Origin of the sequence: Pseudactinotalea sp. HY158, assembly GCF_009660225.1 — a bacterium.
Classification (GTDB): domain Bacteria; phylum Actinomycetota; class Actinomycetes; order Actinomycetales; family Beutenbergiaceae; genus HY158.
The window spans coordinates 1,834,976-2,065,661 of record NZ_CP045920.1 but is presented as its reverse complement, the minus strand read 5'-3'; the positions used below and the strand labels follow the sequence as shown (position 1 = coordinate 2,065,661).

The 230,686-nt window shown below is 71.4% G+C and carries 169 protein-coding genes, 3 tRNA genes, 1 other RNA gene and 3 pseudogenes (2 of these 176 cut by a window edge); 112 read left to right on the top strand and 64 right to left on the bottom strand.

Translation table 11 applies throughout. From position 1 onward, the window contains the following. The 5 genes from GCE65_RS09060 to GCE65_RS09040 form a co-directional block, all read right to left on the bottom strand. Nucleotides 1-705 carry the 5' portion of an ABC transporter substrate-binding protein gene (locus GCE65_RS09060; protein ID WP_152818485.1) on the bottom strand. It extends 297 nt beyond the left edge of the window, so only the first 705 of its 1,002 coding nucleotides appear in the window; the start codon lies at nt 703-705; the stop codon falls past the left edge of the window. 1 nt (nt 706) lies between these two features. After that, the gene (locus GCE65_RS09055) at nt 707-1,795 is read right to left on the bottom strand and encodes an ABC transporter permease (RefSeq protein WP_153878153.1); all 1,089 of its coding nucleotides are present in this window, start codon (nt 1,793-1,795) and stop codon (nt 707-709) included. Next, nucleotides 1,792-2,559 (bottom strand): ATP-binding cassette domain-containing protein, encoded by a 768-nt coding sequence (locus tag GCE65_RS09050; protein ID WP_152818487.1) that lies wholly within the window; start codon nt 2,557-2,559, stop codon nt 1,792-1,794. The genes GCE65_RS09055 and GCE65_RS09050 overlap by 4 nt, the downstream gene beginning before the upstream one ends. Before the next feature lie 14 nt (nt 2,560-2,573). Then, nucleotides 2,574-3,590 (bottom strand): LacI family DNA-binding transcriptional regulator, encoded by a 1,017-nt coding sequence (locus GCE65_RS09045; protein WP_194928659.1) that lies wholly within the window; start codon nt 3,588-3,590, stop codon nt 2,574-2,576. A 162-nt stretch (nt 3,591-3,752) separates the two neighbouring features. Then, the gene (locus GCE65_RS09040; RefSeq protein WP_194928658.1) at nt 3,753-4,340 is read right to left on the bottom strand and encodes an AAA family ATPase; all 588 of its coding nucleotides are present in this window, start codon (nt 4,338-4,340) and stop codon (nt 3,753-3,755) included. Nucleotides 4,341-4,434: 94 nt separating this feature from the next. Here GCE65_RS09040 and GCE65_RS09035 point away from each other — a divergent pair, with 94 nt between their 5' ends. Further along, nucleotides 4,435-5,370, top strand: coding sequence for an oxygenase MpaB family protein (locus tag GCE65_RS09035; RefSeq protein ID WP_228759864.1), 936 nt, complete (start codon nt 4,435-4,437; stop codon nt 5,368-5,370). After that, nucleotides 5,367-5,957, top strand: coding sequence for a hypothetical protein (locus GCE65_RS09030; protein WP_153878150.1), 591 nt, complete (start codon nt 5,367-5,369; stop codon nt 5,955-5,957). Before GCE65_RS09035 ends, GCE65_RS09030 begins: the two co-directional genes overlap by 4 nt. A gap of 409 nt (nt 5,958-6,366) precedes the next feature. Here GCE65_RS09030 and GCE65_RS09025 read toward each other — a convergent pair whose 3' ends face one another. Continuing rightward, nucleotides 6,367-7,374: an alpha/beta hydrolase gene (locus tag GCE65_RS09025; RefSeq protein WP_153878149.1), complete on the bottom strand. Its 1,008-nt coding sequence runs from the start codon at nt 7,372-7,374 to the stop codon at nt 6,367-6,369. Between the two features lie 227 nt (nt 7,375-7,601). Next, complete coding sequence (locus GCE65_RS17070) at nt 7,602-8,357, bottom strand: TetR/AcrR family transcriptional regulator (protein ID WP_370460092.1); 756 nt, start codon at nt 8,355-8,357, stop codon at nt 7,602-7,604. Nucleotides 8,358-8,438: 81 nt separating this feature from the next. Here GCE65_RS17070 and GCE65_RS09015 point away from each other — a divergent pair, with 81 nt between their 5' ends. The 6 genes and pseudogenes from GCE65_RS09015 (at nt 8,439) to GCE65_RS08995 (ending at nt 14,495) form a co-directional block, all read left to right on the top strand. Continuing rightward, a complete protein-coding gene (locus tag GCE65_RS09015) occupies nt 8,439-10,175 on the top strand; it encodes an ABC transporter substrate-binding protein (RefSeq protein ID WP_153878148.1) in 1,737 nt (578 codons plus the stop codon). A 15-nt stretch (nt 10,176-10,190) separates the two neighbouring features. Then, nucleotides 10,191-11,180: an ABC transporter permease gene (locus tag GCE65_RS09010; protein WP_153878147.1), complete on the top strand. Its 990-nt coding sequence runs from the start codon at nt 10,191-10,193 to the stop codon at nt 11,178-11,180. A 195-nt stretch (nt 11,181-11,375) separates the two neighbouring features. Further along, on the top strand, nt 11,376-11,999 hold the full coding sequence (locus GCE65_RS09005) for an ABC transporter permease (RefSeq protein WP_228759863.1): 624 nt from the start codon (nt 11,376-11,378) through the stop codon (nt 11,997-11,999). Then, nucleotides 11,996-12,289, top strand: a pseudogene (locus tag GCE65_RS16835) (ATP-binding cassette domain-containing protein); the annotation flags it as partial. The gene GCE65_RS09005 and the pseudogene GCE65_RS16835, both read left to right, overlap by 4 nt. 115 nt (nt 12,290-12,404) lie before the next feature. Beyond that, on the top strand, nt 12,405-13,718 hold the full coding sequence (locus GCE65_RS09000) for an ATP-binding cassette domain-containing protein (RefSeq protein WP_255475266.1): 1,314 nt from the start codon (nt 12,405-12,407) through the stop codon (nt 13,716-13,718). A gap of 249 nt (nt 13,719-13,967) precedes the next feature. After that, a complete protein-coding gene (locus GCE65_RS08995) occupies nt 13,968-14,495 on the top strand; it encodes a CarD family transcriptional regulator (RefSeq protein ID WP_152818496.1) in 528 nt (175 codons plus the stop codon). A gap of 1 nt (nt 14,496) precedes the next feature. On the opposite strand, the gene GCE65_RS08990 is transcribed toward GCE65_RS08995, so the two are convergent. Continuing rightward, nucleotides 14,497-14,799, bottom strand: a complete 303-nt coding sequence (locus GCE65_RS08990; protein ID WP_194164972.1) for a metalloregulator ArsR/SmtB family transcription factor — start codon at nt 14,797-14,799, stop codon at nt 14,497-14,499. Nucleotides 14,800-14,847: 48 nt separating this feature from the next. On the opposite strand from GCE65_RS08990, the pseudogene GCE65_RS17065 reads away from it, so the two are divergent. The 6 genes and pseudogenes from GCE65_RS17065 to GCE65_RS08965 form a co-directional block, all read left to right on the top strand. After that, a pseudogene (locus GCE65_RS17065) lies at nt 14,848-15,810 on the top strand (ABC transporter substrate-binding protein); the annotation flags it as partial. Between the two features lie 31 nt (nt 15,811-15,841). Further along, on the top strand, nt 15,842-16,534 hold the full coding sequence (locus tag GCE65_RS16830) for an ABC transporter substrate-binding protein (RefSeq protein ID WP_255475308.1): 693 nt from the start codon (nt 15,842-15,844) through the stop codon (nt 16,532-16,534). After that, a complete protein-coding gene (locus GCE65_RS08980; protein WP_228759862.1) occupies nt 16,516-17,655 on the top strand; it encodes an ABC transporter permease in 1,140 nt (379 codons plus the stop codon). The genes GCE65_RS16830 and GCE65_RS08980 overlap by 19 nt, the downstream gene beginning before the upstream one ends. Before the next feature lie 61 nt (nt 17,656-17,716). After that, nucleotides 17,717-18,514 (top strand): ABC transporter permease, encoded by a 798-nt coding sequence (locus GCE65_RS08975; protein WP_153878145.1) that lies wholly within the window; start codon nt 17,717-17,719, stop codon nt 18,512-18,514. Further along, nucleotides 18,511-19,560, top strand: coding sequence for an oligopeptide/dipeptide ABC transporter ATP-binding protein (locus tag GCE65_RS08970; RefSeq protein ID WP_228759861.1), 1,050 nt, complete (start codon nt 18,511-18,513; stop codon nt 19,558-19,560). Before GCE65_RS08975 ends, GCE65_RS08970 begins: the two co-directional genes overlap by 4 nt. Further along, nucleotides 19,541-20,254, top strand: a complete 714-nt coding sequence (locus tag GCE65_RS08965) for an ABC transporter ATP-binding protein (protein ID WP_153878144.1) — start codon at nt 19,541-19,543, stop codon at nt 20,252-20,254. Before GCE65_RS08970 ends, GCE65_RS08965 begins: the two co-directional genes overlap by 20 nt. 48 nt (nt 20,255-20,302) lie before the next feature. Here the strand turns inward: GCE65_RS08965 and GCE65_RS08960 are convergent, their stop codons facing one another. From GCE65_RS08960 to GCE65_RS08910, 11 genes are all read right to left on the bottom strand, one after another. Further along, the gene (locus GCE65_RS08960; protein WP_194928657.1) at nt 20,303-21,211 is read right to left on the bottom strand and encodes an urease accessory protein UreD; all 909 of its coding nucleotides are present in this window, start codon (nt 21,209-21,211) and stop codon (nt 20,303-20,305) included. Beyond that, nucleotides 21,208-22,032, bottom strand: a complete 825-nt coding sequence (ureG, locus tag GCE65_RS08955) for an urease accessory protein UreG (RefSeq protein ID WP_228759859.1) — start codon at nt 22,030-22,032, stop codon at nt 21,208-21,210. Before ureG ends, GCE65_RS08960 begins: the two co-directional genes overlap by 4 nt. Beyond that, the gene (locus GCE65_RS08950) at nt 22,025-22,690 is read right to left on the bottom strand and encodes an urease accessory protein UreF (RefSeq protein WP_152818500.1); all 666 of its coding nucleotides are present in this window, start codon (nt 22,688-22,690) and stop codon (nt 22,025-22,027) included. Before GCE65_RS08950 ends, ureG begins: the two co-directional genes overlap by 8 nt. Before the next feature lie 8 nt (nt 22,691-22,698). Beyond that, on the bottom strand, nt 22,699-24,408 hold the full coding sequence (locus GCE65_RS08945; protein WP_153878143.1) for an urease subunit alpha: 1,710 nt from the start codon (nt 24,406-24,408) through the stop codon (nt 22,699-22,701). Further along, nucleotides 24,405-24,869: an urease subunit beta gene (locus GCE65_RS17060; protein ID WP_152818502.1), complete on the bottom strand. Its 465-nt coding sequence runs from the start codon at nt 24,867-24,869 to the stop codon at nt 24,405-24,407. Before GCE65_RS17060 ends, GCE65_RS08945 begins: the two co-directional genes overlap by 4 nt. Further along, nucleotides 24,866-25,168, bottom strand: a complete 303-nt coding sequence (locus GCE65_RS08935) for an urease subunit gamma (RefSeq protein ID WP_152818503.1) — start codon at nt 25,166-25,168, stop codon at nt 24,866-24,868. The genes GCE65_RS17060 and GCE65_RS08935 overlap by 4 nt, the downstream gene beginning before the upstream one ends. Before the next feature lie 140 nt (nt 25,169-25,308). After that, nucleotides 25,309-26,805: an amino acid permease gene (locus GCE65_RS08930; protein WP_153878142.1), complete on the bottom strand. Its 1,497-nt coding sequence runs from the start codon at nt 26,803-26,805 to the stop codon at nt 25,309-25,311. A 69-nt stretch (nt 26,806-26,874) separates the two neighbouring features. Further along, nucleotides 26,875-27,015, bottom strand: a complete 141-nt coding sequence (locus tag GCE65_RS16605) for a hypothetical protein (RefSeq protein ID WP_228759858.1) — start codon at nt 27,013-27,015, stop codon at nt 26,875-26,877. 32 nt (nt 27,016-27,047) lie between these two features. Then, nucleotides 27,048-28,112 (bottom strand): NAD(P)/FAD-dependent oxidoreductase, encoded by a 1,065-nt coding sequence (locus tag GCE65_RS08925; RefSeq protein ID WP_228759857.1) that lies wholly within the window; start codon nt 28,110-28,112, stop codon nt 27,048-27,050. After that, complete coding sequence (locus GCE65_RS16600; protein ID WP_228759856.1) at nt 28,109-30,967, bottom strand: FAD-dependent oxidoreductase; 2,859 nt, start codon at nt 30,965-30,967, stop codon at nt 28,109-28,111. The genes GCE65_RS08925 and GCE65_RS16600 overlap by 4 nt, the downstream gene beginning before the upstream one ends. Nucleotides 30,968-30,976: 9 nt before the next feature. Continuing rightward, nucleotides 30,977-31,753: a DeoR/GlpR family DNA-binding transcription regulator gene (locus GCE65_RS08910; protein WP_153878140.1), complete on the bottom strand. Its 777-nt coding sequence runs from the start codon at nt 31,751-31,753 to the stop codon at nt 30,977-30,979. Nucleotides 31,754-31,988: 235 nt separating this feature from the next. Between GCE65_RS08910 and GCE65_RS08905 the strand changes: the two genes are divergently transcribed. From GCE65_RS08905 to GCE65_RS08885, 5 genes are all read left to right on the top strand, one after another. Continuing rightward, the gene (locus GCE65_RS08905) at nt 31,989-33,536 is read left to right on the top strand and encodes a glycosyl hydrolase family 18 protein (protein ID WP_153878139.1); all 1,548 of its coding nucleotides are present in this window, start codon (nt 31,989-31,991) and stop codon (nt 33,534-33,536) included. Nucleotides 33,537-33,631: 95 nt separating this feature from the next. Continuing rightward, entirely contained in the window at nt 33,632-35,179 is a 1,548-nt protein-coding gene (locus GCE65_RS08900) for a glycosyl hydrolase family 18 protein (RefSeq protein ID WP_194928656.1), read from the top strand. Nucleotides 35,180-35,319: 140 nt separating this feature from the next. Next, nucleotides 35,320-36,453 (top strand): WxL protein peptidoglycan domain-containing protein, encoded by a 1,134-nt coding sequence (locus GCE65_RS08895; protein WP_194928655.1) that lies wholly within the window; start codon nt 35,320-35,322, stop codon nt 36,451-36,453. Between the two features lie 114 nt (nt 36,454-36,567). Continuing rightward, nucleotides 36,568-37,755: an ROK family transcriptional regulator gene (locus GCE65_RS08890; protein ID WP_153878136.1), complete on the top strand. Its 1,188-nt coding sequence runs from the start codon at nt 36,568-36,570 to the stop codon at nt 37,753-37,755. A 23-nt stretch (nt 37,756-37,778) separates the two neighbouring features. After that, a complete protein-coding gene (locus tag GCE65_RS08885) occupies nt 37,779-38,306 on the top strand; it encodes a DUF488 family protein (protein ID WP_153878135.1) in 528 nt (175 codons plus the stop codon). 13 nt (nt 38,307-38,319) lie between these two features. Here GCE65_RS08885 and GCE65_RS08880 read toward each other — a convergent pair whose 3' ends face one another. After that, entirely contained in the window at nt 38,320-40,848 is a 2,529-nt protein-coding gene (locus tag GCE65_RS08880; RefSeq protein WP_153878134.1) for an ATP-dependent DNA ligase, read from the bottom strand. A 75-nt stretch (nt 40,849-40,923) separates the two neighbouring features. Here GCE65_RS08880 and GCE65_RS08875 point away from each other — a divergent pair, with 75 nt between their 5' ends. Then, nucleotides 40,924-43,713: a LuxR family transcriptional regulator gene (locus GCE65_RS08875; RefSeq protein ID WP_153878133.1), complete on the top strand. Its 2,790-nt coding sequence runs from the start codon at nt 40,924-40,926 to the stop codon at nt 43,711-43,713. Between the two features lie 30 nt (nt 43,714-43,743). Here GCE65_RS08875 and GCE65_RS08870 read toward each other — a convergent pair whose 3' ends face one another. Continuing rightward, nucleotides 43,744-45,750, bottom strand: a complete 2,007-nt coding sequence (locus GCE65_RS08870; protein WP_153878132.1) for a VaFE repeat-containing surface-anchored protein — start codon at nt 45,748-45,750, stop codon at nt 43,744-43,746. A gap of 172 nt (nt 45,751-45,922) precedes the next feature. Here GCE65_RS08870 and GCE65_RS08865 point away from each other — a divergent pair, with 172 nt between their 5' ends. Together GCE65_RS08865 and GCE65_RS08860 are read left to right on the top strand one after the other, a co-directional pair. After that, nucleotides 45,923-46,693 (top strand): cyclase family protein, encoded by a 771-nt coding sequence (locus GCE65_RS08865; RefSeq protein ID WP_153878131.1) that lies wholly within the window; start codon nt 45,923-45,925, stop codon nt 46,691-46,693. Beyond that, nucleotides 46,690-48,333: a thiamine pyrophosphate-binding protein gene (locus GCE65_RS08860; RefSeq protein WP_153878130.1), complete on the top strand. Its 1,644-nt coding sequence runs from the start codon at nt 46,690-46,692 to the stop codon at nt 48,331-48,333. Before GCE65_RS08865 ends, GCE65_RS08860 begins: the two co-directional genes overlap by 4 nt. Before the next feature lie 84 nt (nt 48,334-48,417). Here the strand turns inward: GCE65_RS08860 and mmsB are convergent, their stop codons facing one another. The 4 genes from mmsB to GCE65_RS08840 all read right to left on the bottom strand — a co-directional run bounded on the left by mmsB (nt 48,418) and on the right by GCE65_RS08840 (nt 53,709). Further along, nucleotides 48,418-49,593, bottom strand: a complete 1,176-nt coding sequence (mmsB, locus tag GCE65_RS08855) for a multiple monosaccharide ABC transporter permease (protein ID WP_152818516.1) — start codon at nt 49,591-49,593, stop codon at nt 48,418-48,420. Beyond that, nucleotides 49,590-51,131 carry a multiple monosaccharide ABC transporter ATP-binding protein gene (gene mmsA, locus GCE65_RS08850; RefSeq protein ID WP_152818517.1) on the bottom strand — a complete coding sequence of 514 codons (1,542 nt, stop codon included), beginning with the start codon at nt 51,129-51,131 and terminating at the stop codon, nt 49,590-49,592. The genes mmsB and mmsA overlap by 4 nt, the downstream gene beginning before the upstream one ends. A 74-nt stretch (nt 51,132-51,205) precedes the next feature. Next, on the bottom strand, nt 51,206-52,366 hold the full coding sequence (gene chvE / locus GCE65_RS08845; protein WP_153878129.1) for a multiple monosaccharide ABC transporter substrate-binding protein: 1,161 nt from the start codon (nt 52,364-52,366) through the stop codon (nt 51,206-51,208). Between the two features lie 341 nt (nt 52,367-52,707). After that, nucleotides 52,708-53,709, bottom strand: coding sequence for a LacI family DNA-binding transcriptional regulator (locus GCE65_RS08840; protein ID WP_194164974.1), 1,002 nt, complete (start codon nt 53,707-53,709; stop codon nt 52,708-52,710). A 492-nt stretch (nt 53,710-54,201) separates the two neighbouring features. On the opposite strand from GCE65_RS08840, the gene GCE65_RS08835 reads away from it, so the two are divergent. From GCE65_RS08835 to GCE65_RS08800, 8 genes are all read left to right on the top strand, one after another. After that, complete coding sequence (locus GCE65_RS08835; protein ID WP_194928654.1) at nt 54,202-57,288, top strand: hypothetical protein; 3,087 nt, start codon at nt 54,202-54,204, stop codon at nt 57,286-57,288. 206 nt (nt 57,289-57,494) lie between these two features. Continuing rightward, nucleotides 57,495-59,210, top strand: coding sequence for a ribulokinase (gene araB, locus GCE65_RS08830; RefSeq protein WP_153878127.1), 1,716 nt, complete (start codon nt 57,495-57,497; stop codon nt 59,208-59,210). 7 nt (nt 59,211-59,217) lie between these two features. Beyond that, on the top strand, nt 59,218-59,943 hold the full coding sequence (locus GCE65_RS08825) for an L-ribulose-5-phosphate 4-epimerase (RefSeq protein WP_152818522.1): 726 nt from the start codon (nt 59,218-59,220) through the stop codon (nt 59,941-59,943). After that, nucleotides 59,940-61,451, top strand: a complete 1,512-nt coding sequence (gene araA / locus GCE65_RS08820; protein ID WP_152818523.1) for an L-arabinose isomerase — start codon at nt 59,940-59,942, stop codon at nt 61,449-61,451. Before GCE65_RS08825 ends, araA begins: the two co-directional genes overlap by 4 nt. Before the next feature lies 1 nt (nt 61,452). Then, a complete protein-coding gene (locus GCE65_RS08815) occupies nt 61,453-62,460 on the top strand; it encodes a zinc-binding dehydrogenase (protein ID WP_153878126.1) in 1,008 nt (335 codons plus the stop codon). Nucleotides 62,461-62,632: 172 nt separating this feature from the next. Beyond that, nucleotides 62,633-64,651, top strand: a complete 2,019-nt coding sequence (locus tag GCE65_RS08810) for a BCCT family transporter (protein WP_152818525.1) — start codon at nt 62,633-62,635, stop codon at nt 64,649-64,651. 69 nt (nt 64,652-64,720) lie between these two features. Further along, on the top strand, nt 64,721-65,314 hold the full coding sequence (locus tag GCE65_RS08805) for a helix-turn-helix domain-containing protein (RefSeq protein ID WP_152818526.1): 594 nt from the start codon (nt 64,721-64,723) through the stop codon (nt 65,312-65,314). 1 nt (nt 65,315) lies between these two features. Beyond that, nucleotides 65,316-65,522: a hypothetical protein gene (locus GCE65_RS08800; protein ID WP_152818527.1), complete on the top strand. Its 207-nt coding sequence runs from the start codon at nt 65,316-65,318 to the stop codon at nt 65,520-65,522. A gap of 19 nt (nt 65,523-65,541) precedes the next feature. Here the strand turns inward: GCE65_RS08800 and GCE65_RS08795 are convergent, their stop codons facing one another. The 6 genes from GCE65_RS08795 to GCE65_RS08770 all read right to left on the bottom strand — a co-directional run bounded on the left by GCE65_RS08795 (nt 65,542) and on the right by GCE65_RS08770 (nt 74,855). Next, nucleotides 65,542-69,714 (bottom strand): alpha-N-acetylglucosaminidase TIM-barrel domain-containing protein, encoded by a 4,173-nt coding sequence (locus tag GCE65_RS08795; RefSeq protein WP_153878125.1) that lies wholly within the window; start codon nt 69,712-69,714, stop codon nt 65,542-65,544. A 118-nt stretch (nt 69,715-69,832) separates the two neighbouring features. Next, the gene (locus GCE65_RS08790) at nt 69,833-70,663 is read right to left on the bottom strand and encodes a sugar phosphate isomerase/epimerase (RefSeq protein ID WP_152818529.1); all 831 of its coding nucleotides are present in this window, start codon (nt 70,661-70,663) and stop codon (nt 69,833-69,835) included. After that, on the bottom strand, nt 70,660-71,841 hold the full coding sequence (locus GCE65_RS08785; protein ID WP_153878124.1) for a dihydrodipicolinate synthase family protein: 1,182 nt from the start codon (nt 71,839-71,841) through the stop codon (nt 70,660-70,662). Before GCE65_RS08785 ends, GCE65_RS08790 begins: the two co-directional genes overlap by 4 nt. Beyond that, complete coding sequence (locus GCE65_RS08780; protein ID WP_153878123.1) at nt 71,838-72,983, bottom strand: Gfo/Idh/MocA family protein; 1,146 nt, start codon at nt 72,981-72,983, stop codon at nt 71,838-71,840. Before GCE65_RS08780 ends, GCE65_RS08785 begins: the two co-directional genes overlap by 4 nt. Nucleotides 72,984-73,165: 182 nt before the next feature. Next, nucleotides 73,166-74,200: a LacI family DNA-binding transcriptional regulator gene (locus GCE65_RS08775; protein ID WP_153878122.1), complete on the bottom strand. Its 1,035-nt coding sequence runs from the start codon at nt 74,198-74,200 to the stop codon at nt 73,166-73,168. Between the two features lie 76 nt (nt 74,201-74,276). Next, on the bottom strand, nt 74,277-74,855 hold the full coding sequence (locus GCE65_RS08770) for a DoxX family protein (protein ID WP_152818533.1): 579 nt from the start codon (nt 74,853-74,855) through the stop codon (nt 74,277-74,279). 358 nt (nt 74,856-75,213) lie between these two features. On the opposite strand from GCE65_RS08770, the gene GCE65_RS08765 reads away from it, so the two are divergent. The 3 genes from GCE65_RS08765 (at nt 75,214) to GCE65_RS08755 (ending at nt 83,694) form a co-directional block, all read left to right on the top strand. Continuing rightward, the gene (locus GCE65_RS08765) at nt 75,214-77,166 is read left to right on the top strand and encodes an aconitate hydratase (RefSeq protein WP_153878121.1); all 1,953 of its coding nucleotides are present in this window, start codon (nt 75,214-75,216) and stop codon (nt 77,164-77,166) included. Between the two features lie 197 nt (nt 77,167-77,363). Further along, the gene (locus GCE65_RS08760) at nt 77,364-82,286 is read left to right on the top strand and encodes a beta-galactosidase (protein WP_153878120.1); all 4,923 of its coding nucleotides are present in this window, start codon (nt 77,364-77,366) and stop codon (nt 82,284-82,286) included. Between the two features lie 172 nt (nt 82,287-82,458). Next, the gene (locus GCE65_RS08755; RefSeq protein ID WP_153878119.1) at nt 82,459-83,694 is read left to right on the top strand and encodes an NAD(P)/FAD-dependent oxidoreductase; all 1,236 of its coding nucleotides are present in this window, start codon (nt 82,459-82,461) and stop codon (nt 83,692-83,694) included. A 96-nt stretch (nt 83,695-83,790) separates the two neighbouring features. Here the strand turns inward: GCE65_RS08755 and GCE65_RS08750 are convergent, their stop codons facing one another. Beyond that, the gene (locus GCE65_RS08750; RefSeq protein ID WP_153878118.1) at nt 83,791-84,381 is read right to left on the bottom strand and encodes a DUF2249 domain-containing protein; all 591 of its coding nucleotides are present in this window, start codon (nt 84,379-84,381) and stop codon (nt 83,791-83,793) included. Between the two features lie 131 nt (nt 84,382-84,512). Here GCE65_RS08750 and GCE65_RS08745 point away from each other — a divergent pair, with 131 nt between their 5' ends. From GCE65_RS08745 to GCE65_RS08720, 6 genes are all read left to right on the top strand, one after another. After that, nucleotides 84,513-84,920 (top strand): Rieske (2Fe-2S) protein, encoded by a 408-nt coding sequence (locus tag GCE65_RS08745; protein ID WP_152818543.1) that lies wholly within the window; start codon nt 84,513-84,515, stop codon nt 84,918-84,920. Between the two features lie 73 nt (nt 84,921-84,993). Beyond that, complete coding sequence (locus GCE65_RS16265) at nt 84,994-85,566, top strand: hypothetical protein (RefSeq protein WP_194928653.1); 573 nt, start codon at nt 84,994-84,996, stop codon at nt 85,564-85,566. Nucleotides 85,567-85,628: 62 nt separating this feature from the next. Further along, entirely contained in the window at nt 85,629-86,156 is a 528-nt protein-coding gene (locus GCE65_RS08735; protein WP_153878117.1) for a hypothetical protein, read from the top strand. A gap of 44 nt (nt 86,157-86,200) precedes the next feature. Next, complete coding sequence (locus tag GCE65_RS08730; RefSeq protein WP_153878116.1) at nt 86,201-87,958, top strand: hypothetical protein; 1,758 nt, start codon at nt 86,201-86,203, stop codon at nt 87,956-87,958. Beyond that, on the top strand, nt 87,955-89,898 hold the full coding sequence (locus tag GCE65_RS08725) for a metallophosphoesterase (RefSeq protein WP_153878115.1): 1,944 nt from the start codon (nt 87,955-87,957) through the stop codon (nt 89,896-89,898). The genes GCE65_RS08730 and GCE65_RS08725 overlap by 4 nt, the downstream gene beginning before the upstream one ends. A gap of 62 nt (nt 89,899-89,960) precedes the next feature. Beyond that, the gene (locus tag GCE65_RS08720; RefSeq protein ID WP_152818552.1) at nt 89,961-90,614 is read left to right on the top strand and encodes a vitamin K epoxide reductase family protein; all 654 of its coding nucleotides are present in this window, start codon (nt 89,961-89,963) and stop codon (nt 90,612-90,614) included. On the opposite strand, the gene GCE65_RS08715 is transcribed toward GCE65_RS08720, so the two are convergent. Both GCE65_RS08715 and gndA read right to left on the bottom strand, forming a co-directional pair. Further along, nucleotides 90,607-91,557 (bottom strand): acyltransferase domain-containing protein, encoded by a 951-nt coding sequence (locus GCE65_RS08715; RefSeq protein ID WP_153878114.1) that lies wholly within the window; start codon nt 91,555-91,557, stop codon nt 90,607-90,609. The two genes, GCE65_RS08720 and GCE65_RS08715, sit on opposite strands and share 8 nt — an antisense overlap. A 10-nt stretch (nt 91,558-91,567) precedes the next feature. Further along, nucleotides 91,568-93,001 carry an NADP-dependent phosphogluconate dehydrogenase gene (gene gndA / locus GCE65_RS08710; RefSeq protein WP_153878113.1) on the bottom strand — a complete coding sequence of 478 codons (1,434 nt, stop codon included), beginning with the start codon at nt 92,999-93,001 and terminating at the stop codon, nt 91,568-91,570. 357 nt (nt 93,002-93,358) lie between these two features. Between gndA and GCE65_RS08705 the strand changes: the two genes are divergently transcribed. From GCE65_RS08705 to GCE65_RS08675, 7 genes are all read left to right on the top strand, one after another. Further along, complete coding sequence (locus GCE65_RS08705; protein ID WP_153878112.1) at nt 93,359-94,522, top strand: LLM class flavin-dependent oxidoreductase; 1,164 nt, start codon at nt 93,359-93,361, stop codon at nt 94,520-94,522. After that, nucleotides 94,519-95,031, top strand: coding sequence for a MarR family winged helix-turn-helix transcriptional regulator (locus GCE65_RS08700; RefSeq protein ID WP_153878111.1), 513 nt, complete (start codon nt 94,519-94,521; stop codon nt 95,029-95,031). Before GCE65_RS08705 ends, GCE65_RS08700 begins: the two co-directional genes overlap by 4 nt. Further along, nucleotides 95,028-95,573: a CE1759 family FMN reductase gene (locus tag GCE65_RS08695; protein ID WP_194164977.1), complete on the top strand. Its 546-nt coding sequence runs from the start codon at nt 95,028-95,030 to the stop codon at nt 95,571-95,573. The genes GCE65_RS08700 and GCE65_RS08695 overlap by 4 nt, the downstream gene beginning before the upstream one ends. A 219-nt stretch (nt 95,574-95,792) precedes the next feature. Next, entirely contained in the window at nt 95,793-98,678 is a 2,886-nt protein-coding gene (leuS, locus tag GCE65_RS08690; protein ID WP_153878110.1) for a leucine--tRNA ligase, read from the top strand. Nucleotides 98,679-98,690: 12 nt separating this feature from the next. Next, nucleotides 98,691-99,914 carry a methyltransferase domain-containing protein gene (locus tag GCE65_RS08685; protein WP_228759855.1) on the top strand — a complete coding sequence of 408 codons (1,224 nt, stop codon included), beginning with the start codon at nt 98,691-98,693 and terminating at the stop codon, nt 99,912-99,914. 112 nt (nt 99,915-100,026) lie between these two features. Further along, the gene (locus GCE65_RS08680) at nt 100,027-100,809 is read left to right on the top strand and encodes a ComEA family DNA-binding protein (RefSeq protein ID WP_153878109.1); all 783 of its coding nucleotides are present in this window, start codon (nt 100,027-100,029) and stop codon (nt 100,807-100,809) included. A gap of 31 nt (nt 100,810-100,840) precedes the next feature. After that, a complete protein-coding gene (locus GCE65_RS08675) occupies nt 100,841-101,434 on the top strand; it encodes a hypothetical protein (protein ID WP_153878108.1) in 594 nt (197 codons plus the stop codon). Between the two features lie 166 nt (nt 101,435-101,600). Here the strand turns inward: GCE65_RS08675 and GCE65_RS08670 are convergent, their stop codons facing one another. The 3 genes from GCE65_RS08670 to GCE65_RS08660 form a co-directional block, all read right to left on the bottom strand. Next, complete coding sequence (locus tag GCE65_RS08670) at nt 101,601-102,332, bottom strand: hypothetical protein (protein WP_153878107.1); 732 nt, start codon at nt 102,330-102,332, stop codon at nt 101,601-101,603. A gap of 113 nt (nt 102,333-102,445) precedes the next feature. After that, a complete protein-coding gene (locus tag GCE65_RS08665) occupies nt 102,446-102,742 on the bottom strand; it encodes a hypothetical protein (RefSeq protein WP_153878106.1) in 297 nt (98 codons plus the stop codon). Next, entirely contained in the window at nt 102,739-102,942 is a 204-nt protein-coding gene (locus tag GCE65_RS08660) for a hypothetical protein (protein WP_153878105.1), read from the bottom strand. The genes GCE65_RS08665 and GCE65_RS08660 overlap by 4 nt, the downstream gene beginning before the upstream one ends. A 543-nt stretch (nt 102,943-103,485) precedes the next feature. Between GCE65_RS08660 and GCE65_RS08655 the strand changes: the two genes are divergently transcribed. The 6 genes from GCE65_RS08655 (at nt 103,486) to GCE65_RS08630 (ending at nt 115,956) form a co-directional block, all read left to right on the top strand. Further along, complete coding sequence (locus GCE65_RS08655; protein ID WP_153878104.1) at nt 103,486-103,695, top strand: helix-turn-helix domain-containing protein; 210 nt, start codon at nt 103,486-103,488, stop codon at nt 103,693-103,695. Between the two features lie 151 nt (nt 103,696-103,846). Continuing rightward, nucleotides 103,847-105,853 carry a class I SAM-dependent DNA methyltransferase gene (locus tag GCE65_RS08650; protein WP_153878103.1) on the top strand — a complete coding sequence of 669 codons (2,007 nt, stop codon included), beginning with the start codon at nt 103,847-103,849 and terminating at the stop codon, nt 105,851-105,853. Further along, a complete protein-coding gene (locus GCE65_RS08645) occupies nt 105,850-107,154 on the top strand; it encodes a restriction endonuclease subunit S (RefSeq protein ID WP_153878102.1) in 1,305 nt (434 codons plus the stop codon). The genes GCE65_RS08650 and GCE65_RS08645 overlap by 4 nt, the downstream gene beginning before the upstream one ends. Beyond that, nucleotides 107,154-110,372 (top strand): type I restriction endonuclease subunit R, encoded by a 3,219-nt coding sequence (locus GCE65_RS08640; RefSeq protein ID WP_153878101.1) that lies wholly within the window; start codon nt 107,154-107,156, stop codon nt 110,370-110,372. Before GCE65_RS08645 ends, GCE65_RS08640 begins: the two co-directional genes overlap by 1 nt. A gap of 294 nt (nt 110,373-110,666) precedes the next feature. Further along, entirely contained in the window at nt 110,667-112,895 is a 2,229-nt protein-coding gene (locus GCE65_RS08635; protein WP_194928652.1) for a class I SAM-dependent DNA methyltransferase, read from the top strand. Between the two features lie 313 nt (nt 112,896-113,208). Next, a complete protein-coding gene (locus GCE65_RS08630; RefSeq protein WP_228759854.1) occupies nt 113,209-115,956 on the top strand; it encodes an ATP-dependent RecD-like DNA helicase in 2,748 nt (915 codons plus the stop codon). A gap of 17 nt (nt 115,957-115,973) precedes the next feature. On the opposite strand, the gene GCE65_RS08625 is transcribed toward GCE65_RS08630, so the two are convergent. Together GCE65_RS08625 and GCE65_RS08620 are read right to left on the bottom strand one after the other, a co-directional pair. Next, nucleotides 115,974-117,074, bottom strand: a complete 1,101-nt coding sequence (locus tag GCE65_RS08625) for an XRE family transcriptional regulator (protein ID WP_153878098.1) — start codon at nt 117,072-117,074, stop codon at nt 115,974-115,976. Then, on the bottom strand, nt 117,071-117,811 hold the full coding sequence (locus GCE65_RS08620; RefSeq protein WP_153878097.1) for a hypothetical protein: 741 nt from the start codon (nt 117,809-117,811) through the stop codon (nt 117,071-117,073). The genes GCE65_RS08625 and GCE65_RS08620 overlap by 4 nt, the downstream gene beginning before the upstream one ends. Before the next feature lie 139 nt (nt 117,812-117,950). Between GCE65_RS08620 and GCE65_RS08615 the strand changes: the two genes are divergently transcribed. From GCE65_RS08615 to holA, 3 genes and pseudogenes are all read left to right on the top strand, one after another. Continuing rightward, complete coding sequence (locus tag GCE65_RS08615) at nt 117,951-119,366, top strand: hypothetical protein (protein ID WP_153878096.1); 1,416 nt, start codon at nt 117,951-117,953, stop codon at nt 119,364-119,366. Nucleotides 119,367-119,882: 516 nt separating this feature from the next. Next, a pseudogene (locus GCE65_RS16595) lies at nt 119,883-120,638 on the top strand (ComEC/Rec2 family competence protein). Nucleotides 120,639-120,642: 4 nt separating this feature from the next. Beyond that, entirely contained in the window at nt 120,643-121,656 is a 1,014-nt protein-coding gene (gene holA / locus GCE65_RS08600) for a DNA polymerase III subunit delta (protein ID WP_153878093.1), read from the top strand. 16 nt (nt 121,657-121,672) lie between these two features. On the opposite strand, the gene GCE65_RS08595 is transcribed toward holA, so the two are convergent. Further along, complete coding sequence (locus GCE65_RS08595; RefSeq protein WP_153878092.1) at nt 121,673-122,395, bottom strand: hypothetical protein; 723 nt, start codon at nt 122,393-122,395, stop codon at nt 121,673-121,675. A gap of 115 nt (nt 122,396-122,510) precedes the next feature. Beyond that, entirely contained in the window at nt 122,511-124,571 is a 2,061-nt protein-coding gene (locus GCE65_RS08590) for a sigma-70 family RNA polymerase sigma factor (protein WP_194928650.1), read from the bottom strand. A 243-nt stretch (nt 124,572-124,814) separates the two neighbouring features. Here GCE65_RS08590 and GCE65_RS08585 point away from each other — a divergent pair, with 243 nt between their 5' ends. Both GCE65_RS08585 and GCE65_RS08580 read left to right on the top strand, forming a co-directional pair. Continuing rightward, nucleotides 124,815-126,320 carry an MFS transporter gene (locus GCE65_RS08585; protein ID WP_153878090.1) on the top strand — a complete coding sequence of 502 codons (1,506 nt, stop codon included), beginning with the start codon at nt 124,815-124,817 and terminating at the stop codon, nt 126,318-126,320. A gap of 126 nt (nt 126,321-126,446) precedes the next feature. Further along, entirely contained in the window at nt 126,447-127,151 is a 705-nt protein-coding gene (locus GCE65_RS08580) for an RDD family protein (RefSeq protein ID WP_194928649.1), read from the top strand. Between the two features lie 300 nt (nt 127,152-127,451). Here GCE65_RS08580 and rpsT read toward each other — a convergent pair whose 3' ends face one another. Further along, the gene (gene rpsT / locus GCE65_RS08575; protein ID WP_153878088.1) at nt 127,452-127,712 is read right to left on the bottom strand and encodes a 30S ribosomal protein S20; all 261 of its coding nucleotides are present in this window, start codon (nt 127,710-127,712) and stop codon (nt 127,452-127,454) included. A 323-nt stretch (nt 127,713-128,035) separates the two neighbouring features. Here rpsT and lepA point away from each other — a divergent pair, with 323 nt between their 5' ends. The 3 genes from lepA to GCE65_RS08560 all read left to right on the top strand — a co-directional run bounded on the left by lepA (nt 128,036) and on the right by GCE65_RS08560 (nt 132,470). Then, nucleotides 128,036-129,919: a translation elongation factor 4 gene (gene lepA / locus GCE65_RS08570; RefSeq protein ID WP_153878087.1), complete on the top strand. Its 1,884-nt coding sequence runs from the start codon at nt 128,036-128,038 to the stop codon at nt 129,917-129,919. Continuing rightward, nucleotides 129,916-131,127, top strand: coding sequence for a coproporphyrinogen-III oxidase family protein (locus GCE65_RS08565; protein ID WP_153878086.1), 1,212 nt, complete (start codon nt 129,916-129,918; stop codon nt 131,125-131,127). Before lepA ends, GCE65_RS08565 begins: the two co-directional genes overlap by 4 nt. 272 nt (nt 131,128-131,399) lie before the next feature. Then, nucleotides 131,400-132,470 (top strand): hypothetical protein, encoded by a 1,071-nt coding sequence (locus tag GCE65_RS08560; RefSeq protein ID WP_153878085.1) that lies wholly within the window; start codon nt 131,400-131,402, stop codon nt 132,468-132,470. 123 nt (nt 132,471-132,593) lie between these two features. Here the strand turns inward: GCE65_RS08560 and GCE65_RS08555 are convergent, their stop codons facing one another. Continuing rightward, complete coding sequence (locus tag GCE65_RS08555; RefSeq protein WP_153878084.1) at nt 132,594-133,445, bottom strand: DUF3097 family protein; 852 nt, start codon at nt 133,443-133,445, stop codon at nt 132,594-132,596. A gap of 159 nt (nt 133,446-133,604) precedes the next feature. Between GCE65_RS08555 and hrcA the strand changes: the two genes are divergently transcribed. The 12 genes from hrcA (at nt 133,605) to GCE65_RS08495 (ending at nt 152,921) form a co-directional block, all read left to right on the top strand. After that, entirely contained in the window at nt 133,605-134,621 is a 1,017-nt protein-coding gene (gene hrcA, locus GCE65_RS08550; protein WP_152818580.1) for a heat-inducible transcriptional repressor HrcA, read from the top strand. A 46-nt stretch (nt 134,622-134,667) separates the two neighbouring features. Next, nucleotides 134,668-135,774, top strand: a complete 1,107-nt coding sequence (dnaJ, locus tag GCE65_RS08545; protein ID WP_153878083.1) for a molecular chaperone DnaJ — start codon at nt 134,668-134,670, stop codon at nt 135,772-135,774. Continuing rightward, nucleotides 135,771-136,559 carry a 16S rRNA (uracil(1498)-N(3))-methyltransferase gene (locus GCE65_RS08540; RefSeq protein ID WP_153878082.1) on the top strand — a complete coding sequence of 263 codons (789 nt, stop codon included), beginning with the start codon at nt 135,771-135,773 and terminating at the stop codon, nt 136,557-136,559. Before dnaJ ends, GCE65_RS08540 begins: the two co-directional genes overlap by 4 nt. Before the next feature lie 78 nt (nt 136,560-136,637). Further along, a complete protein-coding gene (locus GCE65_RS08535) occupies nt 136,638-137,774 on the top strand; it encodes a PhoH family protein (protein ID WP_152818582.1) in 1,137 nt (378 codons plus the stop codon). Next, on the top strand, nt 137,771-138,223 hold the full coding sequence (gene ybeY, locus GCE65_RS08530) for an rRNA maturation RNase YbeY (protein ID WP_152818583.1): 453 nt from the start codon (nt 137,771-137,773) through the stop codon (nt 138,221-138,223). The genes GCE65_RS08535 and ybeY overlap by 4 nt, the downstream gene beginning before the upstream one ends. After that, the gene (locus tag GCE65_RS08525) at nt 138,220-139,542 is read left to right on the top strand and encodes a hemolysin family protein (RefSeq protein WP_228759852.1); all 1,323 of its coding nucleotides are present in this window, start codon (nt 138,220-138,222) and stop codon (nt 139,540-139,542) included. The genes ybeY and GCE65_RS08525 overlap by 4 nt, the downstream gene beginning before the upstream one ends. After that, complete coding sequence (gene era / locus GCE65_RS08520) at nt 139,532-140,434, top strand: GTPase Era (protein ID WP_152818584.1); 903 nt, start codon at nt 139,532-139,534, stop codon at nt 140,432-140,434. Before GCE65_RS08525 ends, era begins: the two co-directional genes overlap by 11 nt. 1 nt (nt 140,435) lies before the next feature. Beyond that, nucleotides 140,436-141,965: a S9 family peptidase gene (locus GCE65_RS08515; RefSeq protein WP_153878081.1), complete on the top strand. Its 1,530-nt coding sequence runs from the start codon at nt 140,436-140,438 to the stop codon at nt 141,963-141,965. 51 nt (nt 141,966-142,016) lie between these two features. Further along, entirely contained in the window at nt 142,017-143,810 is a 1,794-nt protein-coding gene (locus GCE65_RS08510; RefSeq protein ID WP_153878080.1) for an FHA domain-containing protein, read from the top strand. After that, a complete protein-coding gene (locus tag GCE65_RS08505) occupies nt 143,807-145,303 on the top strand; it encodes a serine/threonine-protein kinase (protein WP_153878079.1) in 1,497 nt (498 codons plus the stop codon). Before GCE65_RS08510 ends, GCE65_RS08505 begins: the two co-directional genes overlap by 4 nt. A 17-nt stretch (nt 145,304-145,320) precedes the next feature. Continuing rightward, nucleotides 145,321-146,019, top strand: coding sequence for a hypothetical protein (locus GCE65_RS08500; protein WP_153879200.1), 699 nt, complete (start codon nt 145,321-145,323; stop codon nt 146,017-146,019). A 143-nt stretch (nt 146,020-146,162) separates the two neighbouring features. Continuing rightward, nucleotides 146,163-152,921, top strand: a complete 6,759-nt coding sequence (locus tag GCE65_RS08495) for an Ig-like domain-containing protein (RefSeq protein ID WP_153878078.1) — start codon at nt 146,163-146,165, stop codon at nt 152,919-152,921. 49 nt (nt 152,922-152,970) lie between these two features. Here GCE65_RS08495 and GCE65_RS08490 read toward each other — a convergent pair whose 3' ends face one another. After that, on the bottom strand, nt 152,971-155,115 hold the full coding sequence (locus tag GCE65_RS08490; RefSeq protein ID WP_153878077.1) for an HNH endonuclease signature motif containing protein: 2,145 nt from the start codon (nt 155,113-155,115) through the stop codon (nt 152,971-152,973). Between the two features lie 226 nt (nt 155,116-155,341). Between GCE65_RS08490 and GCE65_RS08485 the strand changes: the two genes are divergently transcribed. The 7 genes from GCE65_RS08485 to GCE65_RS08455 all read left to right on the top strand — a co-directional run bounded on the left by GCE65_RS08485 (nt 155,342) and on the right by GCE65_RS08455 (nt 170,006). Continuing rightward, nucleotides 155,342-161,614 (top strand): Ig-like domain-containing protein, encoded by a 6,273-nt coding sequence (locus tag GCE65_RS08485; RefSeq protein WP_153878076.1) that lies wholly within the window; start codon nt 155,342-155,344, stop codon nt 161,612-161,614. A gap of 83 nt (nt 161,615-161,697) precedes the next feature. After that, the gene (locus GCE65_RS08480; protein WP_228759851.1) at nt 161,698-162,687 is read left to right on the top strand and encodes a MoxR family ATPase; all 990 of its coding nucleotides are present in this window, start codon (nt 161,698-161,700) and stop codon (nt 162,685-162,687) included. 20 nt (nt 162,688-162,707) lie between these two features. After that, nucleotides 162,708-163,949: a DUF58 domain-containing protein gene (locus GCE65_RS08475; RefSeq protein ID WP_153878075.1), complete on the top strand. Its 1,242-nt coding sequence runs from the start codon at nt 162,708-162,710 to the stop codon at nt 163,947-163,949. Then, the gene (locus GCE65_RS08470) at nt 163,946-166,300 is read left to right on the top strand and encodes a transglutaminase family protein (protein WP_152818592.1); all 2,355 of its coding nucleotides are present in this window, start codon (nt 163,946-163,948) and stop codon (nt 166,298-166,300) included. The genes GCE65_RS08475 and GCE65_RS08470 overlap by 4 nt, the downstream gene beginning before the upstream one ends. Nucleotides 166,301-166,496: 196 nt before the next feature. After that, the gene (leuA, locus tag GCE65_RS08465; RefSeq protein ID WP_228759850.1) at nt 166,497-168,230 is read left to right on the top strand and encodes a 2-isopropylmalate synthase; all 1,734 of its coding nucleotides are present in this window, start codon (nt 166,497-166,499) and stop codon (nt 168,228-168,230) included. Between the two features lie 271 nt (nt 168,231-168,501). Continuing rightward, complete coding sequence (gene recO / locus GCE65_RS08460) at nt 168,502-169,233, top strand: DNA repair protein RecO (protein WP_153878074.1); 732 nt, start codon at nt 168,502-168,504, stop codon at nt 169,231-169,233. Continuing rightward, nucleotides 169,233-170,006, top strand: a complete 774-nt coding sequence (locus GCE65_RS08455) for an isoprenyl transferase (protein WP_153878073.1) — start codon at nt 169,233-169,235, stop codon at nt 170,004-170,006. The genes recO and GCE65_RS08455 overlap by 1 nt, the downstream gene beginning before the upstream one ends. A 16-nt stretch (nt 170,007-170,022) precedes the next feature. On the opposite strand, the gene GCE65_RS08450 is transcribed toward GCE65_RS08455, so the two are convergent. Genes GCE65_RS08450 through GCE65_RS08430 form a run of 5 tightly spaced genes read right to left on the bottom strand, consistent with a single transcriptional unit; the run spans nt 170,023 to nt 173,670 of the window. Continuing rightward, the gene (locus GCE65_RS08450) at nt 170,023-170,610 is read right to left on the bottom strand and encodes a DedA family protein (RefSeq protein ID WP_153878072.1); all 588 of its coding nucleotides are present in this window, start codon (nt 170,608-170,610) and stop codon (nt 170,023-170,025) included. Further along, complete coding sequence (locus tag GCE65_RS08445; RefSeq protein ID WP_153878071.1) at nt 170,603-171,010, bottom strand: Fur family transcriptional regulator; 408 nt, start codon at nt 171,008-171,010, stop codon at nt 170,603-170,605. The genes GCE65_RS08450 and GCE65_RS08445 overlap by 8 nt, the downstream gene beginning before the upstream one ends. Beyond that, nucleotides 171,007-171,906: a metal ABC transporter permease gene (locus tag GCE65_RS08440; protein ID WP_152818599.1), complete on the bottom strand. Its 900-nt coding sequence runs from the start codon at nt 171,904-171,906 to the stop codon at nt 171,007-171,009. The genes GCE65_RS08445 and GCE65_RS08440 overlap by 4 nt, the downstream gene beginning before the upstream one ends. A 1-nt stretch (nt 171,907) precedes the next feature. After that, a complete protein-coding gene (locus tag GCE65_RS08435) occupies nt 171,908-172,687 on the bottom strand; it encodes a metal ABC transporter ATP-binding protein (protein WP_228759849.1) in 780 nt (259 codons plus the stop codon). Next, nucleotides 172,684-173,670 carry a metal ABC transporter substrate-binding protein gene (locus tag GCE65_RS08430; RefSeq protein WP_194928647.1) on the bottom strand — a complete coding sequence of 329 codons (987 nt, stop codon included), beginning with the start codon at nt 173,668-173,670 and terminating at the stop codon, nt 172,684-172,686. Before GCE65_RS08430 ends, GCE65_RS08435 begins: the two co-directional genes overlap by 4 nt. A 53-nt stretch (nt 173,671-173,723) precedes the next feature. Between GCE65_RS08430 and GCE65_RS08425 the strand changes: the two genes are divergently transcribed. The 13 genes from GCE65_RS08425 to GCE65_RS08365 all read left to right on the top strand — a co-directional run bounded on the left by GCE65_RS08425 (nt 173,724) and on the right by GCE65_RS08365 (nt 192,503). Further along, complete coding sequence (locus tag GCE65_RS08425; RefSeq protein ID WP_153878069.1) at nt 173,724-175,256, top strand: YibE/F family protein; 1,533 nt, start codon at nt 173,724-173,726, stop codon at nt 175,254-175,256. 156 nt (nt 175,257-175,412) lie between these two features. Beyond that, the gene (gene dusB / locus GCE65_RS08420) at nt 175,413-176,564 is read left to right on the top strand and encodes a tRNA dihydrouridine synthase DusB (protein WP_152818680.1); all 1,152 of its coding nucleotides are present in this window, start codon (nt 175,413-175,415) and stop codon (nt 176,562-176,564) included. An 88-nt stretch (nt 176,565-176,652) separates the two neighbouring features. Continuing rightward, nucleotides 176,653-178,152 carry a polysaccharide deacetylase family protein gene (locus tag GCE65_RS08415; protein ID WP_153878068.1) on the top strand — a complete coding sequence of 500 codons (1,500 nt, stop codon included), beginning with the start codon at nt 176,653-176,655 and terminating at the stop codon, nt 178,150-178,152. Nucleotides 178,153-178,221: 69 nt separating this feature from the next. After that, nucleotides 178,222-179,475 (top strand): deoxyguanosinetriphosphate triphosphohydrolase, encoded by a 1,254-nt coding sequence (locus GCE65_RS08410; protein ID WP_194928646.1) that lies wholly within the window; start codon nt 178,222-178,224, stop codon nt 179,473-179,475. Nucleotides 179,476-179,479: 4 nt separating this feature from the next. Next, the gene (gene dnaG, locus GCE65_RS08405) at nt 179,480-181,420 is read left to right on the top strand and encodes a DNA primase (RefSeq protein WP_153878066.1); all 1,941 of its coding nucleotides are present in this window, start codon (nt 179,480-179,482) and stop codon (nt 181,418-181,420) included. 69 nt (nt 181,421-181,489) lie between these two features. Continuing rightward, nucleotides 181,490-181,563, top strand: a tRNA-Ile gene (locus GCE65_RS08400). Nucleotides 181,564-181,663: 100 nt separating this feature from the next. Next, nucleotides 181,664-182,158: a hypothetical protein gene (locus GCE65_RS08395; protein WP_153878065.1), complete on the top strand. Its 495-nt coding sequence runs from the start codon at nt 181,664-181,666 to the stop codon at nt 182,156-182,158. 251 nt (nt 182,159-182,409) lie between these two features. Next, nucleotides 182,410-184,986 (top strand): HNH endonuclease signature motif containing protein, encoded by a 2,577-nt coding sequence (locus GCE65_RS08390; protein WP_153878064.1) that lies wholly within the window; start codon nt 182,410-182,412, stop codon nt 184,984-184,986. Between the two features lie 143 nt (nt 184,987-185,129). Beyond that, nucleotides 185,130-185,201: transfer RNA gene (locus tag GCE65_RS08385), tRNA-Asn, on the top strand. A 654-nt stretch (nt 185,202-185,855) separates the two neighbouring features. Continuing rightward, nucleotides 185,856-187,076, top strand: coding sequence for a hypothetical protein (locus tag GCE65_RS16260; protein ID WP_194928645.1), 1,221 nt, complete (start codon nt 185,856-185,858; stop codon nt 187,074-187,076). After that, nucleotides 187,073-187,543 carry a peptide deformylase gene (gene def, locus GCE65_RS08375; RefSeq protein WP_153878063.1) on the top strand — a complete coding sequence of 157 codons (471 nt, stop codon included), beginning with the start codon at nt 187,073-187,075 and terminating at the stop codon, nt 187,541-187,543. Before GCE65_RS16260 ends, def begins: the two co-directional genes overlap by 4 nt. Nucleotides 187,544-187,877: 334 nt before the next feature. Then, nucleotides 187,878-191,810, top strand: a complete 3,933-nt coding sequence (locus tag GCE65_RS08370; protein WP_194928644.1) for an alpha/beta hydrolase domain-containing protein — start codon at nt 187,878-187,880, stop codon at nt 191,808-191,810. Between the two features lie 189 nt (nt 191,811-191,999). After that, nucleotides 192,000-192,503: a DUF3145 domain-containing protein gene (locus GCE65_RS08365; RefSeq protein WP_152818619.1), complete on the top strand. Its 504-nt coding sequence runs from the start codon at nt 192,000-192,002 to the stop codon at nt 192,501-192,503. Nucleotides 192,504-192,596: 93 nt separating this feature from the next. On the opposite strand, the gene GCE65_RS08360 is transcribed toward GCE65_RS08365, so the two are convergent. The 4 genes from GCE65_RS08360 to GCE65_RS17055 all read right to left on the bottom strand — a co-directional run bounded on the left by GCE65_RS08360 (nt 192,597) and on the right by GCE65_RS17055 (nt 195,875). Beyond that, entirely contained in the window at nt 192,597-193,832 is a 1,236-nt protein-coding gene (locus GCE65_RS08360) for a beta-ketoacyl synthase (RefSeq protein ID WP_153878061.1), read from the bottom strand. Nucleotides 193,833-193,929: 97 nt separating this feature from the next. Then, nucleotides 193,930-194,175 carry an acyl carrier protein gene (locus GCE65_RS08355; RefSeq protein ID WP_152818623.1) on the bottom strand — a complete coding sequence of 82 codons (246 nt, stop codon included), beginning with the start codon at nt 194,173-194,175 and terminating at the stop codon, nt 193,930-193,932. Between the two features lie 66 nt (nt 194,176-194,241). Next, a complete protein-coding gene (locus GCE65_RS08350; protein ID WP_153878060.1) occupies nt 194,242-195,291 on the bottom strand; it encodes a beta-ketoacyl-ACP synthase 3 in 1,050 nt (349 codons plus the stop codon). After that, entirely contained in the window at nt 195,288-195,875 is a 588-nt protein-coding gene (locus tag GCE65_RS17055; RefSeq protein ID WP_370460087.1) for an ACP S-malonyltransferase, read from the bottom strand. Before GCE65_RS17055 ends, GCE65_RS08350 begins: the two co-directional genes overlap by 4 nt. A 576-nt stretch (nt 195,876-196,451) precedes the next feature. On the opposite strand from GCE65_RS17055, the gene GCE65_RS08340 reads away from it, so the two are divergent. Then, entirely contained in the window at nt 196,452-197,996 is a 1,545-nt protein-coding gene (locus GCE65_RS08340; protein ID WP_153878059.1) for a hypothetical protein, read from the top strand. A 3-nt stretch (nt 197,997-197,999) separates the two neighbouring features. On the opposite strand, the gene GCE65_RS08335 is transcribed toward GCE65_RS08340, so the two are convergent. Then, entirely contained in the window at nt 198,000-199,187 is a 1,188-nt protein-coding gene (locus tag GCE65_RS08335; protein ID WP_153878058.1) for a CdaR family transcriptional regulator, read from the bottom strand. Between the two features lie 103 nt (nt 199,188-199,290). Continuing rightward, on the bottom strand, nt 199,291-202,092 hold the full coding sequence (gene aceE / locus GCE65_RS08330) for a pyruvate dehydrogenase (acetyl-transferring), homodimeric type (RefSeq protein WP_153878057.1): 2,802 nt from the start codon (nt 202,090-202,092) through the stop codon (nt 199,291-199,293). A gap of 192 nt (nt 202,093-202,284) precedes the next feature. Between aceE and GCE65_RS08325 the strand changes: the two genes are divergently transcribed. From GCE65_RS08325 to GCE65_RS08310, 4 genes are all read left to right on the top strand, one after another. Continuing rightward, the gene (locus GCE65_RS08325) at nt 202,285-202,713 is read left to right on the top strand and encodes a DUF3052 domain-containing protein (protein ID WP_153878056.1); all 429 of its coding nucleotides are present in this window, start codon (nt 202,285-202,287) and stop codon (nt 202,711-202,713) included. 3 nt (nt 202,714-202,716) lie between these two features. Then, a complete protein-coding gene (locus tag GCE65_RS08320) occupies nt 202,717-203,292 on the top strand; it encodes a redoxin domain-containing protein (protein ID WP_228759846.1) in 576 nt (191 codons plus the stop codon). Between the two features lie 15 nt (nt 203,293-203,307). Then, nucleotides 203,308-204,111 carry a glycerophosphodiester phosphodiesterase family protein gene (locus GCE65_RS08315; protein ID WP_153878055.1) on the top strand — a complete coding sequence of 268 codons (804 nt, stop codon included), beginning with the start codon at nt 203,308-203,310 and terminating at the stop codon, nt 204,109-204,111. Nucleotides 204,112-204,165: 54 nt separating this feature from the next. Then, nucleotides 204,166-204,239, top strand: a tRNA-Val gene (locus GCE65_RS08310). Nucleotides 204,240-204,266: 27 nt separating this feature from the next. On the opposite strand, the gene GCE65_RS08305 is transcribed toward GCE65_RS08310, so the two are convergent. From GCE65_RS08305 to GCE65_RS08295, 3 genes are all read right to left on the bottom strand, one after another. Continuing rightward, nucleotides 204,267-205,556, bottom strand: coding sequence for an amidohydrolase family protein (locus GCE65_RS08305; protein ID WP_194928643.1), 1,290 nt, complete (start codon nt 205,554-205,556; stop codon nt 204,267-204,269). A gap of 160 nt (nt 205,557-205,716) precedes the next feature. Beyond that, a complete protein-coding gene (gene recQ, locus GCE65_RS08300; RefSeq protein ID WP_153879195.1) occupies nt 205,717-207,513 on the bottom strand; it encodes a DNA helicase RecQ in 1,797 nt (598 codons plus the stop codon). A 281-nt stretch (nt 207,514-207,794) separates the two neighbouring features. After that, the gene (locus GCE65_RS08295; RefSeq protein WP_228759845.1) at nt 207,795-208,607 is read right to left on the bottom strand and encodes an ABC transporter ATP-binding protein; all 813 of its coding nucleotides are present in this window, start codon (nt 208,605-208,607) and stop codon (nt 207,795-207,797) included. Nucleotides 208,608-208,740: 133 nt separating this feature from the next. On the opposite strand from GCE65_RS08295, the gene GCE65_RS08290 reads away from it, so the two are divergent. Together GCE65_RS08290 and GCE65_RS08285 are read left to right on the top strand one after the other, a co-directional pair. After that, a complete protein-coding gene (locus GCE65_RS08290) occupies nt 208,741-209,409 on the top strand; it encodes a FadR/GntR family transcriptional regulator (RefSeq protein WP_153878053.1) in 669 nt (222 codons plus the stop codon). A gap of 103 nt (nt 209,410-209,512) precedes the next feature. Then, on the top strand, nt 209,513-210,724 hold the full coding sequence (locus GCE65_RS08285) for an exonuclease domain-containing protein (RefSeq protein ID WP_194928642.1): 1,212 nt from the start codon (nt 209,513-209,515) through the stop codon (nt 210,722-210,724). Nucleotides 210,725-210,756: 32 nt separating this feature from the next. On the opposite strand, the gene GCE65_RS08280 is transcribed toward GCE65_RS08285, so the two are convergent. Beyond that, nucleotides 210,757-211,443 carry a FadR/GntR family transcriptional regulator gene (locus GCE65_RS08280; RefSeq protein WP_228759844.1) on the bottom strand — a complete coding sequence of 229 codons (687 nt, stop codon included), beginning with the start codon at nt 211,441-211,443 and terminating at the stop codon, nt 210,757-210,759. 42 nt (nt 211,444-211,485) lie between these two features. On the opposite strand from GCE65_RS08280, the gene GCE65_RS08275 reads away from it, so the two are divergent. Further along, nucleotides 211,486-212,754: an MFS transporter gene (locus GCE65_RS08275; RefSeq protein ID WP_194928641.1), complete on the top strand. Its 1,269-nt coding sequence runs from the start codon at nt 211,486-211,488 to the stop codon at nt 212,752-212,754. 33 nt (nt 212,755-212,787) lie between these two features. Here GCE65_RS08275 and GCE65_RS08270 read toward each other — a convergent pair whose 3' ends face one another. Further along, complete coding sequence (locus GCE65_RS08270) at nt 212,788-213,513, bottom strand: DNA alkylation repair protein (RefSeq protein WP_228759843.1); 726 nt, start codon at nt 213,511-213,513, stop codon at nt 212,788-212,790. Nucleotides 213,514-213,616: 103 nt separating this feature from the next. On the opposite strand from GCE65_RS08270, the gene GCE65_RS08265 reads away from it, so the two are divergent. The 7 genes from GCE65_RS08265 to GCE65_RS08235 all read left to right on the top strand — a co-directional run bounded on the left by GCE65_RS08265 (nt 213,617) and on the right by GCE65_RS08235 (nt 219,662). Further along, the gene (locus GCE65_RS08265; protein ID WP_153878049.1) at nt 213,617-214,231 is read left to right on the top strand and encodes a GyrI-like domain-containing protein; all 615 of its coding nucleotides are present in this window, start codon (nt 213,617-213,619) and stop codon (nt 214,229-214,231) included. 122 nt (nt 214,232-214,353) lie between these two features. After that, complete coding sequence (locus GCE65_RS08260) at nt 214,354-215,727, top strand: FAD-binding oxidoreductase (protein WP_194928640.1); 1,374 nt, start codon at nt 214,354-214,356, stop codon at nt 215,725-215,727. 37 nt (nt 215,728-215,764) lie between these two features. Continuing rightward, nucleotides 215,765-216,256, top strand: coding sequence for a Cys-tRNA(Pro) deacylase (gene ybaK / locus GCE65_RS08255; RefSeq protein ID WP_153878047.1), 492 nt, complete (start codon nt 215,765-215,767; stop codon nt 216,254-216,256). Between the two features lie 61 nt (nt 216,257-216,317). Beyond that, a complete protein-coding gene (locus GCE65_RS08250) occupies nt 216,318-216,989 on the top strand; it encodes a TetR/AcrR family transcriptional regulator (RefSeq protein WP_228759842.1) in 672 nt (223 codons plus the stop codon). Between the two features lie 101 nt (nt 216,990-217,090). Beyond that, nucleotides 217,091-218,077 carry a diaminopimelate dehydrogenase gene (locus tag GCE65_RS08245; protein ID WP_153878046.1) on the top strand — a complete coding sequence of 329 codons (987 nt, stop codon included), beginning with the start codon at nt 217,091-217,093 and terminating at the stop codon, nt 218,075-218,077. Between the two features lie 11 nt (nt 218,078-218,088). Further along, nucleotides 218,089-218,934 (top strand): Nif3-like dinuclear metal center hexameric protein, encoded by an 846-nt coding sequence (locus GCE65_RS08240; protein WP_153878045.1) that lies wholly within the window; start codon nt 218,089-218,091, stop codon nt 218,932-218,934. After that, nucleotides 218,931-219,662, top strand: coding sequence for a zinc ribbon domain-containing protein (locus GCE65_RS08235; protein ID WP_153878044.1), 732 nt, complete (start codon nt 218,931-218,933; stop codon nt 219,660-219,662). The genes GCE65_RS08240 and GCE65_RS08235 overlap by 4 nt, the downstream gene beginning before the upstream one ends. A 312-nt stretch (nt 219,663-219,974) precedes the next feature. On the opposite strand, the gene GCE65_RS08230 is transcribed toward GCE65_RS08235, so the two are convergent. Beyond that, complete coding sequence (locus tag GCE65_RS08230) at nt 219,975-220,757, bottom strand: YaaA family protein (protein WP_194928639.1); 783 nt, start codon at nt 220,755-220,757, stop codon at nt 219,975-219,977. 99 nt (nt 220,758-220,856) lie between these two features. Between GCE65_RS08230 and rnpB the strand changes: the two genes are divergently transcribed. Then, an RNA gene (rnpB, locus tag GCE65_RS08225) (RNase P RNA component class A) lies at nt 220,857-221,247 on the top strand. 16 nt (nt 221,248-221,263) lie between these two features. Here rnpB and ppgK read toward each other — a convergent pair. After that, nucleotides 221,264-222,064 (bottom strand): polyphosphate--glucose phosphotransferase, encoded by an 801-nt coding sequence (gene ppgK, locus GCE65_RS08220; RefSeq protein ID WP_153878042.1) that lies wholly within the window; start codon nt 222,062-222,064, stop codon nt 221,264-221,266. A gap of 144 nt (nt 222,065-222,208) precedes the next feature. Between ppgK and GCE65_RS08215 the strand changes: the two genes are divergently transcribed. Both GCE65_RS08215 and hrpB read left to right on the top strand, forming a co-directional pair. Next, complete coding sequence (locus GCE65_RS08215; protein WP_152819007.1) at nt 222,209-222,457, top strand: SPOR domain-containing protein; 249 nt, start codon at nt 222,209-222,211, stop codon at nt 222,455-222,457. A gap of 62 nt (nt 222,458-222,519) precedes the next feature. Continuing rightward, nucleotides 222,520-225,171 carry an ATP-dependent helicase HrpB gene (gene hrpB / locus GCE65_RS08210; RefSeq protein WP_153878041.1) on the top strand — a complete coding sequence of 884 codons (2,652 nt, stop codon included), beginning with the start codon at nt 222,520-222,522 and terminating at the stop codon, nt 225,169-225,171. A 70-nt stretch (nt 225,172-225,241) separates the two neighbouring features. Here the strand turns inward: hrpB and panB are convergent, their stop codons facing one another. After that, entirely contained in the window at nt 225,242-226,093 is an 852-nt protein-coding gene (panB, locus tag GCE65_RS08205; RefSeq protein WP_152819009.1) for a 3-methyl-2-oxobutanoate hydroxymethyltransferase, read from the bottom strand. An 88-nt stretch (nt 226,094-226,181) separates the two neighbouring features. Between panB and GCE65_RS08200 the strand changes: the two genes are divergently transcribed. Together GCE65_RS08200 and GCE65_RS08195 are read left to right on the top strand one after the other, a co-directional pair. After that, the gene (locus GCE65_RS08200) at nt 226,182-227,516 is read left to right on the top strand and encodes a glutamine synthetase family protein (RefSeq protein WP_153878040.1); all 1,335 of its coding nucleotides are present in this window, start codon (nt 226,182-226,184) and stop codon (nt 227,514-227,516) included. A 30-nt stretch (nt 227,517-227,546) separates the two neighbouring features. Next, nucleotides 227,547-230,501, top strand: a complete 2,955-nt coding sequence (locus GCE65_RS08195; RefSeq protein WP_153879192.1) for a bifunctional [glutamine synthetase] adenylyltransferase/[glutamine synthetase]-adenylyl-L-tyrosine phosphorylase — start codon at nt 227,547-227,549, stop codon at nt 230,499-230,501. 101 nt (nt 230,502-230,602) lie between these two features. Here the strand turns inward: GCE65_RS08195 and GCE65_RS08190 are convergent, their stop codons facing one another. Then, on the bottom strand, nt 230,603-230,686 hold the final stretch of the coding sequence (locus GCE65_RS08190; RefSeq protein ID WP_152819012.1) for a TRAP transporter large permease. It continues 1,230 nt past the right edge of the window; the window shows 84 of its 1,314 coding nt (coding positions 1,231-1,314); its start codon lies off the right edge, out of view; the stop codon is at nt 230,603-230,605.

Here is a 230,686-nt window from a genome sequence, read left to right as displayed (position 1 = left end):
GTTCGTGGCGAAAATCGCCTTGAGGTCGGGGTAACGCTGCAGGGTGGACGTCACGATGTCGGCGGCCTTCGCGGGCTGGTTCTTCGCATACTGCACGCCGACGTATTCGAACTTCGGATCCTTCGCGACCGCCTCTTCGAAGCCCTTGACGCGGTCGACCGAGGTCGAGATCCCGGGCTGGTTGTCGATGACGAGGACCTTGCCACCGTCCGGAACGAGGTTCTGGATCGCCTCGAATGCGGCGGCTCCTCCGCCGATGTTGTCGGAGGCGATCTCCGAGACCGCGATCGAGGGATCCTCGATGGTCGTGTCGACCAGCACGATCTTGCTGTTCTGGGCGGCTTCTTCCAACGGCCGCTGCAGCGCACTCACGTCATTGGGGGCGATGAGGATCGCGTCGGGCTCGGTGGCGGTGACCGATGCCACGATCGGTTGCTGCAGCGCGGGATCCCACTTCTGGGGCCCCTGCACGCTGACCTCTGCGCCGAACTCATCGGCGGCTGCGCGGACGCCACATTCCATCGAGATGTAGAACTCGTCCCCGATGACGCCCTGGATGAAGGCGATGCTCGGTGCACCGGAGTCGTCCCCTCCGGTATCGGTGGAGTTTGCGTTGCTCTCGGGGCTGTTGCCGGTGGAGCAGGCGGCCATGCCTGTTGCCATCGCCAACGCTGCGGTGGCGATGAGGATGCGGTTCCTGGCCATGTCAGACGTCCTTTCGGTTGGAGGAGAACATGCGGGTGAAAAGGTTGGTTGTCACCTTGCCGCGGTTCGCCGCGGCTCGGCGGACCTGGTCGGCGTACACGGCGGCGATGAGGAACGCGCCGACAACGACCTGCTGCCAGTACGGCTGGACTCCGAGAATCACGAAGCCGTTCCGGAGCGTGGCGGGGATGAGCAGGCCGATCACGGTGCCGAACACTGCGCCGATTCCGCCGAACAGGCTCGTGCCGCCGATCACGACGCCGGCGATGACGTCCAGGTTCGTCAGACTGTGTCCGGCGATCGTCGTGGAGCGGAAGAAGGCGAGGTTGAGCACTCCCGCGAGGCCGGCAAGGAGGCCGGCGAAGGCATACACCTTGATCAACTGGCGATCGACGTTGATCCCGACCCGCCGGCATGCCTCGGGGTTGGAGCCGATTGCCGAAGTGTGGAGTCCGAACTTCGTACGATGGAGGAGGACGATGCCGAGGATGACGACGGCGGCAGCGATGAGTACGAGGATCGGAACGCCGAGGATCCGACCGAAGCCGACCGTGTCGACGAGGACGTCGGGTGCCGCGCGCAGGTCGATACCACCGGTGAGTACCTGTGCGAGCCCGAGCGCGGCAACGAACGTGCCGAGGGTGACGATCATCGGTGGCACCTTGAGTTTGGCCACGCAGAATCCGTTGAGGAGTCCCCAGCCGACGCCCGAGAGGAGGGCGGCCGCGATACCGGCGATTGCGACACCCCAGCCCTGTCCGTCCCCCATGCGTTCCATGACCATCGAGGAGACGACGCCGGAGAAGACCAGGATCGTACCCATCGAGAGGTCGATGCCGGCCGTGATGATGATGAACGTCGTGCCGACTCCGAGGACCGCGAGGATCGACACGCTGATGGCGATGTTCCGGAAGTTCGATCCATCGAAGAATGCAGTCGGGCTCAGCACGCTGAAGAGGATGACGATTCCGAGCCACACGAGCACGATCTGCATCGCCTGGGCCGCGACGGCGGCGCGCACACGTTCGCCGAGTCCCTTCTTCGGGAGCGTGGGGACGGCGGTGGGCGCGGGTTTGGTTTCGATGCTCATGCTGCATCCCTTTCATCCAGGGCGCCGGTCATGGCACCGACGAGTTCGTCGACGTTCGTCTCGGAGGACTTGTACAGCGCGACCCGTCGGCCGTGCCGTAGGACGTGGATCCGGTCCGATACCTGCAATACCTCGGGCATGGAGTGGCTGATGAGCACGACCCCCAGTCCGGTATCACGAATGCGGCGTACGAGGTCGAGTACTCCCTTGGTCTGGACCACACCGAGCGCGGCCGTGGGCTCATCGAGGAAGATGACCTTGCTCGCCCAGGCGGCGGCGCGCGCGACGGCGATGGCCTGGCGCTGCCCGCCTGACATGCCGCCGACCGGACCGTCGTAATCCCGGACGGTCGCGCCGAGGTCGGCGAAGGCCTGCGCCCCGTGGTTGCGCATCTTGTTCCGCTCCATGAATCCGAGCTTTCCGAGCAGACCACGACGCATGACCTCGCGGCCCAGGTACATGTTCTGGATCGGGTTGAGATGGTTGGCGAGTGCGAGGTCCTGGAACACGGTCTCGATCCCGAGTTCTCGGGCATCTGTCGGGTTCGTCAGGGTGAGGGGCCGACCGTCGAAGTAGAGCTGGCCGGCGTTGGGCGAGTCCGCCCCCGCGAGGATTCGTACAAGGGTCGATTTCCCGGCCCCGTTGTCGCCGATCAATGCGGAGACCTCGCCGGGGCGGACATCGAAGTCCGCGCCCTGGAGGGCCTGGACGGATCCGAACGTGCGGGCTATTCCGCGCGCTTCGTAGATGGGAGCTTCGCTCATGGCAACGGTTCCTCCTAGGACGCGGTTGGTTGGGTGTCGCGGAGCGGTGAACGCGGTTGCGGGCGCAGTTCCCCGGATCCGCGTTGCACGAGATCCGCCGGTACGTAGATCACGGGCGTGACCGGGTCGGGCCGGTCGGGTTGGAGTCGGTCGAGCATGGCTGTTGCCGCGGTCGTCCCGATTGCTCGCGGTGAGTGGTCGATGATCGTCACGGCCGGGGAGAGGCTCTCGGCCATCGGGAAGTCTCCGAAGGAGATGAGGGCGATATCCGTGCGCCGGAATTGGTGCAGGGCGGGGAGCAGGCCGAGGGAGAGGCGCGTGTTGGTCGAGATGAGAGCAGTCGGCGGTTCGGCGAGGGCGAGGAGTTCGACAAGTGCCGGCAACACGTCTGGGGACTCCAGGCAGTCGGCACGGATCAGGCGTTCATCGACGCGAATGCCGGCCTCGCGCATTGCTGCCCGATAGCCCTCGTGTCGACGGCCGGTCGTTGCGATTGCCGGGGTGTCGCTCAGCAGGGCGATCCGCGTATGCCCGTGTTCGAGGAGGTGTCGGGTCGCCAGACGGGTCAACCCGTGGTCGTCGGCCACAACCGACTGGGAGTTGGATGTGGCTCCGACTCGGTCCACGAAGACGAGTGGGAGGTCGCCGATCCGTGCTTCTGCGAGGCAGTCGCGGTCGGTGGGGGAGAGGATGATTCCGGCGCAACGACGTTGAGCCAGACTGTGAACCGTTTCCAATTCACGCTTCGGGTCACGGTTGCTCGAGGCGATCAGGCAGCGGTACCCGTGGGCGTCGAGCACAGATTCGACTTGCGCCACGAGCGTCGCGAAGAAGACATCCGCGATGCTGTCGACGACGACGCCGATGGTGCGGTCTCGACCGGCCCGGAGGGACCGCGCTGCCGGATCCGGAACGTAGTGCAGTTCGAGCATCGCGGCCTGCACGGCCGCCCGGGTGTCGTCGGCGACTTTTGGATGCTCGTTGAGCACCCGGGAAGCGGTCTTGGTGCTCACGCCCGCCAGTTCGGCCACGTCCTTCAGGGTGGGGCCGGATTCATGAGGCCTCATCGCGCGGTCCGGGTGGAGAGCGCGCGAGGGGAGGCGGATCGGGTCGCCATGCGGGTCTCCTCGTCGAGTCGATGTCATCGATGTCATCGGTGTAGGAAAGACTATGACCCCCGCGGCACGTCCCTGTCAACCTTGTGTTCTGACGGTGACCTGATCGTGTTCCAATCGTGTCTGAATCGCCGCGACTTGGAGCGTGGCCGCCTCGTGTGAATCCACCTCGATGAATGGAACGGCCGGGGCCGTGAGGTCGAGCGATGCGACGTAGCCCTCCAGGTCTGCGAGCTTGGCCCGGTCGCGTGCGGCCGAGCGGGACCGGAGCCGCCGGACCAGCTCGCCGGCGCTGATCCGGAGCCATACGAGGTGTGCGGTTCCGCCGTGCGCCTCGATGCGGCGGGCGAGCTCCGCCCAGGCTCGTGGATCGCGACGTTCGGCCGTGAACGGAGCCACGACGACGGTCGATACGCCGGCGTGCAGGCAATCCTGGACGACGCGATGGACACACTCGTAACGTGGCTCTCGGACGAGCGCGGCGAGCCGTGGGTCGTCGAGCCCCGCCGCCCCGATGAGCGAGGCCACGACGTCCACGAGTGGGTTCGTCATCGAGTCCTGGTCCAGCAGCGTTGCACGGAGTCGGCTCGCCAGTTCGAGGGCGGTCGTCGACTTCCCGGAGCCCGGAGGGCCCGTCATGATGATCACCTGCGGTGCTGATGCCACGATCACGAGCATAGTGCCGAGACAGGCCCGGTTCCGAGACCGCACGTCACCCGCCTGGAGAGGAAGCGCTCTCGCCGATGACAGACTGTCCATCGTGAGGACGACGTACGATTCAGCTCCCGCTTCCCTCGATCCCTCCGGCCCGCTGCACGAGCTCCGCCTCGCCGCAGGCCGAGCGCTCCGGGCGAAGGTCGCCGGCCCGGAGGCCCGCGCCCGAACCCAGGAGATCTGGGGAACCCCCGGGAGCCGGTGGTTCACTCCGACCGATCCGATCTGGCGCGTGCACAATGACGCGGCCATGTTCGCCGGCGGCATCACCGCGCTGCTCGTGCAGATGCTCCACCCGGCCGCGATGGCGGGCGTCGGGGACTTCTCCGGCTACAAGTCCGACCCGTGGGGCCGGCTGCAGCGCACGGCCGACTACATCGCGGTGACGACCTTCGGCACGATCGAGGCCGCCGAGCAGGTCTCCGCCCGCGTCGCCCGGATCCACGATCGCGTGAGCGGCACCGACGAGCTCGGCCGGCCCTACCGCGGCAACGACCCCGACCTGCTGCTGTGGGTCCACGACGCCGAGATCGACGCGTTCCTGCGCGCCTACCAGGCCTACAGCCCCACGCCGCTCACACCCGCCGAGGCCGATACGTACGTCGAGCAGACCGCGATCCCCGCCCGGCTCCTCGGCATCGCCGACCCGCCGCTCACGGTGGCGCAGCTGCGATCACAGCTGCGCGGGTTCCGCGCCGACCTCGCGATCACGAACTCGGCCAGGGAGGCCTCCCGGTTCGTCGTGCTGCACCCGCCGGTCGGCTTGGCGGCTCGGCCCGCCTACGGGATGCTCGTCGCCGGCGGGGTGGCACTCGTGCCGGGCTTCGCGCGCCGGATGCTCGGCCTGCCACTCGGCCCGCGCGCCGCGCGCTGGGTAGCCCGGCCGTTCGGACACGCGGCGGTCGCGGGAGTGCGGTGGGCCCTCGGCGGGCTCGACAAGGCGAACCGTCTCGCCCCGGCGGCACGCGGTCAGGGGCTGTGAGCGTGGGCGGGGCGCCGATCGCGGCACCGCCGGGGCGCGGTCTGCGGCGCGCGGGCGTGATCCTGGCCGTCGTCGGCGCGGTGCTCCTGGTCGGCGCCATCGCCGGGGGAGCGCTCCTGGCGAGCGCCGGCATCGGCGGCGAGATCGACAAGGTGCGCGACGCCGTCCCCGTCTCCGGGCGCGCCGAGCTCGACCTCGAGGACGGGCTCGACCTGCGCCTCTACCGCGAGGTCGGCACCGCGACACCGGACTGCCTCGTCTCGGACGAGGCCGGGACCGACGTGTCCACCGCGTTCTTCGGGTCGAGCACGATCAGCACGGGCGGTCGATCATGGACGGCGTTCCAGGCCTTCCGTACGGCCGGCGCCGGCACCTACTCGATCGAGTGTGGCTCGGCCGAGGTGCTCGTGGCGCAGCCGCTCTCACCGGGTGGGATCGTCGCCGGCGTCGGGGGGATCCTCACCGCGATCTTCGGCGGCTTCGCCGGCGGGATCGTGCTCGTGGGCGGGATCGTGCTCTACGTCGCGGGCCGGGTCAAGGCGAAGCGCACCCCGCCGCCTCCCGCCTGGGGAACGCCCCCGTTCTGACCCGGCTCCCGCTGGACTGAGGAGCGGTTTGGTTTCCTCGGCTGGGGAGTTTCGTGGTGGCGGGGCCCCGGGGAATTTCCCCGCTCGGCTGGGTGGCGGCCCTGGTTCGCTCGGCTGGGGAGTTTCCTGGTGCCGGGACCCCGGAGAGTTTCCCCGCTCGGCGGGTGGCGGCCTGGTTCCCTCGGCTGGGGAGTTTCCTGGTGGCGGGGCCCCGGGGAGTTTCCCCGCTCGGCTGGGTGGCGGCCTGGTTCGCTCGGCCGGGGAGTTTCGTGGTGGCGAGGCCCCGGGGAGTTTCCCCGCTCGGCGAGTGGCGGGTGGCGGGGCGATCCGGACCGGCGGGTGGCGGATGGCGGCACTTGTGACCACGCGTCGGTGGCGGGTCTGGTGACCACGTGTCGGCGGCGACTGGTCACCACGCGTCGCTGGCGCCGTGGCGGTGCGGCGTCGTGGTCACGCGGCGCAGGAACGCGACGAGCCGGCCGAGCGCGAGGCGGGCGTCGGAACTGCCCAGGTCGAAGTCGAACACGTGCCCGGACCGAGAGGTCTCCTCGAGCACCACCTCGTCGACGTCCCCGCCGACCTCGCGCAGCCGCGCGGCGAGCGCATGGGACTGCACCGCGAGCGGATCCCTGGGCCCCGAGGTGAGGAACGCCGGCGGAAAGTCGGCGTGGACGTGCGGGGTGATCGAGGAGTACGCGAACTCCGGGTCCTTCGCGAAGCTGCGCGAGCCGCTGTAGGCCCACAGCACCGTGCGCAGGTACCACCGGAACGGCCCCCGCACGGCCATGGCCGCGGCCGGGTCGAACGGACCGCTCGCCAGCGCCACGCCCACGATCCGTGCGGGATCGAGGAACTCCGTGATCCCGGCGCCGGCCGCGTACTCGCGGTCGAGGGAGGCGAGCACGGCCTGCGCCACGATGTGGGCCCCGGCGGAGTCGCCGCCGAGCACGAGCTGGTCAGGGTCGATGTCGAGTTCGGCGGCGTGATCCACCACGTACTGCACCGCCCGGCCCAGCTGGTGCACCTGGTCGGGGTGGAGGGCCTCGGGAGCCGGCGTGTAGTCGAGGTTGACGGTCGTGAAGCCGTGGGAGGCGACCACCGACAGGTACGGGCGCAGCGGCTCCTTCGCGCCCGTGACGAAGCCGCCGCCGTGCACCCAGATGAGCGCGGGCAGCGGCCGGGTGCCCTCGTGCTGGTAGACGTCGAGCAGGCACTCCGGCCGGGAGCCGTCATAGCGCAGGTCGAGCCGCTGCTCCAGGCCCGGCTGGATATGCGGAGCCGTCGCGGAGACCGGATCCGAGCCGTCGCCGGCGAAGAAGCGCAACAGCCACACCCGGGGCCACGGACTGGCCTCGTACGCGACCGCGGCCGTGGCCACGGCCGCCGCGAGCCCCCCGAGCACCCAGCCGCGCCGCATCGTCACCGCCCTGCCCGCACCGGGGGAGTGCGGCGCCCGCCGGTCGGCTCGGCGCCATCGATGCCCATGTCTCCATCATCCCTCGCGGCCGACCCCCCGGCCAGGGGTGGCGAGCTCTGCCGGCGCGGGACCGGGTGGGGCCGGGTGGGATCGGGGTGCCGGGTGGCCCTCGTCCACCCCGGTGGAGCGGGTGCGGCCGGGCCGGCCGCGAACGCGCCTCGGGGTGGTCAGCATGCCGCGATCGCCGACAGCGCCCGGGTGAGGATCGCCGGGAACGACGTGCGTCCGGGAGCCCCCCGGGACCAGGCGCGCAGGGCGGCGAGCAGCGCCCCCGCCTGCGCGGCGCCGACCACGTCGGCCTCGAGCGCGTCCATGCCGCGACGGCGCAGTCGGCCGGCGAGTATCCGGGCCAGCCGCTGCTGACGCAGTGCCGCGGACTCCTCCAGTTCCGCCACGACGCCCATCGGCTCGGCGTTGGCGAATGCGAGCACCACGGTTCCCGGGGTGAGCCGCTCGGCCAGGTGGAGCAGGGCCGCGGCCGTCTCCTCCCGCGGCGACGGCGCGGGCCGCACCGATGGCGACGGCCCGGCGGATCGATCGTCCTGCGCCGCCGCATCGTCGAGTCCCGTGCCCTCGAGTCCCGTGCCGCCGAGTCCCGTGCCGCCGACTCCCGTGCTGCCGAGTTCCGTGCTGCTGAGGTCTGTGCCGTCGAGTTCCGTGCCCTCGGGGTCCGTGCCGTCGAGGCCGGCACCCTCGAGCTCGGCGGCCAGGGACTCGAAGGCCTCGTCGATCGAGGTCCAGAGCAGGTCGCTCTTCGTGGGCACATAGTTGAAGAACGTGGCCCGGCTCACCCCGGCCCGGGCGGTGATGTCGGCCACAGACGTCGCGGCGTAGCCCTGCTCGAGGAAGAGTTCGCACGCCGCCTCCTCCAGGATCTCGCGGGAAGAGGCCCGTGGCCGGCCCGCGCGCTGACGTTGCCGCATCCCGAGATCCTACGGCAGCGGCCGGCTCGCGAGGCCTATTGTTGGACGCAGACCAACAATCTCGATCCGAAGGAGAACGACGTGGCCGATCAGGCGACCCGGGCCGGCGGGCCCTCGAGCACGCGCCGCACCCATCGCACCGCGGCACGCGCGGCCCTGGGCGCCGGCGCCGTCGTGGCCACCCTCGTGCTCGGCGCCTGTTCGGGCGGGGGAGCTGCGGAGGGCGAGGGGGCGTCGTCCGTCGGCCTGGAAGGCGCAGCGGGCGGAACGCTCGTGTACGCGACCGGCGACGCGGAGCCCGACTGCCTCGATCCGCACGTCGGCGGGAACTACCCGCAGGCACTCATCTCCACCCAATACCTCGAGCCGCTCGTGGGCCGCGACGCGAGCGGGCGGATCCAGCCCTGGCTCGCCACGGACTGGGAGGTCTCCGCCGACGGCCTCACGTGGGACCTCACCCTCGCAGACGGGATCACGTTCACCGACGGCACCCCGCTCGACGCCGAGGCCGTCAAGGTGAACATCGAGCACCTCCAGGATCCGGACACCGCCTCCTCCACCGGCTACCTCGCCGTGGCCAAGATCGAGACGGTCGAGGCGGTCGACGCCACCCACGTGCGCTTCCACCTGAGCGAGCCCGACTCCTCGCTGCTCGAGTCCCTGAGCCAGCAGTGGACCGCGATCCAGTCCCCGGCCGGAATCGCCCGCGGGATGGACGCCAACTGCGCCGCCCCGATCGGCACCGGCCCGTTCACCGTGGCCGAATGGGTGCCCCAGCAACACGTGATCCTCGAGCGCAACGAGGACTACGCCACCCCCGGCCCCGGGACCGAGAACACCGGCCCCGCCCACCTCGAGCGCATCGAATGGCGGTTCATCCCCGACCCGGCCACCCGCTGGGCCGCCCTGCGCTCCGGGGAGGTGAACGTGATCGACAACCCCGAGCCCGGCGCGATCACCGCCGCCGAGGCGGGCGGGGATATCGCCCACATCGACGCCCCGCGCCCCGGCTCCGTCAACCGCATCGAGCTGAACTCCGGCCAGGCGCCCTTCGACGACATCCGGGTGCGGCAGGCCTTCGTGCTCGCCGCCGACCCGAACCCGGGCATCGCCTCCCTCTACCAGGGCACGGCCACCCGGTCGTACTCGCCGCTGTCGAGCGTCGAGCCGGACGCCTACTCCGATCCGGACCTGTTCACCACCGACCCGGCCCGGGCGAACGAGCTCCTCGACGAGGCCGGCTGGACCGGGCGCGACGACCAGGGGTACCGCACGAGGGACGGCGAGCGGCTCACCGTGGCGTTCCCCGTGAGCACGAACCAGTCCGTGGCCGCCGAGCAGTCGCTCTTCGAACAGATCCAGGCGAACGAGAAGGCCGTCGGCTTCGAGGTCGTGCTCACCCCGCTCGACCTGAGCGCCTGGTACGAGGCCCTCGCGGCGCCCGAGAGCCCCGAGAGCCCAGACGCCGGATACGACTACGACGCCGTGAGCGCCCCCTACACCAAGGTCGGCCCGGACGTGCTGCGCATCCTCTACCACTCGAGCGGCCTCACCCCGGCCCCGAGCGGCTACTTCGCCAACCACGCCCAGATCGACGACCCGGCGCTCGACGCGCTGCTCGAGGAGGCGGCCGCGGCCACCGATCCGGCCGAACGCGCGAGCCTGTACACCCGGGCCCAGCAGCTCGTGCTCGAGGGCTACTACATCCTGCCGCTCTACGACCAGCAGAACCACTTCCTCGTGCGCGGCGCCACGGGGGTGCGCACCCTCGGCACGGTGGCCACGCCGACGTTCGTCGACGCCCGGCTGACCGACTGATCGGGCGGGTGGGCAATGGCCATCCTGCGCTGGCTCGCCGGCCGGCTCGCCGCAGCGGTGCTCGTCGCCTGGGTCGTGGCCACGCTCGTGTTCTTCGCGCTCCGGGCGGCCGGGGGAGACCCGAGCGAGGCCATCCTCGGCGGGCCCGGCTCCCAGGCGAGCCCGGAGGCGATGGCGCGGGTGCGCGAGGAGTACGCCCTCGATCGGCCGATCCTCGTGCAGTACCTGCGCCAGCTCGCGCGGGTGGCCACGTTCGACCTGGGCGATTCCTATTCGAGACGGCGCCCGGTCGCCGAGCTCATCGGCGCTCAGCTCGGGGGCACGCTCACCCTCGCGGTCGTCTCCCTCGCGCTCGCCTGGGTCCTCGCGCTCGCCGTGGCCACGGTCGCCGTGCTCTCGCGGGGACGACGCGGCCGGGCCGGTGTCGGCCTGCTGCGGGGGGCGGAGGTGGTTGCCTCCGTCATGCCGCACTTCTGGCTCGGCGCGGTCCTCATCGCCGTGTTCGCCGGCGGGCTCGGGTGGCTGCCGGCCACGAGCAGCGGGCTCGCCCCGGCCGGGCTCGTGCTGCCGGCGATCACGCTCGCCGTGCCCGTGGCCGGATTCCTCGGACAGGTCATGCGCGACGGCCTCGACGAGGCGCATGCGGCCCCGTTCGCCACGACCGCCCGCACCCGGGGGGCGAGCGAGGCCCGCGTGCTGTGGTTCCATTCGCTGCGGCACGCCGCCCTGCCGGCGATCGCGCTGAGCGGGTGGGCGTTCGGCTCGCTGCTGTCGGGGGCCGTGGTCGTGGAGACCCTGTTCGCCCGGCCCGGCCTCGGGCGGCTGCTCATCGAGGCGACCCACTCCCGGGACGTGCCCCTGGTCATCGGGGTGGTGCTCGTGGTGGCGCTCGGCTACGTCGTGGTCATGTCGGCCACCGACGTGCTCGAACGCATCGTGGACCCGCGCCTGCGCGGCCGGACCCAGGTGGTCGCGGCCGCCCCGGCGGGGGAGGTCGTCGGATGAGCACTCGACCGGGCGGGTGGCTCGCGAGGCTGGGCCTCGGCGGCACGGTGAGCCTCGCGATCGTCGCGGCGCTGCTCGTCGCCGCGCTCTGGGGGCCTGCTCGCCCCGGGCGACCCGACGGCGATCGCGCCCACGGAGGCGTTCGCGCCCCCGGGGCGGGCGGGGATCGCCGGCACCGACGCCTCGGGCCGCGACGTGTACACCCGCATCGTCCACGGCACGGGCCTCTCGCTGGGCATCGCGGCGGCCGCGACCGCGATCGGCCTGTCCCTCGCGGTCGTGCTGGGATTCGGCGCGGCCCTCGGCCCCCGCCGCCTCGACGCCGGCCTCAGCCGGATCATCGAGGTGATGTTCGCGCTGCCCTCGCTCGTGCTCGCCCTGCTGCTCGTGGCCGTGCTCGGCGCCGGGGTCGAGGCCTCCGTCATCGCGGTGGGGCTGGCGACCGCGCCCGGCTACGCCCGGATCCTGCGGGCCCGCGCCCAGGCCGTGGCCCGCAGCCCGTACGTGCTGGCCGCCCGGCTCGAGGGACTCCCCGGCCCGCGGGTGTTCGCCCGTCACGTGCTCCCGAACACCGTCTGGCCGCTCGTGGCCGTGGCCACCCTGGGGGTCGGGCAGGCGATCATCTGGGTCTCGGCGCTCAGCTATCTCGGGCTCGGGTCGCTGCCGCCCTCGCCGGAATGGGGGGCGATGCTCAACGACGGCCGGCTCTACATCGACAGTTCCTGGTGGCTCACCCTCGCCCCGGGGCTGGCCATCACCGTGACCGCAGCCGCCCTGACCCTGCTCGGGCGGCGCATCAGCGCGGCGGCCCCGGCATGAGCGGGCGCGCCGCGGGCGACCCGGTGCTCGACCTCGCCGGCCTGACCGTCGCCTTTGCCGGGGTGGGAACCGTGCTCGACGGCGTCGACCTGCGCCTGGCTCCGGGCCGGTGCCTGGCCGTCGTGGGGGAGTCCGGGGCCGGCAAGTCGGTGCTCGCGCGCAGCCTCGTCGGGCTCGCGGGCGAGGGCGGATCCCCCGCACGGACCTCGAGCGATCGATTCCTCGTCGCCGGCCGCGACGTGCGCCGTGCCACCGCGGGGCAGTGGCGCTCCCTGCGCGGGCGGCAGATCGGCTTCGTGCTCCAGGACGCCCTCGGCTCGCTCGACCCGCTGCGCACCGTCGCGCGCCGAGGTCGGCGAGACCCTCCGGCTGCGCGGTGTCGGCCGCATCGAGCGCCGGCGCCGCGTGCTCGAGGCCCTCGCACGCGCGGGCCTCGACGAGCCGCAGACCCGGGCCGCGCAACGCCCGGGGGAGCTGTCCGGGGGGATGCGGCAGCGGGCCCTCATCGCCTCCGCGATCGTGGGCCGGGCGCCGCTGCTCGTGGCCGACGAACCGACCACCGCGCTCGATGCCACGACCGCCCGCGGCGTGCTCGAACTGCTCGCGGGCCTGCGCGATCGGGGCACCTCGATCGTGCTCGTCACCCACGACCTGTCCGCCGTGGCCCGGCTGGCCGACGAGGTCGCCGTGCTCGAGGCCGGCCGGATCGTCGAGCACGGCGAGACCGGCGAGGTGCTCGGGCGGCCCCGCCATCCCCGCACCCGGGCGCTGCTCGAGGCCGTTCCACGGGGACCCCGGCGCCCGCGCGGGTCGCGAGGGTCGCGGGGGTCGCGGGGGCCGAGCGAACCACTGCCGGAACCCGCGCCGCCCCCGAGCGCCCGAGGCGAGCGGGCGTCGTCCCCACGCGGTCGCAGCGGCACGGCCTCAGGCGAGGAGCGGGGGGAGGCGGGCGGCGAGGTGCTGCGCGCCACCGGCCTGCGGCATCACTACCGGCTCCCGGGCGGGCGCTCCCTCGCGGCCCTCGACGGCGTGGACCTGTCGGTCCGGCGCGGGGAGTCGCTGGGGATCGTCGGCGAATCGGGCAGCGGGAAGTCGACGCTCGCGCGGATGCTGCTCGCGGCGGAGCGCCCCGACGAGGGCCGCGTCGACCTCGCCGGGGCACCGTGGACCGACCTGAGCGAGCGCCGCCGCCGGATCCACCGCGGCCGCATCCGGCTCGTGCCCCAGGACCCGCTCGGCTCCTTCGACCCGCGCTGGAACGCCGGCACGATCCTGCGGGCGGCGATCGACGTCGCCGGCACCGACCACACCCCGCGCGACCTGCTCGAGGCCGTGCGCCTGCCCGGGGCCGTGCTCGACCGCCGCCCCCGCGCGCTCTCGGGCGGGCAACGCCAACGGCTCGCGATCGCCCGCGCCCTCGCCGCCGACCCCGAGGTGCTCGTGCTCGACGAGCCCGTCTCCGCCCTCGACGTGACCGTGCAGGCCTCGATCCTCGATCTGCTCACGGAGCTGGCGCAGCGCACCGGGACCGCGCTCGTGTTCATCTCCCACGACCTGGCGGTCGTGCGCACGGTGTGCGAGCGGGTGGCCGTCATGCATCGGGCCCGCCTCGTGGAGGAGGGGCCGGTCGAGGCGGTGTGGGCCGCCCCCGCGCACCCGGCGACCCGGGCGCTGCTCGAGGCCGCCGAGGTGCCGATCCCGGCCCCGGAGGGCGCCTGAGCCGGTGCCCATCCGTAACCGATCGACAGCTCACTACCATCGACTGGCATTTATGTCCAGATTATGAGACAATGGTCCAGTCGACTCGCGGAGGTCGGGCACAACCACCAGATGTGATTGTGAATTCCTCCGTGTCTCCACTGCTCCACCCGGAGGGGGAATGGCGGGGAGCGAGACAGTCTCTGGCGGCCGGCAGAACGCGGAAACCGAGGCTGAGTGCGGCGCACTCATGTGGGAAGGGATTCTTCAGTGAAGTTCTCCAAGGGCCAGATCATCGTCCACCCGCAGCACGGACCCGCGACGGTCGACAAGCTCTCCACCCGCAAGATCCGGGGCGAGAGCAAGCGGTACCTCATGCTGACGGTGAGAAGCGACGGGATGGAGGTCGCCTTGCCGGTCGACCTCGCGGAGGAGCTGGGCGTGCGCGCCGTGGTCGACGCCGACGGCGTCAAGGAGATCTTCGAGCTGCTCGTGGCCGACAGCGAGCCCTTCGACAACGTGTGGTCGCGTCGCTTCAAGAGCTACACCGAGCGGCTGCGCAGCGGGAACCTGCGCACGCTGGCCGGGCTCATCCGCGACCTCGCCCGCCGGAACGAGGAGAAGAAGGTCTCCTACGGGGAGGCGAACATCCTGCGCGAGGCCACCGCCACCTTCGCCGCGGAGCTCGCGATCGCCCTCAAGGTGAGCGAGGAGCAGGTCGAGGAGATGATCTTCACCGCGGTGCTCGAGCGCGAGGTCCCGCCCCTGACCGCCGAGGCGCTCGCGCTGGCCAGCTGAGTCACGCCTCGTGGGTCGCGCCCATGAGGTGGAGGAGTTCGTGCACGGTCGGATCGACCAGCGTGTAGCGAACCGACCGGCCGCTGCGATCGTCGCGCACCCAGCCTTGCAGGCGCAGTAGGCGCAGCGCCTGCGAGGCGGCGGTCTCCGTCATGCCCGCGCTCCGGGCCAGGTCGCCGACCGTCGCCGTCTGCGGGCCGGCCTCGTGCATCGCCGCGAGCAGCCGCAGCCTCGTCGGCGCCCCGAGGAGGCTGAAGCGCTCCGCCCAGGCCGCGATGTCCGGGCCGTGCTCGTCTGCGTGCATCCGCCCACTCTGCCCGATCGGCACGGATCGGGCCATACCTGCTGATATGTGCAGGTGTTCAGATTAGACTCGGCCGATCGTCATGACCCGATCGGAAGGCTCCGCGTGAGAGCGCCAGCGACACGAGCCCGCATCGCAGCGGGGGCATTCGCCGCACTCTCGCTCGCCGCGTGCACGGGCGGCCCGGCCACCGGGTCGGGCGCCGGCGGGGAGGACCCGGGGGCGGCGGGCGAGACCCTCGTGCTCGGCGACCCCCAGCCCCTGGGCGGCTACAACCCGATCAACGGCTACGGCGAGCTGGGAGTCTCTCCCCTCTACGACGGCCTGCTGCGCCCGCAATCCAGCACGGACGGCGCCCTGCCCGCCCTCGTTCCGGCGCTCGCGGCCGCCGACCCCGTGGGCAACGCGGACAGCACCCGCTGGGAGGTCGACCTGCGCGAGGGGGTCACCTTCTCCGACGGGTCCGCCTTCGATGCCGCCGACGTCGTGGCCACCTACGAGGCGGTCTCGGACCCGGCGTCCGCCTCGGCCGTCGCCGCCGCCTACGACGTGATCGGGTCGGTCACTGCGCTCGACCGCCACCGCGTGCGCTTCGACCTCACCCATCCCTACAGTGCCTTCCCCGTGCTCCTCCTGCTCGGCATCGCCCCCTCCGAGGCCCTGACCGGAGGCCCTGCGGTCGACTCGGCCCTCAACCGCGCCCCGATCGGCACCGGACCGTACGTGCTGGCCGACCTGAGCGCCGACCAGGCCGTGTTCGAGGCCCGGGAGGACTATTGGCGCGGCGAGCCCGAGGTGAGCCGGTTCGTGGTCGCCCACCTGCCCGACGACAACGCGCGCGCCCAGCGGATGCGCGCCGGCGGCCTCGACGGCACGGTGCTCCCGCCCCGGCTCGCCGCCACCTTCGAGGGCGTCGACGGCGTCCAGGTGGTCTCCGCGCGCTCGGCCGACTGGCGCGGGGTGTCCCTGCCGGCCACGAATCCGTTCACGGCCGACGAGCCCGCCCGGATCGCGATGAACCTCGGGCCGCCGGGCCGCGCTCATCGCCGACGTGCTCGCCGGCCGCGGCCGGCCCGCCCACACCCCGGCCGCCGCCGTCTACGGCGAGGCCTTCGACCCCGCGGCCACCTTCGCCTACGACCCCGACCGGGCCCGGACGATGCTCGACGAGGCCGGGTGGCTGCCCGGCCCGGACGGGATCCGCGAACGCGGCGACGACCGGGCCGAGTTCACGCTCATGTATCCGGCCTCGGACTCCCTGCGGCGCGATGTGGCCACCGCCTTCGCCGCGGACATGGCCGCGCTCGGCATCCGGGTGGAACTCGAGGGCGCCTCGTGGGACCGCATGGACGCCCGCCTCCCCGACGTCGCCATCCTCCTCGGCGGCGGCGACAAGCCCTACGACCTCGACACCCAGCTGTACGGGGTGCTGCACTCCCGCGGCCCCGAGACCGCGCCGTACGACAACCCGGCCGGGCTGACCATCCCCGGCGTCGACGCCGCGCTCGACCGGGCACGCCGCAGTCTCGAGGAGGGCGAACGGGCCGAGGCCTACCGCGCCGCCCAGGCCGCCTACATCGACCACCCCACGCACGTGCTGCTCGCCTTCCTCGACCACACCTACGTCATCGCCGACGACGACTGGGACCGCGGGCCCCTCGTGCTCGAGCCCCATTCCCACGGGGTCACGTGGGGGCCCTGGTGGAATCTGGCGGGATGGCGCGGCTCGCCATGACCGACCCGACCGACACGATCGACCCAGCCGACCCAGCCGACCCAGCCGACCCAGCCGACCCAGCCGACCCAGCCGACAGGGCCGACACGACCGACAGAGTTGCCAGGGCCGCCATCGGGACCCCACCGCGGGGCAGGTGGCGGCGCCGGCGCGGCGACCTGGCCCGGCTCGGGGGCCGGCGGCTCGCGGCGGCGGTGCCGATCCTCGTGGCGGTCTCGGCGGGGGTGTTCGTGCTCGCGTCCCGCTCGCCGTTCGACCCGCTGGCCGCCTACCTGGGCGACCGGTACCAGCACACCTCGACCGCCCAGAAGGCGTCGATGAGCGAGCACCTCGATCTCGACGCGTCGTGGTGGCACGGCTGGCTCGCGTGGGCCGGGGACCTGCTCGGCGGCGACCTGGGCTGGTCGCGGGTCTATTCGGCCCCGGTCACCCAGGTGATCGGGGAGCGGCTCGGCTGGACCGTGCTGCTCTCCGCCGGTGCCCTGGTGATCGCGGTCGCCGCGGCGCTCGTGGGCGGAACGCTCGCCGGGCTGCGGCCCGGCTCGCCGCTCGATCGGATCTGCTCCGGGTGCGCCGTGGTGATCCAGGCGATTCCACCGTTCGTGCTCGCCCTCGGCGGCGTCGCGGTCGTCGCCGTGCTGCTGCGCTGGGCCCCGGCGGGTGGGGCGAGCGCGCCGGGCCGGGCACCCACGGTCGGGTCGGTGGCCGCGCACCTCGTGCTGCCCATGCTCGTGCTCGCCCTGAGCCAGCTCCCGTGGCTGCTCCTGTCCGTGCGCGCCTCGGTCGCCGGCTCGGTCGGCTCCGATGCCGTGCGGGGCGCGCGTTCGCGCGGGCTGGCGCCGGCACGGATCGTGGCCGCCCACGTGCTGCCCGTCTCGCTCGCCCCGCTGGTGACGATCATCGGAGCGCGCCTGCCCGAGCTCATCGTCGGCGCCGTGCTCGTGGAGGAGATCTTCGCCTGGCCCGGCGTGGCCGGCGCGGTGGTCACCTCCGCCCAGGCGCTCGACCTGCCGCTGCTCGCCGCCCTGACCGTGGCCACCACCGCGGCCGTGCTCGCCGGCTCCCTTCTCGCCGACGCCGCCTACCTCCTGCTCGACCCCCGGGTGAGCCGTGACGTCTGAGCCGACCCGGACCGCGCCCTCCCGCCGCCGGACCCCCATCAGATGGACCGGCCGCGCCCGCATGAGCCGGTTCGGGGTGCCGCTCACGGTGCTCGCGCTGGTCGCGGGCTACGCGATCGTCGTGCCCTGGCTCGCCGGCGGGGCGACCGCCGACTTCTCCCGCGCCCTCGAGCCCCCGAGCGCCGCGCACTGGTTCGGGACCGACCACTCCGGCTACGACCTGTTCGTGCGCACCGCCGCGGGCCTGCGGATCTCGCTGATCATCGCGGCCGTGTGCGCCGTGGTCGCGACCGCGGCCGGGGGAGCGGTCGGGGCCCTGGCGGCCACGATGGGCGGCCGGTTCGACACCGTGGTCATGCGCCTGACGGACGCCGTCAACGCCCTCCCGCACCTGCTGCTCGGCATCGTGCTCGTGGCCTTCTACCGGGGGTCCGTGCCCGCGATCATCGCCTCGATCGCGCTCACCCACTGGCCCCAGATCGCCCGGATCGTCCGCGCCGAGATGCTCATCGTGCGCGGGGCCGACTACGTCGAGGCCGCCTACCTGTGGGGCGCCACCCGTGGACGCGTCCTGCGTGAGCACCTCGTGCCCGCCGCCCTCCCGCAGGCCGGAATCGCGCTCGTCATGATGCTCCCGCACGCGATCTGGCACGAGTCCACGCTGAGCTTCCTCGGCCTGGGGCTCTCCCCGGACCGGCCCAGCATCGGCACCCTGCTGGAGATCTCCCGCGGCGACCTGCTCACCGGCGCCTGGTGGTCCTTCGCCGCGCCCGCCGGCCTGCTCGTGCTCACCACCCTCGCCGTCGCCGGCCTGGGGGCCGCCGCCCGCGGGCGCCGACCACGCGAGGCGATCGCGTGAGGACGACGCAGCCCGCCCCGGCCGCGCCCGTCCAGGTCGCGCGGCTCACCCTGCGGCTGCCGGCCGGTGCGTCCTGGGTGCATGCGGCCACCGACGTGAGCCTCGACCTCATGCCCGGCACCGTGACCGTGCTCGCCGGCGAATCCGGCAGCGGCAAGACGACCCTCGCCTCGGCGCTGTGCGGATTCCTGCCGCCCGGCACCCGGGCGAGCGGGTCGATCCGCGTCGCCGGCACCGAGATGCTCGGCGCTGCGGACCATCGGTGGCGGCCGCTGCGCGGACGATACCTCGGGTTCGCCGCCCAGTCCGGTGCGACCACGTTCACGCCCGTGCGCACGCTCGGCAGCCAGCTGGACGAGGCGCTCCGGGCCACCCGGCCCCGCGGTCCCCGCGGTCCACACAGTCCCCGCGGTCCCCACAGTGCCCGCAGTGCCCGCAGTTCCCGTGCCTCCCACCCGCCCCGCCGGATCGGCGGCCCCGGCCGGGACGGTGGGGCCGCCGCCCTCCTGCCCACCGGTGAAGCGGCCGCCTCGACCGCGGACCTGCTCGCGCGCGTCGGGCTCCCCGCCGCGGTGGCGGGGCTGTATCCGCACGAACTCTCCGGCGGGATGGCCCAGCGGGCCGCCGTCGCGGCCGCCCTGGCCGGGAACCCACGGGTGCTCGTGGCCGACGAGCCGACCGCCGGCCTCGACCCGGACCTGTCGAGGCGGATCCTGGCGCTCCTGCGGGAGGTGGCCGACGCCGGCGCCGCGGTCCTGATCATCACCCACGACCTGCAGGCGATCGAGACGACCGGCGTCGCCGACCACCTGGCGATCATGTACGCGGGGCGCATCGTCGAGACCGGGCGAGCGGGCGCCGTCCTCACGCATCCGGTTCACCCCTACACGGCGGCGCTGCTCGCGGCGCTGCCCTCCCGCGGGCTCCGGCCGATCCCCGGGCTGCCGCCCGAGCTGACCGACCTGCCCGCGGACTACTTGTTCGCCGACCGGCTCGCGGCCGCGGGCCCCACTTCGGGAGGTGAGGATGGCGCTCGTGGCCGCTGACGTGGGCTTCCGCTACGACGCCGGCGGGCCCTGGGTGCTCGAGGCCGTGAGCCTGCTGGTCGAGCCGGGCACGGTCGTGGGGCTGCGCGGGCCCTCGGGCGCGGGGAAGACAACCCTCACCCGGATCCTCACCGGCCTCCGGATGCCCGGCCGTGGCCGCGTCACGGTCGACGGTGTGGCCGTCGCGACGCGGCGCGGGCGCATGGACGGGCGCGTCGGGCTCGTGCACCAGAGCCCGCGCACCGCGACCGATCCCCGCCGGCGACTCGAACGGATCATCACCGAGCCGATCCGCCACGGTGCGGGCCGGGCGGACCGGGCGGGCCGGGCCGGCCCTGCCGATCGGACCGACCGGGTGACTGCGGCCTCCCTCGCGCGCCGGGCCGGGCTGACCGAGGACCTGCTCGACCGGCTGCCGGGGCAGGTGTCCGAGGGGCAGCTGCAGCGGGCGTGCCTGGCCCGCAGCCTCGCCGCCGCTCCCGACTACCTCATCTGCGACGAGCCGACCGCGATGCTCGATGCCGCGGCCACCGCCACGATCGCGCACCTGCTGCGCGGTCTGGCCGCGGCGGGCACGGGGGTGCTCGTGGTCAGCCACGACCGGCTGCTGCTCGGGGCGTTCGCGGATCGAGTGCTCGAGCTGGAGGAGCTCGAGCGAACGGGCCGACCCGCCGCCGAACCCGGGACTGCGTGACGGCTCCGGCCCGTTGCCTCGACAGCATCCCGCATTCGGCGCCCGGTGCTAATCAGCTGCCAGGGCGGGGGCCGGGTCCGGGATGGGCGAGGAGCCTGACGACGCTGAGGACCCTGAGGATCCTGAGGACTCTGACGACGCTGAGGACGCTGGCGACCCTGACGACCCTGAGGACTCTGACGACGCTGACGACGGTGAGGACGCTGAGGACTTCGGGGATGCCGGGGACTCCGGGGCGAGGAACTCCTCGTGCCAGCGGTCCCAGGAGCCGGCCACCGCCTCCTCGGCGGTGTGCGCGTGCGGAGCGAGCGCGCGGGCCATCGCCCCGGGGCCCGCGAACCGGGTCTCGTGGCCGCCCGTGACCCGGTCCGGACGGGAGCCGAGCAGCAGCACCGAGGCCATCGCCCGGTTCGGGCCCATGATGCCGGGCAGCTCCCGGTCGGGGGCGGCGCGCAGGTCCAGATCCTCGACCAGGAGGGCGTGGCCGTCGTGGTTCACGTGCGTGGTGGACCGCAGCGGGCCGCCCGTCGCCTCATAGGTGCGCCCGAACATGAGGGTCTCGCGCAGGAGCGCCCGGGCGCCGGCGGCGAGCTCGACGTGGGTGTGCCGCACGAGGTTCGCCCCGGCGGTGATCACGAACGGGGACGCGGGCCAGACGAGCCGGGCCCCCGGCCCCACCGTGACATCGGCTCTCCAGTGGGCGACGCCGCCCTGCACGTGATAGGCCACGGTCCCCGACGGCTCGATCACCTCCAGGTACACGCCGGGGCCGACCTCGAGGTCGATGCGCAGGTCGTCGCCGGCGAGGAGGGTGGCATACGTGCCCACGAGCGCGAGCCGGGCCGAGGCGCCGTCGACGTCCATCGGTCGCGGACGCAGGTACGTGCCGACGCCGAGGTCGGTGAACCGCGCGCGGCCGTCGACGAGGTGGACCCGCGCGCGCGTCGGCCGGGTCATCCGAGCGATGCCCCGGGCCGGGCGTGACTGTGCCCATGTTCCTCGCCGTCGGCGTGGCTGTGCCCATGTTCCTCGCCTTCGGCATGGCTGTGCCCATGTTCCATGCCGTCGGCATGACTGTGCCCATGTTCCTCGCCTTCGGCGTGGAAGTGCGGCGCCATGGGGCCGGGGTCGCGGGGGACGTGCCGCCCGTGCCGATAGTCGTCGAGGATCGTGCGCACCCACTCGGCCTGGGCGGCGATCGTGTGCTGGTCGTGCTGGCTCATCGCGAGCACGGGCAACCCGCCGCGGGCCGCGCGGGCGTCGGCGACCATCCGCTCGACATCCACGCCGACGTAGGGGGCCAGGTCGATCTTGTTCACGAGCAACAGGTCGGCGCGTTCGATCCCCGGCCCACCCTTGCGCGCGACGTCCCCGCCGCCGGCCACGTCGAGGCAGAAGATCTGGGCGTCCACGAGCGCGGGGCTGAACGTCGCGGTGAGGTTGTCACCGCCGCTCTCGATGATCACCAGATCGAGCGGGGCGAACTCCTCCTCGATGTCCTCCACGGCGAGCAGGTTCGGGGTGATGTCGTCGCGGATCGCGGTGTGGGGGCAGGCGCCGGTCTCGACCGCGTGGATGCGCTCGATCGGGAGCACTCCGGCCGCGCGCAGCAGCCGGGCGTCCTCGTCGGTGTAGATGTCGTTGGTCACCACGGCGATGCTCAGCTCGTCGGCGAGGGCGCGGCACATCGTGGCGATCAGGGTGCTCTTGCCGGTCCCGACGGGGCCGGCGACCCCCAGTCGCATGGCGCGCCGGGTGGCGGTGTTGTTCTCAGGCACGGAAGATTCTCCTTGTCTTGCCGGCGTGATCGAGGGACCACTGTTCGGCCGATGGGGCGGTCAGGGCGGGCAGGTCGGTGACGGTGTCGATGGCGAGGACCTGGGCGATGAGGGCCTCGATCAGTGGCTCGAGGTCGATCAGCCAGCCGACCGTGTCCACCGGGTCGATCGGGGCGAGCTTGAGGGTGGCCGAGGTGACCGTCTGGATGTCGTCGTAGAAGCTCGCGCGGGCCAGCGCCTCCGCGCTCATGCCCATGGCGGCGGCGACGGCCCCGAGTGCGATCGGCCGGAGCGGGGTGTCGATCCCGCGCAGCGCGATCACGCCGGGATGGTCGGGCCACAGGCGCCGGGCCATCCGAAGCAGGCCCCGCCCCAGGAATCCCGAGATCTCCCGCAGCGGCTCGCTCGGGGTGCGTGCGAGCAGCGCTTCGTGAACCCGCGCCAGGCGGTCGGGGGCGTCGAGCGCCGATCGCTGCGCGAGCACGGCGGCGCTCGCCTCCACCAGGGCCACGGTCCGGGCGCGGGCACGGATATAGGCGGGAATGTCCGCGGGGGCCAGCCCGGCACCGAGCGCGGGCTCCAGGCCGCCGGAATAGGCGTAGCCGCCCGAGGGCAGGCGCCCGTCGGTCAGGAGCAGGGCTCCGAGCGTTCCGGCCATCGGCGCCGTCAGAACATGAGGTACCGCTGCGCGAGCGGCACCTCGGAGACGGGCTGGGGCCGCACGAGCTCGCCGTCGATCGTGATCGCGAAGGTCTCCGGATCCACGTCGAGGGCGGGCAGTGCGGTGTTGTTGGGCATGTCCTTCTTGCCGATCTCCCGGGTCGGGCGCACGGCGGCGAGGCGGCGGGTGAGGCCGAGCCGGTCGGCCAGGCCGTCCTCGAGGGCGGCCGGGGAGACCCAGGTGGTGGCCAGCCGTGCGGCCGAGGAGGCCTCGGCGGGCAGTGTCGGGCGCACGAACACGGGCTGCGGGTTGGGCACGGCCCCGTTCGGGTCGCCCAGCGGGGCGGCCACGATCGCGCCGCCCTTGATGACCGCCCAGGGCCGGATGCCGAAGAACGCGGGATCCCACAGCACCGCGTCGGCGAGCTTGCCCGACTCGATCGAGCCGATCTCGTGGTCGATCCCGTGCGCCACGGCCGGGCAGATCGTGTACTTGGCCACGTACCGGCGCGCCCGCTCGTTGTCGGCGGGCAGCTCGGAGTCGAGACGCCCGAGCCGGTTCTTCATCACGTGCGCCACCTGCCAGGTGCGCGTGATCAGCTCTCCGATGCGGCCCATGGCCTGCGCGTCGGAGGAGGTGATCGACAGGGCGCCCATGTCCTGCAGGATGTCCTCGGCGGCCATCGTCGAGGCGCGGATCCGGGATTCGGCGAACGCGAGATCCTCGGGCACCCGCGGGTTGAGGTGGTGGACCACGAGCAGCATGTCCAGGTGTTCGTCGACCGTGTTCACCGTGTGCGGCAGGGTCGGGTTGGTCGAGGCGGGGAGCACGTTCGCCTCGGCCGCGACCGTGATGATGTCGGGGGAGTGGCCCCCGCCCGCGCCCTCGGCATGGAACACGTGGATGCCGCGGCCGGCGATCGCATCGAGGGTGTCCTGCACGTAGCCGGTCTCGTTCAGACTGTCGGCGTGGAGGGCGACCTGGAGCCCGAACTCGTCCGCCGCCCGCAGCGACGCGTCGATCGCCGCCGGGGTCGCACCCCAGTCCTCGTGCACCTTCCAGCCGCCGGCGCCGGCGAGCGCCTCCTCGGCCAGGGCCGCCTGGGAGACGGTGCTGCCCTTGCCGAACAGGATGACGTTGAGTGGGAGATGATCGAGCGCGCGGTGCATCATCGCCAGCGACCACGCCCCGGGCGTCACGCTCGTGGCCTTCGAGCCCTCGGTCGGGCCGGTGCCGCCGCCGGTGACCGTGGTGATCCCGGTGGCGAGGGCTTCGTGCATCTCGATCCGACTGAGGAAGTGCACGTGGGTGTCCATCGCGCCCGGGGTGAGGATCTTCCCCTCGCCGGCGATGACGTCGGTGCTCGGGCCGATCTGCATCCCGGCCGTGATCCCGTCCATGACATCGGAATTGCCGGCCTTCCCGACGGCGACGATGCGCCCGTCGCGGATGCCGACGTCGCCGCGCACGATGCCCCAGTGGTCGAGCACGACCACGTTGGTGATGACCAGGTCGAGGGCGCCCTCGGAGCGCAGCGTCGACCCCTGGCCCATGGACTCGCGGATCGTCTTGCCCCCGCCGAAGGACGTCTCGTCCCCGCCGGCGGTGCGGTCCTCCTCGATCTCGATCCACAGGTCGGTGTCACCGAGCCGGATCTGGTCACCCACCGTGGGCCCGTACAGCTGGGCGTATTGACGACGGTCGATCCAGCTCATGAGGGCTCCTCCTCGGACTCTCCGGTGACATCGGCGGCGTCGGGGGCGTCGTCGCTGATGCGGATGTGCATCCCCATCGCCCGCGGAGGCTTCTCGCTCTCGGTATTGGGCGTGCCGAAGGGGACGACGCGGCGCGGCTCGCGTTCGACGGCGTGCCCCTCGAGGGGGCGGTCGCGCAGCTGCAGGCCGGGAACGTGTCTCCGGCCGCCGAGGGCGACGAGATCGACGGTGCGGCTCACTCCCGGCTCGAAGCGGACGGAGGTGCCGGCGGGGATGTCCAGGCGGAAGCCGACGGCCGCCTCGCGGTCGAATTGCAGCGCCGGGTTCGCGTCGGAGAAGTGCAGGTGGGAGCCGACCTGGATGGGCCGGTCACCGCCGTTGACCACCACGAGCGGCTTGCGCTCGCGGCCGGAGTTCATCTCGAGCGGCTCGGGCCGGGTGCGGATCTCGCCGGGGATCATTGGATCGGATCCGTGATCGTCACGAGCTTGCGGCCGTCGGGGAACGTGGCCTCGACCTGGATGTCGCCGATCATCTCGGGCACGCCCTCCATGACCTCCTCCCGGCCGAGGACCGTGCGCCCCTCGGCCATGAGATCGGCGACCATCGCCCCCTCCCGCGCCCGCTCGATCACCCAGCACGACAGCAGCGCCGTGGCCTCGGGATGGTTGAGCAGGACTCCTCGTCCGCGCCGGTCGCGCGCGATCATGCCCGCGACGCTGAGCAGCAACTTCTCTGTGTCGGATGGAGCCAGATGCATGAGTGACCTCTCTTCCGCCTGCTCGGCCGACACTAACAGCGGAAGGTTCCGGCGTCATCGGCTCGCGGGCAATTGCGGGCCCGGTCTCGCACCGACGGGCGGCCACCGCGTTCGGTGACCGCCCGGGTGTGCCGTTCGGATCAATGCCGGCGCGACTCCTGCGGGAGTTCGTCGAGGGCCGAGTCGATCGAGGCCATGTCGGGCATCGTCAGTCCCTCGACCCCCTTCTTCTTGAGCAGGAAGGAGAAGTAGACGGCGCCGATGGCGAGCATGACGAACACGTACGCCCACGAGGCCCGGAACGACTCGTCCCGGAAGATCGCGAGCTCCCACACGAGCCACACGACCGCCACGACGAGCACGGGGATCTCCCATCTGCCGAGGCTGAACCCGCGGGTGGGCGGCAGCTGCTTGCGCTTGACGATGTAGAGCAGCACGGTGCCGGCGTAGATGCAGGCGGGCAGCAGGGTCGCGGCGGAGAACAGCGCGAACAGCGCGTCGGTGCGGAAGGAGAAGACGCCGAGCACGATCTGGCCGATCGCGAACATGAAGAACGTCGCGTTCATCGGCGTGCCCCGGTTCGGGTTGATCTTGCGCCAGGCCTTCCAGCCCGGGAAGCGCTCGTCGCGGGACATGGCCCACACGAGCCGCGACCCGCTCAGGGTGATCACGAGCCCGCAGGAGAAGATCGAGATGACGACGAGCACGAGGAGGGCCTTGCCGACGAAGCTGCCGAGCACTCCCTGGATGATGTCGGCGACCGGGGTGGCCGACTGGGCCAGGCCCACCGGGTCGCCGGCGAGGCCGGTCACCGCGACGATGAACAGGAAGCCGATGATGCCGAGGGTGAGCACGGCCTGCCACATCGCGCGGGGCACGACGCGGGCCGGGTCGCGGGTCTCCTCGGCCAGGTTGGCGGCCGACTCGAAGCCGACGATCGTGAACGCGCCGATGAGGAAGCCGAGCGCCCAGGGGCTCACCTGGGTCAGCGAGCCGAGGCCGAAGTAGCTCTCGGCCGGGATGTCCGCCTTGGTGAACAGGTTGGCCACGTCGAACTGGCCGGTGGCGATCCCGACGGCGAACAGGAGCACGACGAGCAGGATCATGCCGGTCAGCTGGATCGTGACGGCGGTGTTGTTCACCTTCTGGGTGGCGTGGGTGGACAGGGCCACGAGAAGGGCCTGCAGCATGATGACCACGGCCGTGATCGCCCAGGCGTTCGCCGCGGTGCCGACGTAGCCGAAGAGCACGGGCAGGATGGCCGAGGCGATCGTGTAGTCCACGGCGACGACGACCACGCCGAGGAACATGAACGAGACCCAGCCCATGATCCAGCCGAGCACGGGGTTGGCGAGGCGCGAGACCCATTGATACGCGTACCCCGTGACCGGCACGCGCGCGGCGAGCGAGCCGAAGATGAGGGCGACGGCGAGCTGGCCCACGACCACGATCGGCCAGGTCCACATCCCGAGCGGCCCGGAGGTGAGCAGGACCGAGCCGTAGGCGGTGAAGATACCGGTGGCGATCGACACGAAGCCGAACGCCACCGCGAACAGGGTGAACGGGCTCAGGTCCTTGGCCAGCGTCGGCTGGTCGGGGGTGCCCGAGCGCGGCTCGGGGTTGAGTGACTGCGTCATTGCGTTCCTTCGTGACTGGCCCCCGGCGTCGGCCGGTGAGCGGGGGGGGGACGAGCGGGGTGGGGGATCTCAGAGCGAGATCGTGATCGGGCCCGCCCCGGGGACGGCGCCGGTGAGCAGCGACCACGGGATGCGGAAGACCCGGCCGGGTGAGGCGGGCCACGGCAGGCGGCGGCGCCCGATGACCGCTCCCGCCTGGGAGACGGTCACGGTCGGTGCGCCGATGTACTCCTCGCTCCACGTCAGGATCCGCTGACGCGCGGGCGGCAGGTGCGGGTGAAACCAGCCGGGCGAGGCCCAGCGCAGCGGTGCCGCGACCTCGATCCGCAGCCCGCCTCCCCACGCGGGGGAGTCCGGGTGGGCGAGGAAGCGGGCGATGGCCCGGCCGCGTGCCGGCCGCCGAGCGCCGCGACGTCGGCGGTGTCCACGGGGTGGACCGCGTTCCCGGCGGCGAACACGCCGACGTGGCTCGTGCGGCCGAGCGCGTCGACCAGCGGCCCGCGGGTGCCCGGGTCGAGGGCGAGGCCGCCGGCCCGGGCGAGTTCGTGGTCGGGGATCCAGTCCCCGGTGAACACGACCGTGTCGCATTCGACGATCCGGCGTTCGCCCGTGCGGGAGTCCTCGAGCTCCACCCCGGTGACCCGGTGGCGGCCGAGCACCTGGGTCACCCGGGCGTGGGTCGCCAGGGGGGTGCGGAACATCGCCCGGCCCCCGAGGTTGAACACGCCGTAGGACTCGGGGCGGGCGTGGCGGGTGACCATCGCGACCGTCTCGCAGCCGGCCTCCCGCAGGGTCATGACGGCGGACCAGGACACGAGCTCCCCGCCGACGACGACCGCCTTCGTGCCCGCGCCCCGGTGGTGGAGGTGCACGGTGTTCTGCAGTTCCCCGGTCGTGAGCACCCCGGCGGGCCGGCCGCCGGGGATCATCCGGGCCGACCGGGGGCGCTCGCGTGCGCCCGTGGCGAGCAGGGTCGCCCGTCCGCGCAGGCGCGAGTGGCCGGCGGGGCTCGTGCATTCGGCGCCCGTCTCCGGGGTCCAGGCGGTGACCATCGTGCCGGTGCGCAGCTCGACGCCCGCGTCGAGGGCGGCGTCGACGAGCCGGGCGGCGTACCTCGGGCCGGTCGTCACGGTGTGCAGGTCGCGCATGCCGTAGCCGATGTGGTCGCTGTGGCGGGGGATCCCGCCGGCGGTCTGCTCGCGCTCGAGGACGACGACGCTCGCCCCGGTCCGCAGCCGCAGCTCGGTGGCGGCCGTGAGTCCGGAGGGCCCGGCGCCGATGACGAGGACGTCCGGGTTCGTGGTCATTCCTGCTCCTCGTGCTGCTGGTTCTGCTCGGGCTGCCGGATCCGGCAGGGCGGTCCGGGGTCCCGGCCGTGCTCGGTGATGAGCGCGTCGACGGCGGCGCCGCAGAAGAATCCCTGGCAGCGCCCGTTCGTGGCGCGGGTGCGCCGGCTCACCCCCGCCCGATCCACGGCGGGGACGGCGCAGCACAGGCTGTCGCGGATCTCGCCGGCACTCACCCGTTCGCAGAAGCAGACGATCTCGCCGTAGCTCGGGTCCGCCGCGATGCGATCCGGCTGCTGAGAGGCCCGGGGGAAGCGCTCGCCGAGGTTGGGCATGACCGGCACGGGGGCCGGATCCGGCCGGGCGGGCAGGTTCAGGCCCGCGGCGGCGAGCTGCTCCTCGGCGTACTCGGCGATGGCCAGGGCGGAGGTGAGGCCGGTCGATCGGATGCCGCCGACGAGCAGGTACCGTTGCGCGGCGTCGACTTCGATGAGGTAGTCGGGGTGGTCGATGCTCGCCCGCAGCCCCGCGTAGGAGGCGGTCACCTCCTCGTCGAAGAGGCGGGGCATGAGCCGCTCGCCCTTGCTTCGCAGGAACTCGAACCCACCCTCGGAGGTGTTCGTGGCGGTCCGGTCCTCGAGGTTCTCGGCCGTCGGGCCGAGCATGACGTTCCCGAACGCCGTCGGGCTCACGAGCACACCCTTGCCGAGCGCCGTGGGCACCGGCAGCACGATCCGGGTCACGAGCGGGGCCGCGAGCTTGTCGAAGACGAGGAGTTCGCCGCGGCGCGGGGTGACCGTGAACCGGTCGTGGCCGAGGAGCCGGTCGAGGGTGTCGGCGCCGAGCCCGGCCGCGTTGACGAGCCAGGTTGTGGTGACGTCCCCGGCGCTCGTGTGCACCGTCGTGGTCGAGGCTCCGACACTCACGCCGGTGACCTCCCGCCCGAGCAGGAGGTGCGCCCCGTTCGCCGTCGCCTCGGTCGCGAAGGCGAGCGACGGCGTCCATGGGTCGATGATCGACTCGTCGGGCACCGTGAGCCCGGCGAGCGCCCCGGGCCCGAGGTGGGGCAGTGCCGCGTAGACGTCCTCGGCGGGGACGATGCGGCAGGCGTCGTAGCCGTTCGCCTCGGCCTTGGCCTTGAGGGCGGGCAGTGCCTCGACCTCGGTCTCGTTCCAGGCGACGAGGATCGCACCGGTGCGTTCGACGGCGATCCCGGCGGCCCGTGCGTAGTCGCCGAGCAGCCGGTATCCGCGGCGCACGAGCCGGGCCTCGAGCGTGCCGGGCGCGGCATCGAAGCCGGTGTGGAGGATGGCGGTGTTCGCCTTGGAGGTCCCGGTGCCCACGTCGTTCGCGGAATCGAGGACCGCAACCGAGGCGGTCGTGCGGCTGAGCCCGCGCGCGAGGGCGGTGCCGACGACGCCGGCTCCGACGATGAGGATGTCGTAGGTCATGAGCGCTCCTGGGGAAGGTTCGCGGTGAGGGCCGAGAGCCAGTCCGACCGGAATCGGGTGGCCTCGGCGCGGTCGATCGCGGGGGTGTGAGACTGGGACGGCTGCCAGGGGATCGGGGCGTCGGTGAGGGGCAGGGCCGGGTCGAGGGCCATGCGTGCGCACGCCGCGGCGCCGAGGGCGGTCGCGTGGGGGGGAGGCGAAGACGTCCACCGGTGCCTGGAGCAGGTCGGCCTGGGTCTGCATGAGCACGCGCGAGCGGGTGAGGCCGCCGTCGACCCGGAGCCGCTCGATCGACTGCCCGCCGGCCCCGGATTCCACGAGACCGGCGAGGTGTGCGACCTGTGCGGCGATGCCGTCGAGGACGGCGCGAACGATCTGTCCGCGGCCGGAGGCGAGGCCGAGGCCCGTGAGCACGGCGCGCGCGTCGGAGCGCCACCACGGGGCCGCGAGGCCGGCGAAGGAGGGCACGCACATGACGCCCTCGGCGGAGGCGGCGGCCACGCCGTCGAGCGCGGCCGCCGAATCGATGAGGCCGAGGTCGATGAGCCAGCGCACGGCGGAGGCCGCGGTGTAGACCTGACCATCCGCGCAGTAGGTGGTGGCGCCGCGCAGGGTCCACGCGACCGAGGTGGTCAGGCCGTTGTCGAACCGGGTGGGGGTCGGGCCGAGATTGGCCAGCAGGAACGCCCCGGTGCCGTAGGTGCACTTCGCGGTGCCGGCCACGGTGCAACTCTCGGCCAGCAGCGCGGCCTGCTGGTCCACGATGAGGCCGGTGACCGGCACCTCGCCGCCGAAGAGCGTGGTCGTGCCGACGATCTCGTCGCTGGCGACCAGCTGGGGGAACTCCTCGGAGTCGAGGCCGAAGAGGCGCGCGAGTTCCGGGTCCCACGTGACGCGGTCGAGATCGAGCAGGAGGGAGCGGGAGGCGGTCGAGGTGTCGGTGACGAACCGCCCCGTGAGGTGGTGCACGATCCAGGTGTCGGTCGTGGTGACCACGCCGGCCGCGGTCCAGTGACGCCGGAGCCAGGCCATCTTGGGAGCCGTGAAGTACGGGTCGAGTTGGAGCCCGGTGCGGGCCTGCACGCGCGCGGCGTGGTCGGCCAGCTCGGTGCAGATCTCCTCGGCCCGCCGATCCTGCCACGACAGTGCCGGCGTGAGCGGCTCGCCCGTCTCTCGGTCCCAGGCGAGCACGGTCTCGCCCTGGTTCGCGAGCGCGACCGCACTCAGCGGCACTCCGGCCGCGGCGACGGCCTCACGGGCGGAGTCGAGGACCGAGGCGAGGAGCTCGCCGGGATCCTGTTCGACGACGCCGCCCGGGCCGTAGTGGGGGCGGATCTCCCGGTCCGCGACGGCGAGGATCGTCTCACCGTCGACGACGATCGCCTTCGTTCCGGAGGTGCCTTGGTCGATTGCGAGGATGGCCATGGGGTTCCTTCAGGAGTGGATGGGGCCGACGATGACGTCGATGCCGTGGGAGTCGAACGCGTCGCGGTCACTCTCGGAGATCCCCAGATCGGTCACGACGGCGTCGACCTCGGACAGGTCGCAGACTCGGTAGGGCGCTCGGACGGCGACTTTCGAGGAGTCCGCCAGGGCGTAGGTGTGGGCGCTGTTGGCCATGACCACACGCTTGATGTCGACCTCGGCGAGCTCGAAGTCGGTGATTCCCGCCTCGAGGTCGACCCCGCCGGTGCCGAGGAGGGTGACGTCCGGGTTGATGTCGGCGAGGAAGGCGCGTGCGGTCGGACCGGAGATCGACATGTCTCCGCCGCGGACCCGGCCTCCCGGGACGAGCACCTCGATCGCGGCCGACTCGCTCAGGATCTCCGCGACCCGCATCGAGGGCGTGACCACGGTGCCGCGGAACTCGGGGGCGAGCACGGTCGCCACCGCGGCCGCCGTGGTGCCGATGTCGAGGAAGACCGTGCGGGATTCGGCGACCAGCGCCGCGGCCGCGTGGGCGATCACGTTCTTCTCCGCGGCCGCGAGGTCCTGCCGAGCCGGGAACGACGGTTCGGTCGAGACCGCGGTGCGCCGGCGGACGGCGCCACCGCGGACCCGCTGGAGGGCGCCCTGCCGATGGAGATGGTCCAGGTCGCGGCGGACCGTCTCGACCGAGACGTCGAGTTCGGAGGCGAGGGCGTCGTTGGAGATCGACCGGTGTGACCTGACGAGGTCGACGATCCGGGCGCGCCGCGTCGCTGCAAGCATGAGCCGTCCTTGGTCCGGGGATGATTACCGATCGTGACCGCAAGCATGCAAGACCGGGCAGATTCTGTCAAGAACGGGCAGAGGTCACAGCCTCGGGCCGGCCGGGAGTCCGCCGCTTCGACCAAAGTCGATCGATCGAGTTCTTCGGTAGCGGACAGGGCTTGACAGCCGCGTTCGGACCCCCATAGGTTGTCCGTGCCAGATAGGAAAGTTTCCTTCCAATTAGGAGAGTTCGATGACGAACTTCAGGACCCGACGGTCCCGTACTGCCCTCGGAGCGGGCGTGGCCATCGCCGGCCTCGCCCTCGCGGGCATCGCGGCTCCAGCCCAGGCGGCGCCGACCGAAGCGGGGGATCCGATTCCCCCGCATGTGTTCGCGCCGTATTTCTTCAACGACAATCCCACCGACGAACTCTTCGAGGTGAGTCAGGAGTCGGGGGCGCAGTACATGACCCTCGCGTTCCTCGAGACCCTCCGGCCGGGGGACTGCACCGTGTACTGGAACGGTCGGGCCGACTCCCCGATCGGACCCACCTACCGCGACGGCATCGAGGCCATCCGGGCCGCCGGCGGCGACGTGTTCCCCTCCTTCGGGGGTGCTCGGACCGGGTCGAACGGTACCGAGCTGGCCGACAGCTGCACGGACGTGAATGCGATCGCCCGGGAGTTCATCCGGGTGATCGAGGCCTACGACTTCACCCGGATCGACCTCGACATCGAGGGCGGGTCGCTGACCAAGCCCGGCGCCGAGGAGTCGATCGACCGGCGGAACAAGGCGATCAAGATCGTGCAGGACTGGGCCGCCGAGGAGGGCCGCACAGTCGAGTTCGTCTACACCCAGCCCACCTACGCCAGCGAGGGCCTCAATGCGGGCAGCATGAAGCTGCTTCGCAGCGCCGTCGAGCACGACGTCGAGCTCGCCGGGGTCAACATCATGACCTTCGACTATTACGACGCGGTCTCGAACGCCTGCCGGCGTGGCGACGGTCCGCCGCACGACATGGCCGCCGCGACGATCAGCGCCGGCACGGCATTGCACGGGATCCTCGCCGATCTCTACCCGGACAAGTCCGACAGCGAACTGTGGGGAATGATCGGGATCATCGAGATGCCCGGCAACTCCGACTTCGGCCCATGCGAGGCCTTCAGCACCGAGGATGCGGTCAAGGTGCTCAACTGGGCGATCCAGAAGGACATCCTCGCGCTCTCCTTCTGGGTGCTGCAGCGTGACGCCCGTGGCCTCAACGGTGCCGAGCCCTACCAGTACTCGCGGATCTTCGCCCCGTTCACCCACGGTGACAACGAGGCGCAGACGACCGTGACCACGACGGTCAAGGCGGGCCCGCTCAGCCTCGAGGCCGATCTGGCCCCGGTCGTGCTGCCCGACGTCACCCTCGACGGCACCGACCAGGTCGTCTCCGGGGCGCTGGGTCAGGTCACGGTGGTCGATGCCCGCGGCACCGGTGCGGGCTGGTCCCTCACCGGTCAGGCGAGCGACCTGCGCGCACCCGCGGGTGACCACGTGCTCGATGCGGCCAACCTCGGGTGGCGTCCGGCCGCCTCGGTGGCCGCAGGCGGCGACCTCGCCGGAGACGACGTCGCGGTGAGCGCGGGCGAGGACCAGGCCCCGGGCTCCGGACTCGACGAGGCGAGCACGCTGTGCTCGGCGACCGGAGCCGGATCGGGCGGCAGCTTCGACTGCTCGGCCGACCTCGACCTCGGAGTGCCCTCGAACACGACCCCGGGAACCTACACCGGGGTGCTCACCCTCACCCTCATCTAGAACGACGCCACCAGGCCTCGTACCAGGCGTCGGGGGCGCCGCCCCACGCGGTGCCCCCGACGCCTTCACCCCATCTCATGAGCAAGGAAGGTTCGATGACGAACTCACGATTTCGACGATCGAGGACGCTCGGCGTCGGCGCGGTCGTCGCCGGCATGATCGCCGGTGCCATGGCCCTCGTCGCCCCGGCGCAGGCCGCCCCCGCCGACGACGGGTCGGCGATTCCCGCCCACGTGTTCGCCCCGTACTTCTACAACAACAGCCCCCGGGACGACCTGTTCCAGGTGAGTCAGGACTCGGGCGCGGACTACATGACCCTCGCGTTCCTGCAGACCCTCCGGCCGGGGGACTGCACCGTGTACTGGAACGGTCGGGCCGACTCCCCGATCGGACCCACCTACCGCGACGGCATCGAGGCCATCCGGGCAGCCGGCGGGGACGTGTTCCCCTCCTTCGGGGGAGCCGCCGCCGGAACCCGCGGCGTCGAGCTGGCCGACAGCTGCACGGACGTCGACGCGATCGCCCGGGAGTTCATCCGGGTGATCGAGGCCTACGACTTCACCCGGATCGACCTCGACATCGAGGGCGGGTCGCTGACCAAGCCCGGCGCCGAGGAGTCGATCGACCGGCGGAACAAGGCGATCAAGATCGTGCAGGACTGGGCCGCCGAGGAGGGCCGCACAGTCGAGTTCGTCTACACCCAGCCGACGTGGACCACCGGGCTGAACGACGGCAGCATGCTCCTACTGCGCAACGCCGTCGAGAACGGCACCCGGATCGACGCGGTGAACATCATGACGTTCTCCTACTACGACGACGTCTCCTACGCGTGCCAGGACGGTAGCGGCCCACCGCACGACATGGCCGCCTCGACGATCGCGGCGGGGAACTCACTGCACGGGATCCTCTCGGACCTCTACCCGGACAAGTCCGAGCAGGAGATCTGGAGCATGATCGGGATCATCGAGATGCCGGGCAACTCCGACTTCGGTCAGTGCGAGAAGTTCACGCCCGAGGATGCGGTCAAGGTGCTCGACTGGGCGATCCAGAAGGATCTGTGGGCGCTCTCGTTCTGGGTGCTCCAGAGCGACGGGCGTGGGCGTCACGGCGGGGAGCCGTATCAGTTCTCGCGGATCTTCGCCCCGTTCACCCACGGTGACAACGAGGCGCAGACGACCGTGACCACGACGGTCAAGGCGGGCCCGCTCAGCCTCGAGGCCGATCTGGCCCCGGTCGTGCTGCCCGACGTCACCCTCGACGGCACCGACCAGGTCGTCTCCGGGGCGCTGGGTCAGGTCACGGTGGTCGATGCCCGCGGCACCGGTGCGGGCTGGTCCCTCACCGGTCAGGCGAGCGACCTGCGCGCACCCGCGGGTGACCACGTGCTCGATGCGGCCAACCTCGGGTGGCGTCCGGCCGCCTCGGTGGCCGCAGGCGGCGACCTCGCCGGAGACGACGTCGCGGTGAGCGCGGGCGAGGACCAGGCCCCGGGCTCCGGACTCGACGAGGCGAGCACGCTGTGCTCGGCGACCGGTGCCGGATCGGGCGGCAGCTTCGACTGCTCGGCCGACCTCGACCTCGGGGTGCCCTCGAACACGACCCCGGGCACCTACACCGGGGCGCTCACCCTCACCCTCATCTAGAACGACGCCACCAGGCCTCGCCTGCTGGACCGATGTCAGGAGCGCCGCACCCCTCGGCGCTCCTGACATCCCCGAACGGCGCTCCCGTGGCACCATGCCCTGGGGCCGCGCAGGCGGCACGTTCCCGGAAGGACACCACCGTGGCATCAGCACACCCCCGATTCCCGGCCCTGCTTCGACAACGCGCCCGCGCCGCTGCTCGCCTCGGCCTGCTTGCGGTCGCTGCCGTGATCGCCGCCGTCGTGGCGGTGCCCGCACCGGCCACGGCCGCCGACGAGGAGGGCGACCGGGTGCAGTGGTCGATCGGCCCGGGCGAGTCCCTCTCGGGGGAACCGCGCACGACGATCGACTACACCGTCGAGCCCGGCATGACGGTGACCGAGGAGGTGCTCGTGTCGAACCTGGGGGAGGAGCCGCTCACCCTCGACCTCTATGCCACCGATGCCCTGGCGACCCGCGACGGCACCTTCACCGTGCTACCCGCGGCGGAGGAGCCGGTGGCGCTGGGAGCCTGGATCACCCCCGCGGTCGACGAGGTCGAGCTCGCGCCCGGGGAGGCGGCCACCGTGCCCATCACGATCGACATCCCCGCGAACGCGATGCCCGGCGACCACGCGGCCGGGATCCTCGCCGCCCGCACCTCCGGCGCCGCGAACGACGCCACGAACGTCACCGTGGACCAGCGCGTGGGAACCCGCGTCTACATCCGGGTCAACGGCGACCTGACGCCGCAGCTGTCCGTGACCGACCTGTCGGTCCGCTACGGCGGGGCGTTGTGGCCCTTCCGGCGCGGCCCCGCCACGGTCGACTACGAGATCACGAATACCGGCAACGTCCGCCTCGCCGGCTCGGCCACGATCACGCTCCAGGGCCCCTTCGGGCTGCGGGTCGGCGGATCCGAGCCGATCGAGATCGCCGATCTGCTCCCGGGGGGATCCGTGACCGGATCCCTCACCCTCGAACCGACGTTCCCGCCGGGGCGCCTGAGCGCCGTGGCCGACGTCGACGGCCTCAACCTGCCCGGCACCGTGCCCGTGACCGTCCCGCACGAACGCGCCACCGCGACCATCTGGGCGGTCCCGTGGGCGGCGGTGGGCATCCTCGCCCTCGTGGTGGCGACCTGGTGGTGGCGCCGGCGCCGGCTCGTGCGAGCCCTGCGGGCCGAGCGCGCCCGGGCCGACCGGGCCGACCGAGCCGTCGCGGCGGCGGCCGCCGCGAGCCCGGAGGGAGCATCGCCCGGCGCGGCACCCGGCGCGGACTCGCTGGTGCCGTGACCTGCGAGTGAGCGAGACAATGGTGCCATAGCCTGCACGAACGGGCCGGAACGATCGAGGTCGTGGCGGCACCGCGACCAGTCCCGGCACGGTCCGAGCGGAGGGGAGCACATCATGGACAACGGGCGCATCGCCGGTACACCGAGCCTGCTGCGGTCGCTCAACGATCGCACGACCGCCGGGCTGCTGTTCGATCACGGCACGCTGTCGAAGGCCGAGCTGGGGGCCGCGAGCGGGCTGTCCAAGCCGACCGCCGCCCAGAGCCTGCAGCGGCTCACCGACCTCGGCCTCGTGACCACCGGCGGGTCGCGCACCGGCGGCCCCGGCCCGGCCGCCCAGCTCTTCGAGCTCGACCCCACGACCGGCTACGCGATCGCCGTCGACGTGGCCAACGAGATCGTGCGCGCGAGCATCCACGGCCGGGACGGCTCCGTGCTCGGGAACCTCACGAGCATCCCCGGGGGCCGGATGGCCGGCGAGGTGCTCGTCGAGATCTTCACGACGCTCACGGCCGAGGTGCCGATCTCGCCGCAGACGACCTATTCGATGGCGGTCGGGGTCTCCGGTGCCTACGACGAGGTCGCCGACCTCGTGCGGCACGGCGACCACCTGAGCGAGCTCGTCGGTGGGCTCGAACAACCGGGCCTGCGGGAACGCATCAGCGCGGCCGTGCCCGCCCGCGTGACGATCGAGAACGACGTCAAGCTCGTGGCCCTCGCCGAGAGCAGCACGGGCGCCGCCGCCGACGCCGCCACGTCGGTGTTGTTCTGGGCCGAGGCCGGGGTGGGGGCCGCGGCGGTCCTCGGGGGGCACATCCACCGCGGCGCCACGGGCAGCGCGGGGGAACTGGCCTACCTGCCGGTGTCGGGCGGACCGCACACGAGCCCCCGGGAGCCCCGCGGCGGATTCCAGGTCGTGGCCGGCGGGGCCGCCCTGACCGAACTGGGCCGAGCGTGCGGCCTCGCCGGGGACCCGGCGGGCATGATCGCCGCGGCCGCCGCCGCCCCGGGCACCCATGGCGAGGAGTTCCTCACCGAACTCGCGCGCCGCTACGCCACCGGCATCTCCGCCCTCATCGCCGTGCTCGACCCGGAGGTGGTCGTGCTGTCCGGGAGCTATGCGGCGGCCGGCGGCCAGGTGCTCGCCGACCGGGTCGCCGGCGCGGTCGCGGACCAGGCCATGCGCCCGGTTCCGGTCGTGCTCGGCGCACTGACCGACCGCCCCGTGCTCACCGGTGCCGCGCACCTGGCCCGCTCGAAGCTGCGCCAGGAGGTGCTCGAGCGCATCGGCCCGGTCGCCTGACGACCCGCGCTACCGTGGACGGGATGACCGCCGCCACGATCGGGCACTCGAACCGCACGGCCGAGGAGTTCCTCGCGCTGCTGGGCGAGCACGGCATCACCCGCCTCGTGGACGTGCGCCGCCTCCCCGGCTCCCGCCGCTACCCCTGGTTCGACCAGGAGAACCTGCGCGCCGCGCTCGAGGCGAGCGGCGTCGTCTACAGGCACCAGGGCGCGCTCACCGGCCGCCGGCGTACCCCCGCGGGCACGCCGAGCATCAACGGCGGCTGGGAGAACGCGAGTTTTCGCGCCTACGCCGACCACATGCAGACCGATGAGTTCCATGCGGCCGCGGACCGGCTCGCGCAGGCGGCGCAGCGCGAACCGGTCGCGGTCATGTGCTCCGAGGCGGTGCCGTGGCGCTGCCACCGCCGGATGATCGCCGACGCCCTGCTCGTGCGCGGAATCGCCGTGACCGACGTCATCGGCCCGAACTCGGCCCGCCCGCACGAGCTCACCCCGTTCGCCCGCCGCGAGGGCACGCGGCTGTGGTATCCGCCGGAATCGGATTGACGACCGAGCCGGCTCAGGCCTCCCACCGCACCTCCTCGGCGGACACCTCCGGCCGCCACCCGCGCCAGACCGGCTGCCGCAGCACGCCGGCACGGGTCGGGCCCGCATGGCGCACCTCGCCCACCCGGGTCGGCCGCACCCACCGCGCATCGCGGGCGATCGCGGCCGGGATGTCGCCCGCCGGCGGTGTCTTGCGCTCGAGCGAGTGCAACGCTCGCGGGATGTCGGCGCGATCCGCCTGGCGCAGCCCCGTGCCGACCCGGCCGGCGTAGCGCAGCCGGCCGTCCTCGGGCACGGCGAGCAGGAGCGAGGCGAGCTCCACGGCGTTCTCCGCCCGCGGCCGCCAGCCGATCACCACGACCTCCTGATGGCGCTCGTGCTTGATCTTGATCCAGTCCCGCGTGCGCCGCCCCGAGGTGTAGTGCGAGTCGTCGCGCTTGGCGAGCACCCCCTCGAGCCGGAGTCCGCGCGACGTGCGCATCGCCGCCTCGAGATCGTCGCCGTGCACCGGCGGCACGTGCACGAACTCGCCCTCGCCCACCTGCGCCTCGAGCTCGGCGCGGCGCTCCGCGTAGGGCGCGCGCAGCAGCCGCCGGGGCTCACCGTCGGCGGCCCGCAGCTGCAGGGCGTCGAACACCATGAAGTGCACCGGAGTCCGCTCGCGTTCCGCCTCGACCCTCGCCGGCGTCGACAGGTTCATCCGCCGCTGCAGCACCCCGAAGTCCGGGGCGCCGTGGCCGTTCAGCGCGACGATCTCGCCGTCGAGCACCGAGCGAGGCGGGGCGAGGTCGGCCAGCTCGGCGAGTTCGGGATACGCAGGGGTGAGGTCGGTGCCGTTGCGGGAGAGGAGCGTCACCTCGCCCGAGGCGCTCGTGAACGCGATCGCGCGCACGCCGTCCCACTTCATCTCCATCCTCCACCCGGCCTCCCGGTCGAGGTCCGCGGCCGAGCCGGCGGTGGCGAGCATGGGGGCGGGGAGCGTCGACCGGGTGAGCGGGTGCGCGCTGCCCGTCGTATCCGCCTGCGGCGAGCCTACGGACGACGCCGTCCCCGCCTCGCGCATCAGCCGTTGCGCCGCGCCGTCATCACCGCCCGCACGCGTTCGCTCGGGCTGCTCCTTCATCAGGTGCAACAGCCAGTTCTGCTCGTCCTCGGGCTTTCCGCCGGTGTGGATGAGGGCGTACCGGCGATCGAGACCGCCGAGGCCGCCGGTGCCGTCGGAGGAGCCGGGCGAGTCGGGCGAGCCGGGGGAGTCGGAGGCGGCGGGGTGGAGTACGACGATCACCTCCTCGCCCTCGCGCCACTTCTCTGCGGTGTAGGTGCCCGAATCCCAGATCTGCACGGTGCCGGCGCCGTACTCGCCCGTGGGGATCGTGCCCGAGAACGTGGCATAGGACAGCGGGTGGTCCTCGACGCGGACCGCGAGCCGGTTCGAGCGCGTCTCCAGCGGCGGGCCCTTGGGCACGGCCCAACTGGCGAGCACGCCGTCGCGTTCGAGCCGGACATCCCAGTGCGGCCGGGACGCGTGGTGCTCCTGGATCACGAAGATCTTCTCCCCGGTGCGCAACTGCGGCGGGTCGGCCGGCACCGGCTCGGGCGTCCTGGCCGGATCGCGCATCGAACGGTACGTGGCGAGCCGGTCGTCGTCCACGCTCGAGCGCAGGCCGAACGGCGACATCGGGTCGATGCCGGCGGCCACCCGCTCGAGCACCTGCCGGTACTGCAGCTGCGCGAGCCTCGGGTCGTCGATCTCCTCCCACGTGCGCGGCGCGGCGACGGTCGGCCGGGGCCGGCCCCGCAGGGAGTACGGGCAGATGGTGGTCTTCGCCGCGTTGTTCTGCGACCAGTCGATGAGCACCTTGCCGCCGCGCAGCTCCTTGCGCATGGTCGAGACCGCCAGATCCGGACGGTCGGCCTCGATCGCCCGGGCGAGCTCCTTCGCGACCGCCGAGGCCTGCTCGGACGTGGTGGAGCCGTCGAGCCCGGCGTACAGGTGGATGCCCGTCGAGCCGGACGTCACCGGAACGGCGGTCAGGCCCATGCCCTCGAGGACCTCCCGGCACAGCCGCGCGACCTCGGCGCATTCGGCGAGCCCGGCACCGGGCCCGGGATCGAGGTCGAGCACGAGCCGGTCGGGGTTGGAGCGCCGGCCGCCCGTATCGACGCGCCACTGCGGCACGTGCAGCTCGAGGGCGGCGAGCTGGCCGAACCAGGCGAGCACCGCCGCCTCGGTCGCGAGCGGGTAGGTGTTCGTGCGCTCCTTGTGACGGTAGGTCACCCGGGGCACCCACACGGGGGCGTCCGGCTCGAGATCCTTGCGGAAGAACCCGGGTGCGGGCTCGGCCGCCGTGCCCACGCCCTCGACCCAGCGCTTCCGGGTGACCGGTCGCCCGGCCGCGAGCCCGATGAGCGCCGGGGCGATCGCCACGTAGTAGTCGATCACGTCGCCCTTGGTGGTGCCCGTGGCGGGGTATAGCACCTTGTCGAGGTTCGTCAGGCGCAGGGACCGGCCCGCGACGGCGGTCGTGGCGGCGGCGGGCATGCGGTCCTCCCTCTGGAACCAGTGTCCCCTCCGCCGGTTCCCGAGGCTACGGGGCCGCGCTGATAACCTCACGCCGTGGTGCATAGACGACCGACTTCGCCCGCCACGCAGCGGCGACACGACATCTCGGCCTGCCTCGACCGGGCCTACGACCGCGGCGGGCTCACCCTGCTCGTCGACGGCCTCGCCGGGATGGGGAAGACGACGATCCTGCGTGAGCTCGCGCGGCAGGCGTTCGAGGCCGACCGGTGGCCGGTCACGTATGTCACCGCCGACGAGGTCGAGCGGGCCGAACCGTACGCGTTCATCGGGCGGCTGTTGGCGAGCGGGCTGCCCACCGACGGGGACCTCGTGCCCGACGCCACCACCCAGACCGTGCCCGTCGCGCAGGCCTGCCTGCGCGCGATCCTGGCACCGCACGGGGCGCCGGGCCGGGTCATCGTCGTGGACGACGCCCAGTGGGTCGACCCGGAGTCCGTGCGGGTCCTGCGCTACGTCCTTCCCCGCGTCAACCGCCGTGTCCTCGTCGCGATCGGGGTCCGCACGCCCCACGAGCCCGGCGGCTTCGGCGACTATCTGCACGGACTGACCTCGGGCAGCCACCACGACCTCCACTATCGCGCGGAGCCGCTCACCGCCCCGCAGATCCAGGCGCTGGCGGTCGAGCAGTTCGGCGTGGGGATCGCCGCCCGCAACGCCGAGCAGCTGCGGTTGAGCACGGGCGGCTCGTTCCTGGCGATCGACTCGATCTTCGGCCGGCTCACGCGCGCGGAGATCTCCCAGCTGCACCTCGCCTGGAACATCCCGATCCGCCGGGTGGGCGCCGTGGACAACCCGTTGCTGCACCGGCACGAGCGGATGAGCGCCCCGGCCCGCGCCACGGCGGAGCTCGTCTGCCTCGCCGGGCACGAGATCTCCCGGGCGACCCTGGCGCGCGCGGCCCGGCGACTGGGCGAGGGCGTGCACGTGGAGGAGGCGATCGGAGCCGGGGTGCTCTCCGAGTCCGGCTTCGGTGCGACGATCATCCCCGCCCACGACCTCATCGGCCACGCCATCGCCCAGACCGTCGACCACGAGCGCTCCCGGGCGGTCTCACGGGTGCTGGCGGACGTGACGGATGGCTACCGATCCGTCATGCACGCGCTGCGCGGAGCCGAGGAGTGGACCGCGCAGCTGCGCGGGCAGGTCACGGACTATGTGCGACGGGCCGTCGCCCGAGCGAGCTACGCCAACGCCTCCCGGGTGCTGCGCGCGGCCCTCGACCTGGCCACGGACGCCGCCGTCCGCCACGACCTGCTCGTCGACCTGGCCCTCGTCCACCTCCGCAACAACAGCGGCTACGAGGTGCTCGACCTGCTGCCGGAACTCGAGGACCTGCCGCGCAGCCTCCTGCGCGAGTTCATCGTCGTCATGATCGGTGCGCACCGCACCGACCAACCATTCCCGCACGAGCGGACCGCGGCCATGCTCGTGCCGAGCGAGGATCCCGACGAGCTCACCATCCAGGCCTTCCTCTCCTTCGTCCTGGTGATCATGACCATGCGCACCGCCGATCCCTCCCCGGTGCCCGGCCTCATCGCCGCCGCCCGGCACTTCTTCTCCCTCGTGCCGGCGACCCCCGAGGCCCTGAGCGACGAGCGGTTGGCGTGGATGGTCGCTCCCCGCGAATACCTCGTGCTGCTCGACGCCTACGAACTCGTGCAGTTGCAGCTGGGCGGCGACCTGCGCGCGCTCGCCTCCCGGCTGCCCGAGGTCGAACGGGCCCGGCGCGCGATGCCGGAGGGGTCGCTGCGGGTCGACGTGACCGTGGCCCTCGCCGGCAACGAGGTGGCGCTGGGCCGGCTCGGGCGGGCGCGGGCGCTCGCCGAGGAGGCCACGGACCTGTCCAACCGGGTGAGCAAGGCCTGGGCCGCGGGAACCGTGCGCATCATCCTCGCCGACTGCATGATCCGCCAGGGCGACCTCGCCGCGGCCACCGACGTGCTCGCGGTGATCGTCGACCTGTCCTACGACGTCCTCGACGTCGAGACCCGCCCGGTCGCGGCGGCGATGGCCGCGATCGTGGCCGCGATCCGCGGGGAGGAGACCGCGCATCTGCTCGCGCAGGCCCGCGTCATCGACGACATCGCCTGGGAGGGCTACGGGCGCGACCTGCCCGTGCTCGCCGGGTGCGAGGCGGCCCGGGCGCTCGGGGACCCGGCCGAGATCCTCGCCCTGACCTCCCCGGACCGGGTGGGCGGCATCGTCAACACCCAGCACGGGTTCCTCACGTATCGGGCCCACGCGCTCCTCGACCTCGGCGACCACGTGGCGGCGGCGGAGCTCATCGGCGAGCTGGAGCGGTGCCGTGCGGCGGGGACGTGGCTCGAATACTGGGGCACCCTCGCGTGGCTGCGGGCCCGGCTGGCCGAGCATCACGACGCCGGCGCGGCCCGCGCCATGTACGAGGACGCGGTCGCCACCCGCGACTACCCGCTGCCGGCGGCGCTGACGTATATCGACTACGGGCGCCTGCTCGCCGGGCAGGGCGATGCGAGCGGGGCCCGGCGCGCGTGGGACAGCGCCCGGGCGATCCTCGAGCGCCTCGGGGCCGGCGCGTACCTGCCGCGGGTGCGGGCGGCGCTCGAGTCCCTCGCGGACGGGGACCGCATCGCGCGCTCCCGCCTCGTCGCGGACCTGACCCGCCGTGAGCACGAGATCGCCGGCCACCTGGCGCAGGGCCGGTCCAACCAGGAGATCGCGGTCCTGCTCGTCGTCTCCGAGGCCACGGTCCGATTCCACGTCTCGAACGTGCTGCGCAAGCTCCACCTCTCCTCCCGCGCCCAGGTCGCCCGGGTACTCCACGGCCCCGGAGACCCTGCCTGAGCAGGGCACTCCGGGGCCGCGGGGGCGGGATCAGCCGTTCGCGCGGATCCGGCGGACGGACAGGAGCAGGCCACCGACCAGGAGCAGCCCGGCCGTGAGCCACAGCGCCGCGCCGGACGATCCCGCCCCGGTCTGCGGGAGCGGTTCCGACGAGCTCGAAGACGCCGGGCCGGTCGGCTCAGGGGTGGGCTCTGTCGGCTCAGTCGGCTCTGTCGGCTCGGGGGTCGGGGGCGGCGTCGGCTCGGGGGTCGGCTTGGGGCCGACCACGACCGTCTGGCGCTCGTCGTCGAGGTCCTCGTGCGTGGCCAGCAGCCTGCGGTCCTCGATGGTCACCTCGGTGGGCACCGCCATCGTGCGCGCACCGCCGGCGAGCATCGCCGTGCGGGAACGCTCGAGGTACAGCCGCTCGAACACGACGAGGGTCGCATCGGCGTAGCCGGCGGGAACGTCGAAGTCGACGTGGACGATCCCCGCGGAGCTCTCGGCCACGAAGGTGGTCTCGGAGGTGAGGCCGGTCGACTCGCCCGTGGCGTGATCCCTCACCTCGCCGGTGACCACATACGACTCGCCCACGACGAGACCGGAGTAGGAGACGTCGTCCCTGAGCGTGGAGCCGTCCGGATCGAGCAGCTTCTCACCCGTGGCCAGGTTGTAGGCGTAGGTGTCGATCGCGGGCCGGTAGACGGTCTGGTTCTCGTCGTCGATGTCGGCGTGCGCGGCGACGGGAACGCCGTCGCGGTAGAGGTGCTCGAAGACCACGATGACCTCGCCGGTCAGGGCGCCGGCGGGAATCTCGAAGGTGAGATCGACGCTGCCGGTCGGGGTCTCGGGGGTGAAGGTGGCGGTGGCGGTGAGGCCGGTGGGCGTGCCGCCGGCCTCACCGCGGGTCATGAGCTCGCCCTCGATCGTGTACTCGGTGCCCGGCACGAGGCCGTCGTAATCCACGGTGTCGACGATCGTGGCCGGGCCGGACTCGGGCAGGAACCTGCCGCCGTCCTCCCCGTTCACGGCGGTCGTGCCGATCCGCGGGACGGCCTCCCACTCGACGGTGGCCGTCGCGGTCACCTCCACCTGCTCACTCCGGGCGATTATGAGGGACTGGGTGCGGGGCTTCGTGTTCGTGACCAGCACGCCGGTGCGCTCGGGCCCGGTCACGGTCGCCGTGATGCTCACGTCGCCCGCGGGGGCGGCGGCGGGCACGTCGAGGAAGAGGTCGACGCCGGTCGGGGCGGCGGACACGTCGACGGGCGTGCCGTCGGCGAGCACGAGCGGGTAGGGGCCGGCGACGGTGGCGACCACCGTGGGCTCGGAGGAGTCGAAGACGATCGGGCCGACGAGGGTGCCGGCCCGGCCGGTCGCCCGGGGCGGGGCGACGCTCAGCTCGGGTCCCTCCGATTCGGCCCGTCCGGTGTTCGCCTCGCCGGTGAGGTAGTCCACGAGGTCCTGCACCCGCAGGGCCGCGGGCGAGGTGGTGTCGGTGGCGCCGGTGCCCTCCCGCAGGCCCTCGTAGGCGAAGCGCGCCTCCGCGGGCGCGGCGTCGGTGTAGGACCAGATCGCGGCCTGCGATCCGGTGATCGCCTCCTTCTCGGTCAGGCCCTCGATGCCGGATCGGTCGGCGAGCTCGGCCAGGGTGATCTGCGGATAGGTGCCGTGGACGATCCAGGCGACGTGTTCGCGCACCCGCTCGTCGGTTCGGAAGTTGTTGTTGCCGGGGAAGTCGTCCCAGCCGCCGATCTCCAGGCCGATCTCGTAGTGGGCTCCGACCGTGAACTCGACGCAGTAGGCGAACAGGTCCGGCGTGCCGTCGTCGTCGGAGTGGAGGGCGAAGAGGGTCGTGCCCTCGCGGCCCGCGGGTGTCTGGATGCCGTAGCCGCGGACGGCCTCCTCGTGGGTGCCCATGGCGGGGTATCCGGGATCGAAGCCGGTGTCCGCCCGGGCGGGCCCGGCGGGGGACCAGAGGCCGAGGGTGGCGGCGAGGGCGGCCAGGAGAATGATGATGCCGGCGCGGCGGCCGGTGGATGAGTGACGTTCGAGCATGCCTCCAACCTAGGAATTCCGCGGCCGGGTGACCCTAGCGGAACGGCTGGGTTCCGCGTTGGTCTTCCCGTTGGGTCCGGCGGGCAGGCGACTCCTCGCCCGGGCGAGGTGCGCCCTGCCCGGCGGGGCCGTGCCAGAATCGCGGCAGGAACCCAGTCGAAGGAGACCACCCGTGTCCGTGTTGACCCAGCTCGTGACCGACCTGCGCGAGGGCCGCATCGAAGTCGTCGACCTCACCGCCCCGTTGAGCAGCGAGACCCCGATCCTCGAGCTCCCCGAGATCTTCGGCCAGACGGCCCGATTCGAGCTCGAGGAGATCTCCCGCTACGACGACCGCGGCCCCGCCTGGTATTGGAACAACTTCCGCACCGGCGAGCACACCGGCACCCACTTCGACGCGCCGAACCACTGGGCCAGCGGCCGCGACCTGGCGGACATCTCCGCGGTGCCGGTGTCGAGCTTCGTGGCCCCGGCCGTCGTGCTCGACGTGACCGCGGACGTGGCCGCCGACCCGAACTTCCTCATCGAGCGCCACCACGTCGAGGCGTTCGTGGCCGAGCACGGCCCGCTGCCGGCCGGCGGCTGGCTCCTGTGCCGCACCGGCTGGTCGGCGCGCGCGGGGCAGGCCGACATGATCAACCGCATCGACGGCGAACCGGCGAGCCCGGGGCTCTCGGCCGAATGCGCCCGCTGGGTGGCCCAGGAGACGCCGCTGCAGGGCCTCGGCGTGGAGACCGTCGGAACCGACGCGGGCGCCGCGGCCGGCTTCGACCCGCTGTTCCCCTGCCACGACCACTTCATGGGCGCGGGCAAGTACGGGCTCGCGCAGCTGCAGAACCTCGACCGACTCCCGCCCACCGGGGCGGTCGTGCTCGCCTCGCCGCTGAGGATCGTCTCCGGAAGCGGGTCGCCCGTGCGGGTGCTCGCGCTCGTCGAACGGTGACGGCCGGCACGTGCGCAGGCGCGATCGGGCGCGCGCTCGTGGACGCGGGCATTCGCCACGTCTTCGGCGTCGTCGGATCGGGCAACTTCCACCTGACGAACGCGATGATCGCGGCCGGGGCGACGTTCACCGCGGCCCGGCACGAGGGCGGGGCCGCCACGATGGCCGACGCCTATGCCCGCACGAGCGGTGCGGTCACCGCGGTGAGCGTGCATCAGGGGTGCGGTTACACGAACGCGATCACGGGCATCGCGGAGGCCGCCAAGTCCCGCACCCCGCTCGTCGTGCTCGCCCCGCTCGCCACCGCGCCCTCCTCCAATTTCGCCATCGACCAGGGGGCGATCGCCGCCGCCGTCGGGGCGGAGTCGGTCACGCTCACCGACCCGGGCACGGCCGCCCGGGATGCGGCCCGTGTCGTCGCCCGGGCGCGGGATGGCCGCCGCACGATCGTGCTCCAGTTGCCGCTTCCGCTTCTGGACGACGTCGCTCCCGCGGGTGCATCGGCCCACCGTCCGGGTGGGTTCGCCGCGGCGGGGGCGGGCGCCGTCGAACCGGGCGAGGCCGACCTGGCCGCGCTGGCCGCGGCGATCGGGGCGGCGAAGCGGCCGGTGTTCGTGGCCGGGCGTGGCGGGCGCGCGCCGGGGGCGCGGGAGGCTCTGCTCGACCTCGCCGAGGCGAGTGGCGCGCTCGTGGCGACCTCCGCCGTCGCTGCCGGGCTCTTCCACGGCGACCCGTGGGACCTGGGCATCTCCGGCGGGTTCTCCAGCCCCGGCGCGGCCGAGCTCATCCGCGGCGCCGACCTCATCGTGGGCTGGGGCTGCGCCCTGAACATGTGGACGATGCGGCACGGCCGGCTCATCGGCGATCGAGCCACCGTGGCCCAGGTCGACGACACGACCGGCGCGCTCGGCGCCCACCGGGAGATCGACGTGCCCGTGGTCGGCGACGTGAGCGCCGTGGCACGCGCCCTGCTCGGCCGGATCGGGCCGCGTGCGGGCTACCGCACCGGCGAGGTCACCCGCCGGCTCGCGGCCGGGATCGGCTGGCGGCACACGCCGTTCGACGACGCCTCCACGGCCGAGCGGATCGATCCCCGCACCCTGACGCTGGCGCTCGACGAACTGCTGCCCCTCGAGCGGGTGATCGGCGTGGACTCGGGCAACTTCATGGGCTACCCGAGCGCGTTCCTGCGGGTGCCGGACGAGCGGGGCCTGTGCTTCACCCAGGCGTTCCAATCGATCGGGCTCGGGCTGGCGACCGCGATCGGCGCCGCCCTCGCCCAGCCGGACCGGCTACCGATCGCCGCCCTCGGCGACGGGGGAGCCCTCATGGCCGCCGCCGAGTTCGAGACGCTCCGCCGGCTCGGCCTGCCGATGCTCGTGATCGTCTACAACGACGACGCCTACGGGGCCGAGGTCCACCACTTCGCGGGCGAGAACCTCGACACGGTCACGTTCCCACCCACCGACATCGCGGCGATCGCCCGCGGCTACGGCCTCGAGGGCGTGACCGTGCGCCGGCCCGGGGACCTGGACCCCGTGCGCGCCTGGCTCGATGGGCCCCGGGAGCGTGCCCTCGTCATCGACGCGAAGGTCACCTCCGAGCCGTCCTGGTGGCTCGCCGAGGCCTTCGGGCACTGAGGAGCCGGGCGTTCCTGCCCACGCACCAGCGCGTGCGGCCGGCCCATCGAGGCCGGCCGCACGCCTTGGATCCGCGCGGAATCGTCAGCGTCCACCCGCGCGACGCTTGTTGTAGACGTCGAACGCGACCGCCAGAAGAAGCACGAGTCCCTTGACCACCTGCTGAGTGGACGAAGGCAGACCCATGAGCTGCATGCCGTTACTCATGACGGCCATGATGAGGCCACCGATCATGGCTCCGGTGATCCGGCCGATCCCGCCGGTGATCGCTGCGCCACCGATGAAGCACGCCGCGATGGCGTCGAGCTCGAACATGTTCCCCGCGCCCGGTTGGGCACCGTTCATGCGGGACGAGTAGACGACCCCGGCGACGCCGGAGAGCAGCCCCATGTTGACCATGATGAGGAAGTTGTCGCGCTTGACCTTGACACCCGAGAGCAGGGCGGCCGGAAGGTTGCCCCCGATCGCGTAGACATGCCGGCCGAACGTCGTGCGCTGCATGACGATCGAGTACACGATGATGAGGACCGCGAGAATGATGAGCACGTAGGGAAGACCGCGGCTCCGGGAGAGCTGATAGGCGAAGGCCATGACGATGGCCGCAACCGCGACGAGCTTGAGCAGGAACAGCGGGAAGGCGGCGACCGCCTGGTTGAATCGGAGAGTCGCCCGACGATCCCGAATCTGTATGACGACGTACCCGACGACCGCGAAGGCGAAGATGACGAGCGTGAAGACGTCGAAGCCGTAGCCACCCAACAGCCCGTTGAAGAATCCGTTGGCGATCTCGTAGTACGGGCCGCCGAAGGGTGACAGCGAGACATTGTTGAGCACCTGGTACGTCAGGCCCCGGAAGAGGAGCATGCCGGCGAGCGTGACGATGAACGCCGGGATTCCGACGTAGGCGACCCAGAACCCCTGCCAGACACCGGCGAGGAGTCCGACCGCGAGCGCGGCGAGCACACCCACCCACCACGGGGCCCCGTGCTTGATGACGACCACGGCCGAGACCGCGCCCGTGAGGGCGAGGAGGGAGCCGACGGACAGGTCGATATGGCCACCGACGATCACGATCATCATGCCGATCGCGAGGATGAGGATGTAGGAGTACTGCAGGACGATGTTCGTCAGGTTGCCGGGGCTGAGGAAGTTCGGATTGAACACCGAGAAGAACATGACGATCACCGCGAGGGCGATGAGGATTCCGCTCTGTCGCAGATTGCTCGACCAGAGCACTCGGAGGTTCGCGATTCCGGTCATGCTGCTTGTACCTTCTCCCTGGTCATGAGCTCCATGAGATTCTCCTGGGTTGCTTCTGCTCGCGGCAGTTGTCCTGTCATCCGTCCGTCGGACAATGTGAAGATGCGATCACATACTCCGAGAATCTCTGGGAGTTCGGAGGAGATGATGACGACTGCTTTTCCGGCCGCGACCATGCGGTTGATGATCGTGTAGATCTCGTACTTGGCGCCGACGTCGATCCCGCGTGTCGGCTCATCGAGGATGAGCACCTCGGGCTCGGTGTAGAGCCACTTGGACAGGACGACCTTCTGCTGGTTCCCACCGGAGAGGTTTCCGGTGATGGTCATGACATTCGGTGTCTTGATGTTCAGATTGGTTCGGTACTCCTCGGCCACGCGGAGTTCCTCATGGGCGTTGACCCAGCCACGCCGGGTCAACCGCCGCAGGCCGGCCGCCGACACGTTGCGGCGGACGTTGTCGATGAGGTTGAGCCCATACTGCTTACGGTCTTCGGTCACATAGGCGACGCCGTGAGCGATCGCTTCGGAGACCGTACGCATGCGGATCTCCTCACCGTCGAGATACACGCGGCCGGAGATGTCACGTCCATAGCTCTGGCCGAAGAGGCTCATGGCGAGCTCGGTGCGGCCCGCGCCCATGAGGCCGGCGATTCCGACCACTTCGCCCGCGCGTACGTCGAAGCTCGCCCGATCGACGACCTTCCGGCCCACCTGGCTCGGATGGTAGACGGTCCAATCCTCCACCCGGAGCACTTCCGCACCGATCTCCGGCACGCGCTGGGGGTAGCGATGCTCGAGGTCTCGGCCGACCATGCTCCGGATGATACGTTCCTGCGTCGCATCGGCATCGGCCATGTCGATGGTCTCGATCGTCCTGCCATCGCGAATGATGGTCGTGCGGTGAGATATCGCCGCGATCTCATTGAGCTTGTGCGAGATGATGATGCACGTGATGCCACGCTCGTTGAGCTCGCGTAGTAGATTGAGAAGATGTTCGGAGTCGTTGTCGTTCAGGGCGGCCGTGGGCTCGTCGAGGATGAGGAGTGACACGTTCTTCGACAGTGCCTTGGCGATCTCCACCAGTTGCTGCTTACCGACACCGAGTTGGCCGACGCGTGTTGTCGGCTGTTCTGCCAGGCCGACCTGTCGCATCAGCTCTGCGGCCCGGGAGCGGGTCTCGTGCCAATCGATCATTCCCAGCCGGCCGCGGACCTCGTTACCGAGGAAGATGTTCTCGGCGATGGACAGCTCGGGTATGAGGGCCAGTTCCTGATGAATGATGACGATACCGTGGGCCTCGCTGTCGTTGATCGAGGCGAAGCGAACCTCATCGTCGTTGAAGCGGATGTGACCGGTGTAGCTGCCGTACGGGTAGACGCCGGAGAGCACCTTCATGAGGGTCGACTTGCCCGCGCCATTCTCACCGCAGATCGCGTGGATCTCGCCGCGGCCGATCTCGATGGTGACGTCCGTGAGTGCCTTGACGCCGGGGAAGGTCTTCGTGATGTCGTGCATCTCCAGGATGTTCTCGGTCATGACGAGCGACGTCCTCCAAATTTGAGGGGATGGGCCGCGCCTCTCGTTCGGGCGCGGCCCATCCCAGCGGTGGCTCACTGGCCGGTGTCGACCTGCTCCTGGGTGTAGTAGCCGGAATCGATCAGCAGCTCGGAGATGTTCTCCTTGTACACGATGTCCGACTCGAGCAGATAGGACGGAACGATCTTGACGCCGTTGTCGTACGTCTCGGTGTCGTTGGCCTCCGGCTCGTCCCCCTCGAGGAACGACGTGGCGGCGGTCACCGCCTGGCTCGCCAGCTTGCGGGTGTCCTTGAAGATCGTGGCGAACTGGACCCCCTGGTCGATGAGGCTGACCGAGGCGATCTCCGCGTCCTGCCCGCTGACGATCGGCAGACCCTCCTCGAGGCTCGGACCGTGCCCGGCGCCCTGGAGTGCCGTGATCACGCCACGGGAGATTCCATCGAAGGGAGACAGCACGCCGTCGAGTTCCTCACCGCCCGAGTAGGTCGAGGTGAGTAGGTCCTCCATGCGGGTCTGTGCCGCCTCCTGGCTCCAGCGGAGCGTCGCGACCGTGTCGAAGTCCGTCTGGCCCGAGGGCACGACGATCCGTCCGTCCTCGAGGTACGGCGCGAGGGTCTCCATGGCTCCGTCGAAGAAGAAGCCGGCGTTGTTGTCGTCCGGGGAGCCGGCGAACACCTCGATGTTCTGCGGGCTCGTGGGCGCATCGGCCGCCTCGGTGCCATCCTCCTCGAGGAAGCCGAGGCCGACGAGCAGCGAGGTGGCCTGTTGGACGCCGACGTTGTAGTTATCGAACGTGACGTAGAACTCCACGTGGTCGCTGCCGTTGATGAGGCGGTCGTACGCGATGACCGGGATGTCCTTGGCAGCGGCCGACTCGAGCTGACTCGACAGCGCGGTGCCGTCGATCGACGCGATGATGAGCAGGTCGACACCCTGCGTGATCATCTGGTCGATCTGCTGACTCTGCGTGGGGATGTCGTCGTTCGCGAACTGCAGGTCGACCGTGTAGCCCTTCTCCTCGAGTTGGCTCTTGACTGCCTCCCCGTCGGCGATCCATCGTTCCGAGGTCTGGGTGGGCATGGCGACACCGATGGTCTGATCCGACGGATCGGCATCGGCGCTGTTGCCGCCGGGTGCGTCATCGACGCCGCCCGCACCCTGACCGCCACACGCGGCCAGGGTCAGGGCTAGTCCCAACCCGGCGGTGGCCGCCACAAGTCTGTTGATACGCATGTACTCCTCCTTGAGAGATTGCCTGCCGTAGCAAGGCCGCAGGGCCGTCGATGCCCGCCTACGAGGGGTCGACCACCTGGGTTGGTCATGGCCCCGCGGCCAATGTGCGCGCTAACATCGTAAGCCCGCATGGCGGCCGATGTCACTAGCTGGGGGCTGAGCTGCGGTCTCGATTCGGTAACGAGTGAGGTCTGGGGCGTCGAGCGATACGGCGGCGGCGGGCGGGGCGCGCGGCCCGAGACCTGGCGACCGAGCCTCACGGCGCCCGGTGGACGCTTCGCGTAGGAGGGAATCCGCCGATGGCCCCGCGGCCGTTGCGTGGCCGGGGGAGTGGTCGCCGGCTAGAGGCGGCGACCTGTCGAACCTCGGACGACGAGGCGGGGGTGGATGAGCGATTGCGTCGACATGCTTCCATCGATCGCTGCAAGGAGCACGTCGATCGCCTTGTGGCCGACCGCGTCGAACGGCTGTCGCACGGTCGTGAGCGGGGGCTGGTAATAGTCGGCGCCGGAGATGTCGTCGTAGCCGACGACGGAGACGTCCTCCGGGACGCGGAGACCCACTTCGTTGAATCTGCGCATGAGGCCGAGGGCGAGAAGGTCGTTCGCCGCGAACACGGCCGTGATCTCCCGGTGTCGGCGGAGCAGCTCGAGACCGGCGTCGTACCCGTCGTCGGCGCCCCAACCGGCGTGGAGCAGGTGTGCGGTCGACAGTCCGGCATCGGTCAGCTCCGCGCGCCACCCCTCCAGCCGGGCGCGCGCGTCGAACCAGTTGAGGGGTCCGCTCACGTGCGCGATGTGCTCGTGACCGAGGGAGGCGAGGTGCCCGGTGGCAAGGCGTGCGCCGAAATCGTGGTCGACCGCGACGACGTGCATGGGGGCGGGGGAGGTGAGACCGGGAGCGATGATGACGACGGGGAGTGTGTCCGCCAGGTCGCGTGTCGCTTCGGCCATCTCAGTAGTCGGGGCCACGACGATGAGACCGTCGACGGCAAGGTCGAGGAAGAAGTCCAGGGTTGGAGACAGGCTGCTCGTCTCGCTGTCCGTGCCGGCCGAGATGGTCGCGTACCCGGACGCCCGGGCGGCGTCTTGGATCGCCATCGCCATATGGCTCGGTCCGAAGTGCGTGACGGATGGGTTGACCACCCCGATGAGGCGCGTGCGGTTCGTGGCAAGAGCACGCGCGGACAGGTTTCGCCGGTACCCCATCTCCTCGATCGCCTCGAGGACTCGTCGACGAGTCTCCGGCCGGACGAGGGTCGGACTGTTGAGTACTCGTGACACGGTTTGGTGTGAGACTCCGGCGCGTGCGGCCACGTCGGCCATGACGGGTGCTTTCGCCATTTTCGTAACTGTCCAGTTCGAGCGTGGATGGGAGCGTGCGGTGCGAAGCCGCCACCGATGCCTGGATCGGTCGCGCTTCTGCGTCATCCTCGGACGCTGGGAGGTCCCGGAAGCCGCCTCGAACACGAGATCCGTTCCGTTCCGGCCGTCGAGTGATGCCTGATCGGCATGATAGTCGGTGTGCCACCCGTCGGCACCTACTCCGGGACTGCGTCGACGGGAACGGGGAGGGTGCGTGGTTGGGCCCCCGGCGTGCCCGGTCGGCTCCGATGCCACGGATGCCGACGGGTCTTGACAGCGCGAACGTTAGCGCTAACATCGGGATGCCGGTTGAGCCACAGAGATGTCGTCCGGCAGCGTGTCAACGAAGATCACAACCAGTACGGGGAGGCACCGAGGAAGATGACCAAGCAATCTCATACGGATGTATACAGGGGATCGAGGAGACCGTCGTTCGGAGCGAGAGCCGTTGGGCTCGCGGCGACGGCGGCCATGGCGACAGCCGGGCTCCTCGGGGCCTCCACGGCGCTTGCGCCCGAGGCTCAGGCCGACGACGACGTCATCGACGTCGAGGTCGACGCGAGCGTGGTGGGGCGTACGTACGACGGAGTGGGAGCCGTGTCCGGGGGAGGGGCCACGACGCGACTTCTGCTCGACTACCCGGAGCCGCAGCGCTCCCAAGTGCTCGACTATCTGTTCCTACCGGGATACGGGGCCTCGCTGGAGATGCTCAAGGTCGAGATCGGGGGCGACACGAATGCGACCGACGGCTCGGAGTCGAGCCACATGCACGTGCCCGACGTCGTCAACTGTGAGACCGGCTACGAATGGTGGTTGATGCAGGAGGCCGTCGAGCGGAATCCGGACATCAACCTGGGTGGCCTCGCATGGGGGGCTCCCGGATGGCTGGAAGACGAAGGCGGATACTTCTCCGACGCGACGATCGACTACTTCCTCAACTGGCTCGGATGTGCAGATGAATATGGTCTGAACATCGATAACATGGGTGTGCGCAACGAACGCACCTACGACGTCGAATGGGTGATCAAGTTCCGTGCCGCGCTCGATGCCGCGGGGTACGAGGACGTCCGGATCGTTGCATCCGACGAGGCCGCGGTCAAGGGTGAGTGGCCGATTGCTGTTGATATGGCGGAGAACGCCGAGCTGCGGGACGCCGTCGACGTTCTCGGCAACCACTACTCGTTCGGGCCGAGCTCGGAGACCGCCCAGGCGCTCGATAAGCCGTTGTGGATCTCGGAAGGGGGGCCGTGGTCGGCCGAATGGGGAGCAGGTGGCCCGCCGCGGGCGATTTCCTCCCTCCTCAACAACTCGTACCTCCGTGGCCAGATCACGGGCGTCCAATTTTGGAATCTGCTCACCGCATACTATGACGGCTTGAGCATCTCCGATGCCGGGCTCATGCGTTCGAACACGCCGTGGTCGGGCGCCTATCAGGTGCAGGCGGCGATCTGGACCGTCGCGCACACGACTCAGTTCGTGAGCCCGGGATGGCTTTACCTGGACAATTCGAGCGCGCACTTCGACGAGGATGACATTCTCAAGGGAAGCTACGTGACGAGACGTGCTCCTGATACCGGCGACTGGTCGATGGTGATCGACCGGATCGCGACGGAGGACTCCCAGACCATGCGAATCAGCGTCGACGATGAGCTGATCGGCGACACGATTCATGTCTGGCAGTCGACCGAGAACGAGTGGTTCAGTCAGAAGGATGATCTCACCCCCGATGCAGATGGATTCGTCGAGGTCACGATCCCTGCGGACTCCGTCGTCACGTTGACCACGACGACCGGGCAGGGCAAGGGCACGGCCGTCGGAAAGAACGAGTCGGCATTCCCGTTCCCGTACCACAATTCGCTGTCCGACGGCGGGCCCTCGGGACAGACGCCCTATCTCTCACAGATGGAGGGGGCGTTCGAGGTGCGTGACTGCGTCGGTGGGCGCGATGGGGAATGTCTGACCCAGGTGTCCCCGCGCCCCGCCATCGGGTGGGCGCCGTGGACCAAGCCGACGGCCCTGCTCGGCGATCTGGCGTGGGCCGACTACCAGGTGAGTGCGGACGTCTGGATTCCTGCCGGCGGGGCCGGGGAGGTGCTGGGGCGGTTGTCGAACGATGCGATGCAGCCGGTTCCCAACGGATACGGATTCTCGTTGGATGCCGAGGGGCAGTGGACGTTGAGCCGAGGTGAACTCGGCGGGAAGGAGATCGTCGAGTTGGCGACCGGCGCGACCGAGGGCGTGGATGAAGGCTGGCACCGGCTCACGATCCGCTTCGACGAGGATCGGATCTCGGGTCTCATCGACGATGTCGAGGTCGTCCAGGTCGAGGACGCGACCTGGGCCAGCGGCATGGCCGGGGTGGCCAGTGGGTATGCCCCCACGCAATTCGCCGATCTCGCGATCGAGCCGCTCGCGCCGCTCGAGTTCGTGCATGTATCGGATGGCACCGTCGCCGTGTCCGGATCCGGCTGGGAGCCTTGTGAATTCGGCGGCGACGACTGCCGCGTGGTCGACGCTCCCGAGGTCGATGCGTCTGCGGACGGCACCGCCGTGACGTCGAATACGGCGGGCGACGTCCTGGAATTCGGATTCCAGGGTGTCCAGGGGACACTGACGGGTTTTGCGGTTCCGACCGGTGGAAGCGCGTTGGTGTCGATCGACGGCAACGAACCGCAGACGCTTTCCTTCGATCGAATCCGTGACGATGCCGCCGTCGAGTGGCGGACGCCGATTCTGCCTGCCGGCAGCCACACCTTGCGGGTCGAGGTCGTGAACGGTTCCGCCGATGGTGGTGGCGTGGTCGTCAACGGTGTCCAGGTCGTGCCGAATAATGGTGCGCTCAGCTCGATCGATGACCAGATGGAGGGAGTGGGGCTCGGCGGATTCGACTACCGAGGTAGCGGCTGGCTCAGCTGCCCGGGCTGCATCAACAACTCCCAGCTCTTCCACGGGTCGGTGACCTACTCGGACAAGCCGGGAGACACCGTGTCATTGCGCTTCGTCGGCGACCGCGTCGATCTCTACGGACTGCGTGATTCGCGGCAGGGCCAGACCGACGTCATGATCGATGGCCGTCGTGTCGGTACCGCGGACTTCCACGGAAGTGAGCGGGTCGGTAACCAGCTGATCTGGCAGAGCGAGCAGCTGCCGATGGGTGAGCATGTTCTCACGCTCATGGTGACCGAGGAGAGTGGGCGGATCAATGTCGACCGAGTCGTCGTCCACGGCGACATCTCCGATGGGGGGTCGACCGAGGAGCCGACCGATGACCCGACAGACGAGCCGACCGACGTGCCGACCGGTGACCCGACAGACGAGCCGACGGAAGGATCGGCGGACCAGTCGTCCGATGGTGCGTCCGCCGGTGCGGACACAGGCTCGGCGGGAGCGGAGAACATCTCGACGGCGGCAGCGGCGTCGGGAGACGCGGACGGTTCGGAGTCGGGCGATGGGCGGCTCCCGGACACGGGCGTCAGCGTCGCGTTCCTGTGCCTGCTCATGATCACGGCCACCGCAGCGGGCGTGCTGATCCGGCGGCGGGGATTCGCGACCCGATGACGGGTCGTGGGCGGGGCGGGACCCCCTCCCGCTGATCCCGTCCCGGCGCAGGCGGGGTGCTCCGTGCAGAGCCACGGGCCACCCCGCCTGCGCCCGGCCATTGCCCGCGCGACGCGTTTGACAGAGCGAATGTTAGCGCTCACACTAGGCGTGTGGGGCGAGCGTCACGCATCGCTTCAGATGGATTCGATCGCGAAGGAGAGATCATGGCCGAACGTGCGGGAGAGCTTGTGGTCGGAGTGGACTTCGGAACGCTCTCCGGGCGGGCCGTCGTGGTCCGTGTGGCCGACGGCACCGAACTCGGCAGTGCCGAGCATGCGTACAGCCACGCCGTGATGGAGCGCGAGCTCACGGCCGGTGACGGTCGCGCACTCCCGCCGGACTGGGCGCTCCAGGTGCCGCGGGACTACATCGACGTGCTCCGTCACGCCGTGCCGGCCGCTCTCGCCGATGCGGGCGTCGATGGCGGGGACGTCATCGGCATCGGCACGGACTTCACCGCCTGCACGATGGTGCCCACCCTGGCCGACGGCACCCCGCTGTGCGACCTGCCCGAATACCGCGATCGGCCGCACGCCTACGTCAAGCTCTGGAAGCATCACGCGGCCCAGGCCCACGCCGACCGAATCAACGAGCTTGCCCATGTCCGCGGCGAAACCTGGATCGGTCGCTACGGCGGCCTCATCTCCTCGGAGTGGGAGTTCGCCAAGGGGTTGCAGCTGCTCGAGGCCGACCCCGAGCTCTACGCCGCCATGGACAGGTGGGTCGAGGCGGCCGACTGGATCGTCTGGCAGCTGAGTGGCGAGTACGTTCGTAACGCCTGCTCCGCCGGATATAAGGGCATCCTCCAGGACGGCGAGTACCCGAGCGAGGAGTTCCTCACCGTCCTCAACCCCGACTTCGGCCGATTCGTGGCCGACAAGGTCGACCAGCCGGTCGGGCAGCTCGGGCAGGCCGCCGGCCGGCTCACCCCGGAGGCCGCCGCCTGGACCGGTCTGCCGGCCGGGATCGCCGTCGCCGTCGGCAACGTCGACGCGCACGTGACCGCACCCGCCGCCGGAGCCGTCGACGCCGGGCAGATGGTCGCGATCATGGGTACCTCGACGTGCCACGTGATGAACGGCGAGACTCTCGCCGAGGTGCCGGGCATGTGCGGAGTGGTCGACGGTGGCATCCTCGCCGGAGCCTGGGGCTACGAGGCCGGTCAATCCGGCGTCGGCGACATCTTCGCCTGGTACGTGAACAACCAGGTGCCCGCCGCGTATGCGCAGGAGGCGGAGTTGCGGGGACAGAGCCTGCACGAGTACCTCACGGACCTCTCCGCGGGTCAGCAGGTCGGCGAACACGGCCTCGTCGCCCTCGACTGGCATTCGGGGAACCGTTCGACCCTGGTGGACCACGAGCTCTCCGGCCTGCTCATCGGCCAGACGCTCACCACCCGGCCCGAAGACGTCTACCGGGCGCTGCTGGAGTCGACCGCTTTCGGTACCCGGGCGATCATCGAGGCCTTCGAGTCCTCCGGCGTGCCCGTGACCGAGCTCGTCGTGGCCGGCGGTCTGCTCAGGAACGCGTTCCTCATGCAGCTGTACTCCGACGTCACACGACTGCCGCTCTCGACCATCACCTCGTCGCAGGGGCCGGCGCTCGGCAGCGCGATCCACGCCGCCGTGGCCGCGGGTGCCTACGCCGACGTCCGCGGTGCCGCGGCCGCGATGGGACGGCGCACGATCGCCGCGTACACGCCGAACGAATCCGCGGCGCGCCGATACGACGAGCTCTATGCGGAGTACCGCCTTCTGCACGATCACTTCGGTCGAGGCGGAAACGACGTCATGCACCGCCTCAAGGCGATCCGCCGCGACGCGGTCGTGGCGCGAGAACCGGTCGGCGCCACCAGCGCCGTTCCCGCAGCGAAGGGATGAGGAGACCATGAGACTGAGCGAACAGAGCGCGGCTGTGCAGGAGGCCGTGGCGGCGGCGCGCGAACGCGTGGCCAGACTGCATGCCGAGCTCCCGCGAAACGATCTCGTCGTCTGGACCGCCGGCAACGTGTCGGAACGCGTCGCGGGCGCGGACCTCTTCGTGATCAAGCCCTCCGGCGTCTCCTACGACGAGCTCACCCCCGAGGTGATGGTCGTGTGCACGCTCGACGGCGCGAAGATCGACGACGGCACCCCGGGCGCGCTCGTTCCATCCTCCGACACGGCGGCCCACGCCTACGTGTACCGGCACCTGGCGCAGATCGGGGGAGTGGTGCACACCCATTCGACGTACGCCACGGCCTGGGCGGCTCGCGGAGAGGAGATCCCGTGCGTTCTCACGATGATGGCCGACGAGTTCGGCGGGCCGGTCCCGGTCGGGCCGTTCGCGATCATCGGTGACGACTCGATCGGGCGCGGGATCGTCGAGACCCTCGCCGGCAGTCGCTCGCCCGCGGTGCTCATGCGCAATCACGGGCCCTTCACGGTCGGCGCGGATGCGCGTGCGGCGGTCAAGGCGGCCGTCATGGTCGAGGAGGTGGCGCGTACGGTGCACCTCTCCCGGCAACTCGGCAACCCACTCCCGATCGCGCAGGGCCACATCGATTCGCTGCACGACCGTTACCAGAACGTCTATGGACAGGGCGCCTCGTCGCCGAAGGAGAAGAAGGCATGAATCACGACCCGTTCGAGCGCCGCGAGGTCTGGTTCCTCACCGGGAGCCAGGACCTCTACGGGGACGACGTCCTCGACCAGGTGATGGAGCACTCCCGCACCCTGGCCGCCGTGCTCGACGACGCCGACGCGATTCCGGTGACGGTTCGCTGGAAACCGATCCTCAAGGAACGCGACGGCATCCGGCGGATCGCCCTCGACGCCAATTCCGACGACGCGTGTGTCGGCGTCATCGCCTGGATGCACACCTTCTCCCCGGCGAAGGCCTGGATCCAGGGGCTCGATGCGCTACGCAAGCCGCTGCTCCACCTGCACACGCAGGCGAACGTCGCGCTGCCGTGGGCGGACATCGACATGGACTTCATGAACCTGAACCAGGCCGCCCACGGCGACCGGGAGTTCGGCTACATCGCGACCAGGCTGGGCATCTCCCGCAAGACCGTCGTCGGTCACGTGAGCGACGCGGGAGTGCAGGCACGGGTCGGCACGTGGGTACGGGCCGCGGCCGGCTGGGCCGAGGCGACGGGCCTCCGGGTCGCCCGGTTCGGTGACAATATGCGCGACGTGGCCGTGACCGAGGGCGATAAGACCGAGGCGGAGTTGCGGCTCGGGGTCTCCACCAACACGTGGGGCGTGAACGACCTCGTCGACCGCGTGGACGCCGCCGACGAGGACGACGTCGACTCCCTGGTCGCGGTCTACGACGAGGCGTACGACGTTGTCCCCGAGTTGCGCGAGGGCGGCGCCCGCCGGGAGTCCCTCCGCTACGGGGCCCGGATCGAGCTGGGGATGCGGTCCTTCCTGGAGTCGGGCGACTTCGGCGCCTTCACCACGAACTTTCAGGACCTGGGCGGGCTCCGCCAGCTCCCGGGCCTGCCGGTCCAGCGACTCATGGCCGACGGGTACGGCTTCGGCGCGGAAGGCGACTGGAAGACCGCGATCCTCGTGCGACTCGCCAAGGTCATGGGGCACGGCCTTCCCGGTGGCGCCTCCCTCATGGAGGACTACACCTACGAGCTCACCCCGGGCAGGGAGAAGATCCTCGGAGCGCACATGCTCGAGGTCTGCCCCTCCCTGACGCGCGGCACGCCCCGGCTGGAGATCCATCCGCTGGGTATCGGCGACCGGGAGGATCCGGTGAGGCTGGTCTTCGACGCCGACAACGGGCCCGCCGTGGTCGTCGCCCTGGCGGACATGCGCGATCGGTTCCGTCTCACCGCCAACAAGGTGACGATCGTCGGGCCCGACGCCGAACTGCCCAAGCTGCCCGTCGCCCGCGCCGTCTGGGAGCCGGAGCCCTCCTTCGCCACGTCCGCCGAGTGCTGGCTCACCGCCGGCGCCGCCCACCACACGATGATGACCACCCAGCTCCATCTCGACGTCCTCGAGGACTTCGCCGAGATCGCCGAGATGGAGCTGGCGGTCATCGACGAGGCGACCACGCCCCGAGGCTTCCTCAAGGAACTACGTTGGAATCAGGCCTACTACCGACTCAAGGAGGGGCTCTGAGATGAGGGTGGCCCGGCTCCACGCCGCCGGCGATCTGCGGGTCGCGGCGGAGGCCGAGCCGGTGCCCGGACCGGGCGAGAGTCTCGTTCGTGTCGGTGCCGTGGGTCTGTGCGGTTCCGACCTGCACTGGTACTCCGAGGGCCACATCGGCGATGCGGGCCTCACCCGACCACTCGTTCCGGGGCACGAGTTCGCCGGTGTTGCGGAGGGCGGCAGGTACGACGGCCGAGTCGTCGCGGTCGATCCGGCGATCCCCTGTCGCCTCTGCCCGATGTGTGAGGCAGGGCACCGCAACCTGTGCCCACAGGTCCGCTTCGCAGGCCACAGCACGACCGACGGCGGGCTTCAGGAGGCGATCGCCTGGCCCGAGCGCAGCCTCCACCCGGTTCCAGCGGAGTTCACGGCTGCCGATGCCGCGATGCTCGAACCCCTCGGGGTCGCGCTGCATGCGTGGGACCTCGCCCACGCCCGCGTCGGCGACACCGTGGCCGTCATCGGAGCCGGCCCGATCGGGCTGCTCGCGATCCAGGTCGCCCGGGCTGGGGGAGCGGGCCGGGTCATCGTCGTCGAACCCCTCGACCACCGCCGGCGAGCCGCCGAACGTGCCGGTGCGGCCACCACGCTCGCGCCGACGGAGGCCGGTGCCGCGGCCTGGCGAGAGCTGAGCGGACTCGGCTGCGACGTCGTCCTCGAGTTCGCGGGCACCGATCCCGCGATCGCGACCGCGCTCACGGCCGCCCGGCCCGGCGCCCGGGTGCTGCTCGGTGGGATACCCGGCGACGACACGAGCTCCTTCCCGGCCGGGCCGGCCCGCCGGAAGGGGCTCACCCTCGTCATGGTCCGGCGGATGAAGGAGATGTACCCCCGCGCGATCGACCTGGTCGCGACCGGGCGCGTCGACGTCCGTTCGATCGTTTCGGAGCAGGCGCCGCTCGCCGCTGCCGATCGGGCCTTCATCCGTGCGACGAATCGCAGCGGCCTCAAGGTCGTGATCGACCCCTCCGCCTGATTCGGCCGGGCCTTAGGCCCCTGCCCGGGCGAGTCCTTCGCGCGGATCCTGTGTGTGACGCCTGTCGGCCCGGGCGCGGGAGCAATCCGACACGGGCCGGACGGGCGCATCATCGGCCCGGAGATGGCGCTAGTGTGACGTGAGTCTCATCGTCGAGGGTGAAGGTGTGAACATGTCCGAGTCCGAAGGCCATACCGGGAAGAGGGGCTCCCGGAACGGGCCCGTGCGCCGGGTCATCCGGGAGGTCACGCGCCCGAGCCCGGGCCTCATCCACCCCGCGCTCATCCCCGGGATCGGGGTCGAGCGCACGGGCAAGTCGTTCTCCACGAACGTGCGCGTGTTCGCCATCGCGGGGGCGCTCGTGGCGGGGGTGATCCTCTGGGCGGTCGTCGCCCCGGGGACCATCTCCTCGACCGGGGCGTTCCTGCTCGCGTGGGTCACGGACAACTTCGGGTGGCTCTTCGGGCTGCTCGCCATCGCCATCGCCGGGTACATGATCGTGCTCGGCTACGGGCGCACGGGCGGGGTTCGCCTCGGCGCCGACGACGAGGAGCCCGAGTTCTCGACCGTGTCGTGGGTGGCGATGCTCTTCTCCGCCGGCATGGGCATCGGCCTGCTGTTCTACGGCCCGTACGAGCCGCTCACGTACTTCCTCGACCCGCCGCACGGGATGCGGGCCGATCCGGGCACCGTCGACGCGATGCACTCGGCCATGGCCCAGACGCTGCTGCACTGGGGCCCGATCGCGTGGGCGTTCTACGCCCTCGTCGGCGGCGCGATCGCCTACAACGCCTACCGGCGCGGCCGCAGCGCGCTCATCTCCTCGATCTTCGAGCCGATCTTCGGGCAGCGCACCCGGGGTGCGATGGGGGCGGTCATCGACATCTTCGCGATCATCGTCACCCTCTTCGGCACCGCGATCTCGCTGGGGATCGGCGCGCTGCAGATCGGCCAGGGCTACGAGGTGCTCACGGGCGCGGGGCCGGTGACCAACACCTTCCTCGTCGCGGTCATGGCGGCCCTCACCGCCGCGTTCATCGTCTCGGCCGTCTCCGGCGTCAAGCGCGGGATCCGGGCGCTGTCGAACATCAACATGGTCGTGGCCGGGGTGCTGGCGCTGTTCGTGTTCATCGCCGGACCGACCGTGTTCCTGCTCAACTTCATCCCGGCCGGCATCATCGACTTCTTCCGTGAGCTCGGCACGATGCTCGTGCGCAACCCGAACGAGGGCCCCGAGACCGCCGAGTTCATGGCCGCCTGGACCACCTATTACTGGGCCTGGTGGGTCTCCTGGACCCCGTTCGTGGGCCTGTTCATCGCAAAGATCTCCCGCGGGCGCACCCTGCGGGAGTTCGTCACGGTGGTCATCATGGTGCCCGCCTTCGTGTGCGCGCTGTGGTTCGGCATCTTCGGCGGCACCGCGATGTACCTCGAGCTCACCGGGAACGGCATCAGCGGGGCCGGCTCCGCCGAGGCGATGCTCTTCGACATGCTCGGCAAGCTGCCGTTCGGGGCGATCACGTCGGTGCTCGCGATGATCTCGATCGTCGTGTTCTTCGTGACCTCGGCCGACTCGGCCTCGATCGTCATGGGTTCGATGAGTCAGCGCGGCAAGCCGGACCCGTCCAAGTGGGTGACGGCCGTCTGGGGCATGCTCCTCGGCGGCACCGCGGTCGCGCTGCTGCTGGCGGGCGGCCAGGACGCACTCAACGGCCTCCAATCGCTCATGATGGTCTCGGCGCTGCCGTTCGCGATCATCGTCATCGGCATCATGATCGCCTGGGCCCGCGACCTGCACACCGACCCGTACATCCTGCGCCAGCGGTACGCGCGCACCGCGATCGCGCAGGGGGTGCGGCGGGCGATCGCCGACCACGGGGACGACTTCGTGTTCGAGTCGAGCGAGGTCGACGCCGACGAGGGGGCCGGTGCCTGGCTCGACACCGGCGATCCCGCCCTGGTCGAGTGGTACCTCGAGGCCACCGGCGAACTCGCGGCCGTGGACGCCGAGGACGTGCTGCGCACGATGACACCGGGTCGCATCCAGCCCCGCGGCGAGCCGCGCCCGGAGCACACGGCCTCGGGGGAGCGGGCGATGGTCACCGCCGACCTGATCCGGCTCGAACGCCTTCGCCAGGCCGAGGAGCGTCGTCGCCGAGACAACGGGGGGTCCGGCCGACGCGACACCTGAGGCTGGTGCGCCGGGCGTAGTGCAAAGACATCCTTGCAAAGGTTCCTCTGCAAAGGTATCTTTGTGCTTATGGACGACGCAGCTTCCGTTCCCGAGCCCCCGCAGCTCGCCGCGGGCGCGCTGCGGGCCCTCGCCCATCCTCTCCGGGTGGCGATCTTCGACATCCTCAGCCAGCGTGGCCCCCAGACCGCGTCGACCCTGGCCGACCTCACGGGGGAGTCCACCGGTTCGACGAGCTATCACCTGCGGGCCCTCGCGAAGCACGGTCTCATCGTCGAGGCGCCGGGCACGGGGCGGGGCCGGGAGCGCTGGTGGCGGCGGCCCGAGGGGGCGGTCTCCTTCGTCAACCCGGAGGCGCTCGAGACCCCGGCCGGCCGCGCCGCGAGCCAGGTCGTCATGACCGAGTTCCTCAACCGTCGCCACGGCCAGCTGCTCGACTTCATCGAGCACGGCATCCGCGCCGGCGTCGACGACTGGAGCGAGGCCGCGGTCGTGAGCACCTCGACCACGCACCTGACCCTCGAGCAGCTGAGCGAGCTCACCGCCCGGCTGCAGGCGGTCGTGGACGAGTTCACCCGCGCCCACCGCGATCAGCGCGGCCCCGGCGTGCGCACCGTGACCATCCGCACGGACGCCTTCCCCCTGCCTCTCGACGGAGCCTGACATGAGCACGACGATCACCCATCGCCCCGCGCACCTCCCGGCGCCGGCCACGACGGCCGAGCGGCTCGTGCTGCGCGCGACCGTGCTGGCGCAGGACTGGGTCGGCCGCCGGATCGAGCGCCGCTCCCACCGACCCGACCTGGCCGCGGCCACCGAGCGGCGTCGGCGGATCCAGGCCGCCGGCCGCATCGGCGACCCGCGCCTCTGACGGGCGGGCCGCGGGGAGGTCACCCGGCGGCGCGGGCTCCTCGGCGCGAGCGCACCGCGACGCCGGCCACGAGGGCGAGCAGGCCCGCGAGCACCACGAGGGCCGTGGCCCCGGACGCGATCCCCGTATCGGGCAGTGGCTCGGGCCGTTCGTCGCCGCCGGGGGAGCGGTCCGAGTCGTTCGCGCCGCCTGAGTCGCCCGAGTCGCTCGAGCCGCTCGAGCCGGCCGTCCCACTCGAGCCGTCCGCCCCCGGCCCACCGGAACTCGTCGACCCGGCGGAGGTGTCCGAACCATCGGAGCCGGCCGACCCGCCGGAATCCGCGGAGCCGGTGGTGTCGTCGGACGCATCGGAACCATCGGCCCCGTCGGAACCGTCGGAGGCATCGGCCCCGTCCGAACCGTCGGAGGCATCGGAACCGTTCGACCCGTCCGAACCGCCGTTCGACCCGTCCGAACCGCCGTCCGGGCCGTCGCTCCCGTCGTCTCCGCCGTCCGGGAGCGCCTCGACGACGACCGGCTCGGCGCCCACCGTCACGTTCCCAGCGAGGTCGACCGCGCGGTAGGCGAGGGTCATGCCCGCGTCGGGAGCACGGACCGGACCGCCGGCGTTCTCCCACGTGGCTCCGGCGTCGAGGGAGTACTCGATTCGGTCCACGCCCGAGCCCTCGTCGCTCGCCGACAGGGTGACCACCCGATCGTCCACCACGGCCTCGACCCGCGGGGCGGTCGAATCGACCCGGACCGTGAGCGACTGTGCCGGCTCGCGCGCCCCGGTGCCCGCGTACCCGCGGAAGGCGACCTGGGTCGTGCCCTCCTCGAACGTGAGGGCGCCGGTGTAGTCCTGCCAGGGCCCGCCGTCGAGCTGGTACTCGATGCGGACGGCGTCGGCGGAGGAGAGGGTGAGCGTCGGCGTCTCGGCGTACCATCCCGATGCGGGCTGCTCGGGTGCGAGCCCCGCGCTCGTCGTCGGTGCGACGTAGTCCGGGTCCGTGCAGGTGACCCGGGCGTCGGCCCAGTCGGCCCGGTCGAACCAGTCGACCGCGCCGGGATCGACGGCAAGCGTGAGGGTCTCGATACCGTCGACCGGCACCACGGCGGAGACGGCCGGCCCGCCGGTCACCTCCCCGCTGCTCCACAGCTGCTCCCCGTCGCCGGAGACGACGAAGGTGACCGAGGGGGACTTGCCCGGCAGGTCCATCGTCGCGTCCACGCCGACGTCGGCGCTGAACACCGAGCACCGACCGGCCAGGTTGAAGCTCAGGGTCGTGGGCGCCTGCACGCCGAGTCCGCGGGCGTAGGTCACGCCGTCGATCGTGATCGGGGGAGTGACCCGGGTGGGCACGTCGGTGATCGCGGTGTCCCGGGCGACCGGGCCGAACTCGTCCACGTCGGCGACGTCGGCCCCGAGGAACGGCAGGTGCGAGAGGTAGGTCGTGCCCTCGCCGGGCGGGGCCGGCGCCGGGATCTGGCCGCTGCACGTGACCCGGGCGTCGGCCCAGTCGGCCCGGTCGAACCATTCGCTCCCGTTCGGGTCGACATCGAGGGTGAGCAGGCGCACGCCGGTCACGTCGACGCCCACCTCGACCCCGCCGCTCGTGACGGAGCCGGAGGTGAACAGCTCCCGGCCGTCACCGAGCACGGTGAAGGTGACGTCGGGTGACTTGCCCGGCTGGTCCATGGTCGCGTCGATCCCGGCGACTGCGTCGAAGCGGGTGCACACGGCGCCGAGGTTGAACGTGATCGTCGAGGGGGAGTTGACGCCGAGCCCGCGCTCGTACACGGTCCCGGCCACGGTGATCGGCCTGCGCACGTGCGAGCCCGCGTCGCCGATCTCGGTGTCGCGCGCCGTGGGCCCGTAGGCGTCGTCGTGGCGATCCGACACGAAGCCGATCTCCGAGAGATAGGTGATCCCGGCCCCCGGCGGCGCCGGCAGCGGGGTCGGCGTGGGCGAATAGGCGCGCACCCAGGAATAGCGCTCGAGCGCCTCCTGGGCGAGGGCCGGAAGATCCCCGCCGGGCGCCGTCCGGTAGCCGTCGTCCGGCTCGTACGGGGCGGTGCCGGCCACGAACTCGGCGGCCATCGCCCGAAAGTCCGGCGCGGTCGAGTCCTCCCCGGCGAGCTGAGCGGCCAGGTGGTCGAAATAGGCGCCCCAGCGGGCCCGGTAATAGCCGCCCGCGAGGCCGTTCCACAGCCGGTTCGCGTAGTCGTTCAGGTTGGTCGACGGGGCCGCCGGGTCGGTCCAGGACGAGACGATCGCGCGGGCGCCGGCCTCCTCGGCGTCGGCACTGGCCGGAGTCGGTGCATCGACGCGGGCCGCCTCGAGCCAGCGGCCGAGGAGCTGCCCGCCGTCGGTGCCGGCGACGCGGTCGATGAGGTCGAGGTCGGCGAGCCACTGCGCGGTGAGCTCCTCGAAGTCGGCGGCGCGCCCGTCCTCGTACGCCGACCTGATGAGAGCGAGCAGCGGCCGGTCGAGGTTGGCGAGCACCTGCCTGGCCACCGCCATGAGGTCGTACCGGTAGGTCTCGCTCGCGCGGGCGCCGGCGCCCGCCGCCAGCAGCAGCGGCAGCGCCGTGGCGAATTCGTCGACGTCGTAGCGCTGCGTCCCGGGCGACCACGCGGCCGCCGTCGAGACCGTGAGCGAGGGCTGGGCGCCGAAGATCGAGTCGGCCGCCTCGCTCCACCCGTCCGCGGGCATGTCGTAGGCGGTACGCCCGAGCACCGCCCACGCGGCGCGCGCGTTCGGGTCGTCGACGCCGTAGCGCCGCTGGGCCCAGTCGGCGAACCACTCGCCCAGGTCCGCGGGCTCGTCCCGCCAGGCCAACCCGGCCGCGAAGTCGAATGCAGCGGGGTTGTTCTCGCCGGCCTCCGGCAGGATGGCGATGCCGTCGAGCGCCGATCCGGCCCGGTCGAGGGCCTCGAAGTAGCGCTCGCCCAGCACCCCGAGGTTCGCCCCCATGGTCGTGTGCCCACCGAAGTTCCAGATGGTGCCGACGGCATAGGGCGTGCCGTGCCAGTCGGCGTCGCGGTTCGAGGAGCCGTAGCGGTCCGAGAGGCCGTCGACGATGAACATGCGACTCGTGTCGGCGCCGGCGATCACCTGCTGCGGCGGGTTGTTCTGCCAGCCGAGCAGCACCCAGATCGACGCCGGGTTCGCCTCCAGCATCGCCTCCTGCACCGCGGCGGAGGCGGCGGCGACGTCGACATCGCCCGGCCGCCCGCCCTCGTGGAGGAGGTCCGCCTTATACATCGTGGTCGGCCCGAGCAGGGAGATCGAGGCGTCGTAGAAGGTGTCGGCGACGGCGGCGAACGGGGCGCTCGTGGGGTCGAGCCAGTCCGGCCGGTCGTAGCCGCCGGCCCACCCTCCCTGGGGCACGATCCGCGCCCCGGCGACCTTCTCGGCGAAGCCGGCCGGCACGGTTCCGAAGTAGCCGGGCAGCACGGGCACCATGCCCAGGTCGCGAATGTAGCCGGCGATCTGTCGCCCGAGTGCGGCGTTCTCGTCGAGCTGTGCGCGCGTCATCGGATCGGGGCCGCCGGACATGTTCTGAAGCAGCCACCACGGCTGGTGCTCGGACTGGGGGATCCAGTCGAGGATCTCCGCCTCGCTGTAGCCGTACTCGCTCAGCAGCTCGGCATACACGGCGTCGCTGCCGACCGGCATGAACACCTCGTTCAGCCCGTGCATCGCGTAGACGTCGACGAGGCGTTGCCAGTCGGCCAGCGTGCGGTACGGCCCCGTGTAGCCGTCCTCCACGTCGTTGTTCACGAACCGGTGGGAGACGTTCGCGCTGCCGGTGAGCGGCTCGCTCGCCGGCAGCCGGTCCGGCAGGTCGAGGCTCGAGCCGTTCCACGAGACCGACTGGTGGAGCACCGCGGAGACGTAGGCGTTGAAGCCGGCCAGGAGCGTGGCCGGAGTCGTCGCGGAGATCGAGACCCGGCCGCCGGCGGCGCTCACCGTATAGGTGTCGGCAGCTCCGACATCAGCGTCATCGGGGTCGGTCACGAGCGCGAGGTCGAACTTGGCGGCGTCGGCCCCGATCCACTCTCTCAGGGCGTCGGCCGCCGGCTCGGCCCCGGCGCCCACCTGGGCTCGGGCCGGCGTGGCGGTGAGTCCGGCGCCGAGCAGAAGTCCGCCGACGACGGCGCCGATGGACGTCGTCGCGGCCGTGCGTAGCCAGGGGAACCTCGTCATGGTGTCTCGTCCGCTTCGTCGTCGGCGACGCCCGTCCTCCACGGGCTCGCACGAGTATGACACTTTGGAAGCGTTCGCTCAATGAGTCGATCACAAGCGCTCACAGCCGTGTGGGGCTTCAGAGGTGCGGGGCCACCACCCGGTCGAACGATTCGGCCGTGCGGCGCGCGACGTCGGCGAACGGGGCGTTCCAGATGTCCGCGTTGAACAGCTCCACCTCGACGTCACCCGCGTATCCGGCGGCCCGCACGGCCCGGGTGAGGAATTCGAAGTCGATGACGCCGTCGCCGGGGTAGTGGCGGGCGAGGAGCACGTCGGCGGGCAGGGGAGTGGCCCAGTCGCACACCTGATAGCTCGAGATCCGTCCAGCGGCCCGGGCGATCTGCGCCGCGATGTCCGGATCCCACCACAGGTGGAACGTGTCCACGACCACCCCGACCGCCGCCGCCGGGAACTCCTCCGCGATGTCGAGGGCCTGCCCGAGCGTGGAGACCACCGCCCGGTCCGAGGCGTACATCGGGTGCAGCGGCTCGATCGCCAACTGTACGCCGACACCCGCGGCGTGCTCGGCGAGCTCGCCGATCGCCTCGCGCACCCGTTCCCGGGCTCCGACGAGATCCCGGCTCCCCGCCGGCAGCCCGCCCGCCACGAGCACGAGCGCGGGCGCTCCGAGGGCGGCCGTCTCGTCGAGTGCGCGCCGGTTGTCGTCGATCGAGGCGCGCCGGTCCGGGCCCTCGGGCGCGGTGAAGAAGCCGCCGCGACACATGCTCGAGACCCGCAGTCCGGCATCGGCCACCATCCGGGTGGCCTGGGCGAGGCCCACCTCGGCCACGGGCTCGCGCCACAGGCCGATCGAGGCGTATCCGGCGGCCGCGCTCGTCTCGAGCGCCTCCGCGAGCGTGGCGTGCTTGATCGTCGCCTGGTTGAGGGAGAGACGTGGGTGGGTCATCGCGCACCCCCGGCGGTGATCCCGTGGACGGCGAGGTAGTCGTTCCAACGCCGGGCCGCGAGCTCGGGCCGCTCGAGCGCCCCGCACGCGTTGGCGAGCTCGACGATCCTCGACAGGTGCGGCAGGCTCCGGGCGCTGTGCAGCCCGCCGATCATCGAGAAGGCCTGTTGGTGCCCGTTGAGCCACGACATGAACACGACCCCGGTCTTGTAATACATCGTGGGCGCGGCGAAGATCTGCTGGGAGAGCGCCTCGGTCGGGCCGAGGATGCGCCGGTAGGCCGCCTCGTCTCCGGCGTCGAGGGCCTGGACCGCGGCCGAGGCCGAGGGGCCGAGGGCCGCGAACGCGCCGAGCAGGGCGTCGGAATGGTCCGACCCGTCCGGGCCGTCCCCGCCGATGAGGTCGACGTAGTGGTAGTCGTCGCCGGTGAACATCGTGGCGGTGGCCGGCAGTCGCCGGCGTACCGCGAGTTCGGAGGCGGCATCGAGCAGGCTCATCTTCACGCCCCGCACCTTCTCGGGCGCCGCCTCGATGATCCGCACGAGGGTGTCGGCCGCGACCCGCCAGTAGGTCGAGCCGAAGTAGCCGCGCAGGGCCGGGTCGAACGCCTCGCCGAGCCAGTGGAGCACGACCGGGGCGCCCGCGGCCGCGAGCACCTCGCCGTAGACCCGCTCGTAGTCGGCCGGCCTTTCGGCCGCGCGGGCCAGGTGCCGGCTGCTCATGAGCACGACCCCGGCACCGCAGTCCTCGGCGTGGGTGAGCTGGCGGCGGAACGCGCTCGCCACGTCGTCGAGCCCGATCACCTCGTCGGCCACGTGGTCGGTGTTCACCCCGACGACGAGCTGTCCGCCCACGCTCGCCGCCTCGGCCGCGCTGCGGCGGATGAGCTCACGGGTGGCCGCGTCGTCCAGGCCCATGTTCCGCTGGGCCGTGTCCATGGCGTCGGCCACGCCGAGGCCCCACGACCACAGGTGATGACGGAAGGCGAGGGTCGCGTCCCAGTCGATCTCGGCCGGTCGGCCGGGGGTGTTGTCCGCCCACGGCTCGGGCACGACGTGCGCGGCGGCGAAGACCGTCCGCGAGCGCAGGTCGCCGGCGGGCTTGGCGTGGCCGGCCGGTGCGGCGGCCGGCACACTCGTGACCGCGCCGGTCTCGTCGAGGAGGTGCAGGTCCGTCACAGCGTCACCTCGGGCAGGGCGATCCGGGTACCGGTGCTCGAGCTGCGCAGGCCCTCCTCGGCGAGCAGCACCCCGCGGGCGCCGGAGAGGAAGTCGTAGGGGTTCGGTCCGCCCTCGAGCACGTGCCGCAGGAACTCCTCCCACTGCACCTTGAAGCCGTTCTCGAACGTGGCGTTGTCGGGAACCTCGACCCACGTGGCGTCGTAGTCGATCGCGTCGGGCACGTCCGGGTTCCACACCGGCTGCGGCGTGGCCGTGCGCGGCTGGATCTTGCAGCCGAACAGGCCCACGACCGCCGAGCCGAGCGTGCCGTCGACCTGGAACTCCACGAGCTCGTCGCGGTTGACGCGGGTGGTCCAGCTCGAGTTGAGCTGGGCGGTGATGCCGCCCTCGAGCTCGAACACGGCGTAGGCGGCGTCGTCGGCCGTCGCACGATACGTGGCCCCGTGCTCGTCCACGCGCTCGGGGATCTCGGTCGTGGCGTGGGCGTACACGCTCGTGACCCGGCCGAAGAGGTTCTCGAGCACGTAGTTCCAGTGGGGGAACATGTCGACGATGATGCCGCCACCGTCCTCGCTGCGGTAGTTCCAGCTCGGCCGCTGCGCCGGGTGCCAGTCGCCCTCGAACACCCAGTACCCGAATTCACCGCGCACGGAGAGGATCCGCCCGAAGAAGCCCGATTCCACGAGCCGGGCGAGCTTGCGCAGCCCCGGCAGGTACAGCTTGTCGTGCACCACGCCGTTCTTGACCCCGGCGGCGCGGGCGAGCCGGGCGAGCTCGAGCGCCTCGGTGAAGGTCTCGGCGGTCGGCTTCTCGGTGTAGATGTCCTTGCCCGCGGCGATCGCCTTCTTGAGCGCCGGCACGCGGGCCTTGGTCACGAGGAAGTCGGAGTAGATCTGCCAGCGCGGGTCGGCCAGCGCAGCGTCGAGGTCGGTCGTGTAGTGCTCGAGGTCGTGACGGCGCGCGAGCTCCGCCAGCTTGGACTCGGTGCGCCCCACGAGCATCGGCACGACCTGGACGCGGCTGCCGTCGGACAGTTCGACCCCGCCCTCGTCGCGGATCGTCAGGATCGATCGCAGCAGGTGCTGGCGATAGCCCATTCGGCCGGTCGCCCCGTTCATGATGATGCCGATCTCGCGCACGTGGTCCTCGTTTCGTCGTGGCGGCCGTGTGGCGGCCGGGGTGTGCTGTGTGCTCCCGTGTGGCCCTGCATGGCTTCGTTCGGCCCAGTATTCGGGCCGGTATTCGGCCCAGCATGACCCCATTGGGTAAGCGCTTTCCCGAGAGTCTAGGGATAACGGACGACGCACGCAAGCCCCGTAGGTCAGGCGCGTCGGGCGGGGGTGCTCTCGCGCAGTACGACCTCGCCCGCGATGTGAACCGGATCGGGTCGTTCGTGCTCGCCGAGGGCCAGGGTGACGGCGGCGCTGCCCATCGCCTCGAGCGGCACGCGCACCGTGGTCAGTGCCGGGGTGATGTCGCGGATGGTGGCGACGTCGTCGAAGCCGGCCACGCCGAGATCCCGGCCGGGCGCGCGGCCGGCCTCCCGCAGCGCCGTCATCGCCCCCACGGCCATGACGTCGCTCGCGGCGAAGACGAGGTCGACGTCGCTCGGCCCGCGCTCCGCGGTGCCATCGAGGTCGTCGAGGAGGCGGCGGGCGGCGCGGTGGCCGCCGTCGCGGCTGAAGTCCTCCCGATAGATCCGGGCGGGGCCGAAGCCGTCGATGAATCCGCGCGCACGCTCGCTCGGGGTGATGAGCCCGGCCGGGCCGGTGAGCACGGCGGCCCGGCGGTATCCGAGGCCGTGCAGCGCCCGGCCGAGGTCGAGTGCCCCCGCATGGTTGGCGAGGCGGACGGAGGGGAAGTCGATCGTCGACTCGGCGATGAGCACGACCCGGCCGCCGGTGTCGGCGAAGTGGCGCAGCTCGGCCTCGAGCGCGGCGTCCGCCGCCGGGTCCGTGGGGCGGGAACCGGCGAGCAGGAGCGCGCGGGGCCGATGGCCGCGCAGGGCGTGCACGGTGCTCAGCTCCCGGGCCGGATCGCGGTCCGTGACCGAGATGGTCACGACGAGGCCGGCCTCGTCGGCCTCGTCGGCGGCGCTCATCGCGCCGGCGGCGATGGCGGCGAAGTAGGGGTCGACGATGTCGGCGACCACGAGCCCGATGCTGTTCGACCGGCCACGCGCCACGGCCTGGGCCGAGAGGTTCGGGGTGTACTGCAGGTCCCGCGCCGCGGCGAGCACCCGGTCGCGGTAGGTCGCCGCAACCTTGCGCTCGCTGCCGTTGAGCACGCGCGAGGCGGTCGCCAACGACACGCCGGCCGCCCGGGCCACGTCGTGAAGCGTCACCGATCTCGCCATCTCTGTCCTCCTGCAGCGAAGGATAGCGGCACGGCCGGGGCCCGCGGCTTGCGGACCCCGGCCCGGGCGAGTGGCCTCAGCGGAGCCAGCGGTGCCGGCGCACGAGGGGCGTGCGCGCCCACCAGCGGCCCGCGCCCCACGTGTCCCCGGCGAGGGTGACGGCGGGGATGATGAGCAGCAGGGCCTCGTGCCAGTGGGAGTCGACGATCGGGTTGGTCGATCCCCGGACCAGGTCGCCGTCGACGACCGCGGTGGCGGCCGGCAGATCGGCCATGAACATGAAGAGCATGAGCAGGGTGCCCGTCACCGCCGCGATCCGCAGGCCGGCCCCCGCGATGAGCGCGATTCCGATGGCGGCCAGACCCACCATGAACAATGCGTCACCGAAGGGGTTGGCGAAGATGCCGAAGAATCCGGCGAAGGGTCCGTCGATTCCGGAGATGTATCCCTGGGCGGGAGTGCCGCCGTTGATCCAGGCGCCGGCCGCCGGCGTCGAATATCCGAGCCCGAACAGCTTGTCGAGGAATGCCCACAGGAATGTGAAGCCGATGACGACGCGGGCGAGGGCGAGCACCCTGCGAACGCCCGCGCGGGTGACGATCTCATCCTGGGTCCGCGGCGCCGTGGCGGGGACCGGGCGAGTGGTGGTGCTCATCATTGCCTCCTGGTTGGTCCGGATTTCGGATATGACCATCCTTGCAGCCTGCCGCCACATTTGCTCGGGTCCTTGGTCCCGTTCGAAAAGGGTTGACGAGTGACATTCTTCACGAAGTCGAAGGCGATGTTCGATATGTTCCTCGACCGCGGAATTCTCGCATTCAAGAATGTCGAGCTCAAGATGATTGTGCGACCCCATCCGTCGGCGGGGCCCGGCGGGTTCGGTCGGGGCCGCGCGCGGCCGGCCCGGCCGGCCGGTGGTGATCTCGACGGGGCTCGCCCCCTGGACTCCCGGGCGCGGCCGCGTAGCCTGGAGAGGCAGCAAGGCCGGGAGGCCAGGAGGCCAGGAGGTCGTCATGACGAACGTGGCACGCCAGCTCATCGAGTCCCACCTGCTCTCGGGTGAGATGACGCCCGGGCAGGAGATCGGACTGCGCATCGACCAGACCCTCACGCAGGATGCCACCGGCACCCTCGTGATGCTCGAACTCGAGGCGATGGGGCTCGATCGAGCGCGCACCGAGGTATCCGTGCAGTACGTCGACCACAACCTGTTGCAGACCGACGCCAAGAACGCCGAGGACCACCTGTTCCTGCGCTCGGCCGCCCGCCGGTGGGGCCTGTGGTTCTCCCAGGCGGGCAACGGAGTCTCGCATCCGGCGCACATGCAGCACTTCGGACGCCCGGGGGCGACCATGGTGGGCTCCGACTCGCACACCCCGGCCGCCGGGTCGCTGGGCATGCTGGCCATCGGGGTCGGGGGCCTCGAGGTGGCGATGGCGATCGCGGGCGAGCCGCTGTACCTCGTCATGCCCGAGATCTGGGGCGTGCGCCTCACCGGAGAACTCCCGCCGTGGGTCAGCGCCAAGGACGTCATCCTGGAGATGCTGCGACGCGACGGCGTCTCCGGCGGGAGGAACCGCATCATCGAGTACCACGGCCCGGGTCTGTCGCAGTTGAGCGCGATGGACCGCCACGTCATCGCCAACATGGGGGCCGAACTCGGCGCCACCACGACGGTCTTCCCGGCGGACGAGGCCGTGCGATCGTTCCTGCGCGCCCACGGCCGCGAGGACGACTTCACCGAGCTCCTCGCCACCGACGCCGACGATCCGGCCACGTGGGACCGCACCGACGAGATCGATCTGGGCACCCTCGAACCGCTCGTGGCCGCGCCGTCCTCACCGGGCAACGTGCAGACCGTGCGGGCGGCCGCCGGGCGAGAGATCTCCCAGGTCGTCGTGGGATCCTCGGCCAATCCCGGCCTGCGCGACTTCGGGATGGTCGCGGCGATGCTCGCCGGCCGGCGCACCGCGCCCGGGCTGAGCTTCGACGTCAATCCGACCTCCCGGAACATGCTGCAGGACCTCACCCGGATGGGGGCCACCTTCGACCTCATCGGCGCCGGCGCCCGCCTCCATCAGGCCGGCTGCATGGGCTGCATCGGGATGGGCCAGGCCCCCGCGACCGGCACGAACTCGCTGCGGACGATGCCGCGCAACTTCCCCGGCCGGTCCGGCACGAGCGACGACTCGGTCTGGCTCTGCTCCCCGGAGACGGCCGCCGCCTCCGGCCTGACCGGCGTCATCACCGACCCGCGCGACTGGGCCGAGACGGCCGGAATGGCCTACCCGACCATCGAGCTGCCCGATCGCGCCACGGTCAACCGCGCGATGCTCGAGGAGCCGCTGCCACCCGCGGAGGCGGCGGCGATCGAGCTGGTCAAGGGCGAGAACATCGCGACGCTGCCCGACCTCACACCGATGCCGCATCACCTGGCCGGCCCGGTGATGATCAAGCTCGGCGACGACGTCTCGACCGACGAGATCAGTCCGGCCGGGGCCCGGGCGCTCCCGTTCCGCTCGAATATCCCCAAGCTCGCGGACTTCGTGTTCGACGCGATCGATCCCGACTACTCGGTGCGGGCCGCCGCGCACGACGGCCCGCACGTGATCGTCGGCGGGGAGAACTACGGGCAGGGCTCCTCCCGCGAACACGCGGCCATCGCCCCGTACTACCTCGGGCTGCGGCTGGTCCTCGCGAAGTCCTTCGCGCGGATCCACTGGCAGAACCTCGTCAACTTCGGAATCCTGCCGCTGGAGTTCACGGATCCGGGGGACTACGACTCAGTCGCCGCCGGCGACGAGCTGCGCCTGAGCGACGTGCCCGACACTCTCGGCGGGCACCACGAGCTCACGGTGCACAACGCCACCCGCGACGAGGACTACCCCGCGCGGCACCGGCTCTCCGCGCGGCAGGTGGAGATGGTGCTCGCCGGCGGGCTCATCCCGTTGCTACGCACGACCTGAGGCCGTGCCGGTGGGCGGTCGGTGGGCGCCCGCGCCCCGGAGAGGGGACGTCGGATCTGTGGTCGGGTCTGCGCGAGCGTGACTGATATCGATCATGGGATGGCGCAGAGTGTGCACTTCTGGGTACTCTGTGTAGGTCCCTGTGCACTTCCGCTGCTGTGAGGTCGCGCCGTTCCGAGGAAGGAAACCGCTCGCACATGTCACTCCTCCACCCATCAGGTGCCCGTCCGGGCCGCTCGTGGGCGTGGGCCACGCGCCCGCTCGCCGGGCTCGGTGCGGCCGCCCTGCTCGCCGCCGGTGTCGTGACCGGCGCCGATCCCGCTCGGGCCGACTCCGCACCGGCCGAGGTCGGACCGGCCGACTCCGCGGCCGCGGCGATCCCGGGCTCCCAGATCTTCCCGGGCAACGACGGCCGGCCCCACGAGGTCACGTTCGACTCCCACTCCTTCATGGTCGACGGCGAACGCCTGAACGTCTGGTCCGGAGAGTTCCACTACTGGCGACTGCCGAGCCCGGAGCACTGGCGTGACCTCTTCCAGAAGGTCCGCGCGAACGGCTTCAACGCGGTCTCCCTCTACTTCTTCTGGGGATACCACCAGACCACCTCCGGCGGGGAGTTCGACTTCTCCGGCGTCAAGGACATCGACCGACTCCTCTCGATGGCGGCCGAGGAGGGTCTGTACGTCATCGCGCGCCCCGGCCCCTACGTCAACGCGGAGATCTCGATGGGCGGCCTGCCGGCCTATCTGACGAACACCCCGAACGACGGCGGCAACCCCGGACTGCGCACGAACGCGAACCTCGAGGACTCCCTCGACTGGATCGAGGCCTTCGACGAGATCGCCGCGACCCACCAGGTGACCGACGGCGGCGGCTCGATCCTGCTGTATCAGGTCGAGAACGAGATGCTCGACGAGAATCCCAAGCGCGTGGAGTTCATGGCCGAGCTCACGAAGCAGGTCCGCGCCGACGGCATCACCGTGCCCGTCTTCCACAACGACTACGGCATGGGCGGGCGGTACAACCCCGCCAAGCCGGGCGCGGCCCAGGACATGGGCCTGGACTTCTACGCCTACGACAACTACCCGCTGGGCTTCACCTGCTCGGCCGGACGACGCGGCCTGTCCGACTTCGAGGCCGGGCTGCGCACCATCACGACCGAGGGGCCGAACTTCATCACCGAGGCCCAGGGCGGCGCGTTCACCCCGTGGGGAGCGGACTTCACCTTCGACCGGTGCTACGAGTTCACCGACCCGAGCTTCGTGCGCCAGTACGGCGTGAACAACATCGCCAACGGCGTCACCGCGTTCAACTACTACATGGCCTTCGGCGGCACGAACTGGGGCTGGACCGGTTCCCCGTCGTCGGGATACACCTCCTACGACTACGGCGCGGCGCTGACCGAGGACCGCCAGCTCACCGACAAGTTCACCGCCCAGCGCGAGCTCGGCTACTTCATCGAGGCCGTGCCGCAGCTCACGTCGATGAGCCCGGCGGCCGACCCGGCGGTGGACGTCGCCGCCGGTGCCCCGGTGAACGCCTACGAGCGCCGGGCCACCGAGGACCTCGACACCTCGGTCACCGGCCTGGGCACCCAGTTCCTCGGCTTCCGCCTGAACGACTCGAACAACACGACCGAGACGACCTTCACCACCTCGATCGACCTGAACGAGGGCGAGCGGGCGGGCTCGACCGAGGTCGTCAACGACGCCGATCCCCGCGTGGTCTACACCGGCACGTGGTCCCACGATGCCGGGAAGGACTGGACCTCCGGATCGGTCGAGGGCGACGAGTCCTACGGCATGGCCGGGGACGCCGCGGCCGAGCTGACGTTCACGGGCTCGAAGATCGCGCTCATCTCCTCGAGGTCGAACAACCACGGCTACGCCGACGTCTTCATCGACGGCGACCTGGTGGGCGAGACGAACACGTGCATCGCCTCGAACGACTACACGTCCGAGTACCAGGTCACCTCGTTCGTCTCCGACGAGCTCGATCCCCGCGTCGAACACACGATCAAGGTGGTCTCCCGCGGCGAGATCGGCTGCCCCGACGGCAACGTCGAGCCCGGCATCAACATCTCCGTCGACGCGTTCGAGATCACCCCCGCGAAGTTCACGGTCGACGACACCCAGGCGGACATCCTCGAGTACTCGGGAGACGGCTGGGAGAGCGCCGACTGCGAGACGAAGAACTGGGCCTGCGGGAACCACCTCGGCACCGAGACGTTCTCGGACGTCACCGGGGACTACGTCGAGTACTCGTTCACGGGAACGGGCATCCAGGTCATCGCGCCGCAGTCGATCAACCACGGCTACGGCGAGGTCTCGATCGACGGCGAGGTCGTGGACAGGACGAACACGTTCAACGGCCCCCAGAACGCCTCCAAGCAGGTCGTCGCCTTCGAGCGCGCCGGCCTGAGCGAGGGCGAGCACACGATCCGGATCACCGTGACCGGGGAGAAGGACCCCGGCTCGCAGGGCACGTTCGTCTCGATCGACGCGTTCAACGTGCTCACCGGCGACGAGGAGTCCGAGGCCCCCGGTGCCGGCGAGGCCCCCTACTTCGAGCGGATCCCGCAGCAGGAGGGCACCCACCTCACCCTGCACGGGCGCGACGCCCTGGCGATGGTCGCCGACTACCGCGTCGGCGAGCACGAGCTCTACTACACGACCTCCCAGCCGGTCGGGAACATCCCGACGGCCGGCGGCCGCCTGCTCACCCTCGACGGCTACGCCGGCGACGACGGCGAGACCGTGCTCCACTACGCCGCCCGACCCGAGGTCACCACCCTCGAGGGCGGTGAGCCCCAGGTCACCTGGAACGAGGCCGACGGCACCCTCCGGCTCAACTACACCCACGCCGCGGCGCTCTATCGGATCGCGGCCGAGGGCACGGACGAACCGCTGCTGCTGCGCGTGACCGACCGCGACGAGATGGGCGGCATGTGGCAGGTCTCGGGAGCCCGCGGCGACGGCAACGCCACGGTGGAGGTGTTCGGCGCGCACCTCGTGCGCACGGTCACCTTCGACGGGGAGGTCGCGCATCTGACCGGCTCGATGACCGCTGCCGGCGACGTGGAGGTCTACGTGCCCGAGGGGATCACCTCGGTCACGTGGAACGGCGCGGAACTCGCCGGCGCCGGCGCGGGCGAGGGCGGCGCGCTCACCGGCGGGGTGCCCGGGCCCGAGCCCGTCGACACCCCCGTGCTCGAGACCTGGCGCGTCGCCGAGGAGAATCCCGAGGCGACCGTCGCATTCGACGACTCGGACTGGGTCATCGCCGACGCCGCCGCGCCCCTCAACCCCCAGCAGGGTCCCGGACCCGACACGGGGGTGGTGCTCGACTCGAATTTCTACCACTTCTTCGAGGGCGACGTCTGGTACCGGGCGCACTACACCGCCGGCACGTCGGAGACGATCACGCTCAACGGGAACGGTGCCACGGGCGGGCCCGGTCACGGGCGCAACTCCGCCTCCATGCTCGTGTGGATCAACGGCGAGTACGCCGGTGCGGCCATGGCCGAGGGCCGGGACAAGACCTTCGACGTTCCCGACGGGGCGGTCACCCCGGGCGAGGACGTGGTGGTCTCGGTGCTCGTGCGCAACCAGGGCCAGAACCTGGACTGGAGTGACAACGGCCTCTCCAAGCAGAACCGCGGGCTCTGGAACGCGCGCCTGAACAACGACGGACCGGTCACCTGGAAGATCCAGGGGGCCCGCGACGTCGACGATCCGATCGACAGCGCGCGCACGCTGTACAACAACGGCGGCCTCTACGGCGAGCGGGCGGGCTGGTACCTGCCCGGGTACGACGACGAGGCGTGGGCGCAGACCACGACGCTGCACGCGAGCAAGCCGGGCGTGGCCTGGTATCGGACCTCCTTCGAGCTCGACGTGCCGGCCGGGCAGGACACCTCCTTCGCCCTCGATGTGAACGCCACCGACTTCGGTCCGACGTTCGCCCAGCGCACCGACGCTTCGCGCACGGTCATGTTCGTCAACGGCTGGAACATCGGCACGTGGGTGGGCTACGTGGGCCCGCAGTCCCGGTTCACCATCCCCTCCGGATTCCTCGACATGACCGGGGAGAATGAGATCGCCATCGCCGTCACGGCGGAGGCCACCGGGGCCGGTCCGGACTCGATCGACCTCGTACAGGTCGGGAACATGACCGGCGGGATGCCGGCGGTCGAGAACGCGGCGCCCGAACTCGCGGCCTACGAGCTCGCAGCCGACCTCACCGCCGACGACCGGACGGCGACCGCCCGGGTGAGCGGATCCCTGATCGTTCCCGAACTCGCCGGCGACGCGCTCACGGGCGTCGTGGTCGACTGGGGCGACGGCACCGAGTCCGAGACGCTCGCGCCCGAGTCCTTCGCCGCCGTCCACGACTACACCGCCGACGGCGACTACACGGTCACCGCCACGGCCACAGAACTCGTCGGCGGGGCGCACCTCGCCCAGCGCACCTTCACGGTGATCGTGGAGGACGGGCGGATCGTCGTCGGCGACGGCGGCACCGACTCGGGTGGTGACACGGACGCCGGCGGTGACAGCGACTCGGGTGGTGACACGGACGCCGGTGGTGACACGGACGCCGGTGGTGACACGGACGCCGGTGGTGACACGGACGCCGGTGGTGACACGGACGCGGGCGGTGACACCGACTCGGGTGGTGACACGGACGCCGGTGGTGACACCGACGGTTCGGATGGCTCGGACGGTTCCGACGCGGATAGTTCGGCTGGTTCCGACGGGTCGGACGGCTCCGATGGCTCCGACGCCGGCAGCACGGGTGGGTCCGACGGCTCTGATGGTTCCGACGCCGGCAGCACGGGTGGGTCCGACGGTTCGGACGGCTCCGCTGGTTCCGACGCCGGCAGCTCTGGCGGGGCCGATGGTTCCGACACCGGCAGCTCTGGCGGGGCCGATGGTTCCGACGCGGGCAGCTCTGGCGGTTCCGACGCGGGCAGCTCTGGCAGCGCGGACGGGCCGGGTGGTTCCGGCGGCCTGCCCTCGACCGGGGTCGGGCTTGGCGCGCTCGGCCTCATGGCGGGACTGCTCGCGGCCGGCCTCCTGCTCGTGCAGCGACGCCGGACCCGGATCGCCCGCGACTGAGGCACCGGACGGGTCGGCACCCGACCCACGCAACCGACGACGGCCGCGACCCTCCCACGGGAGGGGAGCGGCCGTCGTCCATGATCGGGGCCGATGTCGGAGGCCTCGGCGTACGATGACAATCGTGCGGGGCGGCCACCGGGGCCGGGCCGCACGGGCGAAGGAGGCCACGATGTCCGAGGAGTCCGGCAGCGGAACAGTGATCGTCGGAGCGGGGCTGGCGGCCGCGCACGTCGCATCGACCCTCACCGGCGGCGGCTACACCGGGCCGATCACGCTCATCGGCGACGAGGGGGAGCGGCCCTACGAGCGCCCGCCGCTGTCGAAGGAGGCGCTCCAGGGCACCGCCGATTATGCCGACGCCTACGTCCACGACGAGGCCTGGTACCGGGAGGCCGGGATCGCGCTGCACCTGGACGACGCCGCGGTCGCGATCGATCGCGCCGCCCGCACCGTCCGGCTGACCTCCGGTGCCACCGTGGGTTACGGACGGCTCGTGCTCGCCACGGGGGCCCACGCCCGCGCGCTGCCCGTCCCCGGCGCCGACGCCGACGGCGTGTTCATGTTGCGGCGGATGGCCGACTCGAAGCGCCTGCGGGACGTGCTGACGACGGGTGCCCGGGTCGTCATCGTCGGCGGCGGCTGGATCGGGCTCGAGGTCGCGGCCGCGGCGGTGCTCGCCGGCGCGTCCGTCACCGTGCTCGAGGCCGGCGAGGCCCCGCTCGGCCGGATCCTCGGGTCCGTGCTCGGCGATCACTTCGCCGGCCTGCACCGCGCCCACGGCGTGGACCTGCGCACCCGGGCGAGCGTCGTGGAGATCGTCACCACCGAGGGCCGGGCCACGGGCGTGCGCCTCGACTCGGGTGAGGAACTGCCCGCGGACGTCGTGCTCGTGGGAATCGGCGCCGTGCCGAACACGGAGCTCGCCTCCGCCGCCGGTCTCGACGTCGACGGCGGCGTGCTGACCGACGAGCACCTGGTCACGAGCGATCCGGCCGTGCTCGCGATCGGCGACGTGGCCAACGCCCACAACAGCCTGCGCGGGGAGCGCCTGCGCGTCGAGCACTGGGACAACGCGATCCGGCACGGCACCCTCGCCGGCAGGGTCATCCTCGGCGAGAACGCGACCTACGACTGGCAGCCGTATTTCTTCACCGACCAGTACAACCTCGGCATGGAGTACGTGGGCCTGGGAAGCGGCAGCGACATCCTCGTGGTCCGCGGGGACCTCACCGCGGCCGAGGCGGCGGGGGAGTTCATCGCGTTCTGGCTGCGAGAGGGCGTCGTCACCGCGGCGATGAACGTGAACATCTGGGACGTGAACGACGACCTGCGGGCGCTCATCGGGCGACGGATCGAGCCCGGCCGGCTCGCCGACGACGGCATCGGCCTCGCCGACCTGGCCTGATCCGCCTGACCCGACACACCGGGGCCGGCCACCGGGGCCGGCCCACCGGGCCCGAGCCGGCGCCTGAGCGGACGGCGGCGGACGGACGGCGGCCGGTCAGCGCGTGGATCGGATGCTCAGGCCGGGCTTGCGCCGATGCACCGAGAGGTAGCGCAATCCGTCCGGGCCGGCCTCGATGGAACGCTGCGAGCGGCGGGGAAGCCACACGAGGCCGCCCGGGCCGAGCGGCACCACGTCGCGCTCGGTGACGACCCTGCCCGAACCGGCGATCACGTGCAGGAGCACGTCGAGGTCGGGGCCGGCGTGGGTGGCGATCCTGCCCTCCGGCGCGATCGCGATGACGTTGGCGTCCAGGTCGCGTTCGGCCACGTCGAGCCGCCAGACCGCCCCGAACAGGTCCGCCTCCGCCGTGGGCCCGGCCAGGTCGGCGGTATCGGCCAGCAGCCGCGGCAGCGGCGTAGCCGCGAGCATCGTGATCCGGATCCGCCATTCGGGGGCCTCGTCCAGGTACTCCCAGTCGTAGCCGCGCGGATACTCGCGTTCGAACAGGCCGCGCAGCGGAACGGGATCGTGATCGTTGACGAGGACGAACGACTCCTGCACCGCGAGCGCATCGAACGTGGCGAGGATGGTCGAGTGCCGGTCGGCGTGGGGGATCACGCGGGCGTCGAGCTCGTAGGAGGTCATTCGTGCTCCGATTCTGCGGTGGCCGGCGGGTGGCTCCATCATGCCCGTCCGCGCCGGGGCGCCGCTGCCGAGGCGGACAGCTCGCGGGCCGGACGGCGTGCGGGCCGACGAGGCTCGCCTACGATGGGGGCATGTCTTCGCAGGTGTGCAGGCGTCAGGTTCTCGCGGGTGCCGGAGTGATCGCGGGCGTGACCCTGCTCGGGGCGTGCAGCGGCGAATCGACGGCGCTCGAGCCGGGGATCGTGCTCACGCCCCTGGCGGACGTGCCCGTCGGGGGATCCGTCACGGTGACGCCCGAAGGGGGCTCGCCGATCGTCGTGGGCCGTCCGTCCGAGGGCACCGTCGTGGCCGTGAGTGCGATCTGCACCCACCAGGGCTGCGAGGTGGCCCCGATCGACGGGGAACCGCAGGTCCTCATGTGCCCGTGCCACCATTCGGAGTTCGAGACCTTCACCGGCGACGTCCTCGAGGGGCCGGCGGTCGACCCGCTGCCGGAGATCACGGTCGCCGTCACCGGCGGGAACGTCGTGACCGCCTGAGCGGCGCGGGTCGTACAGTGAACCCGGGGCGGCACGGCTGTGCCGGCCCGAGGAGAATGACGAAGGAGCGCACATGAGCCAGTTTCAGCCACCCGCGGGCCCGCAGGGGGAACCGCCGTTCGGGTCGGCCGGTGGGTTCGGGGAGTCCGCGCCCGCGCCCGGCGGCTACACCGGACAGGTTCCGCCGAGCGTGCCGAGTGCCGCGGCGCCCGGGCACTATCAGCAGGCAGACCACTACCAGCAGTACCCCCAGCAGCAGTACCAGCAGCCCGAGCAATACCAACAGGGCCAGCAGTATCAGCAGAGTCAGCAGTATCAGCAGGGCGCCGGATATCCCGCGTATCAGCCGGCGGCCCCGAGCGGCCCGTCGCTGTTCGAGGACCCGGTGCGACTCGGCAAGGCCGCCTGGCTCGCCGTCGCCGTGTTCTCGGGCCTCGTCGCGCTGGCCGCGGTGCTCAGCGCGATCGCGAACTTCTCGCTCGGCGGCCTCTACGGGGGCGCGAGCAACGTGCTCAGTGGGATCGCGGTGCTCCTCAAGGGTGTGTCCCTGGCGGCGGTGGTCGCCACGGTGGGCAGGCTCGCGATCGACTTCTTCGTGGGCGCGGCCCTCGACCGGGCCGACCGGGCCGCCGATCGGACCGACTGAGGCCGGGCCCGGCCGGGCGGGGAGGCTGGCCCGCCGGGGCTCGCGTGCGGCACGATAGCGGCATGGAACCAGTAGCCGAGCCCGACCGCAGCGTCACGGCGACGGACCCTCGGCCCCCGCGCTGGATGCGCCGCAGCACCCTGCTCCTGCTCATCGTGCTCGCGATCCTCGCGCTCGGGCTCGTGCTCTACTTCCTGCTCCCGGCCGGATGGGCCCGCGTCGTCGGTTCGATGACCCACGGCACGGCGGCCTCGTGGCACGGGGTCGGATTCGGGATCGTGTTCACCCTGGCCGCCGTGGCCACGGCGGCGCTCGCCCTGCGCAGCCGGCACCGCCCGGAACGGCGCGGCCTCGTGATCGGGCTCGTGGTCGCGACCGCCGTGCTCGCGGCACCCAACCTGCTCACCCTGCTCATCGCGACCGGGCTCACCGCGCCGCTCGCCCGGGCCGACGTCGTGCTGCGCATCACCGCGCCCGGCTTCACCGTCGGCACCCTCGTGGGCGTCGTCGTCGCGGCCCTCCTCGCCGGGGGCGGCCGCTACCTGTGGGTGAATCGCGGCCGGTCCGAGGCGAGCACGGACGGCGCGTGAGCGCCGGGTCCCGGCCCGGATCGCGAGCCGGTTACCCTGGGGTCATGGCAAGCCCCGCGACCGACCGACGGCACCTGCCACGGCGCCGCCGGTCGCGCGCCCGGCCGGCGAGGCGGCGCCCGGGCGCGACCCTCGCCCTGCTCACCTCCCTGCTCACCGGCATGGCCCTCCTCGTGGCGGGCTGTTCGGGCGGGGTCACGCTCGACCCCGAACCGGGGGTGAGCCACGCGGTCCGCAGCATCTCGGTCACCCACGAACCAGAGTCCGAACGGATCTCGGGCAGCGATCCGGCCGAGCTCGCCCTCGCCGCGTCCCAGTCCTACTTCGAGGCCGCCCAGGTCGTGGTGCTCGCCCCGGTCGACGAGCCCGGGGCCATCCTGCGTGCCGCCTCGATCGGAGCGGTCGCCGGAGTGCCGGTGCTGCTCACCCCGGCGCCGGGTGAATCCACGACGCCGTCCGACACCGCCACCCCGGGGGAACTCAACACCGAACTCGTGCGGCTGGGCACCCGGGCGGTGCTGACCGTCGGGGCCGTGAGCCTCGCGGACGTCGACACGACCGCGCTCATCGTCGCGCCCGACCCCGGCGACGACGAGGCCCTCGGCGCCCTCCTCGGACGCGAGGTGACCTCCGTGGCGCCACCCGAGCCCGAGGACGCCGTCCAGGCGCTCGCACGTCTCGGCGAGGACGAGGTGTTCGCCGCCCCGGAGGCCGGCGCCGGCCCGGACGCCTACGGGTCGATGCCCGAGACCCTCGCCGCCGAGCCGCTCGCGGGGGCCGTCGTCATCACTCGCGACGAGCCGGTCCTCGTGGCGGCCGCGGGCACGGCGGCCGGGGCCGGCGCCCGGCTGCTCGTGGGCAGCGAACCACTGCGCGGCGACGCCGACCTCATCGGCGCGCTGGGCGAATCGGCGGTCACGAGCCTCGTCGCCCTGGGGACGTGGTCGATGCCGCGCGCGGAGCTCGACGTGGTGCTGGATGCCGTCCGCACGGGCGTGCAACTCCCCGGCGGCGGACAGCTGATCTTCGGATCCGGGGACTCGTCGATCCGCTACGTGAGCCTCTACGGCAGCATCCAGACCGACAAGCTCGGCACCCTCGGCGCGCAGGACGCCGCGGCCACGATGACCCGGGTCATCGGCGACGCGGCGGCCTACACCGCCGCCTGGGACGACCGGGTCGTGCCGGCCGTGGAGATCCTCGTGACCGTGGCGAGCGAGGAGCCCGGGACCCACGGAAAGTACAGCCACATGTGGCCCGCCGCCGACATCGAGCCGTGGATCGAGCGGGCCGAGCAGGCCGGGGTGCTCGTGCTGCTCGCATTCCAGCCGGGACGATACTCGTTCCTGGACCAGGTCCGCGAATACGAGACCCTGCTCGCCCACCCGAACGTGGGCGTGCGGCTCGAGCCGGGCTGGCGGTACGAGACCGACGCGCGGGCCCGCGACCGGGAGGGGTCGGTCGACGCCGGCGAGGTGAACGACCTCATCTCCTACCTGAGCGCCTTCGTGGCCGCCCACGACCTGCCCCAGAAGCTCGTGAGCGTGAGCGAGTCCACCGCCGGGCAGGTGCGCCACCGGGGGATCCTCATCACCGACGACCCGCGGATCCCCGTCCTCATCAACGTCGACGTCGGCGGCGACGCCGAGGCGCGCGGCAAGGCCTGGCGGGCCGTCCGCGCGGAGGCCCCCGCCGGCCTGGCCTGGGGGGTCACGATCCCCGCGAAGTCCGACCCCCCGGTCGGTCCGGCCGAGGTCGCCGACCTGCTCTCGCCCGTGCCCGACTGGGTGAGCCGGCGATGACCGCGCCATCCGCCCCCGAGGGGAAGGCCGGCAAGAACGGCACCGACGGCAAGAACGGCACGGACGGGACCGACGTCCCTGACATCCCCGCGGAGGCCGAGCAGCACAGCTGGTGGGTGCGGCTGCACCCGTGGGCCCGGCGCTCGATCCGGGCGAGCATCGCCTTCGTCGTCACGGGCCTCGTGGCGGTCGTGGGCGGGGTGCTCACGGCCGACCACGAGGGCTCGCTCGGGCCCCACATCGCCGAGTACTCGATGACGCTCAACCACGAGATCACCGTGAACATGGGCCCGCTCGGATCGCTCATCCTCGACTCCCCGCTCCCGCTCGGCCTCGGTGTCGACGTGCTCGTCGAGCGGATCCCCGACGAGCTCTCGATCGGCGGGGAGGAGGTGCCCGCCGGCCCGGGGGACGCGATCGCGGGGCTCACCGAGGACCTGAACAGCTACGTGCAGTTCTTCACCGACCCGGCCACGACGATCCGCACCGCCGCGTTCGGGCTCGCCTCGAACGCGGTGCTGCGCACGTTCCTCTACTGGTCGATCCTGCTCACGGTCATCATGCTCAGCCGACTGACGGCGCACGGCCTGTTCCGCAACGCCGTCGCCTCGGCCTGGCGTCGCCCCGACATCCGGGCCGTGACCATCGGCCTCGTCCTCGCCCTGGCCGTCGCGCCGGCGGTCTCGGTGACGAAGGGTTCCGCCGGCGTGGGGCACACGTCCTCGGTCCTCGCGAACACGCCGCTGGCCGACGCCCGGATCACCGGCCGGCTCGGCGAGCTGATCGACCACTACGGGCAGGTCGTCATCGACGCGATCAACAAGAATTCGGAGTTCTACGACGTGGTCGAGGCGAACCTGCGCGACGCCTACGCCGCCGATTCCGCCCCGCACGCCCCGCGGACCCCGCCGCTGCCGGCTCCGACGATGAGCCCGGACGCGAGCCCGGCACCCGGAGACGGAGCCTCCGAGGCCCCCTCGGGGGCGGCGTCGACGCCCACCGCCACGCCGGAGCCCACGGGCGACGACCTCGGCGGTCCCACGGGCGCCGCCGACGGCAGCGGGGACGGCGACCGGACCGGTGACGAGGAGACGCCGCCGGGCACGGCCGGGCCGGACGGGATCCGCGCCGTGGACGAGGAGGACGTCGCCACGATCGTCATCGTCTCCGACCTGCACTGCAACGTGGGGATGGGCAAGGTCATCGGAGCCGCCGCCCAGGAGGCGGAGGCCGACCTCATCGTCAACCTCGGGGACACGGTCATGGGCGGCACCGCCGTCGAGGCGATCTGCGTCAACGCCTTCGCCGACGGCTTCGGGGACCTGCCGGTGGTCGTGGCCGACGGCAACCACGACTCGGACGTGACGGCCGACCAGGAACGCGGCCACGGATGGACCGTGCTCGACGGCAAGCCGGTCGTGATCGAGGGGATCCGCTTCCTCGGCGACACGGACCCCACCCTCACCTCCCTCGGCGCGCCGACCCGCCAGGTGGGGCCGGAGACGATCCCGGAGATCGGCGACCGGCTCCGCGACGAGGCGTGCGAGCTGGCGGCGGGCGGCGACCCGGTCGACATGCTCCTCATGCACAACCCCCGGGGCACGGAGGCCGCGCTCAAGAGCGGCTGCGTGCCGCTGGCCCTCGCCGGCCACTACCACCGCCGGATCGGACCGTGGCAGCGGGGGCTCGGCGTGCAGTACGTCAGCTCGTCCTCGGGCGGGGCCACGTACAAGGTGCCCACGATCGGACCCCTGAACGCGCCCGCGACGATCACGGTGATGCGCTGGGACCGTGCCACCCACACGCCCCTGAGCTTCCGCACGATCATCGCCGACCCGGATCAGAGCGTCGACCTGTCCCCGTGGTTCGCCTTCCCCGCCCGGCCCGACCACGAGGTCGAACTCGAGTGGCCGGCCCCCGGGCAGGGTCCGTGGAGCTGAGCGGGGCGGACTAGGCTGACCGGACAGGGCCCGCACCGGGGCCGACAGGAGAGGAACCGCGAGTGAGCGACACACACCCGAGCCCCGCGACGGCCGGCCCGCTGGACCCGATCGACGACCAGGTCCCCACCCGGGCGCCGGGCGGCCGGGAGTTCGGCTGGGTCGCCCTCATCACCGGGCTCCTGGGCCTGTGGGCCTCGGCCTCGCTGGCGATCGACTACATCAACCGGCTCGTGTTCGGCCAGGACTACGTCGCCGCCTGCGACATCAACCCGATGATCGGCTGCGGCCTGTTCCTCGACAGCGACGCGGCCTCGGCCTTCGCGATCCCCAACGTCGTCGTCGGGGTGGCCGCCTTCCCGGTGGTGATCACGCTCGCGATGCTGCTGCTCAGCCGGGTCGAACTGCCCCGGTGGATCTGGCGTGGCGCCGTGGTCGGCGGACTCTTCGGGATCGGGTTCGTGACCTGGCTGCAGTATCAGGCGCTGTTCGTGCTGTCGGGCCTGTGCCCCTACTGCCTCGTCATCTGGGCCGTGATGATCCCGCTGTTCGTGCACATCGTCGCCCGCGCCGGCGAGGCGGGGGCGCTCGGCTTCTCCGCCGGGGTGGCCCGTCAGCTCGTGCGCAACCGCTGGATCATCGTCGTGCTGTGGTACCTCGTGGTCGCGGCCGCGATCCTGCTCGTGCTCGGTGAGGCGCTCCTCGCGGTCATGTGACCGGCGGCGTCGCCCGTCGGAGCGGGCGGATGACCCCGACGCGGGAGGACCAGTGCCGGCCCGCCCGGAGCCGCCCGACCACGGCCCGCTCGAGGGAGGTGCGCTGCGGCAGCCGGGCCAGCTGCTCCGGGCCCACCTGCTCGCGGGTGCGGAACGTGAAGAAGATCGCGTCGCCGTCCGCCGGCCGGGACTCCTCCCGTAGCTGCCACAGGCGCTGGAACGCGGCGATGTTCCCCCGGCCCTCGAGCGCCTCGGACAGGTTCGGGTCGAGCAGCCAGGAATCGCAATGGAATCCGGCCAGGTCGAGCCCTGCGAGCGGTCCGGCGGCCAGCTCGCGCGCCTGGTCGAACGACTCCTGCACCCCGGTGAGCGGGCCCGTCTGGGGGATGTGCGCCGAGAGGTGGAGGCGGCCGTCGTAGCGGACGACGTTGAACTGCAGCCGGCCGAGCCACCACAGGGTGCCCGACCAGGCGACCGTGAGCCACCATTGGGTGTGCAGGCCGAAGGAGCCCGTGACGAGGCGGTGCACGTGCACCTGCTGGCCCAGGTCGCGCAGGCCGCTCGCCGCGACCTCCGCGGAGAGGCCGAGCCGGCGGCCGTAGGCGTGCACCTCCGGCGACGTGACGGCGAGGGCCAGCAGCGGCAGGAGTCCGCGGGGCCGGCCGGGCTCGTCGGGCAGGACGTCGAAGAAGTCCTTGGCCTGTGGGCCGAGCCGGTCGCCGATGAGCCCGAGGACCGGGCCGGTCGCGGCGGCGACCCGGTCGAGGTCGGCCGGCCCGATCGCCTCGAGCAGGCGGTCCAGCTCGGCGCGGTCCTCGGGATAGAAGCCGAGCCGATCCCACAGGGCCGGATCGGCCAGGCGGGAGCGCACCCGCTCCGGCGTCAGCGCGCGGGGCGCGGACGCCGGAGCGGGTGGGAACACCTCGATCGGTCGCTCGGTCATCGGTTGCGGGTCAGGAGATGCGGCTCTCGCTGCGGTCGGCGGTCCACTCGATGTGGAAGGACCCCTCGTCGTCCACCCGCCGATACGTGTGGGCGCCGAAGAAGTCCCGCAGGCCCTGGATGAGCGAGGCGGGCAGGCGCTCGGCGCGCACCGAGTCGTAATAGGACAGGGCCGCACCGAAGCCCGGGGCGGGCACGCCCGCGATGGCCGCGGTGGCGACGACCCGGCGCCAGCCGTCCTGCGCGGCCGTGAGGCCGGTGACGATGCTCGGCGCGGCGAGCAGGGTCGGCAGGTTCCCGCCGGCGTACTCGGACCGGATGCGCTCGAGCAGGCGCGCCCGGATGATGCAGCCGGCCCGCCAGATCTTGGCCACCTCGGCCACGTCGATGTCCCAGCCGTACTCGAGGGAGGCGGTGCGGATCTGGTCGAGCCCCTGGGCGTAGGCGACGACCTTGGACGCCCACAGCGCCTGGCGCACGTCCTCGACGAGGGAGTCGGTGCGCTCGACCCGGCGGTCGGGCCCGCTCAGGTGCTCCCGGCCGGCGGCCCGCAGGTCGGGGTGGCTGGAGACCGCGCGGGCGAAGACCGATTCGCCGATCGTGTTGACCGGCACACCGAGACCGAGGGCGCTCTGCACGGTCCACGTGCCGGTGCCCTTCTGGCCGGCCGCGTCCACGACCACGTCGACGAGCGGGGCGCCCGTGCGCGGGTCGAGCTGGTCGAGCACGGTCGAGGTGATCTCGATGAGGAAGGAGTCGAGGTCGCCGGTGTTCCACTCGCGGAACGCCTCCGAGATCTCGGCGACGCTCAGGCCCGCGGCCCGCAGCAGGTCGTAGGCCTCGGCGATGAACTGCATGTCGGCGTACTCGATGCCGTTGTGCACCATCTTGACGAAGTGGCCGGCGCCGTCGGGGCCCATGTGGGCGCAGCACGGCTCACCGTCGTAGCGGGCGGCGATGTCCTCGAGGATGGGGCCGAGCGCCGCATACGACTCGAGCGATCCGCCGGGCATGATCGAGGGCCCGTTGAGCGCGCCCTCCTCGCCGCCGGAGATGCCGGCGCCCACGAAGTGCAGGCCGCGCGTGCGCAGTGCCTGCTCCCGGCGACGGGTGTCCTCGTAGTGGGCGTTCCCGCCGTCGACGACGATGTCGCCCTCCTCGAGCAGCGGGATGAGGGAGTCGATCGTGGCGTCGGTGGCCGGACCGGCCTGGACCATGATGATGATCCGGCGCGGGCGCTCGAGGCTCGCCACGAACTCGGCCAGTTCGGCGGCCGGCACGAAGGATCCCTCGTCCCCGTGGGAGGCCATGAGGTCGTCCGTGCGGGCCTGGGTGCGGTTGTACAGCGCGACCGTGTGGCCGTGGCTCGCGATGTTCCGGGCGAGGTTGCGCCCCATGACCGCGAGGCCGATCACCCCGACGTGGGCGGTTCCGACAGTGCTCATTCTTCTCTGGGTCCCTTCGATGCGGCAGTTCCTCGACCGAACCTACCGGTCCGCGCCGTGCCGCGGCGAGGCGGACCACCGTCCGGGACCGCCGCACGAGCCGGCGCGGCGGCCGCAGGAGGCCCGTCGAGGCCCGTGCAGGCCCCGGCGGGCGCCGCGTGGGAGTCGCGAGCGGGCACCGGCCGGCCGTGGTCGGCAACAGCCGACACCGGCTGACAACAGCTGGCAACAGCCGGTGACTCGGGTGCCGGCCCGCCTGGTCGCGGGCGTGGCCATGACGCCGGTCACAGCGGGAATGAATCTTCAACTACCTTGTTGTGATGTATGCACACGCATAGAACTTGGGAGTCGGTAGAGATGCAGTTCGGAATCTTCACGGTCGGGGACGTCACCACGGACCCGACGACCGGTCGCACGCCGACCGAGCGCGAGCGGATCAAGGCGATGGTCGCGATCGCGAGACATGCCGAGGACGTGGGCCTCGACGTGTTCGCTACGGGCGAACACCACAATCCACCCTTCGTGCCGAGCTCGCCCACGACGATGCTCGGCTACATCGCGGCGCAGACCTCGAGGCTGCTGCTCACCACCTCGACCACGCTCATCACCACGAACGACCCGGTGAAGATCGCCGAGGACTACGCGATGCTCCAGCACCTGGCCGACGGCCGCGTCGACCTCATGATGGGCCGGGGCAACACCGCGCCCGTCTACCCGTGGTTCGGCAAGGACATCCGGCAGGGCATCCCGCTCGCGATCGAGAACTACGCGCTGCTGCGCCGCCTCTGGGAGGAGGACGTGGTCACGTGGGAGGGGCGCTTCCGCACCCCGCTCCAGCAGTTCACCTCGACGCCACGGCCTTTGGACGGCGTCGCCCCCTTCGTGTGGCACGGCTCCATCCGCAGCCCGCAGATCGCCGAGTTGGCCGCCTACTACGGCGACGGCTTCTTCGCGAACCACATCTTCTGGCCCACCGAGCACTTCCAGTCGCTCATCCGGCTCTACCGCGAGCGCTACGAACACTACGGTCACGGCAGCGCCGACCAGGCGATCGTCGGCCTCGGCGGGCAGATCTTCATCCGCAAGAACTCCCAGGACGCCGTGAACGAGTTCCGTCCCTACTTCGACAACGCGCCCGTCTACGGCGGCGGCCCCTCGCTCGAGGAGTTCACCGAGGCCACCCCGCTCACGGTCGGGTCCCCGCAGGAGGTCGTCGACCGCACGCTGACGTTCCGCGACCACTTCGGGGACTACCAGCGACAGCTCTTCCTCATCGATCATGCGGGCCTGCCGCTGCGGGTCGTGCTCGAGCAGCTGGACGAGCTGGGCGAGATCCTGCCGACCCTGCGCGCCGAGTTCGCGAAGGACCGGCCCGCCCACGTCCCGGACGCGCCGACGCACGCCTCCCTCGTCGAGTCCCGCCGGGCCGCGCCGGGCACCGCCGCCGCGATCGGGGAGCCGCGGCAGCCGGTCCGGGACACCGTGACCGGCCGCGCATTCGACCCCGCGGCGTCGTCGTGAGCGTGGCCACCGGCCTCGACCGGCCGCCGACGCCCCGCGCCGCGAGCGCGGCCTGGGAGGCGCTGCTGCGCACCCAGGCCGCCCTCATGGCCGGCTTCGAGGCCGGGGGAGACTTCGACCCGCTCTCCGCCCGCGAGTACGACGTGCTCTTCCGCCTCGCCGGCTCGCCCGGCGGCCGGCTGGCGATGCGCGAGCTCGTCACCGGCGCCCTCGTCTCCCAGCCGGGCATCTCGCGCCTGGTCGACCGGCTCACCGCCGCCGGCCTGACCCGGCGCGAACCCGACGCCCGGGACGGACGGGCGATCGTCGTCGTCCTCACGCCGCGCGGGCGCGCGCTCCAACGCGAGCTGGGACGCCGGCACGTCCGCTCGATCACGGCCCGGCTGGCCCCGCTGAGCGAGCGCGAGGCGCGGCTGCTGCAGGCGCTGTGCACGCGACTGACCGACGCCCTCGCCGTCCCCGACCACGCCGACCGCCCCGATCGCACCGCATGGGAGGATGCCTCATGACTTCCGTCGTCTCACTCTCCGGAGGGTTCGGATACCCCTCCACCACGACCGCCCTGACCGACCTGCTCGCGCGCGCGGCCGAGGAGCTGGACGGCGCGGACCTCACCCGGCTCGAACTGCGAGACCTCGCGGGCGACCTCCCCGACGCGACCCTCCTCGGGCTGCCGAGCGAACGGCTCGACCGGGCGCTGCGGGCCGTCGAACAGGCCGACCTGATCATCACCGCCTCGCCGGTGTTCCGCGGGTCCTACGCCGGACTGTTCAAGGCGTTCTGGGACCTCGTGGACCCGGTCGCGATGAAGGGCAAGCCCGTGATCCTCGGCGCGACCGGCGGATCGGCGCGCCACCAGCTCGTGATCGACCAGGCCATGCGGCCGCTGTTCTCCTACTTCGGAGCGCTCGTCGTGCCCACCGCGATCTATGCCGCGGAGGAGGACTGGGCGGCCGCCGGCCTGCCCACCCCCGAACTCGCCGATCGTGCCCGCCGCGCCGTGGCCCAGGCCGCCGACCTCCTGCCCGCCCGGGCGACCCTGCGGGGCTGAACCGGGCCCCCGCGGCTGGTGTGGGCCCCGGGGCGCGACCCGCCGGTGCGCTAGGCTGTGCGGGTGGAAACGCGGGCCCTCCTGAGCTGCCCGCGCTGAGCCGAAGCGGAACGACGCCGCGTCAGCGCGGACGACCTCTCACGTCTGGGTGAGGGGTCGTCGTCATGAGAGCCCACGTGTCCATCGGCCCAGTGGCCCCAGTAGACCGAGGAAAGAGCGATGACCACGACCACCCCCGAGGTGCCCCCCTTCCGCTACACCGCCGAGCTGGCGGGTGAGATCGAGCGAGCGTGGCAGCGGCGGTGGGAGCGGGACGGCACGTTCCACACGGCGAACCCGGACGTGGGCGGCGCCGGCGACCTGCCCGAGAAGTTCTACCTGCTCGACATGTTCCCCTACCCCTCGGGCAAGGGGCTGCACGTGGGACACCCGCTCGGGTACATCGCCACGGACGTCGTGGGCCGCTATAAGCGCATGACCGGCGTCAACGTGCTGCACGCGCTCGCCTACGACGCGTTCGGCCTGCCCGCCGAGCAGTACGCGATCCAGACCGGTCAGCACCCGCGCACGACCACCGAGGAGAACATCGCGGTCATGCGGGAGCAGCTGCGCCGGCTCGGGCTGGCGCACGACGACCGGCGCTCCTTCGCCACGACCGACGACGACTACGTGCGCTGGACCCAGTGGATCTTCCTGCAGATCTTCGACTCGTGGTTCGACCCGGACGCCGTCGCCCCGGACGGCAGCGCCGGGGCCGCCCGCCCCATCGGCACCCTGATCGACCGGTTCGCCGCGGGCGTCGTCACGTTGCCCGAGCCGTTCGCGGCGCGCTCCTGGGGCGACCTGACCCCGGCGGAGCGGGAGGAGGCGCTGGGTCACTACCGACTCGCGTACGTGGCCGACGTGCCGGTGAACTGGTGCCCGGGACTGGGCACGGTGCTGGCGAACGAGGAGGTGACCGCCGACGGGCGCTCGGAGCGCGGCAACTTCCCGGTGTTCAAGCGCAACCTGCGCCAGTGGATGATGCGCATCACCGCCTACGGCGACCGGCTCGTGGCCGACCTCGACCGCCTCGACTGGCCCGAGAAGGTCAAGGCGATGCAGCGCAATTGGGTGGGCCGGTCCGCCGGTGCGACCGTCACCTTCACCCTCGACGAGGGAACCCAGGCGGTCGACGTCTTCACCACCCGCCCCGACACGCTCTTCGGCGCGACGTTCATGGTGCTGGCGCCCGAGCACCCCGCCCTCGACGCGCTCGTGCCCGCGGCGTGGCCCGAGGGCACGAAGGACTCCTGGACGGGCGGCGAGGCCACCCCGGCGGCCGCGGTGGCCGCCTATCGGGCCCAGGCCGCCGCCCGGACGGAGGCGGAGCGGACGAACGCCGAGCGCGACAAGACCGGGGTGTTCAGCGGCGTCTTCGCCACGAACCCCGTGAACGGCGCGCCCCTGCCCGTGTTCATCGCCGACTACGTGCTCATGGGCTACGGCACGGGAGCCATCATGGCCGTGCCGGCTCAGGACGAGCGCGACTGGGAGTTCGCCACGGCGTTCGACCTGCCGATCGTGCGCACCGTGCAGCCCCCGGAGGGCTTCACCGGTGGCGCCTACACCGGCGAGGGCGCCACGATCAACTCCGCGAACGCCGACCTGTCGCTCGACGGCCTCGACGTCGCCTCCGCCAAGACCGCGATCATCGACTGGCTCGACCAGCACGACCTGGGGGAGGGCACGGTCACCTATCGCCTGCGCGACTGGCTCTTCTCCCGGCAGCGCTACTGGGGCGAGCCGTTCCCTGTCGTCTACGACTCCGACGGGCGGGTCGTGCCGCTGCCGGAGGAGCTGCTCCCGGTCACGCTGCCCGAGATGCCCGACTTCAGCCCGAAGTCCTACGACGACGACGACGTCACCTCCGAACCGGAGGCACCGCTCGGCCGGGCCGGCGACTGGGTCGAGGTCGAACTCGACCTGGGGGAGGGCCCGAAGACCTACCGGCGCGACACGAACACGATGCCCAACTGGGCGGGTTCGTGCTGGTACGAGCTGCGCTACCTCGACCCGGACAACGAGTCGTTCGCCGTCGACCCGGGCCTCGAGCAGTACTGGATGGGACCGCGCACCCTGCCGGACGGCACCTCGAGCACCGGCGGGGCGGACCTGTACGTCGGCGGCGTCGAACACGCCGTGCTCCACCTGCTCTACGCCCGGTTCTGGCACAAGGTGCTCTACGACCTCGGCCACGTCTCCTCGGTCGAGCCGTTCCACAAGCTCTTCAACCAGGGCTACATCCAGGCCTACGCCTTCACCGACGCCCGCGGTGCGTACGTGCCCGCGGAGGAGGTCGTCGAGCATCCCGGCGACGACGGGAACCCGACCTACACCCACGACGGCGCGCCGGTGACCCGCGAGTACGGGAAGATGGGCAAGTCCCTCAAGAACATGGTCACCCCGGACCAGATGTACGCCGAGTACGGCGCCGACACCTTCCGGGTGTACGAGATGAGCATGGGCCCGCTCGACCTGTCGCGGCCGTGGGAGACCCGCGCCGTCGTCGGCGCGCACCGCTTCCTGCAGCGGCTGTGGCGCAACGTCGTCTCGGAGGAGAGCGGTGAGGTCACCGTGGCCGATGAGCCGATGGACGACGGCACCGCCCGGGTGCTCGCCCGCACCATCGCCGATGTCCGGGTCGAGTACGAGGCGATGCGCCCGAACACGGCCATCGCCCGCCTCATCGTGCTCAACAACCACCTCACCGGCCTGGACCGGGTGCCCCGCGCGGCGGTCGAGGCGCTGCTCGTCATGACCGCCCCGGTGGCCCCGCACATCGCCGAGGAGCTGTGGAGCCGACTCGGCCACGCCGAGACGCTCACCTACGAGCCCTTCCCCACGGCGGACGAGGCGAAGCTCGTGGACGAGACGGTCACGTGCGTCGTCCAGGTCGCCGGCAAGGTGCGCGACCGGCTCGAGGTCTCCCCGGACATCTCGGCCGACGAGCTCGAGGCGGCCGCGCGGGCCTCGGCGGCGGTCGCCCGGGTGCTCGACGGGCGCGGTATCCGCAAGGTCATCGTGCGCGCGCCCAAGCTCGTCAACATCGTGCCGGGCGAATAGTCGAGTAGGCGAGTGGGTGAGGCGGCGACCGACGGGTCGCCGGCGCGCATGCCGACCGTGCCCGTGATCCCGGGGGAGCCCTACGACGGCCCGCTCGCGCTCGAGTGCGCGCACTTCCGGCGCGACGAGTGCCGCTCGTGCACGCTGCTGCCGCTCGAGCCGGACGAACAGGGCTCCCGGGCGATGCGGCGGCTGCGCGGCCTGCTCCCCGATCCCGGGATCGAGTGGTCGGCGCCGGTCCGCTCGGCCGCCGGGGGCTTTCGCACCAAGGCGAAGATGGTCGTGACCGGCACCTCCGAGCGCCCGGTCCTCGGGCTGCCGGGGGCGCCCGGCACGGCGCCGGCCGATCTGCGCGACTGCCCGCTCTATCCGCCCGAGCTCACGGCCGCCCTCGAACACGTCGCCTGGTTCATCACCCGGGCCGCCCTCCCGCCCTATCGGGTGGACCGGCGCCGCGGCGAGCTCAAGCACGTGCTCCTCACGCTCGGCCGCGGCGAGGACTCGGCGGGGCGCCTCATGCTCCGGTTCGTGCTCCGCTCCGAGGCCGCGCTGCCCCGGATCCGCGAGCACCTGCCCGCCCTGCTCGAGCGCATCCCCGGCCTGGAGGTCGTCTCCGCCAACCTCCATCCCGCCCACGCGGCCACCCTCGAGGGGGAGCGGGAGATCGTCCTGACCGAGGCCGCCACCCTGCCCGTCGACCTCGGCGGGCTGACGTTCCACGTGCGCCCGCGCAGCTTCCTGCAGACCAACCCCGCCGTCGCGGCCGAGCTCTACCGCCAGGGCGCGGACTGGGCCGGCGCGGCCCAAAGCGTCTGGGACCTGTACTGCGGGGTCGGGCCGTTCGGGCTGCATGTCGCCCGGGCCGACCCGTCCCGGGAGGTGGTCGGGGTCGAGACGAGCCGCGAGGCCGTCGACTCCGCCCGCCTCACCGCACGGTCCGCCGGCCTGCGGGCCCGCTTCGAGGTCGCCGACGCCACGAGCTGGGCCATCGAGCAGCCGGCCGGGCCCGACCTGGTCATCGTCAACCCGCCCCGGCGCGGCATCGGCACCGCCCTGGCCTCCTGGCTCGACGCCTCGAGCACCGGCGCCGTGCTCTACTCCTCCTGCAATCCGGCCAGCCTCGCCCGCGACCTGGCCCGCATGCCGCAGCTGCGCCCCGTGCGGGCCCGGCTCTTCGAGATGTTCCCGCACACGGCCCACAGCGAGGTGCTCGTGCTCCTGCGCCGCGCCGCCTGAGCCGCGCCGCCCGCCGCGAGGAGGATCCACAGCGCGGCCCGTGATGGACCGTCGTCCACAGCCCGCGACCCGGCCCGGGTGCCGGGCGGCCGCGGCGCCTAGCGTGGCGCGCATGGATCCATTCGAGCCTGCGGACGACGCAGCTCGCCCCGCGCGCGCCAGGTCCCGCCTCTGGTGGGCGACCCGGCCGGGCATCGCCATCAAGGCCGGGGTCGTGCTGCTGGCCGTCGGGCTCGCGGTCACCGGCTGGCTCCTGCTGCGGCCCCCGCCGGGGCAGATCCAGCGTCCGCCCCTCCCGGCGGCGGCCGGGGTCGACGACGCGGCGGGGCCGGATCCCGCGGACCGGACCGGCGGGTCCGCGAACGCGCACGAGCCCGGAGCCGGTGGGCCGCCCGACCAGGGAGCCGGTGGGCCGCCCGACCAGAGACCGGGCGACACGGGCGACACGGGCGACACGGGCGAGCTCATCGTCCACGTCGCCGGAGCGGTGCTCGAGCCGGGGCTCGTCACGCTGCCGGCCGGGGCACGGATCGCCGATGCGCTGACCGCCGCGGGCGGGAGCCTGCCCGAAGCGGCACTGGACGCAGTCAACCTCGCCGCCCCGGCGCGCGACGGCGAGCAGATCTACGTGCCCACGCGGGAGGAGGGGGCGCCGCCGGCCGCCCTCGGGGGCGAGGGCGGAAGCGGGGGAGCGGCGCCCGCGGGCCCCGTCGACCTCAACACCGCGGATGCCACGCAGCTCGAGACGCTGCCGGGGATCGGGCCGGTCACGGCCGCGAAGATCCTCGGGTGGCGCGAGGCGCACGGCCCGTTCGGCGACGTCTCGGACCTCCTGGCCGTGCCCGGGATCGGTCCGGCGACCCTCGCCGAGCTCGAGGGGAGGGTGCGGGTGTGACGCGGCCACTCCGGCGCGGGGGCGACGGGCCATGTCCGTCGCGCTGACCCCGGTCGACCTGCGGCTCGTGGCCCGGCCGCGCCCGCCCCGGGCCCGGCACCGGCCCGCCTGGGTGGGCTGGAGCCGGATGACCGTGCTGCTCGCCTGCGTGATCGCGAGCGTCGGCGGTGCGGTCGTCAGCGCCGCCGTCATCGCCCGCGAGCGGGCCGTGGCCCCGCTGGCGGGGGTCTCGGGCACCGTACACGCCCGGATCGCGGCGGAGCCGCGGGAGCTGCGGAGCAGGCCCGGCAGCTACGGCGTGTCGGTCGAGGTGCGCGAGGTGGACCTCGCCGGCCCGCCCGAGGTGGTCGCCCCGATGACGGCCCTGGATGCCCGCGTCGACCGCCTCCGGGAGGGCCTGCGCAGGCAGGTGGCCGACCTGCCGCCCTTCGCGCGCGGGCTCGTTCCCGGCGTGGCGATCGGCGAGGACCGGGCCCTGCCCGACCGGATCGCGGAGGCGATGCGCACCACGAGCCTCACCCACCTGACGGCCGTCTCGGGCAATAAAAAATCGTCCAACCTAGCGAAGTGCGCAAATGTATTACACCCGGTCAGAGGCGTAATACATACCCACCTCAGTTGGTAACGTTGGTGGTCGGCTCGCACCTCACTAGGTTCGCCAGTACGCCAGAGAATCCTCCCCTCGTCCTGCCCCTTCCATATCGCGCAGGTTGGTTCTCGAGTGGCTGGGTCCGCAGCGCGCTAGGTGCGGACCCTCAAGACGAGGGGCGCACTCACGCAGGCAGGGCTCGTCAATCACCAGTTGGTTCCGCTTCGGATGATTCTTGTGGGATGTCCTCGACGAGTCCGTTCGGGCCGTACCAACGTGTCTCTCCAGTCGTGTGCTTGACCTTGCCGATGAGGCGGGTGCTCAGATGCCACTCAGTGAGGTCGGGCTCGTTGTGGGCTGCATCGGGTCGGAAACCCCAGCGGCGATGCCCATCGCGGCGTACATCCGGAGCGGCATAGTTCGCCGGCATCGGGCCGTCTCCGCTGACAGCGCACAAAGATTGCCGTACGTACTCCACATAGTTCAGGAGATCACTAACGTCACGCTGTCGCAGGTTCTCTGTGCGCTCGCCTTGTTCTGACTGGTTGAAGCGGACCATCCAGGCCAGCGCTTCCCAGCGCGCATGCAACTCCGGCGGAAGCGCGTGTGCATGGCTGGAGCCTGCTTGCAGAAGGGTTGAGACGCGCTTCTTCCGGCCTGTGTGCACATCGGCCGTCGCTGGCACTCGAGCGAAGGATGCCGTTCGTTGATTTTCGTCTCCATTGATCGTCGTGAAGTCAGCGAGTGCAACGAGCAACTGATCCGCTGCGAAAGACTGTCGCCTGAGCTCATCGGCGAGTTTTGACTCTCGCCGCTCTTCCGCCGCAAGCTCGGTTTCGTGCTTCAACACCTTCGCGGTTTGCCGCGAACCTACCCAGGCAGACAGGACGCCGCCCACGATCGCGCCCAGTAGGGCAGCCAGCATTTCAGTCATGCCGAGCAATGTATCTTTCGCCACTGACACGCCCGCCCTGGAGGCAGGCTCGGGAACGGTCAGCCCACTGCAGGTGGCTCCATAGATGGGGAACGGAACGCAAGCTCCGCCAGCTATCCCAACGCCTCGTCAACGGACCGACGCACCTCGCCGGCGAACTGATCGATCAGATCCTGGGCCGCCGCTCTGGTGTCTGCCTGCTGCAGGCAATCAGCGATTGAGCTCTCCCTGAACACGATCTCGTGCCCTTCTCCGTTGCTGTCAGCAACCAGGATCAATGCACCGACCCCGTTCTCATGGGGGCGTGCTGCCACCTCGACGGGAGTGTCCGGCAAAAGATCCTTGGCGACCTCTGCGATGGCTGCGCGAACGACGTTGTCCCGGTTGATCGTGAACAGCGGGCCGATCATCGCAGGTCCTCGAAGGGGTCGATGACGCTGTGCACTCCGTGCTCGGGGCAGACGAAGGCGATGCGCACGCCCAGGCCGTCCGCGCCGGCGCTTGGGTCGGGGTGGCAGTCCCCGCCGCACTCGGAGCAGGTCCGGTAGTCATCGTCCTTGGGCACGCGGATGTCCATGCCGTCCGGGCCGTCGAGTTCGTCGTACTCCATGCTGTCGACTCTATGCGCCCGGTAGTGGCGGTGGCCAGCACGAGCGCCGCGCTGGCAGCTGCCTATCGCTGGTCTTCTTCGAATGCCTTGAGCAGTACCCCCAGTTGCGCTTCGCCCAGCGGGGGAGCGGCCTCGGCCGGTCGCTTCACCTATGCCAGCTAGCTCGGATCATCGTTGCCCGACACTGGGCCCTGGCTCCGCTGGCGCGGCCGGCGCGTGGGCGCGGGTTCGGTCGATCGCTGCTTCCGGTCCGACTGCTGCCCAGCTGCCTGGATGATCGCCTCGCGGACTGCCGTGGAAGCCTCGGTGCCATCGCTGGTGAGCTATGCCAGTGCGCTCCGCGAAGCCGCATCGAGGCGCACCGAGATGTGGCTGGGACGAGACTCGTCGGTGGGTGGTCTCGCCAGCGGATCGTCGGCGGCGGGTCGATCGTGTCTCCCTCGTATACGAGTAGATCTTGAGGTCAATCGTAACCAGAAGTTGTCGCCTCCTGGAAGCGATAAGTGCCTGGAACTGATGACTTCCTGCCTTGACGCTTGATATGTGGCCATCTCCTTGAAGTCGACGCTCGGCACGCAAGTGCGCGAGATCCGTCGTGCCCGCGGGTTGACCCAGGAGGCGCTGGCCGAGCAGCTCGAGGTCTCGCCCCGGTACCTCGCCGGCGTCGAGCGCGGCGAACGAAACCTGACACTGGACTCAGTCGACGCGCTGGCGGAGCAGCTCGGCGTGGAGGCGAGGTCGCTGCTGGGCTGACCGACCCCGGGCTGTGGCGGGGCCCGCCCCTGGACGGTCGCCCGCGTGTGTCGGAGCCCATTGGTAGGATGCAGCGCATATGCACCTGCCCGCATAAATTCGGTTTGGTCGTCGAATTCCTATTGTCGAGAGTTGCGGAGAATTTTCAGTCGTGTCAGTCCTTTCCAGCTTCGTGTGGAGTGTCGCCGACACGCTCCGGGGCCCCTACAGCGAGGCCGAGTACGGTTCGGTCATTCTTCCCTTAACCGTGTTGCGACGCCTCGAGTGCGTGATGGAGCCGCACCGCGAAGTCATGGCCGAGATCGTCGGGAAGCACGAGGGTGAGCAGCAGCGGCGCACGCATCTGAAGCTGCGGACACGGAGCGACGATAGCGCTGGTTTGTCCTTCTGGACGACCAGCAACTACACCTTGAAGAGAGCTCTGCAGGACCCGGATAACTTGGCCCCGAACCTGATCGACTACGTCGGCGGTTTCTCCGCGAACCTGGACGTGTTCAAGTCCTTCAACTTCGAGAACATCATCCGCACCCTCGATACGCGTGACCGGCTGGCCCAGGTGACCCGCCACTTCGAGAAGATCGACATGTCCCCGGCAGCTGTGTCCAATGCCGACATGGGTGACCTGTTCGAGAACCTCATCTACCGCTTCGCCGAGTCCGCCAACGACGGCGCGGGACAGTTCTACACGCCCCGCGACGTGGTGCGCTTGCTGGTCGACCTGATCTACGACGAGGACACCGACGCGCTGCGCGAGCGCGGCACCGTGCGCTCGATCTACGACCCGACGGTCGGCACCGGCGGCATGCTCACCGTCGCCGACGAGCACCTACATGACCTCAACCCCGGCGCGTCGACCGCGCTGTTCGGCCAGGAGATCAATCCCCGCACCTACGCCATCTGCAAGGCCGACCTGCTCATCAAGGGCCAGGATCCGTCCAACGTCCGCCAGGGCGACACCCTGGTCGTGGACCGATTCGAGGACCTGCGCTTCGACTACGTGCTCTCGAACCCTCCGTTCGGCACCGACTGGAAAGCCGTCGAATCCGACGTGAAGAACGAACACGCCCGCGGCGGCCAGTGCCGCTTCGCACCGGGCCTGCCCGCCGTCGGCGATGCGGCGATGCTGTTCCTGCTGCATGTTGCGTCGAAGATGCGCGACGTCGACGAGACCGGGCGCGGCGGCAAGGCCGGCATCGTCCTCAACGGCTCCCCGCTATTCAACGGCGGCGCGGGATCGGGGCCGTCCGAAATCCGCGGCCACATGCTGGAGAACGACCTTGTCGAGGCGATCGTCGCGTTGCCGAACGACATGTTCTACAACACCGGCATCGCCACCTACCTATGGATCCTGTCGAACGCAAAGTCCGACGAGCGCAAGGGCAAGATCCAGCTCATCGACGCCACCGGTCTCGGCTCGAAGCTGCGCAAGTCCATCGGCTCCAAGCGCGTCGAGGTCTCGGAGGCTGACCGCGACCGTATCGTGCAGGCTTTCGCTGGCACCCAAGCCGAAGATGACAATCCTGATGTTCCGGTAAAGGTGTTCTCCAACCGAGACTTCGCCTACTGGACCATCACCGTCGAACGCCCGCTTCAATTGCGCTTCCAATGCACGCCGGAGGCGATCAGCGCTGTGGCCGAGCACAAGAAGCTCGGCAAGGTCGAGGGCCTTGTAAACGCGCTCGAAGCGTTCGGCGACGAGGCCTACCTGAACCGCGAGAAGTTCAACAAGGCCATCGGCAAGCACCTCGGTGACCACAGCGTCAGCCTAACCACGGCGCAGCGCAAGACGCTGTGGCAGACGATTGGCGTCCACGACGACACCGCCGATTACTGCCGCGTCGCCACTGGCAAGAACAAGGGCGAGATCGAGCCCGACCCCGCGCTGCGCGACACCGAGAACGTCCCGTTCGGCTGGGGCGGCCGCCCCAAGACCCACGAAGCCTTGAGAGAGACAGTGCAGGCGTACTTCGACGCCGAAGTGAAGCCCCATGTCGACGATGCCTGGATTGATTGGGACAAGACGAAGACTGGCTACGAGATCCCGTTCACCCGACACTTCTACACCTATGAACCACCTCGACCGCTGGCCGAGATCGACGCCGACCTCGAACGAGTCGTCGGCGAGATCATGGGGCTACTGCGCGAGGTGGAGGCGTGAGCAACGCGCGATACCCGTCATACCAGTCCTACGACTCGCCGACCTTCGACAAGTTGCCCGCTCACTGGCGCGTCGTGCGTGGACGGCACCTAATCAAGATCCATACCGGTTCAGGTGACACCGTGGATGCCGACGAGATTGGGGAGTTCCCGTTCTATGTTCGTTCGGACTCACCGTTGAGGTCATCTGGATGGGAGTTCGATACCACGGCAGTTCTCACCGCAGGCGACGGTGCCGGGGTTGCTAAGGTCTTCCACTTGGTATCGGGCAAGTTCATGGCTCATCAGCGCGTGTACGTGCTTCACGACTTTCGCGGGGTGACGCCCGAGTTCTTCTTCTATGCCTTCAAGAGCATGTTCCACTTGATGGCGCTCGACGGCAGCGCCAAATCGACCGTGGACTCCGTACGGAGGCACATGATCGCGGACATGCCTTTCGGGGTCCCTCCCCTCGACGAGCAGCACGCCATCGCCGACTACTTGGACCAGGAGACGGCCCAGATCGACGCGCTCGTGGCCAAACAGGAGGAGTTTATCGGGCTGCTCCGGGAGCGGAGATCCGCACTCCGTGACAACGCGCTAACTAATGGTCCTATCGCCGGCCAGAGCATCGAAGTGACAGAAAGCGCCTTCCTTCCGGAACTACCGGATGGTTGGCGCGCTGTTCCCACACGACGTGTGCTTGCGTTTGGGCCGTCCAATGGAGTTTCGCCTGAGGCTGGACGTGTTGGTGACCTGCGCTCGTTGTCCATCGGCGCGGTTCGCAACGGTCAGGTAGTGCTTTCCGATGATGTCACGAAGTTCATTGACCGCTCTGCGGTGAGGGATATTCCACGCCTGCGACTCGTCTCTGGCGACGTGCTCATTGTCCGCGGTAACGGCAACATCCGCTTGGTTGGCCGGGCTGGTCTGGTCGGCAATGGGTTCGACAGTGAGGAGTACATCTATCCCGATCTCCTAATGCGTATCCGCACTGGTCTTAGCATGCTTCCCGAGTTTTTCGTGGAAGCATTTGAATCTCCCGCGAGTCGAAATCAAATCGAGCTACTGGCCCGGACGACTGTGGGAACTTATAAAGTATCAGCTGCCGATATTCGGACTATCGTGTTGCCCCTCCCGCCCATCGAGGAGCAACTCGCCATCGTCAAGCACATTAATGAGCAGAAAAGGCAGATCGACACCCTCATTTCCAAGGCCGAAGGACACGTCGCTCTAGCGAAGGAACGTCGCTCGGCATTGATCACTGCCGCGGTCACAGGGCAATTCGACGTTCGCACTGCCAAGAAGGGGGCCCGAGTCTGATGGCATCGCCAGACGGTACACGCGAGGAGGCGTTCGAGACCGAGATCGCCGAGTACCTGGCCGCACACGGCTGGGAGTACAGCCCAACTGACGACGGCTACGACGCCGAGCAGGCGATCTGGCCCGAGGACGTGCACTGGTGGTTGAGCGAGACCCAGCCCGACGAGTACGCCAAGGTCGTGCGCGTGGGCACCGGGGCCGAGGCCGCCGACCGCGAAGCGCTGCTCGCTTCCCTCGTGTCCCGTTTGGGCACCCCGATGAGCTCGGGCGGCGGCACGCTGAATGTGCTGCGCCGCAAGTTCTCCCACACTCGGGGTGCGACCGCGCACCTACGGATGTGTCAGTTCAAGCCGGCCACGTCGCTGAACCGCGAGGTCAACGAGCACTACGGCAAGGTCCGCCTGCGCGTGGTGCGCCAGGTGCACTTCTCCCCGAAGCGCGGGGACTCGCGTTCCATCGATCTGGTGTTCTTCGTCAACGGCCTCCCGGTGGCAACCTGTGAGCTGAAGTCGTTCTTCAAGCAGGAGTGGCGCAGCGCCGTCACCCAGTACCGCAAGGACCGCAACCCGGCCGGCCAGCCGTTGCTCGGGTTCGGCACCCGCGCGCTCGTGCACTTCGCCGTGGACGACGACCAGGTGCACATGACGACCAAGCTTGCGGGCGAGAAGACGTACTTCCTGCCGTTCAACCGCGGTCACGACGATACCGGCGCGTCGGGCAACCCTGCGAACCCGAATGGCGCTGCGACCTCGTATCTGTGGGAGCAGGTGCTGCAGCGCGATACGTGGCTGGCGATCCTCGGATCGCAGATGTTCCTGAAGACCGAGACCGACGAGGACCCGGCCACTGGTCGGATCAAGCGGTCCACGGCACTGATGTTCCCGCGCTACCACCAGTGGCGCGCAGTGACGAAGCTCGTCCGTGCCATCGCCGAGGAAGGACCTGGCAAGCGGTACCTCATCGAGCACTCGGCCGGCTCGGGCAAGACCAACACCATCGCATGGACGGCACACCGGCTGGCCCGCCTGCACGACCAGGCGAACGAGAAGGCCTTCGACAAAGTCCTGATCGTCTCCGATCGCCGCGTCCTGGACGCACAGCTGCAGCAGGCCGTCGAACAGGTCGACGACACCGTCGGCACCGTCGCCGTCATCGACTCCGCCGCCGTGCGCCGTTCCGGCGGCTCGAAATCGCGCGCGCTGCTCGACGCCCTGACCGGCTCTGCCCTCATCGTCGTCGTCACCATCCAGACCTTCCCCTACGTCAAGGGACTGCTGGACACGACACTGGGCGACAAGAACTTCGCAGTGATCATCGACGAGGCGCACACGTCGCAGTCCGGCAAGACCGCCGGCGACCTGAAGAAGGTCCTCACCGATGGGGGAGAGGTCACTGACCAAGAAGAGCTCGATAGCCAGGATGTGGTCAACCAGGTGGTCGAGGCCGATGTGGCCCGGGAGCGGAAGATCGCGGCCGAGACCGCTGCGCGGGCTGGAGCCCGCAACGTGTCGCTGCTGGCGTTCACCGCGACGCCGAAGACCAAGACGAAGACTCTGTTCGGCCGTTTCAACGATCATGGCAAGCCCGTGTCGTTCGATGTGTACTCGATGCGGCAGGCAATCGAGGAGGGCTTCATCCTCGACGTGCTGCGCGGCTACCAGTCCTACAAGACCGCCTTCGAGATCGAACAGCATGCGGGCGACGGCCTGGTCACCAGCATCACCGCTGGCGACGACGAGCTGGTGGACTCGAAAGCGGCGACGCGCCAGATCATTCGCTTCGCCAAGCTGCATCCGACGAACGTCGGGCAGAAGGTCGAGATCATCGTCGAGCACTTCCGCGCCAACGTCGCCCACCTGCTCGATGGCCATGCCAAAGCCATGGTCGTCACCGACTCCCGCCAGGCGGCCGTGCGCTACAAGGTCGAGACGGACAAGTACCTGAAGCAGAAGGGCTACGGCTACCAGTCCATCGTCGCCTTCAGCGACAAGATCAGCGACGACGAATACGGGCTCGTCGACGCCACCGAGGCGAGCATGAACGCCGGCCTCGGCTCTGACCTGGCACGCGAGTTCCGCCGTCCCGAGTACCGGCTGATGCTGGTGGCCGACAAGTTCCAGACGGGCTTTGACCAGCCGCTGCTGTGCGCGATGTACGTCGACAAGAAGCTGCCCGACGTGCATGCGGTGCAGACGCTTTCGCGGCTGAACAGGACGTATCGTGCACCGTCGGGTGAGTTGAAGGACCGCACGTTCGTCCTCGACTTCGTCAACGATCCCGAGGAGATCCGCGAGGCGTTCCTGCAGTACTACACGGCAGCCCATGTCGAGACGGCCACCGACCCGAACCTCGTGCACCAGCTGGCGACGAAACTGGCCCAGGCGCGCATCTACACGCCCGCCGACGTCGAAAGGTACGGCGAAGCATGGTGGGCACCGGTGCAGTCCCACAGTGCGCTGACCGCGGCCGTGTCTCCGGCGCGGGATGAGTACATTGCCCGCTGGGCGAAGGCATCCGAGTCGCACGATTCTCAGGCTCGCGACGAGCTGCGCACCTTCAAGAAGGACTGCGGATCGTACGTGCGCCTGTACGACTTCATGTCCCAGGTTGTCGACTACGGGACCAGCGACTTGGAGAAGCTCGCAGAGTTCCTGCGCCAGCTCACCAGGCTGCTGCCGACAGACGACAGCGCGGTCGATGTCGACGTGTCCGGGCTCGAGCTGCGCCAAGTCCGGCAGATCGATCAGGGCAAGGCCGACATTGGTCTGTCTGGTGACCAGGACACCCCGGCACTGCCCGGGATTACCGGTGTTGGTTCCCACGTGTCACGGCAAGACCCGCAGCAGGAACTGCTCTCAGAAATCGTAGCCAGGATCAACGCGTTGTTCGGCGCGGAGTTTGCAGATCCCCAGATCCAGGGCTTTGTCGTTGCCGCCGCCGGGATGGCGGAAGAAGACCCGCGCGTCGCCGACCAGATCGATCACAACGCGCTCGACCAGTTCATGGCATCGCCTGAACTGCGGGAGATCCTGACCGACGCAGCAGTGCTCAACGAAGGAGCCTTCGGCAAGCTCACCGGCGCACTGACCGGTGAGAACGGTCGGGCCGACGAGTTCATCCGCCTGATCGGCCAGTACCTGTACCAATCTCGCCGAATGCGGATGACCGACGATGAGACGGATTCGGAAGACGGCGTGGCATCCGGCGAGGGCGAGTAGGCGATGGCGAAGAATCCTCCGCACCCGGCGATTCGCAGGGCACTCCAGGAATCCGACTCCGTGCCCTACTCCGACACGGACCGTGGCCCAGTCGGCCTGGAGCACGCGACGAGCGTGTCCTTGGCCCGGGCTCTAGCAATAGGCTGCCTCAGCCGCCTCAATCCGGGCCTGACGACCGTCGATGTCTGGGATCCTGCGGCGGGTCTGGGGTTCGCGGGTCTCCTCCTCGTAGACGCGCTCCGGTCGTCGGGAGTGCGGGTCCGCTACCGCGGCCAGGACATCTACGAAGCCGCCGTGTCCGCCAGCGTTCGTCGATTCAAGGCAGTCCCCGACGTGGAAATCGCCCACGCGGACACACTGGCGCGCGACGCTTTCGAGGACTTCAGCGCCGACCTGGCGATCGTCGACGCGCCCTGGGGGATGGACTGGCGAAGCTCCGCTGCGGCTGTGGAAGCACGGCAAGATCGCGGCGAGTTCGGATTCGGCCTCCCTCAGCGCTCCGATAGCACTTGGTTGTTCATCTCCTTGGCCCTCGAGAAACTCCGCCAAGCAGAGGAGGGTGGAGGACGTGTCGCAGCATTGGTGAACCCGGGCGCACTCAGCTCGGGCGGAGCAACTGCAGCCGTGCGGCAGCGGATCGTCGACGCAGGCTTGCTGGAGTCGGTCACCCGGCTGCCAGATGGCCTCGCGCCAAACACGGCGATCCCCCTGTACCTCCTGACCTTCTCGAACAAGACCGAGGACGTCAGACGCGGCAAAGCGATGATCGCGGATCTACAGACGATGTTCACCACAGAGAACCGTCGCAGGTCGATCCCGGTCGAAGCCTTCCACGAACTCGAGTCCGGGCTGAGGATGCACAAACCGGGGCCCCGCAATCGCAGCATCAGCATCCGCCAGTTCACTCGCAGGGACGCACGGCTGTCGCGCACCACGAGCGAAGGAAATCAGCTTTCGTGGCGCGTCGCCACGTACGACGACACAGCGATCGACGGCCGGTTCCTGGAGACCCGTTACGGCAAGGACTCCGGCGTCTCCTTGTCCGAGGAGCCGCGAGTGACCGTCGATCTCGATCCCGGCCGAATCTTCGGGGACGACTCGCGCGAATTGCTCCGAGAGATGGGCGAGAAGGGCTGGGCAACTCGACGTCTGAGCAGTCTTCTCGCACAAGAGCCCGAGTCGGTGACGGATTCGGCAGACGCACGCGGCGAACGACACCTGTTCGTCCCCACGACCAGAGCCGGCCGAGCCGCCACTGACCTGTCCGAGACGAACGCAGGCGGGCGGGTCCTGGCGATCCAGCTCGACAACGAATCTGTGTACCTTCCCTTCCTGGCGGCATGGCTCAACTCGGAGCAAGGCGTCGCCAGTCGGCGTCGCGCGATCGAAAATGGCAGCACGGGCCACCACCTCAAGGCTCTGCGGTCGGATGCGAACTCACTGATGAGGTGGGCCGACGATCTCCTCGTGCCGGTGCCGAATCTCAGCGTTCAGCTCGCGCTGGCGTCCGCCGACGAACGGCTCAACTCTTTTCAGGCCGACCTCGGCACCCGACGCGCTAGCATCTGGTCTTCGCCGGAGAACGCTGATGAGGTGGTAAGCAAGGTCGCGGGTGCCTTCGATGACTCGTTAACGTCCTGGCTCGATCACTTGCCGTACCCGATTGCGTCGGCGCTGTGGACCGCGGAGTCCGCGCCTTCGGTGGGGGAGCAGCAGCGCGCATATCTTCACGCCTGGGAAGCGATCGTGACCTTCCACGCGACCGTCCTGCTGGCCGCGAGTCGCAGGGATCCGGGTAGTAGCAGCGTGACCGAGGCAACGATCCGCCAGACGCTTCATGAGCAGCGCCTGGGGATCGAGAAGGCCTCGTTCGGCACGTGGGTGGTCATTGTCGAGAAGACGTCGAAGAACATGCGTAGCACGCTCGAGGACGGCGACGCCGATGATGTGGCCCGCGTCCGCCGCGCTTTCGCCGGCCTCAGCCGCGCCGGAATCGAGCGGCTGATCTCGAAGGACGTCGTCAAGAAGTTCAACGAGCTCAACGGCAAGCGCAACCGGTGGTCCGGCCACACTGGGTATACCTCGGAGCAGGAGCTGAGGTCTCAAGTCGAATCGCTCACCTCGGACCTTAGAGAACTCCGCGGGATTCTCGGGAACGTCTGGGCACAACTACTGCTGGTCCGCCCCGGCAGTGCCAAACGCCGTCGCGACGGCCTCGTCCAAACCGCCGAAGTTGCCGTAGGGACTCGCACGCCTTTCGCGACCCGGGAGTTCGCCGTCGGGGAGCATATGATCGATGACGAGTTGTATCTCGTCCGGGACGGCTCCCAGTCGCCACTGCCTCTCCCACACTTCGTGCAGCTCCGCGCCGCGCCGAGCAGCGCCCAGTTCACCACGTACTTCTACAACCGTACCGAGGGCACGAACGTTCGGATGGTCAGCTACCAGTACGGACCGGAGACCGAGCTGCAAGACGACGTAGAGAGCCTCCGCGCGGACTTCGGGGCGCTGATGTCGGAATGACCCTGACACTCGACGCGATCCTCCGCGGCGACGGCCTCGACCCCGCAGAGGTCCAGGCGATTCGACACGCCTCCTCTGAGTGGCGGGGCATCGTTCTGGCTGAACTTCGCTGGCCGGTGCTGCGTGCAGTACGGGCTGGACCACAGGGGCGTCGCGACTTGGCGAGATTGCACACGAGAGGCCTCGTGGATCGGCGACAATTGCTTCCGAAAGACGTCGTGATGGTTCAGAATGGCTGTCGAGGATCATGTCGGAAGGCGAATCGTCGCATGTCCGAGAGCTTGGGCATGGGCATGCAGATGGGGAGGCGCAAGTGGCGACAGTGGAGCAGCAGGTTCGTGCCGCTGATGGCGCAATCTGCGGGAATCTCGTAAGCGGGACCAGAGACAGGGGGCTCCTCTCGCAAAACCTGCTCGCCCAGCTGCGCAACCTCGTCGAAGGACTGGCCGTCTGGGCGCACCGCAACGATGGCGGAGCGGAGTTCCACTATGACCAAGTTGGTGCGGCGCTGGACACAATCAAGGCGACGGCGAGGTTCAGACTGCTCGGACGGTTTCACGACCTTCTGCAGGCCAGCGCCTCTCATTACACCCTGGACGTGGACCCGTCCGAGCGCCTGATGCTCAAGTACTACGAGTACCTATTGCGGACGCGCGACCTCGCACAGCGTGAGGTCGGCATTGAAATCCTCGCCGACCTCGAGCGGTTCCCCGTGGACCTGGACCCGTCATTGCGCGAATACCAGCAGGAGATTGCGGAACACATCCGCTCGATGCGCGACTCCGGGGCCTCGTCCGGCAGGAGCGAGCGTTACTACATCCATAGTTCCCGGCCGTTCTTCATCAGAGGCCGTATCTACTACGAGGTGACGTTCTCCCTCGCCCACAACAGGACCAGCAAGTTCGACCGGGCGATCGGTTTCACCGACATCGACGTCACCGACAAGTACGCGGCCCAGCTTGAGCTGGTGAGGGACGCGATCACGGTGCTCGGCCAGACGATGCCGATCCTGCTCATCCAGGCTTGGCAGGTGTCGATCCGGCCGTGCGAGTTGAACAACTTCGCGCGACTTTTCGGGCTGGAAGACCAAATCAGGTCGAACCACACGGAGTACCGCAATCTCATGCGATACCTCACCACGATGCGATCGAGCCTCCTCGACATCGTGGACATGACCGAAATTGCCTATAGCAAGCTCCGCGCCTTGGTCCTCGCGAACGCGCAGCGCCCGCCACTGATCTTCGCGATGCTCGATCAAGCGCGCGCGATCATCAGACCGGACCGACCGGGGTCTCGGTTGCTCCGCTACTTGATGCTCCGAATGCGGAACGAGGTGATCAGGAACCAGTACGATGTCGAGCCCTGCCGGTACCTGTCTAACCTCTACGCGTCCTGGAGCTGCCGACCATTCGACACAATGCCCTACTGCACTTCGCCGCGCCGGCACAACCCTCGATTCGAGGACCTCGCTGAAAGTATCGACGCGTCGGATCGGCACCATGAACTGCTCGCCCGCCGAGTCAAGAACAATGTCGAGCAGGCCGGTGAGATTTACACACCGGTCGCCGAACTCGAGGACCTCGGTGACGTGGATGAACTGATCCGCGATCACAACCGGCTGCTCCCACCCGGCGAGAGGCATTCCCCCCGGCGGCTCGCACACGAGCTCGGCCACATCTTCGTCGTCGGCTATGAGGACGACGCCGTGGCGATCATCGACAAGCTCCAGTCGATCTCAGCCGAAGGAGTCCGCGGCCACGCAGCCGGCGTGCAGCAATGGCTGGACGCGAACCCGGAGGCCATCGACGACGAGCTGAAAGCGACAGCGCTCAGGAATCTCTTCGAACGATCGAAGGTCGCGATCGTCTACGGCGCGGCAGGGACGGGCAAGTCGACAATGGTCAACCATATCGCCAACTACTTCGACGAGGAGAGGAAGCTATTCCTCGCGCACACGAACCCGGCCGTCGACAACCTGATGGCTCGAGTGGATGTCCCGAACTCGGAGTTCAGCACCGTCAGCAGCCACGTCTACAACGCGTCGCCTCACGACCTCAAGTACGACATGTTGGTGATCGACGAGTGCAGCACGCTGAGCAACGCAAGCCTGCTCAAAGTGCTTGAGAACACCAACTTCGACTTGCTCGTGCTCGTGGGCGATGTCTACCAGATCGAGTCCATAGAGTTCGGCAACTGGTTCGCCCTCATGCGGGCATATCTTCCAGAGGAAGCGGTGTTCGAACTCACAAGGCCATTCCGCACCAGCGACGAAGCGCTGCTGACTCTCTGGGACCGGGTCCGACACCTCGACGACCGGATCGAGGAGTCGCTCTCCAAGAACGGCTATTCGCGCTTGCTGGACAGCTCGCTCTTCCACCGGGAGAGCGCGGACGAGACCGTGCTCTGCTTGAACTACGACGGGCTCTACGGCATCAACAACGTCAATCGCTTCATGCAGGCAAGCAACCCAAACCCGCCGATCGCCTGGAGCGAGGCGATCTACAAGGTTGGCGACCCGGTGCTCTTCGGCGAGACCGATCGGTTCCGCCCGGTCATCTTCAACAACCTCAAGGGCAAGATCGCCGCCATCGAGCGCGTGCCCGGAAGAATCACGTTCGACGTCGATCTTGAGCGCGACCTTTCGCGTGCGGACTTCTCCTTCGGAGGTGACTTGCGGTGGATCGGCGGATCAGTCGTACAGTTCGATGTCTTCGAACGCGGTGACACTGACGAAGACGACGACACCGTGAACACGCTCGTCCCGTTCCAGATCGCATACGCCGTCTCGATCCACAAGGCCCAAGGCCTCGAGTACGACTCAGTTAAGGTCGTCATCACCGACGCCAACGAGGAGCGGATCTCTCACAGCATCTTCTACACCGCGATCACTCGAGCCCGTCGCCGGCTCGGAGTCTTCTGGACCCCGGAGTCGCAACAACGGATCCTGAGCCGTTTGGCCGTGCGGGAGAACATGAAAGACGAGAACCTGCTTAAGAGTCGTCGCGGGGTCACCCCCATTGGAAAGCGCCCGAAGCTGGAGAAGATTCGCCAACGACCGTAGCGAGATGGAATCGCTTCTTAGGTGAAACGCAACTTCGGTCGGTCGGTCGAAGCTGCGTCCATCACTGCTTCTGCGACCTCCGGGGCGACGCGTCCGGCGGCCATGACGTCGTCGAACTCGTAGCCGCTGTCGGTGATCAATTGCCTTGCAATACCAAGCACCTGCGGGGACTCGGCGGGCCCGAGCGGACCCGGTTCGGGGAGGCCCCAGATGGAGAGCTGCTGATTGCCACGCCGATAGGAGGCGTCGGAGAGGCGGCCCAGAGTGTGGGCGCGGAACACCAGGGCTCGCAGACTGACACCCCAGTGGCGCTTGAGATCGTGAAATTTCGGCCAGTCGATGCGGCGTGGCAGGTCCTCGATAATCTCGTCGCGAGGCATGAGGAATTCTGCCGCGAATCGGTTGGCCTCCTGCTCGACCAGCTTCGAGCCTGGCTCGGTGTCGGGGTGAAGGACCAGGTGTCCGAGCTCGTGAGCGGCGTCGAACCGGCTGCGGGCCTTGTCGTCCTTGACCGATGAGAGGAAGACGAGCGGTCGGCTACCGGAGTAGGTGGAGAACGCGTCGACGGCAGCATCGGTCCGCGCAGGCAAGCGCAAGGCGATGACACCGTGAGCTTCAAGGGCCTGGACCACGGAGGCTACGGGCCCGGACTCGATGCTCCAAGCCTCGCGCGTGAGACGAGCAGCTTCGAAGATGTCGTCGTCGGATAGTGCTTCCGGGAGCTCGAATTCGGGCAGTGACACCGGAGGCAGGTCGACGTACGCCCCGATCAGGTCCACCAGCTCGAGGCACAGCTCCCCGTAGGCGAGGGCCTGTTCTCGTGCTGCGGCGGACGTCGAACGTAGCGATCGGAAATGGGCACCGGACGCCGGCAGCAGCGCGAGAGGTCGGCCAGCGCCGAAGAAGTCTCGAGGGAGGCCGAGCTGAAGGCAGAGCTGAGCGAGGACGCTCTGGGTGGGGTTCGAGAGGTTCTTCTCGAATTGACCGATGGCTGTCGGTGTCACTCCGACCTCGCGTGCGAGGGTGGCCTTGGTCTTGCGGCGCAGCCTCCTCGCGACGGTCAGGCGGGTTCCGTCGAAATCGGTGCCAGCGGCGGGGAATTGCGATGTGCGCTTCACGCCTGGCCTTCCCGGCGCTGCTCCTTGAGAGCGACCGCGGGTCGGGCTGCAGGTCGTTCGTCGAAGCTCGGACCACGATCGGGTGTCGACTTCTGCGTGACTAGCGTGTCTGGTTCGAGGTCGTACCAAAGCCGCTTGTGGGCGATGAACGGTGTCTCACCGAGAATTGGAATGCCCAACCACCCAGCAGTCAGGGCCGCGCTCGACTCACCGGCCCAGAGGAGCATGAAGCTGCGGACATCTCCGGGCGAGCCCAGGTGCGGGAAGAGCGGCGACGCTCCGGGAGCAGGGGTCTTGTACTGCAGCACATTGGAGTTCTCGGTGGCGATCTCTGACCTGACCTGGCTGCCTTGATCCCAGTCGCCGCTGCGGTCCCAGTTCGGAGACCGGCCCTCCGAGAACGGCACCTTCATCGTGACGAAACGCGCGCCTGCGAAGTTGAAGGTGAGCACGTTCCCGGGAGTGCCCACACGGAGACCGTCGATGTCCCAGTGCGCGTCGGCGATCTCGAGATCGTCATGCCGGAACCTGCGGAGGGCCCGCGACTTCAGGTTCTCGTAGCACTGGATGCCGAACGACATCACTGTGTCACCGAGTTCGTTCGGCTCGAACCTGTCGAGGTTGCTCGCGTAGACGTCCTGCACGAGTGCCTGCCAGGCATCGACGAGCCCGCTGTCTGTACACGTGTCGGCGACTTCGTTCAGCGTCTCTCGAGCTGCTACCTGGGCTTGGTCCATGCAACTAGTAAAGCACATTCGCGTTCCAGCTGCGTGGAGCGAAGGGGGCATGCGCACATTTGAGGCAAAATGAAGTAGGATGCAACCGTGAGCGCATCGGTCGACCAGATCGGTGCCGTCCGCCCGGGAGGAACGGCTGGTGCAGTTCAGCGAGTACTTCGAGATCGCCGTCGACGATGAAGACGACTGGTTCGACCCGATCCTCGACACGGACACACGGCTGTTCGTCGATCCGTTCCTGATCTTCAAGGAGTCCGACGGGCCCTGGTCGACCGCCCATCAGGAACTGATCGGCTACTTCGACCGGGCCTTCAAGTTGCTGTCAGGGCACGAGGACAACCGGAGCAGCCTGCAGTACAAGCGAGTCGTCGGGTTGATGGAATTCCACGAACCGGAGGAGTTCTGCCTGGGCTACGTCGCAACCGGCACGAGCGGGGCTGGTGCCGGTACCGGCCTGGCGAAGCAGATCACGGAGGCGATACGAGAGGCGGTGAAGCGCGGTCTGGACAAGGGGATGGCGCACTTCGAGGAGCTGGGCGTACTCGTGGAGCGGATTAACAGGGATCGGATCTCTGACATGACCTTGTCGATCCTGAAGCATCGGTTCATCGAGTACACGCAGAAGATCGCGGGCGAACTCGGACTGGAGCTCCAGCCGCTGGAGGTAGCCAACTCGGTCTACGAGCCGATGAGAAAGCGCTGGGTCACAGGAACCTTCGACCTACCCCGAAACCCGTTCACGGGCAAGGCAGTGCTCCTGGTCCCGAAGCGGTTTCTGCGAGAGCTGCCGACGCTGAACCCCGACGATTGGTTCGACTACAGCGAGACCACGCTCCGCGACGACCTGAACCTCACGGTGATGGAGAACGTCAACTCCAAGGAGATCGTCAGGCTCGCACGCACACGGGCGGAACTCATCCGAGAGTGGACAAAGGACCGGGAGGGGCAAGCGGCACGGCCGTATGACGTCGACCGAGACCCGAAGGGCTTCCACAACTGGAACAGGCTCGCGGCGAGATTCGTCTCCTCCCACCCGATCAGCGCCCAAGACGGCGAATCGGTCCACGACTTCATGGGCAGAGTGGTCGCAACGTTCAAGCGCTACATTGAGCACGAGCGTGGCTGGTCCCTGCTCTACAACGACGACACCAACAAGCCCAAGCATGAGGTGTCGGTCCAGCTCCTCTTCAAGGGCATCGTGCAGTACTACTGCCTGGCCAACGGCGTGCGCGTCGACCGCGAGGTGTACCTCGGCAAGGGGCCCGTCGACTTCGCGTTTACTAGGTCGGCCTTCGAGCGAGTGCTGCTCGAGATCAAGAAGATGACGAACAACGACTACTGGGATGGGCTCGAGAAGCAGCTGACCTCGTACCTGACCTCAGACCAGTGCGGCTTCGGCTGGTTCCTCGCCGTCCGATATGACGACAGGCCAGTATCTGTCAGTCGCACCAAAGACCTTCCGAAACGCACGGCCTCGGCGGCGAGGGAGACCGGTTTCGATCTACGAGCGGAGTGGATCGATGCCAGGCCGAAGGCGTCCGCCAGCAATCTGTAGCAGGAGCCTCGCTGCCCGTCACGGCATGCTCCGCTATCTCGCAATCGACTTACCTCCCCAAGCATCAGACGCGTCGCCCTCGATCTGGAGATCGGGGACGGTTAAGTTGTCGTCGGTCTCTCGCCTGGACTCGGTCAACGCTGTCTCGAACGATGATCCGTCGAGCATCCTGTAGAGCGTCGTGCGCTTCGTCGCGACAATCTGCACCATGCTTCTTGGTAGCACGCACGCTGTCGCGAACGGTCCCGGCGCGCGTGTCTAGACCCTTCCCTGACTTGGCGGCCATTGGGGTCGATATACCAGTCATCGACGCGCAGACAACTTATTCCTCCTTGGTCGATAGGCGTCAGATACGCCCCTCCTAAACGACAGTTGGCCGCAGGCAACTATTCAAGAGGTGCTCGATAGGTCTATCCCGATCTGCGTTCGATAGAGACTCGATAGACTGTCCTAGGCAGCCTCCTGGAGCTCGCCGACATCGAGAGAAACCCGCTTTGACCAGCGCAAACGCGGAAGATCCAGCACCCACCCCGAGAAATAACCCTCTCCGGCGGGCACGTGGCCGTGGTGGTCGGCCTCGTCCTCCTCCTGCTCGCCCGCGCCCCGGTGCTCGTGCGGGCCGGCTGCGGGCTGGTCGTGCTCGCGGGCATGGTCGTGCTCGTGCTGGCCACCGCATCCGTCGTGCGGTCCGCGGGCATGGGGGTGGTCATGCTCGCGGCGCTCGGGCTGCGCCGGCCCCGGCTCGCCCTACCCGCCCTGGCCGGCGCCGTCATCGTGCTGCTGGCGGCCGATCCATGACAGGCGACCTCGGTCGGCTTCGCGCTGTCGGTCAGCGCCACCGCGGGCCTCGTGGTGTGGACCGAACCGCTCGCCGCGCGGTTGGCCCGGTTCGTGCCCACCGGGGTGGCGCGGCTCGTGGCCCTGCCGATCGCCGCCCAGTGCTGGTGCGCGCCGATCCTCGTGCTCCTGTCCCCGACCCTGCCCACCTACGCGGTGCCCGCGAACCTGCTCGCCGCCGTCGCCATGCCGCCCGCGACCCTGCTCGGACTGGCCGCGACGCTCGGCGGCGTCCTCTGGCCGGCATTCGGCGCGCTCGCGTGCTTGGCGGCCACGTGGTGTGCGGGCTGGGTCGCTGCGATCGCCACCGCCTTCGCCTCGCTCCCGGGCGCGCTCCTGCCCTGGCCCGGCGGCCCCGCGGGCGCCGTGGGCCTCGAACTGATCGTCGCCGCGGCCGGCGCGTGGGCCCACCGTCGGCTGCGCGTGGCAGGCTAGAGGCATGCCACCCCGTGCCCGGTCCGCCGCGCTCTCACCCCAGGATCTCGACTCGATCCCGCTCGCCCCGATCGTGCTGGTCAAGGGGGGCGAGGGCTACTTTGTCGACCGCGTGACCGAACACCTCACGCGCCTGGCCACGGAGCTGGATCCGGGAGTGGAGGTCGTCCGGGTCGAGGCCGGCGCCTACGAACCGCGCATGCTCGACACCTGGCTCAGCCCCTCGCTGTTCGACGAGCGCCGCCACATCGTGGTCGGGGGAGTCGACGCGGCCACCGACGCGTTCATCACCGACCTGCTCGCCTACGTCGACGGCCTCGGGGCCGCGCTCGAGGACGTCTCGATCGTGCTCCGCCACGAGCGCGGCACGCGCGGCAAGAAGCTGCTCGACCGGATCGCCAAGGCCGGATTCCCCGTCGTGGCGTGCGACCCCCTCAAGAAGGACGCCGACAAGGCCGCCTTCGTGTCGCAGTATTTCGCCTCCGAGCGGCGCGCGATCGCCAAGGACGCCGTGCGGGGGCTGGTCGAGGCGACGGGCTCCGACCTGCGCGAACTGGCGGCGGCGTGCCGACAGCTCTGCGACGACGTGACCGGTCGCATCACCGCCGACGTCGTGTTGCGCTACTACGGCGGCAGGGTCGAGGCCACCGGCTTCCGGGTCGCCGACTCGGCCATCGGCGGCGACGGCGCGGCCGCCGTCACCCTCGTGCGGCACGCGCTGGCGACCGGCATGGATCCGGTGCCGCTCGTGGCCGTGCTCGGAATGAAGCTGCGCACGCTCGCCGGGGTGAGCGCGATGCGGTCCCGCGGGCTCACCGCCGGCGACCTCAAGCTCGCGCCGTGGCAGGTCGACCGGGCGCGCCGGGATCTCAACGGCTGGACCCCGGAGGGTCTCGCCCGGGCGATCACGGCCGTCGCCGACGCCGACGCCGCCGTCAAGGGCGAATCGAGGGATCGCGGCTACGCCGTCGAGCGGGCCGTGCTCGACATCGCCGCGGCCCGGGGCCGCCGGGGCTAGAGCGGGTTGGAGCGGATCAGAGCTCGGTGAACCTGCTCACGAGGTATTCCGAGACCTCCGGGCAGTGCGCGCTCATCTGGGTGAAGCCCGGGTGGGCCGACAGCACGAGGGCGGTCGCGTCGTTCGTGAGCGTCAGCCCGAACGTGGCGACGCCCGTGACCCCGAGCGCGGCCACGAGGTCGACGAGGGGGGCCCGCAGCTCGTCACGCAGATCGGCGTCCACGATGAGCTCATGGCCGCCGTCGGCCCAACGGTAGAGCCACACGTGGGTTGCGCCCGCGTGTGCCGTGGGCCGGTAGGTCACGGCGAGGTAGGGGGCCACATCGGGATGGCTGCCGTCGGGGGCCGCCTGGCCGGCATGGGCGAAGGCCTCGGCGAGCAGGGACCGGTCGCGCATGCGGGCGAGTGTGTCGGGGGAGGCCGTGATGAATCGCTCGGGATGCTCGGTGCGGGCGAGCTCCGCGAGCGTCTCGTGATCCTGCGGCGTGCTCGGCAGCACCGCGGCCACCGACATCCGGTCGAGGAAGTCGATGAAGGACCGCCTGGCCTGATCGCCGACCCGGCCGGGGGTGCGCAGGGAGGTCAGGTCGACGCCGTAGGCGGGCCCGCCCCGGGCGAGCAGCCCCTGCAGGAGGGTCGAACCGGTCGCCGACCATGCGGAGGAGACGACGAAGGAGCGGACCTTCGGGTGCGCCTCGCGGGCGGGCCGGGGGAGAACGTGAAGTGGAGCGAGCAACATGGGGCGTCCAATTGCCGAGCGTGCGGGGGACGACGCCGCCGGCGTGGCGGTGTCATGAGGAAAGACCCGGCACGGGGGCGATCGTGACGCGACGGCGGTGTGATGTATCGCACACCTAGGGGGAGGTGAGCTCGATCCGGGTCGGGATCCCCCGGAGTTCCCCGGCCGTGTACGTCAGGTCCACGGTGTAGTCCCCGGGCGGGAGCACGCCCACGTAGACGTTCCAGACGTCGCCGAGCACGTCGGTCAGGGTGGACGGGGCGGAGCCGTCGACCGGCGTGAACACGAGGTGCTCGGGGCGGTCGATCCCCGCGGGCAGGTCGATGCGCACGCCGACGAGCCATGGCAGGACCCCGGGCAGGAACTCGACATCCTCCGCCGTCGGCGCGAGATAGTCGACCGGTCCGATCGTCGCGGGCTCCGAGACGGCGCCGTCGCGGGCGGCGGTCACCCGGAAGGTGTGCTCACCTGCGGTCGTGATCGACGGGACGACGCTCCACGTTCCGTCGTCGGCGGCGACCGTGCTGCCCACGACCGCTCCCGCCGTGTCGGTCACCGTGATCCGGCCGCCCGGTTCGGCGGTTCCCGCGAGCGGATGGACGACGTACTGCTCGGCCACGACGTCGTCGATCACCGGGGCGGGGGGTAGCCCGGGATCCGGCGTCGGCTCGGGGTCCGGTGTGGGTTCGGGGTCCGGTGTCGGCTCGGGGTCCGGTGTCGGCTCGGGATCCGGTGTCGGATCGGGCGTGGGTTCCGGGTCCGGCGTCGGATCCGGCGTGGGTTCCGGATCCGGTGTCGAATCGGGAGAGGGGTCGGGTGTCGGTGTCGGCTCCGGGTCGGGTGTCGGAGTCGGTGTCGGCTCGGGTGCCGGCTCGGGCGCCGGTTCGGGTGCCGGCGTGGGCGGCGGGGAGGAGTCTGCGGACGGCGCGGGACCGGACTCCCCGGGCCCGGGACCGGGCGTGATCACCCGCGGGGGCGTCGCGGGCGGGAGCAGGACGGGAATGCTCGTGCCGCCGGCGGGTCCGGACACCGAGATGGACGAGGGGTCCTCGCCCTGATCCGGTTCCTCGGCGTCGCCCGTGTTCGGTGCCGTGCCGGCCGCCGTGGTCTCCTGTGTGGCGGCGTCCGTGGCCGTCGCTCCCGACGGAGCCTGCGGGGCCTGCGGGTCGGAGGAGACGGCCGCGGGCGGGGAGGCCGCCGGATCGTCGGGCGTGGCGGCCTGCCAGGCCGCGGCCCCGACGGCGGTCGTCACCACGAGCACGCCACCTGCCCCGAGGGCCTGCCCGGTCGACATCGTTCGCGCGGCCCGGAGGGCGCCCTTGACCCAGCCGAGCGGCCCGAGGCTCCCCGCGAGAGCCCCGGTGAGGCCACCCGCCGTGCCCCCGGCCACGAGCACGGTCGGAACGGTCCACGACTTCGCGGCGAGCAGGAGGGCCGGCAGGAGGAGCGCGGGCATTCGCTGCGAGAGCGCCGCGAGCCTGCCGGTGGCCCGGCGGCAGTCCTCGCAGTCCTCGAGGTGGGCATCGACCAGCGCGGCCCGCGTGGCCGAGAGCGTTCCGCGCTCATGGTCCGCGAGGTACGGCGCCAACCGGGCGCAGTCGCCGCTCAGCTCGCGCCCGCTCAGGTGCGCGCCGAGCCAGGCGGACCGCAGTCCCTCGCGTGCCCGGGAGGAGAGGGCGGCGACCGCGTTGGGGCGCAGGGCGAAGTGTTTCGCCAGGAGCCGGGGCGTGTAGCCCTCGACCTCGGTCAGCCACAGCACCTCCTGCCAGCGCTCGGGGAGCTGGCGGAAGGCCGCGCCCACGGTGGCGAATTCGATCTCCTCGTCGGTGCGATGAGAAGGAGTCGCGGGCTGGGCGGATTCGATCTCGGCGGTCGGGGTCTCGCGGATGTTCCGCTGCAGATCGGCCGCGGTATTGCGCACGGTCGCGAGCAGATAGGGGCGGAATTCCCGAGTGGGTCCGGCGCCGCGTTTGAGGGCCCGGAACACCTGGAGGAAGGCGTCCTGGGCCACGTCGTCGGGATCGATGCCGGAACCGCAGACCCGGCGGGCCTGCGCCACGGCGGAGTCGTAATGATTGCGATAGAGCAGATCATAGGAATCGAGGAACCCCGCGCGAACCGTGTCGGCGGCCACAGGATCGTCCTGATCACCGGCCATGCGGTTCATCGCGGCCATGTGGCTCCTTCCCGATCGCTCGCGCGGGCGACCCCACGTTCCTCCCCCGGTCGAGGACTTCGGCCCCGACGGTTTCGAACTCGAGGCAATCATAGGCGCAGTTCTGACTCTCGGCCCATGGTGGCCGATCGGCTGCCCACCGGCGCCCCGTCACCGTCCCTTGGTGGCGATGGTGGCCCCACCGGCCGGCCACACCCGGCCAGGGGGACCTGTGGCTCGCCTGTGCGCCCCGTCACAGCAGCCATGGGACGAACATGGGCTGGTCTTGACCGGCCGCGTACTTCTCCAGGAGGCTGTGTGCCCGTGACCACAGAGACGACGCAGACTCCCACCCGGCTCGAACGACTCGGCAGACTCCCGTTCACGCGCCTTCACCGCAGGCTGCTCACGGGCTCCGGCGCCGGCTGGGCCATGGATGCCATGGACGTCGGGCTCATCTCCTTCGTCATGGCCGCGCTCAAGAGCGAATGGCAACTGACGACCGAGCAGGTCTCCTGGCTCGGATCCATCGGCTTCGTCGGGATGGCGCTCGGTGCGAGTCTCGGCGGCCTCCTCGCCGATCGGATCGGCCGGCGGAACGTCTTCGCGCTCACGCTGCTCATCTACGGCATCGCGACCGGCGCCTCCGCGCTCGCCGGCTCCCTCGCGCTGCTCCTCATCTTCCGATTCGTCGTGGGCCTCGGACTCGGTGCCGAACTCCCCGTCGCCTCGACCCTGGTCTCGGAGTTCGCGCCGCCGCGCATCCGGGGCCGCCTCGTGGTCATCCTCGAGGCCTTCTGGGCGGTGGGCTGGCTCGCCGCCGCGCTCATCGGCTACTTCGTGGTCGCGGCCGGCGACAGCGGGTGGCGGTGGGGCCTGGCCATCGGCGCCGTACCCGCGCTCTGGGCCGTCTACGTCCGACGCAACCTGCCCGAATCGGTCCACTTCCTCGAGAGCCGAGGGCGAGTCGACGAGGCCGAGGCGATCGTGCGGCAGTTCGAGCAGTCCCCGCCGCTGCGCCGCTCGGGCGAGGCCGGTCCGGGCGATTCTGCCGAAGCGGTGCCCGTCGCGACCGCTGCGCCGACCACGGTGTCCGCAGCGCCCGCAGCGCCCGCAGAGCCCGCAGAGCCGGCGGCCGCCGTGCCGGTGTCCGCCCGTCAGCGGCTCGCGCTGCTCTTCTCCGCCGAGCACCGCCGGCGCACGATCGGCCTGTGGGGCGTGTGGTTCCTCGTGAACTTCGCCTATTACGGTGCGTTCATCTGGCTGCCGACGCTGCTCATCGACCGCGGTATCTCCATTTCCCAGTCGTTCGGCTATACGCTCATCATCACGGCGGCACAACTGCCCGGATATGCCGTGGCCGCCTGGCTCATCGAGGCCTGGGGGCGGCGCGCCACGCTCGTCACGTTCCTCGGCGGATCCGCGGTCTCGGCCTTCCTGTTCGCGCTGGCGGCGATCAACGCGGCCCCGGGCACGGAAACCCTCATCGTTCTGAGCGGCTGTCTCCTGTCGTTCTTCGCCCTCGGCGCCTGGGGCGCGGTCTATGCGGTCGGCCCCGAGATGTACCCGACGGGAATCCGCGGCACCGGCACCGGCTGGGCGGCCGGATTCGGTCGGATCGCCTCGATCGTCGCGCCCTTGTCCGTGGTGTGGATCCAGGACGCCGGCGGCTCCTGGACCACCGTCTTCATCGTGTTCGCGATCGCCTACCTCCTCTCGGCGGGTTGTGCCCTGCTCCTCTCGGAGCGTCGCGGCAGAATTCTCGATTGACACGCGGAGACTTTCGGTGCCCCGATAACGTCGCTGGTAGCATCGGGCACCGCGTGAATGTCCTGTTGCGGCCGGCGGCCGCCGGGACACAGTCCGGATGAGAATCAGCGAAGGAAAGAGACGACGATGACCGAGAACCCCCAGCAACCCCAGCAGCCTGGGTACGGGCAGCAGCCGCCACCGCCTCCGCAGCAGGCGTACGGCCAGCAGGTTCCGCCCCAGCAGCAGCCCTACAACCAGCCGGGCTACAACCAGCAGCCGGGTTACGCCCAGCAGCCGGGGCAGTTCCCGCAGGCGGCGCCCCCGCCGCCGCAGCCCACGGGCCCCGGGCGTCCCGGTGAGCTGATGCCGCGCTTCCTCGCCCGGCTCGTCGACGGGATCCTGCTCGGCATCGTCTACGGGATCCTCTACGCCATCATCATGGCGATGCTCGTGCCGAACACGTTCGACGCGATCCTGTCGGGCCAGTCGGTCGCCGGCCGGATCCTGCTCGCCAACGCGATCCTGGCCGTGCTCGGTGCGGTGATCATGCTCGGGTACTACGCGTTCCTGGAGTCGAGCCGCGGCCAGACCGTGGGCAAGATGATCACCAAGCTGCGGGTGCACGGGCCCACGAGCGAGAAGCCGACGATGTCGGAGGCGGTCAAGCGCAACATCTGGATGGCGGCCGGGATCGCCGGCATCATCCCGGTGGTCGGATCCGCCCTCGGCGGGATCGCCTCGCTCGTGGCCGTCATCATGATCGCCGTGGGGATCAACGCCGACACCGTCGGACGCCAGGCCTGGCACGACAAGTTCGCAGGCGGCACCCGGGTGGTCACCACCGAGTAGCCCACCAGGAGGGCCGGCCCAGTGCGGCCGGCCTCCCCATCCGGACGACGATCGCCCGGGGCCCGCATCGGGCCCCGGGCGATCGCGTGTCCCCGGGCGAGGGCCGCTCGCCCGCGTGATGTGGGTGGCCCGCGTGATGTGGGTGCCCCGGACCACCTCCCGGGTGGCCGGATCGACCCGGACCGGGACTACTCCCTTGGGAACAGAGAACGGCGCCGCACCCCCGACTGCTCGGGAGTGCGGCGCCGTGTCGCCTCGTGGCTGCGGGACCGGCTCGTCGCCGTCACGCAGCCGGTCGGCTCAGAGCTTGGCGACCTTCTTGGCCAGCGCCGACTTGCGGTTGGCGGCCTGGTTCTTGTGGATGACGCCCTTGCTTACGGCCTTGTCGAGTTTGCGCCCGGCCTCCTGGAGCGCGGTCTCGGCCGCGTCCTTGTCGCCGGCGGTGATCGCCGAGCGCACAGTGCGCACGTGCGTCTTCAGCTCCGACTTGACGGCCTTGTTGCGCAGGCGCGCCTTCTCGTTGGTGCGGTTGCGCTTGATCTGGGACTTGATGTTTGCCACGTGTTGACTCTCTTATGCGTTCGCTGACGCGATCGGGTGCTCAGATGATTGAGGGCGTATCGCAGACCGGGACTGGGGTGGGGAACCCGTGGCGAGGTCAGCGAGCGGTCCCGAGCGCACAGAAGCGCTCGATCCAACGGCCGAGCATAGCAGCTATGCGTGCCGGGGGAACCGGCCGGGGCGGGTGCGCCCCGCGCGGCGTGAGTGATTCACCTCACCCGCGCTGCGTCGTCCATACGCGCCGCGAGCGGCGATTCTCTCTCCGGGGCGCAGGGGGATAGCCTTGCGCCAGCCGTCCTTTGCCCGACAACCCCGAGGTATACGTGCCACCCATCCCGTCGGCCCATGCCGCCCAGCAGATCGTTCCGGCAGCAACCGTGCCCGAGCAGCTGCGGAACTTCTGCATCATCGCGCATATCGACCACGGCAAGTCCACGCTGGCCGACCGGATGCTGCAGCTCACCGGCGTCGTCGACCAGCGGCAGATGCGCGCGCAGTACCTCGACCGGATGGACATCGAACGCGAGCGCGGGATCACGATCAAGTCGCAGGCCGTCCGCATGCCGTGGGCGAGGCTGGACGCCGACGGCACGGAGCGTGCGTACGCCCTGAACATGATCGACACCCCCGGCCACGTCGACTTCTCCTACGAGGTGTCCCGGTCGCTCGCGGCGTGCGAGGGGGCGCTGCTGCTCGTCGACGCCGCGCAGGGGATCGAGGCGCAGACGCTCGCCAACCTGTACATGGCGCTCGAGAACGACCTGACGATCATCCCCGTGCTCAACAAGATCGACCTGCCCGCCGCGCAGCCGGAGAAGTGCGCCGAGGAGCTCGCCGGGCTCATCGGGGTCGAGCCCGAGGAATGCCTGCTCGTCTCCGGGAAGACCGGGGTGGGCGTGGAGGAGCTCCTCGACCGGATCGTCGAGGACGTGCCGGCGCCGCAGGGGAATCCGGACGCCCCCTCCCGCGCGATGATCTTCGACTCCGTCTACGACTCCTACCGGGGCGTGGTCACCTATGTCCGCGTGATCGACGGCACGCTCTCCCCGCGGGAGAAGGTCGTGATGATGAGCACGAAGACCAACCACGAACTGCTCGAGATCGGGGTCTCCGCCCCGGAGCCGCGGCCCACGAAGGGCCTGAGCGTGGGCGAGGTCGGCTACCTCATCACGGGCGTGAAGGACGTGCGCCTCTCCCGCGTCGGCGACACCGTGACGAACGCCGCGAAGCCGGCCGCCGACGTGCTCGCCGGCTACCGCGACCCGCAGCCGATGGTGTTCTCCGGGCTCTACCCGATCGACGGCTCCGACTACCCGGTGCTGCGCGACGCACTCGACAAGCTGCGCCTCAACGACGCCGCCCTCACCTACGAGCCGGAGACCTCCGTGGCCCTCGGCTTCGGGTTCCGATGCGGCTTCCTCGGTCTGCTCCACCTCGAGATCGTGCGGGAGCGGCTCGAGCGCGAATTCAACCTCGAGCTCATCTCGACCGCCCCGAACGTCGTGTACGACGTGACGATGGAGGACGGCACCGAGGTCGTGGTCACGAACCCGAGCGAGTTCCCGGCCGGGAAACTCGCCTCGGTCTCCGAGCCGATGGTCAAGGCCACGATCCTCACCCCGAGCGACTTCGTGGGCCAGGTCATGGAGCTGTGCCAGGGGCGCCGCGGGGTCATGCAGGGGATGGACTACCTCTCCTCGGACCGGGTCGAACTGCGCTACCACCTGCCGCTCGCCGAGATCATCTTCGACTTCTTCGACCAGCTCAAGTCCCGCACCCGCGGATACGCCTCCCTCGACTACGCCGAGTCCGGCCACGCCGAGGCCGACCTGGTCAAGGTGGACATCCTCCTGCAGGGCGAGCAGGTGGACGCGTTCAGCGCGATCGTGCACAAGGACAAGGCCTACGCCTACGGGGTCGACATGACCACGAAGCTGCGCGGGCTCATCCCGCGCCAGCAGTTCGAGGTGCCCATCCAGGCCGCGATCGGCTCGCGCATCATCGCCCGGGAGACGATCCGCGCCATTCGCAAGGACGTGCTCGCCAAGTGCTACGGCGGCGACATCTCCCGCAAGCGCAAGCTGCTCGAGAAGCAGAAGGAGGGGAAGAAGCGCATGAAGAACATCGGGACCGTCGAGGTGCCGCAGGAGGCCTTCATCGCCGCCCTCACCTCCGACGGCTCGGGATCGGACTCGAAGAAGTCATGACGGCGGCCCCGGAGCGATCCGATCGGTTCGGCGTCTACGTGCACGTGCCGTTCTGCGCGGTGCGCTGCGGGTACTGCGACTTCAACACCTACACCGCGACCGAGCTCGGCGGCGGCGCCTCCCGCGACGAGTATGCCGAGACCGCGCTCGGGGAGATGCGACTGGCGGCGGCCGAACTGGTTCGGCGCGGGCGGCGTGTGGACGGCGTCACGACCGTCTTCTTCGGGGGTGGCACGCCCACGCTGCTCCCCGTGGGCGACCTGCGGCTGCTGCTGGCCGGCATCGACGAGACCTGGGGGCTCGCTCCCGGGGCCGAGGTGACCACGGAGGCGAATCCGGACTCGGTCGGCCCGGCCGAGCTGGCGGACCTGGCCGCCGCCGGGTTCACCCGGGTCTCCTTCGGCATGCAGTCCGCGGTGCCCGCGGTGCTCGCCACGCTCGATCGCACGCACGATCCGGAGCGGCTGCCGCTCGTGGTCGAGTGGGCGCGTGCGGCCGGGCTCGCGGTGAGCGTCGACCTCATCTACGGCGCGCCGGGGGAGAGCGTCGAGCAGTGGCGCACGAGCGTCGAGGCCGCGATCGCGCTCGAGCCCGACCACATCTCGGCCTACGCGCTCACGATCGAGCCGGGCACGAAGATGGCGGCCCAGGTGCGACGCGGACAGCTCCCGATGCCCGACCCGGACGACCAGGCCACGAAGTACGAGCTCGCCGACGAGGCCTTCGCCGCCGCGGGCTACGGCTGGTACGAGATCTCCAACTGGGCCCGCCCGGATGGAACGGGTGGATCGGGTGGATCGGGCGGGCTGCCGGCCGACACCGCCGCCGACCACCGGTGCCGGCACAACCTCGCGTATTGGCGTAACGAGGAGTGGTGGGGGATCGGGCCGGGCGCGCACTCCCACCTCGGCGACACGCGCTTCTGGAACGTCAAGCATCCCCGCCCCTACGCGCAGCGGATCCGGGAGGGGCGGTTGCCGATCGCCGAGTCGGAGACCCTCGACGCCACCCAGCAGGAGGACGAACGGATCCTGCTCGGGATTCGGCTGGTCGAGGGGCTGGGAGTGGGACCGGGTCTCGAGGACCGCCTGCCCGCCCTCGCCGAGCAGGGCCTCATCGACGGCGCGGCTGCGGCCGGCGGTGTGGCACGTCTCACCCGGCGTGGACGCCTGCTCGCCGACGCGGTCGTGGGTCGCCTCGTCGCCTGACGGCCGCCGGGGCGCCGAACGCGGGACAGTGCGGAGTGGATCGGCGTTCACCTGCACGGAATCCCGCGTTCGGCAGCGCCGGCGGTGATTGCCGGCGAGTGGCCGATGAGGGGCCGGTGAGGGCAGAGGTACCCATGGGAGTGGGAGAATCCGTGGGGGAATCGCGGCGGTCGTGCATTGAACGAGTGCGGCTTCCTCGCTAGCGTTCGCAACCGTCATCCGATTCGTGTACTCCCACAGGAGCGACGATCGGTTCCCCAGCAAGGAGAGTCATGAGCCAGTTCCCGCCGCCCCCGGGGTCACCCCAGGACCCGTACCAGCAGGGCCAGCCGGGTCAGCCGTATCAGCAGGGTCAGCCGTATCAGCAGGGCCAGCCGTATCAGCAGGGCCAGTGGCAGCAGCCGCAGGGTCAGCCGTATGGCGCCCCGCAGGGCCAGCCGCAGGGTCAGCCCTATCAGCAGGGCCAGCCGTATGGCGCCCCGCAGGATCAGCCGCAGGGCCAGCCGTATGGCGCCCCGCAGGATCAGCCGCAGGGCCAGCCGTATCAGCAGGGCCAGCCGTATCAGCAGGGTCAGCCGTATCAGCAGGGCCCCGCGGGCGGATTCCCGGCCGCGCCGCAGTACCAGGGGCAGCAGGCCACGGGGCCGCAGGCGACCGACGCGTTCGGTCGCGGCTGGAACCTGTTCACCAAGAACTGGGGCGTTCTCGTCGGTGCGATCCTCGTGTGGGCGATCGGGATCATCATCGTCTACGTGGTCGGGATGCTCGCCGTCACGACCCTCTTCGCCGGCGCGGGCAGCAGCCTGAGCGTCGACAGCAGCGGTGGGGCCTTCACCGGTCTCTTCGCCGTCGGCATCGGCGGGATCATCGTGCTCAGCCTCCTCCTGGTGGTCGCCACCGTCCTCGCCGGCGCCGCCTTCCTCCACGGCGCGCTGCGGATCGTCGACACCGGCCGGGCCTCGTTCGGGGACTTCTTCGTGTTCCGGAACCCGGTGCACGTGCTCCTGCTCGCGCTGCTGCTCGGCGTGGTCAACGGGGTGCTCTCCTTCACGTTCATCCTCCCGCTCATCGCCGCCTTCTTCACCTTCTTCGCCCTCTACTTCGTGATCGATCGCGGCATGGGCACGATCGAGGCGATCAAGGCGAGTGTCGACCTCGCCTCGAAGAACGTCGGCCAGACCATCCTCATTCTCGTGCTCGCCTACGTCGTGACCTTCATCGGAATGCTCGCGTGCGGCGTGGGCATGCTCGTCGCCGGCCCGGTGTCGCTGCTGGCCGGCACGGTCTTCTACCGCTGGCTCACGGGCCCGTCGCAGCAGTCGGTGGCCCCGAACCACGGCTGACCGCCCGCCACCCATGCAGCACTCGACCCCGGCCGGGCATCGGCCGGGGTCGAGCTGCTCTCGCGGGGCCGGGTCCTTCGAACGCGGTCTGGTCGGGTCGAGGTGACCCAGGTGCTCGGCCGGCTACTCGGGCACCGCGGTGACGAAGTCGACGAGCTCCTCGACCCGCCCGAGCAGGCTCGGCTCGAGGTCCCGGAAGTCCCGCACCCGGCCGAGGATCCGCTTCCAGCCGCGGGCGATGTCCGCCTGGCTGCCCGCCTCCCAGCCGAGTGCCCGCAGCGAGCCCACCTTGATGTCGATGCCCCGTGGGATGTCGGGCCAGGCGGCCAGGCCCACCCGCTCCGGCCGCACCGCCTGCCACACGTCCACATACGGGTGCCCGAGCACGAGCACGCCCGGATGGCGCGCGCACACCTCGGCCGCGATCCGCGACTCCTTGCTGCCCGGCACGAGGTGGTCCACGAGCACCCCGACCCGGCGCCGCGGGCCGGGGGAGAACGCGGCGAGTTCGGCGGCCAGGTGATCGACACCGTCGAGCATCTCGACCACGACCCCCTCGATCCGGAGGTCCTCGCCCCAGACCTTCTCGATGAGCTCCGCGTCGTGGCGGCCCTCCACCCAGATCCTGGACGCTCGCGCGGTCCGGGCACGAGCGCCGCGCACGGCCACCGAGCCGCTCGCCGTGCGGGCCGGGGCGGCGGGGGCGGCCGGACGCACCGGGGGTACGAGCCGAACGGGCCGGCCCTCGACCCAGAAGCCCGCGCCGAGCGGGAACGTGCGGGTCACGCCCCGCCGGTCCTCGAGGACGACCACGTGCGCACCCCCGGACTTCTCCACCCGGACCACCGCGCCCACCCAGCCGGAGGTCACGTCCTCGACCACGAGCCCCGTCCGGGCGGGAATATCGGTCGTCGTCGGTCGCTTGGAATGATGGGGATCACGCGAGAGCACATCCCGCCCGTATCGATCGGTCACGGCGTGAGGTTACGCACAACGGGTCGGCCGGTGTGGGAGGCGCGATGGCGACCCGGCGATTGCGCGGCGTAGAATTGGCACTCAGGTACCGTGAGTGCCACCCCAGGGATCGAATGGCGGTCACGGCAACGGCCAGAGCACGAGGAACGGAGGCGCGCGATGACTCGGGAACGGCATATCGACGTGCTTCGCGCGATCGTGCAGGACTACGTGCACACCCGCGAACCGGTCGGCTCGCGCAGCCTCGTCGAACGGCACAACCTCGGCGTGTCACCCGCGACGATCCGCAACGACATGGCGCTGCTCGAGGAGGCCGGGCTCATCACCCAGCCGCACACCTCCGCCGGCCGGATCCCCACGGACGCCGGCTACCGCCTCTTCGTCGACCGGCTCGACGAGATCAAGCCGCTCTCGGCCGCCGAGCGCCGCGCCATCGGTGCCCTCATGCAGGGAGCGGTCGACCTGGACGACGCCCTCGAGCGCACCGTCCGCCTGCTCGCCCAGCTCACCCAGCAGGTCGCGGTCGTGCGGTACCCGTCGCTGCGACGCTCGGCGCTGCGGCATGTCGAGCTCCTCCCGGCGAGCAGCACCCGCATCCTCATGGTGATCATCAGCGACAACGGCCAGGTCGAACAACGCACGATCGAGGCGGACGAGCCGCTCACCGAGGAGCTCCTGGCCGAACTGCGGGCGCGGATCAACGCGGCCGGCGCCGGGCGCAGGATGCCCGAACTCGCCACCGCCCTGCACCAGATCGCGGCCTCCTTCCCCGCGCAGGACCAGCCGACCGCCGCCGGCGTCGTCACCGCGGTGCTCGAGGTGATCTCCGACGAGATCGAGGAGCGCATCGTCATGGCGGGCACGGCCCACCTGGCCCGCACGAACGTCGACTTCTCCCGCACCATCTCGCCCGTGCTCGAGGCACTCGAGGAACAGGTCGTCATGCTGCGGCTCCTGTCGGACATGGCCTCCGAGCCCTCGATCGCCGTGCGCATCGGCTCGGAGACCCACGACGAGGCCCTCCTCGAGACCTCCGTGGTCGCGGGGCGGTACTCGAGCACCGACGCCGGCGTGCTCGGTCAGCTCGGCGTGATCGGCCCGACCCGTATGGACTACCCGACCACGATGGCCGCCGTGCACGCGGTGGCCAGATACCTGTCCAAGACCCTCTCCTGACCTGCGGTCTGACCAGTTCAACTCGTCCACCACCAGAAAGTAACCAGTGAGCGACTATTACGAGATCCTCGGTGTCTCCCGCGAAGCGACCACGGAGGAGATCAAGCGCGCCTACCGGAAGCTGGCCCGCCAGCACCACCCGGACATCGCCGGGCCGGAGTCGGAGGAGCGGTTCAAGCAGATCACCGAGGCGCATGAGGTGCTCTCCAACCCGGAGAAGCGGCAGATGTACGACGTCGGCGGCAGCCAGGGCGGCAGCGGCGCCGGCTTCGGGTTCTCCGACATGTTCGACTTCTTCGCCGCCGCCGCGGGCGGGGCGACCCAACGCGGGCCGGTCTCCCGGTCCCGGCGGGGCCAGGACGCGCTCGTGCGGGTCTCGATCTCGCTCGCGGACGCCACGTTCGGCGTGACGAAGGAGCTCGAGGTCGACACGGCCGTCATGTGCGAGGCGTGCCACGGCACGTGCACCCGCCCCGGCACCAGCCCGACCACCTGCCCCACGTGCCACGGACGCGGCTCCGTGCAGCGCGTGGCCCGCTCGTTCTTCGGCAACATCATGACCAACGCCCCGTGTTCCGACTGCGGCGGCTTCGGCACGATCATCTCCGAGCCGTGCGCCGAATGCTCCGGCGAGGGCCGGGTCCGGGCGCGTCGGACCATCTCGGTCAACATCCCGGCCGGCGTCGACACCGGCACCCGGATCAAGCTCACCGGGAAGGCGGAGGTGGGCCCGGGCGGGGGACCCGCCGGCGACCTGTACGTCGAGGTGCGCGAGCAGCGCCACGAGACGTTCACCCGCCGTGGCGACGACCTGCACTGCACGGTCGAGCTGCCCGTGACCGCCGCGGCCCTGGGCACGGTCGTCACCCTCGAGACCCTCGACGGTATCCACGACGTCGACATCGCGCCCGGCAGCCAACCCGGCCAGGTGCTCACCCTCAAGGGTCTCGGGGTGGGCCACCTCAACCGCACGGGCCGCGGCGACCTCAACGTCCACCTCGAGGTGGAGGTGCCCACCAGGCTCTCCGACGAGGAGGAGGAGCTGCTGCGTCAACTCGCCGTGCTCCGCGGCGAGGAGCGCCCCGAGGCCCGCGTGGCGGCCACGAAGAACTCCGTGTTCCAGCGACTCAAGGACACCTTCGCGAGCCGATGACCGATCCCGTGTTCTTCGCCGCCGACCTGCCGGCGGCCGCCCGGGTGGGCGACACGTTCGAACTCACCGGGCCCGAGGCGCGCCACGCGGTCGCCGTGCGGCGGATCCGCGTGGGGGAGGCGATCGAGATCGTGGACGGCGCAGGCACCCGTCTGCGCGGCCGCGCCACCGCCGTAGGCGCGAACCCGCCGTCGCTCACGCTGGGCGTCGAGGACCGCGTGCTCGAGCCGGCGCCGTCCCCCGAGCTCATCCTCGTGCAGGCCCTCGGCAAGGGCGGCCGCGACGAGGCGGCCATCGAGGCCGCGACCGAACTCGGGGTCGACGCCGTCGTGGCGTGGCAGGCCGAGCGCTCCGTCGCCCGCTGGGACGGCCCGAAGGTGGCCAAGGGCGTCCATCGCTGGGAGTCGATCCTGGTCGCCGCCGCCAAGCAGTCCCGGCGGGCCCGCTTCCCGCGGATGCTCGGCTTCGCGGCGGGCCCCGGGATCCTCGGGGTCGGCGGGCCACTTGGACCCGCGATCGCCGCCGGGGCCCGGATCCTCGTGCTCCACGAGAGCGCCGAGGCCCCCCTGACGGCGATGGCTCTCGGGAGCGGGCGCGACGCGGGGCCCGCGGACCGGCCCGTCGTCGTGGTCGTGGGCCCGGAGGGCGGACTGAGCGAGGCGGAACTGGCCCGCTGGTCCGGCGCGGGCGGCACGGCGACCCTCCTCGGGCCCCATGTGCTGCGCACCTCGACGGCCGGCCCGGCCGCTCTCACGGTCCTGAACGCGCGGCTCGGGCGCTGGTAGCCGCCCAGCCACTAGGCTCAGCCTTGCCCCGCCAGTCCCAGTCGCCACAGCAGAAAGGCTCAGGGTTCCCTCCCGATCATGTCCGCGTCCACGCACTCCCCACCAGAACCGTCGTCCCCCGACGAGGCGACCCACCAGGTCGTCATCCCCGACTCGGTTCCCATGGTCGCCCTGCTCGGTCGGCGCGACGAGGTGATCCGCGCCGTCGAGTCCGGGTTCCGGGGCCTCGACGTGCACGTGCGCGGCAACGTCGTCACGCTCACCGGTCCGGCCGGCCAGGTCGACCTCGCGCACCGGCTGTTCGATGAGCTGAGTCAGATCGCGGCGGCGGACCAGCCGCTCTCGGCCGACGCCGTCGAACGCGCGATCGGGATCCTCACGGCCACGTCCGACAAGCCGGCCGAGGTGCTCACGATGAACATCCTCTCGGGCCGTGGGCGCACGATCCGCCCCAAGACGGTCGGGCAGAAGGACTATGTCGAGGCCATCGACCGCAACACCGTCGTGTTCGGGATCGGCCCCGCGGGCACCGGCAAGACCTACCTGGCGATGGCGAAGGCGGTCAAGGCGCTCCAGTCCAAGGAGGTGAACCGGATCGTGCTCACCCGCCCCGCGGTCGAGGCGGGGGAGCGGCTCGGGTTCCTTCCCGGCTCCCTCAACGACAAGATCGACCCGTACCTGCGGCCCCTCTACGACGCCCTGCACGACATGGTCGACCCCGAGTCGATCCCGCGGCTCATGGCCGCGGGCACGATCGAGGTGGCACCGCTGGCGTACATGCGCGGCCGCACCCTGAACGACGCCTTCATCATCCTCGACGAGGCGCAGAACACCTCACCCGAGCAGATGAAGATGTTCCTCACCCGCCTCGGCTTCGGCTCTCGGATCGTGGTCACCGGTGACGTGACCCAGGTCGACCTGCCGGTGGGAACACACTCCGGCCTTCGGGTCGTGCAGGAGATCCTCGCCGGGATCGACGACATCGCCTTCTGCCGGCTCACGAGCGCCGACGTCGTGCGGCATCGGCTCGTGGGTGACATCATCGACGCCTACACCGGCTACGACGAACGCAGCGATGGCCCGGAGGATCGGCGCCCGGTCCGGCGGGGTCATCCGCGCCGCGCGCCGGGCAGCTCGGTCGACTCCGGCGATTCGGGACACTCGGGATACTCGGGACGTTCGGCGGGCCGCGCCGACCAGGAAGGACCGGCATGAGCGTCGACATCATGAACGAATCGGACACTCCCGTCGACGAGGTCGAGTTCGTGGCCCTCGCCCGGCACGTGCTCGATGCGATGTTCGTGCACCCGCAGGCCGAGCTGGAGATCCGGTTCGTCACGACCGACGTCATGACCGAACTGCACGAGCAGTGGCTCGACGAGCCCGGCCCGACCGACGTCATGTCCTTCCCGATCGACGAACTGCGCCCCGGCACCGAGGCGGAGCCGTCCGACGAGGGGATGCTCGGCGCCGTCGTGCTCTGCCCCGAGGTCGCGGCCGCCCAGGCCCGTGAGGCCGGGCACTCGGCGGTGGAGGAGATGCTCCTGCTCACCACGCACGGCATCCTGCACCTGCTCGGCTACGACCACGCCGAGGCCGCGGAGGAGAAGGAGATGTTCGACCTGCAGCGGCAACTGCTGTTGACCTTCCTGGCCGGAGCATGAACGAGGGCGTGACCGAGGCGATGGCCGCGCCGATCCCGCTGCTCGTCGCGGTGGCGGTCGTGGCGATCGCGGCCGGCGCGATCCTCTCCGCGGGGGAGGAGGCCGGCCGGTCGATCACCCGCGCCGCCGCCCACGAGGCCGCGATCGAGGGCCGCCGCCGCGCCGGTGCGCTGCGCGCGATCGCCGCGATCGCGGCCGACTCGACCGGCCCGGTGCGCGCGACGGCCTACCTGCGCCTCGTCACCGAGATGACGGGCGCGGTCTGCGTCACCCTCGTCTACGCGGTCGTCTTCGAGCGGTGGTGGGTCGCGCTCCTGTGCGCGGTCGCGACGGTCGCGCTCCTCAACATCGTCGTGGTGGGGATCAGCCCGCGCACGCTCGGCCGCCGCCGGCCCGTCGCCGTGCTCGCCCTCGTCGGTCCGTTCATGCACGGCGCCCACCGGATCATGGCCCCGTTCGTGGCCCGGGTGGGTCCCAGCCGGGCGAGCGGCCCCACCTGGGAGACCGAGGGCGAGCTGCAGGACATGGTCGACCGGGTGGCCGAGAGCGCGCACATCGAGGACGACGAGCGCGAGATGCTCCAGTCCGTGTTCGAGCTCTCGCGCACGATGGTGCGCGAGGTCATGGTCCCGCGCACCGACATGGTCACGGTCCGGCCGGATGTCACCCTGACCAAGGCGCTCAGCCTGTTCACGCGCTCCGGCTTCTCCCGGATCCCCGTCGCGGGCGAGAGCCTCGACGATCTGCGCGGGGTGCTCTACCTCAAGGATCTGCTGCGCAAGCTCACGAGCGCGCCGGAACGCTCCGAGCACCGCATCGAGCGGGTCATGCGGGAGGCCGTGTTCGTGCCGGAGACCAAGGTGGTCGACGACATGCTCGCCCAGATGCGCGCCTCCGGCGTCCACATCGCCATCGCGTTCGACGAGTACGGCGGGGTCGCCGGGCTCGTGACGATCGAGGACGTGCTCGAGGAACTCGTGGGCGACCTGACCGACGAGCACGACCAGAGCGAGCCGCAGGTCGAGCCCGACGGCGACGGCTACCGGGTGCCCGCGCGGCTCCCGCTCGACGAGCTCGGTGAGCTGTTCGACCTCGAGATCGACGATCCGGAGGTCGATTCCACGGGTGGACTGCTGACCAAGGCGCTCGGCCGCGTGCCGATCCTCGGCTCCGTCGCCCTCGACCACGGGCTCCGGTTCGAGGTGGTCGAGGCCTCGGGCAGGCGCCGGCGCGTCTCCACGATTCTCGTCACCCGCGCGCAGGAGAACCCGCCTGCGGAGCCGACCACTCACCCCGAGGAGACCCCGCATGGCCCGTGACGCGACATTCCGCAGCGGCTTCGCCTGCCTCGTCGGGCGCCCCAACGCAGGCAAGTCCACGCTGACGAACGCGCTCGTCGGTGAGAAGGTGGCGATCACCTCGACCCGGCCGCAGACCACCCGGCGCGCGCTTCGGGGTATCGTCAACCGCCCCGACGGCCAGCTCGTGCTCGTCGACACCCCGGGTCTCCACCGGCCGCGCACCCTGCTGGGCGAGCGCCTGAACGATCTCGTGGCCGACACCCTCTCCGAGGTCGACGTCATCGGCTTCTGCCTGCCGGCCGATCAGCCGATCGGGCCCGGAGACCGGTTCATCGCCGGGCAGTTGGCCTCCCGTCGCACCCCGGTCGTGGCGATCGCCACGAAGATCGACGCCGTCGGCCCGGAACGGGTGGTCCATCACCTCACGCAGATCGGCGACCTCGGGGACTGGGCGGAGATCGTGCCGGTCTCGGCGACCCGCGGGACCCAGGTCGACCTGCTCGCGGAGATCCTCGTGCGCTACCTGCCCACCGGGCCCGTGCTCTACCCGGACGGGGAACTCTCGGACGAGGATCCCGAGGTGACGATCGCCGAGCTCGTGCGCGAGGCGGCGCTCGAGGGCGTGCGGGACGAGCTTCCGCACTCCCTCGCCGTGCTGGTCGAGGAGATCGTCGAGCGCCCGGACCGGCGGGACCACCTCACGGACGTGCGCGTCAACCTCTACGTCGAGCGCCCCTCCCAGAAGGCGATCATCATCGGCACGCGCGGGTCCCGGCTGCGTCAGGTCGGCACCCAGGCGCGGCAGGGGATCCAACGGCTGCTCGGCGTGCCGGTCTACCTCGACCTGCACGTCAAGGTGGCCAAGGACTGGCAGAAGGATCCCAAGCAGCTGCGACGGCTCGGATTCTGACATGGGGCTGCGCGGCGTCCTGGGCACGGAACGCACGGTCGAGCTGCGCACGGGCTGGCAACGATTCTGGCCCGTCGCGCTCACCAGCCTCGTCGTCGCCACGATCCTGGGGGTGAGCGGGGCCCTCGCCGGTCCGCGGTGGGCGCCCACCGAGATGCACCGCACGATCATCCCGACGACGGCCGACGTGCGCATCGGCGGCACCGAGCAGAGCCCCGTGGGCACCTACACGGTGCGTGTCGAGCCGATCCGGATCGACCTGGGGGAGGTGACGGTCGACGGCCTGCTCTTCCTCCCGGAGGGGGCCCCGGCCGGCCCGGGGGTCGTGTTCATGCACGGGGCCGGCACCGGGGAGCCGGAGGCGTTCGCCCCGCACGGGCAGGCGCTCGCCAGCGCCGGCATCCGCGTGCTCGTGCCCGCCAAGCGCCTCGACGACTACAGCACCCGCGAGCGGAACTATCCCAGCATGGCCCAGGACTACCTCGTCTCCTGGCGGTACCTGCGCGAGCGGGTGCCGGGGGTCGATCCGGACCGGGTCGGGTTCTACGCCGAGTCCGAGGGCGCCTGGATCGCGCCCATCGCGGCGGCGGACGAGCCCGACGTCGCCTTCCTCATGCTCATCTCGGCGCCGGTCGTGCCGCCCCGGGAACAGGCGGCCTTCGCCACCGCCAACTACCTGCGGAACACCCACGTGCCCCGGGGGGTGTTCCGGGCGATCCCGCGCGCGCTCGGGGCCCAGATCCCCGGCGGCGGCTTCGAGTACGTGGACTTCGACGTGCTGCCCTACCTGCGCCAGGTCGACGTGCCCGTGCTCATGGCCTACGGGACGGACGACGCCTCCATGCCGATCGTGCAGGGGGCGCTCATCGTCATCGACACCCTGGCCGCGCACGGGAACGACGCGGTCACGGTGCGCTACTTCGACGGCGCCGATCACGGTCTCATGATCGACGAGCAACTGGCCCCGGGATTCACCACGGTCCTCAGTTCGTGGACCCTCGGACTGCCCGCGACGGCGAGCGCCCCGCCGCAGATCGCCGGTGACCGGCCCGAGCAGGAGTACCGGGCCGCCGCCGTGCCGTCACCGGCATGGTTCGCCTCGGGTGACATGCTCGTGTGGTCGATCATCGGCTCCTTCCTCCTCGTGGTCGCCGGGCTCGGTCTCGGGGCCGTGAGCCTGGTGCGACGGCGCAGCCCGGCCGCGGCGGTCGGCCGGCTCGCGGTGGCGGCCGGACTCGCCGCACTCGCCGTCGTCACGACGTTCGTGGCGTATATCGCCCAGATCGCCACCCTCGCGATGAACTACCATCTCGACGACACGGTCGTCATCGGTGGCTGGATCCTGGTTCAGCTCCTCGGGATCTTCGCGGTGGTGGTCGGCGTCGTCTCCGTCCGGGCGGCCATGCACGCGAGACGCGCCGGTACGTATTTCACGGTGACGGATAAGGTGAGTTGGTGGGCGACGCATGTCGGGTCGCTCGCGTTGTTGTTGGTCGCCGCGTATTGGGGCGTCTTCCCGGCCGTCGGTTGATGAGGAACCACCCGCCGACGCCCGGGGTGCGAGATCGATTCGGAGGAACGCATGAGGTACAGCTACGGGCCGGGTGACTGGCTCACGCTCGCTCACGACGGCGCGGGGGCGCTCGTGCACCCCGGCATTCCTCCCGCGGTGGTCGAACGGGTCTGGGGTGCGATGGTCGCCGCCGCACCCATGCCCGCCTGGGTGCGTGAACTCGAGGGCACGGCCGGGCCGTACGCCCTCGTGCATATGGGCGTCGACGGCGTGCGGGTGCTCCTGCGCGGATCGGTCTCCGCGCTCATCGGCGGCCGGCGGCTCAGCGGCAGGGACGGCGCCCCGTGGGCCGAGCACATCGGCCTGGGCGTGTACGAGGCGCACGTGTGGGTCGAGGGTGCCTCGGTCGAGCGCACCTATCCGCTCGCCGGCGGAGTGGTCTTCGCGCACACCCTGAGCGTGCGCGATCCAGGCGGCGCCCAGGGAACCGTGCGGGTCGCCGGGGCCACGATCGCGCAGATCCTCGGCGTCCAGCCCGAACTCGCGCCCGTGCCGCCGGTGCCGCTCGTCACCGGGGAGCAGCCGCCGCCGCCGGCGGGCACGAGCCAGACGGACACGGCGGGCCCGGTGGGCACGGCGGGCCCGGTGGGCCAGCTGGGCCAGGCGGGCCCGCCCGACCACGGTGGCCGGACCGGTTCGGCCGCGGTCCTCCCGCCGGAACCATCCCCCGGCGAGGGGGCGTTGGACGACATCAGCGACATCGAGGAACTCGAGCGCACGATCCTCGGCCGCCCGTTCGCCCGCGGGCCCGTTCCGGGTGGAGCACCGGAGCCCGCACCCCCGGCACAATCGCTGCCACCCATGCCACCAGTGCCACCGGAGCCGCCCGCGCAGTCGCTGCCACCGGAGCCGCCCGCGCAGTCGCTGCCCCCGGAGTCACCGGCGCAGTCGCTGCCCGCGGCGCCGCCGGCGCAGTCGCTGCCCGCGGATCCGCCGGAGCCGCCCGCGCAGTCGCTCCCCCCGGAGCCGCCCGCGCCGCCCGCCGCGGCAGCGCCACCTGAGCCGCCAGCGCCGCCCGCCGCGTCGGTGCCACCTGAGGCGTCAGCGCCGCCCGCCGCGTCGGTGCCACCTGAGGCGTCAGCGCCACCCGCCGCGGCAGCGCCACCTGAGCCGTCAGTGCCACCTGCGCCGCCAGTGCCGCCTGCGCCGTCAGCGCCGTCAGCGCCGGAGCACAGCCTGCCGGCGGGGATCATCGACTCCGTACCGCGAACCCGCCCGGGCCTTGCTCGGCCGCAGCCGGCCGGGGCGCCGGTCGACGATGCCACGATCATTCCCCACCGGTACGGCCCCGACGGCGACGCACCGGCCCCGAGCGCCGGCTCCGCCGTGGATGCGGCGCCCGAGTCGACGATCCTCTCCTCCGTGCCGCCCGCCCAGGCCGCCCGGCTCGCCTCCGCCCAGGCCGCCCAGGGGGTCCAGGGAGCCCAGGGCGCCCAGGCCGCCGAGAACACGGCGGCGACCCGGGCGATCCTGCGCGTCTCCACGGGGCAGGTGTGCCACCTGAGCACCCCGGTGCTCGTGGGGCGCTCCCCGGATGCGGGCGCCTCGACGGTCGCGGGCGCGGCGCCCCAGCTGCTCGCCGTGCCCTCCCCGAACCTCGACATCTCGCGTAATCACGCCGAGATCCGGGTCGAGGGCGAGCACGTGCTCGTGACCGACCTGCGGTCGACGAACGGAACGGTCGTCAACACTCCCGGGGCGGGCCCGCGCCGTCTTCGCGCGGGGGAGAGCGTGCAGGTGGGATCCGGAACCACGATCGACCTCGGCGACGGCGTCACCATGATCGTGGACCAGCGCGCATGAGCCGGAGACGGCCGACCTCGACGCCGCCGACCCTCGCCGGTCACACCTACGAGCAGCTCATCGGGACCGGGGGCTTCTCCGACGTCTTCCGTTACCGTCAGCACCTCCCGAGCCGGCTCGTGGCGGTCAAGGTGCTCCTCACCGACGCCACCGACGCCCAGGCGCGCCACCAGTTCGTGGCCGAGGCGAACCTCATGGCCCAGCTCTCGGCGCATCCCTCGATCGTGACGATCCACCACGCCGACATCGCCTCGGACAATCGCCCGTACCTGGTGATGGAGTACTGCCCGCGGCCGAACCTCGCCGCCCGGTACAAGTCGGAGCGCATCGCGGTGCCCGAGGCGCTGCGGATCGGCATCCGGCTCGCCGGCGCCGTCGAGACCGCCCACCGGGCCGGGATCCTGCACCGCGACATCAAGCCGGCGAACGTGCTCACGACCGACTACGGGTGGCCCGCGCTCACGGACTTCGGCATCTCGGTCGCCGCGCAGGTTCCCGACGACATCGCCACCGGCATGTCGATCCCGTGGGCCGCCCCCGAGTTCTTCGACGACGACACCCCCCGGGGCCCGGGCGGGGACACCTACGCCCTCGCCGCGACCATCTACACGATCATCGCCGGGCGCTCACCCTTCGAACGGCCGGGCGGGCCGAACACGGCCCTCGATCTCATGGCACGGATCCAGCGGGATCCGGTGCCGGAGCTTGCGGGACCGGACGTGCCGGTCGCGCTCGATACCGTGCTGCGGCGGGCCATGGCCAAGCGGGCGGGGGACCGGTTCGCATCGGTGGCCGAGTTCGGCCGCAGCCTCCAGCGGATCGAGGAGGAACTCCACCTCGCCCACACCCCGCTCGACCTGCCGGACACCTCCCGGCTCGTCTCCGAGGCGGACGAGGACCAGCGCACCCGGGCCCGGCCGATCCGCAGCATCTCCGCGGCGGCGTCCCCGGCCACGGCCCGGGGCTTCGCGCCGGCCGGCGGCTCCCAGGCGCAGCAGCCGACACGGGCGCGCGGGGTGCCCGCCATCGACCCGGCGGCGGATGCTCCGGTCACTCCGGACGCGCCCCCGCCGCCGGCCGGGGGGCGTCGACGCCGCTGGCCTGCCTACGCGGTCTCCGCGGGAATCGTCGTGGCGGTCGTGGCCGTGGCCGTCTCGGGCGTGCTCGGCTCCCCGGATGCGCCCGCGACCCCGGAGCCGACCCTCGCGCCGCCGACCGTGGAGCACGTGCCCGCCCCCGACCCCCCGAGCGACCTGCGGGCCACGGACGTCGAGGAGAATGCGGACGGCGGGGCGGCCGTCACGTTCGCATGGACCGCGGCCCCGGGATATACGGGCGATTACGTATGGCAGGTCGTGGGCACGAACGAATCGGCGCGGATCGACGAGCCGACGCTCGCGATCGACCGGGAATCCGGTAGCGTGGTGTGCATAGAGGTGGCATCCGTCAACGATCGAGGCGTCCTGTCGCGCTTCGAACAGGCCTGTGGATAGGGACGACAGCGGTGACAATGCAAGTGGAGTTCTGCGGGGAGTGGTTCGACCTCGACGAGCAGGAGCCGTTCCTCATCGGCCGTGAGGGTGACCTCGAGGTCGACGACAACCCGTACCTGCACCGGCAGTTCCTCACGATCACGCAGGTCGAGGGGATGTGGTGGCTCAACAACGTGGGCTCGCGGCTCTCCGCCACGGTGACCGACTCCGACGGGCACGTGCAGGCCTGGCTGGCACCCGGTGCGCGGCTGCCGCTCGTCTTCGCCCGCACGACCGTGCTGTTCACCGCCGGGCCCACGACCTACGAACTGACCATCGTGGGGTCGTCGCCGACCTTCACCTCCTCCACGCCGAGCCTGCACGCCGGCGGGGAGACGACGATCGGCCCCATCTCCTTCACGGAGTCGCAGACCCTGCTCATCCTCTCCCTCGCCGAGCCGGTGCTGCTCGGCCGCGGCACCACCGCCTCGATCCCCACCTCGGCCACCGCCGCGCGCCGGCTTGGGTGGAACATCACGAAATTCAACCGGAAGCTCGACAACGTGTGCGATAAGCTCCACCGGCAGGGTGTTCGAGGACTCCGGGGCGGTCAGCAGCAGCTGGCCGTGAATCGGCGGGCTCGGCTGGTCGAGCACGCGGTCGCCTCGCGGCTCGTGACCCAGGCCGACCTCGAACTGCTCGAGGCGAATGCCCGGGAGATGCAGGCGCAGGAGTAGGCACCCGCCCCTCGCACCCCGACGGGCCGAATCGTGGTCCGCCCCGGGAGCGGGCACGGCCGCGAGGCCTGCACGACCGGCTCGTCCGACGACCACCACCAACGATCAGCCATGACGACTTCCGCACGAGGAGCGAGGACAGCTTGGAGCGCAGACTGCACCGCCGGCGTCAATGGATCAGTGCCACGGTCACCACCCTCGTGGCGGCCCTCGTGCTGGTGCTCTCGCTCACCTACCAGGGCGTGGCCACGGCCGATGTCGACCTGCACGACGGTGGGGTCTGGGTCACGAACGACCAATCGGTGCAGGTGGGGCGGCTGAACGAGCCGGTCGGCAAGCTCGACGCGAGTCTCGCCGGCACGTCCCGTTCGCTCGACGTGCTCCAGCAGGGCAGCGACGTGTTCCTCCTCGACCGTCAGGTCGGGGCCATCCAGCGGATCGATACGGCGACCGTCCAGCTCGCCGACGCCTCGCTGCCCCTGCCCGCGAACAGCGAGGTCGAGATCGGCCGGAACACCGTCGGCATCTTCGACCCGCACACCGGCAACGTCTGGTCCCTTCCCTTCGACGGCCTCTCCGTGCTCGCGGATCCGACGGCCGTTCCCGCGGCGCGTGTGGGCGAGAACGCCTCGCTGGCCGTCGCCGACGACGGCACCGTGTACACCCTCGATCCCGTGCCCTCGGAGATCGTCACGATCGAACCGGAGACGCGCGAGGCGCTCGGGCAGGACGGTTCCGAGGGCCCCGACGGCGCCGATGGCTCCGATGGTTCCGCTGGTTCCGGGGAAAGTGAGAACACTGGGGAATCCGAGGACACAGAGGACACAGAGGACACGGCCGAGGTTCCCCGCATCCCACTCGGGGAGAACGTGGACCTGAGCACCTCGACCACGCAGCTGACGGCCCTGGGTGATACGCCCGTCGCGCTCGCCTACGACGACCAGGACCGCACCCTCGAACTGCTTCGGCCGGAGGCCGAGCCGATCGACCTGACCGGTACGGGGGTCGACCTGGCCTCGGCACGGATCCAGGCGCCGTCCGCAGGCTCCTCCGAGGTGTTCATCGCGACGAGCGATGCGCTCCTCGCCGTCCCGCTCGACGGGAGCGAACCGCGGATCGAACGCGTGCAGGCCGGCACTCCGACCGCCCCGGTGCAGGTCGCCGGCTGCGCCCACGGCGCCTGGGCGAGCGGGGAGTACGTGCGCTCGTGCACCGGCGCCGAACCGATCCACGAGCCGATCCCCGGGTACACGACCGGGCAGCTGAAGTTCCGGGTCAACCACGAGCTCGTGGTGCTCAACAACCTCGACGACGGCGACTCCTGGCTCCTCGAGGACACCCTCATCCTCGTGGACAACTGGACCGAGGTGACCCCGCCGAGCGACGAGGAGGCCGAGGAGGAGGACTCCCAGGACCTCACCCGCGACGACGTGCCCCTCGATCAGCAGGAGAACCACGACCCGGTGGCCCAGGACGACGAGTTCGGCGTCCGCGCGGGCGGCAGCGTCGTGCTGCCCGTCCTCTTCAACGACTCCGATCCCGACGGCGACCTGCTCACCGTGACCGACGTGGGCTCGGTGCCGGAGAACTTCGGGGCCCTCGAGCTCGTGCACGACGGCCGGGCGGTGCAGCTCCACGCGGGCGGCGGCGCCGGCGGCACCGTGCAGGTCGACTATTCGATCAGCGACGGCCGGGGCGGCAGCTCCGACGCCACGATCTCGATGCGCGTCGTGCCCGAGTCCGTGAACGAGCCCCCGACACAGGTCGAGGACATCGGCCTGACCGTCGCCTCCGGGGCCACGACGAGCGTGGACGTGCTCACCTCGGTGCAGGACCCGGACGGCGATCCGGTGTATGTGGTCAGCGGCGAGTCGACCGAGCAGCACGACGTCGTGGTCAATTCCACCGGCCTCGTGCAGATCTCCGACCGCGGGCTCACGACGGGGGAGCGGACCGTGCCGATCACCGTCTCGGACGGGCGCAGCACGGCCGAGGTGGTCATCGCCCTGACCGTGCTCGATCCCGGACCGGTGCCGCCGGAGGTCGTCTTCGACTACGCCCACGGCTTCACAGGCGCGCCCATCGACGTCTCGCCGCTGGTGAACGACCGCGACCCCGCCGGGAAGCCGCTGCGGCTCGCGCAGGTGGGGGAGGCCGAGGGCGCCACGATCAGTCCGCGCCTCGACGACGGCATCTTCACCCTCACCGCCCCCGCCGCCGGCAGCTACTACGTGCAGTACACGGCCGCGAACGACGACGGTCTCTCGGCCGAGGGGCTCGTGCGGGTCGACGTCTCCGACCCGGTACAGGCGCCCCCGACCGCCGTGGCCGACACGGCCCTGCTTCCGCCGGGCGGCACGGTGCTCGTGGACGTGCTGGCCAACGACGTCGACCCCTCCGGCGGGGTCATCGCCGTGGAACGGGTGGACGCCCCCGGCTTCCTCTCGGTGTCGGTGACCGATCACCGGCTGCTCGAGATCTCCTCCGCCCGCGGCTTCACCGGCCCGGCCACCCTCGACTACACGGTCTCCAACGGCTACGGCCGTTCCGTGGGCACGGTCACCGTGATCCCGTTGCCCGTGAGCGGCACCGCCCTGCCCCCCGTCGCGCGACCGGACACCGCGCGGGTGCGCGCCGGGGACTACGTGACGATCCCGGTGCTGGCCAACGACACCCACCCGGACGGCCTCCCGATCGAGCTGCGGTCGCAGCTGGTCGAGGTCCCCGACGCCGGGATGATCTTCACCTCCCAGAACACCGTGCGGTTCAAGGCGCCCGACGAGGCCCAGACGCTCGAGGCGATCTACGCGATCGAGGACTCGAACGGGCAGTCCTCCTCCGCGACGATCACGATCTACGTGGTCGAGCACTCGGACGAGGTGAACTCCGCGCCCCGGCCGGAGCCCGTGGACGTGCGGGCCTTCGCCGGTGAGCGGATCCGGATCCCGATCGACCTCGTGGGCATCGACCCGGACGGCGACTCCGTGACCCTCGCCGGGGTCTACGACGCGCCGACGCTGGGCCGGGTGGTCGAGGTGGGCACGGGCTGGCTCGACTACCGGGCCGCGAGCGACGCCCAGGGCATCGACACGTTCAGCTACCTCGTGGTCGACCGGCTCGGGGCGACCGCCACGGCCGAGATCCAGGTGGGCGTCATCCCGCCCCCGGCCACGAACTCCCCGCCGCTCGCGGTCGCCGACCACATCTCGGTACGCCCCGGGCGCGCGATCCAGGTCGACGTGCTCGCCAACGACACGGACGCCGACGGCGACCAGCTCACCTTCGGCGTGCCCGCGTTCACCCAGACGGCCGGCCTCGACCTCGAGGTGCAGGACAGCCTCGTCACCTTCACCTCCCCGGACGAGGAGGGGCCGCTCGTGCTCGGCTACCAGGTGACCGACCGGCGCGGTGGGACCACCGAGGGCACCCTGACGGTCGAGGTGAGCGCCGACGCGCCGCTGCACCAGCCCGTCGCCGTGGACGACGTCGTGCCCGACCACGCGATCATCGACGCCGAGACGGCCACGCTCGACGTGCTCGCCAACGACTGGGATCCCGACGGCGCCCGCAGCGACCTGAGCCTGAGCATCACCGATCCCTCGACGACGGAGGCTGGGGCCCGGATCGCCGGCGGCCAACTCGAGGTGACCGTGCCGGACACCCGCGAGGTGCTCGTGTACACGGTGACCGACTCCGACGGACTCACCGGGCACGCTTTCGTGGAGATGCCCGGGCGCCTCGACACCGGCCCCGTGCTGCGCCCCGACGTCGAACTGAGCGTCAACACCGGTGAGGAACTCGCGATCGACCTGGCCGACGTGGTCGTCGCCCCGAGCGGCCGGCCCGTCCAGCTCTCGGATGCGGCCGCCACCGTGGCCACGAACTCCGACGGCACCTCGCCCGTGGTCGACAACACGACCCTGCGGTTCGTGTCCGCGGACGACTACGTCGGCCCGGCGACCCTCACGTTCCGGGTGACCGACGCCGAGGACCCGAACGCGAACGGGATCCTCGTCTCCACCCTCACCCTGCCGATCCAGGTGCTCCCGATCGGCGCCGTGCCGCCGACGATGCGCGGCGGCAGCGTCGACCTCGAGGCCGGCGGCGATCCGCAGGAGCTCATCCTCGGGCAGCTGACCGACGACGTCGACACCGACGTCGAGGACCTCACCTACGAGGTGGTCGACCAGGTGGCCGGATTCGACGCCCAGATCGTCGACGGCATGGTGCTGCGGGTGAGCGCCGACATCGACACCGCGGCGGGCGCGAGCGGGAACGTGACCGTGCGGGCCACCGACCCCGAGGGCGGCAGCGGCACCGCCGCCATCGCGGTCCGGGCCCTGGCCTCGACCGAGCCGCTCATCGTGACCGGCCCGGACGACCTGGGCGAGGTGCACCAGGGCGTGGCCTCGACGATCGACGTGCTCGCCAACGACTCGAACCCGTTCCCCGGCGAGACGCGCACGATCACCGACGCGACGGTCGAGTCCGGCTCCGGCACGGTCACGATCGACGGCGCGAACGTCGTGCTCACCCCGAGCGCGGACTACGTGGGCCGCATGAGCGTCGTCTACCGGGTCGTGGACGTCACCGGGCAACCCGAGCGGACCGTCGAGGGCCGCGTGAGCGCCTCGGTGCTCGGCGTGCCGGAGCAACCGGCACCTCCCCGGATCGAATCCGTGGGCAACGCCCAGGTCGTCGTCTCGATCACCCCGCCGGTCGACAACGGCGCCCCGATCAGCTCCTACATCGTGACCCCGTCGGGCGCGGCCGCGCAGCAGTGCGCGAACACGACCTGCACCCTGAGCGGCCTGACGAACGGCACGACCTACACGTTCACGGTCGCCGCGGTGAACGAGGTCGGGGAGTCGCCCGCCTCGAACCCCTCCGCCGACGCCCGACCGGACGTCAAGCCGGCGCCCGTGACGCCCCCGACCCTCACCTTCGGCGATCAGGAGATCACCGCCGACTGGACCGCGCCCGCGAACGAGGGCACCCCGATCCGCGAGTACCAGCTGCAAATCTCCCCGGCCCCGAGCGGCTCCGGCCAGCAGAGCCTGAGCGGGGGAACCACGAGCTACACGTGGACCGGCCTGAGCAACGGCACGGCCTACCAGTTCCGGCTGCGGGCCATCAACGACGCCCCCGACCCGGGCGACTGGGGTCCGTGGTCGGCCACCGAGATCCCGGCCGGCCTGCCGGACGCGCCCGCGGTGCCGACCGTCGCGCGCGTGGACACCCCCGCGGGCGGGCAGATCGACGTGGCCTGGACCAAGCCCTTTGAGAACGGCGCCGCGATCGCCGCCTACTGGGTGACGATGATCGAGGACGGAAGCGCCCAGGCACCCGTGCGCTTCGACCCGGGCACCACGAGCCACCGGTTCACGGTGGTCAACGGCCGCGACTACGGGTTCCGGGTGGCGGCGGAGAACAAGGCCGGCACGTCCGATCCCTCGGCGGCCTCGGCGCCCGTACGCTCCTTCGGCAAGCCCGGCATCCCGACCTCGGTCGACGCGAAGGCCACGGGTGCGAACGGCACCATGACCCTCGACTGGACCGTCCCGAGCGACAACGGTCAGGCGATCTCGAAGTACGAGTACTCGGTCGACGGCGGCTCCTCGTGGACCGCCGTCGCCAACGGCGGGTCCATCACGGGCCTGACGAACGGGCAGCGCTATCAGGTGATCGTGCACGCCTGCAACACCTACTGCGGCGACCCGTCCACCCCGGATGCCGTGACGCCGTACGGCCCGCCCGGCGAGCCGACCCTCTCCTCGAGCAACTCGCCCGACCCGGACAAGTCGAAGCGCTCGATCACGTTCTCGTGGACCGCGGGCAACCCGAACGGGGCCACCGTGGCCACCCAGTACCGCATCGACGGCGGATCGTGGAAGAACGCGAACAACACGGACTCGGTCACGGTGAACGGCGTCAACTGGGAACAGCAGCTGACCATCGACGTGCGGGTGACGAACACCCCGACGGAGGCCGGCAACACGCCGCAGTCCGTCACGGTGAGCACGAGCGAGTCGATGCCGAAGCCGCAGCCGCCGGGTGCGCCGTCGATCGCGGCACCCGAGATCGACAAGACCCACAGCCCCACGAAGAAGAACCCGGTCATGACGTTCTCCTGGTCGGCGGGCTCCGACCAGGGCGCTGAGACCATCACGACCCAGTACCGCATCGACGGTGGCTCGTGGCAGAACGCGAACAACTCCGGCACCGTGACGAAGCAGGGTCAGTGGGGCCAGAAGATGACGATCGAGGTGCGCGCCACGAACAACTACGGCGACTCCACGAGCGCCACGAAGACGGCCGATCCCGGTGCTCAGCCGTGGAGCGCCGCGAGCAAGGCGAGCATCGACGCCTCGGTGGACAAGGAGACCGTCAAGTTCGACTGGAGCTCCGGCTCGGCGACGGGAGCCACGATCGACAAGACGGAGATCCGGATCACGGGCACGAGCGGCTGGAATACGACCTCCGCGAGCGGATCCAAGAGCGTGAAGGTCGGATACTCCAGCACGGCCAAGGTCGAGATCCGGCAGACGACCAACATGGGCGACGTGACCACGGCGACGTTGTCGAAGACGACCGGGGCGAAGCCTCGAAACCCGTCCGCGACACTCAGCCGCGGCCCTGCCTTCACGAGCGGCTGTCAGGTCTCCTCCTGCACTCCGTTCAAGGTGACGTTCAGCCAGATTCTGCCCGGTTCGTACACCGCCGACATTTATCAGGACTTCGGTGGTTCGGTCTCACTCGTGAGGACCGAATCCATGGGCTCGGTCGGCGCGAACGGTTCGTGGACCTCGAGCTACGGGGTGTATGCCGGAAAGAACAACGGCACCTTCTGGGTCGTCATCCGAGGCCCGGAGACCCTCACGACGAACAAGGTGCTGTGGTAGCACCGGTTGCGGTGCAGGAATCCCGTTCCAGAAGGTGCGGGCGGGTCGGTCAGGGCAGTGGCGAGTCCGCGGGAGCCGTGAGATCGAGGTCTGGGAGCCCCTGAACGTCCGCGCGCCCCTCGAGGCCCTGGGGGTCTGGGAGTGCGCCGAGGTCTGGAAGTGCACCGAGGTCTGGAAGTGCACCGAGGTCTGGAAGTGTGCCGGGGCCCTGGAGTGCGGCGAGGTCGTGGCGGTGCCAGGCCTGGTCGGTGACCTCGGTCGTGCCGGTCGGGGTGCGCAGGAACCGTAGGCCCATGGGGCCGGTCCAGTAGTAGGTTCCGGGTGCGAGCGTGACGTAGGACCACGAGCCGCGCCCCTGCGGCTGTCCGGGATGGTTGTGGGTCTTCCAGCGGTGGTGCCGGCGGCACAGGCTGGCGAGGTTGCAGGTGCAGGTCGGCCCGCCGGTCGGGTCGCCCTGGCGGTCGGTCTTCCAGGGGTCGATGTGGTCGGCATCGCAGGCTCGGGCCGGGCGGGCGCAATTGGGGAACACGCAGGTTCGATCCCGTAGGTGGAGGTGGTCCTTGATCACGTCCCCGGCGGCATAGCCGGCGACTTCGTGTTCGGTTTCGAGGTCGATGACCGGACGCACGAATATCTGCGGCCCCCACGACCCACCAGACCCGCGCGGCCTATCAGAGCCCCGTGGCCCGTCAACGGGCGCGCTGTCGGGCATGGCCGGGCCGTGGGGTGTGGTGAACATGGCGACGACCTCGGCGGCGCTGATCACGAGCCCGGGCGGGATCCCCGGCCCCTCGATGCGCACGGGTTCGCGGGCCAACCGGCCCGCGACGTAGGCCGGACCTGCGGCGTGTTCGGGACGAGCCGGACCTGCGGCGTGTTCGGGACGAGCCGGACCGGCGGCGTGTTCGGGACAAGTCGTGTCCACCGAGGTGGCCGAGCCCGGCGGGTCCGCGCACGACCCACCGGCGAGCAGGCAGCCAGGATCACGGTCGGGACGATCAGGAGGCCGATCACCGGGATGACGATCGAGTGATCGGTCGCCGGGATGACGATCGGGTGGTCGGCATCCAGAATGACAGTCGGGGTGGTCGGGCGGCCTGCCGTCGGGCCAGAACGCCGAGGCGTTCATGTGCAGATACATGACGACCTTCGCCCGCGGCACGCCCCGACCCGACCACGCGGGCCCACACGAGACACCACCGCCCGCAGCCGTGGCAGGCGCCTCGCCGGTCAGACCCGCCGCCGCTCCGGCCGCGCCTCCCACGGCTGGACTCGCGCCCGTGCCCGCGGCCATGACGTTGGTGCCGCCCGTGCAGTCCGGCGCCCCCGCCCCCGGTCCCTGGGCCTGCTGGGTCCCCGGGGTCTGCTGGGCCTGCCGGGCCTGCTGGGCCTGCTGGCCTGGTTGCCCGTTGGTCAGGTCGCGGGCGTCCTGCCGAGCCGGTGCGGGGTGGTGGGTGGCGGCGATGATGCCCTCGAAGGTGAGCGAGCGTCGGGTATCGAGGACCTCACCGGATCCGGCGGCCTTGAGTTGCGCGGCCCCGAAGGCCAGGCTCTGTTCCAGATCGAGGGCCGCGAACGTGGACACGATCGCATCGATGCGGCCCGTGCCGTCGGTGCCGATGTGGACATCGGCCCGGCGCGGATCGGCCTGCGCCCGCTGCAGGTCGGCGTACTGGTCGGGCATGTGGGTGATCATCGCCTCCCGCACCAGACCCTTGATCGCGTATCGGCCCCGGATCGCGCCGGCGGCTGCGACCTGGACATCGACGAACCGGGCCGCCTCCACAGTCAAACCGAGGGTCTGTTCGGCCACCAGCCGGGCCGTGTGCGCCCGGGTACGCCCATCCAGGACCCGCCCGTACAGCAGTGGCAGGCGTTCGGCGACCTCGAGGGCTTCGAGGAGCATCGCCTGGGCGGCGTCGGTGGAGAAGCCGGTCACGGCCGCGAACCAGTTCGCCGCCGAATCACAATACGAGACCCCCAGGGCCAGATCGGTGTGGCACGACCACGCCCCGCACTCTTCGGTGACCGGGCTGCGTTGGGCGATCTCGATCGCCAGGAAGAACAGATCGGCCTCCGCGCCCGCCTGGACCTTGCGCACCTGACGGACCCGGTCCAGTACCGCGTCCTCGGACGCGATCGAGGCGATCTCCGCTCGCCTCGCTCGCATCTGCCGGACTGCCTTCGTGCTCATGAAACAACCCTAGAACCGAGCACCGACATTCACCCCGGGCAACTCAACGACAGCCCGAAGCCCATGGAATCCCGCTGCATCCCACGGAATCCAGGGAACGGTCCACGCCCCCTCCGGTCGGAGCCGGGTGCGTGTGATTCGGCCGACACCCCGACCGGTAGCCGAGCGTTTATGTGCGGCGGGTACGATCGAACGCCGAAGGACAGGTGCGACGAGAGAGGGTTGAGTGCGGGAGCGCAGGCGAGCCAGGCGCCGGCAATGGGTCGGTGCCGTCGTCACGGCACTCGTCTCCACCCTCGTGGTCGTCCTCTCCCTCACCTACGAGGGCGTGGCCACCGCCGACGTCGACTTGCACAACGGCGGCATCTGGGTCACGAACGACGCCTCGGTGCTCGTCGGCCGACTGAACGAGCCGGTCGGGGAGATCGACGCGAGCACCGCCGGTACCTCCCGGTCGCTCGACGTGCGCCAGCGCGGCGAGAGCGTCTACCTCCTCGATCGGCAGGCCGGCAGTCTGCAGCGGATAGACACGGCCATGGTGGCCCTGGCCGGGAGCAGCGTGCCGCTCGGGTCCGAGGCCGAGGTCGGCCTCGGCGAGAACACGGTCGGCGTGCTCGACCCCCGCACGGGCGACATGTGGTCCTTGCCCTTCGACGGCGTCTCCGTGCTCGAGGACCCGACCGCGACCGCCACCGCTCATGTGGGCGACGACGCCTCCCTCGCGGTGGCCGACGACGGCACGGTCCACGCCCTCGATCCCGTCCCTGCCGAGATCGTCACGATCGACCCCGCCACCCGGCCCGGTGTCGAGGAGCTGACGGCCGACGGCGCCACGGACACCGGCGAGGGCGACCCCGACGGCTCGGACGGATCCGACGCCGAGGAGGCGGCCGGCGAGGATGCAGAGGCGGGCGGTTCGGGCGCCGAGGGCTCCGACGCACCCGATCCCGTCACGCGTACCCCGCTCGGCGAGGGCGTAGACCTGAGCACCTCGCAGACGCAGCTGACCGTCGTCGGCACGGTGCCGGTCGTGCTCGCCTACGACGAGAGTGCTCGCAGTCTGCGGCTCCTACGTCCGGACTCTGGGCAGTCGGAGCCGATCGACCTGAGCGACACGGGACTCGACCTCGCCTCCGCCCGGCTGCAGGCGCCGTCGGTCGGAGGATCCGAGGCGTTCATCGCCACCAGTGACGCCCTGATCGCCGTGCCGCTCGACGGCTCCGAGCCTCGGATCGAGCCCGTGGCCGCGGGCGCCCCGGCGCAGCCGGTCCAGGTGGCCGGCTGCGCGCACGGTGCCTGGTCGAGCGCCGATTACGTGCGCTGGTGTGGTTCGGGGGAGCGGGCCGCGGCCGCCGTCCACGAGCAGATCCCCGACTACGGCACGGGTGAACTGCGGTTCCGGGTCAACCACGACCTCGTGGCGCTCAACAACCTCGACGACGGCGACTCCTGGCTGCTCGAGGAGACCCTCGTCCTCGTGGACAACTGGACCGAGACCATCCCGCCCACCGACGAGCAGGAGGAGGACGAGGAGGAGTCCGACGACCTCGTCCAGGAGGACGTCCCGCTCGAGCGCGACCAGGAAAACCGCGACCCCGTGGCGCAGGACGACGATCTCGGCATCCGAGCGGGATCCTCCACGACCCTGCCGGTGCTCGCCAACGACTCCGACGCGGACGGGGACCTGCTGGCGGTGACGGACGTCGAGGCCGTGCCCGAGACGTTCGGGACCCTCGAGCCCGTGCACCACGGCCGTGCCCTGCAACTACACGCCACGGAGCAGGCGAGCGGCACCGTGCGAGTGGAGTACACGATCGGCGACGGCCGCGGGGGAGAGGACTCGGCCACACTCACGCTCACCTCCACGCCGCCGAACGGCAACCGGCGGCCGGTGCAGACCGAGGACGTCGAACTGACGGTCGTCACGGGTGAGGCCGCGAGCGTCGATGTGATGCCGGCCGTCCAGGACCCCGACGGCGACCCCGTCTACGTCGTCGGCGGCGAGAGCATGGACGAGCACGACATCACGACCAGCCCGACCGGGATGGTGCGCATCGCCGACCGGGGACTGAGTACGGGGAAGCGGACCGTGCCGGTGCGGGTCTCCGACGGGCGCGCCGAGACCGAGATCGCGATCGACCTGACCGTGCTGCCCGAGGGGCCGGCCGAGCCCGAGGTCGTCTTCGACTACGCGCACGGCTTCACAGGCCAGGAGATCCGGGTGGAACCGCTGCGCAACGACCGCGACCCGGGTGGCCGCGACCTGCGGCTCGCGCAGGTCGGCGGCGTCGAGGGGGCGACGGTCTCTCCCCGTCTCGACGACGGGATCTTCACCCTGACGAGCGAGAGCCCGGGCACCTACTACGTGACCTACACGGCCGCGAACGAGGACGGCCTGTCCGCCGAGGGCCTCGTGCGGATCGACGTCGAGGCCCGCGCCGAGCGCGCCCCGACGGCGGTGGCGGACATGGCGCTCCTGCCTCCCGGCGGCTCGGTGCTCGTGGACGTGCTCGCCAACGACATCGATCCGGCGGGCGCTGTCATCGCCGTCGAGCGGGTCGAGCCGCCCACCGATCTCGACGTCTCGATCACCGACCACCGGGTGCTCGAGATCTCCTCGCCTCAGGGGATCGCCGGCCCGACCGATCTCGAGTACACGGCCTCCAACGGTCACGGCACCTCCCGGGGCACCGTCACCGTGCTGCCCCTGCCCACGGACTCCGAGCCGCTGCCTCCCGTGGCGAAGGCCGACACGGTCCGCGTGCGCGCGGGCGACCACGTGACGATCCCCGTGCTCGAGAACGACATGCACCCCGGCGGCCTGCCGTTCGAACTCCAGGACGCTCTCGTGGAGGAGCCGGGCGCCGGCGAGATCTTCACCTCGCAGAACACCGTGCGGTTCAAGGCGCCCGACCAGGCAGGCACCCTCACGGCGATCTACGGCATCGAGGACGAGAACGGGCAATCGTCCTCGGCGACCATCACGATCCACGTGGTCGCGCACTCGGACGATGTCAACTCCCCGCCGCGGCCCGGCCCCGTGGACGTGCGCGCCTTCGCCGGTGAGCGCATCCGCATCCCGATCGACCTGCTCGGGCTCGACCCGGACGGCGACTCGGTCTCCGTCGCCGGCGTGTTCGAGGCGCCCACGGTCGGCCGGGTGCTCGAGGTGGGCACCGCCTGGCTCGACTATCGGGCCCCGAGCGACGCCCACGGCGTCGACACCTTCAGCTACCTCGTGGTCGACCGGCTCGGTGCGACCGCCACCGCCGAGATCCAGGTCGGCATCATCCCGCCGCCGGCCACCAACTCACCGCCGCTGCCCACGGCCGACGAGGTGCACGTCCGACCGGGCAGGCCCGTCCAACTCGACGTGCTCGCCAACGACACCGATGCCGACGGCGACCAACTCACCTACGGCGTCCCCGCCTTCACCGAGACCGACGGGCTCGAGGTCGAGGTGACCGACGGTCTCGTGAGCTTCACCTCCCCGGAGCAGGAGGGCACCTCGGTGCTCACCTACCAGGTGACCGACCGGCGCGGCGGGCATGCCCAGGGCACCCTGCGGGTGGTGGTGAGCGAGGACGCGCCACTCCTGCCGCCGATCGCCGTCGACGACGTCGTGCCCGGCCACGCGATCGTCGACACCGACACGGTGACCATGGACGTGCTCGCCAACGACTGGGACCCGGACGGGTCGCGACACGATCTGACGCTGAGCGTCGAGCCGGCCGAGGGCGGGCAGGACACGGCGGCCGGTGGTGCACGCATCATCGACGGCGAACTCGTGGCGCCGGTGCGGGACGAGCGCCAGGTGCTCCTCTACACCGTGACCGACACCGACGGTCTCACCGGCAAGGCCTTCGTCGAGATCCCGGGCCGTCTCGACACCGGTCCCGTGCTGCGACCGGACCTCGATCTGAGCGTCGACAGCGGTGAGGAGGTCGTGCTCGACCTGGCCGACGTGGTCGTGGCCCCGAGCGGCAAGCCCGTGCAGCTGGCCGACGCCGCGGCGACCGTGGCCACGAACTCCGACGGCAGCTCGCCCGTGGTCGACGACACGACGCTGCGGTTCGTCTCGGCCGCCGACTACGTGGGACCGGCCACCCTCACGTTCCGCGCTACCGACGCCGAGGATCCGAACGCGAACGGCATCCTCGTCTCGACCATCACCGTTCCGATCCAGGTGCTCCCCGTGGGCGCCGTGCCGCCCTCGATGCGCGGTGGCAGCCTCGACCTCGAGGCGGGCGGCGACCCACAACAGCTCATCCTCGGCCAGTTGAGCGACGATCTCGACACCGACGTCGACGATCTGACCTACGAGATCGTCGAGGCCCCCGCCGGGTTCCGCGCCGAGATCACGGGCGGCATGGTGCTCGAGGCGGCCGCCGAGGTCGACACGCCCCCCGACACGACCGGCGCGGTCTCTATCCGGGTGACCGATCCCGACGGCGGCTCCGATACGGCGGATATCGCGGTGCGAGCGCTCTCGTCCACGGCCCCGCTCATCACCACGGGCGACGACGACCTCGGAGACGTCCACCAGGGCCGGGCCACCCCCATCGATGTGCTCGCGAACGACTCCAACCCGTTCCCGGGCGAGCCCCGCACGATCACCGACGCGTTCGTCGAGACCGGCTCCGGCGACGTGGCCATCGAGGGCGACTCCCTGTCGATCACCCCGAGTGCGGACTTCGTCGGGCGGATGAGCATCGTCTACCGCGTGGTCGACCGCACGAAGGATCCCGCCCGGGCGGTCGAGGGCCGGGTGCGCGCCTCCGTGCTCGGCGCCCCCGAGCAGCCCGTGCCCCCGCGGATCGAATCGGTCGGCAACCGCGAGGTCGTCGTCTCGATCACGCCCCCGAGCGACAACGGCGCCCCGATCACGGGCTACACCGTGGCACCCGATGGTGCCGGCGCCCAGGACTGCCCGAACACGACCTGCACGATCACCGGGCTCGCGAACGGGACCGACTACACCTTCACGGTCACCGCCGTGAACGAGGTGGGGGAGTCGCCGCCGTCGGGCGCCTCGGCCGCCGCCACCCCCGACGTCAAGCCCGGCCCCGTCGCGCCCCCGACACTCACGTTCGGCGACCGGGAGCTCGGGGTCGACTGGAGCCCGCCGGCGAACGAGGGCACGCCCATCCGCGAGTACCAGGTCCAGATCTCCCCGTCCCCGGGAGGATCCGGGCAGGAGAGTGTCACCGGGGACGTGACGAGCCTCACCTGGACCGGGCTGACCAACGGCACCGCCTACCAGTTCCGGGCCCGGGCACTGAACGAGGCCCGCGAGCCCGGGGAGTGGGGCCCCTGGTCCGCCACCGAGATCCCCGCCGGCGTGCCGGCGGCGCCGGCCGCACCGACGATCGAGCGGGTCGACACCCCCGCGGGCGGGCAGATCGACGTGGCCTGGGTCAAGCCCTTCGAGAACGGCGCCGCCATCGACGCCTATCACGTCACGATGATCACGGACGGCGCCCCCGCCGAGCCCGTCCGCTTCGACGCGAGCACGACCAACCACCGGTTCGAGGTGACCAACGGCAGGGACTACGCCTTCACCGTCGTCGCCGAGAACCGGGCCGGGAGGTCGGACCCGAGCCCGGCCTCGGAGCAGGTGCGCTCATTCGGCAGGCCCGGGATCCCGACGTCCGTGCGGGCCGAGCCGACGGGCGAGAACGGCAGGGCGACGGTCTCGTGGACGGCGCCGGGCGACAACGGTCAGGCGATCCGGCAGTACCAGTACAGCATCGACGGCGGCAGCAGGTGGACGGGCGTGAGCAATGGCGGAACGATCGGCGGCCTGACGAACGGCACGACGTACCGGCTCGCGGTGCGCGCCTGCAACAGCTATTGCGGCGAGGCCTCGGCGGCGGTCGGCGTGTCCACCTACGGCCCGCCGGGCAGCCCCGACATCGACTCGACGGTCGGCGGGCAGCGCATCACCTTCTCGTGGCGGCTTCCGGCCTCGGACAACGGCGCGACGATCAGCACGGTCGAGTACAGGACCGACGGCGGCTGGAAGCGATCGAAGCGCGACGACTCCGCCTCCGTCGAGCCCGGCTGGAACTCCTCGGGATTGATCGAGGTGCGGGTCACGAACGAGCACGGCCAGACCACGACCGGCTCCGCATCGGCACGCACCGGTGCCAACCCGGTCAAGCCCACCCTCGAGGTGCGGCGCACCCGGCCCGCGAACGAGGGCTCCGCCTGCACACACCGCTCCTGCGCCTACGTCGACATCGGCTACGCGAACCTGACCCCGGGGGAGACCTACACGTTCGAGGTCTGGTTCCCGCCCGCGGACGACCGCTTCGGGCCGCCGACCGACCTGCGCGAGACGGTCGCCGTCGCCGTGACCGACCCGAGCGGCGTCGTGCGCACGGAGCGCTTCTACGGCTACCCGGGCGGCGACGTCAAGGTGGCCGTCGCCGGCGGCGACCTCGGCGGCGCCGAGTATTCGACCACGCGCGAATGGCCGGACGCCGATCCCGGCTAGTCTCTTCCACGGCCCACCCCCGCCTCACCCCGATCGCCCCCGACCGCCCCCGACCGCCACAGCCCCGCATCGAAAGGATCCCCATGACCGTAACCGCCGACGAGGTCATGACCCCGGACCAGGCCCTCTGGTTCTCCGACACCTTCTCGCGTCTCGTCGCGAACGTGGAGCAGGCGGTGCTCGGGAAGAACGAGGTGATCCGGCTCGCGTTCACGTGCCTGCTCTCCCGCGGTCACCTGCTGCTCGAGGACTACCCGGGCACCGGCAAGACCTCGCTCGCGCGGGCGCTCTCCGCCACGGTGCAGGCGAGCCACAGCCGGATCCAGTTCACCCCCGACCTGCTCCCGAGCGACGTCACGGGCGTGACGATCTTCGACCAGGACAGCCGGCAGTTCACGTTCCACCGGGGCCCGATCTTCGCCTCGGTCGTGCTCGCCGACGAGATCAACCGGGCCTCGCCCAAGACCCAGTCGGCGCTGCTCGAGGTGATGGAGGAGGGCCGGGTGACCGTCGACGGGGTCGCCCACGACGTGGAGCAGCCGTTCATCGTGCTCGCCACCCAGAACCCGATCGAGCAGGCCGGCACGTACCGGCTGCCGGAGGCCCAGCTCGACCGGTTCCTCATGCGCACCTCGCTCGGCTACCCCGACCGGGACGCCACGATGGGCATCCTCGCCGGCTCCTCGGTGCGCGACCGCTCCGCCGTGCTCGAACCGGTCATCACCGCCGGGGCCGTCGTGGAGATGGCGACCCTCGCCAACGGCGTCTACGTGGACGAGGCCGTGCTCGAGTACGTCACCCGGCTCGTCGAGGCCACCCGCTCCACGCCGGAGATCGCCCTCGGCGCCTCGGTGCGCGGGGCCCTCGCCCTCGTCCGCAGCGGCAAGACCTGGGCCGCCGCCCACGGCCGCCACTACGTGATCCCCGACGACATCAAGGCCCTCGCCCAGCCCGTGCTCGCCCACCGGATGGTGCTCGACGCGGAGGCCGAGTTCGACGGCGCCACGACGGCAGCGGCCCTCGACCGCATCCTCGCCACGGTGACGCCGCCGGCCCAGCGCACGGCCAACTGAGAGCGGCGCGCGACGACCACATGAATACGCAAGCGGACACGACCCGATCCCTCACGCACGTCGTCACCACCCTCATGAGCAGCGTGCGCCGCACCGCGCCCGCGGTGCGGTGGGTGAGTCGGGCCGGCTGGGTGAGCCTGCTCACGGGGATCGCCCTGCTCGTCGCCGGCCGGATCCTCGGCTGGATCGAGCCGACGATCATGGGCGCCGCGCTCGTGCTCCTCATGGTCGGCGCCGCGGCCTTCGCGATCGGGCGCCACCCCTACGAGGTCGGCCTGCGGCTCCATTCCGGCCGGATCGTCGTGGGCGAGCGCGCCATGGGGGCCCTCGACATCACGAACACCTCCGATCGGCCCGTGCTGCCGGCCCGCGTCGAACTGCCCGTGGGGGCGGGGGCCGCGAGCTTCTCCCTGCCCACCCTCACCGGCGGTGCGACCCACAGCGAGCTGTTCACGATCCCGACCCAGCGGCGCGGCGTCATCGTGGTCGGACCGGTCTCCTCCGTGCGCGGCGACCCGATCGGGCTCGTGCGGCGCTCCGTCGTGTGGACCGAGCCGCAGGAACTGCTCGTGCACCCGGCCACCGTGCGCATGCACGGCTCCGCCGCCGGGTTCCTCCACGACCTCGAGGGGCAGGCCACCAAGGACCTGACCAACGCCGACCTCGCCTTCCACGCCCTGCGCGAGTACGTGCCCGGCGACGACCGGCGCTACGTGCACTGGCGCTCCTCCGCGCGCACCGGAACGCTCATGGTGCGCCAATTCGAGTCCACCCGCCGCACCCACCTCGTGCTCGCCGTCTCCACGGATCGGCGCGACTACGAGACCGGCGACGAGCTCGAGCTGTCGATCAGCGCGATCGGCTCGCTCGGGCTGCACGCCTTCGCCGGCGAGAAGGACGTCACCACCCTGACGAGCGAGGAGCACGTGAGCACCGTGGGTGTGCGCCCCTTCCTCGACGGACTCACCCGGATCGAGATGAGCGGGCGCACCCGGCACATCGTCGAACTCGCCCGCGCCATCAGCCAGGAGGCCCCCCATGCGACGATCGCCGTGCTCGCCGTCGGAGCCGCGACGAGTGCCCGCGACATCCGCGCTGCCGGCGCCGTCCTGCCCGTCGGAGTCAGCGGCGTCGTCATCCGCGCCGAGCTCGGCGCGACCACGAGCATCCGCCGCCTCGGTGTCATGACCGTGCTCACCCTCGGCTCCCTCTCCGACCTTCCGGCCGGGTTCCGCAAGGTGGAACGGCGGTCGGCCGCATGAGGGCGCCCGATTCCCGCCGCTCGGCCCGGGGCCGGCGCCGGAGTTCGACCGCCCCCGCCGCCCCCCAACCCGTGCTCACGTGGCTCACCCGCGACCGCGGGATCGACATCGCGGTGCTCACGGCGATGACCGCCCTCGCGCTCGCCCCGCTCGCCGACGCCTACCAGTCCGCCTCGTTCTTCATCGCCTGCGGGGTGGGTCTGCTCGCCGGTGTCACGATCGGGGTCGTCGGCGCCGCGCGCCGCTGGCCCACGATCAGCGTGATCGCCGCGACCCTCGTGGCGATCTTCGCCCTCGGCGCCGTGGCCGCCCCGACCACCGCCATCGGCGGGATCGTGCCCACGCCCGAGACCTGGCAGCTCATGGGCGTCGGCTTCGTGACCGTGTGGAAGCAGGTGCTCACGATCGCGCCCCCGCTCGGGGGAGCCGGGGTGCTGCTGCTCCTGCCGTTCCTGCTCGCGCTCCTCGGATCGATGCTCGCGCTCGTGCTCGCGCTGCGCACCGCCCGATTCTGGACGGCGCTGCTGCTTCCCGTACTCGTGTGCACCGCCTCGATCCTGTTCGGCACGCGCGAGAGCGTGGGCCCGCTGCTCCTGGGCGTCGGCGGGATCCTGCTGGCGATGTTCTGGGTGGCCCACCGGGCCGGGCGGCTCGAGACCCGCCGGGTCATCGCGCTGCCGATCGTCGCGGGCCTCGTGGTCATCGGCGGCACGGCCGCCAACCTTGTGCTTCAGCCCGAGAACGTGCGCTACGTGCTCCGCGACCAGATCGAGCCGCCGCCCGACCCGCGCGACTTCGCCTCCCCCCTCGCCTCGTTCCGCAAGTACGTGGACGCCCGCGCAGACGACGTGCTCTTCCGCATCGACGGCGAGATCCCCGACCTCGCCGGCACCCTCGGGGAGCACCCCGAGGGCGGGATCGCGCTGCGCCTGGCCGCGATGGACTACTACGACGGCCGGGTCTGGAACATCGCCGAGGTGTCCACGGTCGCCACGGGCGCGTTCAGCCGCACCGGCGAGCGGATCACCTCCGATCCGGTCGAGCGCACCCCGGAGCTGCGGATCGAGGTCGAGGACTACCACGACGTGTGGGTGCCCGGCATCGGCGGCTCGGTCGAGGTCACCTTCGGGGGCACGCGCGCCAAGGACCTCACGCGCAGCTTCTACTACAACCGGGTGAGCGCCACCGGCCTGGTCACGGCCGGGCTCCAGGGCGGCGACTCGGCCGATGTGCACTTCACGGTCGCGGACACTCCGGCCGACGTGGACCGGGCCGGGCTGCAGGCAGAGAGCCTCTCGCTGCCCGAGCCGGTGCAGGTGCCCGAGTCGGTCGCCGACCTCGCGAAGAAGTACGCCGAGGGGGCCTCCGGCGACTACCAGCGGGTCGAGGCCCTCGCGCAGTCGCTCGCCTCCTACGGCTATTTCTCCGACGGGCTCGTGGGCGAGCAGCCCTCCCGCCCGGGTCACGGCGCGGGCCGCCTCGCCACGATGATCGAGGACCCGGAGGCGATCATCGGCGACGAGGAGCAGTACGCGGCGCTCATGGCACTCATGGTGCGCGCCCTCGGCCTCCCGGCCCGCGTGGTCATGGGCTTCCACCTGCCCCCGGGCGAGACCGCGGTGACCGGTGAGGACGTGACCGCCTGGGTCGAGGTGGCGTTCGAGGGTGCCGGCTGGCTGCCGTTCTATCCGACCCCGCCGGAGGACCAGAAGCCTCAGACCCAGGATCCCGAGCCGCAGGACCGCCCGCAACCGCAGGTGATCCAGCCGCCCGACCCGCCGCAGCCCGAGGCCGAGGTGCCCCCGCAGGAACGCGACGAGATCGACCCGGACTCCGAGGAGACCGACGACGAGGAGGATCGGCCCGCCTGGGTGCGCTACAGCGCCCTGCTCGGCCTGCCGCTGCTCGTACTCCTCGCGCCTATCGCGATCATCCTCGCCCTCAAGGACCGCCGGCGACGGCACCGCCGCACCCGCGGCACGGCCTCGAACCGGCTCGCGGGCGGCTGGCTCGAGCTCTCCGACCAGGCACTCGACCTCGGCCTGGTCGCCCCGCCCGGGCTCACCCGCTCCGAGGCCTCGGCCGTGCTCGCCCGGGAGTTCGGCGTGTCGACGACGCTGCTCGCCCAGCGCGCGGACGCCGGGGTGTTCGCGCCGGAGGAGCCCGCCGAACGGGAGATCCTCGCCTTCTGGGAGGAGGTGACCCAGACGCGCGGATCGCTGCGCCGGGCCCGGACGCTGCGGCGCCGGTTCCGGGCCGCGATCTCGCTGCGGTCGCTGCGGGCCCACCGCCGGCGGGCGCGGCTACGGCGGGCGCGGGGCCCACGGACGGCGCGCGGGCGCCGTCCGTGATCGGGAGAGCCTCGACGGGACCGGTCGGGACCGGTGCGGTAGGCGGCCACGGGCGCGCTATGCTGAGGCCATGCGTTTCGGATGTGATCTCCTCCTTCTGTGCCGCGGCGGGGCCCGATAGCGGCCGACCCCTCGTCGCGGAGTCTCGTGGTGCCGGCCTCGAAGCCACCCGATCATCCGAAGGAAGCTGACGACCATGTCGAGATCCACGCCCATGCCGGTGACGAAGTACCGGCCGTTCCACGAGTCCATCCGCGTCGACCTGCCGGACCGCACCTGGCCCGACAAGCGCATCACCGCCCCGCCCCGCTGGCTCAGCACGGACCTGCGCGACGGTAACCAGGCGCTGATCGAGCCGATGGACCCCGCGCGGAAGCGCACGATGTTCGACCTGCTCGTGCGGATGGGGTACACCGAGATCGAGGTCGGCTTCCCGGCCGCCTCGCAGACCGACTTCGACTTCGTGCGCTCGATCATCGACTCGGGCGCGATCCCGGAGGATGTGACGATCTCGGTGCTGACCCAGGCGCGCGAGGATCTGATCGAACGCACCGTCGCCTCGCTCGAGGGGGCCCACCGGGCGAGCGTGCACATGTACAACGCGACCGCCCCGATCTTCCGCGAGGTCGTCTTCCGCAACGACAAGGCCGCCACGATCGAACTGGCTACCCGCGGCACGCAGCACGTCATGGACTACGCGGAGAAGATCCTCGGCGACGACACCGAGTTCGGCTACGAGTACTCGCCGGAGATCTTCATCGATACGGAACTGGACTTCGCGCTCGAGATCACCGAGCGGGTCATGGACGTGTGGGGCCCGGAGGAGGGGCGGGAGATCATCCTCAACCTGCCGGCCACGGTCGAGCGGATCACGCCGAACGTGTACGCCGACCAGATCGAGTGGATGAGCCGGCAGCTGAGCCGGCGGAGGCACATCTCGCTCTCGGTGCACCCGCACAACGACCGGGGTAGCGCCGTGGCGGCGGCCGAGCTGGCGGTGCTGGCCGGGGCCGACCGGGTCGAGGGCTGCCTGTTCGGTCAGGGGGAGCGCACCGGCAACGTCGACCTGATCACCCTCGGGATGAACCTGTACTCCCAGGGCGTGGGCCCGGGCATCGACTTCTCCGACATCGACGACATCCGCCGCACGGTCGAGCACTGCACGCGCATGGACGTGCACCCGCGCCACCCCTACGGCGGGGACCTCGTGTACACCGCGTTCTCCGGCTCGCACCAGGACGCCATCAAGAAGGGCTTCGACCTGCGCAGGCAGCAGGTCCAGGCCGCCGGCGGCGACGACGCCGCGGTCGTGTGGAACATGCCGTACCTGCCCGTGGACCCGGCGGACGTGGGCCGTAGCTACGAGGCCGTCATCCGCGTCAACTCCCAGTCCGGGAAGGGCGGGGTGGCCTACCTGCTGGCGAGCAGCCGGCAGCTCGACCTGCCGCGCCGGCTGCAGATCGAGTTCGCGCGCGAGGTGCAGGCGCACAACGAGACGGACGGCGGGGAGGCGACCGCGGAGACCCTGTGGCAGCTGTTCTCCGACGAGTACCTGCCGGCGACGGCCGAGAACGGGCTCACCCCGTGGGGCAGGTTCGCCCTCGGTGCCACGCAGGTCACCTCGGCCGGCGACGGCGGGGACGACCAGCTGACCGTCACCCTGACCGACGCCGGGGTCGAGCGCGTGCTCACCGGCGCGGGGAACGGGCCCGTGGCCGCGTTCGTCGAGGTGCTCGGGGAGAGCGGGGTGCCCGTCAAGGTGCTCGACTACGCCGAGCACGCCCTCTCGGAGGGAGACGACGCGAGCGCCGTGGCCTACGTCGAGTGCGAGGTCGGCGACCGGGTGATCTGGGGGGTGGGGATCGACCCGTCGATCACGACCGCCTCCCTCAAGGCGATCATCTCGGCCGTCAACCGGGCGCTGCGCTGATCCACCCCGGCCCGCCCTCGGGTGGGGAGACTTTCCGGTGCAGCGCCCGGGGTATCTTCCCCGCCGTTCCCGGACACCCCGGCCGGTCCTCGGGTGGGGAGACTTTCCGGTGCAGCGCCCGGGGCATCTTCCCCGCCGGCCTCGGGCACTCCGGCCGGTCCTCGGGTGGGGAGACTTTCCGGTGCAGCGCCCGGGGCATCTTCCCCGCCGTTCCCGGACACCCCGGCCCGTCCTGGCGGCGGGCCGGGGAGCGAGGTGGGAGAATGACGCGGTGAAGCTCTACCGGGACGAGGCCGTGGTGATCCGGTCGCATAAGCTCGGTGAGGCCGACCGGATCATCACGTTCCTCACCCGCGACCACGGGCAGGTGCGTGCCGTGGCCAAGGGCGTGCGGCGCACGTCCTCCCGGTTCGGTGCCCGCCTCGAGCCGTTCTCGGTGGTCGACCTGCAGCTGTACGCGGGCCGCAGTCTCGACATCGTGACCCAGGTCGACACCCTCGCCCCGCACGGCCGGCGGATCGGCGCGGACTACTCCCTCTACACGACGGCGACGGCCATGGTGGAGACCGCCGAACGGCTGACGGAGGTCGAACGGGAGCCGGCCCCGCAGCAGTACCTGCTGCTCGCCGGCGCGCTGCGGGCCCTCGCCGACGAACGCCACGCCGCCACCCTCATCCTCGACTCCTACCTGCTGCGGGCCCTCGCGGTCGCGGGCTGGGCCGCGAGCTTCGCCGACTGCGCCCGGTGCGGCGCGGATGGGCCGCACCGGGCGTTCGCGCCCGCCCTGGGCGGGATGGTGTGCGGCGGCTGCCGGCCACCGGGCTCGGCGGCCCCCGATCCGGCCACGGTCGACCTGCTCGCGGCGCTGCTCAGCGGGGACTGGTCGGTGGCGCAGGAGAGCGTCGAGCGCAGCCGGCGCGAGGCCTCCGGGCTCGTGGCCGTGTTCGTGCAGTGGCACCTCGAGCGCCGACTGCGGTCGCTCCAGCACGTGGAGCGGGCGTGATGGCGATCGCGCCCCCGCCCCATCCCAGCGGGGCGCGCCCGCCCGCGTTGCCCACGGTGCCGGCGCACGTCGCGGTCATCATGGACGGCAACGGCCGGTGGGCCAACGCCCGGGGCCTGCCGCGCACCGAGGGGCACGCCGCCGGGGAGGCGGTGCTCCTCGACGTGGTCGCCGGGGCGATCGAGCTCGGCATCACCCACGTGAGCGCCTACGCTTTCTCGACGGAGAACTGGAAGCGGTCCCCGGCCGAGGTCCGCTACCTCATGGGCTTCAACCGGGACGTGTTGCGCCGCCGCCGGGACGTCATGAACGACTGGGGTGTGCGGGTGCGCTGGGCCGGGCGCCGTCCGCGGCTGTGGCGCAGCGTCGTGGCCGAGCTCGAGGAGGCCGAGCGGCTGACCCGGGGGAACTCCACGTGCACGCTCACCATGTGCGTCAACTACGGGGGCCGTGCCGAGATCGCCGACGCCGCCCGCGACCTCGCCCGCGACGCCGTGGCCGGGCGCGTGGATCCGGCCCGGATCACCGAGCGCACGATCGCCCGCTACCTCGACGAACCGGACCTGCCGGACGTCGACCTGCTCCTGCGCACCGGCGGCGAGCGGCGCGCCTCGAACTTCCTCATCTGGCAGGCCGCCTACGCGGAGATGGTCTTCCTCGACAAGCCCTGGCCCGACGTGGACCGGCGCGACCTGTGGGCCGCCGCCGAGGAGTACGCCCGGCGCAATCGGCGGTTCGGGACCGCCGTGGACCGGATCGACCCGACCGCCTGAGCCCGCACCCGGGAGCTCACGAGGTCCGGTGGCTGGGCTCCTCGGGGATCGCCGGCGCATGCTCGGAGCGATCACCCCGCTCGGCGCTACCGGTGCCGGACCCGCCGCGGCGGGCGACCCGGACGGTCACGATGATCACCGCGACGAGGGCCGCGACGGCCGCGATCCCCAGCGGCGAGCGGATCGCCGTGCTCAGCGCGAGTTCCCAGGCGGCGAAACCCACGGTCGCGTAGAACAGGCCCCACACGATGGCGCCGGGGATCTGGGCGAGCACGTACTTCCACCAGGTGATCCGCAGGATCCCGGCCCCGGCCTGGACCATCGACTGGAAGCCGACGGTCACGTAGCTGAACGGGACCATGACCAGCCCCCAGCGCCGCAGGGCCCGCACGCCGGGGTCGGCGCCGCCGTCGTCGAGCCAGGCCACGGTGCGCCGGATCGGCCCCCGGCGCTCGGAGGCGGACGGGTGGCGCCGGGCGCCCTTGATCGCCTGGTGGGTCACGCCGTAGCCGATCCAGTACATGAGCTGCCCACGCAGCATCGCGCCGACGACCAGCAGGGTCACGGCGATCCAGTACGGCATCTGGGCGAGGAAGTCAGGCATGCTGGGCACCAGCGTATCGGGCGGCGGCACACCGCGAACAGGTGCCGAAGATCTCCGCCGTGTGATCGATCTCTATGAACCCGTTCTCGCGGGCGATCCTCGAGGCCCAGCGTTCGACCACGTCGGCGGCGATCTCGACCGTGCGGCCGCAGTCACGGCACACGAGATGGTGGTGGTGCTCGGCCCGCAGGCAGCGGCGGAAGAGCGACTCGCCCTCGTCATTGCGCAGCACGTCGACCCGCCCGGCCTCGGCGAGCGCGGTGAGGGTGCGGTAGACGGTCGCCAGCCCGATCGTCGAGCCGGCGGAGGCGAGCATGCCGTGCAGTTGTTGGGCGGTGCGGAAGTCGTCGGTGCCGTCGAGGAGGTCGTCGATGGCGGCCCGTTGCGGGGTCATTCTCATGCGGTGCTCCGTTCGAGGGCGGGCTCGGGTGCGCCGGCGCGGCGGCCGTGTCGGCGCCGCAGCAGCGGCCGGGCGAGGGCGAGCGCGGCATACACGAGGATCGCCAGGGCCACGATCACGGCCCCGGGGGCGAGCCGCACGAAGAAGGTGACGAGGAGACCGGCCACGCACACCGCGGCCCCGATCCCCATCGCCACGTGCATCGTCGTGCGGAAGGACCGGGTGAGGAGCTGGGCGATCGCGACGGGCACGATCATGAGGGCCGACACGAGCAGCAGCCCGACCACGCGCATCGACACGGTCACCGTGACGGCGGCCATGACCGCGACCAGGATGTTCAGGGTCGCGACCGGCAGCCCGGACGCCCGCGCGAACTCCTCGTCGTGGCTCACGGCGAACAGCGCCGTGCGCAGCCACAGCCCGACCCCGAGGATGAGCGCGGCCATGAGCAGCGTCTGGACGACGTCCCCCGGGGTCACGGTCGACAGGGAGCCGAACAGGTAGGCCATGAGGTTGGCGTTCGTGCCCCCGGCCAGGCCCATGACGACCACCCCGCCGGCGATGCCGCCGTAGAACAGCAGGGCGAGGGCGGTGTCGCCGGAGGTGCGCCCGCGCACCCGCACGATCTCGATGAGCACCGAGCCGGCGATCGAGACGACGATCGCGCCGGGGATCGCGTACGCGTCGGCCTCCGTGGCCCCGACGGCGGCGCCCACGAGCCAGCCGAGCGCCACCCCGGTGAGGGCGACGTGGCCCACCCCGTCGCCCAGGAGCGAGAGCCGGCGCTGCACGAGGAAGGTGCCGATGACGGGCGCCGACAGGCCCACGACGAAGGCCACGAGCAGGGAGCGCTGCAACATGGGGGAGGCGAGCATGAGGCCGAGCTGATCGAGCATCTCACCACCCCAATTCGTTCGGGGCGGTGGCGAGCACGCCGACCTCGCCCGGGTCGTCCTCGCCGTCCGCGCAGTGCGGATCGGCGGCGGCCGCGCCGCCGAGGTGTCCGAGCAGTTCCTCCCGCGCCACCCGGCCGCCCTCGAGGATCAGGGCCCGGTCGAGGAGCGGGGCGAAGTGGCCGAGGTCGTGCAGCACGAGCAGCATGGAGTGGCCGCGCCCGCGCAGGTCGGTGAGGATCCGGGCGAGCTCGGCCTGTCGGCGCTGGTCCACGCCGGTGGCGGGCTCGTCGAGGATGAGCAGATCGGGTGCGCGCACGAGCGCCCGGGCGATCGCGACGCGTTGCTGCTGCCCGCCGGACATGTGCGCGACCGGCTGATCGGCGCGGTGATCGAGGCCGACGGCGGACAGTGCGGACCGGGCGCGGGCGGTCGCGTGCCGGGGCAGGCGGAGCCGGGGACGCACGAGCAGGCCGGTGCGCACGACCTCGAGGGCGGTCGTGGGCATGCCGCCCACCGGTGCGAGCCGCTGGGGCACATAGCCGATCCGGGACCAGGGGAGCGCGCGCGGCGAGGTGACGGCGGCACCGAAGATCTCCGCGTGCCCGCCGCTCGCGGGCACGAGCCCGAGCAGGGTCCGCAACAGGGTCGACTTGCCCGAGCCGTTCTCGCCCATGATCGCGACGGACTCGCCGGAGGGCACGGTCAGGTCCACCCCGCGCAGCACGGGGCTCCCGTCGAGGTCGACCCGCAGGTCGCGGGTGTGGATGGCCGGTCGGTTCATGAGCATCCCAGGGCGGTGCGCAGTGCGGACAGGTTTCGGTGGGCCGCGGCGAGGTATCCGCCGTCGGGTCGGGTCTCGATCGGGTCGAGCAGCGCGACCGAGATCCCGAGCTCCGCGCCGAGCACGCGGGCGGCCTTCGGGGGAGTGAGGGGCTCGGTGAACACGGTGGTGGCGCCCGTGCCGGCGACGGCCGTGGCGATCTCGTGGATGCGGACCGGGGCGGGCTCCCCCTCGGGGTCCAGTCCGGAGACGCTCACCTCCGTCAGGTCGTATCGCTCGCCCAGGTAACCGAACGATTGATGCGAGGTGACGATGGTGCGCCGCTCGCATTCGGCCAGCCCGGCCGTGTACTGCGCGTCGAGCGCGGTGAGGCGGGTGGTCAGGGCGGCGGCGTTGCGCTCGTAGTCGGCCGTGCCCGCCGGGTCGAGGCCGGCCAGGGCGTCCGCGACGGCGCCGGCCACGCCGGCGAGCCGGAGCGGGTCGAGCCAGAAGTGCGGATCTGCGCCCGCCATGCCGTGGTCGTGCCCGTCGTCGTGGCCGTGCTCGTGCTCATCCTCCTGATCGAGCCCGAGCAGCCGCGCCGGGCCGGTCACGTCGAGCACGGCCGGGGTGGTCCCCACGGCTGCGTCGGCGCCGAGGTGGGCGAGGGCGTCGTCGATCGCGGGCTGGAACCCGGGCAGGGCGAGCACGAGGTCGGCCTGCCCGAGGGTGAGCACGTCGGTCGGGGCGAGCTCGAGGTCGTGGGGCTCGGCGCCGGCCGGGGTGAGGTTGACGACCTCGACGCGGTCGCCCCCGACCTCGGCGGCGAGGAACTCGAGCGGGTAGAGCGAGGTGGCCACCCGCAGCGTCGAGGGCGAGTCCGCGGCGAAGCCGGCAGTAGTCTGAACGGTGACGCCGCAGCCGGCGAGCAGTGCCACGGCCGCGAGGCCGCCGACCGTGCGGATCGCCGGCCCACGCCTGCGGTGCCGCACGGTGATGAACATGGGAACCATTCTCAACGTAGGTGAGAATCATTGTCAAACGGAGTGACCGAGTCGTGACCGTCGATGTGACCCCTGCCGTGCCCGCCCGCCCGGGCATCCCCGGGCGGGCGCTCGCCGCACTGCTCCTGCTGCCGCTGGTGCTCGCCACGGTGGCCGGGCTCCTCGCGCTGTGGCCGGGCGCCGGCGCGCTGTCCGAGCGGCACGATCAGGTGGGCGAGTTCGACGTCGGCTGGCAGACGCAGACGCTGCGGGCCACCCTGACCGAGGACCTCGATCCGTACACGGGCTCGGTGCCGATCCGCCTGCCGGACGGCGAGGTCGTGCGTGCCGACGCCGGCGACCTGGTGGCGATGGAGGGCCTCGAGGCCGGCACACCGGTGGTCGTCATGTCCACGATGAGCGAGAGCTGGACCGAGGGGGTCGGGGATCCGCTGGTCGAGGCGCACTACTGGATACAGGACGTCGACCGCTCCCGGCAGCTGCGTGTGCTCGCGGTCGTGGCCGCCGCCGCGGTGCTCGCCTGCGGTCTCTGGCGGGGGGCCCGGGCGCTCCTGGTCGTGGCGGCGGCCGGCGCGCTCGGCTGGTTCTTCCTCATTCCGAACCTGCTCAGCGCCGAGCGGCCGCTGTGGGCCCTCGCCTGCACGGTCGCCGCGATCGTCCTGGCCATCGCCGTGGCCGCGTATGGGGTGGGCCGGCGCGCGGGCGTCACGGCGTGGGCGCTCCTCGCCGGTGCCGCCGTGGTCGCGGTGACCGGCTGGTTCGCGGTCGACTATGCGCACCTGAGCACCGGCATCACGAGTAGCAGCACCGCGTTCTACTACTATTTCGGCGGCACGGAGACTCCCGACGGCCTCTACCAGCCTGCGGCCGTGCTCGCCGGCGTGGCCGCGCTGAGCGTCATCGTGCCCGAGCAGGTGCGCCTGGCCTCCCGTGCCCGCCCCGGCGAGCAGCTCGGGCTGCTGCGCCTCGTGCGGGCCAGTGCGCCGTCGCTGCAGCGGGCGCTCGTCCTCGCCGGGCTCCTCGGCGGAGGCTTCCTCGTCGGCCCGGCGCTGGCCCGCCGACTCACCGGAGTCCCCGGAGGAATGCAGTTCACCGCCGACCTCGAGCTCGGCCTCGTGCTCGTCTTCACCGCGATCGTGGGCGCGGCCCTCGCCACCCCGGTCACGGCCGGAGTCGTCCTCGGGCTCGGGCGCCTCGTCCGCCCGCCGGCCGATGACGCCGATGACGCCGATGACGACAGTGCCGACAGTGGCGACAGTGGCGACGCCGATGCCACCGTGACCGCAGGGCCCGCCGTGCCCGCGGACGGCCTCATTCCGGTCGCGCCGGTCGAGGACCGCCGGGCCGCGTTCCAACGGGTCGACTCGGGCGACCCCCAGCCCACCCGGCCCACCCGGCCCGCGCCGCCGCAGGAGCCGCGGACGCCGGCGCCCCGGTCCGTGACGCCGGGCGAGCTGCGCCCGGCCCGACGCGAGCAACCCGAGGCCGCGTACCGTCGTCCTCCATCCCACAACCACCTGGATCAACTGGATCAACCGGATCGCTCGGACGCTGCGCACGGACCGGGCCCGCATTCGGCCGAGTAGTCGTCCGCCCCGCCGTTCGGGGCCGCTGTGACCGAATCGACGCATCCGCACCAGGCCCGTCGCGCCGGGGACGGCGGCGGCCGGTGGGAGAATGTCGGCGTGCCGCAGCTGACGTATGGACCCCTCTCCCTGGGCACCCCGGTCGTGCTCGCGCCGATGGCCGGGGTTACGAACGCGCCGTTTCGCACCCTGTGTAGGCGCGCCGCCGCCGCGGGCCTGCCGGCCGGTTCCCCGGCGGCCGCCACGGACGCACCCGTGGGCCTGTTCGTCTCGGAGATGGTCACCTCCCGCGCGCTGGTCGAGCGCACCCCGGAGTCGATGCGGATCATCTCGGTCGATCCGGCGGAGGCGGCCGTGACCGAGTCCGGGCACGTGCGCAGCGTGCAGCTCTACGGAGTGGATCCGGCCACGGTGCGGGCGGCCGTCGAGCTGCTCGTATCCGAGGACCGCTGCGACCACATCGACCTGAACTTCGGGTGTCCCGTGCCGAAGGTCACCCGCAACGGCGGCGGGGCGGCGTTGCCGTGGAAGCAGGACCTGTTCACCGCGATCGTCTCCGGGGCGGTCGCGGCCGCGCGCCCCTACGACGTGCCGGTCACGGTCAAGATGCGCATGGGCATCGACCCCGACCACCTGACCTACCGCGACGCGGGCCTGCGGGTCCAGGACGCGGGCGTCGCCGCCGTGGCGCTGCACGGGCGCACCGCCGCCCAGCACTATTCCGGCACCGCCCACTGGGACGCGATCGCCGCCCTCAAGGAGGCCGTGACCGAGATCCCGGTGCTCGGCAACGGCGACATCTGGTCGGCCGAGGACGCGATGCGGCTCGTGGAGCAGACCGGCTGCGACGGGATCGTCGTGGGCCGGGGCTGCCAGGGCCGGCCGTGGCTGTTCACCGACCTCGTCGCCGCCTTCCACTCGAGCGGCGAGCGGGCCCGGCCCGGCCTGCGGGCCGTGACCGAGGCCATCCGGGCGCACGCGGTGCTCATGATCGAGCACATGGGGCAGGAGTCGCGGGCGCTGCGGGAGATGCGCAAGCACATGTCCTGGTACCTCAAGGGCTACGAGGTGGGCGGGCAGGTGCGCCGCGACCTCGGCCTCGTCGACACCCTCGCGGAGCTCGACGAGCGCCTCGCCGCGCTCGACCTCGACCAGGGATATCCGGGGGAGGGTGCCGAGGGGCCGCGCGGCCGCGCCGGCACACCGAAGGTGCCCGTGCTGCCGGAGGGCTGGCTCGACTCCCGCGGGATCGACGCCCGGCTCGGGGCGAAGCTGCACCAGGCGGAACTGAGCATCTCGGGCGGCTGAGCGGGGACCGGCAGCGCACTCATGGGGGCTCACGCCGGCGCCGGCAGCGCACTCATGTGGGAACGAGGGGAACGAGAGGGAGCACGACATGGCAACGACACGGGAATCGGGCGCGCACCGGCACCGCTCCGGGGCGGTGCTGCCGATGATCCTCACGACGGTGCTCGTGCTCCTCCTCGCCGCCGCGGTCGTGTTCCTAGGCAGCCAGGAGCCGCTGGCCCGGGCCCTCGCGGCGGGGCGCGCGAAGGAGCTGCCCGCCGGCGTCACGATCACCGCTGTGCCCACGCCGGGCGATCCGGACGACGTGGCGAACATGGAGACCAACCCCGTCGGCGCCGCCGGGGATCTCGAGGCCCGCACGGGGGAGTACCCCGTCAAGCCCGACTCGCTCCTGCCGGTCGCGGAGGAGTGGGTCGCCGGCCGGATCGCGGCGTTCTCCAGCGGTGTGCCCGGTGCGGGCGCGGGTGCGGACGACGCCGCCCACCTCGAGCTCGGCTGGTCGCCGATCCTGCGGGCGGGCCCGTACCTCGGGGTCGACCTGACCTCGACCGTCACGCCGGAGCCGGGGGAGACGACCCACCAGAGCGTCTACGCCGACGTCACCTCCGGCGGCGCCTGGTCGGCACCCGGGGACCTGTTCACCGGCACGGCCGCCGAGCGTGTCGCCGCCCTCGTCCGGACGGCGGCCAACCAGCCGGAGTTCGCCGGTCGGCCGCATCCGTCCGCCGCCGAGGCACGCGCGCTGGCCCGGGTGGCCATGGCCGCGGCGCAGCTGCGGCCGGAGGGACTCGTGCTGCCGCTCGACGGCGACCGCGCCCTGCTCCTCGAGGCCGAGCCGGCCGCCGACTACCTGACCGAGGCGGGGAACTCGATCCTGGCCGCGGCGGTCGCCGGCACCGGATTCGCGGGCATCCCGGCGCCACCGCCACCCCCGGGGAGGCCCGCGGGACCGGACCGGCTCACCTTCCCGGTGCGCGTCGACTGCTCGAGCGCCTCGTGCGTCGCCCTGACGTTCGACGACGGGCCGGGCCCGCACACGGGCCGCCTGCTCGACATCCTCGCCGAGCACGACGCCCCGGCCACCTTCTTCCTGCTCGGCGAGCAGACACGCAAGCGACCCGAACTGGTGAGGCGCATGGCCGAGGAGGGCCACGTCGTCGGTAATCACACCTGGGGACACCCGGACCTGGCGACGCTCGAGCCGCGGGAGATCGACCGGCAGATCGCCACGGCCGCCGACGAGATCGCGACGGCCGGGGCACCCCGGCCGGTGCTGCTGCGCCCGCCGTACGGGAGCCTGTCCGACTCGGCGCGGGACCGGATCGCCGCCGCGGGCGATGCGACCGTGCTGTGGGACGTGGACACCCTCGACTGGAAGACCCGGGACACGAAGAAGACCGTCGCCGCGGCGCTGACGGACGCGCGCCGCGGGAGCATCATTCTCATGCATGACATCCACGAGCCGACCGTAGACGCGGTCGCCGACATCATCACCGGGCTGCGCGAGGAGGGGTACACCCTCGTCGGAGTGCCGGACCTGTTCGGCGGCACGATGAACAAGGGCGGGATCTACCGTGATGGGCGCTGACGGGCGGGTGCGAGGGTGAGCCTGTGGATCGGATCGGCGGGGCCGGCGGGAAACGACTATCCTGCGGACGTGTCCGACCACTACGCCGCCGCCGACGAGCAGCGGTGGCTGACCGAGCCCCCCAAGCACACCCACCGCACCGCATTCCAACGTGACCGGGCGCGGGTGGTGCATTCGAGCGCGTTGCGGCGCCTCGGGGCGAAGACCCAGGTGCTCGGTCCGGGCACGGACGACTTCGTGCGCACCCGGCTCACGCATTCCCTCGAGGTGGCCCAGGTCGGTCGGGAGCTGGGCAAGTCGCTCGGCTGCGACCCGGACGTGGTCGACACGGCGTGCCTGTCCCACGACCTCGGGCATCCCCCGTTCGGCCACAACGGCGAGGGCGCGCTCGATCTGCTCGCGATGACCATCGGCGGCTTCGAGGGGAACGCCCAGACCCTGCGGCTGCTCACGCGGCTCGAGCCGAAGACCTTCGCGCCGGACGGCGGCTCCTGCGGCCTCAACCTCACGCGGGCGAGCCTCGACGCGGCCACGAAGTACCCCTGGGGGACGGGGGAGGGGCCCGTCGGCCACGACGGCACGGTGACCGCGAAGTTCGGGGTCTACGCCGACGACCTGCCGGTGTACGAGTGGCTGCGGGCCGGCGCCCCGGCGAAGGTGCGCTGCCTCGAGGCGCAGGTGATGGACCTGGCCGACGACATCTCCTATTCGGTGCACGACGTCGAGGATGCGATCGTGGGCGGCCGGCTGCACCCGGGAGTGCTGCGCGATCCGGCCGAGGTCGACCGGGTGCTCGACCACGTGCGCGACTGGTACGACCCGGACCTGTCGGACTCCGACCTCGTGGGCGCCACGAATCGGCTGCGCGAGCATCCGAACTGGGTGCGCTCCTACGACGGCTCGCGCCGCTCGCTCGCCACCCTCAAGGACATGACGAGCCAGCTCATCGGGCGGTTCTGCCGGGAGGCGGCGGATGCCACCCGCGAGCGGTTCGGGCAGGGGCCGCTCGTGCGCTACGCCGCCGACCTCGTGGTGCCGCCCGAGATCGAGGCCGAGATCGTGGTGCTCAAGGGGCTCGCGGCGACGTATGTCATGGCCCCGCGCGAGCTCGAGCCGGTGTATCAGCGCCAGCGCAGCATGCTCTCGGATCTCGTCGAGGTGTTGTCCGAGCGTGCCGAGACCGCGCTCGAGGAGCCGTTCCGCCTCGACTGGCTCGAGGCCGACGACGACGCCACTCGCCTTCGGGTGGTCATCGATCAGGTCGCCTCGCTCACCGACCTGTCCGCGATCGCGCTGCACGCGAGCATGTGCCGGGGGGCCTGAGACGGTGGTCGGGCGGATCCGGGTGGAGGACATCACCGCGGTGCGCGAGCGCGCCCGGATCGAGGAGATCGTCGGGGCGCACGTGACCCTGCGGTCGGCCGGCGTGGGCTCGATGAAGGGGCTGTGCCCGTTCCACGACGAGCGCACGCCCTCGTTCCACGTGCGCCCCCAGCTGGGCCTCTACCACTGCTTCGGCTGCGGCGAGGGCGGTGACGTGATCGACTTCGTGATGAAGATCGACCACCTCGCCTTCGCGGAGGCGGTCGAGCATCTCGCGGCCCGGGCCGGCGTGCAGCTGCGCTACGAGGAGGACGGCAGCGGCGGGCGCAAGGGGCCCGACCCGGGCAAGCGTCAGCGCCTGCTCGAGGCCCACGGACTCGCCGCCGCCTTCTACGAGGAGCAGCTCGTGAGCCCGGAGGCCGCCGTCGCACGCCGGTTCCTGGCCGAGCGGGGCTTCGACCGCGCGGCGGCCGCGCAGTTCGGGGTGGGATATGCCCCGAAGGGGTGGGACAACCTCGCCCGGCACCTGCGCAATCGGACGTTCACGGAGGCCGAGCTCCTCGCGGGCGGGCTCGTCAGCCAGGGGAACCGGGGCTCCTACGACCGGTTCCGGGGCCGGCTCATGTGGCCGATCCGGGACACGACGGGCTCGGTCATCGGCTTCGGGGCGCGGCGCCTCTACGACGACGACCCCGGGCCGAAGTACCTCAACACCCCCGAGACCCCGCTGTACAAGAAGGCGCAGGTGCTCTACGGGATCGACGTGGCAAAGCGGGAGATCGCCCGGCGCAAACAGCTCGTCGTGGTCGAGGGGTATACCGACGTCATGGCCATGCATCTGGCCGGGGTGCCGACAGCCGTGGCCACGTGCGGCACGGCGTTCGGCGCCGACCACATCCGCGTGGCGAGGAGACTCCTCGGCGACGCCGCCACGAGCGCCTCCGGGATCATGCTCGCCACGGGTGGCAGCTTCGGTGGAGAGGTGATCTTCACCTTCGACGGCGACGAGGCCGGGCAGAAGGCGGCGCTGCGCGCGTTCGAGGAGGATCAGCGCTTCGCGGCGCAGACGTTCGTGTCCGTGGAGTCCCATGGCATGGACCCGTGCGACCTGCGTCAGCACGCCGGCGACGAGGCGCTGCGGGAACTCGTGGCCACGCGCACGCCGCTGTTCGAGTTCGCGATCACCTCGGTCATGAGCCGGGTCGATCTCGAGACGGCCGAGGGTCGGGTGACGGCGCTGCGGGCCGGCGCCCCGGTCGTCGCCCGGATCCGGGACGTCGCGCTGCGCAGCGAGTACGCGCGGGTGCTCGCCGGGGAGCTGGGCATGGACGAGAACGTCGTGCGGCGCGCCGTGCAGTCCGCGGGCCGGGCGGGCGGCGGGGGCGACCACGAGGTCGCCAGACCGGTCGCGGGGCGCGGCTACGCGGGTCCCGCGGGCCTCGACGATCCGGTCGTGCGGCTCGAGCGGCAGGTGCTCGAAGTGGTGCTGCAGCTGCCGGACCATGCCATGGCCGCGGGATTCGACGAGCTCGCCCCGGAGACCTTCACCGTGCCCGCCCACCGGGCCGTGCTCGACGCGATCCGCGCCGCCGGCGGGGTGAGCGCCTACGGCGGGCTCGTCGAGCAGCTGAGCGTCGCGGGCGCGGGGGCGGGCGCCGCCCAGCAGGCGATGGCGCAGTGGGCGGGGCAGGTGCTCGAGGGCGCCGGGCCGGTCGCCCCGCTCATCACGGAGCTCGCCGTGTCGCCCCTGCCGCAAGACCAGCCCGAGCACGTGGGGGAGTGGGCCGGTGGCGTACTCACGGCGCTCGTGCGGCTCGGCCTCAACCGGCAGATCGGCGACCTCAAGGCGCGCCTGCAGCGCACCCCGCCCACCGACCCGGGCTATCAGCAGCTCTTCGCCGACCTCCTCACCCTCGAGGAGCGTCGCCGCTCCCTGCAGGGGTGAGGCCGCGGCGTCCCCGCAGGTGAGCACGTGTGCCGGAGCCGCTCGGGCGGCCGGTACAGTGTGCTCGTCGCCCCAGTAGCTCAGCCGGTCAGAGCAGCGGACTCATAATCCGTCGGTCGTGGGTTCAAGCCCCACCTGGGGCACCGCGACGCCTCGTTGCGCCGATCGCGGTCGTGGCCTCGAACGTTCCGCGAACGACGAGCCGGGCGTCCCTCCGGTCTCGAGCGGGGTAGGTTCGGCATCATGGCAAAGAAAGCACCGGCGGCCGTTGCCGCGCTCGTCCCGGGTAGGCACCTCGCGGTGGTCGAGCTCCTCGACCAGCACTGGGCGATCGCGACGATCGATACGATCGCCGTGGTGACACCCGACGAGCACGGCTGGCGACTCGCGTGGAGCCGGCCCTGGTACGACGTCGCGGGCGGAGACTGGGACGAGGACGAGCACACGCTGACGATCACGTGGGTCGACAACTCCACGGGCGCGACGCTCACCACCCTCGACGACGCCCCCAAGCACTTCCCGCGCGTGTTCAAGGAACGGGTCGACTCCTCGATCGTCTACGTGGAGTTCGAACGGATTCCCGGGTCGCGCGCGCAGCTTCGCGCCTCCGTGCGACGCAAGCCGGACGGTGAGCTGTTCTCCCAAATCAGCGCCACCCGCGACGTCCGCCGCACCCCGGAGCTCGATGAGCAGCTCGCGCAGCTCGAGCGGCGGCTCTGGGAGATCGTCGGTCTGTAAGCCTCGCGGCGGGGCATCCCGCCGTCCGGGCATGCTCCGGCGTCGAGCTCTCCTTCTGCACTATGCCCGCAACCGGTCCGCATGATCCTGCGGCGGATCTGGTCGTCGGGGTGGCGCGATGTCCTGCGCTCGTTGCGCAGCATCCCGCCGTCCGACGCCCTGGGTATTCCGATCTCCCCGGATGTCGCCGGTCTCTCTGATGTCCCCGGTGTCCCGGGGGAATGTCGGTGGGTGCTGGGACCATGTTTGGTATGGAACTTCAGCGGTTCGAGCGGGAGGTGGTCGATGATTCGGCCATGCTCGCCCGGCTGCGTCGGGGCCGGGAGGTCATGGATGAGGTGATGCTCGAGCGGCTCGCGTTGGCGGCGCTGTGGGTCGAGCATCATCCGTATGTGATCGCGGCCGAGGACGAGGGTGAGGACACCCTGGCCCATCTGCCCCCGCTGGTCGTGGAGGCCACCCTGGCCCAGAAGGCCGAATGGGACCAGATCGATCACGACGCCCGCCAACGCGAGATCACCGCCATCCACACCGCCGCCGCCAACAACAACACGAACACCCGGAGTAGCAGCAGCCGGAGCGGGAGCAGCAGCGATGGTCGTGACGGCTCGACCGCGGCCGGCTCGGCCACGGCTGGCTCGAACGCGGCTGGCTCGGCCGCGGTTCCTGGGCCGGTTCCCGACGGGGACGGGCGGGCGAGCGTGCTGGATCGTGCTACGGATCCGGCGTCGCATCCGTTGACGGCCGCGGATCTGGTTCCGGGTGTGGGATCGGGGCAGCGGGGGTTGTGGACGGTGGAGGAGTACTCGATCTCCACGTTCGCGGCCGGGGCCGGGATGGGCCTGGACGCCGCCCAGCGTCTCCTGCTCGAGGCCGAACAGTTACGTACCCGGCTCCCGCTGCTGTTCGCCCGGGCCCTGGCCGGGCGGGTCCGGGTCTGGCGGGCCCGTCAGATCGCGGCGGCGACCCTGTTCCTGTCGGTCGAGGCCTGCGGGTTCGTCGACTCCCAGCTCTCGCTCGTGCCGTTGAACTTCGGGCGTTCCCAGCTCGATGGGCTGATCAAGGAGGCCCTCATCCGGCACATGCCCACCGAGTACGAGGCCGCCGAACAAGCCGCCGATCAGGGCCCGGCCCGGGATGTCACCTTCACCCACGCCGAGACCGCCACCGGGGACTCGCGCATGCACGCGGTCCTACCCGCGGCCGATGGCCGGATCCTGCAGGACGTGATCGATCACCTCGCCGGCATGATCCAGGCCCAGGGCTGGGACCTGCCCGCCGGAGACCTACGCGCCTACGCCCTGGGCGACCTCGCCCGCGCCCGCTACGGCCACACACCCCTACCCGGCTGCACCCCCACCGGCCCCGACCAACCAGCCCAACCAGACCAACCGGGCGAGCCCGACCCGTTCGGGAGGGCCGACTCTGCTGAGGCCTCCGACCCGGCCGGCGCATCCGAACCATCGAGCACGCCGGGTCATCAGGGCGCGCCGGACACCGGTGGTGCGGGCGTGCCGCGGGGCCGGATCCTGATGTACCTGCACCTCCAGGCCGCCGACCTCTGGCCCGCCGGACTCCCGACCACCAGCCCGCCACGACCACCCGGCGATCCGGGTGATCCCGGCGATCCCGGCGATCCGGGTGATCGTTGCGATTTCGGTGATCGTGGTGATCCGCGTGTGCCGGGTGCCGGCGCGCGGGCTGCGGGTGGCGGGTTCGATCGTGAACGGCTGCGCCGGGTCCCGGTCCGGGTCGAGGCCCGCGGCCTACCCCGCGGCGCGGTCATCACCGCCGCCGAACTCGGCTCCCTCTTCCACCGCCCCACCACCCTCCCGCCCGCACACGCGCCCGCGGCACCGGGCACACCCGCACCCGGCCCTGAGGAGACGGGTGTGCCCGAGGGTGCGCGTCTCAACGGGACAGCTGCGCCCGCATCCCCGGGACAGCCCGGCACCGTACTGCCCAGCACCGTGCTGCCCGAGACCGTGCTGCCCGGCACCGGTCTGCCCAGGACCGGTCTGCTCGGGACCGGTCTGCCCGGGGAGGGCGGGTCCGGGTCGTGTTTCGTGCCCGAGATCATCGTGCGCCCGGTCCTCGACCTGGACGAGCCCCTCGCGACCGATTCCTACACCCCGACCGAACGGATGCGCACCCAGGCCATCCTGACCACCGACCGATGCGCCTTCCCCTGGTGCACCCGCACCGCCCGCGCCTGCGACCTCGACCACATCGACGCCTGGCACACCACCGACGCCGGCAGGAGCGGCGAGGTCGGCGGCGTGGTCGTGACCGGGGGCGCGACCTGCCCGTGCAACCTCGCCCCGCTGTGCAGGGCGCATCACCGCCTCAAGACCCACGCCCACACCGATTCCGCCTCGCGCGGGCGCCACGCGGCCTGGTCCTACGCCAAACTCGACGCCGGCACCTACCTGTGGACCGGCCCCCACGGCATCCGCCTCCTACGCACCCCCTGGGGCACCCTCGACACCCAGGCCACCACCGAACCCGCCGGCCCCGCCGAGCACCGCGACACGCACGAGACCGCCGAGACCGCCGCCACGCGCGGCGGCACGGGAGCGATCGAGCCGGCCACCGGCACGACGACCGGCACATCCGGCGCCCCCGGCTCGCCCGCCGTGCCCGCGCCGCTGTCCCCGCAGCGGGAACGCGCCAACCGGGCCCACTGGTCCCAGGCCACCCCCGACACCCTCGCCATCGTCCACAGCCGAGACACCCGCCTGAGCGACCGCGCCGACACCACCCGCGCAGCCCACCGCGCCGCCGAAGAAGACGACGCCCGCCGCTACCCCGACGAACCACCCTTCTGAGGCAGCCGGCCCTTGCGCGAAACCGGGACGGGCCCTGTTGCGAGAGAATGCCGAGTGTGCAGAGCAGGCCGATTCGGGCGTGATCTGTGCCACCCCCTGGATGTCACGGGCACCCTCTCGAGTATGTATTATTGGCCAGGCGATCCCCCGTAGCTCAACGGCAGAGCGTCCGACTGTTAATCGGATGGTTACTGGTTCGAATCCAGTCGGGGGAGCCCAGGGAAGGCAATGTGCGGCGTTTGATCGTCGCGACGTACGCACGATGGAACCGGGCGGTGTGTGCTCATCGGTGCTCCGCGCGGGCGCGGCACCGTGCGCCGGGGACACGGTCTCAGCCGAGTTCGTCTGGTCTACCCAGGCTCAGCCAGACCGGCACGGGTTCGATACCGGCCGCCATCGGCCCTCGAAGGGCCGCCGCCCGGTGCATTCGAGCAGGGAAGTTCTCCCCATCGAGCAGTGTGCCCCCGCCGCGTCCTGGCTGGGCCTGTGCCCTAGGATTGGGCCGTTATAGCCGTGTCCACAGATGAGGTAGATCGATGGCCCACCGTTTCAATCCAGCGCCGGGCTGGCCGCAGCCACCGGAGGGGTGGACCCCGCCCGCCGGTTGGCAGCCCGATCCTTCGTGGCCGCCCGCCCCCGAAGGGTGGCAGTTCTGGATCGACGACGCGGCCGGTGTGCCCGCTCCGCAGGCTCCCGCCCCCCAGGTTCCCGCTCCTCAGACTCCCGGGCCGATCGACAACGGGGGCTCCGCGCCGCACGACGCGGCCGCCGCTTCCGCCCCAGCCGGAGAGCAGCAGGAGGCGCCGCGCGAGCCCAGTGCGCCGGCGCCGCAGCATCTTGGACCCTCCGCCGCCGCAGCGGCAGCTCCATTGCCCGGTACAGGCGCAAGTGCCCCCGCCCCGTCGGCGCCCGAACACCAGCCGCCCGCCCAGGAGGCGCCTGCTCAGCAAGCCCCCGCTCCGGAAGCACCCGCGCAGCAGTGGCAGGGATCCGCGGAGTCCCAGGGGCAGCAGTTCGGTGACCAGCCGACCCAGCAGTTCGGGCAGCAGTTCGGTGAGCAGCCCACGCAGCAGTTCGGGCAGCAATTCGGTGACCAGCCCACCCAGCAGTTCGGGCAGCAGTTCGGTGAGCAGCCGACCCAGCAGTTCGGTGGCGCGCCCGGGCAGCCTCCTGCCGGGCAATACGGCGGCGAAGGCGCCGGCTTCAGCTACGCGGCGGCCCAGCACGACCCGGGCACGTCGCCCTATCAGGGTCAGCCCGGTCAGCAGTACCCGGCCTACGCCGGCGCCTATCCCGGCCAGCCTGGTCATCCTGGCCAGCCTGGTCAGCCCGGAGGCCCGGGTGCAGGTGGCCCGACCGGTCCGGGTGGTCCGGGTGGCCCGGGTGAGCCCCGGAAGAAGCGAACCGGGCTGATCGTCACGATCATCGTGATCCTCGTGCTCGTGCTCGCGGCCGTGGTGTGGGGAATCGTCGCCCTGCTGTCCGATTCGGACAGCCCGGCCGCCGGCCCCACGGCGGCGCCCACCGTGACGCAGACCGAGGAGCCGACCCCCGACCCGACGACCCCCGCGCCGGAGCCGACGAGCGAGGAGCCCACGGCGGAGGAGACCACGGACGATCCCGGCGCGTCCGGTTCCGTCGTCGACCTCAAGCCGGGCGAGTTCGCCACGATCACGTCGGTCGGCACCGAGATCGCCGAGCTGACGATCACGGACATCGAGGTCGGCTGGACCCCCGACGCGAGCAACTTCCTGTGCAGCCCGCCCGAGGACGGCTCGGAGTACGCGCTGCTCCACGTCGAGGTGAACACGAACGACCAGATGGACCCGGCCGGACACTTCTTCACCGGAATGGGATTCAGCATGCTCGACGAGGCCGGCAACCCGGCCGGCGAGTCCGGCGCGTTCCTCGGGATCATGTGCCTCGACGAGGCCGATGCCCTCCCGAGCGAGTGGCAGGCGAACCAGTCCTACTCGGGGCTCATGCTCGCCACCTTCACCCCGGAGACGGCCATCGTCGAGTATCACGACTTCCTCGACTTCATGGGCGATGCCCCGAGCTATCGCTGGCACGTGGCCGACTTCGGATGATCAGGGAGATCCGCCCGTTCGGGGATCCGATCCTGCGCACCACCTGCGATCCGGTGCGCGGGATCACCCCGGGCATCCGGTCCGTCGTCCGGGACCTCCTCGACACGGTCGACCAGCCCGGCCGAGCCGGGGTCGCCGCCAACCAGATCGGCGTGGGCCTGCGGATCTTCTCCTACCTCGTGGACGGCGACCTCGGCTACCTCATCAACCCGGAGCTCGTCTCGGCCACGGGGGAGCAGAGCGGCCCCGAGGGCTGCCTGAGCGTGCCCGGGCACAGTTTCGAGGTGACCCGCCCGGACCGTGTGGAGGTCACGGGCATCGACCTCGACGGCGCCCCGGTGACCGTCGTCGGCACGGGCCTGCTGGCGCGCGCGCTGCTGCACGAACTCGACCACCTCGACGGCAGGCTGTACATCGACCTGCTGCCGGGAAGCCGGCGACGCGAAGTGCTGCGCGCCTTCCGGTAGCCGCGCACGAGAAGAGCCGAACGCGCGAGCGCCCGGGTGCCGATCGACCGATCGCCCCGGGCGCTCCTGCATGTCCGGACCGATATGACCCGGCCTTCGGCAGGCCTTGGGACGACGAAAGTCGCCTTCGCGACGTCCGCGGGAGGGTCGTAGCCTGACCCGTCGGGTGGACCCCGAAAACTTTCCGGTAACGGACCGTGGCAATTTTCGGCAACAGCTGAGCATCGCCGATCCGGGACGGCCAGGGTATGGGGCGTGTCACCCGGAGCGGCCACGGTCACAGCCGTCGTCCGCACCTGCCGGTGACCTCGAATGATTGAGGAGGATCATGTCAGTGCACAGACGACGAGGCGTACGGACCATGGTGGCGGCCGCCGCCGTGGTTCCGCTCACCCTCGGATTGAGCGTCGCGGCCGGCGCGGAGACCGCCGTGCCGCCGGCGGAGCAGCCACAGCTCGAGTCGCGGGTGAAGGAGATCATCACGGTCGACGATCTCGAGTTCCGCGACCTCAACGGCAACGGCGCGCTCGACCCCTACGAGGACTGGCGGCTCTCCGCCGACGACCGCACGGGCGACCTCGTGGAGCGGATGAGCCTGACGGAGAAGTCCGGGCTCATGCTCATCGACACGCTCAACGCCGCCTGCGAGGACGGCGTGCGTGGCGCCGTCCCGGCCGAGGGCACGGACTACATCGAGAACCAGGCCATGCACCTGTTCGTCTTCCGGAACACGGTCGCCGGCCCGGAGGATGCGGTCTGCGGTGAGGCGGGTGGCGGCTTCCGCGCCTCGACCGTGGTCACCCCGGCCGAGGCGGCGCAGTTCACGAACTCCGTCCAGGAGATGAGCGAGGCCACCCGGCTCGGCATCCCGTCGCTGTTCAAGTCGAACGCGCGCAACCACATCGACCCGAACGCCCGGGCGGGCATCAACGAGTCCGCCGGCGCGTTCACGTCCTTCCCGAAGGAGGCCGGCATCGCCGCCGCGGCCCTCGGTGCCGAGGCCGCCGCCACGGGCGAGGACCCGACGACGGGCGACATGTCCGTCGTCGAGGACTTCGCCTCGATCATGGGCGACGAATGGGCCTCGATCGGGCTGCGCGGGATGTACGGCTACATGGCCGACCTGTCCACCGAACCCCGCTGGTACCGCGCCCACGAGACGTTCACGGAGGACGCCGACCTCAACGCGAACATCATGACCTCGCTCGTCTCCTCCCTCCAGGGCGAGGTCGGCGAGGACGGGCTCGCGCTCACCCCCGAGTCTCAGGTGGCGCTCACCCTCAAGCACTTCCCGGGCGGTGGCCCCCAGCAGCTCGGCCTCGACCCGCACTACGCCTTCGGCAAGGGGCAGGTCTACCCGGCCGATATGTTCGGCGAGCACCTCAAGCCGTTCGAGGCCGCGATCGAGGCGGGCGTCTCCTCGATCATGCCGTACTACGGTGTGCCGGTCGACGTCACCTACAACGGCGAGGAGCTGCCGGAGACCGGTATGGCCTTCTCCGATGCGATCGTCAACGGACTGCTGCGCGACCAGCTCGGCTTCCCCGGCTACGTCAACTCCGACACGGGCATCATCACCGACCGCGCCTGGGGGCTCGAGGACGCCACCGTGCCCGAGCGGGTGGCCGCCGCGATCAACAGCGGCACCGACACCCTGTCCGGATTCCACGACGTGCAGGTGATCCTCGACCTCGTGGCCGACGGCCTCGTCGACGAGGCTCGGGTCGACCTCGCCGCCGAACGCATCCTCGTGCAGTTCTTCCGCATGGGCCTGTTCGAGAACCCCTACGTCGATCCGGCCGGGGCGACCGAGACGGTCGGTGCCGCCGCGCACCGCGAGGTGGGCCTGCAGACCCAGCGGGACTCGCTCGTGCTGCTCGAGAACTCCCAGACCCCCGGTGGCCCCGTGCTCCCACTCGCTGACGACGCGAGCGTGTACGTGCTCGGCGGGATCGACGGCGCCGCCGTCGCCGACCGCGGCTACGACGTGACGAGCGGCGACACCCCCGACGGGGCCGGGCGCCCGAGCGCCGCGGGCAACGACTACGCCGTCATCTCCCTCACCGCGAATGCCAGTGGCGGCGACTACGTCTCGAACGACCCGGCCTCGGGCCTCGATCCCGACCACGGAGTCAACCCGGCCGTCATCGACGGCATCCCCGGCTACGACGGGCAGAGCCCGTGGGGAGCGGCCGACGTGTGCAGCACCATCGAGGGCGCGGCCTGCACCGACAACGGCCTGCGCTTCGGCGGGGCCTACCCGTGGGAGTCGAGCGTGCTCGACTTCACCGGCATGGAGGCCGCCGACTCGTGGGAGGTGACCCCGTCCCTGGAGACGATCCAGGAGGTCATCGCCGAGATCGGCGACCCGAGCAAGGTGATCCTCGACGTCTACTTCCGCCAGCCGTACGTGCTCGACGAGGCCTCCGGCCTGCGAGACGTCGGCGCGATCGTCGCCGACTTCGGCACGAGCACCGGCGCGCTGCTCGACGTGCTCTCCGGGAAGCACGACTTCCAGGGCCGCATGCCCTTCGCGCTGGCCGGCACCGCCGAGGCGATCCTCGAACAGGACAGCGACCGGCCCGGCTACGACGAGACGACCGACGGCGCGCTGTACCCCTTCGGATACGGCCTGAGCTACGAGGGCGAGGCGGCGCCGTCCACACTCACCGCGCAGCCGGAGGTGACCGGACCGATCCCCGAGACGGAGAACTCGGTCATGTGGTCGTCGATGGCGAACGCGCGCGTGCCGTTCGACGTCGCCGACCACGGTTTCGTCGAGGAGGAGTACTTCCTCTCCGGCACGAGCTCGATCTACTCCGGCGAGTCCGGTGCGGCGACCGCGATCGACGCGGCCGACTACACGAACAACATCCTCGTGCGGCGCCCGGCCGATGCGGCCGACTTCTCCGGCGTCGTGCTCGTGGACATCCTCAACGCCTCGAACGGGTTCCCGGGAGAGGACCACTGGCGCCGGATGTGGCAGTGGGCGCTCGAGGAGGGCCACGCCGTCATCGGCCTCACCTCCAAGCCGATCCAGGTCGACGCGCTGCACAACTACGATCCGCAGCGCTACGCGGCCCTGAGCTGGGACGTCGAGGACACGGGTCGCGACCCGATCGTCGCCGACCCGGACGACCCGGGCTCCTTCGACCCGTTCATGGTCGTTCCGGGCGCGGAGGAGGGCCTCGTGTGGGACATCACCACCCAGCTCGGCGTGCTCCTCGACCGCGACGCGGGCAGCATCCTCGGGGGCATGTCCCCGGAGACGACGCTGCTGCTCGGCCAGTCCCAGTCCGGGGTCTACCTGCGCACCTACGTCGACAACTTCCACGAGGCGCAGGCCGACGCCAACGGCGGATCCCTGTGGGACGGCTACCTCAACACCGTCGGAGGCACCTTCGACCGGCCGCTGCAGCAGGGAGACACGGGCGGCCTGGACCTCCTGCCGGATCGGCCGGCGGCACTCGACGTCCCGCTCATCTCGGTCACCTCCGAGGGGGATGCGTCGCTGTTCGGCACGGCCGGCCTGGCGGAGCGGGACGAGCCCGCGAACAACTTCCAGTGGCAGGTGCCCGGCACCCCGCACACCGATCTACTCTCGCCGGTGATCCCGGCCGACGAGGAGATCTACCAGGCGGGCCGGCTTCCGAACACGGACGTGCACGAGGAGGCGTTCCGCGCCTCGCTCAACATCTACCCGCTCGAGCCGACGATCATCGCGGCGGCCGAGGCGCTCATCGACGCGGACCAGCAGGGCACGGTCCCGGCGGCATCGCTCTGGTACGACCAGGCCGGCGGCGACCTCGTGCGCGACGAGTCCGGCAACGTGACCGGGGGCGTGCGGTCCGGACTCCTCGAGTACCCGCTCGGGCAGTACCTCGGTGCGGCGAGCCCGGGCGCGGTGTACGGGTCGATGGACCTCATCTCCGCCGAGGAGTTCGCCGACACCTACGGCACGCGGGCGGACTACCTCGACCTCATGCGCACCTTCGACGCCGGACAGATCGAGGCCGGGTACCTCTCGGACTGGGGTGCGGACTACCTCGTGGACGTCGCGAACGAGCTCCTCGACCGGATCGGGGTGGCGGATCTCGACCCGACCGATCCCACCGCGGCGCCGACCGAGACCACCGGGCCGACCGGTTCGCTGCCCGACACCGGGGCTGACATGAGCCCCGTGACCGGACTGGTCGTGCTCGCCCTGCTGCTCGGTGGCGCCGCCGTGCTCGTCGCCCGGCGACGGCCTGCGGGTGCCGGTTCCTGAGACGACCGGAGCACTCACCCCTGAATCCCGGGCCCCGTCGGCGTGTCGGCGGGGCCCGGGCAGGCGTCGACGTGCCAAATCGGCGCGGATCGGGCATGATGGGTCGGGAAGAAGTGCCGCACCCGTTCCGGCGGGCTATGAGATTCGTTGGGGAAGACGCATCTCGGGTCTGACGGAAAGGAGCGGATGATGTCTGGTGTGATCACCCGTGGGGTGATTTTCGTGCACTCGGCGCCACGTGCCCTGTGCCCCCACGTCGAGTGGGCGATCGGAAACGTGCTGCCCACGGCGCAGGTGCTCGCGGAATGGACCGAGCAGCCGGCCGCGCCCAGCATGTATCGCACGGAGATCTCGTGGGTCGGACCGGCGGGCACCGGTGCCCACCTCGCCTCGGCACTGCGCGGCTGGAATCACCTGCGTTACGAGGTCACGGAGGAGCCGAGCCGCGGCACCGACGGCTCCCGCTGGAGCCACACCCCCGACCTGGGCATCTTCCACGGCCAGGTGGACGCCCACGGCAACACGGTCGTGCCGGAGGATCGGATCCGCTCGGCGATGGACCATGCGCACGATCCCGTGCGCATGCGCCAGCAGCTCGACCTCGCCCTGGGCCAGGCGTGGGACGACGAACTCGAACCCTTCCGGTACGCCGGTGCCGGGGTACCGGTGCGCTGGCTGCACCGGGTCGGCTGAGGGTCGGCCGAGGGGCGGCCGAGGGGCGGATATACGTGTGGCGGGGAGCCGGTGAGCTCCCCGCCACTGCCGTATCCGCGCGGCGCGCGGGCCTCAGACGCTCGTGGCCACGAGGGCCACGTTGTGCCCGCCGAACCCGAAGGCGTTGTTGATCGCGGCGATATCGCCGGCCGGCAGCTCCCGGGGCGCGTCGCGCACGAGGTCGATCGGCAGGTCGGGCTCGGGGGAGTCGACGTTGATCGTCGGGGGCGCGAGCCGGTCCCGCAGCGCGAGCACCGTGAAGATCGCCTCGAGTGCCCCGGCGCCGCCGAGCAGGTGGCCCGTCATCGACTTCGTGGCCGAGACCACCGCCTGATCCCCGATGGCACGCGCGATCGCCGCCGCCTCGATCCCGTCGCCGACGGGGGTGGAGGTGGCGTGGGCGTTCACGTGCGCGATGTCGCCGGCGGTGAGCCCGGCGTCCTCGAGCGCGAGCCGGATCGCGGTCTCCTGACCGGCACCCGTCGGGTCCGGCGGGGCGATCGCGTAGGCGTCGGAGCTGAGCCCGACGCCGCTGAGCCGGGCGTAGATCGTGGCCCCACGGGCCAGCGCATGGTCCTCCCGCTCGAGCACGAGCACCCCGGCGCCCTCACCGAGCACGAACCCGTCGCGCTCGGTGTCGTAGGGCCGCGAGGCGGCCTGTGGGTCGTCGTTGCGGGTCGAGAGCGCCTGCATCTTCGCGAAGGCCGCGAGCGGGAGCGCGTGGATGGCCGCCTCCGTGCCGCCCGCGACGACGACGTCGGCCCGGCCCGAGCGGATCATCTCGATCCCATAGCCGATCGCCTCGGCGCCCGAGGCGCAGGCGGAGACGGGCGTGTGCGCGCCGGCCTTGGCCCCGACCTCGAGGGAGACGTAGGCGGCCGGCGAGTTCGGCATGAGCATGGGCACGGTGAGCGGCAGCACCCGGCGTGCCCCGCTCTCCTTCAGGGTGTCCCAGGAGCTGAGCAGGGTCCACACCCCGCCGATCCCCGAGGCGATGACGGAGCCGATCCGCTCACCGGGAACGTCGGGGGAGCCGGCATCGGCCCACGCCTCACGGGCGGCGATGACGGCGAACTGCGCGCTGGGATCCATCCGCTTGCGCTGCGGCAGCGGGAGCACGTCGGCCGCGGGCACGGCGAGCTCGCCCGCGAAGGTCACCGGCAGGTCGTACTTCTCGACCCACTCGTGGGTCATGGTCGCCACGCCGGAGGTGCCCGCGAGGGCGGCCGACCAGGTGGTGGGGACGTCCCCACCCAGCGGGGAGGTCACACCGAGGCCCGTGACTACGACGGGTACATGGTCACTCATGAGACGGCCTTCTTCGTTCGTTCCGGGAGCGGGCCGGTCACCGGAGGACGCACCGAAACGGTGCGCCCTCCGAGGACCGGAGCCACGGGGGCAGGAATCAGGCCTGCGCCTGGGCGATGTAGTTGACGGCGTCGCCGACGGTCGTGAGGTTCTGAACCTCTTCGTCGGGGATGCGCACCTCGAACTTCTCCTCCGCCAGGGTGACGATCGTCATCATCGACAGCGAGTCGATGTCCAGGTCGTCGGTGAAGGACTTGTCGAGCTGCACCGCGTCGGTGGGCAGACCGGTCTCTTCGTTCACGATCTCGGCGAGACCGGCGAGGATCTCCTCGTTGCTGGCCATGGGGGCTCCGTTTCTTGGGTAGCTAGGGGTTCCTAGCCTAGGGGTGTGCGGGTGGGAGGTGCGCCCTCAGGGGAGGACGACGACCTGGCCGGCATAGGCCAGTCCGGCGCCGAAGCCGACCTGGAGGGCGACGGCGCAGCTCGGGGCCGTGCCCTCCCGCAGCAACCGTTCGGTCGCGAGCGGGATGGACGCCGCCGAGGTATTCCCGGTCTCGGCGATGTCGCGGGCGACGATGACCGAGTCGGGAAGCTTGAGGAGCTTGGTGAGCTGATCGGTGATGCGCATGTTCGCCTGGTGCGGGATGAACACCTCGATGTCGTCGAGGGTCAACCCGGCCGCCGCCACGGCCTGGCGTGCCACGCCCGGGATGGTCGAGATGACCCACTTGAACACGGTCGGCCCCAGCTGGCGCAGCGTCGGGGTGCGCATCTGGGAGACCTCCTCGGCGAGTTCGGGCGTCTCCTCCTCGGGCTCGCCCAGCTCCTCATGGCGGTAGTCGAGCCACGACCGGGTCTGATAGATGACGCCGGCCTGCCCGCCGTCCGATCCCCAGACGGTCGGGCCGATGCCGGTCTGGTCCGAGGCGGTCACGACCGCCGCTCCCGCGCCGTCGCCGAGCAGGAACGAGATGGTGCGGTCGGTCGGGTCGATGAAGTCGCTCATCTTCTCCACTCCGACCACGACGACCGTGCGCGCCAGACCGGCCCGTACCATCGCGTCTGCCTGGGCGATGCCGTAGCAGTAGCCGGCGCACGCCGCGGACAGGTCGAAGGCCGGGGCGGGGGTGGCCCCGATCCGGTCGGCGACGATCGTCGCCAGCGCCGGGGTCTGCTCGAAGTGGGTCACGGTGGAGACGATGACCGCATCGACGTCGGCCCCGGTGATGCCCGCCTTGGCGAGTGCATCCTGGGCCGCGGCGGTGGACATGTCGGCGATCGTCGTGTCGTGGTCCGCCCGGGCGCGGGTGACGATGCCGGTGCGCTGACGGATCCACTCGTCGGAGGAGTTGATCGGCCCGGCGATGTCGTCGTTGGTCACGAGGTTCTCACCGCGGAAGCCGCCGATGGCGGCGATGCGGGATCCGGTCGTGGTGGGGGCCCCGAGCAGGGTGGTCATCGGCTCTCCTTGATGGCGGCGATTGCGGAGTCCAGATCGGCGGGCTTCTTGATCGCGATCGTGGCGACCCCCGGCATGGACCGGCGGGCGAGCCCGCTGAGCACCCCGCCGGGAGCGAGCTCGATCGTCGTGGTCACGCCGCGGGAGACCATGGTCTCCTGGCACCGGTCCCACCGGACGGGATGGGTGATCTGGTCGACGAGCAACTCGAGCGCGCGCGGGCCGGAGGGCACGGGCGCGCCGGTGGCGTTGCTCAGCACCGTGAGCGTGGGCTCGGCCGGGGTGAGCGCTCCGGCGGCCGCGGCGACGTCCGGGACGGCGGGGGCCATGTACCGGGTGTGGAAGGCCCCGGCGACGGCGAGCGGGATGACCCGCGCCTTGGCGGGCGATGCGGCCGCCAGGGCCTCGAGGTCGGCGCGGGCACCGGCGGCCACGATCTGCCCGCCGCCGTTGACGTTGGCCGGAACCAGCCCGGCCGCGACGATCGCGGCGGTCACCTCGTCCGGGACTCCGCCGACGACGGCCGCCATGCCGGTGTCCGCGGCGGCGGCGGCCGCGGCCATCGCGCGACCGCGGACGCCCACGAGCCTCGACCGCCTCGGCCGCGGTGAGGATCCCGGCGGCGGCGACGGCGGCGAACTCGCCCACCGAGTGCCCGGCACTCAGGCCCGCCCAGCCGGCGACCGGCCCGACCTCGCCCTCGAGCAGGTGCAGTGCCAGCAGGGACGCGCCGACGATGAGTGGCTGGGCCACCGCCGTGTCCTTGATCGTGGCGGCGTCGGCCGTGGTGCCGAGACCGAGCAGGTCGATTCGGGCGGCGTCACCGAGGGTCCCCAGGAACTCGCGGGCCCCGGGCAGTTCGAGCCACGGCTCGAGCATTCCGGGGGTCTGGGAGCCTTGGCCGGGACAGAGGAGGGCAATCACGGTCTCTACCTTTCCCGAGTCGGGGTGCCGCTCTCGCAATTGGAACGGACCAAGCTTATCCACTGGCGTTGTGCGAAACCTACAAAACCCGCCCGATTGGTGATCCGCGTCGCATCAGCCCGGTGAGGTGGGTCTCGCTGGCCCCTACGGGCAGCCCCGGGAACCTCTCGGGCACGTTCGCCCGGGGCACGGCCCGAGCACGTGCGCGGGGCCTGCCTCGGGGGTAGCGTCCGACGATGGCCAGGTCCAGCAGCGCATCCGATGCCGGCGGCCGCGCCGGCCCGAATCGTCGTGCCGGCGCGGTGACCGGCTCCGTGGTCGGTCCCAGGCCGACGCGCGGTCCGGGGAGCCGGCTGCTCGAACTGCAGGGCGCCGCGGGCAACCGCGCCGTCTCCCGGCTCGTCGCCGCCCCGACGCTCATGCGGCGGATCGGCGCGCAGGCGGTGCCGGGCCCCGGAGGCGGTGGGTTCGCACAGGGCGCACAGGGTGCTCAGGGTGCTCAGGGTGCTCAGGGGGATCAGGACGCACAGGGCGCTCAGGGGGATCAGCGCGTTGAGAGCGGCGGTGCCGCGGCGCCCGTCGAACTCGGCGGGAGGGTCCTTCGAACCCGCCACGAGGCGGCGGACGCGCTGGAGGACTGGGGCAGGTTGCTGAACTACCAGGCAGCCGGCGCGGCCCGCCGGGGGATCCCGGTCCCCGCCGAGGTGGAGGAGGCGAGTTGGCGGCTCGACGTGTTCGTCTCCTCGTTGCGGCAGGGTGTGGGCGCGGAGGAACTCCTCACCGGGACGTATGCCGTCGACGCCCGGGACATGTATGCCGAGCTCGTCCGCGCCGGCAACCGGCTGGCGGTGCTCCGCGTGACGGCACGGCCCGAGGCCCGGGCGCTGGCCGCCCGGGCGGCCGAGGCGCGAGCGACCGCCGCCGAACTCGAGCACCTGGTGGCGCGGCTGCAGGAGGCCCAGCACGCCTATTTCCGCGCCGGCGACGCCGACAGCCTCGCGCGAGTGACCGCCACCCTGGGCGAGGTCGCCTCCGCCCGGATCACGATCGTGGCGGCGTCGCAGTCGCTGTCGGACATCGACACCCGGCTGCGCCGCTGGGCGAGCGTCGGAGCGGCCGCCGGCACCGCACTCGACCTCGCCGGCATGCTCGGCGAGCTCTCCCGCACCGTGGCGCTCGCCGGAAACGTCAAGGAGGCGATGGGAGTGATCGGGTCGTCGATCTCGCTCATCGCCCCGACGGGAATGACCGAGGCCCGCCAGGCGGCGTCGACGACGAGCGCGTTCACCGATATCGCCACGACGGGGGTGGGATTCGCGGTGGGCACCGGCGGTGCGGCGTTCACGGGCTACTTCATGTACGTCAAGGAGATGACCGCCGCGATCCTCGACACACTCGGCCGGATCGAGGGTTACACCGCCCAGGACAACAGTGACCGGATGGCCGTGGGCTGGTACCAGGACGTCAACTGGGCGGTCGAGCCCGGGGGACGGGAGATGTTCCTGTTCCTCGTGCCCCTCATGCACGCATCGTCCGCGGCCGACGTGGCGCGGCCCGCGGAGACCGTGCGCGACTACTTCCTGGCGCACGAGGAGACGTTCCGTGCAGGAATGAGCGACCACGAGGACGTGCCGGCGAGCGGAATGCTGTGGTGGCGAGATCTCGACGGGGAGGCGTTCGGCGCGTGGGCACTGGCCCATCGCGACGAGATCTGGCGGCTCGTCTATGGAACGCGGCGGGTGCCCGCGGCCGACGCCGCCCGGGCCGCTGCCGGCCGGTAGCGCCTACTCGGCCAGGCGGCCCACCGCGATCGCGATCTGCAGCACGAAGCCCTCCCGCGCGTCGGTCGGATCCCACCCGGTGACCGTCGAGATCCGCCGCAACCGGTACCTCACCGTGTTCGGGTGCACGAACAGCCCCCGCGCCGTCGCCTCGACCGAACGGCCCTCGTTCAAGTACGCCGAGAGCGTCTCGAGCAGGGAGGAGCCCGCCGCCACGAGCGGCGCGTAGACGTCGGAGAGCAGGGTGCGGTGCGCGTCCTCGTCGCCGATGAGCATCCGCTCGGGCAGGAGCTCGTCGGCCAGCACCGGCCGGGGGGCCGTGGGCCAGGCCCGCACCGCCCGCAGCCCGCGCAGTGCGGAGCGGGCGGATCGGGAGGCGTCGGCCAGCTCGCGCACCTGTGGGCCGATGACCACCGGCCCGGCGCCGAAGTGCGGCACGAGGGTCTGGGCCTGCGCGCGCAGGTTCCCCTCCCCGCCCAGCACGACGACGAGCCGATCCCCCTGGATCCCCACGAGCGCATCGGAGGCGCTACGGCGGGCGGAGCGCCGGAACTCGGCCGCGCGGACGTCGTCCATGGGTCCGTCGACGCTGCCGACGACGACGACCGTGTTGCCCCGGCCCGCCCAGCCGAGCGCCGAGACCCGGGAGCGGAGGGAGTCGTCGGCATCGCCGCGTAGGAGCGAATCGACCACGAGCGCCTCGAGCCGGGCGTCCCACGCCCCGCGCGATTCGGCGGCGCGGGCGTACACCTCGGCCGCGGAGAAGGCCACCTCGCGGGAGTAGAGCAGCACGGCCTCCCGGAGGGACTGCTCCATCTGCCCGGTCGCGAGCGAGGCCGTGTGCGCCTCGACGACCTCGACGATGATGCGCACGAGCTGGAGGGTGTGCTGGAGCGAGATGGAGCGGGTGAGCTCCGGGGGAGCGGCGCGGAAGATCTCGGCGGCGTTGTAGGCGCCCTGGCCGTTGTTCTCGTACCAGGAGATGAAGCTCTTGATGCCGGCCTGGGCGACGAGCCCGATCCAGGAACGGTCCTCGGCGGGGAGGCCCCGGTACCAGGGCAGGTCCTCGTCGAGGCGCCGCAGCGCGGCCCCGGTGAGCAGGTCCGTGCCCTGCCGGAGCCGGTGCACGAGCTCGAGCGAGGGCGGGGTGCGCAGGGGGCCGGTCGTGCCTGGGGCGGGGGGCGGGCTCACCCGTTCAGGATAGGGCCCCGCGCGACGGGAATTTGTGGAGAATGCACAACGGCGGGTCACCTGGGTGACCCGCCGTCGTGAGGGGACTCGTCCCCGGATGACTCTAGGAGTCGCCGCCCGCGGAACCGGTGGTTCCGGCGTTCACGTCGAGCAGCCGGTACTTCTCGACCGCCTGGGCCGGGATGCCGGCGTCGATCTCGCCGCGAGCCGCGAGCGCCTGGAGCGTCTTGGTCACGAGCGAGTGGGTGTCGATGAGGAAGTGACGACGCACGGCGGGGCGGGTGTCGGAGAACCCGAAGCCGTCGGCCCCGAGCACCCAGTAGTCGCCCGGGACCCACTGGCGCACCTGGTCGGGAACCATGTGGTCGTAGTCGGTCGTCGCCACGAACGGACCCTGAGCCCCGGAGAGCTTCGTGGTGATGTAGGCCTCGCGGCGCTCGCCACCGGGGTTGACGAAGGCCTCCCGGTCGGCGTCGAGCCCGTCGCGGCGCAGTTCGGTCCAGCTCGTGACCGACCAGACGTCGGCGCTCACGCCCCAGTCGTCGGCGAGGAGCTGCTGGGCCTCGAGGGCCCACGGCACCGACACGCCGGAGCCGAGCAGCTGGGCCTTGGGCCCGTCCGCCTGGCTGGTGCTCAACTTGTGGATCCCGCGCAGGATCCCGTCGACATCCACGTCCTCCGGCTCGGCGGGCTGGACCATCGGCTCGTTGTAGACCGTCAGGTAGTAGATGACGTTCGGGTCGCGGGCCTCGCCCTCGCCGTACATCCGCTGCAGCCCGTCCTTGACGATGTGGCGGATCTCGTAGCCGTAGGCCGGGTCGTAGGAGATCACCGCACGGTTCGTCGCCGCGAGCACGGGGGAGTGCCCGTCGGCGTGCTGGAGGCCCTCACCCGTGAGCGTGGTGCGCCCGGCCGTGGCCGCGATGAGGAACCCGCGGGTGAGCTGGTCGCCGGCGGCCCAGAACTGGTCGCCGGTGCGCTGGAACCCGAACATCGAGTAGTAGAAGTAGAACGGCACGAGCGGCTCGCCGTGCGTGGCGTAGGAGGTGCCCACGGCCTGGAACGCCGAGGCCGAGCCGGCCTCGTTGATCCCCGTGTGCAGGAATCCGCCCGCCTCCGACTCCTTGTAGCTCAGCAGCAGGTCACGGTCCACTGCGAGGTAGTGCTGGCCGGTCGTGTTGAAGATCTTCAGGCTCGGGAAGATCGAGTCGAGGCCGAAGGTGCGGGCCTCGTCCGGCACGATCGGCACGATCCGCTTGCCGAAGTCCTTGTCGCGCAGCAGGTCCTTGAACAGCTGCACGAGGGCCTGGGTGGTGGCAACCTCCTGGTGTCCCGACCCCTTCGCGAGGCGGTCGTAGGCCTTGTCCGCGGGGAGGTTCACCTGGGTGTACTTGCTCCGGCGCTCCGGCAGGAATCCTCCCAGGGCGCGGCGGCGCTCGAGCATGTACTGGATCTCGGGTGCGTCCTCGCCCGGGTGGTAGTACGGGGGCAGGTACTCGTCGGCGTCGATCTGCTCGTCGGTGATCGGGATCCGCAGCGAGTCCCGCAGCAGCTTCGTGTCGGCGTTGTGGAGCTTCTTCATCTGGTGCGTCGCGTTGCGCGCCGCGAAGGAGGGCCCCAGGCCGTAGCCCTTGATCGTGTGCGCGAGGATGACCGTCGGCTGGCCCTTGTGGTTGACCGCCGCGTTGTAGGCGGCGTAGAGCTTGCGATAGTCGTGCCCGCCACGCTTGAGCGCCCAGATCTCGTCGTCACTCATGTTCTCGACGAGCGCCTTGGTGCGCGGGTCGCGCCCGAAGAAGTGCTCGCGGATGAACGCGCCGTCCTCGGCCCGGTAGGTCTGGTAGTCGCCGTCGCGGGTGTTGGTCATCAGGTTGACGAGCGCGCGGTCCTTGTCGCCCTCGAGCAGCGGATCCCATTCCCGGCCCCACACGACCTTGATGACGTTCCAGCCGGCGCCGCGGAAGAAGCCCTCGAGCTCCTGGATGATCTGCCCGTTGCCGCGCACCGGGCCGTCGAGGCGCTGCAGGTTGCAGTTGACCACGAACGTGAGGTTGTCGAGCTCCTGCTGGGCCGCGAGCTGGAGCATGCCGCGCGACTCCGGCTCGTCCATCTCGCCGTCGCCGAGGAATGCCCACACGCGCTGCTGGCTCGTGTCCTTGACGCCGCGGCCGTGCATGAACCGGTTGACCCACGCCTGGTAGATCGCCGAGGACGGGCCGAGGCCCATCGAGACCGTGGGGAACTCCCAGAAGTCCGGCATGTTGTGCGGGTGCGGATAGGAGGGCAGCCCCCGCCCGCCGGCGGGGCGGGAGAGCTCCTGGCGGAAGCCGTCCAGGTCCGTCTCGGACAGGCGCCCCTCGAGGAAGGCCCGGGCGTACATGCCGGGGGAGGCGTGCCCCTGGAAGTAGACCTGGTCGCCGCCGCCGGGGTGATCCTTGCCGCGGAAGAAGTGGTTGAGGCCCACCTCGTAGAGGGTGGCCACGGAGGCGTAGGAGGAGATGTGTCCCCCCACGGAGATGCCGGGGCGCTGGGCCCGGGTCACCATGACCGCCGAGTTCCAGCGCAGATAGGCGCGGTAGCGCCGCTCCACGGCCTCGTCGCCCGGGAAGTAGGGCTCGTCGTGCACGCTGATCGTGTTCACGAACGGACTGGTCACGGGCTGCTGCACCGTGACGTTGCGCTCCCGTGCCCGTTGGAGCAGGTTGAGCAGGACGTACCGAGCACGGGGACCGCCGCGCGAGTCGATGAGCCCGTCGAGGGACTCGATCCACTCGGCGGTCTCGTCCGCGTCGATGTCGGGCACCTGACTGATCAGGCCGTTGATCAGTGGCTTCGCTTGAGACGTCACGTCACGTTCTCCTCTCGGGCGTCGAGCGCCGGTGCTCTGTTGACCGTCCGGGCCCATACCGCTGCTTGGTCTCGTGTTGACCATTGTGGTCCGTGGCGCAGGAGAAAAGAACCGGAATGAGACGTGGACCCCTGTGATGTCGCTGACAGGATCTCAAAGTAGGATCATGGATGACCCGAGCCGGGCACCGCAGACGGTCCCGGCGACACACCCCAGGCACCCCAGCGGTGCGCCAGACGAAGGAGAATTGTGGCAGTTCAGTCCGAGACCGACCCGGCGATCGTCATCGCCCGACTCGGTTTCAAGGAGGGCTTCGTTGTGCAGGAGTTCGGCTACGACGACGACGTCGACCTCGGCCTGCGCGAGGAGGTCGAGCGATTGACCGGATCGGAACTGGCAGGCGAGGACGTCGACGACGTGACGGATGCCGCGCTGCTGTGGTGGCGCAGCGACGACGGTGACGCCCACGACCTGACCGACCTCGTGACGGATGCGACCGTCACCCTCGAGGACGGCGGCCTGCTGTGGGTGCTCACGCCCAAGACCGGCAGCGCCGGCCATGTGCCCCCCGGCGACCTCGAGGAGGCCGCGGCCACCGCCGGTATGAACACGACCACCATCGTGCCCGCGGGCGACTGGATCGCCCATCGGTTCACGGCCCGCGGTCGGGGCCGCTGAGGCGTGGCCGCAGGTCCCTGCACGTCGACCGGGCCGATCACCCGGCCGATCACCCGGCCGATCACCGGGCCCATCCACGGGCATCTCGTGGGCGAGCCCGCGCCCGCCTTCGCCGGTGTCGACACCCACGGCGCCGCGGTCACCTCGGCGTCGCTGCGCGCGGGGACGACGCTGCTCGCCTTCTTCCCGTTGGCCTTCACCGGCGTCTGCGGCGACGAACTGGGTGAGCTCTCCGCCGCCGCCGAGCCCGGCGGCGCCCTCGCGGAGTTCGCCGAGAGCGCGGGGACCGCCGGGCTGCGGGTGCTCGCGGTCAGCTGCGATCCGATGGCGAGCCAGCGGGCGTGGCGCGAGCAGCGCGGGTTCGGGTTCGAGCTCGTGTCGGACTTCTGGCCGCACGGGCGGATCGCGCACGCCTTCGGGGTCTTCGACGAGACCTCGGGGCGGGCCGAGCGGGCGAGCTTCCTCATCGATTCCGCGGGCACCGTGCGCTGGTCGCTCGTGCATCCCGCGGGCCTGCCGCGCCCGGTGAGCGCCTATGCGGACGCGCTGGCCGGACTCGCTCGACCGGGGCGGGACTGACGGGTGGGCGCCTTCATGGATCGGTGGTCGCACCGGCCCGGGGACCTGCTGCCCGGCTCACCCGTGGCCATCGCCCACCGGGGCGGTGCGGCGATGGCAGTGAACGCCGGCAGGGAGAACTCCCTCGCCTCCTTCGAGGCCGCCATCGACCTGGGAGTGACTTACCTCGAACTCGACGTGCGCTCGAGCAGCGACGGCGAGGCGTTCGTATTCCACGACGACGACCTCGGCCGGGTGACGGGCCGAAGCGGCCCCCTCGAGGCGCTGACCGCCGCGCAGGTCGATGCGATCCGCCTCGACGGCGGCGACGGGATCCCGCGGCTGGCGGACGTGCTCGACGCGTTCCCCGGCGCCTGGGTCAACGTCGACGTCAAGTCGGATGCCGTGATCGACGCGGCGATCGGGGCGATCGACGGCGCGGGATCGGGCGCCTGGGACCGGGTCGTCGTCGCGGCCTTCTCTCACGAGCGGCTCCTGCGCGTGCGCCACGCGCGGCCGCAGGCGCTCACGTCGACCTCCCCGAGGGAGATCGGCGCGCTCAGGTTCGGCGGGCGCCTCGGGCGCGACTACGTGGGCCGGGGCGGCGCCGTCTGTACGCAGGTTCCCGTGCGACACCGCGGGGCCACGATCGTGACCGGCTCCTTCGTGCGGGCGGCGCACCTGCTCGGACTGCCGGTCCACGTGTGGACGATCGACGAGCCCGCCGAGATGAGCCGGCTGCTCGACGCCGGGGTCGACGGGATCGTCACCGACCGCCCCGACACCCTCGTGGACGTCCTGCGAAGCCGGGGCCAGTGGCACGGGCCGAATTCGGCCTGAGCCGGCCCGAATTGGTCCCGGGCCCGGCGGCGTTGCTAAGCTTCACCGGTGCCGGGGCCTGTAGCTCAGTTGGTTAGAGCGCCACGTTTACACCGTGGATGTCGGGGGTTCGAGTCCCTCCGGGCCCACTCCAAGTTCGTCGTTCTACTGCCCGTCTAGCCGTCGTTCTTGACGATCGCACCGGCCTTGAGGATGACGGGCATCGTCTGCTCGGGTGTGGTGATGACGCCGATGTCCACCAGGGGATCGCCGTCCACGAGCAACAGGTCCGCCAGCGCCCCCTCGGCAACGACCCCCAGCCGGCCGGGGTAGGGGTTGCTCGGACCGGAGAGGGCCAAGAGCTCGGCGTTGCGCGAGGTGGCCGTGATCAGGACCTCGGCCGCGGACATCCACCGGACCAGCTTCGCCAGCCGGTGCGTCTGCCGTCGCCACAGCGCCGGTGAGAACAGGACGTCGGATCCGAAGGCGACGTTGATCCCATGCCTGCCGGCCAGCTCGAAGGCGGTATCGGTGCCGGCAGCCACCTGCAGCTGCTTGACCCGATTGGCGCCCTGGGTCGGCGTGGAGTCCTCGTCGTCGAGGAATGGCTGGAGGCACCACCAGGCGCCGTGCTCGGCCATGAGGGCGGCGGTCTCGTCGTCGATCAGCTGACCGTGCTCGATGCACCGGACGCCCGCCCGTAGCGCCTGCTGCACCGCGCGCGCCGTGTACGCGTGCACGGTGACGTAGGTGCCCCAGTTCTCGGCTGCCTCGACCGCGGCCCGCATCTCCGACTCGGTGTATTGGGTGACGTCCAGCGGGTCATAGGCAGAGGTGACACCACCGCCGCTCATCACCTTGATCTGGCTGGCCCCGAGCATCAACTGCTCGCGCACGCCGCGCAGGACCTCCGGCACCCCGTCGGCGATGACTGCACCGCCGAGCAGCTCCGAGTGGCTCAACCGGCCGTGGGAGCCACGAGGCACCTCGAAGGGCAGCCGGAAGTCTCCGTGCCCCCCGGTCTGGGAGATGAACGCCCCCGAGGGGAAGATCCGAGGCCCCCGTGCCAGGCCCATATCGATCGCCTGCTTGATCCCGAACACCGGGCCGCCGAGATCGCGCACGGTGGTGAATCCGCGAAGAAGTGTCTGTTCGGCACCCGCGGCCGCGGCGATGGCCAGGAAGTACACATTCCCCGTCAGGGCGGTGACCTGGCTGATACCGGCGAAGGACAGGTGCGTGTGCATGTCGATCAGCCCGGGCATCAACGTCCGCCCGGCCCCGTCGATGACGATGTCGGTCGGGGGAGAACCGGCGGTCCCCTCCGTACTCTCGTGACGGGTGGATGCGGTGATCGACGCGATCACCCCGGCCTCGACCCGGACGTCCTGCGCGGCGGACAACCGAGGCTGCACACCGTCGAAGACGCGGACGTCGCGGAACAGGATGCTTGGTGCCTGGTCCAATTCGGGCCACCTTGTCTACTCGCGGATTTCGAGCCGTCTGCACGGAGGATTCAACTGCTGAGCGAGACGCCGGTATAACGTTTCGTCGAGCCTACCGGCGGCCGCGACTCGACCACCTGCGTCTCGGGGTGGCGGCCACCAACGCCGGCTGCGGGTCGGGTCATGCGCCCGCGAGCACGCCGAGGACCGCCTCGCCGTACCGTTCGAGCTTCGCATCGCCGACGCCGGAGACCTGCCGCAGCGCTCCGAGCGAGTCGGGCCGTGCGCGGGCGATGCCCGCGAGCGTCGCGTCATTGAAGACGACGTAGGCCGGCACTCCCTGTTCCTTCGCCACCGCGGCCCGCCAGGTGCGCAGACCCTGGAAGAGTTCCTGCTGCGGCTCGTCCAGCTCCACCGGGGCGGCCTTGGTCTTCGGCGCGCGGGTGGCCCGCACCCGCTCGGGCTCCCGGCGCAGCCGCACCGGCTGCTCCCCGCGCAGGACCGGTGCGGCGGCCTCGGTCGGCGCAAGCACCCCGTATTCGCCGCGGACCTCGATGAGTCCGTGCGCGAGCAGCTGGCGCACGACCCCGCGCCAGTCCTGCTCGCCGAGCTCCGTGCCGATCCCGAACGTCGACAGGTCGTTGTGGCGCAGCCGCACCACCCGCTCGGTCTCCCGGCCGAGCAGGATGTCCACGAGGTGCCCGGCGCCGAAGCTCTGCCCGTGCTCGGTGCGCAGCCGCAGGATCGTCGAGAGCAGCTTCTGTGCCGGCACCGTGCCGTCGACCGTCTCCGGCGGGGCGAGGCACGTGTCGCAGTTGCCGCACGCCTCGCTCTCCTCGCCGAAGTAGCGCAGCAGCTGCCGGCGCCGGCACTGGACCGTCTCGCACAGGGCGAGCATCGCGTCCAGGTGGAGGGTCTGGGCGCGCTTGCGCTGCCGGTCGCCCTCGCCGCCTGAGATCATCCGGCGCTGTTGGACGACGTCCGCGAGCCCGTACGCGAGCCACGCGGTCGAGGGCAGCCCGTCGCGGCCCGCGCGGCCGGTCTCCTGGTAGTAGCCCTCGATGCTCTTGGGAAGGTCGAGGTGCGCCACGAACCTCACGTCCGGCTTGTCGATGCCCATGCCGAACGCGATCGTGGCCACCATGACCACGCCGTCCTCGCGCAGGAAGCGCGCCTGGTTGCGCGCGCGCAACTCGGCGGGCAGGCCCGCATGGTAGGGGAGCGCCGTGATCCCCTCGCCGGTGAGCCACTCGGCGGTGCGCTCGACCGAGGCCCGGCTCAGGCAGTACACGATCCCGGCGGCACCAGGATGCTCCTCCCGGATGAGCCGCAGCAGCGCCCGCCGGGCCTCCTGCTTCGGGGCGATGCGGTACTGGATGTTCGGCCGGTCGAAGCCGGCGACGAACACGCGGGCGCCGTCGAGCCGGAGGTTGCGGGTGATCTCCTCGCGCGTGTCCCGCGTGGCGGTGGCGGTCAGGGCGATCCGCGGCACGTGCGGCCAGCGTTCGTGCAGGATCGTCAGGCCGAGGTAGTCCGGCCGGAAGTCGTGCCCCCACTGGGCCACGCAGTGCGCCTCGTCGATCGCGAAGAGCGAGATGTGGGCGCGATCGAGCAGCGCGGTCGCCGCGGCCAGCCGCTCGGGGGCGAGGTAGAGCAGGTCGAGTTCGCCGTCGAGCAACCGCCGCTCGACCTCCCGGCGCTCGGGCGTGCTCTGGGTCGAGTTGAGGAACGCCGCGCGCACCCCGAGTTGGGCGAGGGCGTCCACCTGGTCGTGCATGAGCGCGATGAGCGGACTGATGACGACGCCCGTTCCCTCCCGCACGAGCGCCGGAACCTGGTAACACAGGCTCTTCCCGCCGCCGGTGGGCATGAGCACGAGGGCATCCTCGCCGCGGACGACGGCGTCGATGATCTCCGCCTGCCGGCCTCGGAACGAGTCGTAGCCCCAGATCGTCGTGAGCGCCTCGAGGGGAGTCATGGCCGCGGCCGGTGCGGCAGGGACCGACGGGCTCGGCTGGCTCGGCTGGCGCGGCTGGCTCGGCGGCGCCGCCGATTCGGCGCGCCGCGGCTCGGGCGGCTCCCACAGCTCCGGCTCCTCGGGCGGCTCCCAGCTATCCGGCTCCTCGGGCGGCGGCTCCGGCCAGGAGGGGTCCTCGGGGTTCCACGTCTCGCTCACCCTGCCAGGCTAGGTGCTGTGCGGAGCCGGTACGGACCCGCCGAGGCGATACCCCGATGTGTGCCGCGGGCGCGAGGCGTCCGTCAGATCGCGTCGGGGTGAGCCGTCGCGGGCGTTCGGATGGCGCGGGCGTACCACCGTCGATCGCGGTGCTCGATCCGGATCGGATGGTCGAAGCTCTCGGTGACCAGCTCCGTCGTCAACACGTCCTGCGCCGCTCCCACCGCGACGAGGCGACCGTCCTTGACCAGGGCCGCATGCGTCGTCGACTCGGGCAGTTCCTCGAGGTGATGGGTCACGAGCACGGTGGCCAGCTCGGGACGCAGGCGATGCAATCGGTCGACCGTCTCCAGGTACTGCTCCCGGGCCGCGACGTCCAGGCCGGTCGACGGCTCGTCGAGCAGGAGCAGGGCCGGCTTCGTCAGCAGCGCCCTCGCGATGAGCGTCCTGCCCCGCTCTCCCTGTGACATCGTCGTCCAGTCGGCGTCGGCGACGGCGTGCAGTCCGAGCGCATCGATCAGCCGGTCGGCTCGTTCGCGCACCGGCGGGCCGGGTGTCCACCGGGGCATGAGTTCGGTCGTGCCGGTCGCCCCCGTGAGCACGACCTCCCGGGCGGTGAGCGCGGACCGTAGGGGGTGGCGCGGATCGACATGTCCGATGGCTTCGCGCAGCTTGCGGATCTCCACCCGGCCCAGCCGGCTCCCGAGGACGTGCACGGTGCCGCGCGTGGGGTGCTGCTGCGCCCCGCACAGGCTGAGGATCGTGCTCTTGCCGGCACCGTTCGGGCCGATGAGCGCCCAATGCTCACCCGCGTGGACGGTCAGGTTGATGTCGGTGAGGATTCGGCGTGCCCCTCGCACGACGTCGACGTTTCGCAGCGACAGGATGTCGGTCACGCGCAAGACCCTTCGAATTCGGCGGCAGCGGGGATGATGTGCCGGCACGGAACGTCGCCGGAGCGGCGACGGGCCGACCCGAACACGGGATAGACTCTACACAACTCCTCAGACAAGTAGATTGGTGTCATCGATGGTCGAGATCAGGCGGGTCTCGCTCGCGGACCAGGCGGCCGCCGCCCTGCTCGAGCGGATCCGCGCCGGCGAGTGGCCGCTCGGCGCCAGACTGCCGGGGGAGACGACACTCGGGCCACAGCTCGGGGTCGGACGCTCGACCGTGCGCGAGGCGATCAGGCAGCTCGCGGGCCAGGGGGTGCTCGAGGCGCGGCAGGGCGCGGGGGTGTTCGTCACCGCCCTCGACACGGGCGAGGAGTGGGACGCCGTGCTGCGCCGGGCGGGGATCGTCTCGGTGATCGAGGCGCGCATCGCGATCGAGGCCGAGGCCGCCGCCCACGCCGCCGAGCGGCGCACACCCGCCGCGCTCCGGGCGATCCGCCGCGCGCTCGCCGAACGCCGGGATCGGCCCGGCGGCATCGAGGAGTACGTGGACGCCGACATGCGCTTCCATCGCACCGTCGTCGCCGCCGCCGACAACCCCGTTCTGCTCGAGATCTTCGATGCGTTCGTGCCGAGGCTGCGCCGGGCGATGATCGAGATGCTGCGCATGGGCCGGCACGTCTCCGATGACGCGGACCACGCCGCCCACGCCGACCTGACCGAGGCGATCGCCGCGCGCGACGCCGAGGCCGCGCGCCGGCTCAGTCGTGCCCATCTCGTCTCCCTCGCGGACGCGCTTCGGTAGGCATTCCGTTCGTCCACTCGTGTACCGGTAGGGTTCCGCCATGGCCGGGACCGTCGAAGCGCGCCCCGCCGGGGGGATCGCCGGTGATCGGAGGGATGGACTCATGACGAGCGGTTTCGCTGTGATCGACTTCGAGACGACGGGGGTCGTGCCGGAACGAACCGACCGCGTGATCGAGGTCGGGGTCGTGCTCGCCGCCCCGTCCGGGCGCATCGAACACGAATGGACGACGCTGCTCAACCCGCGTCGTGACCTCGGCCCGACGCGTATCCACGGCGTCCGTGCCGCCGACGTGGTCGACGCGCCGGACTTCGGTGACGTGGCCGATCACCTGGTCGAACTGCTGCGGGGCCGCACGGTCGTTGCGCACAACGCCTCGTTCGACATGCGTTTCCTCCACGCCGAACTCGCCCGGGCCCGGTACGAGATCGCCGGCCGGCCGCCGGCCCTGTGCTCGATGAAGTGGGCGGGCCGGGTGCTCGGGACGGCCAAGCTCGCGCACTGCTGCGACGCCCTCGACATCGAGCTCGCCAACGCGCACTGCGCCCTCGACGATGCCCGCGCCACCGCCCGACTCGTCGCGCACCTGGCGCACCGGCTCGACGGCGATCGGGCGTGGGAGACGGATCGACGGGCCGGAGCGGCCTTCGTCTGGCCGGCCCCGCGCGGGGCATCGGTTCCCTTCACCCCCGCACACCGCGGCACATCGGCGCAGAATGAGGGCTCGTGGCTCGAGTCCGTGCTCGCTGCCGCCTGGATCCCCGGTTCCCCCGAGGACGAGGCGTCCTACCTCATGGCGCTGGACCGCGCACTCCTCGACCGCACGATCTCCGTGACCGAGGGGCGTGAACTATTCGAGGTGGCGCGTGCCGCCGGCCTCGGCCCCGAGACGGTCGCCCGCCTCCACCGCGACTACCTGCGATCGGTGGCCCAGGAGGCCCTGGCCGACGGCGTCGTCACGGCGCAGGAGCACGCCGACCTCGCAACCGTGGCGGCGGCCCTCGGGCTCGGGGCCCGTTCGATCGAGGAGGCACTGGCCGAGGGGGCCCGGACCGAGCGGTCGGGCGGCGGCTTCGTGCTCGAGCGCGGTGACCGCGTCGTGTTCACCGGTGAGCTGCGGCGCGGCCGCGACGAGTGGGTCGACGCCGTCCTGGCGGCCGGCCTGACCACGGGCGGGGTCACGAAGTCGACGAAGGTCGTCGTCGCCGCCGATCCCGATTCGCTCAGCGGCAAGGCCGCCAAGGCCAAGCGGTACGGACTGCCCATCGTGACCGAGGAGGGCTTCGAGCGGCTCTTCGCCGCGTTCCACGCCTAGCTCTCATCCCGCACGGCCACGTGAGCCGGTCCTCAGGCCATGAACGGGTCGAAGATGGCCGCCACGAGCCCGGTGGCACGGGGTCCGTCCCCGTCTGCGATCGCCTCGACCAGATCGTGATGATCCCGATGCGCCCGGTCGACGTCGCCCGAACCCACGGGGCCGTCCTCGCGCATGTGCCCGGCGAAGACGTCGAGCATGCTGGAGTACAGCTCGAGGTAGAGCGGGTTGTGGGTCGCCGCGACGATGGCCCGATGGAGGGCGAGATCCGCACCCGCGCGGACATCGGTGTCGCCGGTGGACCAACTCGCCTCCCGACGCCCACACAGGTCGCGCAGCCGCTCGATATCGGCCTCGGTGCGCCGTGCCGCCGCGAGCGATGCCGCCGTCGTGTCGAGGGCGAGGCGCAGCTCCAGGTAGTCGCGCCGCCGGCCGCCGGCGAGCCCGCGTTCCAGCGGTCCGGTGAGTTCGGAATCGGAGATGACGAACGTGCCGCGGCCCTGCTCCCGGCGCAGCAGGCCCGCATGCACGAGCGACTGCAGCCCCTCCCGGACCGTGTTGCGGCCGATCCCGAAGCTCGCGACGAGCTCGACCTCGGTCGGGATCCGCTCACCGACCGGCCACCGGCCCGAGAGCACCTCGTCGCGGAAGAGCGAGGCGGCCTGATCGATCAGCCCGACTCGATGCATCGGCCGTGGCGTGTTATCGTCCTCAGGCATCCCATCATCCCATCATTTGTCGACTTCGTAGTGGAGTGTAGCGTGGCACCCCAATCCTCATCGCAGCGCCCGGCGGGCACGCGACGCCTCGGCGTCCTGGCGGGTCTCGCGATCGTTCTGACGGCGGTCAACCTTCGGACCGCGGTGACGGGGTTCACTCCACTCCTCGAGATCATCGGCGCCGATCTCGGATACGGCGTACTGGTGGCGGGACTGCTCGGCACCGTGCCGGCGGCGGCCTTCGGGGTCTTCGGCTTCCTGGCGCCCGTGGTCACGCGCAGGTTCGGGCTCGAGCGGACGGCCGCGGTGGCGATGGCCCTGACCGCCCTCGCGCTCGTCGCGCGCACCTACTCGTCGACCCCGGTCGCGCTCGTGGCCTCGACCGTGCTCGCCCTCGCCGGGATCGGGGCGGCGAACGTCGTCATCGTGCCGCTGGTCAAGGCCTGGTTCCCGGGCCGGGTCGCGCTGTGGACCTCCCTCTACCTCATCTCCATGCAGACCGGGCAGTTCGTCGCCCCGCTGCTCGCCGTGCCGGTCGCCCAGGCGACGAGTTGGCGGCTCTCGGTCGGGATGTGGGTCGGGCCGATCGCCCTGGCCGGGCTCGCCTGGCTCGTGGTGACGACGAGGCTGCCCGGCCGTGGCGGTGCGACCCCCCGCCGGGACGCCCCGGCCGCGTCCGTCTCCGCCCGGCCGAGGCTGGGCAACTCGGCGATCGTGTGGGGGCTGGTGATCCTGTTCGCGATGATCTCGGTATCGAACTACGGGATCATCACCTGGGTGCCCGCCATGATCACCCACGCCGGCGGCACCGCGGCGCTGGGCGGGTCGATGGTCGGGCTCTACTCCGCCTGGGGAGTGGTCGCGGCGCTGGTCGTGCCCCAACTGACCGTGCGGCTGCGCAGGCCGTTCGTGGTGGTCGTCGTCTGCTCGATCTTCCTCGTGGCCGGCTACGTCGGGCTGCTCGTCTCCCCGCTCGTGGGAACGCCGCTGTGGATGTGCGCCCTGGGGATCGGGGTGAGCACGTTCCCGCTGTGCATGACCCTCATCAACGTCCGGACCAGGACGACGCAGTCCGCCTCGGTCGTCTCGGGCTTCGTGCAGGGCGTCGGCTACGCGCTCGCGGCCGTGGCGCCGTTCGGGCTCGGACTCCTGCGCGAGGCGACGGGTTCGTGGACGGTCCCGCTCCTCGTGCTCGCCGCGAGCGCCGTGCCCAGCCTCATCGGCGGGTGGTTCGCATGCCGGCCGCGGTTCGTGGAGGACTCGCTCCCCGGCGTGCGGGCGCGGGATGCCGATCGGTTGCCGCAGCCGTAGCGAGCCGGCCGGCAGCCCCCGCGACCCCTGCGTTCACCGGCGCCGACTGGCCCCCTCCCGGCGCCGGACCATCTCGGCGATCCACACCGGGGCGTAGGGCGAGGTGCAGTTCGGAGGGGTCGGATAGTCGCGCAGGACCCCGAGCCGCTCCCCGATCGCGAGCGCCCGGGCCCGCACTCCGGCATCCTCGATGCCGATCTGGGCGAGCGTGTGGTTCATCGCCCACTGGAGTCGCTCGGGGGCGCGGGCCATCTGGTCCTCGATCCGGTCGAGCAGCCTCGGCAGGTCGAGTCCGTCCGGGTCCTTGACCACCCGCTCGGACGTGAGCGCCCAGCCGGCGCTCGCGACAACGGGGTCGGGGTCGTCGAACCAGGCGAGGCGGAGCTCCTCGGCGTGCCCGCTCTTCTTCACGATGTAGTTGACGAGCCAGTCGTGGACCTTCGGGGAGCCGCCCGCTCGCAGCCACGCGTCGAGCCGCTTGCGGTCGAACGTGCGCGGCCTGCTGATGAGGATGGCCACGAGCCGGGCCGCGCTGTCGCCGGTCGCCCACAACTGCGGGGCGAGCTCGGGCCGGCCCTTGATCCGCTTCGCGAGTTCCCGCAACCGGGTGAGGTTGACGGCGTGGTCGTCGCCGTGGCGCCTGTTCACCGCGAGGATCTTCGGATCCGCCAGCGCCTCCAGCTTGACCATCACGTCGTCGACCGTCATCGCACCGGGCGCAACCGCGGCCTTTCGCTCCGCCGATTCACCCGAGCTCATCGATTCCTCCCCGTCGTGCTGCCTCGTACGGCCATGGCGGCGAGCCTAGCCGGGCCGGCCGGCGGGATACCCGGGCCGGCCCGGCGCACGTAGGGTGGCACCCATGACTGCGGCGAAGGTCGACGTCAGGAAGGACCTCGACTCCTACCGGGCCCGCAGCGGGCGGTTCCGGCTGCTCGACGTGCCGCCCCGGCGCTACCTCGCGGTCGACGGCGCCGGTGACCCGAACACCTCACCCACGTTCACCGCGGCGATCGAGACCCTCTACCCGGTGGCGTACGGCCTCAAGTTCGCAAGTAGGGACGCCGGCCGGGACTATGTCGTACCGCCGCTCGAGGGCCTGTGGTGGGCAGACGACATCGCGGCCTTCACCAGCGCACGCGACAAGTCCCGCTGGCACTGGCGCCTGCTCCTGCTCGTGCCCGAGTGGCTCGGGCCGGACGACGTCGACGCCGCCACGGCCGCGGCCGCCGCGAAGGGCGCCGGACCTCGGCTCGCCGACCTGCACCTCGAGGACCTCCACGAGGGCCGCTGCGTGCAGACCCTGCACGTCGGCCCCTTCGACGACGAGGCCGGCGTGCTCCGCCGGCTCCATTGCGAGTTCCTGCCCGCCCACGACCTGCGCCCGACCGGCGTCCACCACGAGATCTATCTGAGCGATGTGCGCCGGGCCGCCCCGGATCGCCGGCGCACGATCCTGCGCCAGCCGGTCGAATAGGCTCGATCGGGAGCCGGCCGGCGCGCGGAGCCGCATTGCCACGCGCGGGGCGCGGGCGTATCATTTCCTCCTCGAATCAGGCGCACCAGTTCCGGCGGGCGGTCGCGACGATGAATCCAGCGGTGGCGGATTTCCCCAGGTCGCTGCGCGACGCCGTCATCACGCGCGACGACCCGGAGTACGCCCGGGCGCGGGCGGTGTGGAACGGCGTGATCGACCGCTACCCGCTCGCGGTCGTGCGGTGCCGGTCCGTCGACGACGTGCGCCTCGCCGTCGAGATCGCCCGCCGGCACCTCTGGCCCCTCGCGGTCCGCGGCGGCGGACACAGCGTGGCCGGCCACGGCACCGTCGACGACGGGCTCGTGCTCGACCTCGCGCGGCTCACCGGTCTCGAATTCGACCCGGACCGGCGTCTCGTGACCGCCGGGGGCGGCGCCACCTGGGGCCAGGTCGACGCGGCGACCCAGGCGGCGGGCCTGGCCGTGCCCGGCGGCGTGTTCTCACGAACGGGAATCGCAGGTCTGACCCTCGGCGGCGGCTACGGATGGATCCGCAACAGGTACGGGCTCAGCTGCGCGAGCCTGGTCCGTGCCGAGATGGTCACGGCCGACTCCGAGGCCGTCACGGCGAGCGCCACCGAGAACCCCGAGCTGCTGTGGGCGCTGCGTGGATCGGGAGGCAACGTCGGCGTCGTTACCTCCTTCACCTACCGCGCCCACCCCGTGGGGCCGCGCGCCTACTTCCTCTTCGTGTTCCACGACGCCCGCGCCGGCCGGGCCCGGCGCGGGCTGCGGCTGTTCCGGGACTTCTGCCGGGCCGCGCCCGGAGAGGTGAGCACCCTCGCGTTCCTCGGCCGGGTGCCGGACGCGGGCGAGGGCTTCGCGGCGGGCACCGCCGGATGGCCGTTCGTCGGGTTCGCGGGCCTGTACGTGGGCGACCCGGGGGAGGGGGCCTCGCTCCTGAGTCCGCTGCGGGAGTTCAGCCGCGACCCGTTGGCCGACGCAAGCGGCGTGACCGACTACGTCGACGTCCAGCAGGTCTTCGATGCGGACTACCCGGACGGCGGCCGCTACTACTGGAAGTCGGTCAACCTCGAGACGCTCGACGAGGAGACGATCGACCTGCTGGCCGAGGCCGGACGATCCGCCCCCTCCGACCTGAGCACGATCGACCTCTGGCACAACGCGGGCGCCGCGACGGGTCCGGTCGACGGCGCCCTCAGCTCGCACGCCGCCTTCATGATCAACCCGGAGGCCAACTGGGTCACGGCCGCGGACGACCCGGCGAACATCCACTGGGTCCGCGAGCTCGTGGCCGCGCTCACGCCGAAGTCCGACGGCTCCCGCTACCTCAACTTCGCCGGCTTCCAGGAGGAGGGCGAGGACGCCGTGCGGGCGACCTTCCGCGACGACTACGTCCGACTCGCCCGCATCAAGGCCCGGTGGGATCCGGAGAACTGCTTCCGGCTCAACCAGAACGTGCATCCCGCCGCCTGAGTGCGGCGCCACCGGCCCCGCCCGCTACGGTGGGCCGGTGCCCAAGAAGCCGACCTCGGGGTCGACCCCGGCCGTGCGCGCCCTGCTCGCCGCGGGCGTCGCGTTCACCGAGCGCCCCTACGACCACGACCCCGCCGCGCCGTCCTTCGGCCTCGAGGCGGCCGCCGCCCTCGGGCGAGACCCCTCCCAGGTGTTCAAGACCCTCCTCGTCGACGCCGGCTCCGGCCTCGCCGTCGGTATCGTGCCCGTGTCCGCCACCCTGGACCTCAAGGCGATGGGCGCCGCCCTCGGGGTGAAGAAGGTCGCGATGGCCGCGGTGGCCGACGCCGAACGCGTCACTGGCTACGTCGCCGGCGGCATCTCCCCGATCGGGCAGCGGCGCGCGCTGCCGACCGTCCTCGACTCCTCCGCCGGCCGATGGACGACGCTGCTCGTCTCGGGCGGTCGGCGCGGCCTGGACATCGAGCTCGCCCCGGCCGACCTCGCAGCGCTCACCCGCGCTACGCGGGCCGCGATCGCGTCGTCCTGAATCCCGCTCTGTGCGCGACCGCACTGTTCCGGGCGCACCACCGTGGACATAAGATATTTACATGATGATGACCGGTCCGGCGGCGACGCGGCGCGAGCTCCTTCTCGCCGCCTCCAGGGAGATCGCCGAGCGCGGCTACAGCGCGACCTCGTTCGCCGCCGTCGCGGCCAGGATCGGGCTGACCAAGGGCGCCTTCTCGTACCACTTCCCCACGAAACGCGACCTCGCCCGGGCCCTCGCCGGCGCCTTCCACGATGCCCTCGTGTACGCGGATGCCGACGCCCGACGCTTCTTCCCCGAGGGGGACCTGCGCACCGCGATCCGGTGTCTCATGAGCCTGTCGCTGCAGACGAGCCGCAGCCCGTTCGCGCGGGCCGCCCTCACGCTCGTCTTCGATCCGGAGCCGCCCGTCGAGGAGGTGGGCGAGGAGTTCGAATTCTGGACGGCGATGCTCGCCGAGTACCTGCGCGTCGCCGAGGAGAAGCACCAGGCCCGTCTCGTCATGCCCGGCGACGAGTGCGCGACCTACCTGACCGTCACGCTCCTGGGGATGAGCTTCCTCTCGCAACGGGACTTCGTGCAGCCGCGCGTGGATCAGCTCACCGCCCTGCGCTGCATGCTCGACTCGATCGGCGTGGTCGACGCCCGCGCCGTCACCGACGAGGCACTCGCCGAGCCCGTGATCTACGAATGGCCGCAGAGCGACCTGAACCGCGCCGAGATCCTCGGCTGACGGGTTCGTCGGGTCGCATCGGGGCTCATCCGGGTCGATCCGGGGTCGGCGCACGGGGCCGGGACGCGCTAGCGTGAGCGCACGACTATGGAAGGCAGAGCATGAGTATTCGCGTTGGGATCGTCGGCTACGGCAACCTGGGGCGCGGCGTCGAGCAGGCGCTCGCCCGGCAGCAGGACCTGCACCTCGTGGGCATCTACACCCGGCGCGACCCCCTCGCTGTCGCGCCGGCCTCGGGTGACGTGCACGTCGGGCGGGTCGACGAGCTCGCCGACGAGGACACCCGGGCGGGGATCGACGTGCTCATCCTCTGCGGCGGCTCCCGCCTCGACCTGCCCGAGCAGGGCCCGGAGCTCGCGCGCTCCTACACGACGGTCGACTCCTTCGACACCCACGCGCGCATCCCCGAGTACTTCGCCGCCGTCGACGCCGCCGCCCGCGCCGGGAACACCACCGCGATCATCTCGGTGGGCTGGGACCCGGGCCTGTTCTCCCTCAACCGGGTCTACGCCCAGTCGGTGCTGCCGCAGGGCACGACGGCGACCTTCTGGGGCAAGGGACTGAGCCAGGGCCATTCCGACGCGGTCCGGCGGGTGCCCGGAGTGGCCGCCGGTGTGCAGTACACGGTGCCGAACGAGGAGGCGATCGCCCGGGTGCGCGCCGGAACCGGCGCCGACCTGGCCACCCGCGACAAGCACACCCGGCACTGCTACGTCGTGCTCGCCGACGGCGCGGACGCCGAGGAGGTGCGCTCGGCGATCGTCACGATGCCCGACTACTTCGCCGACTACGACACGACCGTCACCTTCATCTCGGCCGAGGAGCTCCGGCGCGACCATTCGGCCATGCCGCACGGCGGCGTCGTCATCCATTCGGGCGAGACGAGCCCGGGCACGGTCAACTCGATCGAGTACCGGCTCACGCTCGCCTCCAACCCCGAGTTCACCGCGAGCGTGCTCGTGGCCTACGCCCGCGCCGCTCACCGGCTCAGCAGTGCAGGTGAGCACGGGGCCAAGACCGTGTACGACATCGCACCCGGGCTGCTCTCGCCTCGGAGCCCCGAGCAGCTGCGGGCCGGGGAGCTCTGAGCGGGATCGACATGGTGACCGTCGCCGACATCGTGGCCCACCTGCGCGAGCGATACCCCGAGAGCACGGCCCAGGGCTGGGACGCCGTCGGCCTGACCGTCGGGGACCCGGCGGCCGCGGTCCGGCGCGTGCTCGTGGCCGTCGACATCGACCCGGCCGTGGTCGCCGAGGCCCTCGAATGGGGCGCCGACCTCCTGCTCACCCACCACCCGCTGTTCCTCTCGGGCACCACCACCGTGGCCGCGACCACTCCCAAGGGCAGGATGGTCCACGACCTCATCGGCGCCGGGGTCGCGCTCTACACCGCGCACACGAACGCCGACATCGCCCCCGGCGGGGTGAACGACTCCCTGGCCGAGCTGCTCGGGCTCGCGGACACCGTGCCGCTCGAGGTGCTCGAACCGGTCGATCACCCCGATGCGCATCCGGGCAGCGGGATCGGGCGCGTGGGTACGCTCGCCGAGCCGTTGAGCCTGCGCGGCTTCGGGGAGCTCGTGGCCGGCCGGCTGCCCGCCACCGAGCACGGCGTGCGGATCCACGGCGACCTCGACCGGTCGATCTCCCGCGTGGCGGTCTGCGGGGGGAGCGGGGACTCCTACCTCGACGCCGCCCGCCGCGCCGGAGTGGACGCCTATCTCACGGCGGACCTGCGCCACCACCGGGCCGCCGAGGCGGGCGCGATGCCGGGCGCACCGGCGCTCGTGGACGTCGCCCACTATGCGAGCGAGTGGCCCTGGGTGCCGAGCGTCGCCGACCGGCTCGCGGCGGCCTTCGACGTGGCCGTGCGGGCCTCGCGGCTCGTGACCGATCCGTGGACCGTTAGGCTTGCCAGCACCAACCTAGGAGGCTCCCGGTGACCACCGCACCCCCCGCCGAACAACGTCGCCTGCTCGAGGTCCAAGAGCTCGACACCCGGCTGGCCCAGCTGGCCCACCAGCGCCGCACCCACCCGACGCTGGCGACCCTCGAGGAGCTGACCGCCCGCGCCGCGGACCTGCAGCGCGCCCGCACGCAGGCCGGCGTGCTCGTGACGGACACCCGCCGCGAGGTGGCCAAGGCCGAGGCGGACGTGGAGCAGGTGCGCTCCCGCGCCGAGCGGGGCGCGCTCCGGCTCAACTCCGGGGAGGGCACCCCGAAGGAGCTCCAGGCGCTCACGAGTGAGCTCGAGGCGCTCGCCCGCCGCCAGGGCGTGCTCGAGGAGGCGCAGCTCGAGGTGATGGAGCGCCTCGAGGGCGCCGAGGTCGACCTGGCGGCGATGACCGAGCAGGTGCAGGCGATCGAGGCCCAGGTCGCCGACGTCACCGCCGAGAGCGAGCGGGAGATCGCCGTGCTCGACGCTCAGGCCTCCGAGACCGGCCGGGCCCGCGAGGTGCTCGCCGGCGGGATCGACGACGCGCTCATGAGCCTGTACGAGCGGGTCCGCAGCCGCACCGGCGGGCTCGGGGCGATCGCCCTCAAGGGGGAGATGACCGTGGGCGTCCAGGTCCCGCTCAGCCTGACCGAGAAGGCGGCCATCAGGGAGGCCGCCCCGGATCAGGTCATCCGCTCCGACGAGTACGACTACCTGCTCATCCGGGTCGACTGACCTGCTCGCCCGCTCCGACTCACGCGAGAGTCGGTGACCGCGCCGGATGTGCTGTCGGCGCCGTGTTGGTCGGCGTCGTGTGGGTCGGCGTCGAATGGGGTCGCTCTCCGTTCCCACGCACCTACGAATCTCCCCACGCTGGGCCGGTGGCGCCCGCCCCGCCCGGTCGGGGTGACCCATTGGTGCCACACACCAACGAATCTCCCCACGGGGGACCGGTGGCGCCCGCCCTGCCCGGTCGGGGTGACTCGTCGGTGGCAGGCGACGAAGAAGTTCCCCACCCCGCTCGGGAGGCCGGACCCGGTCGCGAGGTCAGGCGGGGAGCGTGAGCTCGAGCACCCGGGGGCCCGGGCCGGTGGCCGGTTCGAGCCGGAGGCCGGCGAGCACCGTGCCGACGAGCTCACCGGCGGCCCCGAGGAGCTGCTCCGCCGTCCGGGGCATCCGACCCGCCCGGGTGAGCAGATGCCCGGTGAGCAGCCCGCGGGTGTGCTTGGCGTCGTGGGAGACGACGGTCGGGACGCCGTCGCGCAGCTGAACCACGCGCACGCAGACCCATTCCGTCGGCGGCCGGGGGCGCCACAGCCGAATATAGGGGCCGGAGCGGCAATCGACCACGAGCCCCGGCTCCTCCGCGGACATCGCCGCGGACGTCGGCGGCGCCAGCGCCGCGATCGAGGTGCCGCCCCCGGGCAGGCCGGGCAGCTTCGCGGTCGGCGGCAGCCGGTAGGCGGGGATGGCGTCCGCGGGGGTGAGCATCCCGAACAGCGCCGAGGCGATCCGTACGTGCCGGCTCGCCCGGGAACGAGCCGTGCCCGTGAGGTCCGCGAGTCCGGAGGCGGCATAGAGCACGCCCGTGTACACCCGCGCCGCCGGGGCCGTCGGCGCCTCGAGCAGCGAGACGTTCGCCGCGACCGCCCCGGCCATCGACGCCGGCAACCCGAGCGCGCCCGGACCGCTCTCGCTCGCGGCGAGCAACGCCGTCAGCACGCGTCGACGCTGCTCGGTCAGCTCCGGATGGCTGAGCCCGGACAGGTCGAGCGGGCGGCCGGACGCGGGCGCGGTCTTGCCCTCGGAGGGCGGGAGCAGCAGGAGCACCCCGCCAGCGTACGGACCGGTCGGCGCGGTCGGTGCGTCCGTCCGCGCACTGGGCGCATCACTGGGCCCTGGACCGGGAGCGGTAGAGTGGCCCCTGGATGAGTCGACCAGGCGGTCGCGTCGCCCCGGCCTCGTGCCGGGGCGCCGAGGAACGTCCGGGCTCCACAGGGCAGAGCGGTGGGTAACACCCACCCGGGGTGACCCGCGGGACAGTGCCACAGAAAGGAAACAGCCACCGGTGCGTGCACCGGCGGTCATGGTGAAAGGGTGGTGTAAGAGACCACCAGCGCACCGGGTGACCGGTGCGGCTAGGTAAACCCCGCTCGGAGCAAGATCAGACAGGAAGCGCTCGTAGGCTGCCCGCCGAGCTTCCGGGTGGATCGCTCGAGGTGCGCGGCAACGCGCATCCTAGATGGATGACCGTCACCGCGGCCCACTCCGCGAGGAGCGGGCCGAGGGACAGAACCCGGCGTATCGGTCGACTCATCCACCCCCGTCGGCGCGCGTCAGACGTGGTGCTGGGCCGCCAACCCCGCGGCGCCCACGATGCCCGCCTGGTTCCGCAGCTGCGCGGGCACCATCGGGGCGTGCGTGGTGATGAGCGGCAGGAACTCCTCGTGGTCCTTGGACACGCCGCCGCCGATGATGAACAGGTCGGGGGAGAAGAGGAACTCGACCACCTCGAAGTAGCGCTGCAGCCGCGTCGCCCACTCCGGGTAGGACAGGCCCTCGCGGTCCTTCACGCTCGCGGCCGCCCGGGTCTCGGCGTCGTAGCCGTCGATCTCCAGGTGCCCGATCTCCAGGTTCGGCACGAGCACGCCGTTGTGCACGAGTGCGCTCCCGATGCCCGTTCCGAGCGTGATCGTGAGCACGAGTCCCGGCTTGTCGTTGCCCGCGCCGTAGCGGGCCTCGGCGTAGCCGGCGGCGTCGGCGTCGTTCATGACCGAGACGGTCCGCCCGGACCGGGCGGCGACCACCTCGCCGAGGTGGCGGCCCACCCAGTCGCCGTCCATGTTCGCGGAGGAGCGCAGCACCCCGTGCTGGAGGATCCCGGGGAACGTGACCCCGATGCGGGCGGTGCCGGGCACCTCGAAGTGGTCGAGCAGGTCGCGCACGACGTCCCCGACGGACTCGGGCTCGGCGGGGCGGGGAGTGGGTATCCGGTGCCGCTTCGTCAGGAGCCGGCCGGTACGCACGTCCACCGCGGCCCCCTTGATGCCCGAGCCGCCGATGTCCACGCCGAAGGCGATGTCGTCGTCGCCGTAGTCGACGTCGCCGATCGCCAGGGCATCGCTTTTGCTGTTCATGGACCGGATTCTAGGGGGTTCGGCGCCGAGTCTGCGTTCGCGGCCCAGCCGGTGGCATCGGGCCGCGCGCCGAGCCCGAATCTCCCGCGCTCGCGGCGGCGAGGTGCAAGACTGGGAGCAAGTTGAGCCGCAAGGAGGACTCCGATGACTGAGAACGCACGCAAGCAGCGCCCAGACTCCGAGCACGCCTACTACTACAACACCGAGACCCACGAGGTCGAGTACGGCATGCTCAGCGCCTTCACCTATCGGCTCGGGCCCTACCCGACCCGGAAGGCCGCCGAGCATGCGCGCGAGATCGCACACGCGCGCAACGAGGCCTGGCTGGCGGAGGAGCGCGCCTGGCGCCACGGCGACCTCGCCGACGACGACAACGGCGACGAGGGCGACTGAGCCGCGGCCCCGGCGATCCCATCGGGAGCGGCGCCCACCGCGAGAGCGGCGATAATGGCGCCGTGGTCTCCTCTCGCCCGTTCGCGCTCGACGCCGTGGGCGCCGGGCTCGCCATCCGTGCGGCCGCCCCCGAGCTGAGCCGAGTGCTCGCCGCGGGCGGATCCGCCCCGCTCGCGGTCGTGCAGGCACCGCCCGGGAGCGGGAAGACGACGCTCGTTCCGCCGCTGCTGTCCGAGCACCTGCGCTCCCTCCCCGGCCACCCGCCCGGCCGGGTGGTCGTCACCCAGCCGAGGAGGGTGGCCGTGCGGGCGGCCGCCCGCCGCCTCGCCGCGCTCGACGGGAGCCCGATCGGGCAGCGCGTCGGCTATGCCGTGCGCGGGGAGCGCCGCACGAGCGCGCAGGCCCTCGTGGAGTTCTGCACCCCCGGCCTGCTGCTGCGCCGCCTGCTCGGCGACCCCGACCTGCCCGGAGTCGGGGCGGTCGTGCTCGACGAGGTGCACGAACGCGACCTCGACACGGACCTGCTGCTCGGCCTCCTGGGTGAGGTGCGCGAGCTGCGGGAGGATCTGGCGCTCGTGGCGATGTCGGCGACGATCGACGCGCCCGCCTTCGCCCGCCTGCTCGGTGGCGGGGAGCCCGCCCCGATCGTGGCCTCGCCGGCGGTCCAGCACCCCCTGCGGATCGACTACGCCCCGGCGGCCGGGCCCCGCACGAGCGACCGGGGCGTCGAGCGGGCGTTCCTCGATCACGTGGCCGGCGTGGCGGCCCGCGCGGCCCGCGCGGCGGACGGGGCGGACAAGTCGGACAAGTCGGTTGACGCCCTCGTGTTCCTGCCCGGAGCGTGGGAGGTCGGCCACGTCGCCGCCCGACTCCGCAGCGACCTCGGCGGCGAGGCCGACGTGCTCGAGCTCCATTCGCGCCGCCCCGCGGCCGAGCAGGACGACGCGATCGCCGGGCGCCACCCCGGTGGCCGCCCCCGGATCGTCGTGGCGACCGCCATCGCCGAGAGCTCCCTGACCGTGCCGGGGGTCGGCCTCGTGATCGACGCCTGCCTCGCCCGTGAGCCCCGCCGCGACGCCACCCGTGACATGTCCGGCCTCGTGACCGTGGCCGCCTCCCGCGCGGCGATGGATCAACGCGCGGGCCGCGCCGCCCGGCTCGGGCCCGGCCGGGCGATCCGCTGCATCGACGAACGCGCCCATGCCGCCGCGCCCGCTGCGCCCCGTTCGCAGCTGAGCACCGCCGATCTCACCGGGGCCGCCCTCACCCTGGCCGTCTGGGGCGCCCCGGGCGGGAGGGGCCTGCGCCTGCCCGAGCCGGTGCCCGCCGCGGCGATGGCCGAGGCCGTGAGCGTGCTGCGGCGACTCGGCGCGGTGGACGCCGCCGGCCGGGCGACCGAGCTCGGCCGGCGCCTGGCGGAAATCCCCGCGGATCCCCGCCTCGCCCGGGCGCTCGTCGACGGCGCCCGGCTCGCCCGCGCCCACGCCGGTCCCGCCCCGGCGCGGCTCGCCGCCGAGATCGTCGCCCTGATCGCCGGGGACCTGCGTGCCCCCGGCGCCGACCTCGCGGGCCGGTGGCGGCAGCTGCGCTCGGGCACCGGCCCCGAGGAGCGGCGCTGGCGAACGGAGGCCGACCGACTCGAGCGGCTCGAGCGGCGCGAACCGATCGAGCCGCCGCGCGTCCAGGCACCACCGGCGGGCGCGGCGGCGGCCACCGCGAGCCCCGGGATGATCGTCGCCCTCGCCCATCCCGACCGGATCGCCCGGCTCGTGGCGGCCCCGGGAACGTACCTGCTCGCCTCCGGCACCCGCGCGGCGCTGCCGCCGGGCAGCCCGCTGATCGGCGAGCCGTGGCTCGGTGTCGCCGAGGCCGCCCGCGCCTCCGGCCGCAGCGCAGCCGGCACCGGGGCGGTGATCCGGGCGGCCGCCCCGATCGAGGCCGACGACCTGCTTGTCGCGGCCGCACACCTGCGCAGTACCCGCGTCGACGTCGTGGTCGAGCAGGGGCGGGTCCGCGCCCGCGAGACCACGCGGCTGGGGGCGATCGAGCTGGCCACCACGCCGGTGCCCGCAAGCCTCGACGGCGCCCGGCGGGCGATCCTCGCGGCCCTCGCGGACTCGGGACCGGCGCTCTTCGACCCGTCCCGGGAGGACGAGCAGTGGCGGCGCCGGCTCGCGTTCCTCCATCGCCACCTCGGCCCGCCATGGCCCGCCGTCGACGCCGCCGGGCTCGTGGCCACCGCGGACACGTGGCTCGAACCGCACCTGCGCAGCCTCGCCGGCGGCCGGGCCCTGCGCCGGGTCGACCTCGGCGCGGCGCTGCGATCGCTGCTGCCCTGGCCCGAGGCGTCCCGGCTGGAGGAGCTCGCCCCCGAACGGCTCCGGGTGCCCTCCGGCTCACGATGCCGGGTGGAGTACCCCGACGACGCCGTGGACCCCGACGCCCGGCCCGTCGTCGCGGTCAAACTGCAGGAGTGCTTCGGCCTCACCACCACCCCGACGCTGGCGAACGGGCGCGTGCGGGTGCTGTTCCACCTGCTCTCGCCGGCCGGTCGCCCGCTGGCGGTGACCGACGATCTGGCCGCCTTCTGGGCGGGCCCGTACGCGGGCGTGCGCGCGGAGAACCGGGGCCGCTACCCGAAGCACCCGTGGCCCGAGGATCCGGCATCGCACCGGCCCACCGGGCTGACGAATCGGCGGCTCGGGGAGCGCTGACCCGCTGCGGGTCCGTGGGGTCCGGCAGTAGGTCCGTGAGGGCCCGTGGGGCCCGTGGGGCCCGTGGGGGCTAGCGCTCGTACGTGTGCTCCGGGCCGGGGAACGACCCCGAACGCACCTGCGCCGCGTAGTCGCGGGCGGCCTCGGTCAGGAGCGCCCCGAGGTGGGCGAACTGCTTGGCGAACCGGGGCGACCACTCGCCCATGCCCGCCATGTCGAGCCAGACGAGCACCTGCCCGTCACACCCGGGGCCGGCGCCGATGCCGATCGTGGGGATCGCCAGGATCTCGGTCACCCGCGCCGCCACCGGCCCGGGCACCATCTCGAGCACGATCGCGATGGCCCCCGCCTCCTGGAGCGCGAGCGCGTCCGCGCACAGCTGCTCCGCCGCCTCGTCGCCGCGACCCTGCACCCGCTTGCCGCCGAGGATGTTCTCGGACTGGGGGGTGAAGCCGAGGTGCCCGACCACGGGGATCCCCGCCTGGGTGAGGGCGAGCACCTGGGCGGCCACGCGTCGTCCTCCCTCGATCTTCACGGCGTGCGCCCCGGCCTCCTTGACCATCCGGATCCCGGACTCGAGGGCGCGGGCGGCCGAGGCCTCGTAGGATCCGAACGGCAGATCGACCACGACCATCGCCCGCTGCGCGCCCCGGGCGACGGCCCGGGCGGCGGGGACGAGCTCGTCCATGGTCGTCGGCGTCGTGCCCTCGTGCCCGAGGATGTTGTCGCCGTAGGAGTCCCCGACCAGCAGCAGGTCGATCCCGGCGGCGTCGAAGATCCGGGCGGTCGGGGCGTCGTAGGCGGTGAGCATCGTCAGCCGCTCGCCGCGCTCCTTCGCGCCGCGCAGATGGTGCAGGCGCACGCGGGCGGTCCCGCCCACGGGCGGGAGGGCGGAGGCATCGGGCGCCGTCGGCTTGCTCATGGCCCACAGCCTAGTGCGTCGGCTGCGGCGGGAGCCGCCTGGGATAGCGTGGAGCGATAGCATGCCGCCCACGAGGAGCGAGGAACCGATGGACCGTCAAGCCGAACACGTGCTGCGCACGATCTCCGAACGCGACATCCGGTTCATCCGGCTGTGGTTCACCGATGTGCTCGGGGTGCTCAAGTCGGTGGCCATCGCGCCGGCCGAGCTCGAGGGCGCGTTCGCCGAGGGGATCGGCTTCGACGGCTCGGCGATCGAGGGGCTGGCGCGGGTGTCGGAATCGGACATGCTCGCCCGCCCCGACCCGACCACCTTCCAGCTGCTCCCCTGGACCGGTGAGGCCCCCGGCACGGCCCGGATGTTCTGCGACATCCACACCCCCGACGGGGAGCCCGCCGCCTCCGACCCGCGGTACGTGCTGCGCCGCGCGCTCGCGAAGGCCGACGAGGCGGGCTTCACGTTCTTCACCCATCCGGAGATCGAATTCTACCTGTTCGAGCCGCGGGCCGACTCGAGCGAACCGCTCGTCCCCGTCGACCAGGCCGGCTATTTCGATCACGTGGCCCGGAGCAAGGGGCAGGACTTCCGGCGCACGACGATCGCGATGCTCGAGGACGTGGGCATCCCGGTGGAGTTCTCCCATCACGAGGCCGGGCCCGGGCAGAACGAGATCGACCTGCGCTACGCCGACGCCCTGACGACCTCCGACAACATCATGACGTTCCGGACCGTGGTCAAGCAGGTCTCCCTCGAGCAGGGCTTCGCCGCCACGTTCATGCCGAAGCCGATGTCGGGCCGGCCCGGCTCCGGCATGCACACCCACCTGTCGCTGTTCGAGGGGGAGACGAACGCCTTCCACGATCCGGGCGGCCGGTATCAGCTCTCCGCCACGGCGCGCTCGTTCGTGGCCGGGCTGCTCCACCACAGCGCCGAGATCTGCGCGGTCACGAACCAGTTCGTCAACTCCTATAAACGTCTGTGGGGCGGGGCCGAGGCGCCGAACTACCGCTGCTGGGGGCACAACAACCGCTCGGCGCTCGTGCGGATCCCGATGTACAAGCCGGACAAGGCCCGCAGCGCCCGCGTGGAGTACCGGGGCATCGACTCGGCCGCGAACCCGTACCTGGCCTACGCGCTCATCCTGCGCGCCGGCCTCAAGGGGATCGAGGAGGGCTACGAGCTGCCCGAGGAGGCCGAGGACAACGTCTGGGAGCTGACCGACGGGGAGCGGCGCGCGCTCGGCATCGAGCCGCTGCCCGGATCGCTCGAGCAGGCCGCCGACGCCATGGCCGACTCCGAGCTCGTGGCGGACACCCTCGGCGAGCACGTCTTCGCCCACGTGCTCGCGAACAAGCGGCAGGAGTGGCGGGACTATCGTGCCCAGGTCACCGCGTACGAGCTGGCACAGATCGACGTGATCTGACCGGTGCGACCCGCAACCCTCGCCACGCTCATGCGGCGGGCCCAGGTGCGCGATGCCGAGCGCACCGGGCGCTTCCTCGCGAGTGCGGCGGGGGAGGGGCTGCTGCCGACCCTCGAGCGGCTCACCCCGGACCTGGCCCGGCTCGCCGATCCCGATCAGGCCCTCGTCATGCTCGTGCAACTCGCCGAGGAGCTCGGCGCCGACCGGGTCCGAGAGCTGCTCCGGGACCCGGCGGCGGCCTGGCAGCTGCTGCGCCTCCTCGGCGGCTCCCGAGCGCTGGGGGACTGGCTGCTCACCCACCCCGAGCACCTCGACGCCGCCACCGACCCCGGCCCGTTCCCCGGCGCGGGTGCCTATGACGAGCGGCTGGCCGCGGCGGCCGTGTCCGCGAGTGGGGACGACGCCGTCGCGGCCCTGCGCATCGCCTACCGTCGCGAGCTGGTCGCCATCGCCGCCCGCGACCTCGCGAGCGAGGAGCCGGTCGCCGTGCTGCCCGAGGTGGCCGCGGCCCTCGCCGATCTCGCCGGGGCCGCGCTCGAGGGGGCCCTGCTCATCGCCCGCGCCGAGACCCCCGGGGGCGAGCACGTGCGGCTCGCGGTCATCGGGATGGGCAAGACCGGGGGCCGGGAGCTCAACTACCTCTCCGACGTCGACGTCGTCTACGTGGCGGGGTCTGCGGGGGAGGGGTCGAACGAGGGCGAAGATTCGACCGAGGAGACCGGGGCGAACGAGGCGGCCACCCGGCTCGCCACGAACCTCGCCTCGGTGTGCACCCGCCCGAACCGGGAGCCGCCGCTGTGGCAGGTCGACGCGAACCTGCGCCCGGAGGGCCGACAGGGTCCGCTCGTGCGCACCGTCGACTCCCACCTGGCGTATTACCGCCGCTGGGCCCAGACCTGGGAGTTCCAGGCGCTGCTCAAGGCGCGGCACGTGGCCGGGGACGCCGACCTGGCCGCGGCCTACCTCGCGGGCATCGGGCCGATGGTGTGGCAGGCGGCGGGCCGGGACCACTTCGTGGAGGACGCCCGGGCGATGCGCCGGCGGGTGGAGGAGCTCGTGCCCGCCGGCGAGGCCGACCGCCAGATCAAGCTGGGGCGCGGCGGCCTGCGGGACGTCGAGTTCACCGTGCAGCTGCTCCAGCTCGTCCACGGTCGCCTCGCGGGTGAACTGCGCTCGCCCACGACCCTCGACGCCCTCGCCGCGCTGTCCGCGGGCGGCTACGTCGGGCGGGACGCCGCGGCCGCCATGGCCGATCAGTACCGGTTCCTGCGGGTGCTCGAGCACCGGATCCAGCTGTGGCGGCTGCAGCGCACCCACCTCATGCCCACCTCCGCCGCGGCGCTGCGCCGGCTCGCGCGGGCCGTCGGCGCACGCGACGGGGACGAGCTGCTCGCCCGCTGGCGTTCGACCCGCCGGCAGGTGCGCCGCCTGCACGAGGAGCTCTTCTACCGTCCGCTCCTGCCCGCCACCGCGCAGCTCTCGCCCGCGGACGTCGCCCTCGAGCCCGAGACCGCGGTCGTGCGCCTCACCGCGCTCGGGTACACGGACGCCCGGGGGGCGCTGCGCCACATCGGTGCGCTGACCGAGGGGGTCTCGCGGCGGGCGGCGATCCAGCGCCAGCTCCTGCCGGTGCTGCTCGGCTGGTTCGCCGACGGGGCGGATCCGGACGGCGGTCTGCTCGCCTTCCGCAAGCTCTCCGACGTGCTCGGCACCACCCATTGGTACCTGCGACTGCTGCGGGATTCGGGGGTGGCGGCCGAACGCTTGGCCCAGTTGCTGTCGGAGTCGGTGTACCTGGCCGATCTGCTGCTGCGCTCGCCGGAGTCGGTGGCGTGGCTCGACCGGGCCGAGGAGCTGCGCCCGCGCTCCGCCGAGCAGCTGCGCACGCGGATCGAGAGCCTCGTCTCCCGCCGCAGCAGCGCCGCCGACGCCGCCCAGGCGGTCCGGTTCGTGCGCCGACGCGAGCTCACCCGCACGGCGATGGCCGATGTGCTCGCAGACGTCGACGTGGAATCGACCCTCGTCATCTCCGACATCGCCGACGTCGCCCTCGCCGGCTGCCTCGACCTGGCCCGAGCCGAGGCCACCGCGGAGGCCGGTCTCGATGCGGATCCGGCGGAGTTCCTCGTGGTCGCGATGGGACGCCTCGGCGGGCGGGAGATCGGGTACGCCTCCGACGCCGATGTGCTCTTCGCCTTTCGGGAACTGGGGACCGCGGGCGGGGAGGAGACCCAGGCCTGGGCCACCGGGGTGGCGACCCGGCTGCGCCGCTTCCTCGGCGACGCCGGGCGCGAGCCGGCGCTCGAGGTCGACGTCGACCTGCGCCCCGAGGGCCGGAACGGCCCGATCGTGCGATCGCTCGCCGCCTTCGACCAGTACTACCGGCGCTGGGTGCAGCCGTGGGAGCGCCAGGCCCTCTTGCGCGCCCGCTATGCGGCCGGGTCGGTGGCCCTGGGCGAGGAGTTCACCGCCCTCATCGATCCGCTGCGCTACGGGCCGCCACCGGAGCCGGGTGGGCTGCGGGAGCTGCGCCGCATCAAGGCGCGGGTCGAGGCGGAGCGCCTCCCACGGGGGGTGCCCACGACCCACCACCTCAAGCTGGGCCGTGGCGGGCTCGCGGATGTCGAATGGACGGCGCAGCTGCTCGCTCTCCAGCACGCCCACGACGTGCCCGCGCTCCGCCACACCGGCACCCGGGAGGTGCTCCGCGCGGCCGGGGAGGCGGGGCTGATCGGGCCGGACGACGCGGCCGACCTGATCGAGGCCTGGACGCTGGCGAGCCGGATCCGGAACGCGATCGTGCTCGGCAGCGGCCGCACGAGCGGGGTCAAGGTCGACGTGTTCCCCCGGGACCGCGCCGAGGCGGGCAAGGTGGCCCGGCTGCTCGGCTATCGGGCCGGGCTCGCCGCCGACTTCGAGCAGGACTGGTTCCGCGTGGCCCGCCACGCCCGCACGGTCGTCGAACGGGTCTTCTACGGCGGCTGAGTCGCCCGAATGAATCGCCCAGGGGAATCGGGGACGACCGAACGGCCCCGCCCTCCTGCCGGAGGTGCGGGGCCGTTCGGGGTGCTGCGGGGCCGGCTGCGTCAGGGGATGAGCAGGCCGGTGGAGGTGGGCAGCCACAGCGAGAGCTGGGGCACGAACACCACGAGGAAGAGCATCGCGATGAT

Coding starts and splice junctions, on each gene's coding strand:
- dusB (WP_152818680.1), top strand. CDS start 175,413: ATGGCCGGGGTTACGAACGCGCCGTTTCGCACCCTGTGTAGGCGCGCC.
- GCE65_RS08280 (WP_228759844.1), bottom strand. CDS start 211,443: ATGCCTGAGGACGATAACACGCCACGGCCGATGCATCGAGTCGGGCTG.
- GCE65_RS08580 (WP_194928649.1), top strand. CDS start 126,447: ATGACCGAGAACCCCCAGCAACCCCAGCAGCCTGGGTACGGGCAGCAG.
- GCE65_RS08735 (WP_153878117.1), top strand. CDS start 85,629: ATGGAACCAGTAGCCGAGCCCGACCGCAGCGTCACGGCGACGGACCCT.
- GCE65_RS08835 (WP_194928654.1), top strand. CDS start 54,202: ATGGCGACAGCCGGGCTCCTCGGGGCCTCCACGGCGCTTGCGCCCGAG.
- mmsA (WP_152818517.1), bottom strand. CDS start 51,131: ATGACCGAGAACATCCTGGAGATGCACGACATCACGAAGACCTTCCCC.
- GCE65_RS08950 (WP_152818500.1), bottom strand. CDS start 22,690: ATGGCCGGAACGCTCGGAGCCCTGCTCCTGACCGACGGGCGCCTGCCC.
- GCE65_RS08665 (WP_153878106.1), bottom strand. CDS start 102,742: ATGATCGGCCCGCTGTTCACGATCAACCGGGACAACGTCGTTCGCGCA.
- GCE65_RS08960 (WP_194928657.1), bottom strand. CDS start 21,211: ATGACCCGGCCGACGCGCGCGCGGGTCCACCTCGTCGACGGCCGCGCG.
- GCE65_RS08695 (WP_194164977.1), top strand. CDS start 95,028: ATGACTTCCGTCGTCTCACTCTCCGGAGGGTTCGGATACCCCTCCACC.
- GCE65_RS08395 (WP_153878065.1), top strand. CDS start 181,664: ATGGCAAAGAAAGCACCGGCGGCCGTTGCCGCGCTCGTCCCGGGTAGG.
- GCE65_RS08750 (WP_153878118.1), bottom strand. CDS start 84,381: ATGACCTCCTACGAGCTCGACGCCCGCGTGATCCCCCACGCCGACCGG.
- GCE65_RS08885 (WP_153878135.1), top strand. CDS start 37,779: ATGACCGCCGCCACGATCGGGCACTCGAACCGCACGGCCGAGGAGTTC.
- GCE65_RS08905 (WP_153878139.1), top strand. CDS start 31,989: ATGACGAACTTCAGGACCCGACGGTCCCGTACTGCCCTCGGAGCGGGC.
- GCE65_RS08745 (WP_152818543.1), top strand. CDS start 84,513: ATGTCTTCGCAGGTGTGCAGGCGTCAGGTTCTCGCGGGTGCCGGAGTG.
- GCE65_RS08910 (WP_153878140.1), bottom strand. CDS start 31,753: ATGCTTGCAGCGACGCGGCGCGCCCGGATCGTCGACCTCGTCAGGTCA.
- ppgK (WP_153878042.1), bottom strand. CDS start 222,064: ATGAACAGCAAAAGCGATGCCCTGGCGATCGGCGACGTCGACTACGGC.
- def (WP_153878063.1), top strand. CDS start 187,073: ATGATCAGGGAGATCCGCCCGTTCGGGGATCCGATCCTGCGCACCACC.
- GCE65_RS08715 (WP_153878114.1), bottom strand. CDS start 91,557: ATGACCGAGCGACCGATCGAGGTGTTCCCACCCGCTCCGGCGTCCGCG.
- GCE65_RS08965 (WP_153878144.1), top strand. CDS start 19,541: ATGGCGCTCGTGGCCGCTGACGTGGGCTTCCGCTACGACGCCGGCGGG.
- GCE65_RS09050 (WP_152818487.1), bottom strand. CDS start 2,559: ATGAGCGAAGCTCCCATCTACGAAGCGCGCGGAATAGCCCGCACGTTC.
- panB (WP_152819009.1), bottom strand. CDS start 226,093: ATGAGCAAGCCGACGGCGCCCGATGCCTCCGCCCTCCCGCCCGTGGGC.
- aceE (WP_153878057.1), bottom strand. CDS start 202,092: ATGGGCCCGGACGGTCAACAGAGCACCGGCGCTCGACGCCCGAGAGGA.
- recQ (WP_153879195.1), bottom strand. CDS start 207,513: ATGACTCCCCTCGAGGCGCTCACGACGATCTGGGGCTACGACTCGTTC.
- GCE65_RS08195 (WP_153879192.1), top strand. CDS start 227,547: ATGCGGCGGGCCCAGGTGCGCGATGCCGAGCGCACCGGGCGCTTCCTC.
- GCE65_RS08535 (WP_152818582.1), top strand. CDS start 136,638: ATGTCCGCGTCCACGCACTCCCCACCAGAACCGTCGTCCCCCGACGAG.
- leuS (WP_153878110.1), top strand. CDS start 95,793: ATGACCACGACCACCCCCGAGGTGCCCCCCTTCCGCTACACCGCCGAG.
- GCE65_RS09025 (WP_153878149.1), bottom strand. CDS start 7,374: ATGCGGCGCGGCTGGGTGCTCGGGGGGCTCGCGGCGGCCGTGGCCACG.
- GCE65_RS08455 (WP_153878073.1), top strand. CDS start 169,233: ATGGCGATCGCGCCCCCGCCCCATCCCAGCGGGGCGCGCCCGCCCGCG.
- GCE65_RS08800 (WP_152818527.1), top strand. CDS start 65,316: ATGAGCACGACGATCACCCATCGCCCCGCGCACCTCCCGGCGCCGGCC.
- GCE65_RS17070 (WP_370460092.1), bottom strand. CDS start 8,357: ATGCGGCAACGTCAGCGCGCGGGCCGGCCACGGGCCTCTTCCCGCGAG.
- GCE65_RS08315 (WP_153878055.1), top strand. CDS start 203,308: ATGGATCGGTGGTCGCACCGGCCCGGGGACCTGCTGCCCGGCTCACCC.
- GCE65_RS08415 (WP_153878068.1), top strand. CDS start 176,653: ATGGCAACGACACGGGAATCGGGCGCGCACCGGCACCGCTCCGGGGCG.
- GCE65_RS08765 (WP_153878121.1), top strand. CDS start 75,214: ATGACGAACGTGGCACGCCAGCTCATCGAGTCCCACCTGCTCTCGGGT.
- GCE65_RS08450 (WP_153878072.1), bottom strand. CDS start 170,610: ATGCCTGACTTCCTCGCCCAGATGCCGTACTGGATCGCCGTGACCCTG.
- GCE65_RS08870 (WP_153878132.1), bottom strand. CDS start 45,750: ATGCTCGAACGTCACTCATCCACCGGCCGCCGCGCCGGCATCATCATT.
- GCE65_RS08890 (WP_153878136.1), top strand. CDS start 36,568: ATGGACAACGGGCGCATCGCCGGTACACCGAGCCTGCTGCGGTCGCTC.
- GCE65_RS08365 (WP_152818619.1), top strand. CDS start 192,000: ATGTCTGGTGTGATCACCCGTGGGGTGATTTTCGTGCACTCGGCGCCA.
- GCE65_RS08730 (WP_153878116.1), top strand. CDS start 86,201: ATGGCAAGCCCCGCGACCGACCGACGGCACCTGCCACGGCGCCGCCGG.
- GCE65_RS08945 (WP_153878143.1), bottom strand. CDS start 24,408: ATGAGCTGGATCGACCGTCGTCAATACGCCCAGCTGTACGGGCCCACG.
- GCE65_RS08930 (WP_153878142.1), bottom strand. CDS start 26,805: ATGACGCAGTCACTCAACCCCGAGCCGCGCTCGGGCACCCCCGACCAG.
- GCE65_RS08510 (WP_153878080.1), top strand. CDS start 142,017: ATGAGGTACAGCTACGGGCCGGGTGACTGGCTCACGCTCGCTCACGAC.
- GCE65_RS08505 (WP_153878079.1), top strand. CDS start 143,807: ATGAGCCGGAGACGGCCGACCTCGACGCCGCCGACCCTCGCCGGTCAC.
- GCE65_RS16600 (WP_228759856.1), bottom strand. CDS start 30,967: ATGGCCATCCTCGCAATCGACCAAGGCACCTCCGGAACGAAGGCGATC.
- araA (WP_152818523.1), top strand. CDS start 59,940: ATGAATCACGACCCGTTCGAGCGCCGCGAGGTCTGGTTCCTCACCGGG.
- GCE65_RS08470 (WP_152818592.1), top strand. CDS start 163,946: ATGAGGGCGCCCGATTCCCGCCGCTCGGCCCGGGGCCGGCGCCGGAGT.
- GCE65_RS08515 (WP_153878081.1), top strand. CDS start 140,436: ATGGGGCTGCGCGGCGTCCTGGGCACGGAACGCACGGTCGAGCTGCGC.
- GCE65_RS08975 (WP_153878145.1), top strand. CDS start 17,717: ATGAGCCGGTTCGGGGTGCCGCTCACGGTGCTCGCGCTGGTCGCGGGC.
- GCE65_RS08790 (WP_152818529.1), bottom strand. CDS start 70,663: ATGACCCACCCACGTCTCTCCCTCAACCAGGCGACGATCAAGCACGCC.
- GCE65_RS08980 (WP_228759862.1), top strand. CDS start 16,516: ATGGCGCGGCTCGCCATGACCGACCCGACCGACACGATCGACCCAGCC.
- GCE65_RS09055 (WP_153878153.1), bottom strand. CDS start 1,795: ATGAGCATCGAAACCAAACCCGCGCCCACCGCCGTCCCCACGCTCCCG.
- GCE65_RS08435 (WP_228759849.1), bottom strand. CDS start 172,687: ATGAACCGACCGGCCATCCACACCCGCGACCTGCGGGTCGACCTCGAC.
- GCE65_RS08360 (WP_153878061.1), bottom strand. CDS start 193,832: ATGAGTGACCATGTACCCGTCGTAGTCACGGGCCTCGGTGTGACCTCC.
- GCE65_RS08245 (WP_153878046.1), top strand. CDS start 217,091: ATGAGTATTCGCGTTGGGATCGTCGGCTACGGCAACCTGGGGCGCGGC.
- GCE65_RS08540 (WP_153878082.1), top strand. CDS start 135,771: ATGACCGATCCCGTGTTCTTCGCCGCCGACCTGCCGGCGGCCGCCCGG.
- GCE65_RS08770 (WP_152818533.1), bottom strand. CDS start 74,855: ATGAGCACCACCACTCGCCCGGTCCCCGCCACGGCGCCGCGGACCCAG.
- GCE65_RS08500 (WP_153879200.1), top strand. CDS start 145,321: ATGCAAGTGGAGTTCTGCGGGGAGTGGTTCGACCTCGACGAGCAGGAG.
- GCE65_RS08705 (WP_153878112.1), top strand. CDS start 93,359: ATGCAGTTCGGAATCTTCACGGTCGGGGACGTCACCACGGACCCGACG.
- GCE65_RS08755 (WP_153878119.1), top strand. CDS start 82,459: ATGTCCGAGGAGTCCGGCAGCGGAACAGTGATCGTCGGAGCGGGGCTG.
- GCE65_RS08795 (WP_153878125.1), bottom strand. CDS start 69,714: ATGACGAGGTTCCCCTGGCTACGCACGGCCGCGACGACGTCCATCGGC.
- GCE65_RS08250 (WP_228759842.1), top strand. CDS start 216,318: ATGATGATGACCGGTCCGGCGGCGACGCGGCGCGAGCTCCTTCTCGCC.
- GCE65_RS08285 (WP_194928642.1), top strand. CDS start 209,513: ATGACGAGCGGTTTCGCTGTGATCGACTTCGAGACGACGGGGGTCGTG.
- GCE65_RS08265 (WP_153878049.1), top strand. CDS start 213,617: ATGACTGCGGCGAAGGTCGACGTCAGGAAGGACCTCGACTCCTACCGG.
- GCE65_RS08725 (WP_153878115.1), top strand. CDS start 87,955: ATGACCGCGCCATCCGCCCCCGAGGGGAAGGCCGGCAAGAACGGCACC.
- GCE65_RS08270 (WP_228759843.1), bottom strand. CDS start 213,513: ATGAGCTCGGGTGAATCGGCGGAGCGAAAGGCCGCGGTTGCGCCCGGT.
- GCE65_RS09010 (WP_153878147.1), top strand. CDS start 10,191: ATGGCCATCCTGCGCTGGCTCGCCGGCCGGCTCGCCGCAGCGGTGCTC.
- GCE65_RS16265 (WP_194928653.1), top strand. CDS start 84,994: ATGAGCCAGTTTCAGCCACCCGCGGGCCCGCAGGGGGAACCGCCGTTC.
- era (WP_152818584.1), top strand. CDS start 139,532: ATGGCCCGTGACGCGACATTCCGCAGCGGCTTCGCCTGCCTCGTCGGG.
- GCE65_RS08880 (WP_153878134.1), bottom strand. CDS start 40,848: ATGCCCGCCGCCGCCACGACCGCCGTCGCGGGCCGGTCCCTGCGCCTG.
- hrcA (WP_152818580.1), top strand. CDS start 133,605: ATGACTCGGGAACGGCATATCGACGTGCTTCGCGCGATCGTGCAGGAC.
- GCE65_RS08355 (WP_152818623.1), bottom strand. CDS start 194,175: ATGGCCAGCAACGAGGAGATCCTCGCCGGTCTCGCCGAGATCGTGAAC.
- GCE65_RS08440 (WP_152818599.1), bottom strand. CDS start 171,906: ATGCTCGATCAGCTCGGCCTCATGCTCGCCTCCCCCATGTTGCAGCGC.
- GCE65_RS08990 (WP_194164972.1), bottom strand. CDS start 14,799: ATGCACGCAGACGAGCACGGCCCGGACATCGCGGCCTGGGCGGAGCGC.
- GCE65_RS08760 (WP_153878120.1), top strand. CDS start 77,364: ATGTCACTCCTCCACCCATCAGGTGCCCGTCCGGGCCGCTCGTGGGCG.
- mmsB (WP_152818516.1), bottom strand. CDS start 49,593: ATGACCGGAATCGCGAACCTCCGAGTGCTCTGGTCGAGCAATCTGCGA.
- GCE65_RS08935 (WP_152818503.1), bottom strand. CDS start 25,168: ATGCATCTGGCTCCATCCGACACAGAGAAGTTGCTGCTCAGCGTCGCG.
- GCE65_RS08900 (WP_194928656.1), top strand. CDS start 33,632: ATGACGAACTCACGATTTCGACGATCGAGGACGCTCGGCGTCGGCGCG.
- GCE65_RS08340 (WP_153878059.1), top strand. CDS start 196,452: ATGGCCAGGTCCAGCAGCGCATCCGATGCCGGCGGCCGCGCCGGCCCG.
- GCE65_RS17060 (WP_152818502.1), bottom strand. CDS start 24,869: ATGATCCCCGGCGAGATCCGCACCCGGCCCGAGCCGCTCGAGATGAAC.
- araB (WP_153878127.1), top strand. CDS start 57,495: ATGGCCGAACGTGCGGGAGAGCTTGTGGTCGGAGTGGACTTCGGAACG.
- GCE65_RS08810 (WP_152818525.1), top strand. CDS start 62,633: ATGTCCGAGTCCGAAGGCCATACCGGGAAGAGGGGCTCCCGGAACGGG.
- GCE65_RS08240 (WP_153878045.1), top strand. CDS start 218,089: ATGGTGACCGTCGCCGACATCGTGGCCCACCTGCGCGAGCGATACCCC.
- leuA (WP_228759850.1), top strand. CDS start 166,497: ATGTCGAGATCCACGCCCATGCCGGTGACGAAGTACCGGCCGTTCCAC.
- GCE65_RS08590 (WP_194928650.1), bottom strand. CDS start 124,571: ATGGCCGCGATGAACCGCATGGCCGGTGATCAGGACGATCCTGTGGCC.
- GCE65_RS08215 (WP_152819007.1), top strand. CDS start 222,209: ATGACTGAGAACGCACGCAAGCAGCGCCCAGACTCCGAGCACGCCTAC.
- GCE65_RS08680 (WP_153878109.1), top strand. CDS start 100,027: ATGGATCCATTCGAGCCTGCGGACGACGCAGCTCGCCCCGCGCGCGCC.
- GCE65_RS08350 (WP_153878060.1), bottom strand. CDS start 195,291: ATGACCACCCTGCTCGGGGCCCCCACCACGACCGGATCCCGCATCGCC.
- GCE65_RS08670 (WP_153878107.1), bottom strand. CDS start 102,332: ATGACTGAAATGCTGGCTGCCCTACTGGGCGCGATCGTGGGCGGCGTC.
- GCE65_RS08620 (WP_153878097.1), bottom strand. CDS start 117,811: ATGGACCAAGCCCAGGTAGCAGCTCGAGAGACGCTGAACGAAGTCGCC.
- GCE65_RS08290 (WP_153878053.1), top strand. CDS start 208,741: ATGGTCGAGATCAGGCGGGTCTCGCTCGCGGACCAGGCGGCCGCCGCC.
- GCE65_RS08660 (WP_153878105.1), bottom strand. CDS start 102,942: ATGGAGTACGACGAACTCGACGGCCCGGACGGCATGGACATCCGCGTG.
- holA (WP_153878093.1), top strand. CDS start 120,643: ATGCCACCCCGTGCCCGGTCCGCCGCGCTCTCACCCCAGGATCTCGAC.
- GCE65_RS08430 (WP_194928647.1), bottom strand. CDS start 173,670: ATGTTCATCACCGTGCGGCACCGCAGGCGTGGGCCGGCGATCCGCACG.
- GCE65_RS08585 (WP_153878090.1), top strand. CDS start 124,815: ATGGGACGAACATGGGCTGGTCTTGACCGGCCGCGTACTTCTCCAGGA.
- GCE65_RS08825 (WP_152818522.1), top strand. CDS start 59,218: ATGAGACTGAGCGAACAGAGCGCGGCTGTGCAGGAGGCCGTGGCGGCG.
- GCE65_RS08390 (WP_153878064.1), top strand. CDS start 182,410: ATGGAACTTCAGCGGTTCGAGCGGGAGGTGGTCGATGATTCGGCCATG.
- GCE65_RS08475 (WP_153878075.1), top strand. CDS start 162,708: ATGAATACGCAAGCGGACACGACCCGATCCCTCACGCACGTCGTCACC.
- GCE65_RS08805 (WP_152818526.1), top strand. CDS start 64,721: ATGGACGACGCAGCTTCCGTTCCCGAGCCCCCGCAGCTCGCCGCGGGC.
- GCE65_RS08775 (WP_153878122.1), bottom strand. CDS start 74,200: ATGGCGAGATCGGTGACGCTTCACGACGTGGCCCGGGCGGCCGGCGTG.
- GCE65_RS08925 (WP_228759857.1), bottom strand. CDS start 28,112: ATGACCACGAACCCGGACGTCCTCGTCATCGGCGCCGGGCCCTCCGGA.
- GCE65_RS08200 (WP_153878040.1), top strand. CDS start 226,182: ATGGACCGTCAAGCCGAACACGTGCTGCGCACGATCTCCGAACGCGAC.
- GCE65_RS08640 (WP_153878101.1), top strand. CDS start 107,154: ATGGCATCGCCAGACGGTACACGCGAGGAGGCGTTCGAGACCGAGATC.
- GCE65_RS08675 (WP_153878108.1), top strand. CDS start 100,841: ATGTCCGTCGCGCTGACCCCGGTCGACCTGCGGCTCGTGGCCCGGCCG.
- GCE65_RS08490 (WP_153878077.1), bottom strand. CDS start 155,115: ATGAGCACGAAGGCAGTCCGGCAGATGCGAGCGAGGCGAGCGGAGATC.
- GCE65_RS08560 (WP_153878085.1), top strand. CDS start 131,400: ATGAGCCAGTTCCCGCCGCCCCCGGGGTCACCCCAGGACCCGTACCAG.
- GCE65_RS08815 (WP_153878126.1), top strand. CDS start 61,453: ATGAGGGTGGCCCGGCTCCACGCCGCCGGCGATCTGCGGGTCGCGGCG.
- GCE65_RS08525 (WP_228759852.1), top strand. CDS start 138,220: ATGAACGAGGGCGTGACCGAGGCGATGGCCGCGCCGATCCCGCTGCTC.
- GCE65_RS08840 (WP_194164974.1), bottom strand. CDS start 53,709: ATGGCGAAAGCACCCGTCATGGCCGACGTGGCCGCACGCGCCGGAGTC.
- GCE65_RS08445 (WP_153878071.1), bottom strand. CDS start 171,010: ATGAGAATGACCCCGCAACGGGCCGCCATCGACGACCTCCTCGACGGC.
- gndA (WP_153878113.1), bottom strand. CDS start 93,001: ATGAGCACTGTCGGAACCGCCCACGTCGGGGTGATCGGCCTCGCGGTC.
- GCE65_RS08565 (WP_153878086.1), top strand. CDS start 129,916: ATGACGGCGGCCCCGGAGCGATCCGATCGGTTCGGCGTCTACGTGCAC.
- GCE65_RS08480 (WP_228759851.1), top strand. CDS start 161,698: ATGACCGTAACCGCCGACGAGGTCATGACCCCGGACCAGGCCCTCTGG.
- chvE (WP_153878129.1), bottom strand. CDS start 52,366: ATGCGTATCAACAGACTTGTGGCGGCCACCGCCGGGTTGGGACTAGCC.
- ybeY (WP_152818583.1), top strand. CDS start 137,771: ATGAGCGTCGACATCATGAACGAATCGGACACTCCCGTCGACGAGGTC.
- GCE65_RS08595 (WP_153878092.1), bottom strand. CDS start 122,395: ATGTTGCTCGCTCCACTTCACGTTCTCCCCCGGCCCGCCCGCGAGGCG.